The 227300-nt window shown below is 68.4% G+C and carries 188 protein-coding genes and 1 tRNA gene (2 of these 189 running past the window's edge); 90 read left to right on the plus strand and 99 right to left on the minus strand.

The features are described from left to right. The 5 genes in view from bioC to bioB are tightly spaced (at most 26 nt apart) and all read right to left on the minus strand, a layout consistent with a single transcriptional unit that may run on beyond the window. Positions 1 to 21, minus strand: the 5' end (the start) of a protein-coding gene (gene bioC, locus ACILRJ_RS02065; RefSeq protein WP_395679867.1) for a malonyl-ACP O-methyltransferase BioC. 894 nt of this gene lie to the left of the window's left edge; the window shows 21 of its 915 coding nt (coding positions 1–21); the start codon lies at positions 19 to 21; the stop codon falls past the left edge of the window. Next, positions 18 to 779: a pimeloyl-ACP methyl ester esterase BioH gene (gene bioH / locus ACILRJ_RS02070; RefSeq protein ID WP_395679868.1), complete on the minus strand. Its 762-nt coding sequence runs from the start codon at positions 777 to 779 to the stop codon at positions 18 to 20. The genes bioC and bioH overlap by 4 nt, the downstream gene beginning before the upstream one ends. A 26-nt stretch (positions 780 to 805) precedes the next feature. Continuing rightward, positions 806 to 1192: a hypothetical protein gene (locus tag ACILRJ_RS02075; RefSeq protein ID WP_395679870.1), complete on the minus strand. Its 387-nt coding sequence runs from the start codon at positions 1190 to 1192 to the stop codon at positions 806 to 808. After that, entirely contained in the window at positions 1189 to 2496 is a 1308-nt protein-coding gene (gene bioF / locus ACILRJ_RS02080) for an 8-amino-7-oxononanoate synthase (RefSeq protein ID WP_395679872.1), read from the minus strand. Before bioF ends, ACILRJ_RS02075 begins: the two co-directional genes overlap by 4 nt. Next, positions 2384 to 3397, minus strand: coding sequence for a biotin synthase BioB (gene bioB / locus ACILRJ_RS02085; protein WP_395679874.1), 1014 nt, complete (start codon positions 3395 to 3397; stop codon positions 2384 to 2386). The genes bioF and bioB overlap by 113 nt, the downstream gene beginning before the upstream one ends. Positions 3398 to 3485: 88 nt before the next feature. On the opposite strand from bioB, the gene ACILRJ_RS02090 reads away from it, so the two are divergent. Beyond that, entirely contained in the window at positions 3486 to 4202 is a 717-nt protein-coding gene (locus ACILRJ_RS02090) for a ComF family protein (RefSeq protein ID WP_395679876.1), read from the plus strand. Positions 4203 to 4374: 172 nt separating this feature from the next. Here the strand turns inward: ACILRJ_RS02090 and ACILRJ_RS02095 are convergent, their stop codons facing one another. From ACILRJ_RS02095 to ACILRJ_RS02105, 3 genes are read right to left on the minus strand one after another with little or no spacing between them, the layout of a single operon-like run. After that, the gene (locus tag ACILRJ_RS02095; RefSeq protein ID WP_395679878.1) at positions 4375 to 6402 is read right to left on the minus strand and encodes a tetratricopeptide repeat protein; all 2028 of its coding nucleotides are present in this window, start codon (positions 6400 to 6402) and stop codon (positions 4375 to 4377) included. A gap of 12 nt (positions 6403 to 6414) precedes the next feature. Next, a complete protein-coding gene (locus tag ACILRJ_RS02100; protein WP_395679880.1) occupies positions 6415 to 7077 on the minus strand; it encodes a hypothetical protein in 663 nt (220 codons plus the stop codon). A gap of 57 nt (positions 7078 to 7134) precedes the next feature. Beyond that, complete coding sequence (locus ACILRJ_RS02105) at positions 7135 to 8235, minus strand: Calx-beta domain-containing protein (protein ID WP_395679882.1); 1101 nt, start codon at positions 8233 to 8235, stop codon at positions 7135 to 7137. A gap of 69 nt (positions 8236 to 8304) precedes the next feature. On the opposite strand from ACILRJ_RS02105, the gene ACILRJ_RS02110 reads away from it, so the two are divergent. Further along, positions 8305 to 10206, plus strand: a complete 1902-nt coding sequence (locus ACILRJ_RS02110; protein ID WP_395679884.1) for a TRAFs-binding domain-containing protein — start codon at positions 8305 to 8307, stop codon at positions 10204 to 10206. 181 nt (positions 10207 to 10387) lie between these two features. Here the strand turns inward: ACILRJ_RS02110 and ubiA are convergent, their stop codons facing one another. Beyond that, complete coding sequence (ubiA, locus tag ACILRJ_RS02115; protein WP_395679886.1) at positions 10388 to 11236, minus strand: 4-hydroxybenzoate octaprenyltransferase; 849 nt, start codon at positions 11234 to 11236, stop codon at positions 10388 to 10390. 185 nt (positions 11237 to 11421) lie between these two features. Between ubiA and ACILRJ_RS02120 the strand changes: the two genes are divergently transcribed. Then, positions 11422 to 11691 (plus strand): hypothetical protein, encoded by a 270-nt coding sequence (locus tag ACILRJ_RS02120; RefSeq protein ID WP_395679888.1) that lies wholly within the window; start codon positions 11422 to 11424, stop codon positions 11689 to 11691. Positions 11692 to 11803: 112 nt separating this feature from the next. Then, the gene (locus tag ACILRJ_RS02125) at positions 11804 to 13444 is read left to right on the plus strand and encodes an FMN-binding glutamate synthase family protein (protein ID WP_395679890.1); all 1641 of its coding nucleotides are present in this window, start codon (positions 11804 to 11806) and stop codon (positions 13442 to 13444) included. Positions 13445 to 13505: 61 nt separating this feature from the next. On the opposite strand, the gene ACILRJ_RS02130 is transcribed toward ACILRJ_RS02125, so the two are convergent. Further along, complete coding sequence (locus ACILRJ_RS02130) at positions 13506 to 13910, minus strand: hypothetical protein (protein WP_395679892.1); 405 nt, start codon at positions 13908 to 13910, stop codon at positions 13506 to 13508. Between the two features lie 160 nt (positions 13911 to 14070). Here ACILRJ_RS02130 and ACILRJ_RS02135 point away from each other — a divergent pair, with 160 nt between their 5' ends. The 4 genes from ACILRJ_RS02135 to ACILRJ_RS02150 all read left to right on the plus strand — a co-directional run bounded on the left by ACILRJ_RS02135 (position 14071) and on the right by ACILRJ_RS02150 (position 19598). Further along, a complete protein-coding gene (locus ACILRJ_RS02135; RefSeq protein ID WP_395679894.1) occupies positions 14071 to 17061 on the plus strand; it encodes a diguanylate cyclase domain-containing protein in 2991 nt (996 codons plus the stop codon). Between the two features lie 297 nt (positions 17062 to 17358). Continuing rightward, positions 17359 to 18804: an amino acid permease gene (locus tag ACILRJ_RS02140; RefSeq protein WP_395679896.1), complete on the plus strand. Its 1446-nt coding sequence runs from the start codon at positions 17359 to 17361 to the stop codon at positions 18802 to 18804. Between the two features lie 29 nt (positions 18805 to 18833). Next, positions 18834 to 18910, plus strand: a tRNA-Arg gene (locus ACILRJ_RS02145). Positions 18911 to 19136: 226 nt separating this feature from the next. Further along, complete coding sequence (locus tag ACILRJ_RS02150) at positions 19137 to 19598, plus strand: c-type cytochrome (protein WP_395680756.1); 462 nt, start codon at positions 19137 to 19139, stop codon at positions 19596 to 19598. A gap of 85 nt (positions 19599 to 19683) precedes the next feature. Here the strand turns inward: ACILRJ_RS02150 and ACILRJ_RS02155 are convergent, their stop codons facing one another. The 5 genes from ACILRJ_RS02155 to ACILRJ_RS02175 all read right to left on the minus strand — a co-directional run bounded on the left by ACILRJ_RS02155 (position 19684) and on the right by ACILRJ_RS02175 (position 25924). Continuing rightward, positions 19684 to 20280 carry an ACP phosphodiesterase gene (locus tag ACILRJ_RS02155; RefSeq protein WP_395679898.1) on the minus strand — a complete coding sequence of 199 codons (597 nt, stop codon included), beginning with the start codon at positions 20278 to 20280 and terminating at the stop codon, positions 19684 to 19686. A gap of 84 nt (positions 20281 to 20364) precedes the next feature. After that, positions 20365 to 21396, minus strand: coding sequence for a hypothetical protein (locus ACILRJ_RS02160; protein ID WP_395679900.1), 1032 nt, complete (start codon positions 21394 to 21396; stop codon positions 20365 to 20367). Beyond that, entirely contained in the window at positions 21393 to 23945 is a 2553-nt protein-coding gene (locus tag ACILRJ_RS02165) for a tetratricopeptide repeat protein (protein ID WP_395679902.1), read from the minus strand. The genes ACILRJ_RS02160 and ACILRJ_RS02165 overlap by 4 nt, the downstream gene beginning before the upstream one ends. Beyond that, positions 23942 to 24613 (minus strand): ECF-type sigma factor, encoded by a 672-nt coding sequence (locus ACILRJ_RS02170; RefSeq protein ID WP_395679904.1) that lies wholly within the window; start codon positions 24611 to 24613, stop codon positions 23942 to 23944. The genes ACILRJ_RS02165 and ACILRJ_RS02170 overlap by 4 nt, the downstream gene beginning before the upstream one ends. Before the next feature lie 15 nt (positions 24614 to 24628). After that, positions 24629 to 25924, minus strand: a complete 1296-nt coding sequence (locus ACILRJ_RS02175) for a choice-of-anchor Q domain-containing protein (RefSeq protein ID WP_395679906.1) — start codon at positions 25922 to 25924, stop codon at positions 24629 to 24631. An 88-nt stretch (positions 25925 to 26012) separates the two neighbouring features. Here ACILRJ_RS02175 and ACILRJ_RS02180 point away from each other — a divergent pair, with 88 nt between their 5' ends. The 5 genes from ACILRJ_RS02180 (at position 26013) to ACILRJ_RS02200 (ending at position 29634) form a co-directional block, all read left to right on the plus strand. Next, positions 26013 to 26699, plus strand: a complete 687-nt coding sequence (locus tag ACILRJ_RS02180) for an alpha/beta hydrolase (protein WP_395679908.1) — start codon at positions 26013 to 26015, stop codon at positions 26697 to 26699. Next, positions 26696 to 27808 carry a cell division protein ZapE gene (gene zapE / locus ACILRJ_RS02185; protein ID WP_395679910.1) on the plus strand — a complete coding sequence of 371 codons (1113 nt, stop codon included), beginning with the start codon at positions 26696 to 26698 and terminating at the stop codon, positions 27806 to 27808. Before ACILRJ_RS02180 ends, zapE begins: the two co-directional genes overlap by 4 nt. A gap of 34 nt (positions 27809 to 27842) precedes the next feature. Further along, entirely contained in the window at positions 27843 to 28661 is an 819-nt protein-coding gene (gene queF, locus ACILRJ_RS02190) for an NADPH-dependent 7-cyano-7-deazaguanine reductase QueF (protein WP_395679912.1), read from the plus strand. Between the two features lie 134 nt (positions 28662 to 28795). Further along, the gene (locus ACILRJ_RS02195; protein WP_395679914.1) at positions 28796 to 29119 is read left to right on the plus strand and encodes a LysM peptidoglycan-binding domain-containing protein; all 324 of its coding nucleotides are present in this window, start codon (positions 28796 to 28798) and stop codon (positions 29117 to 29119) included. Positions 29120 to 29139: 20 nt separating this feature from the next. Beyond that, on the plus strand, positions 29140 to 29634 hold the full coding sequence (locus ACILRJ_RS02200; protein ID WP_395679916.1) for a hypothetical protein: 495 nt from the start codon (positions 29140 to 29142) through the stop codon (positions 29632 to 29634). A 262-nt stretch (positions 29635 to 29896) separates the two neighbouring features. Here the strand turns inward: ACILRJ_RS02200 and ACILRJ_RS02205 are convergent, their stop codons facing one another. Beyond that, positions 29897 to 30841 (minus strand): DegV family protein, encoded by a 945-nt coding sequence (locus tag ACILRJ_RS02205; protein WP_395679918.1) that lies wholly within the window; start codon positions 30839 to 30841, stop codon positions 29897 to 29899. Positions 30842 to 31122: 281 nt separating this feature from the next. Here ACILRJ_RS02205 and ACILRJ_RS02210 point away from each other — a divergent pair, with 281 nt between their 5' ends. Continuing rightward, positions 31123 to 33345 carry an NADP-dependent isocitrate dehydrogenase gene (locus ACILRJ_RS02210; protein ID WP_395679920.1) on the plus strand — a complete coding sequence of 741 codons (2223 nt, stop codon included), beginning with the start codon at positions 31123 to 31125 and terminating at the stop codon, positions 33343 to 33345. Positions 33346 to 33421: 76 nt separating this feature from the next. Here ACILRJ_RS02210 and ACILRJ_RS02215 read toward each other — a convergent pair whose 3' ends face one another. After that, complete coding sequence (locus ACILRJ_RS02215; protein WP_395679922.1) at positions 33422 to 36127, minus strand: protein kinase domain-containing protein; 2706 nt, start codon at positions 36125 to 36127, stop codon at positions 33422 to 33424. 238 nt (positions 36128 to 36365) lie between these two features. Here ACILRJ_RS02215 and ACILRJ_RS02220 point away from each other — a divergent pair, with 238 nt between their 5' ends. Next, a complete protein-coding gene (locus tag ACILRJ_RS02220) occupies positions 36366 to 37982 on the plus strand; it encodes a hypothetical protein (RefSeq protein ID WP_395679924.1) in 1617 nt (538 codons plus the stop codon). Positions 37983 to 38043: 61 nt separating this feature from the next. Here ACILRJ_RS02220 and ACILRJ_RS02225 read toward each other — a convergent pair whose 3' ends face one another. Continuing rightward, positions 38044 to 38211 (minus strand): DUF1328 domain-containing protein, encoded by a 168-nt coding sequence (locus tag ACILRJ_RS02225; protein WP_395679926.1) that lies wholly within the window; start codon positions 38209 to 38211, stop codon positions 38044 to 38046. Positions 38212 to 38409: 198 nt separating this feature from the next. On the opposite strand from ACILRJ_RS02225, the gene ACILRJ_RS02230 reads away from it, so the two are divergent. The 4 genes from ACILRJ_RS02230 to ACILRJ_RS02245 all read left to right on the plus strand — a co-directional run bounded on the left by ACILRJ_RS02230 (position 38410) and on the right by ACILRJ_RS02245 (position 41772). Beyond that, a complete protein-coding gene (locus tag ACILRJ_RS02230; protein ID WP_395679928.1) occupies positions 38410 to 39333 on the plus strand; it encodes a class I SAM-dependent methyltransferase in 924 nt (307 codons plus the stop codon). Between the two features lie 67 nt (positions 39334 to 39400). Next, complete coding sequence (locus ACILRJ_RS02235) at positions 39401 to 39940, plus strand: rRNA large subunit pseudouridine synthase E (protein ID WP_395679930.1); 540 nt, start codon at positions 39401 to 39403, stop codon at positions 39938 to 39940. Positions 39941 to 39972: 32 nt separating this feature from the next. Then, entirely contained in the window at positions 39973 to 40716 is a 744-nt protein-coding gene (locus tag ACILRJ_RS02240) for a class I SAM-dependent methyltransferase (protein ID WP_395679932.1), read from the plus strand. A gap of 165 nt (positions 40717 to 40881) precedes the next feature. Further along, positions 40882 to 41772 carry a DMT family transporter gene (locus ACILRJ_RS02245; protein WP_395679934.1) on the plus strand — a complete coding sequence of 297 codons (891 nt, stop codon included), beginning with the start codon at positions 40882 to 40884 and terminating at the stop codon, positions 41770 to 41772. Positions 41773 to 42623: 851 nt separating this feature from the next. Here the strand turns inward: ACILRJ_RS02245 and hrpB are convergent. Together hrpB and ACILRJ_RS02255 are read right to left on the minus strand one after the other, a co-directional pair. Beyond that, complete coding sequence (hrpB, locus tag ACILRJ_RS02250; RefSeq protein ID WP_395679936.1) at positions 42624 to 45242, minus strand: ATP-dependent helicase HrpB; 2619 nt, start codon at positions 45240 to 45242, stop codon at positions 42624 to 42626. 246 nt (positions 45243 to 45488) lie between these two features. After that, on the minus strand, positions 45489 to 46679 hold the full coding sequence (locus tag ACILRJ_RS02255) for a hypothetical protein (protein ID WP_395679938.1): 1191 nt from the start codon (positions 46677 to 46679) through the stop codon (positions 45489 to 45491). Positions 46680 to 46813: 134 nt separating this feature from the next. Here ACILRJ_RS02255 and ACILRJ_RS02260 point away from each other — a divergent pair, with 134 nt between their 5' ends. After that, complete coding sequence (locus ACILRJ_RS02260) at positions 46814 to 47614, plus strand: TatD family hydrolase (protein WP_395679940.1); 801 nt, start codon at positions 46814 to 46816, stop codon at positions 47612 to 47614. A gap of 66 nt (positions 47615 to 47680) precedes the next feature. Here the strand turns inward: ACILRJ_RS02260 and ACILRJ_RS02265 are convergent, their stop codons facing one another. The 4 genes from ACILRJ_RS02265 to ACILRJ_RS02280 all read right to left on the minus strand — a co-directional run bounded on the left by ACILRJ_RS02265 (position 47681) and on the right by ACILRJ_RS02280 (position 50939). Continuing rightward, the gene (locus ACILRJ_RS02265) at positions 47681 to 47977 is read right to left on the minus strand and encodes a hypothetical protein (protein ID WP_395679942.1); all 297 of its coding nucleotides are present in this window, start codon (positions 47975 to 47977) and stop codon (positions 47681 to 47683) included. Between the two features lie 299 nt (positions 47978 to 48276). Beyond that, positions 48277 to 48975 (minus strand): pirin family protein, encoded by a 699-nt coding sequence (locus ACILRJ_RS02270; RefSeq protein WP_395679944.1) that lies wholly within the window; start codon positions 48973 to 48975, stop codon positions 48277 to 48279. A 234-nt stretch (positions 48976 to 49209) separates the two neighbouring features. Continuing rightward, positions 49210 to 49995 carry an ABC transporter permease gene (locus ACILRJ_RS02275; protein ID WP_395679946.1) on the minus strand — a complete coding sequence of 262 codons (786 nt, stop codon included), beginning with the start codon at positions 49993 to 49995 and terminating at the stop codon, positions 49210 to 49212. Then, positions 49992 to 50939: an ABC transporter ATP-binding protein gene (locus tag ACILRJ_RS02280; protein ID WP_395679948.1), complete on the minus strand. Its 948-nt coding sequence runs from the start codon at positions 50937 to 50939 to the stop codon at positions 49992 to 49994. The genes ACILRJ_RS02275 and ACILRJ_RS02280 overlap by 4 nt, the downstream gene beginning before the upstream one ends. 87 nt (positions 50940 to 51026) lie before the next feature. Here ACILRJ_RS02280 and ACILRJ_RS02285 point away from each other — a divergent pair, with 87 nt between their 5' ends. Continuing rightward, entirely contained in the window at positions 51027 to 51770 is a 744-nt protein-coding gene (locus tag ACILRJ_RS02285; RefSeq protein ID WP_395679950.1) for an FAD-binding oxidoreductase, read from the plus strand. A 52-nt stretch (positions 51771 to 51822) separates the two neighbouring features. Here ACILRJ_RS02285 and ACILRJ_RS02290 read toward each other — a convergent pair whose 3' ends face one another. Genes ACILRJ_RS02290 through ACILRJ_RS02315 form a run of 6 tightly spaced genes read right to left on the minus strand, consistent with a single transcriptional unit; the run spans position 51823 to position 59353 of the window. After that, a complete protein-coding gene (locus ACILRJ_RS02290) occupies positions 51823 to 52665 on the minus strand; it encodes a hypothetical protein (RefSeq protein WP_395679952.1) in 843 nt (280 codons plus the stop codon). Positions 52666 to 52673: 8 nt separating this feature from the next. Then, positions 52674 to 54626 carry a TolB family protein gene (locus tag ACILRJ_RS02295; RefSeq protein WP_395679954.1) on the minus strand — a complete coding sequence of 651 codons (1953 nt, stop codon included), beginning with the start codon at positions 54624 to 54626 and terminating at the stop codon, positions 52674 to 52676. Next, positions 54623 to 57211 (minus strand): collagen binding domain-containing protein, encoded by a 2589-nt coding sequence (locus ACILRJ_RS02300; RefSeq protein WP_395679956.1) that lies wholly within the window; start codon positions 57209 to 57211, stop codon positions 54623 to 54625. The genes ACILRJ_RS02295 and ACILRJ_RS02300 overlap by 4 nt, the downstream gene beginning before the upstream one ends. Positions 57212 to 57226: 15 nt before the next feature. After that, on the minus strand, positions 57227 to 58075 hold the full coding sequence (locus tag ACILRJ_RS02305; protein ID WP_395679958.1) for a hypothetical protein: 849 nt from the start codon (positions 58073 to 58075) through the stop codon (positions 57227 to 57229). A 1-nt stretch (position 58076) separates the two neighbouring features. Then, the gene (locus tag ACILRJ_RS02310; RefSeq protein WP_395679960.1) at positions 58077 to 58661 is read right to left on the minus strand and encodes a hypothetical protein; all 585 of its coding nucleotides are present in this window, start codon (positions 58659 to 58661) and stop codon (positions 58077 to 58079) included. Positions 58662 to 58681: 20 nt separating this feature from the next. Continuing rightward, positions 58682 to 59353, minus strand: a complete 672-nt coding sequence (locus tag ACILRJ_RS02315; RefSeq protein WP_395679962.1) for a hypothetical protein — start codon at positions 59351 to 59353, stop codon at positions 58682 to 58684. Positions 59354 to 59689: 336 nt separating this feature from the next. Here ACILRJ_RS02315 and ACILRJ_RS02320 point away from each other — a divergent pair, with 336 nt between their 5' ends. Genes ACILRJ_RS02320 through ACILRJ_RS02340 form a run of 5 tightly spaced genes read left to right on the plus strand, consistent with a single transcriptional unit; the run spans position 59690 to position 63782 of the window. Next, the gene (locus ACILRJ_RS02320) at positions 59690 to 60088 is read left to right on the plus strand and encodes a hypothetical protein (RefSeq protein WP_395679964.1); all 399 of its coding nucleotides are present in this window, start codon (positions 59690 to 59692) and stop codon (positions 60086 to 60088) included. After that, positions 60085 to 60279: a helix-turn-helix transcriptional regulator gene (locus ACILRJ_RS02325; RefSeq protein WP_395679966.1), complete on the plus strand. Its 195-nt coding sequence runs from the start codon at positions 60085 to 60087 to the stop codon at positions 60277 to 60279. Before ACILRJ_RS02320 ends, ACILRJ_RS02325 begins: the two co-directional genes overlap by 4 nt. Before the next feature lie 2 nt (positions 60280 to 60281). Further along, on the plus strand, positions 60282 to 61826 hold the full coding sequence (locus tag ACILRJ_RS02330) for an alpha/beta hydrolase (RefSeq protein ID WP_395679968.1): 1545 nt from the start codon (positions 60282 to 60284) through the stop codon (positions 61824 to 61826). After that, positions 61823 to 62557 carry an ATP-binding cassette domain-containing protein gene (locus ACILRJ_RS02335; protein ID WP_395679971.1) on the plus strand — a complete coding sequence of 245 codons (735 nt, stop codon included), beginning with the start codon at positions 61823 to 61825 and terminating at the stop codon, positions 62555 to 62557. Before ACILRJ_RS02330 ends, ACILRJ_RS02335 begins: the two co-directional genes overlap by 4 nt. Positions 62558 to 62606: 49 nt before the next feature. Continuing rightward, the gene (locus tag ACILRJ_RS02340; protein ID WP_395679973.1) at positions 62607 to 63782 is read left to right on the plus strand and encodes an ABC transporter permease; all 1176 of its coding nucleotides are present in this window, start codon (positions 62607 to 62609) and stop codon (positions 63780 to 63782) included. Between the two features lie 154 nt (positions 63783 to 63936). Here the strand turns inward: ACILRJ_RS02340 and ACILRJ_RS02345 are convergent, their stop codons facing one another. After that, entirely contained in the window at positions 63937 to 65046 is a 1110-nt protein-coding gene (locus tag ACILRJ_RS02345) for a PA0069 family radical SAM protein (protein WP_395679975.1), read from the minus strand. A gap of 121 nt (positions 65047 to 65167) precedes the next feature. Here ACILRJ_RS02345 and ACILRJ_RS02350 point away from each other — a divergent pair, with 121 nt between their 5' ends. Next, positions 65168 to 65482 carry a hypothetical protein gene (locus tag ACILRJ_RS02350; RefSeq protein WP_395679977.1) on the plus strand — a complete coding sequence of 105 codons (315 nt, stop codon included), beginning with the start codon at positions 65168 to 65170 and terminating at the stop codon, positions 65480 to 65482. 31 nt (positions 65483 to 65513) lie between these two features. On the opposite strand, the gene ACILRJ_RS02355 is transcribed toward ACILRJ_RS02350, so the two are convergent. Beyond that, positions 65514 to 66047 carry a pyridoxamine 5'-phosphate oxidase family protein gene (locus ACILRJ_RS02355; protein ID WP_395679979.1) on the minus strand — a complete coding sequence of 178 codons (534 nt, stop codon included), beginning with the start codon at positions 66045 to 66047 and terminating at the stop codon, positions 65514 to 65516. 76 nt (positions 66048 to 66123) lie between these two features. Beyond that, positions 66124 to 67221 carry a bifunctional DNA-binding transcriptional regulator/O6-methylguanine-DNA methyltransferase Ada gene (gene ada, locus ACILRJ_RS02360; protein WP_395679981.1) on the minus strand — a complete coding sequence of 366 codons (1098 nt, stop codon included), beginning with the start codon at positions 67219 to 67221 and terminating at the stop codon, positions 66124 to 66126. Positions 67222 to 67341: 120 nt separating this feature from the next. On the opposite strand from ada, the gene ACILRJ_RS02365 reads away from it, so the two are divergent. Continuing rightward, complete coding sequence (locus ACILRJ_RS02365; protein WP_395679983.1) at positions 67342 to 68007, plus strand: glutathione S-transferase family protein; 666 nt, start codon at positions 67342 to 67344, stop codon at positions 68005 to 68007. A 21-nt stretch (positions 68008 to 68028) separates the two neighbouring features. On the opposite strand, the gene ACILRJ_RS02370 is transcribed toward ACILRJ_RS02365, so the two are convergent. Then, positions 68029 to 68481: a YaiI/YqxD family protein gene (locus tag ACILRJ_RS02370; protein ID WP_395679985.1), complete on the minus strand. Its 453-nt coding sequence runs from the start codon at positions 68479 to 68481 to the stop codon at positions 68029 to 68031. 148 nt (positions 68482 to 68629) lie between these two features. On the opposite strand from ACILRJ_RS02370, the gene ACILRJ_RS02375 reads away from it, so the two are divergent. Together ACILRJ_RS02375 and ACILRJ_RS02380 are read left to right on the plus strand one after the other, a co-directional pair. Continuing rightward, positions 68630 to 69292 carry a hypothetical protein gene (locus ACILRJ_RS02375; RefSeq protein WP_395679987.1) on the plus strand — a complete coding sequence of 221 codons (663 nt, stop codon included), beginning with the start codon at positions 68630 to 68632 and terminating at the stop codon, positions 69290 to 69292. Between the two features lie 132 nt (positions 69293 to 69424). Further along, positions 69425 to 69937: a DUF1993 family protein gene (locus tag ACILRJ_RS02380; protein WP_395679989.1), complete on the plus strand. Its 513-nt coding sequence runs from the start codon at positions 69425 to 69427 to the stop codon at positions 69935 to 69937. Between the two features lie 37 nt (positions 69938 to 69974). Here the strand turns inward: ACILRJ_RS02380 and ACILRJ_RS02385 are convergent, their stop codons facing one another. Continuing rightward, positions 69975 to 70505, minus strand: coding sequence for a hypothetical protein (locus tag ACILRJ_RS02385; protein WP_395679991.1), 531 nt, complete (start codon positions 70503 to 70505; stop codon positions 69975 to 69977). Between the two features lie 146 nt (positions 70506 to 70651). On the opposite strand from ACILRJ_RS02385, the gene ACILRJ_RS02390 reads away from it, so the two are divergent. Both ACILRJ_RS02390 and ACILRJ_RS02395 read left to right on the plus strand, forming a co-directional pair. Continuing rightward, positions 70652 to 71692: a sterol desaturase family protein gene (locus tag ACILRJ_RS02390; protein WP_395679993.1), complete on the plus strand. Its 1041-nt coding sequence runs from the start codon at positions 70652 to 70654 to the stop codon at positions 71690 to 71692. Between the two features lie 84 nt (positions 71693 to 71776). Then, entirely contained in the window at positions 71777 to 73612 is a 1836-nt protein-coding gene (locus ACILRJ_RS02395; RefSeq protein WP_395679995.1) for a putative bifunctional diguanylate cyclase/phosphodiesterase, read from the plus strand. A 78-nt stretch (positions 73613 to 73690) separates the two neighbouring features. Here the strand turns inward: ACILRJ_RS02395 and ACILRJ_RS02400 are convergent, their stop codons facing one another. After that, the gene (locus tag ACILRJ_RS02400) at positions 73691 to 75088 is read right to left on the minus strand and encodes a GntP family permease (RefSeq protein WP_395679997.1); all 1398 of its coding nucleotides are present in this window, start codon (positions 75086 to 75088) and stop codon (positions 73691 to 73693) included. A 184-nt stretch (positions 75089 to 75272) separates the two neighbouring features. Between ACILRJ_RS02400 and ACILRJ_RS02405 the strand changes: the two genes are divergently transcribed. Together ACILRJ_RS02405 and ACILRJ_RS02410 are read left to right on the plus strand one after the other, a co-directional pair. Then, positions 75273 to 77546 carry a TonB-dependent receptor gene (locus ACILRJ_RS02405; protein WP_395679999.1) on the plus strand — a complete coding sequence of 758 codons (2274 nt, stop codon included), beginning with the start codon at positions 75273 to 75275 and terminating at the stop codon, positions 77544 to 77546. An 11-nt stretch (positions 77547 to 77557) separates the two neighbouring features. Then, entirely contained in the window at positions 77558 to 78580 is a 1023-nt protein-coding gene (locus tag ACILRJ_RS02410) for a PHB depolymerase family esterase (RefSeq protein ID WP_395680001.1), read from the plus strand. Positions 78581 to 78588: 8 nt separating this feature from the next. Here ACILRJ_RS02410 and ACILRJ_RS02415 read toward each other — a convergent pair whose 3' ends face one another. Both ACILRJ_RS02415 and ACILRJ_RS02420 read right to left on the minus strand, forming a co-directional pair. Next, positions 78589 to 79056, minus strand: a complete 468-nt coding sequence (locus tag ACILRJ_RS02415; RefSeq protein WP_395680003.1) for a GNAT family N-acetyltransferase — start codon at positions 79054 to 79056, stop codon at positions 78589 to 78591. Then, positions 79053 to 79394: a zinc ribbon domain-containing protein YjdM gene (locus tag ACILRJ_RS02420; protein WP_395680005.1), complete on the minus strand. Its 342-nt coding sequence runs from the start codon at positions 79392 to 79394 to the stop codon at positions 79053 to 79055. The genes ACILRJ_RS02415 and ACILRJ_RS02420 overlap by 4 nt, the downstream gene beginning before the upstream one ends. A 361-nt stretch (positions 79395 to 79755) precedes the next feature. Between ACILRJ_RS02420 and ACILRJ_RS02425 the strand changes: the two genes are divergently transcribed. After that, the gene (locus tag ACILRJ_RS02425; protein ID WP_395680007.1) at positions 79756 to 83070 is read left to right on the plus strand and encodes a PAS-domain containing protein; all 3315 of its coding nucleotides are present in this window, start codon (positions 79756 to 79758) and stop codon (positions 83068 to 83070) included. 49 nt (positions 83071 to 83119) lie between these two features. On the opposite strand, the gene ACILRJ_RS02430 is transcribed toward ACILRJ_RS02425, so the two are convergent. Then, on the minus strand, positions 83120 to 83797 hold the full coding sequence (locus ACILRJ_RS02430; protein ID WP_395680009.1) for a response regulator: 678 nt from the start codon (positions 83795 to 83797) through the stop codon (positions 83120 to 83122). 137 nt (positions 83798 to 83934) lie between these two features. Here ACILRJ_RS02430 and ACILRJ_RS02435 point away from each other — a divergent pair, with 137 nt between their 5' ends. Beyond that, the gene (locus ACILRJ_RS02435; RefSeq protein ID WP_395680011.1) at positions 83935 to 85761 is read left to right on the plus strand and encodes a 3-hydroxybutyrate oligomer hydrolase family protein; all 1827 of its coding nucleotides are present in this window, start codon (positions 83935 to 83937) and stop codon (positions 85759 to 85761) included. A gap of 161 nt (positions 85762 to 85922) precedes the next feature. Here the strand turns inward: ACILRJ_RS02435 and ACILRJ_RS02440 are convergent, their stop codons facing one another. From ACILRJ_RS02440 to ACILRJ_RS02450, 3 genes are all read right to left on the minus strand, one after another. Next, the gene (locus ACILRJ_RS02440) at positions 85923 to 89051 is read right to left on the minus strand and encodes an efflux RND transporter permease subunit (protein ID WP_395680014.1); all 3129 of its coding nucleotides are present in this window, start codon (positions 89049 to 89051) and stop codon (positions 85923 to 85925) included. 865 nt (positions 89052 to 89916) lie between these two features. Continuing rightward, positions 89917 to 93147 carry an efflux RND transporter permease subunit gene (locus ACILRJ_RS02445; protein ID WP_395680016.1) on the minus strand — a complete coding sequence of 1077 codons (3231 nt, stop codon included), beginning with the start codon at positions 93145 to 93147 and terminating at the stop codon, positions 89917 to 89919. A gap of 120 nt (positions 93148 to 93267) precedes the next feature. Further along, positions 93268 to 94491, minus strand: coding sequence for an efflux RND transporter periplasmic adaptor subunit (locus ACILRJ_RS02450; RefSeq protein WP_395680018.1), 1224 nt, complete (start codon positions 94489 to 94491; stop codon positions 93268 to 93270). A gap of 266 nt (positions 94492 to 94757) precedes the next feature. On the opposite strand from ACILRJ_RS02450, the gene msrA reads away from it, so the two are divergent. Next, complete coding sequence (gene msrA / locus ACILRJ_RS02455; protein ID WP_395680020.1) at positions 94758 to 95417, plus strand: peptide-methionine (S)-S-oxide reductase MsrA; 660 nt, start codon at positions 94758 to 94760, stop codon at positions 95415 to 95417. Then, entirely contained in the window at positions 95414 to 95836 is a 423-nt protein-coding gene (gene msrB, locus ACILRJ_RS02460; RefSeq protein WP_395680022.1) for a peptide-methionine (R)-S-oxide reductase MsrB, read from the plus strand. The genes msrA and msrB overlap by 4 nt, the downstream gene beginning before the upstream one ends. A 16-nt stretch (positions 95837 to 95852) precedes the next feature. Here the strand turns inward: msrB and ACILRJ_RS02465 are convergent, their stop codons facing one another. The 3 genes from ACILRJ_RS02465 to ACILRJ_RS02475 are packed head-to-tail and all read right to left on the minus strand — an operon-like array spanning position 95853 to position 99567. After that, positions 95853 to 97388 (minus strand): response regulator, encoded by a 1536-nt coding sequence (locus ACILRJ_RS02465; RefSeq protein ID WP_395680024.1) that lies wholly within the window; start codon positions 97386 to 97388, stop codon positions 95853 to 95855. Further along, positions 97388 to 97828: a response regulator gene (locus tag ACILRJ_RS02470; RefSeq protein WP_395680758.1), complete on the minus strand. Its 441-nt coding sequence runs from the start codon at positions 97826 to 97828 to the stop codon at positions 97388 to 97390. Before ACILRJ_RS02470 ends, ACILRJ_RS02465 begins: the two co-directional genes overlap by 1 nt. Next, the gene (locus tag ACILRJ_RS02475; RefSeq protein ID WP_395680026.1) at positions 97828 to 99567 is read right to left on the minus strand and encodes an ATP-binding protein; all 1740 of its coding nucleotides are present in this window, start codon (positions 99565 to 99567) and stop codon (positions 97828 to 97830) included. The genes ACILRJ_RS02470 and ACILRJ_RS02475 overlap by 1 nt, the downstream gene beginning before the upstream one ends. A gap of 248 nt (positions 99568 to 99815) precedes the next feature. Between ACILRJ_RS02475 and ACILRJ_RS02480 the strand changes: the two genes are divergently transcribed. The 3 genes from ACILRJ_RS02480 to ACILRJ_RS02490 all read left to right on the plus strand — a co-directional run bounded on the left by ACILRJ_RS02480 (position 99816) and on the right by ACILRJ_RS02490 (position 102465). Next, positions 99816 to 100121, plus strand: coding sequence for a hypothetical protein (locus ACILRJ_RS02480; RefSeq protein WP_395680028.1), 306 nt, complete (start codon positions 99816 to 99818; stop codon positions 100119 to 100121). Positions 100122 to 100131: 10 nt separating this feature from the next. Continuing rightward, positions 100132 to 100290 (plus strand): DUF3309 family protein, encoded by a 159-nt coding sequence (locus tag ACILRJ_RS02485; protein ID WP_395680030.1) that lies wholly within the window; start codon positions 100132 to 100134, stop codon positions 100288 to 100290. Between the two features lie 63 nt (positions 100291 to 100353). Then, on the plus strand, positions 100354 to 102465 hold the full coding sequence (locus ACILRJ_RS02490; protein WP_395680032.1) for a TonB-dependent receptor family protein: 2112 nt from the start codon (positions 100354 to 100356) through the stop codon (positions 102463 to 102465). A gap of 933 nt (positions 102466 to 103398) precedes the next feature. Here the strand turns inward: ACILRJ_RS02490 and ACILRJ_RS02495 are convergent. Then, a complete protein-coding gene (locus ACILRJ_RS02495) occupies positions 103399 to 103986 on the minus strand; it encodes a DUF937 domain-containing protein (protein ID WP_395680034.1) in 588 nt (195 codons plus the stop codon). A gap of 161 nt (positions 103987 to 104147) precedes the next feature. Here ACILRJ_RS02495 and ACILRJ_RS02500 point away from each other — a divergent pair, with 161 nt between their 5' ends. The 5 genes from ACILRJ_RS02500 to ACILRJ_RS02520 all read left to right on the plus strand — a co-directional run bounded on the left by ACILRJ_RS02500 (position 104148) and on the right by ACILRJ_RS02520 (position 108957). Beyond that, on the plus strand, positions 104148 to 104903 hold the full coding sequence (locus ACILRJ_RS02500; protein WP_395680036.1) for a response regulator: 756 nt from the start codon (positions 104148 to 104150) through the stop codon (positions 104901 to 104903). Positions 104904 to 104980: 77 nt separating this feature from the next. Then, entirely contained in the window at positions 104981 to 105901 is a 921-nt protein-coding gene (gene rocF, locus ACILRJ_RS02505; protein WP_395680038.1) for an arginase, read from the plus strand. A 77-nt stretch (positions 105902 to 105978) separates the two neighbouring features. Beyond that, a complete protein-coding gene (locus tag ACILRJ_RS02510; RefSeq protein ID WP_395680040.1) occupies positions 105979 to 106428 on the plus strand; it encodes a delta-60 repeat domain-containing protein in 450 nt (149 codons plus the stop codon). A gap of 75 nt (positions 106429 to 106503) precedes the next feature. Beyond that, positions 106504 to 108258, plus strand: a complete 1755-nt coding sequence (locus ACILRJ_RS02515) for a delta-60 repeat domain-containing protein (protein ID WP_395680042.1) — start codon at positions 106504 to 106506, stop codon at positions 108256 to 108258. A gap of 105 nt (positions 108259 to 108363) precedes the next feature. Next, positions 108364 to 108957 (plus strand): Hpt domain-containing protein, encoded by a 594-nt coding sequence (locus ACILRJ_RS02520; protein WP_395680044.1) that lies wholly within the window; start codon positions 108364 to 108366, stop codon positions 108955 to 108957. Between the two features lie 2 nt (positions 108958 to 108959). Here the strand turns inward: ACILRJ_RS02520 and ACILRJ_RS02525 are convergent, their stop codons facing one another. From ACILRJ_RS02525 to ACILRJ_RS02555, 7 genes are all read right to left on the minus strand, one after another. After that, positions 108960 to 110300, minus strand: coding sequence for a M12 family metallo-peptidase (locus ACILRJ_RS02525; protein ID WP_395680046.1), 1341 nt, complete (start codon positions 110298 to 110300; stop codon positions 108960 to 108962). 229 nt (positions 110301 to 110529) lie between these two features. Next, a complete protein-coding gene (locus tag ACILRJ_RS02530; RefSeq protein WP_395680048.1) occupies positions 110530 to 111564 on the minus strand; it encodes a sulfate/molybdate ABC transporter ATP-binding protein in 1035 nt (344 codons plus the stop codon). Beyond that, the gene (gene cysW, locus ACILRJ_RS02535; RefSeq protein ID WP_395680050.1) at positions 111561 to 112421 is read right to left on the minus strand and encodes a sulfate ABC transporter permease subunit CysW; all 861 of its coding nucleotides are present in this window, start codon (positions 112419 to 112421) and stop codon (positions 111561 to 111563) included. The genes ACILRJ_RS02530 and cysW overlap by 4 nt, the downstream gene beginning before the upstream one ends. Then, entirely contained in the window at positions 112418 to 113245 is an 828-nt protein-coding gene (gene cysT / locus ACILRJ_RS02540; RefSeq protein WP_395680052.1) for a sulfate ABC transporter permease subunit CysT, read from the minus strand. The genes cysW and cysT overlap by 4 nt, the downstream gene beginning before the upstream one ends. A gap of 26 nt (positions 113246 to 113271) precedes the next feature. Beyond that, positions 113272 to 114288 carry a sulfate ABC transporter substrate-binding protein gene (locus ACILRJ_RS02545; protein ID WP_395680054.1) on the minus strand — a complete coding sequence of 339 codons (1017 nt, stop codon included), beginning with the start codon at positions 114286 to 114288 and terminating at the stop codon, positions 113272 to 113274. Between the two features lie 300 nt (positions 114289 to 114588). Then, entirely contained in the window at positions 114589 to 116808 is a 2220-nt protein-coding gene (locus tag ACILRJ_RS02550) for a TonB-dependent receptor family protein (RefSeq protein ID WP_395680056.1), read from the minus strand. A 168-nt stretch (positions 116809 to 116976) separates the two neighbouring features. Continuing rightward, complete coding sequence (locus ACILRJ_RS02555) at positions 116977 to 117822, minus strand: hypothetical protein (protein ID WP_395680058.1); 846 nt, start codon at positions 117820 to 117822, stop codon at positions 116977 to 116979. 149 nt (positions 117823 to 117971) lie between these two features. On the opposite strand from ACILRJ_RS02555, the gene ACILRJ_RS02560 reads away from it, so the two are divergent. After that, positions 117972 to 119339: a tryptophan--tRNA ligase gene (locus ACILRJ_RS02560; protein ID WP_395680060.1), complete on the plus strand. Its 1368-nt coding sequence runs from the start codon at positions 117972 to 117974 to the stop codon at positions 119337 to 119339. 172 nt (positions 119340 to 119511) lie between these two features. Then, positions 119512 to 120435, plus strand: a complete 924-nt coding sequence (locus ACILRJ_RS02565; RefSeq protein ID WP_395680062.1) for an aspartyl/asparaginyl beta-hydroxylase domain-containing protein — start codon at positions 119512 to 119514, stop codon at positions 120433 to 120435. A 51-nt stretch (positions 120436 to 120486) separates the two neighbouring features. Here the strand turns inward: ACILRJ_RS02565 and dusB are convergent, their stop codons facing one another. The 4 genes from dusB to ACILRJ_RS02585 form a co-directional block, all read right to left on the minus strand. Continuing rightward, the gene (gene dusB, locus ACILRJ_RS02570; protein ID WP_395680064.1) at positions 120487 to 121485 is read right to left on the minus strand and encodes a tRNA dihydrouridine synthase DusB; all 999 of its coding nucleotides are present in this window, start codon (positions 121483 to 121485) and stop codon (positions 120487 to 120489) included. Between the two features lie 117 nt (positions 121486 to 121602). After that, positions 121603 to 123234 (minus strand): hypothetical protein, encoded by a 1632-nt coding sequence (locus tag ACILRJ_RS02575; RefSeq protein WP_395680066.1) that lies wholly within the window; start codon positions 123232 to 123234, stop codon positions 121603 to 121605. 595 nt (positions 123235 to 123829) lie between these two features. After that, on the minus strand, positions 123830 to 125491 hold the full coding sequence (locus tag ACILRJ_RS02580) for an MFS transporter (RefSeq protein WP_395680068.1): 1662 nt from the start codon (positions 125489 to 125491) through the stop codon (positions 123830 to 123832). A 17-nt stretch (positions 125492 to 125508) separates the two neighbouring features. After that, the gene (locus tag ACILRJ_RS02585; protein ID WP_395680070.1) at positions 125509 to 126906 is read right to left on the minus strand and encodes a DcaP family trimeric outer membrane transporter; all 1398 of its coding nucleotides are present in this window, start codon (positions 126904 to 126906) and stop codon (positions 125509 to 125511) included. Positions 126907 to 127103: 197 nt separating this feature from the next. Here ACILRJ_RS02585 and acs point away from each other — a divergent pair, with 197 nt between their 5' ends. Beyond that, positions 127104 to 129047 carry an acetate--CoA ligase gene (gene acs / locus ACILRJ_RS02590; RefSeq protein ID WP_395680072.1) on the plus strand — a complete coding sequence of 648 codons (1944 nt, stop codon included), beginning with the start codon at positions 127104 to 127106 and terminating at the stop codon, positions 129045 to 129047. A gap of 93 nt (positions 129048 to 129140) precedes the next feature. Next, on the plus strand, positions 129141 to 129788 hold the full coding sequence (locus ACILRJ_RS02595) for a response regulator transcription factor (RefSeq protein WP_395680074.1): 648 nt from the start codon (positions 129141 to 129143) through the stop codon (positions 129786 to 129788). Between the two features lie 63 nt (positions 129789 to 129851). Here the strand turns inward: ACILRJ_RS02595 and ACILRJ_RS02600 are convergent, their stop codons facing one another. After that, positions 129852 to 133370, minus strand: coding sequence for a NahK/ErcS family hybrid sensor histidine kinase/response regulator (locus ACILRJ_RS02600; RefSeq protein WP_395680076.1), 3519 nt, complete (start codon positions 133368 to 133370; stop codon positions 129852 to 129854). A 116-nt stretch (positions 133371 to 133486) separates the two neighbouring features. Between ACILRJ_RS02600 and ACILRJ_RS02605 the strand changes: the two genes are divergently transcribed. Further along, the gene (locus ACILRJ_RS02605; RefSeq protein WP_395680078.1) at positions 133487 to 134143 is read left to right on the plus strand and encodes a DedA family protein; all 657 of its coding nucleotides are present in this window, start codon (positions 133487 to 133489) and stop codon (positions 134141 to 134143) included. A 62-nt stretch (positions 134144 to 134205) separates the two neighbouring features. Here ACILRJ_RS02605 and ACILRJ_RS02610 read toward each other — a convergent pair whose 3' ends face one another. Further along, the gene (locus ACILRJ_RS02610; RefSeq protein ID WP_395680760.1) at positions 134206 to 135189 is read right to left on the minus strand and encodes a ribokinase; all 984 of its coding nucleotides are present in this window, start codon (positions 135187 to 135189) and stop codon (positions 134206 to 134208) included. Between the two features lie 33 nt (positions 135190 to 135222). Then, positions 135223 to 136497, minus strand: coding sequence for a nucleoside permease (locus ACILRJ_RS02615; protein ID WP_395680080.1), 1275 nt, complete (start codon positions 136495 to 136497; stop codon positions 135223 to 135225). Positions 136498 to 136716: 219 nt separating this feature from the next. Between ACILRJ_RS02615 and ACILRJ_RS02620 the strand changes: the two genes are divergently transcribed. The 3 genes from ACILRJ_RS02620 (at position 136717) to ACILRJ_RS02630 (ending at position 140544) form a co-directional block, all read left to right on the plus strand. Continuing rightward, complete coding sequence (locus tag ACILRJ_RS02620) at positions 136717 to 138465, plus strand: LTA synthase family protein (protein ID WP_395680082.1); 1749 nt, start codon at positions 136717 to 136719, stop codon at positions 138463 to 138465. Between the two features lie 70 nt (positions 138466 to 138535). Continuing rightward, on the plus strand, positions 138536 to 139768 hold the full coding sequence (locus tag ACILRJ_RS02625; protein ID WP_395680084.1) for a sterol desaturase family protein: 1233 nt from the start codon (positions 138536 to 138538) through the stop codon (positions 139766 to 139768). A 92-nt stretch (positions 139769 to 139860) separates the two neighbouring features. Then, the gene (locus tag ACILRJ_RS02630) at positions 139861 to 140544 is read left to right on the plus strand and encodes a hypothetical protein (RefSeq protein ID WP_395680086.1); all 684 of its coding nucleotides are present in this window, start codon (positions 139861 to 139863) and stop codon (positions 140542 to 140544) included. A 66-nt stretch (positions 140545 to 140610) separates the two neighbouring features. Here the strand turns inward: ACILRJ_RS02630 and ACILRJ_RS02635 are convergent, their stop codons facing one another. From ACILRJ_RS02635 to ACILRJ_RS02650, 4 genes are all read right to left on the minus strand, one after another. Next, positions 140611 to 143277 carry a protein kinase domain-containing protein gene (locus ACILRJ_RS02635; RefSeq protein WP_395680088.1) on the minus strand — a complete coding sequence of 889 codons (2667 nt, stop codon included), beginning with the start codon at positions 143275 to 143277 and terminating at the stop codon, positions 140611 to 140613. A gap of 7 nt (positions 143278 to 143284) precedes the next feature. Next, positions 143285 to 143872, minus strand: coding sequence for an ECF-type sigma factor (locus tag ACILRJ_RS02640; RefSeq protein ID WP_395680090.1), 588 nt, complete (start codon positions 143870 to 143872; stop codon positions 143285 to 143287). Positions 143873 to 143940: 68 nt separating this feature from the next. Then, positions 143941 to 144570, minus strand: coding sequence for a 3-oxoacid CoA-transferase subunit B (locus ACILRJ_RS02645; RefSeq protein ID WP_395680092.1), 630 nt, complete (start codon positions 144568 to 144570; stop codon positions 143941 to 143943). Positions 144571 to 144572: 2 nt separating this feature from the next. After that, complete coding sequence (locus tag ACILRJ_RS02650; protein ID WP_395680094.1) at positions 144573 to 145271, minus strand: CoA transferase subunit A; 699 nt, start codon at positions 145269 to 145271, stop codon at positions 144573 to 144575. Between the two features lie 151 nt (positions 145272 to 145422). On the opposite strand from ACILRJ_RS02650, the gene ACILRJ_RS02655 reads away from it, so the two are divergent. Next, positions 145423 to 148989 carry an indolepyruvate ferredoxin oxidoreductase family protein gene (locus ACILRJ_RS02655; RefSeq protein ID WP_395680096.1) on the plus strand — a complete coding sequence of 1189 codons (3567 nt, stop codon included), beginning with the start codon at positions 145423 to 145425 and terminating at the stop codon, positions 148987 to 148989. A 239-nt stretch (positions 148990 to 149228) separates the two neighbouring features. After that, positions 149229 to 152564: an SNF2-related protein gene (locus tag ACILRJ_RS02660; protein WP_395680098.1), complete on the plus strand. Its 3336-nt coding sequence runs from the start codon at positions 149229 to 149231 to the stop codon at positions 152562 to 152564. A gap of 544 nt (positions 152565 to 153108) precedes the next feature. On the opposite strand, the gene ACILRJ_RS02665 is transcribed toward ACILRJ_RS02660, so the two are convergent. From ACILRJ_RS02665 to ACILRJ_RS02675, 3 genes are all read right to left on the minus strand, one after another. Then, positions 153109 to 154620 (minus strand): M48 family metalloprotease, encoded by a 1512-nt coding sequence (locus ACILRJ_RS02665; protein ID WP_395680100.1) that lies wholly within the window; start codon positions 154618 to 154620, stop codon positions 153109 to 153111. Between the two features lie 75 nt (positions 154621 to 154695). Continuing rightward, on the minus strand, positions 154696 to 155364 hold the full coding sequence (locus ACILRJ_RS02670; RefSeq protein WP_395680102.1) for an ATP-binding protein: 669 nt from the start codon (positions 155362 to 155364) through the stop codon (positions 154696 to 154698). After that, positions 155361 to 155957 (minus strand): DUF938 domain-containing protein, encoded by a 597-nt coding sequence (locus ACILRJ_RS02675; protein WP_395680104.1) that lies wholly within the window; start codon positions 155955 to 155957, stop codon positions 155361 to 155363. The genes ACILRJ_RS02670 and ACILRJ_RS02675 overlap by 4 nt, the downstream gene beginning before the upstream one ends. Positions 155958 to 156109: 152 nt before the next feature. Between ACILRJ_RS02675 and ACILRJ_RS02680 the strand changes: the two genes are divergently transcribed. The 3 genes from ACILRJ_RS02680 (at position 156110) to ACILRJ_RS02690 (ending at position 158650) form a co-directional block, all read left to right on the plus strand. After that, the gene (locus tag ACILRJ_RS02680) at positions 156110 to 157339 is read left to right on the plus strand and encodes a nucleoside recognition domain-containing protein (protein ID WP_395680106.1); all 1230 of its coding nucleotides are present in this window, start codon (positions 156110 to 156112) and stop codon (positions 157337 to 157339) included. Between the two features lie 119 nt (positions 157340 to 157458). Next, positions 157459 to 157842: an antitoxin Xre/MbcA/ParS toxin-binding domain-containing protein gene (locus ACILRJ_RS02685; RefSeq protein WP_395680108.1), complete on the plus strand. Its 384-nt coding sequence runs from the start codon at positions 157459 to 157461 to the stop codon at positions 157840 to 157842. A gap of 67 nt (positions 157843 to 157909) precedes the next feature. Then, positions 157910 to 158650 (plus strand): RES family NAD+ phosphorylase, encoded by a 741-nt coding sequence (locus tag ACILRJ_RS02690; protein ID WP_395680110.1) that lies wholly within the window; start codon positions 157910 to 157912, stop codon positions 158648 to 158650. Here ACILRJ_RS02690 and ACILRJ_RS02695 read toward each other — a convergent pair. From ACILRJ_RS02695 to ACILRJ_RS02715, 5 genes are all read right to left on the minus strand, one after another. Then, on the minus strand, positions 158644 to 158994 hold the full coding sequence (locus ACILRJ_RS02695; protein WP_395680112.1) for a hypothetical protein: 351 nt from the start codon (positions 158992 to 158994) through the stop codon (positions 158644 to 158646). The two genes, ACILRJ_RS02690 and ACILRJ_RS02695, sit on opposite strands and share 7 nt — an antisense overlap. Before the next feature lie 50 nt (positions 158995 to 159044). Continuing rightward, positions 159045 to 159245 (minus strand): hypothetical protein, encoded by a 201-nt coding sequence (locus tag ACILRJ_RS02700; RefSeq protein ID WP_395680114.1) that lies wholly within the window; start codon positions 159243 to 159245, stop codon positions 159045 to 159047. A 95-nt stretch (positions 159246 to 159340) separates the two neighbouring features. Then, positions 159341 to 160666 (minus strand): TCR/Tet family MFS transporter, encoded by a 1326-nt coding sequence (locus ACILRJ_RS02705; protein WP_395680116.1) that lies wholly within the window; start codon positions 160664 to 160666, stop codon positions 159341 to 159343. Positions 160667 to 160872: 206 nt separating this feature from the next. Further along, on the minus strand, positions 160873 to 161493 hold the full coding sequence (folE, locus tag ACILRJ_RS02710) for a GTP cyclohydrolase I FolE (RefSeq protein ID WP_395680118.1): 621 nt from the start codon (positions 161491 to 161493) through the stop codon (positions 160873 to 160875). A gap of 79 nt (positions 161494 to 161572) precedes the next feature. Beyond that, positions 161573 to 162157: a winged helix-turn-helix domain-containing protein gene (locus ACILRJ_RS02715; protein WP_395680120.1), complete on the minus strand. Its 585-nt coding sequence runs from the start codon at positions 162155 to 162157 to the stop codon at positions 161573 to 161575. 76 nt (positions 162158 to 162233) lie between these two features. Between ACILRJ_RS02715 and ACILRJ_RS02720 the strand changes: the two genes are divergently transcribed. Next, positions 162234 to 164108 (plus strand): aspartyl protease family protein, encoded by a 1875-nt coding sequence (locus ACILRJ_RS02720; protein WP_395680122.1) that lies wholly within the window; start codon positions 162234 to 162236, stop codon positions 164106 to 164108. Positions 164109 to 164285: 177 nt separating this feature from the next. Here the strand turns inward: ACILRJ_RS02720 and ACILRJ_RS02725 are convergent, their stop codons facing one another. Together ACILRJ_RS02725 and ACILRJ_RS02730 are read right to left on the minus strand one after the other, a co-directional pair. Next, positions 164286 to 165323, minus strand: coding sequence for a serine hydrolase domain-containing protein (locus ACILRJ_RS02725; RefSeq protein ID WP_395680124.1), 1038 nt, complete (start codon positions 165321 to 165323; stop codon positions 164286 to 164288). A gap of 174 nt (positions 165324 to 165497) precedes the next feature. After that, a complete protein-coding gene (locus ACILRJ_RS02730; protein ID WP_395680126.1) occupies positions 165498 to 166673 on the minus strand; it encodes a class I SAM-dependent rRNA methyltransferase in 1176 nt (391 codons plus the stop codon). Between the two features lie 365 nt (positions 166674 to 167038). Between ACILRJ_RS02730 and ACILRJ_RS02735 the strand changes: the two genes are divergently transcribed. After that, positions 167039 to 167998, plus strand: coding sequence for a TerC family protein (locus ACILRJ_RS02735; RefSeq protein WP_395680128.1), 960 nt, complete (start codon positions 167039 to 167041; stop codon positions 167996 to 167998). Between the two features lie 9 nt (positions 167999 to 168007). On the opposite strand, the gene ACILRJ_RS02740 is transcribed toward ACILRJ_RS02735, so the two are convergent. Beyond that, positions 168008 to 169213, minus strand: a complete 1206-nt coding sequence (locus tag ACILRJ_RS02740) for a GGDEF domain-containing protein (RefSeq protein WP_395680130.1) — start codon at positions 169211 to 169213, stop codon at positions 168008 to 168010. A 216-nt stretch (positions 169214 to 169429) separates the two neighbouring features. Between ACILRJ_RS02740 and ACILRJ_RS02745 the strand changes: the two genes are divergently transcribed. The 4 genes from ACILRJ_RS02745 to ACILRJ_RS02760 all read left to right on the plus strand — a co-directional run bounded on the left by ACILRJ_RS02745 (position 169430) and on the right by ACILRJ_RS02760 (position 173611). Beyond that, on the plus strand, positions 169430 to 170221 hold the full coding sequence (locus ACILRJ_RS02745) for a rhomboid family intramembrane serine protease (protein ID WP_395680132.1): 792 nt from the start codon (positions 169430 to 169432) through the stop codon (positions 170219 to 170221). Positions 170222 to 170295: 74 nt separating this feature from the next. After that, positions 170296 to 171189: a phenylalanine 4-monooxygenase gene (gene phhA, locus ACILRJ_RS02750; protein ID WP_395680135.1), complete on the plus strand. Its 894-nt coding sequence runs from the start codon at positions 170296 to 170298 to the stop codon at positions 171187 to 171189. 159 nt (positions 171190 to 171348) lie between these two features. After that, positions 171349 to 172029 carry an SRPBCC domain-containing protein gene (locus ACILRJ_RS02755; RefSeq protein ID WP_395680137.1) on the plus strand — a complete coding sequence of 227 codons (681 nt, stop codon included), beginning with the start codon at positions 171349 to 171351 and terminating at the stop codon, positions 172027 to 172029. A 163-nt stretch (positions 172030 to 172192) separates the two neighbouring features. After that, entirely contained in the window at positions 172193 to 173611 is a 1419-nt protein-coding gene (locus ACILRJ_RS02760) for a hypothetical protein (RefSeq protein ID WP_395680139.1), read from the plus strand. Between the two features lie 93 nt (positions 173612 to 173704). Here ACILRJ_RS02760 and ACILRJ_RS02765 read toward each other — a convergent pair whose 3' ends face one another. The 5 genes from ACILRJ_RS02765 to ACILRJ_RS02785 form a co-directional block, all read right to left on the minus strand. Continuing rightward, on the minus strand, positions 173705 to 175447 hold the full coding sequence (locus tag ACILRJ_RS02765) for a DUF885 domain-containing protein (protein ID WP_395680141.1): 1743 nt from the start codon (positions 175445 to 175447) through the stop codon (positions 173705 to 173707). 90 nt (positions 175448 to 175537) lie between these two features. Then, entirely contained in the window at positions 175538 to 176236 is a 699-nt protein-coding gene (locus tag ACILRJ_RS02770; RefSeq protein ID WP_395680143.1) for a helix-turn-helix transcriptional regulator, read from the minus strand. Positions 176237 to 176330: 94 nt separating this feature from the next. Further along, positions 176331 to 176735, minus strand: a complete 405-nt coding sequence (locus tag ACILRJ_RS02775; RefSeq protein WP_395680145.1) for a GFA family protein — start codon at positions 176733 to 176735, stop codon at positions 176331 to 176333. A gap of 112 nt (positions 176736 to 176847) precedes the next feature. Beyond that, positions 176848 to 177471, minus strand: coding sequence for a hypothetical protein (locus ACILRJ_RS02780; RefSeq protein WP_395680147.1), 624 nt, complete (start codon positions 177469 to 177471; stop codon positions 176848 to 176850). Further along, positions 177468 to 177842 (minus strand): VOC family protein, encoded by a 375-nt coding sequence (locus tag ACILRJ_RS02785; protein ID WP_395680149.1) that lies wholly within the window; start codon positions 177840 to 177842, stop codon positions 177468 to 177470. Before ACILRJ_RS02785 ends, ACILRJ_RS02780 begins: the two co-directional genes overlap by 4 nt. Before the next feature lie 137 nt (positions 177843 to 177979). On the opposite strand from ACILRJ_RS02785, the gene ACILRJ_RS02790 reads away from it, so the two are divergent. Genes ACILRJ_RS02790 through ACILRJ_RS02805 form a run of 4 tightly spaced genes read left to right on the plus strand, consistent with a single transcriptional unit; the run spans position 177980 to position 181452 of the window. After that, complete coding sequence (locus tag ACILRJ_RS02790) at positions 177980 to 178987, plus strand: class 1 fructose-bisphosphatase (RefSeq protein ID WP_395680151.1); 1008 nt, start codon at positions 177980 to 177982, stop codon at positions 178985 to 178987. Then, positions 178984 to 179697 carry a 2OG-Fe(II) oxygenase gene (locus ACILRJ_RS02795; RefSeq protein ID WP_395680153.1) on the plus strand — a complete coding sequence of 238 codons (714 nt, stop codon included), beginning with the start codon at positions 178984 to 178986 and terminating at the stop codon, positions 179695 to 179697. The genes ACILRJ_RS02790 and ACILRJ_RS02795 overlap by 4 nt, the downstream gene beginning before the upstream one ends. Before the next feature lie 22 nt (positions 179698 to 179719). Then, positions 179720 to 180790 carry a saccharopine dehydrogenase family protein gene (locus tag ACILRJ_RS02800; protein ID WP_395680155.1) on the plus strand — a complete coding sequence of 357 codons (1071 nt, stop codon included), beginning with the start codon at positions 179720 to 179722 and terminating at the stop codon, positions 180788 to 180790. Between the two features lie 29 nt (positions 180791 to 180819). Further along, positions 180820 to 181452, plus strand: a complete 633-nt coding sequence (locus ACILRJ_RS02805; protein WP_395680157.1) for a TIGR00645 family protein — start codon at positions 180820 to 180822, stop codon at positions 181450 to 181452. A 55-nt stretch (positions 181453 to 181507) separates the two neighbouring features. Here ACILRJ_RS02805 and ACILRJ_RS02810 read toward each other — a convergent pair whose 3' ends face one another. The 4 genes from ACILRJ_RS02810 to ACILRJ_RS02825 form a co-directional block, all read right to left on the minus strand. Then, complete coding sequence (locus tag ACILRJ_RS02810) at positions 181508 to 182560, minus strand: YheT family hydrolase (protein WP_395680159.1); 1053 nt, start codon at positions 182558 to 182560, stop codon at positions 181508 to 181510. Continuing rightward, positions 182547 to 183353 (minus strand): lysophospholipid acyltransferase family protein, encoded by an 807-nt coding sequence (locus ACILRJ_RS02815; RefSeq protein ID WP_395680161.1) that lies wholly within the window; start codon positions 183351 to 183353, stop codon positions 182547 to 182549. The genes ACILRJ_RS02810 and ACILRJ_RS02815 overlap by 14 nt, the downstream gene beginning before the upstream one ends. Before the next feature lie 203 nt (positions 183354 to 183556). Further along, the gene (locus ACILRJ_RS02820) at positions 183557 to 184513 is read right to left on the minus strand and encodes a serine/threonine protein kinase (protein WP_395680163.1); all 957 of its coding nucleotides are present in this window, start codon (positions 184511 to 184513) and stop codon (positions 183557 to 183559) included. A gap of 1 nt (position 184514) precedes the next feature. After that, the gene (locus ACILRJ_RS02825; protein WP_395680165.1) at positions 184515 to 184952 is read right to left on the minus strand and encodes a hotdog fold thioesterase; all 438 of its coding nucleotides are present in this window, start codon (positions 184950 to 184952) and stop codon (positions 184515 to 184517) included. 204 nt (positions 184953 to 185156) lie between these two features. Between ACILRJ_RS02825 and ACILRJ_RS02830 the strand changes: the two genes are divergently transcribed. Further along, complete coding sequence (locus ACILRJ_RS02830) at positions 185157 to 186209, plus strand: CDP-6-deoxy-delta-3,4-glucoseen reductase (protein WP_395680167.1); 1053 nt, start codon at positions 185157 to 185159, stop codon at positions 186207 to 186209. 51 nt (positions 186210 to 186260) lie between these two features. Next, on the plus strand, positions 186261 to 186827 hold the full coding sequence (locus ACILRJ_RS02835; protein WP_395680169.1) for a DUF2845 domain-containing protein: 567 nt from the start codon (positions 186261 to 186263) through the stop codon (positions 186825 to 186827). Positions 186828 to 186959: 132 nt separating this feature from the next. Here ACILRJ_RS02835 and ACILRJ_RS02840 read toward each other — a convergent pair whose 3' ends face one another. From ACILRJ_RS02840 to ACILRJ_RS02850, 3 genes are read right to left on the minus strand one after another with little or no spacing between them, the layout of a single operon-like run. Then, positions 186960 to 188219 (minus strand): heme biosynthesis HemY N-terminal domain-containing protein, encoded by a 1260-nt coding sequence (locus tag ACILRJ_RS02840; protein ID WP_395680171.1) that lies wholly within the window; start codon positions 188217 to 188219, stop codon positions 186960 to 186962. Beyond that, positions 188216 to 189298 carry a uroporphyrinogen-III C-methyltransferase gene (locus ACILRJ_RS02845; RefSeq protein ID WP_395680173.1) on the minus strand — a complete coding sequence of 361 codons (1083 nt, stop codon included), beginning with the start codon at positions 189296 to 189298 and terminating at the stop codon, positions 188216 to 188218. Before ACILRJ_RS02845 ends, ACILRJ_RS02840 begins: the two co-directional genes overlap by 4 nt. Before the next feature lie 55 nt (positions 189299 to 189353). Continuing rightward, positions 189354 to 190130, minus strand: coding sequence for a uroporphyrinogen-III synthase (locus tag ACILRJ_RS02850; protein ID WP_395680175.1), 777 nt, complete (start codon positions 190128 to 190130; stop codon positions 189354 to 189356). 110 nt (positions 190131 to 190240) lie between these two features. Here ACILRJ_RS02850 and ACILRJ_RS02855 point away from each other — a divergent pair, with 110 nt between their 5' ends. The 5 genes from ACILRJ_RS02855 to ACILRJ_RS02875 all read left to right on the plus strand — a co-directional run bounded on the left by ACILRJ_RS02855 (position 190241) and on the right by ACILRJ_RS02875 (position 193757). After that, positions 190241 to 190696: a YiiD C-terminal domain-containing protein gene (locus tag ACILRJ_RS02855; protein ID WP_395680177.1), complete on the plus strand. Its 456-nt coding sequence runs from the start codon at positions 190241 to 190243 to the stop codon at positions 190694 to 190696. Positions 190697 to 190749: 53 nt separating this feature from the next. Beyond that, positions 190750 to 191172 carry a hypothetical protein gene (locus ACILRJ_RS02860; protein ID WP_395680179.1) on the plus strand — a complete coding sequence of 141 codons (423 nt, stop codon included), beginning with the start codon at positions 190750 to 190752 and terminating at the stop codon, positions 191170 to 191172. 72 nt (positions 191173 to 191244) lie between these two features. Further along, on the plus strand, positions 191245 to 191688 hold the full coding sequence (locus tag ACILRJ_RS02865; protein ID WP_395680181.1) for a rhodanese-like domain-containing protein: 444 nt from the start codon (positions 191245 to 191247) through the stop codon (positions 191686 to 191688). A 482-nt stretch (positions 191689 to 192170) separates the two neighbouring features. Continuing rightward, on the plus strand, positions 192171 to 192671 hold the full coding sequence (gene secB, locus ACILRJ_RS02870) for a protein-export chaperone SecB (RefSeq protein WP_395680183.1): 501 nt from the start codon (positions 192171 to 192173) through the stop codon (positions 192669 to 192671). 87 nt (positions 192672 to 192758) lie between these two features. Next, positions 192759 to 193757 carry an NAD(P)H-dependent glycerol-3-phosphate dehydrogenase gene (locus ACILRJ_RS02875; protein ID WP_395680185.1) on the plus strand — a complete coding sequence of 333 codons (999 nt, stop codon included), beginning with the start codon at positions 192759 to 192761 and terminating at the stop codon, positions 193755 to 193757. 27 nt (positions 193758 to 193784) lie between these two features. Here ACILRJ_RS02875 and ACILRJ_RS02880 read toward each other — a convergent pair whose 3' ends face one another. The 3 genes from ACILRJ_RS02880 to ACILRJ_RS02890 all read right to left on the minus strand — a co-directional run bounded on the left by ACILRJ_RS02880 (position 193785) and on the right by ACILRJ_RS02890 (position 195751). Further along, on the minus strand, positions 193785 to 194291 hold the full coding sequence (locus tag ACILRJ_RS02880) for a tRNA (cytidine(34)-2'-O)-methyltransferase (protein ID WP_395680187.1): 507 nt from the start codon (positions 194289 to 194291) through the stop codon (positions 193785 to 193787). A gap of 40 nt (positions 194292 to 194331) precedes the next feature. Next, a complete protein-coding gene (locus ACILRJ_RS02885; protein ID WP_395680189.1) occupies positions 194332 to 194724 on the minus strand; it encodes a hypothetical protein in 393 nt (130 codons plus the stop codon). Positions 194725 to 195061: 337 nt separating this feature from the next. Then, on the minus strand, positions 195062 to 195751 hold the full coding sequence (locus ACILRJ_RS02890; RefSeq protein WP_395680191.1) for an SDR family oxidoreductase: 690 nt from the start codon (positions 195749 to 195751) through the stop codon (positions 195062 to 195064). Positions 195752 to 195893: 142 nt separating this feature from the next. On the opposite strand from ACILRJ_RS02890, the gene ACILRJ_RS02895 reads away from it, so the two are divergent. Further along, positions 195894 to 198731 (plus strand): M16 family metallopeptidase, encoded by a 2838-nt coding sequence (locus ACILRJ_RS02895; RefSeq protein ID WP_395680193.1) that lies wholly within the window; start codon positions 195894 to 195896, stop codon positions 198729 to 198731. A 513-nt stretch (positions 198732 to 199244) separates the two neighbouring features. Here ACILRJ_RS02895 and ACILRJ_RS02900 read toward each other — a convergent pair. Continuing rightward, entirely contained in the window at positions 199245 to 200174 is a 930-nt protein-coding gene (locus tag ACILRJ_RS02900) for an IS110 family transposase (RefSeq protein WP_395680195.1), read from the minus strand. Between the two features lie 767 nt (positions 200175 to 200941). Here ACILRJ_RS02900 and ACILRJ_RS02905 point away from each other — a divergent pair. Together ACILRJ_RS02905 and ACILRJ_RS02910 are read left to right on the plus strand one after the other, a co-directional pair. Then, positions 200942 to 201595: a hypothetical protein gene (locus ACILRJ_RS02905; RefSeq protein WP_395680197.1), complete on the plus strand. Its 654-nt coding sequence runs from the start codon at positions 200942 to 200944 to the stop codon at positions 201593 to 201595. Positions 201596 to 201681: 86 nt separating this feature from the next. Next, on the plus strand, positions 201682 to 202425 hold the full coding sequence (locus ACILRJ_RS02910) for a M48 family metallopeptidase (protein ID WP_395680199.1): 744 nt from the start codon (positions 201682 to 201684) through the stop codon (positions 202423 to 202425). 139 nt (positions 202426 to 202564) lie between these two features. On the opposite strand, the gene ACILRJ_RS02915 is transcribed toward ACILRJ_RS02910, so the two are convergent. Together ACILRJ_RS02915 and ACILRJ_RS02920 are read right to left on the minus strand one after the other, a co-directional pair. Then, positions 202565 to 205534, minus strand: coding sequence for a protein kinase domain-containing protein (locus ACILRJ_RS02915; RefSeq protein ID WP_395680201.1), 2970 nt, complete (start codon positions 205532 to 205534; stop codon positions 202565 to 202567). After that, on the minus strand, positions 205531 to 206106 hold the full coding sequence (locus ACILRJ_RS02920; RefSeq protein ID WP_395680203.1) for an ECF-type sigma factor: 576 nt from the start codon (positions 206104 to 206106) through the stop codon (positions 205531 to 205533). The genes ACILRJ_RS02915 and ACILRJ_RS02920 overlap by 4 nt, the downstream gene beginning before the upstream one ends. 176 nt (positions 206107 to 206282) lie before the next feature. Here ACILRJ_RS02920 and ACILRJ_RS02925 point away from each other — a divergent pair, with 176 nt between their 5' ends. After that, positions 206283 to 206672: a DUF4156 domain-containing protein gene (locus ACILRJ_RS02925; RefSeq protein WP_395680205.1), complete on the plus strand. Its 390-nt coding sequence runs from the start codon at positions 206283 to 206285 to the stop codon at positions 206670 to 206672. A gap of 66 nt (positions 206673 to 206738) precedes the next feature. On the opposite strand, the gene ACILRJ_RS02930 is transcribed toward ACILRJ_RS02925, so the two are convergent. Further along, entirely contained in the window at positions 206739 to 208127 is a 1389-nt protein-coding gene (locus ACILRJ_RS02930; RefSeq protein WP_395680207.1) for a hypothetical protein, read from the minus strand. Positions 208128 to 208240: 113 nt separating this feature from the next. Between ACILRJ_RS02930 and ACILRJ_RS02935 the strand changes: the two genes are divergently transcribed. The 5 genes from ACILRJ_RS02935 to ACILRJ_RS02955 are packed head-to-tail and all read left to right on the plus strand — an operon-like array spanning position 208241 to position 212353. Next, positions 208241 to 208906, plus strand: a complete 666-nt coding sequence (locus ACILRJ_RS02935) for an SCP2 domain-containing protein (RefSeq protein ID WP_395680209.1) — start codon at positions 208241 to 208243, stop codon at positions 208904 to 208906. Continuing rightward, positions 208903 to 210549 carry a ubiquinone biosynthesis regulatory protein kinase UbiB gene (ubiB, locus tag ACILRJ_RS02940; RefSeq protein WP_395680211.1) on the plus strand — a complete coding sequence of 549 codons (1647 nt, stop codon included), beginning with the start codon at positions 208903 to 208905 and terminating at the stop codon, positions 210547 to 210549. The genes ACILRJ_RS02935 and ubiB overlap by 4 nt, the downstream gene beginning before the upstream one ends. 34 nt (positions 210550 to 210583) lie before the next feature. Beyond that, positions 210584 to 211291 carry a hypothetical protein gene (locus ACILRJ_RS02945; RefSeq protein WP_395680214.1) on the plus strand — a complete coding sequence of 236 codons (708 nt, stop codon included), beginning with the start codon at positions 210584 to 210586 and terminating at the stop codon, positions 211289 to 211291. 40 nt (positions 211292 to 211331) lie between these two features. Continuing rightward, complete coding sequence (gene arfB, locus ACILRJ_RS02950; protein ID WP_395680216.1) at positions 211332 to 211757, plus strand: alternative ribosome rescue aminoacyl-tRNA hydrolase ArfB; 426 nt, start codon at positions 211332 to 211334, stop codon at positions 211755 to 211757. Continuing rightward, positions 211754 to 212353 (plus strand): lysophospholipid acyltransferase family protein, encoded by a 600-nt coding sequence (locus tag ACILRJ_RS02955; RefSeq protein WP_395680218.1) that lies wholly within the window; start codon positions 211754 to 211756, stop codon positions 212351 to 212353. Before arfB ends, ACILRJ_RS02955 begins: the two co-directional genes overlap by 4 nt. A 192-nt stretch (positions 212354 to 212545) precedes the next feature. Here ACILRJ_RS02955 and ACILRJ_RS02960 read toward each other — a convergent pair whose 3' ends face one another. After that, positions 212546 to 213997, minus strand: a complete 1452-nt coding sequence (locus tag ACILRJ_RS02960; protein WP_395680220.1) for an alpha/beta hydrolase — start codon at positions 213995 to 213997, stop codon at positions 212546 to 212548. Positions 213998 to 214239: 242 nt separating this feature from the next. On the opposite strand from ACILRJ_RS02960, the gene ACILRJ_RS02965 reads away from it, so the two are divergent. Beyond that, positions 214240 to 214704, plus strand: coding sequence for a hypothetical protein (locus ACILRJ_RS02965; protein ID WP_395680222.1), 465 nt, complete (start codon positions 214240 to 214242; stop codon positions 214702 to 214704). A gap of 453 nt (positions 214705 to 215157) precedes the next feature. Here the strand turns inward: ACILRJ_RS02965 and ACILRJ_RS02970 are convergent, their stop codons facing one another. From ACILRJ_RS02970 to ACILRJ_RS02980, 3 genes are all read right to left on the minus strand, one after another. Then, on the minus strand, positions 215158 to 215964 hold the full coding sequence (locus ACILRJ_RS02970; RefSeq protein ID WP_395680224.1) for a hypothetical protein: 807 nt from the start codon (positions 215962 to 215964) through the stop codon (positions 215158 to 215160). A 192-nt stretch (positions 215965 to 216156) separates the two neighbouring features. Next, positions 216157 to 217176 (minus strand): hypothetical protein, encoded by a 1020-nt coding sequence (locus tag ACILRJ_RS02975; RefSeq protein WP_395680226.1) that lies wholly within the window; start codon positions 217174 to 217176, stop codon positions 216157 to 216159. Positions 217177 to 217273: 97 nt separating this feature from the next. Then, positions 217274 to 218698: a hypothetical protein gene (locus ACILRJ_RS02980; RefSeq protein ID WP_395680228.1), complete on the minus strand. Its 1425-nt coding sequence runs from the start codon at positions 218696 to 218698 to the stop codon at positions 217274 to 217276. Between the two features lie 286 nt (positions 218699 to 218984). Here ACILRJ_RS02980 and ACILRJ_RS02985 point away from each other — a divergent pair, with 286 nt between their 5' ends. Together ACILRJ_RS02985 and ACILRJ_RS02990 are read left to right on the plus strand one after the other, a co-directional pair. After that, a complete protein-coding gene (locus ACILRJ_RS02985) occupies positions 218985 to 220922 on the plus strand; it encodes a serine/threonine-protein kinase (protein WP_395680230.1) in 1938 nt (645 codons plus the stop codon). Positions 220923 to 221030: 108 nt separating this feature from the next. Then, the gene (locus ACILRJ_RS02990) at positions 221031 to 221588 is read left to right on the plus strand and encodes an ECF-type sigma factor (protein WP_395680232.1); all 558 of its coding nucleotides are present in this window, start codon (positions 221031 to 221033) and stop codon (positions 221586 to 221588) included. Positions 221589 to 221813: 225 nt separating this feature from the next. On the opposite strand, the gene ACILRJ_RS02995 is transcribed toward ACILRJ_RS02990, so the two are convergent. Then, on the minus strand, positions 221814 to 224207 hold the full coding sequence (locus ACILRJ_RS02995; protein WP_395680235.1) for a protein kinase domain-containing protein: 2394 nt from the start codon (positions 224205 to 224207) through the stop codon (positions 221814 to 221816). Between the two features lie 123 nt (positions 224208 to 224330). Between ACILRJ_RS02995 and ACILRJ_RS03000 the strand changes: the two genes are divergently transcribed. Beyond that, on the plus strand, positions 224331 to 226208 hold the full coding sequence (locus tag ACILRJ_RS03000; protein WP_395680237.1) for an FG-GAP repeat protein: 1878 nt from the start codon (positions 224331 to 224333) through the stop codon (positions 226206 to 226208). A gap of 11 nt (positions 226209 to 226219) precedes the next feature. Further along, positions 226220 to 227300, plus strand: the 5' portion of a protein-coding gene (locus ACILRJ_RS03005) for a LamG domain-containing protein (RefSeq protein WP_395680239.1). It continues 224 nt past the right edge of the window; the window shows 1081 of its 1305 coding nt (coding positions 1–1081); it begins with the start codon at positions 226220 to 226222; the stop codon falls past the right edge of the window.

A 227300-nucleotide genomic window follows, 5' to 3' on the forward strand; every position in this document is an offset into this window, starting at 1 on the left:
GCGGTCCAGGCCGGCGCTCATGCGGACTGCTCCGTCTCGAACGCCACGAGCGCATCGGCGATCGCCGCTGCGAACTCGAGAAACGGCGCATGCCCACTGTTGAATTCGAGGTGGCGCGCGCGCGGCGCGTGCGCGGCAGCCCATTGCAGCGCCCCGGGGGGCACCAGCCGGTCGCGTCGGCCACCGAGCCACAGGCTCGGCATTGCGAGTCCGGCCAGTGCATCGCGAAAATCGCACCTGTCGAGCGCGGCAAGCCCGTCGCACAACGCTTCGACGCGCGGTTCGCCGCGCGCGAACACGCGCTTCTTCAGCTCGCGCAGTTCGGCCTGCGCATGCACCGAACCCATCGTTTCGAGCGCAAGAAAGCGTTCGATCGCGTGCCGATAGCGCGCATGCAGTTCGCTCGCGAACTCGCCGAACACACTTGCGGCAACGCCGTGCGGCCAGTCCGGCGCCGCGACGAAGCGCGGGCTGGATGCGATCAAGCAGATGCCGCGCACGTGCCCGGGACCATCCAGCGCCGCACGCAGCGCGACCAGCCCGCCGAGCGACCAACCGACCCACAACGCGCGCGGCGTCGCCGCCGCAATCGCGCGCGCGCTGTCGGCGATGTCGAAATGCGCCTCGTCGCGGCTATGGCCATGCCCAGGCAGGTCGACCAGATGGATGCGGAAGTGCGGCTCCAGCGCAGCCAGCAACGGCGCGAAAATACCACCGTGCATCGCCCAGCCGTGGATCAGCACCAGGTCAGGACCGCTTCCGTGTGTTTCGATATGCATGTCGTTTCCGTCGTGTGGCCGGTGCTTCAGCGCCCGGCACGCCCATCCATCGAAAGGCGTGCAGCGACGATACGTGGTGCGAGCAGCCGCCAGAGATGATGTGCATAGCGGCGCCCACAGCGGCCGCGGGCTCGCAGCCAACGCGGGCGACACCGATTGCGCAGAATGCGCTCGGCAAGCCAGGACTGGTCGAAACCGTCCCAAACGCCGGCGGTCGCGCACAAATTAGCACTCAGCGCCGGATGGACTTCGTCGAACAGGATCGTGCGCAACTGATCCATCGGGTAGTTCGACCGCGCGAGTTCGCGCGCGGCGGCACGCGCGAACGAACGATAGTCCGTATCCAGATAAAGGTCGGAAAGCGCCCTCCATACCGCCTTTCGCGCGGTCAGTTCGTCGGCGATCGGGTTCATCGTGCAGTACCGGCGAGCGCATCGAGCAGCTTCTCGACATCGCTCTCCGCATGCAGCGCCGACAGCACGACGCGAAGGCGCGCCTGTCCTTGCGGCACGGTCGGCGGGCGGATCGCGGGCACGTACAGGCCGGCGGCTTCGAGTCGTTGCGAGCAGGCGAGCGCGGCCATCGCGTCTCCGACCAGCACGGGCTGGATCGGCGTGCGCGAGGAGAGCAGAGGAATGCCACGCGCGGCGGCACCGTCGCGGAAATGCGCGACCAGCAGCGCGAGGCGATCGCGCCGCCAGCCCTCGAACCGCGCGATGTCGATCGCGGCACGTGTCGCCGCAGCGAGCGCCGGTGGCAGCGCGGTCGTGTAGACGAAGGTGCGCGCCGATTGGACGAGGCCGTCGATCAGTGCCGCACTGCCGGCGACGAACGCGCCGGCGACGCCAAGCGACTTGCCGAGCGTTCCCATCAGCACCGGCACGTCGTCCTGCGAAAGGCGGGCTTCGGCGACGCTGCCGGCGCCGTCGGGACCGAGCACACCCAGGCCGTGTGCATCGTCGATCATCAGGGTCGCGTGCTGCGCGCGCGCGAGCGCCGCCAGTTCACGCAGCGGCGCGACATCGCCGTCCATGCTGAACACGCCGTCGCTCGCGAGCAACGCGGCGGCCGCGGGTCTCGCCTCGAGCTGGCGCGCCGCGCTCGCGATGTCCGCATGCAGATAGCGCTTCAGCGTGCAGTCGGCGAGGCGTGCCGCATCGAGCAGGCTCGCGTGGTTGAGCTTGTCCTGCACGCAGAGATCGTCGGCACCGAGCAGCGCGGATGCGACGCCGAGGTTGGCCATGTATCCGGTCGAGAACAGCAGCGCGCGCTCGCGACCGGTCCAGCGTGCAAGCGCGACTTCGAGCGCCGCATGTTCATCGCGATGCCCACCGAGCAGGTGCGCAGCCGACGCACCCACGCCCCAGCTGGCGGCGGCGCGCACGAGCGCCTCCCGCAAGGCCGGATGCTGAGCAAGGCCGAGGTAGTCGTTGCTGGCGAAGTTCGTGAGGCGCCGACCATCGACGACGACGGTCGCGCCGTCGACGGCCTCGACCGTGCGCAGCCGGCGCAGCAGCGACGCGCGCCCGCGCTCGGCCTGCGCGGCGGCGAGGCGCGCGAGCAGGTCTGGCCGCGAGTGCGGCGCTGCTGCCATCGCGCCGCGATCAGGCGGCCGCTTCGGCCGCGCAGGGTTCGAGGATCTCGGCATGCACGGTGCCGGGTTCGATCTCGACCTCGAGCGCATGGATGCCGAGGCGCGCGAACAGCGCCTGGTCATGCTCGACATCGGGGTTGCCGGTCGTTAGCAGCTTCTCGCCGTAGAAGATCGAGTTCGCGCCGGCGAGGAAGCACAGTGCCTGCAACTCGTCGCTCATCTCGGCGCGCCCGGCCGACAGGCGCACCATCGACTTCGGCATCGCGATGCGTGCGGCCGCGATCGTGCGCACGAACTCGAACGGATCGAGTTCCTTCGTTCCCGCCAGCGGCGTGCCAGCGACTTGCACGAGGCGATTGATCGGCACCGAATCAGGATGCGCGGGCAAGCTTGCGAGCGCATGCAGCAGGCCGGCACGCTGCGCGCGGGATTCGCCCATGCCGACGATGCCGCCGCAACAGGTCTTGAGGCCGGCGTCGCGAACGCTTTCGAGCGTATCGAGGCGATCCTGGTATTCGCGCGTGTGGATGATCTCGTTGTAGAACTCCGGCGCGCTGTCGAGGTTGTGGTTGTAGTAGTCGAGGCCGGCAACCTTCAGCGCATGCGCCTGGCCATCGCTCAGCATGCCGAGCGTGGCGCAGGTCTCCATGCCGAGCGATTTCACCGCGCCGATCATGGCGGCGACCTTCGGGATGTCGCGATCCTTCGGCGAGCGCCATGCCGCGCCCATGCAGAAGCGCGTCGCACCGGCCGCCTTCGCGGCCTGCGCCTTCGCCAGCACCGCGTCGAGGCTCATGAGCTTTTCCGCCTCGACCCCGGTCGCGTAGCGCGCCGCCTGCGGGCAGTAGGCGCAGTCCTCCGGACAGCCACCGGTCTTGATCGAGAGCAGGGTCGACACCTGCACTGCGTTCGGATCATGGTGTTCGCGATGCACCGCTTGCGCGCGCGCGATCAGGTCGGCGAACGGCAGGTCGAGCAGCGCGAGCAGTTCGTCGCGGGTCCAGTCGTGGCGGAGGGCGGTCATGGCAGGTGGATTCGCTTAAAGTGGGTCGAGTTGCGGACGCAGGGTCGTGTTCGGTGGAAGTCTCGGGGCGGCGACGGAGGCTGTCAACTTGAAAGGAACGTCTCTGGTTGACGGATGGCCGGCACGCGCGCTGCGTGTACTGCTGCCGGCGCGTTGCCTGCTGTGCGGAGCGCGCGGTGCCGAAGGCCGCGACCTGTGCGGCGCTTGCGCGGAGGATCTCGCCCTCAACCAGCCTGCCTGCGCACGCTGCGCCCTGCCGCTCGCGGTGACATCGCCACTGTGCGCCGCCTGCATCAAGGTGCCGCCGCCGTTCGCCGCGGCCTGGGCACCGTTCCGCTACGGACACCCGCTCGATCTGCTCGAAGCGCGCTTCAAGTTCCGCGCCGACCTCGCCGCCGGCCGCGTGCTCTCGCATCTGCTGGTCATACGCGCGGGCATCGACGCGCCCACCCTGCCCGATGCAATCGTGCCGATTCCGCTGCACCGCGCCCGCCTGCGCACGCGCGGCTACAACCAGGCGCTCGAACTCGCGCGGCCGCTGGCCGCCGCACTCGGCCTCCCGTTGCGCCACGACCTGCTGGTGCGCGCGCGCGCGACGGATGCGCAAAGTGCGCTCGACGCGAAAGCGCGCCGGCGCAATGTGCGCGGCGCGTTCGCCCTTTCCGACGACGCGGCGTTGCCGGCGCACGTCGCGTTGTTCGACGACGTCATGACCACCGGCGCGACCCTGCGTGAAGCCGCGCTCACATTGCGCCGCGCCGGCGTCGCGCGCGTCGACGCGTGGGCCCTGGCGCGGGCGCCGTGAGGCGCGCGCAGCAAAAGCGCGATGCTGCCTGCAGTGGAACCAGCGACCGCAAGGGTGCTTGTGGGAGCGGCGGAAGCCGCGATGCTTCAACCCCGTTTTCCCGGAAAGCATCGCGGTTTCCGCCGCTCCTGCACCGCAACCGCACGGCTGAGCTGCTCCTCAGCACAGCCCATTACCGGCGGCCAGCGCCCTCGATCGCCCGTACCTGCGCGCGAGCGCGACGCGTGAAGGGACTCGCTGCGCCCCATTTGTGTTCGAGCTGCTCGGCGAGCGCTGCGGCGGCGCCTTTGGCGACTGCCGTGCCGGCCATCGCCTGACAATACGCCTGCGTCAGTTTCGCTTGCGCCGCATACCACGGTGCGATGTCCGCGTGTTCGGCGCTGACCGTGACCGCACTTGCGGCGAGTTCGGCGCCACGCGCGGTGTCACTGCCGCTGCAGGCGAGATCCGCGAGCGTCGAGAGGATCGGACCATGCATGCGGTGGTGGCTCCTGTCGGCGATTGGCGCCGCCTCTTCGAGCAGCCGCTTCGCCTCGTCGCGGTCGCCCTGCGCGTAGCGCGCTGCGGCCAGGTTGAACAGCGGGTACGCGAGGTCATCGAAATTCTCGCTCATGTACTTGCGATCACTGGCGAGTGCGTCGCGCAGCATGGGTTCGGCGCCGGCCGCATCCCCTGTTTCGAGCAACAGGCGGCCCAGGTTGCTCTCGATGCTGGCGATGACCGGGCTGCCCGCGTCATACACGGACTGAGCTGCGCGGAGGCAGCGCTCGAACTCGATGCGAGCTCGTGCCAGATCACCCTTCAGGTAGGCATTCGATCCGAGCGCGAGGATCGCGTTGATCGTGTCGGGTTGCTTCTCGCCGACGGCGGACTCGAGCAGAGCAACCACCGAAGCGTAGCCGCTCATGGCGCTGTCGTAGTCGCCGCCGAACTGCGCCAGCAAGGCGAAGCCTGCCAGGCTGCGACTGCGCGCGAGGACGCCGTCGCGCGACGCGATTGCGCCGGTGGGCACGCTGTCCAGTGCAGCCTGATAGGCGATACGGGCGTCAGCGTCCTTTTCCGAATATGCGAGCACGTCACCGCGAACGTTGCCGAGGCGAGCGCGTTGTTGCCAACTCATGCGCTCGCCCGCGTCTGCCTTTTGCAGAGCAGCGAGGGCCTCATCATATTCGCCCATGCTGTAGAGCAGATCGGCCAACTCCAACCCGCTGTCGATACGCTGTGCGAGCAGCTCCGGATCGCTGGCGGGAGCGTCCTCAATCGATTGGCGCAGCAGCGCCGTGCCGCGATGCGTCAGGCCGAGACTCGCATAGGCCTGTCCCATGGTGGCGAGAAAGCGCGCGCGGACGGCCTTGCGCGCAAACGCGGTGCTATCGATTCTTGCGACGGCGCGGTCCAGCACTTCGCGAACGGTGACGTTGTTGCCGCGCGCTTCGCTCGCGTCCGAAAGCCGGAACACCGACAACAGGAACTCGCGCGTCTGTTGTTCGGACGTCAGCTCCAGTTCGGCGCGCGCCTGGGCTTCGCGCGCGACATTCCTTGCCCGCATGGCTTGCACCGCGAGCACGGCGAAGACCGCGGCGAGCAACGAGGCCAGCGCAGCAACCACCGTCCAGCGACGTTGCCGCCGGCGCTGTTCGCGTTGACGCAACTGGTCATAGCGAAGCCCAAGCAACCCGGCGACGAGCTTGAGGAAGGCCTGCGAGAAGCCATCGCCCTGCGCGCGCGCATCGGCGGCGATCGGTTCGCCGAGTGGACCGGTCGCGTCGTCGACGTCGGCCAGGGCGAGATTCGCCGGAAATGCCGCGCGCATGGGGTCCGTTCGCGGATCGAGTCCGGGGTCGCCATCGCCCACGAAAGCGAAAACAGGTCGCTCGGGATGTCGTCGTCGATAGTAGGCGATCTCCTCGCCGACCCAGCGCGAAGCGACAGCAGCCGGCGAACAGATGACGATCAGTGCAGCCGAATCGTCGAGCGCCTGCTCGATGCTGCGGCTCAGGCTGCCAGCCGAGGCAAGCTCGTCGCGGTCGCGGAAGATCGCGCCGATGCGCGCATCGATCCGCGTTCCATCCGGCCGTGCTCCGCGCAAGGCACGCGGAACGGAAAAGGTCTCCAGTCGGCGATGCAGCTTCTGCGCCAGTTTGCCGTCGCGGTGGCTGTAGCTGATGAACGCGCGGTAGCGCGCATGCCCGCTGTTCACGCGCCCGCCGCGTCAGGATTCGAAACCATTCTCGAAGATCGTGTCGGAGAAGGCCTGCAGGCAGGCCGAGCCGGTGTCGGTCAACTCGCCATTCCAGCTGCCGATGTAGGCATTCGCACGAAAGCAGAAGTATTGTCCGTCGTAGCCCTGACTGCCCTTCCAGACGAACGTCGTGCCGGCCTTGATGTATGACGTGTCGTCGAGCGTCGTCGCCTCGAGGCCATACAAGCCGACCACGGTTACCCCGTTGGGAAAAGAGTAGAACGCCCACTGGAACCCGGTCGCGGTGAAGTCGAAGCGCGGCTGGTCGAGCATCGAGTAGCGGATGCCGGTGATCGCACCGCCGGGGTTGTCGCCGAACAGGCTCGCAAGCCCCTGTTCGTCGGCATAGAAATAGCCCGTCTGGGTCAGCGCGCTCGGCTGTGCGACCTGGCAGTAGTCGTCGACGAGAAATGCAGTGCTGGCAAGCCCCGAAAACGTGTAGCCGATTCTCTGGATCAGCGTATCGGTGGCGTTGCCGCCGGCGGTCGTGCCGGGACAGCCGGCGGTCCCGACGGCGAACTTGTCCCAGTCTCCGAAGCCGTCGATGCGGGTCCCGCGCCGAGCCGCTCCTGCATCGAACGCAACGCTGCCCAGCGCCGCGAACAGAAGGCAACGAAAGGCCCGATGCGACATGGTCTACCCCCGCTACGCGCGAAATCGCTACACGCTTTTCCTATGGCCGACAGGTGATCAGTGCGCCCGCCTCCGCAGCGCGAGCGTCGCGCAGACGACCAGCAGGGTGATCAGCAGCCAGCGTGCGAGTTCGCCCAGTGTCGGCGCGGCGGTCGCGCCGCCACCACCGATGGGTGCATCGTCATCGAGGATGGTCAAGGTCGCGCTCGCCGGCGCGCCGAGCGTGGCACCGCCAGTCGCCGCTGACAGCGTGAGCGCCACGGTTTCATTGCCTTCGGGCGCGGTGTCATTGGTGATCGCGACGGTGAAGCTCTTGGCCGCGCCATCACCCGCAGCCCAGGACAGGTTGCCGCTGGTCGCGGTGTAGTCGCTGCCGGCCGTGGCCGTGCCGTCGGTGGTCGCATAGGTCACGCCGACCGCGCCGTCGCTGCCGCCCGTGCGTGTGACCGTGATGGTCGCCGTGCCCGCGCCCTCGCCGACGCTGTAGTTGGCGGTGGAGAACTGGAGTGCACCGGGCGCGGCGGGGGCTTGCAACGCCTGCAGGCAGGGCGAGGCGGTGTCGCTCAACAGGCCGTTCCACGCGCCGATGTACTGGTTGGGACGGAAACAGAAATACTCGCCGTTGTAGCCAGCGGCCCCGTTCCAGACGGCGACGGGGCCGTTGATGTACGAGGTCGCATCGAGGGTCTGGGTCTCGAAGCCGTACAGTGATGCGACCGTGACGCCATTGGGAAACGTGTAGAACGCCCATTGGAAACCGGTTGGCGTACCGCCGAAAGGGTCGTCATCGAAAAACCCATAGCGGATGCCGGTCACCGCGTTGGGGTCGTTGCCGAACAGCGACGCGAGGTCTGCTTCGTCGGGATACGTGTAGTTGGCCTGGGTGAGGGCGCCGGGACTGGCGGTCTGGCAATAGGTGAAGGCGGTGTGCGCCGCGTCCTCCCGCCCGGAAAACGTGAAGCCGAGGCGCTGGACCAGCGTGTCCGCAGCAGTCACTCCGGCGGTCGTGCCTGGACAATCCACCGAGCCGATGGCCAGTTGGTTCGACCAGAAGCCACCGAAGCCGTCAATGCGCGTGCCGCGACGCGCTGCGGACGCATCAATCGCCACACTGGCGAACAACGCAGCCAGCAAGTATCCAAAGGTACGCGTCGACATGACCACACCCTCCCCGATGCGACCCGGTCTAGACTACTCCCGTCACTTCCGTTTGCAACGAGCGAGTGCATGACGTCCGCGAGCCTGCACGAGATCCTCGATTCCTGGCAGGCGGCCGAAGCGGATCCGGCGCGCCGCGCGCGTCTGGACCGGCTCGGCTTCGCGCGCGCGGCGCTGTCGCTCGGTCATGCCACGCTGGCGAGCGAAATCCTGCGCGAACCGGTCGCGCTTGGCGCGGCCAATGTCGAAATGCGCTACGTCGCGGCGCTCGCCGCGGCACGGATCGGTGCGCTCCGCCAGGCGCAGGCGCTGGTGGAAGGCGTGCTGCACGACGGCGTCGATGGCGACCTGCGCATCGATGCGCTGTCGCTCGCGGGCCGGATCGCCAAGGACCGCTGGGCGCGCCTGCGCGACGGGCCGCCGCGCGACGAAGCCGGTCGCGAGGCGGTAGCGCGCTATCGCGAGGCATGGAGCGTGTCGCGCAATCCGTTTCCCGGCATCAACGCGGCGACGATGTTGCGTCTGGTCGGCGGTGCGGACGAAGCGAGCCGTGCGGTCGCGCAGGATGTGCGCGCGGTCGCGCGCGTCGACGCGACGATCCCGCTGCATTGGCGCGAAGCGACGCTCGGCGAGGCGGCTCTTCTGCTCGGCGACGGGGAAGCCGCGGCGGTCCACTACGCCGCTGCGGTCGCGGCCGCGCGCCCGCGCATCGGCGACATCGCGAGCATGCGTCGGCAGCTGCGCCTGCTCGGACTGCGCATGGCGATTCCGGCCGCCGTGCGCGAGGCGCTGGCGATCCCGCGCGTCGCCGCGTTCACTGGCCACATGTTCGATGCGCCCGGTCGTACGCCGCCGCGCTTTCCGCTGTCACTGGAGGAGGTCGTCGCGGGCGAACTCGTCGCGCGCATCGAGGCGGCCAACATCGGCTTCGCGCACTGCTCGGCTGCCTGCGGCGGCGACCTGCTGTTCATCGAGGCGCTGCTCGCGCGCGGCGCCGAGGTGCATGTGGTGTTGCCGTTCGAGCGCGACGACTTCGTCGCGACCAGCGTCGCGTTTGCCGGCGAACGATGGACCGCGCGGTTCGATCGCGCGCTCGCACGTGTCGCCAGCGTCGGCTACGGCGTGCGCGAACATTATCTCGGCGACGATTCGCTGTTCGCCTACGCGGGCGCGCTCGTGCATGGCGCGGCGGTGTTGCACGCACGCGAGCTGGAGTCCGAACCGGTGCTGGTCGCGCTCGTCGACGAGGCCTCCGAGCGGCGCTCCGGCGGCTCGGTCGACCTGTTGTCGGAATGGCGCGCGCGCGGACGCGAGGTCGAATGCATCGACCTGTCGGTGCTGCGTGGGCGCGGTGGGGTTGCGGCCGCCGCCGAGGTCGCGACGTCGCCCCCTGCGCCCGCCAGCACGCCGAACGAACCGAAACTGCAACGCGAAGTGCGCACCATGCTGTTCGCCGACATGGTCGGCTACAGCCGCCTCGCCGAGCAGGACACGCCCGCGTTCATGACCCATTTCTTGGGCACCATCGCCGGCATCATCGAGCACTCCGCCTCGCCGCCGGGATTCGTCAACACGTGGGGCGACGGCCTGTTCATGGAGTTCGACGACGTCGCCGCCGGTGCGCGCTTCGCGCTGCTGCTGCGCGATGCGGTGGCGCGCAGCGACTGGACCGCGCGCGGCCTGCCGCAAGCTACCGCGATCCGCATCGGCATGCACACGGGACCGGTGTTCCGTGCGTTCGATCCATTGATCGGGCGCGAAAACTATTTCGGCTCGCACGTGATCCGCGCGGCGCGGATCGAGCCGGTCGCCCCGCCCGGCTCGATCTACGTCAGCGCGGAACTCGCCTCCGTGCTAGCCGCCCACGGCGTGGACGAATTCGCCGCCGACTTCCTCGGCACGCTGCCGCTCGCCAAGAGCTACGGCAGCGAGCGGCTCTATCGCCTGCGCAACGCGCACGAGGCGGAGTAGGGCGGTACGCGCCATGCGCGTGCCGCCGGCTGGCGCGGCGCGTTCGGCGGGACTCGCGCTGCACGCGCTCGACCCGTCCTACCGCTACCGCACAGGCGCAAGTGCGCCTTCGGACCGTAACCGGCGCTGACGCCGCCGCTGCCGCCCACGGCGAATGTGTAGGTGAGGCGATCCTGGCGAGTCAGCGGATCGCCAGCGCGAACAGCAGGCCGAGCCAGAGCACGAGGCCGACGAGATTGTTGTTGCGGAATGCGGCGAAGCAGGCGTCGCGCGCACGTTCGCGGATGAGCCATTGTTGCCAGCCGAACAGGCCGGCGGCGATGGCAAGTCCGACGAAGTACGGCCAGTGCAGCGCGGACCGCGTACCGGCGAGCAGCATCGCGAGCAGGAACGTCGCCATCAGCACGCCGAGGATGATCCGGTCGGCGTCGCCGAACAGGATCGCGGTCGATTTGGCGCCGACGCGCAGGTCGTCGTCGCGATCGACCATCGCGTACTCGGTGTCGTAGACGACCGAGAACAGCACGTTGGCGAGGAACAGCAGCCAGCACAATGGAGGCAGCGAGTTCGTGACGGCGGCGAACGCCATCGGGATCGACCAGCCGAACGCGGCGCCGAGCACTACCTGGGCCAGATGCGTCACGCGCTTGGAGAACGGGTAGACCGCCGCGAGCGCGGCGCCGACGAACGACAGCTTGATCGTCAGCGCATTGGTGAACAGCACCAGCACGAACGCGAACGCAAGCAGTCCGCCGAACAGGAGCAGCGCTTCCTTCTTCGTCACGCGCCCGGCCGCCATCGGCCGCCCGCGCGTGCGTTCCACGTTGGCGTCGAGCCAGCCGTGATCGGCGTAGTCGTTGATGACGCAGCCGGCGCTGCGCATGACGAACACGCCGAGTGTGAAGATCACCAGCGGGCCGAGCGGCGGGAAGTCGTTCGCCGCGAACCACAGCGCCCACCAGGTCGGCCACAGCAGCAGCAACGCGCCGACCGGCCGGTCCATGCGCATCAGGACCAGGTACTCGCGCACGCGCGCATGTTGCGCCGGCGGCAGGTACTCGAGCAGCCATTCGATCGCGCGCAGCGAGCGCGCCGAAGTGTCGGCCGGTCGCCTCGGGGGGCCCCGGCGCCGGCTTGCGCGCGAACGAAGGAATCATCGCGGGTTCGGGTGGCGGTGCGGGTTGCGCGCCAGCCGTTTCGCCGTGTGCCGGTGGGATGGCCGCTCGCTCGCTGTTCGACGGCGCTCCCGCCGGCGACGTGGATTCGGCGAGCGGCGGCTTGCGCGCGCGCGGCCGCGGCGGCGTGCGCGGCGTCACCGGTGGCGGCGGCGTCGAGCCGGCGTCGGTTTCTGTGCGAGCGGGCGCGCGCCGCGTGCGCGGCTTCGGTGGTTCCGCGCCGGGGGTCGCCGCATCCGCCGGTTCGGTGGGTGGCTTGCGGCGGCGGGGTGGTTTCGGGCGCTGGGTTTCGTCCATCCGCCAAGTCTAGTGTGCTGAACCGCAAATGCCATCGAACCATTCCGGCATCCACAGCCGCGCCGTCATCCCTCGGCTATGCTCGCATCCCGTGCGAGCGTTCGCGCGAACCGATCGGAGTGGCGATGGACAACTGGCTGCCTTCGCGCTACCTCGCCTTTCTCGCCTGCCTGCTCGCCTGCACGCTCGCAGTGGCGGGCTGGAACCACGGTCTCGGCGTCAAGTTGCTTGCGATCACCAGCGGCATCCTCGTCGCGGTCGGCTTCGTCGATCTGCTGCAACGGCGCTCGACCCTGCGTCGCAACTATCCGCTGATCTGCCACGTACGCTTCTTCTTCGAATACGTGCGGCCGATGCTGCGCCAGTACGTGGTCGAATCGGACAACGAGGAAGTGCCGTTCTCGCACGTGCAGCGAGCGGTGGTGAAGCAGCGGTCGAAGAACGCCGCGGATGTGCGTCCGTTCGGCAGCGAACTCGACATGTATGCCGAGCGCTACGAGTGGGTCAACCATTCGATCCGGCCGAGCCTGATCGCCGACCATGACTTCCGCCTCGTGGTCGGCGGGCCGCAGTGCGCGAAACCCTACTCGGCCAGCGTGTTCAACATATCGGCGATGAGCTTCGGCGCGATCTCGCCGAACGCGATCCGCGCCTTGAACGAAGGTGCGCGGCGCGGCCGTTTCTACCATGACACCGGCGAAGGGTCGCTGTCGGCCTACCATCGCGAGAATGGCGGCGACATCGTGTGGGAACTCGGATCGGGCTACTTCGGCGCGTGCGAGCGCGCCGGCGTGTTCAGCGAGGCGCGCTTCGCCGAAAGGGCCGTGCTCGAACAGGTGAAGATGATCGAGGTCAAGCTGTCGCAGGGCGCCAAGCCGGGCCACGGCGGCGTGCTGCCGGCGCCGAAGGTGAGCGCGGAAATCTCGGCCACGCGCGGCGTGCCGATGGGCGAGGACTGCGTCTCGCCGTCGCGCCATTCCGCGTTCGACACGCCCGAAGGCCTGCTGCGTTTCGTCGCGCGCCTGCGCGAACTTTCGGGCGGAAAACCGACCGGCTTCAAGCTCGCGGTCGGTCATCCATGGGAATGGTTCGGCATTGCCAAGGCGATGACCACGACCGGAATCCTGCCGGATTTCATCGTCGTCGATGGCGGCGAAGGCGGCACCGGCGCTGCGCCGCTCGAATTCACCGACCACGTCGGCGCTCCGCTGCGCGAGGCGCTGATGCTGGTGCACAACACGCTGGTCGGCCTCAACCTGCGCGAACACGTCCGCATCGGCGCGAGCGGCAAGGTGATCACCGCGGTCGATCTCGCGCGCACGCTCAGCATCGGCGCCGACTGGTGCAATGCCGCGCGCGGCTTCATGTTTGCGCTTGGTTGCATCCAGTCGCAGAGTTGCCATACCGATCGCTGCCCGACCGGCGTCGCGACGCAGGATCCGGGACGCTGGAAGAAGCTCGACGTACCGGACAAGGCCGCTCGCGTCGCGAGTTTCCACGCCAACACCCTGCGCGCGCTGCAGGACCTGCTGCAGGCGGCCGGCCTCGCGCATCCGTCCGAACTCGGGCCCGAGCACATCATCCGTCGCGTGTCGGCGAACGAGGTGCGTTCGCTCGCGAGCCTTTACCGTTTCCTCGAACCCGGCGAACTGCTCGCGGGCGTACCCGAGCACGCGGTGTTCCAGCGCTTCTGGGCGATCGCGCGGCCGGATACCTTCGCTCCGCCGGAGGAACTCAGCGCGCGACGGGCGACCAAGCTGCGTTGAGCGCGCGCCGCGGGAAGCCCGCGCAACGCGGGCTTCCCGTCAGGTCAATGGCGCCCGCGCATCAACGCTGCGTTCGACGCTGGCAACGCTCGAGCGAACGATCGTTGATGCGCCACACCTTGTCCTGCGCGCACATCGCCACATCACGCACGATGCATTCGCTGTTGTCCTCGTCGACCAGCTTGACGTCGTACTTGTCGCAGCGGATGCCGGTGAGGGTGAACGAGTCGTCGGGACGGATGCTGCGGCTGATCTGGTTCGGTCCCCAGTGGTCGCTGCCGACCGGCGCCAGATACAGCTCGCGCAAGTCCCAGTTGGAATTGTTGCGCAGCTCCACCTGCGAATCGGAGGCACGCTCGGCCGGCTTCATCTGCGCCTCGAGATCCTGTTGCGCCAGCGCGGGGCCGGCGACCAGGGCAAGGCAGAGGGCGGTCGACTTGAGCATGTGGGTCGGGAAGGTTCGCATGGGATGTCTCCTGCATTGACGTCGCGTGGCACGACCCGCCGATTCGATAACGGAGTCGCGACACTGGCAAGAAACGCCCGCTGAATGTTCAGCGCGCGTCCAGTGGGTGGCGATTCAGGCACACTGCGCAAAGGCGCTGGCGAAGGACGATCGGGTGCGCATGTTGCGATGCGGATGGCTCTCCCTGCTGCTCGTCACCGGCGCTTCCACCGCGGCGCCGGTCGCCTCGCCCATGCAACCGGCGACGACGCTCGAGTGGCGCGCATTCCGCAGCTTCACGAGCGCCGATGGACTGCCGCAGAACAGCGTGCTCGCACTGCTGCAGGATCGCGACGGTTACATCCATGCCGGCACCAACCACGGACTCGCCCGCTACGATGGCCGCGAATGGCGCGCCACCGAATTGCCGACCGGCGAACGCGGCTATGCAGTCGGCGCGCTGGCCCAGGCGCGCGATGGCGCGCTGTGGATCGGTACCGATGCGGTCGGCGCGTGGCGCGTTGACGGTGCGCGGCAGGAAGCGCTCGCGTTGCCGGGAGCCGAGGAGATCAATGCGTTCTGGGAAGCGCCCGACGGCCGCATGTGGGTAGCCGGTTCCGGCGGGCTGTTTCGTTGCGCGCTGACCGCGTGCGAGCGCATCGGTGCGCTCGGCGATGCCGGTGCGCGCAGCCTGTTCGGCGAATCGATCGAAGGCGTCTGGCGCCTGTGGGTGGGCACCAATACCGAGGGTGTGATCCAGCTTGCCGACATCGACGCGGCCGTGCCGCGGCGCACCGCAACCGCGATCACGCGCGAGCAGGGCCTGCCGAACAACGTTGGCTTGTCGATGACGCGGTACCAGGGCGATCTGTGGATCGGCAGCGGGCGCGGACTCGCTCGATACGATGGCAAGCACGTCGAATCATGGACGGCTTCGCGCGGCCTGCCGAACGCGATGGTGTTCGCGCTGCAGGCGGATGTCGATGCCGATGGCCGACCCGTCCTGTTCGTCGCGTTGCGACCCGGCGGCCTGCTCGAGATCCAGGCCGACGGCGAGTGGCGCCTGATCGACAGCCGCCACGGCCTGCCGTCGAATGCGGTGCACAGCCTGCTGCGCGAACGCCATCGCGGTGCGCTGTGGGTCGGCACGATGACCGCCGGTGTCGCGCGCGTCGAACGCCAGCGCTGGGCACTGTTCGACGAGCGCATGGGTTTGCCCGACCGGATCGTGCTCGGTGTCGGCTGGTCCGCGCCCACGCGCACGCTGTGGGCCGGCACCGCCAGCGGTGCGGCGCGCTGGGATGATGGCCGCTTCGTGCCGCTGCTGCCCGGCAGCTACAACGCGCAGCTCGTCTACGACCTCGTCGATGCGCCCGACGGCAGTCGCTGGATCGCGCATCGCAGCGGTTTGCAACGCTGGCGTGGCGACGCGCTGGAGCTCGACCTGAGCGCCGACAATTCGCGCCTGCCGGCCGTATCCGTCGACCAGCTCGCACTGCGTCGCGTCGGGGACGGGACCTACGAGTTGTACGCAGCGAGTGGCCACGGGCTGGCGCGCTGGACCACACGCGACGGCCTCGTCCGCGTGGAGAACGTCGCCGGGATCGCGGCCGGAGTCGGCGTGCCAAGCCTGGCGGTGGCCGCCGTGCCGGATGCCTGGGAACAGGACAACCTGTGGGCTTCGACCGAGAGCGGCCTCGTCCGGTTCGACGGCAGCGGTTGGCGCGAAATCGCCGTCCCGTGCCTCGTCGGACTGGCGCCATTCGCGCTGGATGCCGAAACGACCGCGCACGACAATCGGGTATGGATTGCTTCGCGCAACGGGTTGCGGCGGCTCGAAGACGACGGCACCTGCATCGACTATCCGGCGGCGCGCTCGCTCGGCGCACTGACCCGGGTACGGGTGGTCGGCAACGATGTGTACGTGTTCGGATCGCGCGGCGTGATGCGGTTGACGCGCGACGGCGGTGGCGACCAGGCCGGTCAGGTCTACGGCGCCGAGTCCGGATTGCTCAGTCCGGAGATCGGAGCGGTCGCGGTCGATGATCGTGGACGCCTGTTCGGCGCGAGCGCGGCCGGTCTCGCGGCGTTGCAGCCGGAGCGCTCGACACAGGTCGGTGCACCCGCGCCCCTGCGCCTGCTCGCGGCACGCTACGGCAATGCGCTGCAGCCACTTGCGATGGATGCGGAACTGCCGCCCGACGACAGCAGCGTGCGCTTCGAATACAGCCTGTTCGCCTTCGATCGCGAGTACGCGAGCCGCTATCGCGTGCGCCTGCTCGGCCTGGAGCGCGAATTCGGGCCATGGGGCAGTGATGCCGCTGCGGTCTATCCGCGTCTCCCGCCCGGGCACTACCAGCTGCAGGTGCAGTCACGCGACGCCGATGGAATCGACGCCGCGGCACCCCTGGAATTCCGTTTCGTGGTGGCTGCGCACTGGTGGCAGCGGGCGTGGGCGCAAGTCGCCATCGTGTTGCTGCTGCTCGCGACCGGCCTCGCCATCGGCCGCTGGCGCTTGCAGATCGCGAGCCGGCGCGCGCTCGAACTGCAGGCGGAAGTGGCGTTGCGCACGCGCGAACTCGCTGCCGCGAACGCGAGCCTGGAACAGGCTGCGGTGGCCGATCCGCTGACCGGGCTGAAGAACCGGCGCTACTTCGCGCTGGCCGCGCCGGCGGAAGCGCAACGCGCGCGCCGCGCGCACCCGGGCCAGGCCCTGCTCGTCGTGCTGCTCGATATCGACCATTTCAAGCACATCAACGACGAATGCGGCCATGATGCCGGCGACAGGGTCCTGATCGAGATCGCCCAGCGGCTGCAGCACATCGCGCGCGCCGGCGACATCGTGTTGCGATGGGGCGGTGAGGAGTTCCTGCTGCTGTTGCGCGATGTCGAGCGCGCCCGCGCCGCCGAGCTGCTCGCGCGCCTGCTGCAGGAACTCTCCGGCAAGCCGGTGCAGACGGCTGGCGCATCGCGCATGGTCACCTCCTCGATCGGCGCGATCGCCTATCCGGTGCTACCGGACGACGGTGGCGATCTCGAGCACGCGATTGCGCGCGCCGACGCGGCGCTCTACCGGGCCAAGCGCGAGGGACGGGACCGGGCGATGCTGGTGGAGATCGAGGCGGGCGGCGACCCGCCGTGCCGCACGATCGAGCGGGCCGCGTGCACGTGAGCGGTCTGCCCCGCGCCCGCGCCCGCGCCCGCGGTTCGCGCGCCATCTGCACCGAAGACGATTCCTGAATACCGCCAGGCCGGTGGATTCACCTCGTACGGCTGGCAGGACGACGACGATCCGGACCCAGACTGACCTCGAACGCACGCTGGGCTCGTCGGTCGCGGGCCACCCGCCGCCGTCTCCGCTCGATGACGGCGGCGCCTTCCAGCCGGAGTTGGCCCGTCTTGCTGCACTGCGCAGGGTCGCGCTGCGTGCTGCGGCTATGATCGACGCTTCCGTCCAGGGGAATGCCGCATGAGCCTGCTCGCGCAACTGACGCGTCACAAGCCGATCGAACAACTGCAGGCCGAACTCGGTTCGCGTCGCGACTTCCGCCGCGTGCTCGGCGTGTGGCAGCTCACCGCGATCGGCCTCGGCGGCATCATCGGCGTCGGCATCTTCGTGCTCGCCGGACAGCAGGCCGCGCTCAATGCGGGTCCGGCGGTCGCGTTGTCGTTCATCATCGCCGGCATCGCCAGCGCCGCCGCGGCACTGTGCTACGCCGAATTCGCGGGTCTGATTCCGGTCACCGGCAGTGCCTACACCTACAGCTACGCGACGCTCGGCGAACTCATCGCCTGGCTGATCGGCTGGGACCTGCTGCTCGAATACGCGCTGATCGTCGCCGCGGTCGCGAGCGGCTGGTCCGGCTACGTGCTGAATCTGCTCGACGTGATCGGCGTGCACCTGCCGGTCGCGCTGCAGGGAGCCCCCGATTCCGGCGAAGGTCGTGTGTTCAACCTGATCGCCGCACTGGTTGCCATGGGCGTCGCGGTGCTGCTGACCCTGCGCACCGAATGGGGCGCGCGTGCGAACACGCTGATCGTGGCAGTCAAGGTCGTCGCGGTGGTGATCGTGATCGCGGTCGGCGCGTTCCATGTCGACCCGGCCAATTGGCATCCGTTCGTGCCCGAGCGCATCGTCGGCGCCGATGGTGTCGGCCACTACGGCTGGCAGGGTGTCGTCACTGCGGCGGCGGTGGTGTTCTTCGCGGTGTTCGGCTACGACACGCTGACCACTGCAGCGGAAGAAGCGAAGGACCCGCAGCGCGACCTGCCGCGCGCGATCCTGCTCTCGCTCGGCGTGTCGATGGCCCTCTACATAACGATCACGCTGGTGCTGACCGGCATGGTGTCGTACACGCAGCTCGGCAACGACGCGCCGGTCGCGCAGGCGTTCCAGGCGCTCGGCATGAAGTGGATCGGCGCGGCGATCTCGGCCACCGCGGTGGCGAGCATCCTCAGCGTGATCTTCGCGTTCATGCTCGCCGCATCGCGCATCTGGTTCGCCCTGTCGCGCGACGGCCTGCTGCCGGGCTGGTTCGCCAACGTGCACCCGCGCTACGGCACACCGCACCGGCCGACCCTCGCGCTCGGCGTGTTCACCGCGCTGGTGGCCGGCTTCTTCCCGCTCGGCGAAGTGGCCAAGCTGGTCAACATCGGCGTACTGAGCGCGTTCATCGTGATTTGCGGCGCGGTGCTGATCCTGCGCCGGCGCAAGCCGGACCTGCCGCGCGCGTTCCGCACGCCGTGGGTGCCGGTGGTACCGGTGGTCGGCATCGTGTTCTCGATCTGGCTCCTGTCCGAGCTTGCGGCGATCACCTGGATGGTGTTCCTCGCCTGGGTCGGACTCGGCCTGCTGGTCTATTTCGGCTACGGCATGCGCAACAGCAAACTCGCTGGCGGTGCGCGCGGCGGGTGAAATCGCGATGCATGTACAATCGCCATCACGCGCTCGTAGCTCAGCTGGATAGAGTACCGCCCTCCGAAGGCGGTGGTCGGAGGTTCGAATCCTCTCGAGCGCGCCAACTGATTGGCCCTGTTCGGCCCAGCCGCGGAACTGCCCGTGGCGGCGACCACTCCGCGCCGCTTCCCGCGGCGGTGGCGGCGCCGCTATAATCGCGGGACTTTTTTGTGTGTCCGGCGGGCTGCGGCCCGTATGGACGCGCCCGTCGAGGTGGTTCCGTGACCAATCCCGTTTCCAAGACCGATGCGGTTTTCCTCAAGCACTTTGCGCAGCTGATCGCGTTCCTGATGGCGGTCGCCGTGGTGCTGATCGCGCTCGGCGCCTACATCTATTCCAAGCATCCGCCGGAAGGAAACCCGGACGCCGCAAAGGTGCTGGCCGAACGAATCGCCCCGGTCGGCGGCGTCTATGCCGGCGACACCGGGCGCGCCGCGATGCAGGCGGCGCAGGAAGCGGCCGCCAAGGCCGCCGCTGCGCAGGTCGCCTACGGCGGCAGCACCGACGGCAAGACCATCTACGGCAACCTCTGCCACAGCTGCCATGACACCGGCGCCGGCGGCGCACCCAAGGTCAGCGACAAGGCCGCCTGGGCGCCACGTCTCGCGCAGGGCATCGACATCCTCATCAAGCACGCGACCGAAGGCTACACCGGCAAGGCCGGCCTGATGCCGGCGCGTGGCGGCAATCCCGCCCTCAATGACGCGCAGGTCAAGGCGACAGTCGAGTGGATTGCCGGGCAGGTCAAGTAGAGCGCGCCAGCGTGATCGCCTCGCGCGTCGCGCAGTAGGAGTGCAACGAACGCCGCCGAGGGCGGCGTTTTCCGTAATGGCGACTTCACGTGGCGGCGCCGAGCCGCGCACGTTCTCGCTGCGCGTGCGCCCGCAAATCGGGGAAAAACGCCTCGAAATGCCGCCGGATCGGCGCCGCATGTGCGTCGATCACGGGCAGGGCATGCGCCAGCGGATTGTCGCGCGACAGGCGTTGCGACAGGCCGCGCAGCACATCCTCGATCATCGCTCGCTCGCGATACGCCTCCGGCAGATCGTTGCGGTGCAGGTACGCGGCGAAGCCGTGCATGCGCGATGGCAATTGTGCGGCACGCCGTTGCAACAGCGCCCGTACCTCGCGCGAGAATTCATCCAGCGAGCCGTCGACGTGGTGCGACCAGTCGCGCGCGAGCAGGTGGTCGAACCAGACATCGAGCAGGATGCCGGCGTAGCGGCGAAACGGCGGCTCGAACAGCGCGCGCGCGGCAACCACTTCGGCATGCGCATCGGTGTACGCATCGACCGCGCGATGCAACGCGATGCCCCCGCGCACGCCGTCCGGCAGCGCCGGATCGATCGCGCCGCGCACGAAGTCGCCGATCATGCTGCCGAATCGGACATCGTCGTCGCCGCCGGCAAGCAGCGCATGCGCGAGCAGGTTCATGCCGCGATCCTCGGTGCAGCGCGTGCTGCGGTCAATCCGCCATCACGGGGGAGCAGGCGAGCGATGCTGGCCGGCCTTCGCCGGTCAGGGCAGGGCATCGCCGAGGAATGCGAGCAGCGCAGCGTCATCGACATCGCCGGGATCGGCGAGGTCGTGGCCGGCAAGTGCTGCCGGTACCAGCGGTCGCGCGAAGCGGAACCAGTCGAACGTCGCGCGCAGATCGGGGTCGCCCGGCGTCCCTGCGTCGTTCCATGCATGCACGATGTGGGTGCGGTTGTGCTCGAAATAGGGGTACGTCGATGCGATCGCCCAGTCGGTGTAGACGGTCATGCCGACCTGCAGCGCGAGAGGAAGATCGTCGCGCCGGTAGCGTCGTTGCACGCGCCATGCGTCGCCGGGTTCGCGCACGAGCAGCAGCATGGCACCGCCGATGCGCGCGACCCGCAGTTCCGCCTCGTCGCCTTGCGCGCCCGCGAGTTCGAGGTTGGAAACGCTGTGCGTTTCCGGCGCGACCGCCGCGCGCGTCGTCTTCGCTTCGAGCTGGTAGCTGCCCGGCTGGTCGGCGGCACCGAACGAGAGGAACACGTAGCGCTCGCCACCGGCCTGCCACCACGACGGATCGCAGCAGGCGACGTCGGCGCGCGGCGCGCGAACCAGGATGCCGGCGAGCGAGAATTCCGACCCGACGCTGCCGCCATGGGTCGAACCGGGCGCGCCGGCGCCGTCACGCGCGCGGGCACGCACGCGCGTGCTGGCGACGAAATCGCCGGCCACGGTCTTGAATGCAAGTTCGCCGACGTAGTCCTCGTACCACGTGCTGGTGGCGGGAACGAACATGATCCAGCCATCGAGCGTCGCGCCGATGTCGAGTGCGTCGAGCGGATCGCGCAACCAGTACTCTTCGCGCCAGAGACGGCGCCAGTCGCCGAGCGTCGCCGCATTCGCAAACTCGTCGGACAATCGGCGGATGTCCGCCGACTCGGGACGCTCGAAGCCGTCGCGCAGCACGAGGTCGGGCAGTGGCGCGTCGCCAGCGCTGGCCGCGCCTGCCAGCGCGATGCCGACGAGCGCGAACAGGGTGCGCGCAATGGGGTGGCGACGTTGCAGCATCGTCATCGTGAACCTCCGGATGGGAGTGCGCGTTGCACGCGCAGGATCGACAGCCCACGCATCGCATGCGCGGGCGCCGCGTCGCCGCGCGCCAGGGCGATCGCCTCGAACAGGCGGTGGCCCGGTTCGAGTTGCGCGCTCGCCTGCGCCTGCGCTTCGGCGAGCAACGCGTCGGCTCGAGCCGCATTGCCGAGGCGTGCCGCGAGGAGTGCTTCGCCGATGGCCGCCTCGATGCGGCGTGGATGACCGAGCGGCTGGATCGCGTCGAACACGCGCCGCGCGCGCCTGAACTGTGCGTCGGCGGCTTCCAGCGCGCCGCTCGCGAGCGCGACGAAGCCGCTGTCGAGCGAAACGTAGCCGTTGATCAGATGGTGCTCGGGGAGTCGTCCGCGCTGGCCGGCATCGATCCTGCGCAGGCGCCGTTCCGCGGCGTCGAGGTCTCCGCGCGCCTCTTCCAGCTCGGCCACGACGCGATCCCAGTAGGCGGTGGCAGGTGAATCGGCGCCGGACGCCCGCGCGTACAACGCGAACGCCGGCTCGATCTGCGCCGCCGCATCGTCGTAGCGCCCGACATCCAGCAGCAGGCGGCCGTAGCCGAGGCGGGTCCCGATCGTGTTCTGGTGCGTCTCTCCGGGCGAGACCCCCTGTATCGCTATCGCCTCGCGGTAGAGCGCTTCGGCTTCGTCGTAGCGGCCGGCGTCGCGGAGCACGTCGGCGAGGTTGCGCGCAATGGCCGGAGCCAGCGGGTCGGTCGCGCCGAACGTGTCGATCGCGCCGTCCCTCGCGCGCGTCAGTTGCGCGATCGCCTCGCTGTAGCGGCCGCGGCTGTGCAGCAGGTCCCCGAAGTACTGTCGCGTCGACAGCGTCCAGCGAGCCGTTTCGCCGATCGCCTCGACGCGCGCATCGAGCGCTTCCCGGAACAGGGCCTCCGCCTCGCCGTACCGGCCGCTGAAATGCAGCAGCGTCGCCAGGCTGGCGGTGCTCGCGCCGCGCCATTCCGGTGCCAGGTCGGGGAGTGCGCCGTACAACGCGTGTGCCTCGCGGATCACCGGTTCGGCCCGCGCGTACTCGCCGCGCGCCATGTAGACCTCGCCGATGAGCCCGGTGACCGCAGCCTGCAACTGCGGCTCCGACGCGAGATCGCGGCGCGCATTCACCAGTCCCGCGGCAAGCATGGCGCTGGCGCGCGGGTCGCTCGACGCCGTATCTCCGGGGTCCGCGCTCTGGAACCAGCGGACGAGGTAGTCGCGCAGGGTGCGGTTGAGTGCGGCTTCCTGTTGCAGCCGCTGCGACTGCACGACCAGCGCCCGCAGCCAGCCGGCGCCCAGCAGTGCGAGGGCCAGCACGCCGAGCGCGAGCCAGCGATGGCGGTGCAACGCCTTGCGGGTACGCTGCAACAGGCTGGTGCGGCGCGCCCGCACCGGTCGCGCGGCACGCCAGTTGGCCACGTCGGCGCGCAACGCATCGACGCTCGCGTAGCGCTGCGCCGGCGCCTTGGCCAGCGCGCACCAGACGATCGCGTCGAAGTCGCCGCGCAGGCGGCGTGCGAGCGCCGCCGGAGTGGTCGATCGCCGCGCCGCCCGGTGCGCGGCATCGTCGCCGCGCGCGGCCAGCTGTGACGCCGCCGGCGCGATGTCCTCGCAGATGCGCCGCTCGCACTCCACCGGCGTCGCGGCCGCGCGGAACGGCTGCACGCCGGTCGCCAGTTCGAGCAGCAGCAGGCCGAGCTGGTACACGTCGCTCGCGGTCGTGACCGCCTCGCCGCGCAATTGCTCCGGGCTCGCGTACACGCGCGTCAGTGCTCGGCCGTCGCGCAGCGTCGCCGGTGCTGCGTGCGGGAAACCGTCCGGGTCGATCAGCTTGGCGACGCCGAAGTCGAGCAGCTTGACCGCACCGTCGCGCCGGACCATCACGTTTGCCGGTTTCAGGTCGCGGTGCACGACGAGCTGGCGGTGCGCGGACGACACCGCGGCGGCGACTTCGTCCCACAATGCAAGGCGCGCGTCGAGATCGAGCCGCGCGCCGTCGCAGTAGGCGTCGATGACTTCGCCGTCGACGAATTCCAGTGCCAGCCATGGCACGCCGTCGCGCCGAACGCCGCCGTCGAGCAGGCGCGCGATGCGCGGGTCCTCCAGCCGCGCGAGGATCTGCCGCTCCTGCTCGAAGCGTGCCACCAGGTCCGGCGCAGCAAGGCCCGGCCAGAGGCACTTGATCGCCGCCGCCTGTTCGTAGCCGCCGTCCGCGCGTTCGGCATGCAGCACGCGCGCCATGCCGCCGTGGGCAAGGGTGGCGCGCGCGCGCCACGCGCCGAATCGCTGCCCGCGCGCGTCGTCGTCCGCGAGTCCGGCCCACAGTTCGCCGTCGAGCAGACCGGACAGCGCATCGTTGCCTTCGTCGGCGCGCGCGAGCAGCCGGCGCAGGCCGACGACGGCGTCCGGCTGCTCGCGGGCGACGCGTGCGAACAGGCGCTCGCGCCCCGCCTCGTCGAGGTCGAGCGCCTCGCGCAACCATGCGTCCCAGGCGGAGAAACGCTGCGGGTCGAACACGTGGCTCACGGCGCGAGCAGCTCCCCGATCCATGCGCGCGCGCGGCGCAGGTCGCGTTGGATCGTGCGCTGGGTGGTGCCATGCAGCGCCGCGAGTTCGCCCGAATCCATGCCGAGGAACCAGTGTTGTTCGATCAGTCGGGCAAGGTGCGGATCGGCGCGATCGAGTGCAGCGAGGTCCTGCGCGAACGCCAGCAGCGCCTGGAATGGCGACACCTCCGCCGCATCGGTCTCGTGCAGGCCGAGCAGCGTGCCGCCACGCTTGCCGGTTGCGCGCGCGCGCGCGTGGTCGATCATCACCTGGCGCATGACGCGGGCGCTGAGCGCGAAGAAGTGCGTGCGGCTGAGGCGGCGCGCGTCGTGGCCCTGGACCAGGCGCGAATAGGCTTCGTGCACCAATACGGTCGTCGACAGCGTCGGGCCGTGCAGGTGGCGGAACAGTTGCCGGTGCGCGACGCGCTTGAGGTCGGCGTAGATCGACGGCAACAGCGCGCGCAGGTCGGCGCTGTCGCCGAAGCCCTCGGCCGACAGGCGCTCGACCAGCTGATCCGCTGCAGTCGATGTGTCCACGATCGCGCCGACCCGAAGTTCGCTGGCCGTGCCGCGAGTATCGCACGCGGCGCCGGCCGCATCGCCGTCGCGGGGCGCCGGTGGGAGACGGGCGATCAGGACGGACATGCGGCCGGCACCTTGTCAGAGGCGATCGAACGGATCGAAGAAGATCACGTCGCTGTCCATCTCGACCGCGCCGATGTCGCACAGCGCGGCGCCGTCGCCGTCGAAGTCGACCGGCCGGTCGGCGAACTGCTGATCATCGCCTTCGCAACCGGTCGCGGTGAACAACGGATGGCCGTGGTCGATGGCGATGCTCGGCGTGACCGGCCAGCTTGCCATCGTGATGCCGCCGTGGCGTGCGGGTGGCGTCAGCTGCGGATCGACGCCGGTGCGGTTCGTGCTGCCGCCGGCGAGACCGCAGCTGTCGTCGGAGTCGAGGTTGTAGCGGTCCGCGTCGAGGTCGGCGCCCTCCGAGACGAAGCAGTCGGCGAACGCGTTGCGCGCAATGATGCTGTTGTGGATCAGCGCCGCGGCGCCGTCGCCGGCGATACGCAACCCGCGCACGCTGTTGCCGGCGAGAGTGACGCTCGACAGGTCGAGCTCGACGGCCCCTTCGGTGTTGATCGCGTTGCCGGAATTGCGCGCCATCGTCGTGTTGAACACGCGCAGGCTGTTGGCGGCGCCGACGGGTTCGCTGTCGATCGTGTTGGCGCTCGATGAAAGGCCTTGGACGGCGAACACGGGCGGTACGCCGCCATTGCCATGGAAGCTGCTGTAACCGACGACCAGATTGCCGCGGTTGCGGATTGCGCTGCCCGAGGGCGTGTCGTTGATGTCGCCGACGAAGATGTTGCCGTAGAACTCCGACGCGAGTACGGCGGTGTCGCTGCCGGCGTTGTAGAGGCCGCCGCCGAGTTCGGCTCGGTTGCCGTGCACGCGCATCAGCGACAGCGTCACGGCGCCGGCACCGGAGCGGACCAGCACGCCGCCGCCGGAGGTCGCGAGGGCGTCGGTCGCCTCGCCGCCGATGATGTCGAAGCCGAGCAGGGTGACGTTGCCGGAAATCAGGTCGAACACGCGGTCGATGCCGGCGGCGTCGACCACCGGACGTTCGCCGGACGCGAAGAAGCGCACCTGCAGATCGCCGCTGATGTCGAGGTCGCCGCTGAAACCGCCGTCCTCGCCGGCGCCTTCGATGCCGAGGGTGTAGTGCGCACCTGCGGCAAGGTCGATCACATCGGCGCCGGCCAGCGCGTTGGCCTCGATGACCGCCGCGCGCAGCGTGCATGGGCCGGGCCCGGCCTGCGGGAAAACGTTGCAGAAACCATTGCCGGGAAGGAGGTCCGGCAGGTCCGAGGTCGACGTGACCGTGAACGTCGCCGCCTTGGCCGTCGCGGTCGCAAACACCAGCAGGAGCTCAAGCATGCGCTTCATGTCGCTACCTCGTCAGGGGAATCGTCGGAGGTAGTACGCGAAGGTGCAGCCGGAACGACACGCACCGTCGTTGCCGTATCATTCGCCGATGACCCTTGCACACGGCGCGTCCGCGCCCGCGTTTTCCGACCCCGCCGGCGACGTGCTGCTGCCCGGCGCTGCCGGTCTCATCGAACTCGCCTGCCGCGTCCCCGCCGCGGGGATCGAACCGCGCGCCGGCGTGGCGATCATTGCCCACCCGCATCCGTTGCAGGGTGGCACGATGCACAACAAGGTCGTCACGGTCACCGAGCGTGCGCTGCTGGAACTCGGGCTCGCGACCGTGCGCTTCAATTTCCGCGGCGTCGGTCGCAGCGAAGGGCCGCACGACAACGGCATCGGCGAGACCGACGATCTGGTCGCGATCGCGCAGTGGGCGCGCGCGCAACGGCCTGGGGACGTGCTGTGGTTGGCCGGGTTCTCGTTCGGCAGCTACGTGACCTTGCGCGCGGCCGGTCGCGTGCAGCCGGCGCAACTGGTACTGATCGCGCCGCCGGTCGGGCGCTGGGATCTTGCCGGGGTGGCTGCGCCGGCCTGTCCGTGGCTGATCGTGCAAGGCGAAGAAGACGAAGTCGTCGACGCGAACGCGGTGTCCGAATGGGCTTCGGCCCTGCAGCCGCCGGCGCAACTGATCCGCATGCCGGAGACCGGGCATTTCTTCCACCGCCGCCTGATGGACCTGCGTGGCGCGCTGAGGAATGCGCTTGGCGCGAACCTTCCGCCCGCGCGCGCATGAATCGCGAGGTCGACACGGCGACGCGCGGCGTGACGCCGGGCGGGCGCTACGACACCGGCATCGCAGCCGGCGAATGGCAAGCCGATCCGGCACAGCGTGCGGTGCTGCCGGCGTTCGACCGGTTGTACGGCGAGCTTTTGCTGCCGCACGCACCTTCGCTGTGGCAGCGCTTGCGCGGCGAGCGGCCGCCGGCGCCGCGCGGCATCTACCTGTGGGGCCGCGTCGGTCGCGGCAAGACGTTCCTGACCGAACTGTTCTACGCCGCGCTGCCGACCACACGCAAGCGGCGCGTGCATTTCCATCGCTTCATGCAGGACGTGCACGCCGAGCTGCGCACGCTCGAGGGGCACAGCGATCCGCTCGTCGACATCGCCATGCGCCTCGCCGCGGAACTGCGCGTGCTCGTGCTCGACGAGTTCTTCGTCGGCGACATCGGCGACGCGATGATCCTCGCCAACCTGCTGCGTGCACTGTTCGAGCGCGGCGTGGTGCTGGTCACGACCTCGAACACGCCGCCGCACGCGCTGTACAAGGACGGCCTGCAGCGCGAGCGCTTCCTGCCCGCGATCGCGCTGCTCGAACAGCACTGCGAGGTGGTTGAGCTGGTTTCCGCGACCGACTGGCGCCTGCGTGCGCTGAAACAGGCGCCGGTCTATTACACGCCGCCCGGTGCGGCGGCCGAACGCGCGATGCAGGCCGCGTTCCAGCGCGTCGCACACGGCGAGCTGCGGCGCGACTTCGGACTCGTCCTCAACGATCGCGAAGTGCCGGTGCATGCGGAGGCGGACGGCGCGATCTGGTTCGAGTTCGAGGCCTTGTGCGAAGGCCCGCGCGGCGTCGCCGACTACATCGAGCTGGTGCGCGCGTACCACACGCTGCTGGTCTCGAATGTTCCGCAGTTCACCCCGCAGACCGACGACGCGGCGCGCCGCTTCGTCGAACTCGTCGACGAGGTGTACGACCACGGCGTGAATCTGGTGTTGTCCGCGGCGGCGCCGATCGTCGAGTTGTACGATGGCGAGCGCCTGCGCGCCGAGTTCGCCCGCACCGAGTCGCGCCTGATCGAGATGCAGAGCGAGGACTACCTCGCGCGCGAACATCGGCCGTAGGGCGGGGCTTCGAAGACGCCTGTATCCTAGCCGGATGAGCATCGACCACGGACCCCTCGGTCGCGCCGTCGCCTACGCGAGCCGCCACGACGCCGGGCTGCTGTTTCCGATACCGCGCAGCCTTGGCCGCGCCGAACTCGGCATCCCCGAGCCGCTGCCGTTCGACGGCGTCGACGTGTGGAACGCGTACGAACTGTCGTGGCTCGACGCGCGTGGCAAGCCGCAGGTCGCACTGGCCGAATTCCGCGTGCCGGCGAGCTCGCCGAACATCATCGAATCGAAGTCGTTCAAGCTCTACCTCAACAGCCTCAACCAGGAATGCGTCGCGTCACCGGCCGCGCTCGCGGCATTGCTCGAGCGCGACCTGTCGAATGCCGCGTCGGCACCGGTCGGCGTCGAGCTGATCGCGCCGTCACGTTTCGCCGGTTTGTCGCTGTGCGAACTCGAGGGCGAGTCGATCGACACGCAGGAGATCGACATCGACGACTACGGTCCGCCGAATGCCGAGCATCTGGACAGCGCCGGTGGGACGGTCGAGGAGGTGCTGGTGTCAGACCTGCTGAAGTCCAACTGCCCGGTCACCGGCCAGCCGGACTGGGCCAGCGTGCAGCTGCGCTACCGCGGGCCGCGCATCGATCGCGCCGGCCTGTTGCGCTACCTCGTCTCCTATCGCGAGCATTCGGGCTTTCACGAGCAGTGCGTCGAGCGCATTTTCGTCGACGTGATGCGGCGCTGCACACCGACCGTGCTCGAGGTGTACGCCCGCTACACGCGCCGCGGCGGGCTCGACATCAACCCCTGGCGCGGCAGCGCCGGCCGCCGGCCGCCGAATCCGCGTGGAGCTCGCCAATAGCGAACGGATCACGCCCGCGGGCAGCGAGCGTGCCATGATGCGAATTGTAACGATGCCGTATCGCAAGCACTCATTCGCTGTTAAGCGCGATGGGGTGTAATGTGCGGGTCCTGCAACGCAGAGGAGAGCGGACGATGGCAAACGATCCCAAGAAGCCGGATTTTTCCAACGTGCAGAGCGGAGCGCAGTCGTCTGCTCCGCCGCCGGCGCCGAAAGCGGATTTCGGCAATGTGCAGTCCGGGGTGAAATCGACCGCTACCGTGGTCGAACGCGCCGCGACGACCTACACGGTCGTCAAGGGTGACAGCCTTTCGAAGATCGCCAAGCATTTCTACGGCAACGCGAATCGCTGGCACCCGATCTTCGACGCCAACCGTGATCAGCTTGACGATCCGGACCGGATCAAGCCCGGCCAAGTGCTGAAGATTCCTGCCGCCGATACGGACACCCACGCCTGACAACCCTGGAGGTTTTGACGATGATCAAGCAACGCCCGCAGTTCATCCTGATTGCCGCGATCACCGGCGCGCTCGCCCTGTCCGCGTGTGGCAAGAACGAGCCGCACCCGGCACCCAGCACCCCCGCACCGGCACCTGCGCCGACGCCGCCACCACCGCCGCCGCCGCCGGTTGCACCGGCGCCTGCCCCGGTCGCCGTCGCTTCGCTCGACCTCGGCTCGGCCGTCGGCCCGGACCAGAAGGTCACGACCGCGACGACGACATTCACGCCGAAGGACACGATCTATGCCGCGGTGTCGACGACCGGCACCTCGCCGAACGCCGTGCTCGCGGCCAAGTGGACGTTCCAGGATGGCCAGACCGTCAACGAGTCGAACCAGACCATCGCACCGAACGGCCCGGCCGTGACCGCGTTCCACATCAGCAAGCCGGATGGCTGGCCGGTCGGCAACTACAAGGTCGAGATTTCCCTCAACGGCCAGTCGGCCGCGAGCAAGGATTTCTCGGTGAAGTGATCGGGCGCTGCATCGCCGCTTGAACGAAGGGCGCGGAGCGATCCGCGCCCTTTCTTGTTGCGCGGTTCAGTGGCATCCCTCGTCGAGCCGCGTGGGGTGTGCGGTTTGCCTTGTCCTGGACAAGCACTGCGCTGCAGGCGGCGCGGACAGCGAAGCCGGCCGCGAAGCGGCGAAGGGCAGGATGCCCGCAGCCACAGAAGGAAACCGGCCCGCAGGGTTGTCGAACACTCCGGGAAGTGGATCGGTCACAAGACCGACCGCCTCACATCGAGAACTCGTGTTCCTCGCTGGCGAAACCGAGCGTGACCGCGCCGGTGCCCACGTTGACCATGCCGGTCACGCTCATCGGCGCCTCGTACAGCGTGACCCCGTGTTCGGCGCAAACCATCTTGAGCGATGCGTAGCCGGGCAACGCGTCGAGCTCCTCCAGTCGACCGCCATAGCTGATGCACAGGGTCGGCGTGAGCAGGCCGGCGCGCACGCGCTTGATCGCGTGGTTGAACAGCGTCTCCGCGCCGTGCTCGAAGCCGCGCACCTTGGCGATCGGTCCGGTGGTGCCGCGATAGCCGCGCAGCAGCGGCTTGATGTCGAGTGCGGTGCCGAGCGCGGCGCTGAACCAGCCGACGCTGCGATCGCCCTTCTTCTGCGCACGTGCGCGCATGTAGTAGAGATCGCGCACGACCATGAAGCCGTAGGTGTTGTGGGCGAGGTATTCGAGCCGCTCGCGGATCTGCCCCGGATTTTGCCCGGCTGCGCGCAGGCGTACCGCCTCGACGGTGGTGATGCCTTGCGCCGCGAACAGGTTCTCGGTATCGATCACGCGCATCAGGAATGGCCCGCTCACGCCGGCGTCGCGGCGGATAGGCCGGTAGTCGGTCAGGATCGCGAAGCTCGCCTTGCTCGCGTTCGCGTGCACGCCGCTGCGGGTCGACATCAGGGTCAGGCAGAACACGCAGTCGTAGTCGACGACGAGGCGGCGCAGGAACAGGTCGCGGATCTCCTCGACGCTGAACGGTTCGGTTTCCGCCGCATGACTGCGCGCACCGAGGTCGTTGTCGAGGAAGCGCTGGCGCACGGCCGGGTCGCGGTTGTCGACGAAGGTATCGTTGTCGACGAAGGTCGTGATTGGCAGGATTTCGATGCGGTGCTCGTGCAGGAAATCGCCGGGCAGGTCGCAGGCCGAATCCACCACGATGCCGATGCGCATAGCATGTCCTCCGCTGCCGCGCCGTGCGCCCCTTCACCGAACGACCGTCCGGCGGCACACAAGCGGCCTCGGCGCAACACTAGCACGTGGCATGCCATGCATGGATCGTGCGCTGCAGCGAAAACCACTGCCCGGCGTATCGGCCGATCGCTTCATCGAAGGCGCCGAACGCGCGACAATGGGCGGCTGCACCGGCCCCATCGAGGGCGTGTCGCACCCCCAAACCCGCGCGCCCAGCCATCCGGCGACGGCGCCCGTCCACGACGAGGTTGATCCGCCCCATGAGCGACAGTCCGAAGATCCTCTACACGCTGACCGACGAAGCCCCCTGGCTCGCGACGCAGTCGCTGCTGCCGATCGTGCAGGCGTTCGCTGGCCGCGCCGGCATCGCGGTCGAGACGCGCGACATCTCGCTCGCGGCACGCATCCTCGCCCAGTTCCCGGACCTGCTCGGCGCGCGCAAGGTGGCCGACGATCTGGCCGAACTCGGCCGCCTCGCGACGACCCCGCAAGCGAACATCATCAAGCTGCCGAACATCAGCGCGTCGGTGCCGCAGCTGAAGGCCGCGATCCGCGAACTGCAATCGCAGGGCTGGCCGCTGCCGCAGTATCCGGACGAGCCGAAGGACGACGCCGAAAAGGACGCCAAGGCACGCTACGACAAGGTCAAGGGCAGCGCGGTGAATCCAGTGCTGCGCGAGGGCAATTCCGATCGCCGCGCGCCATTGTCGGTCAAGAACTACGCGCGCAAGCATCCGCACAGGATGGGCGCGTGGAGCGGTGATTCGAAGACGCACGTCGCGCACATGGACAGCGGCGACTTCTACGGCAGCGAAACCTCGACCGTGGTCGAACAGCCGACGAACGTGCAGATCGCCTGGACCGGCAAGGACGGCTCGACCCGGGTGCTGAAGGAAAAAACCGCGCTCAAGGCCGGCGAGATCATCGATGCCGCGGTGATGAACCGCAAGGCGCTGGCCACGTTCGTCGACGCACAGATCGCCGACGCGAAAGCGCGGGGCGTGCTGTTCTCGCTGCACCTCAAGGCGACCATGATGAAGGTGTCCGACCCGATCATGTTCGGCGTCGTCGTCAGCGAGTTTTACAAGGAAGCGCTGGCCAAGCATGCCGACGTGTTGAAGCAGCTCGGCTTCGACCCGAACAACGGCATCGGCGACCTGCATGCGCGCATCGCGAGCCTGCCGGCGGCGCAGCGCGACGCGATCGAGGCCGATCTCGCAGCGCAGTACGCGACGCGCCCGGCGCTCGCGATGGTCAACTCCGACAAGGGCATCACCAACCTGCACGTGCCGAGCGACGTCATCGTCGACGCATCGATGCCGGCGATGATCCGCGATTCCGGCGGCATGTGGAACGCGCAAGGCAAGTTGCAGGACACCAAGGCGGTGATCCCGGACCGCTGCTACGCCGGCATCTACGAAGTCGTCATCGACGACTGCAAGGCGCACGGTGCGTTCGACCCCGCGACGATGGGCAGCGTGCCGAACGTCGGCCTGATGGCGCAGGCGGCCGAGGAATACGGGTCGCACGACAAGACGTTCCAGCTCGCCGCCGACGGTGTCGTGCGGGTAGTCGACGACGCAGGCAAGGTGCTGCTGGAGCAGCCGGTCGAAGCCGGCGACATCTTCCGCATGTGCCAGACGAAGGACCTGCCGGTACAGGATTGGGTCAAGCTCGCGGTCACGCGCGCGCGCCTGAGCAACACCCCCGCGGTGTTCTGGCTGGATGCGAAGCGCGCGCACGACGCGCAGCTGATCCGCAAGGTCGAGCGGTACCTGAAGGACCACGACACCCGCGGCCTGGACATTCGCATCCTTTCCCCGGTCGACGCGATGCGCCTTTCGCTCGCGCGCATCCGCCGGGGCGAGGACACGATCTCGGTCACCGGCAACGTATTGCGCGACTACCTAACCGACCTGTTCCCGATCATGGAACTGGGCACCAGCGCGAAGATGCTGTCGATCGTGCCGCTGATGGCCGGTGGCGGCCTGTTCGAGACCGGCGCCGGAGGTTCGGCGCCCAAGCACGTGCAACAGTTCGTGCAGGAGGACTACCTGCGCTGGGATTCGCTCGGAGAATTCCTCGCGCTCGCCGCGTCACTCGAGCATCTTGCCGAACGCCATGACAGCGCGGCGGCACGCGTGCTCGCGCGCACGCTCGACCAGGCGAACGGGCGCATCCTCGACGAAGACCGCTCGCCCGCGCGCAAGGTCGGCGAACTCGACAACCGCGGCAGCCATTTCTATCTCGCGCTGTATTGGGCGCAGGCGCTCGCCGCGCAGGACGACGACGCGGCACTCAAGGCGAAGTTCGCACCGCTCGCGCAAACACTGGCGCAGAACGAGGCGAAGATCGTCGCCGAACTCGCCGCCGTGCAGGGCAAGCAGGTCGACATCGGTGGCTATTACCACCCGGATGCCGACAAGGCCAGCCGCGCAATGCGCCCGAGCGCGACCTTGAACGCAACGCTGGCGACGCTTTGACGTCACGCATTGGATGAGCCGGGCAAGCTCGGCTCTGCGAGAGCAGACGGCTCTGCGTTTGTAGGACGGCGCGGCGTCAGGCGTGTCCGTTCGCGAGGGCAAGATGTGCGCGATCGCGCAGCGTTTCCTGCGCGTCGGCGAAGCCGGCCAGCGCCGATTTCAGCAGCGGTGCGGCGGCGGCGTGGTCGCCGCGTGCGGCGAGCAACAGGCCGTGCAGTGCGTCAAGGCGGAACCTCCACAGGCCGTCGGCGCCGCCGGCTTCGAGTGCGACGGGGTCGAGCGTTGCGAGCACGCGTTGCGCGTCGTCGAGGTGGCCGCTGTCGATGTCTGCGGCGGCGAGCCAGAAGCCGGCGAGCTGGCTTTGCGGATTGCTCGCGGTCAGTTGCGCGACGAGCGCGGCGTAGGCGGGTTGCAACTTCGCCTGCGCGGCGCGCGCGTCACCCGCTTCGTACAGCGCCTGGCCCCAGTTCGCGAGCGTGACGTGGCTGACGTTGTGCGCCTCGCCGAGCTTGGCGCGGAAGCCTTCGTGCACGCGCTGCGCGTAGTCGAGCGCATGCGGCCAGTCGCGCCGCTTCATCGCGACGTCGAACAGGTCGCTGAGCACCATCAGATTGCGCGTGTGGCCTGCGCCGAGGCGCGCGACGATCGTCCTCTGCGCGTCGAGCAATTCCGCTTCGGCCTTGGCGGGTTCACCTTCCTGCGTGTACGTGCGCGCGACAGCGGCCTGCGCGAACGCGATGACCAGGCCATTGTCGTCGCCACGCGCGCGCGCTTCGGCGATCAGGCTTTCGCCTTCGGCGCGCGCCTCGGCGTGATGGCCGGTCTGGGTCAGCGCGCCGATGAGGTCCATGCGCATCGAGTCGCGCAACGTGTAGTTGTCCGGCTCGCTCGCGCGCAGCAGCGGAATCGCCTCGCGGTACTCGGGCAGCGCCTTGGCGTAGTCGCCGCGATTCATGTCGTAGATGCCCCACGCCGATGCGCGCAGGTAGCGCCGGTACGGATCGCGCGAGGCGCCGATCAGGCGGTCGAGCGCGTGCAGGTGTTGGAGCGACTCGTCGAACTTTCCGGTGCGCGTGAGCAGGCGTGCGAGCAGGGTGCGCGCCTTCAGTGCGTCGAGACTCGCCTCGCCTTCCTCGCGCGCATACAACGCGAATGCGCGGCGCGCCTCGTCCTCGGCCTCCGGCAGGCGATCGATCATGTTCAGCAGCATCGTCACACTGGTGCGGATCGAGGCTTCGGTCAGTGGCTGGCCGGCAAAGCGCTTCGCAATGCGATCGCGCGCGCCCAGCAGCACGTCCTTGAGCGACGCATCGCCACCTTTCGACAGCACGAGAGGATTGGAACGGCCGATCAGGTCCTCGTTGAGGAAGCGGTTGATCGCGTTCGCGCGTTCGAGTTCGTGGCGCGCGTCGTCGCGCGCGTTCGAGGCGGTTAGCCACAGGCCGAGCGCGACGACGAGGCCGGCCCCGAGCGCGCCGAGCAGGGCGATCGCGTACGGACGCCGCGCTCGGCTGCGCGCGATCGCTTCGCGCGCGTCGTGTGCGCGGGCCGCTTCCTGCGCGGCCCGCTCGCCGGCCTCGCGCCGTGCCGCCAGATGGCGCAGGCGCGCGGCGAGTTCGCCCGCGCTGGCAATGCGGCGTTGCGGATGGATGTCGGTGGCGAGGCGGATGTCCTCGCGCAGCAGTGCGTCGTCGATGTCGCGCTCCCAGCCCGGCGCGATCGGCCGGGCGAGATCGCCGGCAAGCAATTGGTAGAGCATTACCCCGAGCGAGTAGACGTCGCTGCGCACGGTCGGCGCCTGGCCGGCGAACAGCTCCGGCGCGACGTAGAGCGCGGTGCCTGCGTTCGAGTCGGTGACGACGTCGTGAGCGGTCGCCGGTCCGAGGCGCGTGATGCCGAGCTCGGCGAGGCGCTCGGGGTCGAGCAGGTGGCCGCTTCCGAAGTCGGTCAGGCGCAGATGCGGTGCGCCGTCGGTGGCGGCGACGAGCACGTTCGCGGGCTTGATGTCCTTGTGCAGCACGCCGACGCCATGCGCGGCATCGACCGCATCGGCGATCTGCACGAACAGTGCGATGCGTGCGTCGACGTTGCTGCCGGCAAGCGAGGCCTGTGCCCATTCGAGCAGATTGTCGCCGCCGTACTCGCATTCGAGGAAGAACGGCGGTGCCTCGAAATTCCAGTCGATGATGTCGACGAAATGGCCGCGCTCGTCGAGGCTCTCGCGCAGCACGCGCGCGAGCGTCGCCTCGCGTTTGAGCGCGCGCAGGCGTTCGCCGTCGGCGCCGAACTTGTACACGCGCAGTACACGGGTTTTCGCCTGCTCGGCGAGCCAGACCTCGCTGCCGCCGTTCGAGCCGAGCGGGCGCAGCAGCAGGAAGTTCGGTCGGCCCGGCACCGGCCGGCCGGCGGCGAGCTCAAGCCGGCTCCCGATGCGGCGACCGACCGCGACGCGTTGGACCTCGCCGTCGAGCCGGTAGCCGATGCGTGCCTGGGTGACGAGGCGCTCGGCATTCGCCTCGCCGAGCGCGCGGCGCAGCTTGGCGATCGCGTTCGGCAACACCTTGTCGACGGTGATGCGGCCGGCCCATACCTCGCGCAGCAGTTCTTCCTTGGTCACAACCTCGCCCGCATGGCGCAGCAGATAGGCGAGCACGTCGAGCGCGCGGCGCTCGACCTCGACCGGCAGCTCGGCCACGCGCAACTCGAAGCGTGATTCATCGAACTCGGCAGTGCCGAAGCGGTAGCGGAAACAGCGCGGCTCGGTGGATTCGGGTTCTTGCATGCGGTAACGGGCGGGAAGCGCGGGACGACATCATGCAGCCGCGACGCCGGATGCGCAGGGTACACGACCCGCTTCCCGCGTTGCGAGTACCTCGCGTTGCCAATCCGTTACCGAGCCGTGGTGCCGAAGTAGCCCCGCAAGCGACGCATTCCTTCTACGCTCCGCGTCCCTCGTCGCGCCGGAATGCCGTGCACGGCCGATGTTCCCATTCCGCGTTGCCATCCAGGAGTCGCTCACGATGAATCCCCGCCTCGTTCCCCTCGCCATCGCCCTCGCCCTCGCCGCGCCGGGCGTCGACGCGCAGAGCGTGCCCTGGCGCGCCGTCATCGGCACCAACTCGAGCGTGGTCGTGCCGGGCCTTCCGAGCGTCGCGCGCGCCTACGGCGACGTGCTCCTCGGCGATGTCGGTGCCGGTCAGGTCGGCGTGCGGATGAGCTCCTCGAACTACGTCGGCTATTGGGCGTTCAAGCAGGGAACGTGGACGCAATACATGAAGGAAGGCGTGACCGGCGCACTCGGCCCGGGTCGCAGCGGCGGCGAAGCCGCGCATGTCTTCGTCGACTTCAACAGCGGCTACGGCGCGGCCGGCTTCGACGGCCAGCGCGCGTTCGTGGCCAAGGCGGGCAGTCCGACCGATACCGTCAACGCGACCCGCGGCGTGTGGCGCTGGGACCAGCACAACAACATCGAGATTGCGCGCGTGCTCACCGACGGCCCGCTCGGTCCGGGGATGGGCATCGACTGGTCGTATGCCCCCGGCGTTTCCTTCGGCGTGCGCTCGATGAACGGCGGTCGCGCGATCATCAATGCGGACGTGACCTCGCCGACCGGTCTGGTCAATCGCCTGCTGGTGCAGTCGCTGCCGGGCCAGGCCAACCAGCCGTGCATGTTGCGCAACTCGACCGCGCGCGAACTCGCGCCGAACCTGATCGCGGGCGACACCTTCGACGTGTCCTGGGACATCAGCGCTCTCGCGGTAACGCCCGGCAACCGCGTCTACGGCGCGTTCGGCGCGAGCAGCGGCGACGGCATCTGGGAAGTCTGCAACGGTGCGCCGCGCCCGCGCGCGGCGAGTGGCCGCACCGATGCGCTCGGCCCGGACATCGGCATAGCCACCGCACAGTTCACCGGCTCGTTCACCACGCCGCGGCCGGGCAACGAAGGCAACGTCTACTTCTTCGCCAACTACCGACCGAGCTCGGCCGAATCGAGCCGCACCGGGCTGTTCTGGAATGACGGCACCAGCAATCGACCGCTGGCGATGAACGATGCAGCGAACGCGTACGGGCCGCACTGGCTCGACGCGACCTGGAGTTCGTTCACTACCGGTTCGTTGATGAGCGCCGGCGAGTGGAGTGCTTTTGTCGCCACCGTGCGCACCGGTGACGGCGCCACCCCGAGCGGCCTGTGGCGCGTCAAGGCCGGCGGTACGCCGGAACTCGTCGCGCTGTTCGACCTGCGCGGCAGCTACGGTCCGGAGGCGGATCGCACGTGGTCGAGTTTCTACGCGCGCGCGATTCTTTCCAATGGCGACATCCTCGTTTCCGCCTACACCAACCCGAACAGCGAATACGCGCTGTGGCTGCTCAAGCGCGGCGCCGCCCCGCGCCGCATCCTTGCAGCCGGGCAAAGCGTCTTGATTCCGACTGCATCGGGCTTGGTCGCAGACACGGTGGCCAGCTTCTCGTTCGACGCCTCCGGTCCTGCGCTGTACGGTGCCGGCGAGGATTCGTGGATCGGCGCCGATGGCAGCGTGCTGATTCAGGTCAACGCGGCCACCTTCGGCAACGTGCGCGTGATGGCGATTCCGTCCAACCCCGTCGACCGCATCTTCAAGAACGGCTTCGACGCCTGAGAAGCCAGGCCCGACGCCCCGTCGCCTGCGCGCGACGTGGCGTCGGGCACCGCCCGGTCGCTTACACGCCCGGCCCGCGTCGACCGACGATCAAGGAAACGACGAACAGCACCAGGAAGACCAGGAACAGTATCTTGGCGATGCCGGCCGAGGCACCGGCGATACCGCCAAAGCCGAGCACGGCGGCGATCAGCGCAATCACGAGGAACACGATGGCGTAGTGCAGCATGGCGGACTCCTTCAATGGATGAGAGACGCGAACGCCGCCGCACGCTACGGCGGCTACGATCACGCACCGGACGATGCGGTCGAAGCCGTGAACACCGAGTGACCTGCGTCGAGAACGGTTCAGCGCGGAGTCGGAAATGCCTGAACGAACGCTGTGTTACCCTCGCGCCCCCATGCATTCCGGCTTCGAGGATTCGCCATGCACAAGCTCGCCCTGATTCCGCTCGCACTCGCTCTCGCCGCCTGCGGCTCGCAGCAGCAACCTGCCGCACCGGTCGCGACCGCGCCGAAGCCAGCGCCCGCGCCGGTCGACCAGCCCGCGCAACCGACGCCGCCGCAGAGTGCGGCCGACCTGCTGGGAGCAAAGCTCGACACGGTGCTCGCCGGCGACTGGCGTTCCGCCGCGAACAAGGCGCGCGACGCGTATCGCCATCCGAAGGAAACGCTCGCGTTCTTCGGCATCAAGCCCGGCGACACGCTGATCGAGATCACCCCGGGCGGCGGCTGGTATGCGGAGATCCTTGCGCCGCTGATGAAAGGCAATGGCAGCTACATCGCCGCGGTGTCGAAGCCGAAGAAGCCGGAGGGCGAGGCCGCGCAGGACAAGAGCGCGTTGCAGAAAAAATTCGAAGGCGATGCCGCGCGCTATGGCGAAGCCAGGACGGTCGAATTCGACGGCAAGGCACCGTCGTTCGGTGCGCCCGGTTCCGCCGACGTCGTGGTGACGTTCCGCAACGTGCACAACTGGGCCATGAACGACACCGCGCCGCTGATGTTCAAGGCGTTCTTCGACGTGCTCAAGCCCGGTGGCACGCTCGGCGTGACCGATCACCGCGCCGCCGCCGGCGCCGAGTTCGAGAAGATCAAGGACTCGGGCTACCTGCCGCAGGACATGGTGGTCAAGCTCGCCACCGACGCCGGCTTCAAGCTGGTCGCGTCGAGCGAGATCAATGCGAATCCGAAGGACACGAAGGACTACGAGAAGGGCGTGTGGACGCTGCCGCCGACGCTCGAACTCGGCGACAAGGACAAGGACAAGTATCTCGCGATCGGGGAATCGGACCGCATGACCCTGAAGTTCGTCAAGCCGGGTGCCGACAACGTGTTCAAGCCGAAGGATTGACGACGCCTGCGAGGTCGGCGGCGCCGCCGCCGGCCTCCCATCGTCCCGCCCGATCCCGCAGCTCCGCATGCTGGTCCTGTTCAACAAGCCGTACGGCGTGCTGTGCCAGTTCACCGACCGCAGTGATCCGCCGCGGCGCACGCTGGCGGAGTTCATCCACGCGCCGGACGTCTATCCGGCTGGTCGGCTCGACCACGACAGCGAAGGCCTCCTGCTGCTCACCGATGATGGCGCGCTCGCCCATCACCTGACCGATCCGCGCCACAAGCAACCGAAGACGTATCTGGTGCAGGTCGAAGGAACGCCGGATGCGAACGCGCTCGATGCGTTGCGGGACGGGGTCGAACTCAACGACGGCATCACCCTGCCCGCCGACGTCACCGCCGTCGACGCACCGCACTGGCTGTGGCCGCGCGATCCACCCGTGCGCTTTCGCAAGAGCGTTCCCGATGCATGGCTCTCCCTGACGATCCGTGAAGGGCGCAATCGACAGGTACGCCGAATGACCGCTGCCGTCGGCCTGCCAACCCTGCGCCTGATCCGCACGCACGTCGGTGCGTATTCACTCGATGGTCTCGCCCCAGGCGCGACGCGCAGCGTCGGCTAGCCCCGCGGGCAGTCGCGCGTATCATCCGCAGCATGTCCTTCAAGGATCATTTCTCCGCCCATGCAGGCGCCTACCACGAGGCGCGGCCGACCTATCCGGAGGCGTTGTACGACTGGCTGGCCGCGCAGGTCCGCATGCGCGATCTCGCGTGGGATGCCGGTTGCGGCAACGGCCAGGCCAGCGTTGCGCTGGCGCGGCGCTTCGCGCGCGTGCATGCCAGTGATCCGAGTGCGACGCAGATCGCCAACGCCGAGACGTGCGCGAACATCGACTATCGCGTCGAACCGGCGGAGGCGTGTTCGCTCGGCGATGCGGGCGCCGATCTCGCCACCGTCGCGCAGGCGCTGCACTGGTTCGACCACGCGCGCTACTACGCCGAGGTGCGGCGCGTGCTCAAGCCCGGCGGCGTGATCGCGGCGTGGAGCTACGCCGATTGCAGCGTCGCGCCCGCGGTCGATGCGGCGAAGAACCGACTCTACGTCGACCTCACCGGTCCGTACTGGCCGCCCGAACGGCGCTTCATCGACGAGGGTTATCGCACGCTGCCGTTCCCGTTCGACGAGATCGCCACGCCGGCGTTCGACATGCAGGTCGAATGGACGCTCGCGCAGTTCCTTGCCTACCTGCGTTCGTGGTCGGCGACCCAGCGCTACCTCAAGGCAACCGGTCTGGATCCGGTAGCAATCGTGGAACCCGAAATCGCGGCGGCGTGGGGCGATCCGGCGCAGTCGCGCTGCGTGCGTTGGGAGTTCCACCTGCGCGTCGGACGCGCCTGAGAACTCCAGATCGTTCCGGTCGAGCGCAGCGGAACGAAGTTGCGCGTGGTCACCGGCAAGCACCGCAAGCGGCTCCGTCGAATCGCCAGGAACCGGTTCCTGCGATGGACTGGAAATCGCCGATAGTGGCCACATGACGATGGGCCGACGCCACGAGGTACGCACATGTCGCAGACGATCGCCTCCACCGCACCGCGGACCGACTGGTTGACCCCGATCGAGTTGCTCCTGCTCGGCGCGATCTGGGGTGGCTCGTTCCTGTTCATGCGTGTCGCCGCCCAACCGTTCGGCCCGTTCGCGCTGGTCGAGGTGCGCATCGTGCTCGGTGCGCTGATCCTGCTGCCGTTCCTGTGGCGCGCGCGTGCGCAGGTGGACGCGAAGCGCATCGCACAATTCGCGATCGTCGGCGCGCTCAATTCGGCGATCCCGTTCTCGCTGTTCGCGTGGGGCGCCGAACGCGCGCCGGCCGGCATCGGCGCGATCGCGAACAGCCTGACCGTGCTGTTCGCCGCGCTGGTCGGCCTGCTCGTGTACGGCGAGCGCATCGGCCTGCGACGCGCGCTTGCGATGCTGGTCGGCTTCATCGGCGTGGTCGTGCTGATGAGCGGCAAGATCGCGGGCTCCGACGTGTTCTCGGCCGCGCTCGCCGGTACCGCCGCATCCGCGTGCTACGGTTTTGCCGCGAACTTCACCAAGCGCTGGTTCGCCGATGTCCCGCCGCTCGCCGCGGTCGCCGGCACGCTCGGCTGTGGCGCGCTCTTGCTCGCGCCGTTCGCGCTGGCGACCTGGCCTGCACAGTCACCTTCGCAGGCCGCATGGGGCAGTGCGATCGCGCTCGGAGTGCTCTGCACCGGCATTGCCTACGCAGTCTTCTTCCGCCTGATCCAGCGTGTCGGCGCCGCACGCGCGACCACCTGCACCTACCTCGTGCCGTTGTTCGGCGTGTTCTGGGGCTGGACGCTGCTCGCCGAAACGCCGACCGCGACGATGCTGATCGCCGGCGCGATGATCCTCGGCAGCGTGATCGTGAGTCAGCGGGAGGGGCAGCGTCGCTGACGCTCGGCGGTCTCTGTTCCTCTTGTTCCGACGCGACGGGCGTTCTTTCCCTCTCCCGCTTGCGGGAGAGTGTAGGGTGAGGGTGTTCTTGCTGTGTCCTTTCGTTGTTTCGTAAATCGGGCTTCTTCACGAAAACCTACCCACGTCCCTGTAGGTTCGTCCCGCATCCCTGCGGGCCGGTAACTTCTCTTTGCTTGTCCAAAGAGAAGTCACCAAGAGAAAGGACACCCCAGGCGGCCCGGTCAGCGGGCTCCTGCCCGCTGACTGCGCGATCGGGTTGCGGGGTTCGTTGACGGTCCATCCATGGACCGCAACGAACGCGCGCGCATCGTGCGCGCGCCCCTTCGGGCGGATCCTCCACCCGCTCGCCGTGCCGCAAGGGCACCCCGGTGGAAGAGCAGCGCGCTCCCGCGCGCAGAAGTATCGCGCTTGATGCCGCTCGAAAAACAGCCATCGCGTTGGCTTTCGGCTGCGGGCGCGCGCAGGAGGACGCTGCTTTGCTTCCGGGTCCCCTTCAGCGCCGGTGGACGGCGGTCGATAAGGCCCGCAGGGGCGCGCGCAGGACGCGCGCGCGTTCGCCGCGATGCAGGATGCAGCGTCGGCGAACCCCGGCCGACGTTCACGCACCTTCCGCGCAGCGGAAGGCGGCGCTGTCGGGGTGTCCTTCTCTTTGGTTTCTTTCTCTTGGACAAGCAAGAGAAAGAAACCGGCCCGCAGGGATGCGGGACGAACCTGCACGGACGCGGGCCGGTTGTCGCGAGATGCGGGACGAACACGCACGGACGCTGGTCGTCATTTGCGAAACAAACAAGCGCGATCCACTTCAAGAAGGACAACCCACGAAACCCCACTCACGTCCCCCGCGGCTTCGCTCGATGCGTCGGCTTTGCGCTCCACGGATCGTCCGGCCACGGATGCTTGGGATAACGGCCCTTGAGTTCCTTCTTCACTTCCGGATACGTGCGTTCCCAGAAACTCCTGAGGTCCTGCGTGACCTGCACCGGCTTGCCGCCGGGCGAAAGCAGGTGCAGGGTCAGTGCGATCCTGCCGCCGGCGATGCGTGGCGTATCGGCGAGGCCGAACAGTTCCTGCAGCCTGACCGCGAGCACCGGCGGCGCGTCGGCCGTGTAGGCGATGCGCCGTTCCATTCCGCTCGGCACCGTGATCGCGATCGGCACCTGTTCGTCGAGCGTGCGGCGCAGGCCGAAGCCGAGGCGCGCCGACAGCGCTTCGGACAATTCCGCCGCGGTGAGCGCATCGAGGCGACGCTTGTTCGCGAGGTACGGCACGAGCCATTGCTCCAGCGTCGCCAGCAGGTTCGCTTCGGAAAAATCGGGCAGCCCGAGTTCGGGGCACCAGCCGCGCAGCGATTCGACGCGCTGGCGCAGCTCGCGCGCATGCTCGCTCCACGGCAAAGCGTCGAGACCCAGCTCGCGCACGGCGGCGATCAATGCAGGCACCGTGTCCTCCGCGCGTGCCGGAACACTGCGGCGTTCGAGCACGATCGCGTCGAAGCGACGTTCCTCGCTCACCTCGACCGCGCGCGTGTCGCGGTTCCAGCGCACGACGCGCGCGAGTGAAAGGCGTGGCGCGAACTCGCGTTCGAGCAGGTCGGGATCGAACGGCGCTGCAGCGAACACGAGGCTGTCGCGATCCTCGCTGCGCAGGTCCACCACCACCAGCCACGGCTCGCCGTACAGCGCGCTGTCGTCGGCGAGGCGCGCGCCGCGACCGTTCGCGAGCGTGTAGCGGCGCGGATTGTTCGCATCCTGGCGCGCAATGCGGTCGGGAAAGGCATGCACGAGCAAATCGCCCACGGCGGTCGACGATGCAGGAATACCTGCAGCGGCAATGGCGTTTGTGGGAGCGGCGGAAGCCGCGATGCTCTTGCCGCGAGCGGGACGTGAAGCATCGCGGCTTCCGCCGCTCCCACATCGGCGGCGCCACGCGTCGGCGGCCTGCGCGACCGCGGCGAGTGCGCCGACATCTGCACCGGTCGCGCGCACCAGCGCGTGATCGCGCTCGCGCCACGCCTGCAATGCGGCGATGCGCACACGGAAATCGTCGTTGCGGCCGGCACCGCCGCGCAACGGATTGCGCGCTTCCACCAGCGCGGCGACGTCGCACGCGAGCGCCTGCGATGTCGCGGGTGCGCGCAATACCGCTGCCGCAAGGCGCGGCTGCGCACCGAATGCAAGCATGCGCCGGCCGAGCGCGGTGATGCGCCCGTCCGCATCGAGTGCGCCGAGCCGGCGCAGCAGGTCGCGTGCCTGCGCAAGCGCGCCCGCGGGCGGCGCGTCGAGCCAGCGCAGTTCGTCGGAACCCCATGCGGCGAGTTCGAGCGCGAGTTGCGACAACTCGACCTGCGCGATTTCCGGCGTGCGTTCCGCATCGAGGCGACGGCTCTGCGGCCACAACCGGTACGCGTTGCCGGCAGCGACGCGCCCGGCGCGACCGGCACGCTGGTCGGCGGAAGACTGTGCGATGTTGCTGGTGTCGAGTCGCGTGAAACCCGAGTTCGGATCGAAGCGCGGTTCGCGCGCGAGGCCGAGATCGACCACCGCGCGGATGCCGGGCAGGGTCAGGCTCGACTCGGCGACATTCGTCGCCAGCACTACGCGGCGCGTGCCCGCCGAGGCCGGTGCGAGGGCGGCATGCTGCTCGGCGAGGGCGAGGTCGCCGTGCAGTGGCACGATCACGACGTGGCCGCTGCCACCATTGCTGCAATCGACCTCGGCGAGTGCTGCACGCACGCGCTCGATCTCGCGTTTGCCGGGCAGGAACACGAGTACGTCGCCATCGCTTTCGGCGAGTGCGAGTTCGATCGCGCGACGCACGCCGAACGCCCAGCCGCGCGCGGGCCACGCTTCGCCCGCGCGCGCGGGCGGATGCGTGATCCGCACCGGAAAGCTGCGTCCTTTGCTGGTGAGGCGCGGTGCGTCGAGCCAGCGTGCGACGCGTTCGCCGTCGAGCGTCGCCGACATGATGACGAGGCGCAAGTCCGGCCGCAGGTTCGCCTGCACGTCGAGAGCGAGCGCGGCGCCGAGATCGCCGTGCAGGTGGCGCTCGTGGAATTCGTCGAACAGGATCGCGCCGACGCCGGCGAGCTCCGGGTCGTCCTGGATCATGCGCGTGAGGATGCCTTCGGTGACGACCTCGATGCGCGTCGCCGCCGACACCTTCGACTCGAAGCGGATGCGGTAGCCGACCGTCTCGCCGACGCGCTCGCCGCATTGTGCCGCCATGAATCCCGCCGCCGCGCGCGCGGCGATGCGACGCGGTTCGAGCAGCAGCACCTTGCGCCCGCCGAGCCAGTCCGCATCGAGCAACGCCGGCGGCACGCGCGTGGTCTTGCCGGCGCCGGGTGGCGCTTCCAGCACGAGGCGCGTGCCGTTCGCGAGCGCCGCCAGCAGCTCGGGCAGGATCGCGTCGATCGGTTGCGGTGCGGGGGGAACGGGTGCAGGAGGCATCGCGCATTGTAGGGATGCGCGCGCGCAACGGCGCTGCATTTCAGCTTCTCCATTAGGGAGAGCGCAGGGTTGGGGCGCGTTGCCGGAGCCTGGCGCGCAGCTTCCGCAGGCCGCGGCATGCCGGTGTTTCGACTTCGCGGACCTTCGTTCCGCGGCGCTCGACGCGAGCGGTGCGGATTTCAGACAGGCTCGAAACAAAAGCGGCGCGACCGTTGCCGATCGCGCCGCTGAAACGAGGGCCGTGGCTTATTCGCAGGTCATGCCATTCGGCGTGAACAGGCGGTCATAGGTCGTCAGCCCATTGATGGTCGGAATCGGCGCCGGCAGGCCGGAATTCGCGGTGAACGTCACGTCGAGGTGGTTGCAGTCGCTGACCTGGAACTTCATCGTGCCGTACGGGTGCTGCGAGAGGTTGTTGCCGAGGTAGGCGACCTGCGCCGTGACGCTGGTCTGGCCGACGTTGAACGCGGCATTGCCGACCAGCCACAGCGGATCGCCGTTGAGGTCCTCGGTCAGCAGGTCGAACACGAGCTGGCGCACGGTCGAGCCGTTCGACTGCGGCTGCTCGGTCATCTGCACGAGCAGGCCTTCGTTGTGCACGGTGTTGATCCACTGCGCGGCGGAGTAGCCGTCGAGCGGGAGCGGCGCGAATGCGTCGGGGTAGGTCGACTGGGTCGGGCTGTAGTCGGGGATGTTGAACTCGACCGGGTTTACACCGTTGATGTACGGGTTGACAAGCAACTTGAACGCGTAGCTGTAAAGATGCAGATAATCCGCCGTCGGACCGTATTGGTTCTCCAGAACGTAGGTCGTGCTGTAGAAAATCGGTGCATCACCAGGGCCATCCGAAACATAGGTATTCGGTTCGGATGCTGCGCGGACGAAGCTGGCAAGGTCGCTGTAGTCGACGTTGCCCTGCTTGATGAACAGGTAGGGGAATGTCGGATAGACGTCCTTGTGGCCTTCCCTGCCGGAATCACGATCGATGCGCATCAGCGTCATCGCATTGAAACCGCCATCGGTGTTGTAGGGCGCCAGGCTGCCGGAGCTGCTGCAGGCGATGCGCCAAATCGTGACCGTCACGGTTTCCGAGGGTGCCTGCGCGCCGGAATTGAAGTCGCGCGTAAACAGCGGCATGCGCGTACTCCAGGTCTGGCCGCTTGGCCGATCCGGCAGTGGCCACGCGGCGCAGCTTGGCGGATAGGCCCGGAATTCGTTTGCGAGCGGAGTACCCGGAAAAACGTTGTTGCCTTGCGCCTTGCTGCGCTTCTGCTGGTTGCTGCGCCCTTCAGCGAAGGCCTGCGCAAGCTGCGCGCGCATTTTTGCGACGGCGGCGTCGTGGTAGGACGCGTCGGAAGCGGCCGTGTCAGCCGCGAACACAGGCAGGGCGACCAGGCCTGCGGCAAGGGCGAAGGTCAGGCGGAGCGAGCTTTTCATTGGGAAACCCCTTGGGTTGGCCGCGCGAGCATCCACGAGCGGCGATGAATTCGCTGTGAACCGCGCCGGGTGCGAGCCTGCCGCGGAGTGCGCATAATCGCGCGTTTGCGTTGCCGGAAGATAGGGCCGCCACCATGCCGCACCCGAACCTAACGCTGGTCGACATCGGCGCGAACCTCACCCACGAGTCGTTCCGCCCCGATTTCGATGCCGTGCTGGCGCGTGCGCGCGAACATGGTGTTGACCAGATCGTCGTCACCGGCGCGAGCGCCGGCGGCAGCCGCGCCGCGCACGCACTGGCGCAGGCACACCCCGGCTTCCTGCATGCGACCGCCGGCGTGCATCCGCACCATGCGCACGAGTACGACGACGACACGGACGCGCTGCTGCGCCAACTCGTCGCAACCCCCGAGGTGAGGGCGGTCGGCGAAACCGGCCTCGACTACTTCCGCGATTATTCCCCGCACGCCGCGCAGGTCGCCGCGTTCGAGCGCCAGCTTGGCATAGCGATCGACAGCGGCAAGCCGCTGTTCCTGCACCAGCGCGACGCGCACGCGGATTTCATCGCCTGCATGGACAACGTGCAGGGCCGCATCGGCCGCGCGGTCGTGCACTGCTTCACCGGTGAGCGCGCGGAACTCGTCGACTACCTCGACAGGGGTTTCTTCATCGGCATCACCGGCTGGATCTGCGACGAACGCCGCGGCCAGCATCTGCGCCAACTCGTGGAATTGATCCCGACCGATCGCCTGCTGATCGAGACCGACGCGCCGTACCTTTTGCCGCGGGACCTGCATCCGAAACCGTCGCACCGGCGCAACGAGCCGATGCACCTCGCCCACATCTGCAAGGCGGTCGCGCATGCGCGTGGCGAAGACGCCGCCACCACCGCGGCGGCATCCAGCGCGAACGCGCGCACCTTCTTCGCGCTGTAGCCGCGCATACTGGATGCTGTACGGCGCAGGCTCGGTGCGCTATCGCGGCGAGCACCGCGGCGCTGGCTAGCGCAGCGCCACGACCAGCGGCGGCGAACGGCTTGGTGCGCGGTCGTCGGGCAACACGCGCACCGCGACCGCGCCTTGCGCGCAGGCTGCGCGTACGCGTTCCATCAGGCGCACGCGCATGCGATAGGTCTGCCAGAAATTGTCGAGCCCGAGCACGCGACCGACCGCGCGCTGGCTGGGCAGGACGTTCAATGGGCAGTCGAAGTCGAGCGGTTCGACGGGTTCCATGGCACCTGCCACGGCATGGGAGCCGATCAACAAACCGCAAATCAGGACGGTGCGGAAAGCGTTCATGGCAATCTCCGGACCAGCAAGCGTTTCGGTGCGCGAGCAGCGACACCGTGCTTCGCACTATAGGCCCCGCGTTCCTCGAAAGGTTGCCGATCTTGCCCGCTGCGCCGCGGCCGGTCATGAACCCGGCACGCTTCGTCCGGAGTGAGCGCTGCTTGGAGAGCGATGCGGTGTCGAACGACATACGGGAACGCGCGGCTTCCGCCGTTCCCACAACAGCGCTTCCCTGTGGGAGCGGTGGAAGCCGCGATGCTCTTGGGGCTGAGTGTGCGGCCGACACTTCCGGGCGCTGTTTGCACCGCTCAGGCGCTGTCGACGAGCACGACCTCGGCGTCTTCGAGTGCGGTCACGTTGAAAGCGTCGACATCGCGGATTGCCGCGCCGTCGCGTGCGTCGAGGCGCACACCGTCGATTTCAACAGGGCCTTTCGCCGACACGAGATAGGCGTGACGTCCCGCTCCGAGTTCATAGCGCGTCGATTCGCCGGCCTTGAGCGTAGCGCCGAGCACGCGCGCGTCGGTGCGGATCGGCAATGCGTCGCCGTCGCCGGCGATGCCGCTGGCGAGCGCGACGAAACGCCCGGAACGGTCACCCTTCGGGAACGGTCGGGCGCCCCACGACGGCGCGCCGCCGCGCTGCGTCGGCACGATCCAGATCTGGAAGATGCGCGTCGTTTCGTTCTCGACGTTGTATTCGGCGTGCTGGATGCCGGTGCCCGCGCTCATCACCTGCACGTCGCCGGCCTCGGTGCGGCCCTGGTTGCCGAGGCTGTCCTTGTGGGTGATCGCGCCGTCGCGCACGTAGGTGATGATTTCCATGTCCGCATGCGGATGCGGCGGAAAACCCGACTGCGCGGCGATCTCGTCGTCGTTCCAGACGCGCAGGTTGCCCCAGTGCATGCGCGCGGGGTCGTGATATCCGGCGAACGAGAAGTGGTGCTTCGCCTTGAGCCAGCCGTGGTCGGCACCGCCGAGCTGGTTGAATGGCCTGCGTTCGATCATGGTCGTCTCCGTCGTGCCCGCGTCGGGCACTGCTGTGTCCCAAGGTAGGGTGCGCGCGGCGCCGGCACCAGTCGCCGCGGCGACGACGCACTGTTCGCATGGGCGCACACCGGACGATCGGCGCAGCGGGAAGCACGAGTCCACTGTGGGAGCGGCGGAAGCCGCGATGCTCTGCGACCTTCAGTCCTCAACGCTCAAGGGCATCGCGGCTTCCGCCGCTCCCACAGGGTGGCTTCAGCTGCGCAGGCCGATGCCGCGTTCGAGCAAGCCCAGCGCGACCACGGCGAGCACGACCGCGAAGCCGACCATCACCACGTAGGCGATCGTCATCGAGATGTCGCTGATGCCGAGCAGCCCGTAGCGGAACGCATTGACCATGTACAGGATCGGGTTGGCATGGCTGAGTTCGCGCCATGGCGAACCAAGCTGGTTGACCGAATAGAACACGCCGCCGAGGTAGGTCAGCGGGGTCAGCACGAAGGTTGGGACCAGCGCGATGTCGTCGAACTTCTTCGCGTACACCGCGTTGACGAAACCGGCGAGTGAAAACACCACCGAGGTCAGCAGCACGGTCGAGAACGTCACCAGCGGGTGGTACAGGTGGATGCGCGTGAAGAACAGCGAGATCAACAACACGATCGCCGCGACCATCAGGCCGCGCAGCACCGCGCCGGCGACGTAGCCGGCCAGGATCACCCAGCCCGGCATTGGTGACGCAAGCATTTCCTCGACGTGGCGGCCGAACTTGGCGCCGAAGAACGACGAGGAGATGTTGCCGTAACTGTTGGTGATCACCGCCATCATGATCAAGCCGGGCACGATGTAGTCGATGTAGCCGATGCCGGGCACGATCTCGCCGATGCGGCTGCCAACCATGCGTCCGAAGATGACGAAGTACAGGGTCATCGTGATCGCCGACGGCAGCAGGGTCTGCATCCAGATGCGCAGGATGCGCACGACCTCGCGTCGCGTGATGGTCGCGAACGCGACCAGGTTCGGGCGGGCGGCGACGCCGTTCATGCGGCCACCTTCGCGGCATCGGTCGTGCCGGTCTCGACCAGGCGCACGAACAGTTCCTCGAGCCGGTTCGCCTTGTTGCGCATCGAGCGCACCGCGATGCCATGTGCGGTCAGCGCGGCGAACATCGAATTGAGGTCGTGCTCGCGCGACATCTCCGCTTCGAGCGTGACGTCGTCGATGCGCGTGAAGCGCACGCCGGGTACGTCCGGCAGCGCGTCGACCGGCCGTTCGAGGTCGAGCACGAAGGTCTCGACGTCGAGCCGCGACAGCAGCGCCTTCATGGTCGTGTTCTCGATGATCCGGCCCTTGTCGATGATCGCGATGTTGCGGCAGAGCTGCTCGGCTTCCTCGAGGTAGTGCGTGGTCAGGATAACGGTGGTGCCGGCCGCGTTGATCGCGCTGATGAACTTCCACATCGAGCGGCGGATCTCGATGTCGACGCCGGCAGTCGGTTCGTCGAGGATCAGCAGCCGCGGCTCGCTCATCATTGCGCGGGCGATCATCAGGCGCCGCTTCATGCCGCCGGAGAGAGCGCGCGCGACGCCGAACGCCTTGTCCCACAGTTGCAGCTGTTTGAGGTATTTCTCGGCGCGTCGCGCCGCTTCCGCGCGCGGAATGCCGTAGAAGCCGGCCTGGTTCACGCAGATGTCGAACGGCTTCTCGAACATGTTGAAGTTGATCTCCTGCGGCACCAGGCCGATCAGGCGCATCGCGGCGCTGCGCTGCTCGCGAATCGACACGCCGAAGATGCGCGCGTCGCCGCTGCTCGCGTTGACCAGCGAGGAGAGGATGCCGATCAGGGTCGACTTGCCGGCGCCGTTCGGGCCGAGCAGGGCGAAGAAATCGCCGGGCTGGACACTCAGCGAGATGCCCTTGAGCGCCTCGACGCCGTTCGCGTAGGTCTTCTTGAGCTCGACGACATCGAGCGCGGGGATCGTGGTCATGGGGGCCTTGTTTTCCCGCTGTCAGGGTCGTCGCGCGGCTGCCTGCTAGTATAGCGGGCCGTTTTGCCGCCCCTACCTGCTGCCTCGATGGAACATTTCAAGCTCCGCCTCGCCGCCAGCCACATGCTCGCTCCCTCGGTCCGCCACCTCGCGTTCGAGCGCGACGACGGCGCGCCGTTCGCATTCGTGCCGGGCCAGTTCATCCAGATCCATTTCCACTACGCCGACGGCAAGCCGACCAAGCGCAGCTACTCGGTCGGCACCGTCGGCGACGGCAGCAGTCCGGTGCAGCGCATCGAGATCGCCGTGTCGTATGTCGACGGCGGCGCGGCGACCGAACTGCTGTCCAGGCTCGACGAGGGCGGCACGATCGATGCGAGCGGTCCGTACGGGCGCTTCTGCCTGATGGATGCCGACACCAATGCGCGTTATCTGCTGGTCGCGACCGGCACCGGCGTCACGCCTTACCGCGCGATGCTGCCGCAGATCCGCAAACTGACGCAGTCACGCGGCTGCACGTTCGCGCTCGTCTACGGCGCGCGCAACGAAACCGAGCTGCTCTACGGCGAGGAATTCGAGGCGTTCGCGCGTGAAGTCCCCGGCTTCACGTTCCACCCCTGCCTCAGCCGCACGCCGCGCGCGGTGCCGCGTCCGCACGATCGCCACGGCCGCGCGCAGGTCGCGCTCGGCGAACTCGGCCCGAATGCGGCGAGCGACATCGCGTACCTGTGCGGCAACCCGAACATGGTCGACGAGGCGTTCGCGCAGCTGAAGGAGGCCGGCTTGCCGGTGCCGCATATCCGCCGCGAGAAATACGTTTCCTCGCGCTGAGCCTCGGTCGGGCTTTCGGATCCGCGCGCGTCCGCGCGAATACTCGTCAAGGTCAATGCGCGCGCAGCGCCCGTTTCCCGGCGATCGTATCGAACCCGTTGGCGAAGAGGACGTCGCTGCCGAGCGATCCCGGCGGGAAGCGCGGGTCGAACAGGCAGATCGCCCCCGGCGCGGGAATTGGCTGAGCGCCGCCGCAGCGCGCCGCCGCACCGCGGGCGTTCGCCGGATCCTGCACGCCCACCGTCGCGTGCGCACCGGCGGAAGGATCGAGCGAGCGATACTGCAGCGCGATCTCCCAGCTCGTGTGGTAGAGCACGGCCTGCATCGCGAGACCGCCTGCGGCCGGCGTGCCCCAGCCGTCCCAGTCGACGACCGTGCACGCTTCCAGAGCACCGGAATCGCTCGCGCGCGGACATTGCGCGAAGTACTGCGTACGCATGTCGCCGCTGCCGATGTCGCCGCTGAGGTCGTCGTGGTAGACGTAGATGCGCGCCTGCGCGGCCGGACCGTTCACGCCGATCGCCGGCAGCGGGCAGGCGCTGCGGTAGTCGGCGCCGTTCTCGCTCGCGACGCTGCCCGCTGCAGCGAGATAGCCATTGCTTGAAGCGACCAGCGTGCCGAGCGGGATGCCGAACAGCTCGAACGGTGCTGCCAGCGGAACCACCGCGGCGCCTTCGTCGCGGGCGCTGTAGTCGCCGCTCGCCGCGGTCAACGCCAGCGGTGCGGAGGCGCCGATGTCGATCGCCTGCATCGGGCATTGCGCGCCGAGCGAATCGTGGAAGGTGTAACCGTACGGGTCGACGCCGGTCGATGGCGTGCGCTGTGCCAGCGCGACGGAGCCGACGAACGCGAACGCAACGGGCAGCAGACGGAGGGCGCAAGCAGACCTGTTCATGATCGTTCTCACTGGCCGCGGGCCTGGAAGAGTTCGGGATTGGTGTCGGCGTTGGTATCGAGGAAATCGAAGTCCGAGTAGAACGTCACGACAGGAACGGCCGCATCCAGTCCGATCCGCGCGCCGGTGATCAGCTGCGGGCTGCCGAACAGCGAAGCGAAGCCCTGGCCGACCGGCGTCAGCGTCGCGGTGGTGCCGCTGATCGTCGCGTAGCCGACCTCGGCGAAATTGGTGTTGATGTCGAGGCGCTCGTAGGCGAGGCGCGCGCTCGTGGTGTTTCCCGATGCGTACACGTCGAGGAACAGGTTGCTGGTCGCGGTCGTCGTCAACTGCGCATTGGTGCCGGAACCGTTGGTGTCGTAGCGCCAGATTTCCGAATGGCCGGTGCCGGTGTCGAAGCGCAGGTGGAACAGGTAGCGTCCGCTCGTGTCGAGACTGGGGCTGACCGCCAGCACGGTGGCGGCGCCGGGTACCTGCTTGAACGATGCCGTTCCGGTCAAGGTGGTGTCGTGGCGGAACACGAGGCGGTTGCCGGCACTGTTGTTGCCGCCGCCGAGCGGGTTGCAGGTGGAGTCGAACGCGAGGTACTGACCGTTGCCGCTGCGGTTCATGCGCGGATTGTTCGCGGTGCACGTGCCGGCGTCGGTGAGCGGAGCCTTCACCGTCCAGGTCGAACCGGCCAGCGTCGCATAGACGATGCGCTTGACGCCGTTCGCGGCGCCGGTGAGCGCTGCGCACTCCGATTCCCACGCGATGCGCGATCCGTCGGTGCTGATCGAAGGATTCACGTTGTCGAGCGCGTACTGCCCGCCGCTGTCGCAATTGCTGGTCGCGGTCACGCTCGAGAGGGTGCCGGTGGAACGGTCGTAGCGGTAGATCTGCGCACTCGCGCTGCTGCTCAGGCGGGCCGAGATCGCCACGTAGCGGCCTTTGAACGTGGCGTCGGTCGCGCCGGACAGCGCCACGCTGTCGACGCTGCCGGTCGCGTCGACGATCAGCGACGTCGCGCGCGCGAACGCCGAACCGTTCCACAGGTACACCTGGGTGAGCAGGTTCGGATTGTCGCCGGTGAGATTCGCTTCGGAAATGAATGCGGCATTCGTGCCGGTGTCGTCGACCGACGGTTTGCTGTTGGTGACCGGTCGCACGATGATCGTGCCGTTCTTCAGCGTCACGTCCTGCCCGCCGGTATTGGTCAGCTGGCGCACCGCGTCGGTGATCGTCGCGTCGCAGGCACTGCCGACGCGCACGTTGTCGAGCAGCAGGGCCGAGTCGAAGCCGTTGTCGTTCTGGTCGAGTACGGCGTAGCGCAACGTGACATTGCTGCCCGCAGCCAGCGCGGAAGGCAGCGGCACGCATACGTGCTGCCATGCACCCATGCCGAAGCGCAGCACGGTGCCGGTGACGGCGGCAGGACCGCTCACGGTCCAGTCGCGCTGGGTCAGGCCGGTGCAGGGCGCGTTCGGGAAATTCGAGTAGCTGCTGCTGTTCGCCTTGCACGAGCTGCCGGACCAGATGCGCGTGCCGTTCGCCTGCAGATCGAACAGGTCGTCGAAATTGTCGCCCTGGTCCTGCTCGCTGCTCGGGTAGTTCCAGTCGAAGCTGACGACGCCCGGCGCCGCGGGCAGCACGAACGTCTGGCTGAGCGTGGCGAGGTCGTAGTCGGAGGTGGTGTTGCCGTCGTAGAGCTGCGCCGCGCCATTGCGGTTGCCCGGGCCGCTCGAGACGATCGCGAACCAGTTCGTCGCCGGTTCGCCCGGCGGCTGCGGCACCACGGTGCCCGCCGGCAGGGTCGCGATGTTGCTCGCGCGGATTGCCGCGGCTGCATTGGTTCCCCCCGTGGTCCAGCCGCCAAGCGTGCCCGTTTCGAAATTGCCGTTGACGAGGACCTGGGCCTGGACCGCCGTGCTGCCGGCGAGCGCCGCGAAGGCGAACAATGCGAGGGTGCGTGGAGTATTCATGGCGACGGACCTTGCTCCTGATGGCCTGCGATCAGGTCCTGTCCGAACAGGAAGCGATCGCGCAACGTGAATGTGCGCGTGACCGGCATGGCGGCCACCATGCTGGAAACCCGGTAGGAAGCGGGCGGCAGGCCGTCGACGCGATAGTAGCCCCAGCCGTCCGTGTGGGTTTCAGCAAGAACCTTGCCGGTCGCATCGGCGACGGCAACCGGCGCATTCGCGCACGGACGCCCCGCCGCGTCGGCCACGCGGCCGGCGATGCCGAGGCTCAGGCTCACCGGGAAATCGATGCGCGTTACCGCGCCTGCCTTGACCTCGACGCGGCGCGCGCGATTGCTCGGCTGGTACTCGAGCGGGAGTTTTTCCGTGTCCAGCTCCAGCGTGTAGATGCCGGGTGCGAGGTCGGCCAGGTAGAAGCGGCCGTTCGCGTCCACTTCGCCACGGATGTGGCCATCGACGAGGATGCCGGTGCCGGCCACGCGTGCCGCATCGAATGCGCCGCCGGGGATGGCGATGCGGCCGGAGATTCCGCCGACGTTGAGCAGTTCCGGTCGAAACGACCCGCGCGCGATGCCTGATGGCGTGATCGCGAAATCGGCGACGAGGGCGAGGGTCAGCACCGCGCCAGGATCGGGTTGCGTGTTGCGCATGAGCGGATCGTCCAGATATTGCGCGTGCAACGACAGACCCGGGTAGATCTCGCCGGCGGCATCGAGCAGAAAACCCGTACGCCCTTTGCCGGCGAGCAGTCCTGCCGACCAGCCGATGCGACGGCCGCCGATTCCCCAGCCGTCGGCAACGAGCGCCGAACGATGGCCGAGCTTGCTGTCTTCGGTGAGCATCGCGCGAATGCCGTAGCCGCGCGCGTAGCGGTGTTCGACCTCGAGATCGGTGCGCGGGTTGTAACGCGTCACCGCGACACGCCAGTCCGGTCGCGGCGCCCAGTTGGCGTAAAAGGTGTAGTGGCCGTCGAAATCGGGTCGCGCGCTGACTCCGATGTTCGGATTCGGTTGCCACGCCACCGCCGGCTTCACGAAATCGACCGGCGCGGTGGACGAATCGCGATAGTGCCGGCCGACCAGCGACGCGCGCAGGCTCGAGCCGAATGCCCATCCGGCTTCGGCGTTGTAGTCCTCGCGGGGCGCCGAATCCGCGGTCAGGAAGCCGGCGTCGAAGTGCTGGAAATTCGCACGCCAGAATGCGTGGCCGCGCGCGCCGTCGCCAAATACCTGCCAGGCATTGCCGTCTTCTCCCTGCGCGGCGAACGCGGCCCACGTGCCGAATCCCGGCAGAGCCGTAGCCGCACCTGCCATCGCATTGCGGTGATCGCCGACGGCCTGCAGTGCCACGAGGGCCGTGAAGTTGTTGGTGATGCCCTGCCGCCACTGGTAGAAACCGGCCGGCTGGCTTGCTTCGGTCGAATTCGGATCGAGCGGATTGGCGGTGCTGCCGAGCCCCGCCTGCTGCAGCCAGGTGCCGGCCGGCAGCATCTGGTCTGCCGCCTGCGCGTTGACTTCCTCGACGCGCAGCGGCACGTCGGGATGGCCGCGTTCGTACACCGCGATCTCCAGCTGGCCGCTCAGCACCTGGTCGGTGAACTCGTAGCTGCCGTCGAGCCGGATGGTCGTACGCGCGATGACCTGTCCGCTGCGGCGCAGCTCGGCGATGCCGCCAGGCGGACCCTTGCCGCGCACGCTCCGTGGCGCGTCGAAGCGGCTCGCCGCGAGTTCGCCGTAGCCGAGCGTGGGACCGAACGCGATCGAAGGACGATTGCTCGCCGCGAGCTGCGCACCGGTCAGGTAGAACGTCGGCAGCAGTGAGTTGAGGCTGACGATCTGGCGGCCGAGCAGCCAGCGACGGTCACCCGAGCCGGTCACCCAGGACCACGTGTCGAAGCGGCGGGTCTGCTCCAGGTCGTCGTTGTAGCGGGCGCGCCAATAGCCCGATCCGAGCGCGCCGCCGAGGTCGGTGGTCATGAACGCATGGTGGTCGTTGTCGTCGCGCGTGAAATCGATTTCGCTGCGCACCTGGGAAACGCTGGCGAAGGGGGCGCGGATGTCGGCGGCGGCGACCGGTGCGCCGTTGGCGGCCTCGCGTTGCTTCGCCTCGGGCAGGTTCCAACTCGTGTCGATGCGCAGGGCGTATTCGGATGCATCGAAGCGCACGTCGCTCGCGAATGCCTTCGACAGCGTGGCCGTGTCGACGTAGATGTAACCCTGCACTTCGTGCAGGTTCGCCGGCGCGAGCACGGCGGTGCCGATCGGCGTTTCGACGCGATAGCCCTCGCCGTCGTGTTCGGCCTTCAGCGACAGTGCGTTCAACAGGTATTCGAGCGCGACCAGTGCTTCGCCATCCGGCTGAACGATGATCGGGATGCCGCTGTTCAACTCGCGGCCGTTCAACTGCGCGACGGCCAGTTGCGGCGCCGCTTGCGTGCTTACGCCGCGACTCGACCCGGCTTCACCCTGGTAGGGCGACATCGGCCCGAGGGGATCGGGGCCATCCGCGACTGCCGCGATCGGCCACGCGCACAGCGTGGCGAGGACCAAGGCGTGGACTTCGAGCTGGATGCGAGCCGACGCCATCGATGCGCGCGATCGTCAGTTGCCGGCGACGGCCGTGAGGTCCGCCTGCGTGTCGATGGCGGCTTTTCCGAACTGGCCGTTGAAGGCGACCACGTAGCGCCCGGGCGGGAACGCCTTGGCGCGGAAGGTTTCCTTGACCGTGCGCGTGCTGCCGGGCAGCACGGCCGTGGCCGGAATGCGGCCACCCGCCACCGCGCCCGGGGGAAGCTTCATGTCCGGCAGATCGAGCTTCTCGATCGCGGGTACCTTGCCCTTGCCGGGAAAATCCCTGGCCGGATAGACCACGTACTGGCCGTCGAACCGGGTGGTGGCATTGCCGGTGGTGGTCACGTTGATGCGAAAGCCGGTGCGGTCGGCGGCGACTGAATTGATCGTGCCGTCATGGATCGCCGGTCCCACATGCACGTATACCGCCGCGCCGATGCGGAACCGCGCGCGCAAGGTCGCCGGCGCTTCCTTGGAAGGATCGGTCGGCGCGATTTCGTCGAAATAAACCATTACGCGATGTTCGCCCGGTGCGAGCGGCACCGCCGGTCGAATCGCCAGGCGTACGGCCTGCGACTTGCCGGCCGACAGGTCGAATTCGAGCGGATTGATGACCGTCCAGTGATCGAGCGAGGTTTCGGTGGGCGGAAGCAGGCTGACCTGGTTGTCTTCATCCAGGGTCCAGTTCGCGAGCGACACGCGCACGCGCTTGTCCTCGGTCATGTAGTTGTAGAGGCGGAACGCATGGGTCTGTGCGCCGTCGTCGAGCGGGATGTCGAGGATCTGCGGGCTGATCGCGACCTGCGCGTGCAGCGCGAACGATGCGGCCAGCGCGAGAAGCCCGAACACCCATCGGGTCAAACGGAATGGGCGAGCCATTTCAGGTACCTTCGGCAGTGATGATGAGGCGACCGGAATAGCTGCCGGCCGCGCGCAGGGTGCGCAGGTCGAACTCCAGCAACACGTCACCCTCGAGGGTCTGCGAGCGCGCATCACTGGCGACGATCCGCGGTGGCTGCGGAATGACACGCACGGGCAGGGACGCGCCTGGTTTCTCGTCGCTGGAGAGCGCATTGGGCCCGGCCATCGATTCGACGCGCGCGCTGACGCCGGTGCTCGCCATCGACCGCCCCTGTGGCACCTGCATGCGCCAGGCCTGATGCAAATGGCGCGTGACCGTCAACCGCACGGGCGGAACATTGATCGTGCCGGCGGAGACGAGTCTGCCGCCGATCGCGACGGCGCGGCGTGTTTCGGGCGCCAGCGGCTGGATCGCACGGTCGGCGATGTCGTCGAGGCGGATCGGGTCGAGGACGATGTTGGTGGTTGTCACGGTCAACTGCGACGTGCCGCTGCCGAACGCGAATGGCGCCGCAGGCACGCTGCCTGCGGCGGCCACCTGCGTTGCCAGCATGCCGGCCAGTGCGAGCAGCACCGGCCGGGCATGGACTGCGCATGCGTGCATGGCGGTCGTCGCCTGCACGATCAGGTCGCGGTGACCGCGATCGTGTACTGCTGCGCGCCTGCGCCGGTGTAGGTGCCGGTCTTGGTCGCATTGGTCAGGTTCAGCGACAGGATCACGCTGCCCGAGATCGGATTGGCCAGACCGGGGTCGGCGAACGCCGGGGTCGAGGCCGGGCTCGCGACGAGGGCGGGTGCCGCAACGCCGGTACCGACGCCGATCAGCGGGTTCAGCACGATCGTGCCGCCGGCGGGATTGGTCAGGGTCGTGTTGGTACCGAGCGTTGCCGTGACGACGGTCGTCGCGTTGGCGCCGCCGATCGCGCGCACTGCCCACACATTGGTCAGCAGCAGCGGCATCGCCGCCGGTGTGCCACCCGGAGCCGGCGTGGTCGCGATCGCGAACGGCGCGGTCAGCGTGCCGGCGGCGTAGGTTGCGGTGACCGACTGCGCGGTGGCGTCGCCGCAATTGTAGGTACCTGCCGGACCGCCGGCCACGCACGGCGGGGCGACGGAGGCAGCGAGGGTCGAGGCGTCGACCGTGACGTTCAGCGTCGCGTCGTAGTAGAGGATCGTGATGCCGCTGGTGATCGCAACGCTGACGGCGACATCGCCGGTCGCGGCCATCGAGGCGTGGGGGGCAGCGATCGCGCCGCCCATGATCAGCGCGAGGGCGCCGGCGAGTTTGATATTCACTTTTCAGTTCTCCAGGAATGTCCGATTGGACGACGTACCCGCATCAGGCGAAATCGAGGCCGGTGGGCTTCGTCGACGAGCGCAGGCTGCATGGGCCGAAAGCAAAGCCCGTGCCAAATGAGAACCACGTCACATTTGAGGCAACTAGTGACAAGCGCCGCCGGCGTCGCCCGCGTTTGTCGAAACATTGCAGGTCCGAGCGCGGCGATTGGCGTTCCAGCCCAATTTCCGCGGGCAGGATGTCCGTGCACGCGCACTTGGCGTTGTCAAGGACGCTTGACATCACCACGGCCCCAGCCGACAATGCCTGTCAAGTAGACTTTACAGGCGCGGGTGATGTGGCGGGAATTCTTCTGTGCCGGCACGAACCGGCGCTATTGGTGGTCGTCCGCGGCGCTGATGGTGGTCTACGTCGGCGCGATCCTGTTCAGCGTGAAGTTCGGCAAGACCATCTCGGCGCCGTTGCCGCATATCGCGGTGGCGCTTGCGCCGGTGCCGCCGGTGATCGGGTTCGTCGCGCTCGAATTCGCGCGCATCCGCGCCACCGATGAGCTGCGCCAGCGCATCGAGCTGGAAGCAGCGACGCTGGCGCTGGCACTCGGCATTCCGCTGCTGCTCGCGCTCGGCTTGCTCGACGACGCCGGCATCGCCCACCCTGGTGCGCTGACGGCGCCGTTGCTGTTGGTCGTCGTCTACGTGCTGGCGCAGCTGTGGGCGCACTGGCGTTATCGATGAACAATCGCGTGCGCGAGTTGCGTGAAGGCAAAAGTTGGTCGCAGGGCGAACTCGCCGAGCGGCTCGGCGTCTCGCGGCAAACCGTCAACGCGATCGAAACCGGCAAGTACGATCCGAGCCTCCCGCTCGCATTCCGAATCGCAAAACTGTTCAGAAAACCAATCGAAGACCTGTTCGATCCCGGAGAGTGAAGATGGACAAGCGCACGCAGTTCCGCCTCGTGCTCGTGTTGGCGACGGCGGCTGCCCTGGGATTCGCCTATCTGCGCAAAGCGCAGGTCGAAAGCGCGTCCGAGCCCCCGACGAGCGCGTCCGCACCCACGCGCGCGACCGATGGCAGTCTTCATTACGGCGCGCTCGTGTTCAAACCATGCGAACTGGCCGCGCCGCAAACCGGCGCGACAACCTCGGCCTACTGCGCACCGTTCCGGGTCCCTGAAAACTGGGACGCGCCGGATGGCCGCAGCATCGATCTCAAACTCGCCCTGCTCGCCAGTACCGCGGCAGCGCCGCCTGCCGATCCCGTCGTGCTCATCGCTGGTGGCCCGGGCCAGGCCGCCACCGAAGCCTGGCCGCAGCAGGCAGCCGCGTTCGCGCCAATGCGCGACAAGCGCAACCTGATCCTGCTCGACCAGCGCGGCACCGGCGGCTCGAATGCGCTGACCTGCGCGCGCAGCGAGGACGAGTCGGACTGGGCCAACGATCCCGAGCGCGTGCGTGCGCAGACCAGGGCCTGCCTCGAGAAGGTTTCCGCACACGCCGATCCCCGCTTCTACACGACGACGATGGCGCTGCGCGATCTCGAAGCCCTGCGCGCCGCGCTCGGCAAGCCGCGCTTCAACCTTGTCGGTACGTCCTACGGTACGCGCGTTGCGCAGCAATACGCCAAGACCTACCCCGATGCCGTGCGCAGCGTGATCCTCGACAGCGCCGTGCCGAACGACAACGCACTCGGCTCCGACTTCGCCGTCAACCTCGACGCTGCACTCAAGGCGCAGTTCGCGGTCTGCGCTGCCGACGCGACCTGCGCGAAGGCGTTCGGCGCGCCGTGGGCCAACCTCGAAAAACTGCGTGCCCGTCTGCGCGACAAACCGGTCGAAGTCAGCTATCGCGACCCGGTCGACAACGCGCAAAAGACGATGCGCGTGGACGCCGGCATGCTTGCCGCGCTCGCGCGCATGTACGCCTACATGCCCGAAACCGGCGCGCTGCTGCCACTGGCGATCTCGCGCGCCGTTGCCGGCGACTACGCGCCTCTCGCCGGGCAGGCGAAGATGCTCGGTCAGCAGATGAAGAGCCTGGCCGACAACGCGATGCAGCTGTCGGTGATCTGCAGCGAAGACGCCGATCGTCTCGTGCCGAACCCGGCAGATGCGGACACGCTGCTCGGTGCGCATTTCGTCGATGTGCTGAAGGCGCAATGCGCGATCTGGCCACACGGGGCGCGCCCGGCCGACTTCAATGCTCCGCTCACGGGTGACCTGCCGGTGCTCATCCTCGGCGGCGAGTTCGATCCGGTCACACCTCCGCGCTATGCCGAAGCGATCGCGAAGACGCTGCCCAGGGGCCGCGTGCTCATCGCCAAGGGCCAGGGCCACAGCGTGCTCGGCCGCGGCTGCTTGCCGAAGCTTGCGGCGCGCTTCGTCGAGACGCGCGACGCGCTCGCGCTCGACGCCGCTTGCGTCGGGAATTTCTCGCCGATCCCGGCGTTCATCGACTTCAGCGGAGCCGCGCCATGATCGAGGTCACCGACCTGCACAAGCAATTCGGCAGCGTGCGCGCCGTCGACAACGTCTCCTTCACCGCGCGCGACGGCGAAATCACCGGCCTGCTCGGCCCCAACGGTGCCGGCAAGACGACCACGCTGCGCATGCTCTACACGCTCATGCGTCCCGACCGCGGCAGCGTGCGCGTGGACGGTATCGATGCAGCCGCGGATCCGCTCGCAGTACGTCGGCGCCTCGGCGTGCTGCCGGATGCGCGCGGCCTGTACAAGCGCCTGTCGGCGCGCGAGAACATCGACTACTTTGGCCGCCTGCAGGGCCTCGACGCGGCCACCCGCGCCCGACGCATCGCGCAATTGTCCGATGCGCTCGACATGCGCGACATCCTCGAACGCCGCACCGAGGGCTTTTCGCAGGGCCAGCGCGTCAAGACCGCGATCGCGCGCGCACTCGTCCACGAGCCGAAGAACATCATCCTCGACGAACCGACCAACGGCCTCGACGTGATGGCGACGCGCGCCATGCGTGCCTTCATGCAGAAACTCAAGGCAGAGGGGCATTGCGTGCTGTTCTCCAGCCACATCATGCAGGAGGTCGGCGCGCTGTGCGACCGCATCGTGGTGATCGCGCGTGGCCGCGTCGTGGCCGACGAATCACCCGAAGCGCTGCGTGCGCAGACCGGCGCGGCGACCCTGGAGGACGCGTTCGTGAAGATCATCGGCTCGGAAGAAGGACTCGCCGCATGAGTGCTGGTCGTGCCTTCAAGCCCTCCCTGGGAAAAACGCGAGTTCCGTCATGAAAGCGACCCTCATCGTGTTCTGGAAGGAAGTGCGCGAAAACCTGCGCGACCGCCGCACCGTGATCAACACGTTGGTGACCGGGCCGCTGATGGCGCCGCTGATGTTTGCGTTGATCATCAACGCGTCGATCTCGCGCGAGCTGGCCAAGGCCGAACAGCCGCTGCCGGTGCCGGTCGTCGGCGCCGCGCATGCGCCGAATCTGATTGCCGCGCTGCGCCGCTCTGGCGTCGAGATCAAGAACGCGCCGGCCGACCCCGAGCGCGCCGTGCGCGAGCAGGACGTCGACCTCGTGCTGCGCATTCCGGACGACTATGCGAAGTCGTGGTCGGCCGGCGAACCGGCGCAGGTCGAGATCGTCTACGATGAATCGCAGCGTGACGCGCAAGGCCCGGTCGCGCGCCTGCGCGGCATGCTGAACGCGTACTCGCAGGCGAATGGCGCCTTGCGTCTCGTCGCGCGTGGCGTCTCGCCGAACGTGGTGCGCCCCGTCGTCGTCGCCGAGCGCGACCAGTCCACCGCGCAGGCGCGCGGTGGCGGCCTGTTCGGCATGCTGCCTTACTTCTTCATTCTCGGCGTGTTCATCGGCGGCATGGCGCTCGCGATCGACACCACGGCCGGCGAGCGCGAGCGGCAATCGCTGGAACCGCTGCTGGTCAATCCGGTGCGGCGGGGCGCGCTGCTCGCCGGCAAGCTCGGCGCGACGAGCGCATTCGCGTTCACTTCGCTGGTGCTCGGCATCGTCGCGTTCTCGATCGCCGGACAGTTCCTGCCGACCGACAAGCTCGGCATCAGCCTGCAGCTCGGCGTGCATTTCGCGCTGTCCACGCTGCTCGTGATGCTGCCGCTGGTGGTTCTTCTCGGCTGCCTGCAGACGCTCGCCGCGGCGTTCGCGAAGAGCTTCCGCGAGGCGCAGACCTATCTTTCGCTGCTCATGTTCGTGCCCGCGGTGCCGACCATGCTGATGTCGCTGTACCCGGTGAAGACGCAGGACTGGATGTACGCGGTACCGTTGATGGGACAGCACGTGACGATCCTGCGCCTGCTGCGCGGTGATTCGATCCTGCCGTCGCAGTTCGCGATGTGCATCGCCGCCACGACCGTCGCAGCGATCGTGGCCGCGCTGGTCACGGCCTGGGTGTACCGCAGCGAGCGGCTCGCGATCTCCGCCTGAGAGGGCATGCAAACCCGCACCTGGTACAACCAGGCGACCATCGATGCCGGTAACCGCGGCCGCTGTAACCGCCACCGGTGCCACCGTGCCGTTCACGATCGACGGAGTCCTTGTCGCAGACCTCTCCCCCAAGGAGGTGTACGGCGCTTTCGAGTCAGAACAACTCGCCCTGCGGGGACGCCGCGCGTGGCGGCGTGAAGCGGGTCGTGTCCAACCCGAGTTCGCGCACCGAGTTGATGCCGTGGCGGCGGCAGGCGAGGCGGAAGCGCTGGCGGATCAGTTCGGCGAACTCGCCCTCGCCGCGCATGCGCGCACCGAAACGCGCGTCGTTGTCCTTTCCGCCGCGCATCTGGCGGATCAGGCTCATCACGTGCTCGGCGCGCTCGGGCACGTTCAGCGCGAGCCATTCCTTGAACAGGTCCTTGAGTTCGTACGGCAGGCGCAGCACGGTGTAGCCCGCATGCGTGGCGCCGGCGCCGGCGGCTCGTTCGAGGATCTGCTCGATCCAGCGGTCGGTCACCATCGGGATGATCGGCGCGACCATCACGCCGCAGGGCACGCCCGCGGCATTCAGCGCGGCGACCGCTTCGAGACGGCGGTGCGGCGCGCTCGCGCGCGATTCGAGCGTGCTCGACAGGCGGTTGTCGAGCGAGGTCACCGAAACGAAGGCATGAACCAGCTGTGCCTTCGCCATCGGCACGAGCAGGTCGAGGTCGCGCTCGATCAGCGCGTTCTTCGTGATGATCGTGCACGGATGGTTGTGCTCGGCCAGCACTTCGAGGATCGAGCGCGTGATGCGGTAACGCCTTTCGATCGGCTGGTACGGATCGGTGTTCGCGCCGAGGTTGATCGGCGAGCAGACATAGCCGCGCTTGCCGAGCTCCGTGCGCAGCAATTCGGCCGCATTCGTCTTCGCGAACAGTTTCGTCTCGAAGTCGATTCCGGCGGAGAGATTGAGATATGCATGCGACGGTCGCGCGTAACAGTAGACGCAACCGTGCTCGCAGCCGCGATACGGATTGATCGACTGCTCGAAGCGGATGTCGGGCGAATCGTTGCGGCTGATGATCGTGCGTGCGCGTTCTTCGGTCACCTGCGTGGCGGGTCGCGACGCCGGCTCGCCGTCGTGATGCCAGCCATCGTCCTCGCGTGTTTTCGCCAGCGATTCGAAGCGGCCTTCGGGATTGGACGCGGCGCCGCGGCCCTTGATCCGCGCAGGCGCGTCGAGGCGAAGCGGATCGGGTGGCGGCGCAGTCGATTTCATCGCGGCATTGTGCGCCGCTGCGTCTCAATCGGCGCGACCGCGGGTGGGACGGCGGCCGGTGCACAATATCCGCAACGCACCGGTGCGATCATGCGGCCGGGGATCTTCGGGGGGATGTGTCATGCGCGGGCGGATTGCGATGGCGGCGGCGCTGATGGCGTTCGGCGGCGGGTTGCAGGCGCAGAGCGTCATGTTCGGCAAGCGCCTGATCGGCAAGGGCGACCAGGTGACGCTGGTGCGCGAGGCGGCGGGCATGCCCGACAAGCTCGACCGCATCGAAGGCGACGACAGCACGCCGGCGATGGAGATCTGGACCTACACGCGCGACCAGCGCGAGGTCACCGTCTGGATCGTTGCCGGCAAGGTCGTGAAGGTCGCCGAAAAGGCCTTGCCCGCGCCCGGCAGGGGTGCCACGAGCGGCGTCGCGACGGGCTGAACCCGCCACGCGCTCGCACGGCGTGGCCTGATCACCGCGCGGCGTCACCGGCGCTGTCGAATCCCGATCCTGCGAGCCTGCCCTGCTTGCCGAGATCGGTCGGCTCCTCGCTGAGCATGCCGCGCGCGAAATCGAGCGCGCGCGCCACGAAGTTGCCGGCCGCTTCCCAATAGGCCGCATCGCGCACGCGGACCCGCAGCACCACCAGATTCGGATCGTCCTTCCCGTCCGGAAAGAAGATCTTCTGCGGCATCGACCAGAGTTCCTCGATCGTGGCCCGGTCGCGATCGACGCGAGCCCTGCCGCGCACCGAAACAAAGCGTTGCGCGTGCGGATCGGCGTAGGCGAGGTTGACGTCGGCATCGTCGGCGACCTCGTCGATCTTGCGGCTGTCCGCCGCGGTGAAGAACACCAGTTCGCCATTGCCGTCGAACGCGAGCGTCTGCAGGGGTCGGCTCACCATCGACCCGTCCGCGGCGTGGGTCGTCAGCATCGCGGTTTCGATGCCGTCGAGGAGTTCGCCCAGTCTGCGCAGATCTTCAGTGGCCTGGATCGCGATCTTCATCGGAGAGCTCCATCGAAACGGAGTGCCACCCTTTCACCCGCGGCGTTAACGCATGCTGAAACCGCCGCCGCGCGCGTCATCGACGACGCGTCGCGCTGCGCTCGACGTCGATGAGTGCACGCTTGCGCGGCAGTCCCCAGCGGTAGCCGCCGAGGCCGCCGTCACCGCGGAGCACGCGATGGCAAGGGACCAGCACGGCGATGCGGTTGCGCGCGCAGGCAGATGCCAGCGCGCGCGTCGCGCGCGGCGCGTCGATCGCCGCCGCGGCTTCGGCGTACGACACCACGGTGCCATATGGAATCGAACGCAGGTAGTTCCACACGCGCACCTGGAACGCGGTACCGCGCAGGTCGAGCGGCAGGTCGAGGTCGGGGGCGCGTCCCCCGAGGTGTTCGTTGAGCGCGTGCATCCACGCATCGAATGCGGACTGCGCCGCGGCGTCCATCGGTGCGAGGCGTGCGTGCGGGAACTCGCCCGCGAGCAGCGCGAGCAGGGCCTCGCGGTCTTCGCCGAATTGCAGGAAGCAGATGCCGCGATCGGTCGCGCCGATGCAGGTGAGGCCGAGCGGCGTGTTGCCGGTCGCGTGCGAAATCGCGACGCCTTCGCCACCGCTGCGGTACTCGCGCGGGGTCATGCCGAGCGAGGCCGGCGCGCGTTCGTACAGGCCGCGGCTGGAGCCGAGGCCGGCGTCGTAGATCGCATCGGTGACCGAGGCGGAGTGGCGCAACGCGTGCCGCACGCGGCGCATGCGCACGCTCTCGATGTAGTCGCCGGGGGTGATCGTCAGGTAGCGCTTGAACAGTCGATTGAGCTGGAACGCATCGCGTTTGGCCGCCCGCGCCAGCGCGGCGCCGTCGGGCAACCGGTCCGGTTCCGCTTCGACCAGCCGGCACAGTCGCAGCAGCAGTGCGATTTCCGGATCGTCCTGCCAGTGTTCGAGCGGTCGACAACGCTTGCATGGACGCAGGCCGGCCGCGGCCGCCGCAGCGGGCTCATCGAAGAAACGCACGTTGTCGCGCAGCGGGCGGCGCGCCGCGCACGACGGCCGGCAATACACGCCGGTGCTCAGCACGCCATAGACGAAGCGCCGGTCCATCGACGCGTCGCGTTGCTGTACCGCTTGCCATCTGGATTCGTCGCGCATCTCGATCTCCACCGGTTTCGATGGGGGCATCCTCGCGCCGGCGCAAGCGCCCGGCCATCCGCTTGCTGCGCGGCATATGCGGCGCAATCGGCGGATATCGCGCGATCGCGGCATCGCCCACGCTTGGCACACCCTTGGAGAGTGACGCCAATGCTGACCCTGTATGACTACCTGCCTTCGCGCAATGCCTGGAAGGTGCGCCAGCTGCTTGCCTGGCTCGACCTGCGATATCGGAGCGAGCTGGTCTCGATCTTCGAGGGCGAAGGGCAGACGCCGGAGTTCTTGCGCATCAGCCCGACCGGCACCGTCCCGGCGCTGCGCCTCGCCGATGGCCGTGCGCTGGCCGAGTCGAACGCGATCCTCGCCTTCCTCGCCGACGACACCCGCTACCTGCCGGACGAGGCCTACGCGCGCGCATACGTGCACCAGTGGCTGTCGTTCGAGCAGGAGCGCATCGAATCGACGATCGGCGCGCTGCGCCACTGGACCCTGACCGGCAAGCTCGCGCGGCGACCCCCCGAGCTGGTCGCGCTCAAGCGCGAGGCCGGCCTGCGTGCGTTGGCGATCCTCGACGCGCAACTGGCCGAGCGCGCCTTCCTCGCGGGCGACCACTGCACGATCGCCGACATTTCCGTGTTCGCCTATGCAAGCCAGGCCGCCGATGCCGACTTCGATCTCGCGCCGCATGCACGCCTGCGCGCATGGATCGGGCGCATGCGCGCGCTGCCGGGCTTTCTCGACCAAGTCCATCCGTACGCGCTCGATCCACACTCGATGCATGAGCTGCCGCGCGCAGCCCTCGAGCGAATGCCTTGAGGCGAACGGAACTCGGTGCGCTCAGAGGCGCGCGAGGCGGGCGAGCAGGCGGTCGAGCTGGTTCGCGAACGCCTGGCGGTCGCGTTGATCGAACGCGGGCGGACCGCCGGTCTGCACGCCCGCGCCGCGCAGACTGTCCAGAAAATCGCGCATCGACAATTGCTGGCGAACGTTTTCGGCGGTGTACAGCTCGCCGCGCGGGTTGATCGCGGTCACGCCATTGGCGACCACCGCGGCGGCGAGCGGGATGTCCGCGGTCACGACCAGATCGCCGGCGGCGGCGCAGTCGATGATTGCGTTATCGGCCGCGTCCAGCCCGCTGGCGACGGTTCGGGTGCTGATCAGCGGCGATCGCGGCACGGCCAGCGCCTGATTGGCGACCAGCACGAGTTCGACCCGTGCGCGCTCGGCCGCTCGATAAAGGATCTGCTTGACCGGCTTCGGGCAGGCGTCCGCGTCGACCCAGATCTTCATGCGCGTGTCCCCTGGTTTCTTCGCGTGTAGCATGAGTATGCCCCGCTCCGCGATGCGAGCGGTTCGGGCTGAGTAAAGCTTGGCTCTGCTATCCACGGCGGGCCGCGCGCACCCGGTGCGGCCGGTTCACGACCAGCGAGGTATCGACATGAAGCGAGTCGCATCGAAGAAGGCTGCGGTGAAGAAGGTTGCGAGGAAGGGCGGTGGCGCGAAAAAGCGCGCCGCGAAGAGAGTCGCGGTGAGGAAGACGGCACGCAAGACGCCAGCGGCAGCGCGCGCGCCGGCGCGTCCGGCCAGGAAGGGGGCCGGCAAGGCCGCGAAGAAAAGCGTGAAGAAGGCTGCCGCCAAAGTCGCGAAGAAGGTCGCTGCGAAGAAGGCGCCCGCCGGCAAGGTCGCGAAGAAGGCGGCCGTGAAGAAAGTCGCACCGAAACCCGTGGCCAAGAAGATTGCCGCGAAGCCGGTTCCAGAAGTCGCGCCCAAGCCGGCGCCTGCAGGCAAGCCCGCGGCACCGGTTGCGAGGGCCGCGGTCGCGCCACCACCTGTTGCGAGGCCGGCGGTGACCGGCGTGCCTTCAAGACCCGCCGCGGCGCCGAAACCGGCAATGCGAAAGCCGATGGCGGCAGCGAAGCCTGCGGCCGCGCCTGCCGCGGCGGCGACGGGTGCCGTGAGTGCCGAGCTGGCGATGCAGCACTTCCGCGAATTGCTGCGTGCGAAACAGGAACGCGTGCGCCAGGGACCGAGCTATCCCGCTCCGAATCCGTATACCGGTCGCCATGAAGCCGCCGAAGGCGACGACGGAGCGGATGAATAGCCGTACCGACCCGGTGTCCCGCCCACCGGCGGGACACTGTCTCCCGCGCCTTGTTTGCCGCCGCGCGCGTCGCCACCTCGACCCGGACCGCGTGCCACCACGGCACCGGCTTCCCAGTTCGAGGAGATTCGCATGACGCTTTCGATGTACGCGGCTTCGGTTCCCGTTTTCCTTCGTGCCCTGACCCAGTTGTCGGCGATCCTCGGCAAGGGCGCCGCGCATGCTGCGGCGAAGAAGTTCGATCCGGCCGTGCTGGTCAATGCGCGCCTCGCGCCGGACATGTTGCCGCTGTCGCGGCAGATCCAGATCGCCTGCGATCACGCGCGCGGGGCTGCGGCACGCCTCGCCGGGCAGGAACGCCCGCCGGTGCCCGACAACGAAACGACGCTCGAGGAGTTGCAGGCGCGCATCGCCGCGACGCTCGCCTACCTCCGCTCGTTCAAGCCCGAGCAGATCGACGCCAGCGAGGCGCGCGACATCAACCTGCCGCTGCGCACAGGCGAGGTCAGGACCAAGGGCGAGCCGTACCTGCTGTATTTCGCGTTGCCGAATTTCTGGTTCCACGTGACGACCGCGTACGCGATCCTGCGCCACAACGGCGTCGACATCGGCAAGACGGATTTCATCGGCGCATTGCCGGACTGAAGCAAAGGGCGCCGCGTTCCACGCGGCGCCCTGTACGTCACCGCTTCATGGCCTTCGCGGCGCTTTCGGCATTGTCGAAGTCGCTGCGCGCACGCTGCCGGGCCGCTTCGGCCTGTGCCTTGGCGGTCGACGCGCAGGCGTCCTGCTCGGCGCGCGGCAGGCCCTCGCATTTCTCCGCGGCCACCTTGTAGTCGGCGTCGGCTTGCGCGAGCGCGAGGTCGTAGCGTGCCTTCGCATCCTTCTGGTAAGCGTCCGATTTCTCGTCGTTCGCGTCTTCGCTCGCCTTGCGCTCGACCTTGTTCGCAGCGGCGCTCGCATCGTTGATCTTCTCGCCAGCATCCGCATTCGCCTCCTGCACCGTGGCGTTCGCCTTCGCCTGCGCCGCTTCGATCTGCTGACGCGCCTGGGCGGTTGCCTCATTGGCCTTCTTCTGCGCCGCGGCGACATCCTCAGCCGCCTTGGCGCGCGCCGCGGCGACGTCGCGCTGTGCTTCTTCCGGTGATTTTTCGCTGCAGGCGACCAGGCCCAGCGCGAGTGCGGTCGACAGGGTCAATACGATCCGGTTCATGGCAGTCTTCCCATTGCAATACCGCCCGAGCGGCGACCTTCGCATCATGGCGGCAGCGGCTTTACGCGCAATGAATCGATGGGCATCGTGACGCCATGCGGTTCAGGTGCGCGCAGCACGGGTGGACCGCGCACTAGAATGCGCGCATGTCCGCACTCTGGTCCCTCCTCGTCGACGCGCTCACCACGCATCTGGTGTCGCCGTTCCTCGTGCTCGTCCACCTCGACCGGCTCGCCGGTGATCCGCGCGAGATCGCCGGCGCGCTGCTGATCGCGGCGGCGCAGGTGCTGGTGATTGCCCTCGTGTTCCGGCCGCTCGAGAGCCTCGCGCCGGCCGAGGAGTGGCCCGACCGCCGCCTCACCCGCATCGACCGCACCTACACCCTGCTGATGCTGCTCGGTCTCAATCCGCTGTTCGCCTACCTGGTACTGACCCCGCTCGCGAACGCGTTCGGCGGAACCGACGCGGCCGGCGACGCCACCAGCGGCCTCGCCGCGTGGGTGCCGTGGTTCCAGCAGCACCCGCTCGCGCTGTTCCTCGTCTACTACGTGATCTACGACTTCGCCTACTACTGGATGCACCGCGTGCAGCACTGGATCCCGTGGTGGTGGGCGCTGCACAGCATGCACCACAGCCAGCGCCAGATGAGCTGCTGGACCAACGACCGCGGCAGCTACGTCGACGGTTTCCTGCAATCGATGGTGCTCGCCACGGTCGGTCTTGTCATCGGGGTCGAGCCGGAGCAGTTCGCGCTGCTCATGTTCATCGGCGAGCTGGCACAGAATTTTTCCCATGCGAACGTGCGCTTCGGCTTCGGCCGGGTGTTCGACAAGCTGTTCGTCGATCCGCGCTTCCACCGCCTGCACCACATGGTGGTCGACGCGCGCCGGCCACGACTGCACAATTGCAATTATGGTCAGGTACTTTCCGTGTGGGACGTGTTGTTCGGCACCGCGCTGTACGGCGAGCCCGCGCGCCCGACCGGCGTCGGCGACCCGGTCGTCGACGCCGACAACGGCCGCGGCGTGGTTGCGATGCAATGGGGCGCGTTCCGGCGCTTCTGGGGCGCGCTGTGGACTCCGGCCGGCTGGCGCCCGGGCGACGTGGCGTTCGGGCCCGACTACGTGCCTGTCTCCACGCGCGACATGGACCTGCATTCCTTCGAGCGCGAGCCGGACGCGGCTTGAGGCGAAGCGCGCGCGGCGTATGATGGCCGTCCGGTCCGTGCGATTCCGCGGGCCCCGGGGAGGGATGCGAAGGGATCGCGGATGATGGACGATCGCTCGAGCACGGAACTGCAACGATTGCAGGGGGAAATCCTCGAAGCGATCGCGCGCGGCGAGCCGCTCGCCGGAGTGGCCGAACACCTGTGCCGGCGCGTCGAGGCCCTCGCCCCCGACGTGCTCTGCTCGATCCTCACCGTCGATGCGCAAGGCAGGCTGCATCCGCTCGCCGCGCCGAGCCTGCCCGAATCGTATTCGCATTCGCTCGACGGCCTGCCGATCGGCCCGCTCGCCGGCTCCTGCGGCGCCGCCGCGTGGCGCGGCACCGCGGTCGAGGTCGTCGACATCGAGACCGACCCGCTGTGGACGGAATTCCGCGCGCTCGCGCTGCCGCTTGGGCTGCACGCGTGCTGGTCGAGCCCGATCAAGGCGCGCGACGGGCGCGTGGTCGGCACGTTCGCGTTCTACTACCGCAGCCGGCGCGGACCAGCCGAACTCGACCGCGAGATCGTCGCGCGCTGCGTCGACCTGTGCGCGATCGCGATCGAGCACGACGAAGTGCAGTCGCGGGTGCACCGCCTCGCGTTCCACGACCAGGTCACCGGCCTGCCGAATCGCGCCAGCTTCACCGAACACGCGACGCGCACGCTCGCGGCGCTGGGCGCAGAGCGCAGCGTAAACATCCTGTACATCGATCTCGACGACTTCAAGGCGGTCAACGACACGCTCGGCCACCGCATCGGCGACCAGTTGCTCGGCATGGTCGCGCAGCGCCTGTCCGCCTGCGTTGGGAAGGGTGTCTTCGTCGCGCGCCTCGGCGGCGACGAGTTCGCGCTGTTGCAGGTGAGCGAGGATGCCGACGCCGATGCGCGCCTGCTGGCCGGAAAGATCAAGGCCGTGCTCGACGATCCGTTCGACGTCGACGAGCAGCAGGTCACGATCGGCGCGAGCATCGGCATCGCATCGACCATCGGTGCCGATCTCGATTTCGACGAACTCGCGCGGCGCGCCGACATGGCGCTGTACGAGGCAAAGGGCGGCGGCCGCCGCACCCACCGTTTCTTCGATCCTTCGATGGACGAGATCGTGCAGCTGCGCCGCGGCCTCAAGCAGGACCTGCGCACCGCCATCGACAATGGCGCGTTCCGCCTCGTGTACCAGCCGATCGTCGCGCTCGAATCCGGCGAACTGGTCGCGGTCGAGGCGCTGCTGCGCTGGCGCCATCCCTCGCGCGGCAGCGTACCGCCGGCGGCGTTCATTCCGGTAGTCGAGGAGATGGGCCTGATCGCGCCGCTCGGCGACTGGGTGCTGCGCGAGGCATGCAGCGCGGCGGCGGCGTGGCCGCGCGAAATCAAGGTCGGCGTCAACCTGTCGCCGCTGCAACTGCGCAAACCAGGCTTCGTCCTCGACGTGGTGAGCGCGTTGAACCAGGCCGGCCTGCCGGCGCACCGCCTCGACCTGGAAGTCACCGAGAGCGCACTGCTGGCGAGTGACATCGCGACACGCACCGCGCTGAACGAGTTGCACGACCTCGGCGTGCGCCTGTCACTCGACGACTTCGGCACGGGCTATTCGTCGCTGCAACTGCTGCGCGCGTTCCCGTTCGACAAGATCAAGATCGACATGTCGTTCGTGCGCGACATCGGCATCGACGCCGATTCCGAGGCGATCATCCGCGCGGTGATCCGCCTCGCCCGCGACGTCGGCATCCGCACCGCGGCCGAGGGCGTCGAGACCGCCGCGCAATACGACTGGCTGGTGCGCCACCGCTGCACCGAAGTGCAGGGCTACCACTACAGCCGTCCGCTCGCCGAGGCGGATCTGCGCGCATTCATCGACCAGTCGGCACATCGCGCGGTGCCTGTCGTCGTCGCGCAAGGGTAGAAGCGGCGCGCCCGCGGCCGTTCGGGTAGTCCGAAGCGGGTCGGTCGCGCCAGCGGCGCTCCTGCAGCAGCCCCCGGCTCAGACCACCCCAGCGAACACATACAAGCCGATCACCGCGAACACCGCCAGCGTCTTGATCAGCGTGATCGCGAAGATGTCGCGGTACGACTCGCGATGGGTAAGTCCGGTCACCGCGAGCAGGGTGATCACCGCCCCGTTGTGCGGCAGCGTGTCCATGCCGCCGGACGCCATCGCGGCGACGCGATGCAGCACCTCCATCGGGATCCCCGCGGCGATCGCGTTCGCCTTGAACGTGTCCGCCATCGCCGCGAGCGCGATGCTCATGCCGCCGGAGGCGGAGCCGGTGATGCCGGCGAGCGCGGTCACCGAGACCGCCTCGTTGACGAGCGGATGCGGGATCGCCTGCAACGCATCGGCGACGGAGCGAAAGCCCGGCAACGCCGCGATGACCGCGCCGAAGCCGTACTCCGACGCGGTGTTCATCGACGCCAGCAACGCGCCACCGACCGCCGCGCGACTGCCGTCGGTGAACGCGCGCGTGACCGGGCGCCATGCACACGCGAGCACGCAGGCGATGCCGAGCAGCAGCGCGCCTTCGACCGCCCAGATCGCCGCAACCTTGGCGACTTCCTGCACGACCGGCTTGGCGTCGCCGACGACTGCCGGGACGAACGACTGGGTCGGACCGTACCAGCGCGGAATCGATCGTGTCAGCGCGAAGTTGGCGACCGCGACCAGCGCCAGCGGCAGCAGCGCGAGCAGCGGATGCGCGAGACGCTCGCCGGTGAACGGTGCCGGTTCGTTGCGCAGTTCGACTCCGTACCCTTCGCCGATCGCGGCCGCATGGCGCCGGCGCGATTCGAGCCAGCCGAGCCCGCAGGCAAGCACGAACAGCGAGCCGCCGACGCCGAGCCACGGCGCCGCCCAGCCGGTGGTGCCGAAGAACGTGGTCGGGATGATGTTCTGGATCTGCGGCGTGCCCGGCAGCGCGTCCATCGTGAACGTGAACGCACCGAGTGCGATCGTGCCCGGGATCAGGCGCTTGGGGATGTCGGCCTGGCGGAACAGTTCGGCCGCGAACGGGTAGACCGCGAACACGACCACGAACAGCGACACGCCGCCGTAGGTGAGCAGCGCGCACACCAGCACGATCGACAGCATCGCGCGGCGTTCGCCGACGACGCCGATCGTCGCCGCGACGATCGATTTGGAGAACCCCGAGATCTCGATCAGCTTGCCGAACACCGCGCCGAGCAGGAACACCGGGAAATAGAGTTTCAGGAAACCGACCATGCGGTCCATGAACAACCCGGTGAACATCGGCGCGACCAGCGAAGGTTCGGTCAGCAACACCGCGCCGAGCGCGGCGACCGGCGCGAACAGGATTACGCTGTGGCCGCGGTAGGCGACCCACATGAGGAACACGAGCGCAGCGAGCACGACCAGCAGGGCCATCGACCAGACTCCGGTGGCGCGGCGCCGGTGGCCACCATGGCCCGCGACGCGCTCCCTGCGGGGAGTATGCGCAGCGCGCGCCGGCGGCCCACTGTACGAAGGTACAGGTGTCGGCGTGCGCGCCCGCGGTCTAGCCTGCTCGCATCGCTTGGCCACGGGCCGGCTCGATGCTGGAGGGGAATCGATGAAACACCAGATGCTGTCCACGGCGATCGCGTGCGCGCTCGCCCTCGCGTTCCTGAATGCCCATGCAGCCGATGCGACGACTGCCGCGGCGTCATCGACGGCGGATGCGGCGACCGACGCCGCCGACGCCCAGGCCGACGACGCCAAGCCCGGTGCCGACGCCGCGACCCATCTCGAAGGCATCACGGTCACCGCGCGCAAGCGCGCCGAGACGCTGCAGGACGTGCCGATCGCGGTGACCGCGTTCACCTCCGACCGCCTCGACACGCTCAACGTGCAGGACCTGTCCGGCCTCGCCGGGCAGGTGCCGAATACGACCATTTACGCCGCGCGCGGCTCGACCAGCACGGTCACCGCCTACATCCGCGGCATCGGCCAGTCCGATCCGCTGTGGGGTGTCGATCCGGGTGTCGGCATCTATCTCGACGACGTCTACATCGCGCGTCCGCAGGGCGCCCTGCTCGACGTGTTCGACGTCGATCGCGTCGAAGTGCTGCGTGGCCCGCAGGGCACGCTGTACGGCAAGAACACGATCGGTGGCGCGATCAAGTACGTCTCGCGCAAGCTCGACAAGGACTTCGGCGGCTACGCGCAGGCAACGGTCGGAACGGACGGGCAGATGGACGCGAAGGCCGCGATCGGCGGCTCGTTCGACGATTCCGGCATGCTGCGCGCGCGCCTGGCGGTCGCCAGCCTCTCCCGCGACGGCTTCGGCGAGGATGTCTACACGCGCCAGCCGGTCAGCGACAAGCAGATCAACGCGGCGCGCTTCAACCTCGGCCTGTTTGCGACCGAGACGTTTGACGTGCAGTTCGCCTACGACTGGATGAAGGACCAGTCCGGCATGCGCGGCGCGCAGATGCTCGCCCCGAACCCGCTTGCGCCGGCCTATCCGCCGCTCGACAGCCGCTACGACATCCGCAGCGCGATGCGCAACCTCAACAATACCGACATGAAGGGCACCTCGCTGACCGCGAACTGGATGATCAGCGACGCGTGGCTGCTCAAGTACGTGTTCGCACACCGCGCCTCCGACACCGACACCGATATCGATTTCGACACCACGCCATTGCCGCTGGTCGACGTGCATGCGCTCTACAACGACGCCCAGAACAGCAACGAGCTGCAACTGAACTACGACGGCGGCGGCCGCGCGCGCGGCGTGATGGGCATCTATTCGTTCAACGGCAAGGCCGGCGGCCAGGTGCTCAACCACTTCGAGAACCCGTCGCAGGCGCCCTCGCTCACCAATCCCCTGTTCGGCGACACCCAGGGGCGCGTCTACACCAGCAGCATCGCCGCCTATGCCGACTGGACCATCGATCTTTCCGAGGCCTGGAAGCTCGATCTCGGTGCGCGCTACACCGACGAGGACAAGCACGCGATCGCGCTCAACCGCTTCTACACCGACGGCACCTACTCGACGAGCTGGGCCACCGCGGCGAACTTCGACAAGACCGTGAGCTTCAGCAACATCTCGCCGAAGGTGTCCATCGACTGGCAGGTGACGCCGGACGCGATGCTGTACGCGCTGTACTCGAAGGGCTTCAAGTCGGGCGGCTTCAACATCCGCGCCAACACCACCGCAGTGCCGCGCTCGGGCGATCCGTTCAAGGACGAGACCGTCGACAGCTTCGAGGTCGGCGGCAAGTTCACCCTGCTCGACGAGCGCATGTACCTCAACGTCGCGCTGTTCCACAACAAGTACAAGGACATCCAGTTGTCGGTGTTCACCTCGTACACGTTGCCGGATGGCACGCAGAGCTTTTTCGGCGACTTCACCAATGCCGGCAAGGGCACCATCAACGGCGCCGAGATCGAATACCAGTGGCTGCCGACCGAGCACTGGCTGATCAGCGGCAACCTCGCCTGGCTCGACGCCGGCTACGACGAGTTCTTCAATCGGGGCGTCGACATTGCCGACACGCAGCGCTTCACCAACGCGCCGCGCATGTCCGGTGGCCTCAACGTCGAATACCGCACGCCGGTTTCATTCGGGGGCAACCTCGTCGCGCGCGCCGGCTTCACCTACCAGAGCGAAGTGTGGTCGACGACCGATCTCAGCCCGGCGATCCGCCAGAAGGGCTACGGCCTGCTCAACGCCGGCGTCATCTGGAACATCGACAAGGCCTGGTCGATCGCGCTGCAGGGCACGAACCTGACCGACAAGGAATACCGCACGACCGGCTACAACATTCCCGCCTACGGCGTGTTGACCGGCTTCTACGGGCCGCCACGGCAGGTCAGCTTGACGGCGACCTGGCGATTCTGACGGAGACGACGATGAACGCGTGCGCGCTCGCGACCTTTGCCCTTGGCCTCGCCACCGGCGTGGCACACGCCGACGGGCTGCCGAAACTTGCACTCGATGCGTCGCGCACGACCGTCTCGGGCCTCTCGTCCGGCGCGTACATGGCGCACCAGGTGCACGTCGCGTATTCCGACCACATCGCCGGCGCGGCGTTGATCGCCGGTGGTCCCTACCACTGCGCGCAGGGCACCTTGCAGACGGCGCTGGCGAGCTGCATGACGCCGGCGGAAGGCAAGGCGCCGGATGTCGCCGCGCTCGCCGCGTTCGCGAAGGACGCGGCCAAGGCCGGCCGCATCGCACCGCTGGCCGGGCTTTCCGGCGACCATGTGCTGATCCTGCACGGACGCGCCGACAAGACCGTCGCCGAATCGCTGAGCACGGACACCGCTGCGCTGTATCGCGCGCTTGCCGCGGGCGCGAAGAAGCCGCTCGACCTGCGCAAGGATCTCGCCGGCGCGTACACGCACACGTTCCCGACCCTCGGCGCCGGTGCGGCCTGCGACGTGGCGACCGCGCCATTCGTCGGTCACTGCGGCTACGACGCCGCGGGCGCGATCTTCGCCGCGCTGTACGGCAGGCCGGCGCATGCGGTCGCCGCGACAGCCGCCGGCGAGCCGCGCGCGTTCGACCAGGAGGCGTACCGCATCGCCGGCGCCGATGCGCATCTCGCCGCGAAGGGCTACATCTACGTGCCGGCCGCGTGCGAGAAAGGCCGCTGTGCACTGCACGTCGCGTTCCACGGCTGCCAGCAGAACGCGGAAACCATCGACGAGGCGTTCGTGCGCGACGCCGGCTACAACCGCTGGGCCGATGCCTACGGCGTCGTCGTGCTGTATCCGCAGACGCGCGCGACGATGGCGCCACTGAACCCGAAGGGCTGCTGGGATTGGTGGGGCTACAGTGGCGAAGCCTACGACACGCGCGACGGCGCGCAACTGCGCCAGGTCGCCGCGATGGCCGCCGCGCTCGGCGCGCCGCTGCTGGATGGGCGCTGAAAGAACGCCTACGGCACGCGCGTCATGAACACGCTGTTCGGATCGTCGGCATAGTCGCCGAACGCGCCGCAGAACGCGAAACCGAAACGCTGATACAGGCCGTGCGCTGGCGCGAACGCGGCCTGCGCCCCGGTTTCGAGGCTGAGCCGGCGGTAGCCACGCGCACGCGCGGTGTCGACGATGTGCGCGAGCATCGCGCGCGCGGCGCCGCGACCGCGCAGCGCCTTCGGCGTGCGCATCGACTTGACCTCGCCGTGCGCCGGATCGAGTTCGCGCAATGCACCGCAGCCGAGCAGGGTCGCGCCGTCCCAGACAGTCCAGAAGCTGATGTCGGGCCGGCGCAGGCCGGACAGGTCGAGCGCATGCACGCTGCCCGGCGGCGATCGCGCGTGCATGTCGTCGAGGTGCTCGCGCAGCAGCGCAAGCACCTGCGGGCGGGACAGGTCGTCGCGCTCGATGCGCATCGGCGCCGTCATGCCTTCTTCACGAACTCCGACTTCAGCTTCATCGCGCCGATGCCGTCGATCCTGCAGTCGATGTCGTGGTCGCCGTCGACCAGGCGGATGTTCTTCACGCGCGTGCCGACCTTGACCACCAGCGACGAGCCCTTGACCTTGAGGTCCTTGATCACGGTCACGCTGTCGCCGTCGGCGAGCACGCTGCCGTGTGCATCCTTGACCACGCGGGCGTCGGACGCGGCCGCCTCGTCCGCGCCCGGCACCCATTCGTGCGCGCACTCGGGGCAGACGAGCTGGTGGCCGTCCTCGTAGGTGAATGTCGACGCACATCTGGGGCAGGGTGGCAGTTCGCTCATGGCGGTTTTCCTGTTCGATTGCCACGCGGACGTGCCGGCGCGACGCGGGTCGTCGATTATAGGAGACGTTGCACGCGCCGCTGCGTGCGACTCCACGGCAAGCTCCTGCCGTCGCACGAATGCTTCGATCCGCGATCGGCCTCGAACCAATCCGGTTCGCGTGGAGCGCAGCGTCCGCAGATCGCGGAGTCGAAACGCCCGCGAGCGCGCCAAAACGACCGTTCGACTTCGGCCTCGCGGGCCTGCGCTCAGGGTGAACGGAGTGCCCGATGCTGCGGCACGCATCTCGGCCCTCGGCCCGCGGCCCTCCATCGTGCTTCAATGCGCCGCAAGTCTTCCGCGCAGGCCGCGTGTCCGCCGCATGAGCTATCCGTCCATCTTCGTCGCGCTTGCCGGCCTGCTGTGGCTCGCCCTCATGTTCGCGGTCGCGCTGTACGGCGAGCGTCATCCGCGCGCGTTCGAGCGGCGCTGGCACCTCGTCTACGCGCTGTCGCTCGGCGTGCACTGCACGTCGTGGACGTTCTACGGCACGGTCACCCAGGCCGAGCGTTCCGGCTGGTGGCTGCCGCCGACGTTCGTCGGCCTGATCCTGCTGTACCTCGTCGGCGCCGGCCTGCTGGTGAGGCTCGTGCGCCTCGCACGCGAACATCACGCGAGCTCGCTTGCCGACTTCGTCGCCGCGCGCCTCGGCCGGCATGCCGGGCTCGCGGCGCTTGTGACCGCGGTCACGGTCGTCGGCATCGTGCCCTACATCGCGCTGCAACTGAAGGCCGTCGCGATGAGCTACGCGCTGTTCGCGCGCGGCGGCGACCCTGCCGCGCCCGCGTGGCAGGACAGTGCGCTGTGGGTCGCGCTTGCGATGGCCGCGTTCGCGATGCTGTTCGGCACGCGTCGCGCGCCGGCCGCGGCGCACAACCGCGGTCTCGTGCTCGCGCTCGCGTTCGAGTCCGTGTTCAAGCTGGTCGCGATGCTCGCGATCGGCGCGCTGGTGCTGACCCTGCCGGATGTCGAAGCCGCCGCGCGCACCACGCCGCACGACAGCGACGGATTCCCCGCCCTGATCCTGCTCGGCGCGCTCGCCGCATTCACGCTGCCACACCAGTTCCATGCCGGCGTGGTCGAGTGTCGCGACGCCTCGCACGTGCGCAGCGCGCGCTGGCTGTTTCCGCTTTACCTGTGCGCGATCGCGCTGCCGGTGTTGCCGCTGGCGCAGGCCGGCGCGCAGCGCTTCGCATCGCTCGGCGTGCCGTCCGATCTGTACGTGCTCGCGTTGCCGCTGGCGCAGGGCCAGCACGGTCTGGCCGTGCTCGCATTCCTCGGCGGGCTGTCGGCGGCGACCAGCATGGTTATCGTTGCGACGCTCGCGCTGAGCCTGATGATCGGCAACCACTGGCTCGCGCCGCTGCGCGTGCGTGCGGGCTGGGCGCGCGGCGAACATGCCGACCTGCGACCAGCGGTGCTGCGCCAGCGGCGTGTCGCGATCCTCGCCGTCGTGCTGCTCGCCTGGCTGTATTCACGCGCGGCGGTCGGCGGCAACGCGCTGGCGGACATCGGTGCACTGTCGTTCTCCGCACTCGCCGGCCTGATGCCGGCAGTGCTGATCGCGTTGTACCGCCCGACCATCGGCGCGCGTGCGGTCGCGCTCGGCCTCGTTGCCGGCACGCTGGTATGGCTGTACACGCTCGCGCCGAACGTGTTGCCCGCGCTCGCGCCGGCGCTGCGCAGCGGGCCGTTCGGCATCGCCGCGCTGTCGCCGCAGGGCCTGTTCGGACTTGCCGGCTGGAGTGATCTTGCGCGTTCGCTAGCCGCCAGTCTCGTCGTCAACGTAGGCGTGCTTGCGCTCGCCGCGCGTACGCGCTGGGCGCACGCCGGGGCCGCCCGGCAGATCGGTGCGTTGCCGATCGCCGACCTCGCCGCGCTGGCGACGCGCTTCTTGCCGCGCGAGCGCGTCGACGCGCTGCTCGACCCGCGCCGCAGCGAGGCCGACGAGGCGAGCGTTGCCGCGGTCGAACACGAGCTCGCCAGCGTGATCGGCGCCGCCTCGGCGCGCCTGCTGCTCGAAGTCGCGCGGCGCGAGCGCGGTGGCCAGCTCGACACGGTTGCGGCGATCGTCGGCGAGGCGAGCCGCGACCTGCGCTTCAACCAACGCGTACTGGAGGCTGCGCTCGAGAACATGAGCCAGGGCATCTGCGTCGTCGACGCCAAGCTGGTCGTGGTCGCGTGGAATCGCCGCTATGCGGAGCTGTTCGACTATCCCGCGGATCTGCTCGCGGTCGGTCGGCCGATCGCCGAGCTGATGCGCCACAACATCGCGCGCGGCCTGATCGGCGACGGCGAGGTGGAACGGCGCGTTGATCGCCGCCTCGCGCAGATGGCGGCCGGCTCGCCGCACCTGTCCGAGCGGCGCTTTCCGGATGGCACCGTGGTCGAGATCCGCGGCAACCCGATGCCGGGTGGCGGCTTCGTCGCGACGTTCACCGACGTGACCGCGTTCCGCGAGGCCGAGCGCGCGCTGACCCGCGCGAACGAGACCCTCGAACAGCGCGTCGCCGAGCGCACCACCGAACTCGCACGCGCGAGTGCCGCGGCCGAACGCGCGAACCGCGCCAAGACGCGCTTCCTCGCCGCGGTCAGCCACGACCTCGCGCAGCCGTTGCACGCCGCGCACCTGTTCACGCACGCGCTCGCGCAGCGCATTGGCGGCGGTACCGAGCGCGAGGCAGTCGCGAACATCGATTCCGCACTCGGTTCGGCCGAAGGCCTGCTCGGCGGACTGATCGAGGTCTCGCGCCTCGACGCCGGCGGCCTGCGGCCGGAGCCCCGCGCGTTCGTGCTCGACGCGCTCCTGCAACCCCTCGCGGCGGAGTACCGCGTGCTCGCGCAAGCGAAGGGGCTGCGGCTGGATTGCGTGCCGACCCGCGCATGGGTGCGCAGCGATCCACAACTGTTGCGCCGCGTGCTGCAGAATTTCCTGTCCAACGCGATCAAGTACACGCGGTCGGGTGGCGTCGTGCTTGGCGTGCGTCGACACGGTGCGAACCTGCGCATCGAGGTGTGGGACAGCGGTGCCGGCATCGCCGAGGCGGACCGCGCACTCGTGTTCGAGGAATTTCGCCGCATCGACCGCGACGGTGCCGGTCTTGGCCTTGGCTTGTCGATCGCGGAGCGGATCGCGCGCCTGCTCGGCCATCCCCTCACGCTGCGCTCATGGCCCGCCCGCGGCAGCGTGTTCGCGGTCGAACTGCCGCGCGCGCAGGCGGTTGCGGAGGCGACGGGCAACACGCAGGCGGAAACGCCGGCGCTGTCGCCGGTGCCGCAGCGCGTGCTCATCGTCGACAATGATCCGGCCGTGCTCGCGGCGACGCGCGCGCTGCTCGAAGGGTGGGGCTGTGCGGTCGCGGTCGCATCCGACATCGCCGGCGCGCTTGCCGCGAGCGCCGATGCGCTGCCGGACCTGCTCGTGCTCGACTACCACCTCGACGGCGGCGCGACCGGCCTCGACCTGCGTGCCGCACTTGGCGCGCGCGCGAGCGCGACGCCGTGCATCGTCGTCACTGCGGACCACGCCGAGGACGTACGCCGCGCCGTTCTCGCGGGCGGCTGCCAGCTGCTGCACAAGCCGCTCAAGCCGCTCGCGTTGAAGTCGCTGATGGCGCGCATGTTGGTCGCGGCGTGACGCATCTCGCGCGGCGCCGAGGATTGGCCTCCGCCGACAATGGCGGGAATCAGGAGCTTTCGAGCGGTTGCAGCGAGCGCAGCAGCACGCCGGCCTGGGTGCGGTTGCGCACACCGAGACGATCGAAGATCGCGCTGAGGTGCGCCTTCACGGTGCGCTCCTGCACGCCGAGGCGATCGGCGATCTGCTTGTTGAGCAGGCCTTCGGCGACGAGCCCGAGCACGCGCATCTGCTGTGGGCTCAGGCTGGCGAGACGCGCGGCAAGCGCGCGGTCATCGGGTGCGGGCGCGGATGCGATCGAATCGCGCACCGTTGGTGGCAGCCAGGTGCGGCAGTCGAGCACGCTGCGCAATGCCTCGGCGAGTTCGTCCGCGCTGGAGCGCTTGGAGAGGTAGCCGGCCGCGCCGAATGCAAGCGCACGCCGGATCGTGGCGTCGTCGTCATGCGCAGAAACCATCGCGACCGCGATCGCAGGATGTTCCGCGCGCAGGGTCGCGAGCCCGATCAGACCGTGGCTGCCTGGCATGTCGAGGTCGAGCAGGACGAGGTCGGTGTCGGCATGCCGGGCGAGATCCGCGCGCGCCTCGTCGAACGTCGCGACTTCGGCGAGTTCCGCTGCGGGCGCGACCGCGCGCACGCTCTGCGCGAGCGCGAGGCGGAACAGCGGATGGTCGTCGGCGAGCAGGATGCGCACGGCGACCACTGTAGGGCACGTCGCAGGCACCATCAAACGGGCGCGTGCGACGCGTGTGTCGTCGCCTTGCGTTCGGCGGGACTCGCCGCTGCGTGCTCGACCGCCTGCTCGTCGGCGGATTGGACCTTCGTACGATGACGGGCGTGCGCACATCGCGCTAGGCTGCGCGGATGATCCGTCGATCGCTGCCCCTGTTGTTCCTGCTGCTCGCCGCCTGCGCGACGCAACGCCCGCCGGAGAAGCCGATGACCGCAAACGACTCCTTCGGCGAAGTGCGCGAGTCCCTACACCGCAACGGCGACGACCTGCTCAGCGCCGGCCTCGGCCTCGCCGGATTGCGTGCAAGGTCGCCCGCGTTCGCCGATGCGGCGCAGCCGACAGCGGCGGAACTTCGCCGCCGCGCGATCCACACGAGCTGGGCCGGCATCGCCGATCTCGGTCCGCTCGGCGGCTACGGCGACATCTACGGTGCGGTACCGAGCGTGCCCGGCCGCGAATACCAGGCGTTCGCCCGCCTCCATGGTGCGCTCGCCCCGCATCGCGTGCTGCTGCAGGCGCCGGATGCGTTCGATGCGAACGCGCGCTGCCTCGTCGTCGCCGCGTCGTCGGGTTCGCGCGGCGTGTACGGCGCGATCGCGCTCGCCGGTGCGTGGGCGTTGCCACGCGGCTGCGCGGTCGCCTACACCGACAAGGGCACCGGTTCGGGTTACTTCGACCTCGACAGCGACAGCGGCGTCGCGCTCGACGGCACGCGAGCGGCACGCGGCACGGCGCCGCTCGAGTTCGAGCCGGCGCACGTCGATGCCATGCGCGGCGTCGCGATCAAGCACGCGCACTCGAGCGGCAATCCCGAAGCGGACTGGGGCCGGCATGTGCTGCAGGCTGCGCGATTCGGTCTCGCCATGCTCGATCGCGCGTATCCGGCGCAGGCACCATTCACGCCGGCGAACACGCGCGTGATCGTGACCGGCGTGTCGAACGGCGCTGGCGCGGCATTGCAGGCGGCCGGTCTCGACGACGGGCTGATCGACGGGGTCGTCGCGCTCGCGCCCAACGTACACGTCGCCGGCCACGGCCGCGCGTTGTACGACTACGCCAGCGAAGCCGCCTTGTTGATGCCGTGCGCGCTGGTCGATGCGCGTTTCGATGCCGTGCCATTCGCGCGCGTGCATGGCGCGACACCACCCGCGTGGCTCGCGCGCTGCGCACGCCTGCACGAACAAGGCGTGCTCGAGGGAACCGACCTCGCGGCGCAAGCGCGCGCGGCGCTCGATCGCCTGCACGCCGCGGGCTGGGACGATCTCGCGCTGGCGACCGCGGCGAGTTCCACCGCGTTCGATCTCTGGCGCGCGGTCGGCGCTACCTATGCGTCGTCGTATCTGCGCGCGCCGGCGACGAAGATGCCGTGCGGGTTCCGTTTCGCCGCGACCGATGCGCACGGTGCCGCCATCGCCGCCGATGCGCCCACGCGCGCCGCCTGGTGGTCGGATGCGAGCGGCATTCCGCCCGGCGCCGGTGTCATGCTGCTTGGCGGCACCGACGCGAGCGCGGACCCGACCGCGGCCGGCATCGACTGCCTGCGTCGCCTGTGGAGCGGCAATGATGCGCCGGCGCATGCGTTGCATGCCGCAGTCGCCGCGACCATCACCAGGCCGCCGCGCGCCGACTTGCCGATCCTCGTCGCGCATGGCGAAGACGATGGCCTGTTGCCATTCGCTTTCACGTCCTCGGCCTACATCGACGCCCTGGCGGCGGCCGGCCGCAAGCCCGTGCTCTGGCGCGTGCCGCACGCGCAGCACTTCGATGCGTTCCTCGCGCTGCCCGCCTTCGGCGATCGCTACGTGCCGTTGTTGCCGTATGGCTACGCCGCGCTCGATGCGATGTGGAAGCACGTCGCCGCCGCTGCGCCGCTGCCCGCATCAAAACGCTTCCCGACGCACCCGCGCGGCGCCCGCGGGCTCGACCGCGGCATGCTCGCACTCGACTCCGGCGATTGATCGCAAAGCGGCCGTTTTGGCAGCGCAGCGTGCTCCGCGGCTTGTGCTTTCGGCGTCGCTGAGCCGATCAGGCTCGGCTCCGCAACGGCAGGCGCAGGCTTGCCCTGGGTGCGGTCGTGCGGGGCTCGGCGCGCGCGCAGATCAGGCACATTCCTGCAGGGCTATGCGCGCGCATCCGCGTTGATCCGCGTCAGGGCCCTGGCGGCTTTCCGTTGGCGCCGCCGTTCGCTGATGCGCGCAAAGATCAGATAGATTGCCGGTGTCGACAGCAGGGTCAGGCTCTGCGATACGAGCAGGCCACCGATCATCGCGATGCCAAGCGGACGGCGCAGTTCCGAACCGGTACCGAAACCGATCGCGAGTGGCAGCGCGGCGCAGATCGCGACCATCGAGGTCATCATGATCGGACGAAAGCGCACCAGCGAGGCCTCGCGAATCGCTTCCAGTGGCGATCGACCGTGTTCGCGTTCGGCGACGAGGGCGAAGTCGACCATCATGATCGCGTTCTTCTTGACGATACCGATCAGCAGCACGATCGCGATCATCGACACCACCGACAGCTCGGTGCCGGTGACGACCATCGCGAGCAGCGCGCCGACGCCGGCCGAGGGCAGGGTCGAGAGGATCGTGACCGGATGGATCAGGCTCTCGTACAGCATGCCGAGCACGATGTAGACGATCACGATCGCGCCGAAGATCAGCAGCGAGTTGTCGCCCTGCTGGGTCTGGAAGTTGCGGAAGTCGCCGGCGAAGTCCATGCGGATGTCGCCGGGCAGGCGCATCCCGGCGATCGTGCCCTCGATGATCGCCTGTGCCTGGCTCATGGTCACGTCCGGTGCGAGGTTGAAGCTGAGGCTCACCGTCGAGAACTGGCCCTCGTGCGAAACCTCGGTCGGCGCGATGCCCTCCTGCATCTTCACCAGTGCGCCGATCGGCACCATCGCGCCGCTGTCCGAACGCACGTACAGGCGTTCGAGCGCGGACGGATCGGTGGCCTGGCTCGGCAGTGCGCTGAGTACCACCTTGAACTGGTTGACGTCCGAATAGATCGTCGAAACCTGGCGCTGGCCGAACGCATTGTTGAGCGCGCTGTCGATCGCGGCGACGCTGACGCCGAGGCGCGCGGCGCTGTCGCGGTCTATCGCCAGTGTCTGGCGCGGACCGGCCTCGTCGACGTCGCTGTCGACGTCGCGCAGCTGCGGCAACTTCTTCAGTGCTTCCACCAGCTTCGGCGCCCACACCTGCAACGATGCAATGTCGTTGCCCTTGAGCGACATCTGGTACTGCCCGCCGCTGCCACCGCCACCACCACCGCCGCTCGGCAGGTCCTGCACCGGTCGCAGGCGCATCTGCACGCCGGGCAGGTCCTGCGCCATCCTGTTGAGGCGGGTCATCACCGCGAAGGTCGACTCGCCTTGGCGCTGCGGCGGCGGTTTCAGGCTGATGTAGAGCTGGCCCGAACCGCCGCCGCCGCGACCAAAGCCGCCTCCAAGGCGCGAGCCGACGCTGTCGACCGCCGGATCCTGCATCACCATCCCGGCGAGTTTCTGCGTCTGCTCCATCATGCGCGGCGGCGACACGTCGGCGCCGGCGGTGATCCGACCCTGCAGCATGCCGGTGTCCTGCTGCGGGAAGAGGCCGCTGTGCACGAAGCGCATCAGGAACACGGTGATGACGATGAGAACCAGCGGTTGCAGTGCGGTCAGTCGCGGCCAGCGCAACGAATGGTCGAGCAGGACGCGGTACAGGTCGAGCATGCCGGCGTGGATCGCATCGATGCGCGCGCCAAGGCGCGACGGTTTCGCCTCGGCGTGCGGCGTGAGGAAGCGTCCGCACAGGGCCGGCGTCAGGGTCAGCGAGATGATCGCGGAGAACACGATGGCCGCCACCAGGGTGATCGCGAACTCCTTGAAGAACATGCCGGTGATGCCGCTGGCGAACATCACCGGCGCGAACACCGCGACCAGCGAGGCGGTGATCGACACGATCGTGAATCCGATCTCCTTCGCGCCGAGCAGGGTCGCCTCGAAGCGATGCATGCCGGCGTCGACATGCCGGATCACGTTCTCGATCACCACGATTGCATCGTCGACGACGAAGCCGATCGCGATCACCAGCGCCATCAGCGACATGTTGTCGAGCGTGAAACCGAGCACGTACATGACGGTGAACGCGCCGGTAAGCGACAGCGGCACCGCGCTCGCAGCGATCAGCGTCGGCGCGAGCCGGCGCAGGAACAGCGCCATCGTCAGGATCACCATGCCGAGGCTGAGCAGCAGGCTGATCTGCACCTCGTCGATCGAGGCACGGATGATCGGCGTGCGGTCGAAGAACGGCGTCAGCGTCACGCCCGCCGGCAACCAGGTCTGCAGCTGGGGGATTTCATTCTTGACGCTGTCGACGGTCGCGATGACGTTCGCATCGGCCTGCTTGCGCACGAACAGCAGGATCGCGCGGCGCGTGCCGTACCACGCGGCCTGGTACTGGTCCTGCTGGCCGTCGTAGACCCTGGCGACGTCGCTGAGGCGCACGGGCACGCCGTTCTTCACCGCGATGACGAGATCGGCGAACTCCGCGGCGGTGTGCAGCGCATCGTTCGCCGACACCGCCATCGTGGTATGGCCGTTGGAAAGAAACCCCTGCGGCGAGGTCACGTTCGCTGCGGTCAGCGCGTTGCGCACCTGGTCCGGCGACAGCCCCATCGCGTTCAGCGCGCGCAGGTTGAGGTCGACCCGAACTGCCGGTGTCGCGCCGCCGGCGACGTCGACATCGCTGACCCCGGGCAACTGGCGGATTCGCTGCGCGATCAGCGAGTCGGCGTAGTCGTACAATTTCGACAACGGCTCCGAGTCCGAGCTCAACGCGAGCGCCAGCACCGGCTGGTTGTTCGGATTCGCCTTGCGATAGGTCGGCGCATTGGTGAGCCCCGACGGCAGGTCCGGCGCGGCGGCGTTGATCGCCGCCTGCACGTCGCGTGCGGCGTCGTCGACCTTGCGGCTGCTGTCGAACACCAGGATCACCGACGCGCTGCCTTCGCTGCTGCTCGAATTGATCGTGTCGATGCCGGGGATCTGCCCGAGGTGGCGTTCGAGCGGCGCGGCGACCGTGGCCGCCATCGTGTCGGCGCTGCCACCTGGCTGGCTCGCGCTGACGAAGACCACCGGCGGTTCGAGGTTCGGCAATGCCGCGACGCCGAGCAGGAAGTAGCAGATCGCGCCCGCAACGAACAAGCCGATCGCAAGCAGCGAGGTCGCGATCGGGCGGCGGATGAAGGGTCCGGAAATGTTCATGGGATTGCTCCCTCGCGGGCGAGGGGTTGGTGTTGTGCGGCCCCGTTGCGCTCTGCGCTGGGCGACCTTCGCGAGAACCGACCCGCATCCCTGCATGTTCGTCCCGCATCCCTGCGGGCCGGTAACTTCTCTTTGCTTGTCCAAAGAGAAGTCACCAAGAGAAAGGACACCCCCAGCGGCCCGGTCGCTGGGCATCCTGCCCATCGACTGCGCGATCGGGTTGCGGGGTTCGTTGACGGTCCATCCATGGACCGCAACGAACGCGCGCGCATCGTGCGCGCGCCCCTCCGGGCCAGTCCTCCACCCGCTCGCCGGGCCGCAAGGGGACCCCGGTGGAAGATCGGCGCGCTCCTGCGCGCAGATGAAACCAACGCATCGCGGCTTCCGCCGCTCCCGCCAAAGCGGGCATCGCTCTTCTGTGGGAGCGGCGGAAGCCGCGATGCTTCTGCGCGCACCAGCGCGCTATTCTTTGCTTTCAGGTCCCCTTCGGCGCCGGTGGACGGCGGACGAGAAGGCCCGCAGGGGCGCGCGCAGGACGCGCGCGCGTTCGCCGCGATGCAGGATGCATCGTCGGCGAACCCCGGCCGACGTTCACGTACCTTCCGCGCTGCGGAAGGCGACGCCGTCGGGGTGGCCTTCGCTTTGGTTTCTTTCTCTTGGACAAGCAAGAGAAAGAAGCCGGCCCGCAGGGATGCGGGACGAACACGCACGGTCGCGGGCCGGTTTTTGCGATTGCCCGTGACGGGCAACGGAAAGGACTCTGCGAGTCGATTTCCACGAAGAGCATGACATCCCCACACACCATCCCCACCCAACCCTCCCCTTGAAGGGGAGGGCTCGCACATCGCACGTTGCGCGCCGCGCTTCATGTCGACCCCGCGCGAGCGAGCACTGGCGTGCGCTGCGCATGCCGCGCACGCAGCCAATCCGAAAACCGCTCGAAATACAGATAGATCACCGGTGTCGTGTACAAGGTGATCAACTGCGACAACAGCAGGCCGCCGACGATCGACACGCCGAGCGGCTTGCGCAGTTCCGAGCCGATGCCGTTGCCGAGCGCGAGCGGCAGTGCACCGAGCAGTGCGGCGGCGGTGGTCATCATGATCGGTCGGAAGCGCAGCAGGCAGGCGCGGCGGATCGCGTCGTGCGCGTTCATGCCATCGCGCCGGGCCTCGATCGCGAAGTCGATCATCATGATTGCGTTCTTCTTGACGATGCCGATCAGCAGCACGATGCCGACGATGCCGTCGACCGACAGGTTCATGCCGCACGCCATCAGGGCGAGCAGCGCGCCGACGCCTGCGGGGGGCAGGGTCGAGAGGATCGTGATCGGATGGATGTAGCTCTCGTACAGCACGCCAAGCACGATGTAGATGACCACCACTGCGGCGAGCAGGAGCAACACTTCGTCGGTGAGCGACGCGGAGAACTCGGCCGCCTTGCCGACGAACTGGCCGCGCACCTGCGGCGGAAAATTCAGCCCCGCCTCGACCGCGTGGATCGCCGCGACCGCGTCGGACAGCGAATGGCCGCGCGCGAGATTGAACGAGATCGTCACCGCCGGAAGCTGGTCCTGGTGGCTGATCACCAGCGGGGCGTTCTCCTGCTTCGCGCTGGCGAGCGCGGACAGCGGGATCGCGCCGCCGCTGCCGAGCGTGATGCCGGTATTGCCGGCGCCGGCGATGCCCGACGGCGTCGCCGAATTGCTCGAAGCGGCCTGGCCAAGCGCGGTCGCATTGCTGCCGGTGAGCGCACCGTTGCCGTTGCCGCGCACGGTGAGCTGGTCGAGCAGTGCCTTGTTGGTGCGGAATTCCGGCGCGACCTCGAGCACGACGCGATACTGGTTGAGCTGGGTGAAGATGGTCGAGATCTGGCGCTGGCCGAACGCATCGTAGAGCGTGTCGTCGATCGTCTGCATCGGCACGCCGAGTCGGCTCGCCTTCTCGCGGTCGACGGTCAGGTGCAGCGCGTCGCCCTGGTTGGCGAGGTTGTTGTCGACGTCGGAGAGCTCGGGGCGCCGGCGCAGCGCCTCGGTCATCTGCGTCGCGAAGCCGGCGAGTTCGCTCGAGTTCACTTCCGACAGCGAGTACTGGTATTCGGTCGGCGCCACGCGCGTGTCGAGCGCGACGTCCTGCACCGGCTTGAGGTACAGCGCCGCACCGGGGATGTGCGCGACGGCGCGCTGCAAGGCTGGAAGCACCTCGGCCAGGCCACCGCGCTCGCCGCGCGGTTTCAGCACGATGCTGAGCTGGCCCTGGCTGAGGGTCGGATTCACGCTGCCGGCACCGACGAATGCCGCGACGCCGGCGACGCCGGGCACGTCGCGCAGCGCGTCGGCGACCGCCTTGGTGCGCTCCTGCATCGCCGGGAACGCGATGTTCTGGTCTGCCTGCACGACGCCGGTGATCAAGCCGGTGTCCTGTTCGGGCAGCAGGCCCTTCGGGATCGCGATGTAGAGCGCGATCGTGACGATGACCGTCACGGACGCGACCAGCAGCATCAACGGCTGGCGCGCGAGTACCCAGTCGAGGCTGTGCGCGTAGACGTCGACGATGCGCGACCAGGGGTCGCGCCTGGCCGCGACGCCGTCGTGCGCGTGGTCGCCGGCCGGTAGCGCATCGGCCTTGAGCAGGTAGGCGCACATCATCGGCGTCAGGGTCAGCGATATCAGCATCGACAGCGTGACCGCGATCGTCAGCACCCACGCGAACTCGTGGAACAGCCGCCCGGTCACCCCCGGCATCAGCAGCAGCGGCAGGAACACCGCGATCAGCGACACGGTCAGCGACAGCACGGTGAAGCCGATTTCCTTCGCGCCGATTTCCGCCGCCTCCTTGCCGTCCTTGCCCTGCTCGATGTAACGCACGATGTTCTCGATCATCACGATCGCATCGTCGACGACGAAACCGGTCGCGACCGCCAGCGCCATCAGCGACAGGTTGTCGAGCGAGAAGCCGGCGAACGCCATTACGCCGAACGTGCCGAGCAGGGACAGGGGCACCGCGACGCTCGGGATCACCGTCGCCCACAGCCGGCGCAGGAACACGAAGATCACCGCGATCACGAGCAGCACGGTCAGGCCGAGCGTGAACTCGACATCGGCGACCGAGGCGCGGATGGTCACTGTGCGATCGGAGAACACGTCCAGATGCACATCGGCCGGCAGCAGCGCCTGCAGTCGCGGCAGTTGCGCGCGGATGTCGGCCACGGTCTGGACGATGTTCGCCGACGGCTGCCGGCGGATGTCGAGCAGCACCGCCGGCTTGCCGTTCGCCCACGCGGCGAGCTGGTCGTTCTCGACGCCATCGATCACCTGCGCGATGTCGGACAGGCGCACCGCCGCACCGTTCCTGTAGCTGACGATGGTGGAGCGGTAGTCCTCGGCATCGGACAACTGGTCGTTGGTGCCGATGCTGAAACTCTGCACGGTGCCGTTGAGGCTGCCTTTCGGCGCATTCACGTTCGCCTGGGTCAGCGCGCTGCGCACGTCCTCCATGGTCAGGCCGAGGTTGGCGATCTGCGCGGGATTCACCTGCACGCGCACGGCCGGACGCACGTTGCCGGCGATGCTGACGAGGCCGACGCCGCGGATCTGCGCGAGGCGCTGCGCGAGGATGCTGTCGGCGTAGTCGTTGACCTCGCGCAACGGGCGCGAGTCGGAGGTGAGCATCAGGGTCAGGATCGGCGCATCGGCCGGATTGACCTTGCTGTAGACCGGCGGATACGGCAGGTTCGACGGCAGCGTGCCGCGTGCGGCATTGATCGCCGATTGCACGTCCTGGCCGGCGGCGTCGATGTCGCGGCCCTGGTTGAACGTGATGACGATCGTCGACAGGCTGGCCGAACTGTCCGAGTTCATCGTGACGATGCCGGAGATCTGCCCGAACTGCCGTTCGAGTGGCGTCGTCACCAGCGCCGCCATCGTCGAGGCGCTCGCTCCGGGGTACTGCGTCGTCACGATCAGGCTGGGCGCATCGATGTCCGGCAACGCCGCGACCGGCAATGCGCGATAGCCGATCACGCCGAGCAGAAGCAGCGCGAGCATCAACAATGAAGTGGCGATCGGGCGCCGGATGAACAGGGTCGAGAAGCTCATGGAATGGTGCCTTTCGCCTTTCGTTCGCCCGCCGGGAGAAGAGGGCGCAGGGCGCCGGACAAGGGTTCGGGACTCGTTTGCACGATCAGTCCTGCCCGGATTCCGCCCGGCTCGCGTCCATCAGCCACCGCCCCTGCGCCCGCCGCGTCGCTGCGCTTCGCCGCCTTGTCCCTTGTCCTTCGCCAGCTCCTCCGTGCTCGGCGGCGCTGGCGTCTCGCCTGGCGCGAGCGCCTGCACCTTGCTGCCCGGTTTCAGGCGGAACTGGCCTTCGGTTACGACCCGGTCGCCGACCGCGAGGCCGCTGGAAACCAGCACCTGGTCGTTGCCGGCATCGCCGCCCGCGACCACGGGCGTCATCGCCACCGTACCGTCCGCCTGCAACACGTAGACATAGCTGCCGGCAGGGCCGCGCTGCAGCGCCGTCGCGGGCACCACGACGCCGCCTTTCACGGTCCGCACCTTCGCGCGCACGTTGACGAACTGGCCTGGCCACAGCGCGTTGTCCGCGTTGGCGAACTCGGACTTCAGCTTGAACGTGCCGGTACTGGTGTCGATCTGGTTGTCGATCACCTTGAGCACGCCGCTCGCGATCACATGCGCGTCGCTGCGGTCGAGCGCGGCGATTTCGATGCCCGCGGCATCGGCGGCCTGCGCGCTGCGCACCGCGTCCAGATTCTGTTCCGGCAGGGTGAACACCACGTTGATCGGATGCACCTGGGTCAGGGTCACGATCGTGCTGCCGTTCGCCTGCACGAGGTTGCCGACGTCGACCTGGCGGATGCCGGCGACGCCGGTGATCGGCGCCGTGATGCGCGTGTAGCCGAGCTGGGTGCGCGCGCTCGATACCGCGGCGGCGTCGGCGGCGACCAGCGCTTCCTGCTGGCGCACCGTCTGGCGCTGGTTCTCCAGATCCTGCGCCGAGACGAAGTTCTTCTTCTTCAGCTCCTCGTAGCGCGCGAGCGTGCTGTTCGAGGCGCTGAGCTGGGCCGCGTCCTGCTTCTGCTTCGCCGTCGCCTGGTCGAGCGCAGCCTGCAAGGTGCGCGGATCTATCTCGGCGATCAGCGTACCCGCGGCGATTTCCTCGCCCTCGGCGAAATGCAGCGCCTTGAGCTGGCCGCTCACCTGCGCGTTCAGCGCGACCGTGTTGAGCGCCTGCACGGTGCCGAGTGCGGTCAGGTAGACCGGCACGTCCTCGACCTTCGCGGCGACCACGGTGACCGGTACCGGCGCGTCCGCGCGAGCGCGGGCGGCGCCCGGCGCGGCGTTGGAGCTGTAGATGCGCCAGCCGACGAGGCAGGCCAACAGAAGGAGAGCGACGACGAGCGCGAGCTTCCAACGCGACATGGGACGTTCCTTGCGGGCAATGCGAGCGACACCGGGCATCCGGCCGGCGATGCGCGAAGGCTAGCAGCCGGATCTGAACTGCAGGATATCCGACGCGTAAATCCATCTTTACAAGCCCGCTGCCGGGCACGTGCCCGGACGGCATGCCGCGACCGCGGGCTCCCACGTTGGCCTTGGCTTTGCCGGTTCGGCCATCATCTGAAAGAACCCGCGCCCCGCACCTGTCCTTTGCGCACCCGCTGCCAAACCCTCGAAGGAGACCCTCCATGGATGCCGTCTGCGATATCCCGGGCATCGGCCTGGCCGTCGAACGCTCGCTCGTTCCCGATCCCGTGTTCGACCCAGCGCCGGCACCCGGCCTGCATGAAGCGACCGCGGTGCTCGCCGGCGGCTGCTTCTGGTGCGTCGAGGCGGTGTTCCGCGAGCTCGACGGCGTACTCGGCGTCACCTCCGGCTACAGCGGCGGCGATGCCGCGAGCGCGAACTACGAACGTGTCTGCAGCGGCGTGACCGACCACGCCGAAGCGGTCGCGATCCGCTTCGATCCGCAGCGGATCAGCTATGGCCGCTTGCTCAAGGTGTTCTTCGCGGTCGCGCACGATCCGACCCAGGTCGACCGCCAGGGCAACGACCGCGGCCGGCAGTACCGCTCGGTCGTGTTCCACCTCGACGATGTGCAACGCGAAGTTGCCGCAGCCTACATCCGCCAGCTCGACGCGGCGAAGGTGTTCAACGCGCCGATCGTGACGCAGCTCGTTCCGCTCGCTGCGTTCCATGACGCGGAGCGCTACCACCAGAACTATGCCGCGCTGCATCCGGAGCAGGCCTACATTGCCGCGGTGTCGGCGCCGAAAGTCGCCAAGCTGCGCAAGCAGTTCGGCGACTGGTTGCGCAGCGACGGTTCCCGGGACGGAGGCCTCGCATGACGACGTCCGCCTCCGGCTACGACCTCACGCCGATCTCGACGGCCGAGCGCGACCGGCTTGCGGCGCGCCTCACGCCCGAGGAGCGCCATGTGTTGTTCGACCACGGCACCGAGCCACCCTTCTGCGGCGGCCTCCTGCATGAACACGGTGACGGCGTCTTCGCCTGCCGCCTGTGCGGATTGCCGTTGTTCCGCTCGACCACGAAGTTCGAATCGGGCACCGGTTGGCCGAGTTTCTACGCACCGTTCGATCCCGCACACGTGCGCGAGGTTCGCGACACCAGCCACGGCATGGTCCGCGTCGAAACGCGTTGCGCGCGCTGCGACAGCCACCTCGGCCATGTGTTCCCGGACGGACCGCCGCCGAGCGGCAACCGCTATTGCATGAATTCGGCGGCGCTCGAGTTCGCGCCGGCCTGATGCCCCACCGCGCGCGTCAGCGCGCGCGGACTTCCTCGGCAAGCACGCCGAGCAACTGGTCGGGATCGACCGGGCGGTCGATGAAGCGGATACGTGGCAACGGTGGCAGGTCGGGTTCGATCTGTGCGCGTTCGGCCGGCGCGGCGATCAGGACAAGCGGTCCGCGGTAATCCATCTCGAGCAGGTGCGCCGCGGTCATGACGCCGGTCATCAGGGTCATGCGCCCGTCCATGAGCACCACGTCGGGCAGTCCTTCGCGTTCGATCGACTGCATCGCGACCGCACCGTTGTCCGCGGGCGACACGACGTAGCCGTTCAATTCGATGATGTCCTGCAGCATCACGAGCTTGCTCTCGCGCTCGATCACCACCAGCACGCGTTCGCCGTGGCCGCGCGTGGCCGCGTGCGCGCCACCTGCATTCGCATGCGCGACCGGCATCGGGAGGTAAATCGAGAACGTCGAACCCTTGCCCGGCGTGCTGTCGACGCGGAGCACGCCGCCGTGGTTGGCGACGATGCGCCGGCACGACAGCAGGCCGAGGCCGGTGCCCTTTTCCTTGGTCGTGAAGAATGGCTTGAACAGCCGTTCGCGCACGTCGCGCGACATGCCGATGCCGCTGTCGGAAATCGCAATGCAAAGGAATGGACCCGACCGCGCGGCCTCGTCCGGTTCGAAGAACGCCTGGTCGAGCTGCAGCGTGCGCGCCGCGACGCGCAGGATGCCGCCGTCCGGCATCGCCTGCGCGCCGTTGAGGCACAGGTTGAGCAGGCACTGCTGCAGCTCGGTCGCGTTGCCTTCGATCTCGAGCGCACGGTCCGGCGCGTCGACGACGAATTCGACGTTGCGCGCGAGGCTGCCGCGCAGCAGCATCGCGAGGCCGTCGATCAGCGACGCGATCGACACGCGGTGCACGGCCGCGCGCGAACCGCGCGCGAACGACAGCATCGACGCGACGATGTCGAGGCCGCGCCGGGTCGACTCCTCGATGAGCTTGCCGACCCTGCGGATCTCCTCGTTCGGGTACTCGTTCAGCATCGCCACGCCCATCGCGATCGGCTGCAGCACGTTGCGCAGGTCGTGGCTGAGGCCGGAGGCCAGCAGCGCGAGGCTCTCGTACCGCTGCACGCGCAGCAGCTCGGCTTCGGCCGCGTCCCGCGCGCGCTTCTCCTCGGTCTCGGCGAGCGCGCGGCGCACCGCGCTGGCGAGGCGCGCGAGCTTGTCCTTGAGCACGTAGTCGGTGGCGCCGCGGCGCAGCGCTTCGACCGCGGCTTCCTCACCCATGGTGCCCGATACGAACAGGAACGGAATGCGCGGAGCGCTGGCCCGCGCGATCTCGAGAGCGTGGTAGCCGGAGAACTCCGGCATGCTGAGGTCCGAGATGACGAGATCGGGAGCGAACGCGGCCAGCGCGTCGTTGAAGGCCGCTTCGTCCTCGACGCGCATCCACTCGACGGCGAGGCCGTCGTCGCGCAACTGGTCGAGCACGAGCTCGGCGTCGAGTTCGCTGTCCTCGACCAGCAGTACGCGCAGCGTGGGTGGAGCGGTGCCCATCAGAGGTGCGGACGCGCTTCGTTGATGACCGCCCAGAACTGGCCAAGCGTCTGCACCGCATCGAAGAACTGGCGGGCGTCGACGGGCTTGACCACGTACGCATTCACGCCGAGGTCCCAGCTCGCGGCGAGGTCGCGTTCCTCGCGCGAGGACGAAAGGATCACCACCGGGATCGTGCGCGTGGCCTCGTGGGTGCGGATCTCGCGCAGCACCTCGATGCCGTCCATGCGCGGCATCTTGATGTCGAGCAGGACGACTGCAGGATTCCCTTCCTGGCGTCCGGCGAAGCCGTTGCGCGCGTGCAGGAAGTCGAGCGCGTCCACGCCGTCCTCGACGTGCACGATCGGGTTCGCGATGCGTGCCTCGCGCAGCGCGTCGATGGTCATCTCGGCGTCGGCAAGGCTGTCTTCGACCAGCAGGATGGTGCGGATTTCTTGGATCAAGTTCGTTCCTCCCGGATTGTCTCGTGCCGCGGCAGCGTGAAATGGATCGTGGCGCCCTTGCCGGATTCGCCTTCGGCCCAGGCACGGCCTTCATGACGCGCGACGATGCGGCGCACGGATGCCAGCCCGATGCCGGTTCCTTCGAACTCGGATGCCTTGTGCAGGCGCTGGAACACCCCGAACAGCTTGTCGACATACTTCATGTCGAAGCCGACGCCGTCGTCGCGCACCCAGAACTCGCGCGCCTCGCCGTCGTCGCGGAAGCCAATTTCGATGTGCGCGGGGTCCCTGCCCGCAGTGTACTTGAGCGCATTCTCGAGCAGATTCTGCCAGACCAGGCGCAGCATCGTCGCGTCTGCGACGACCACCGGAAGCGGTGCGATGCGCCATTGCACGCGGCGGTTCTCCGCGGCCGACATCAGCGTGGAACGGACTTCCTCGACCAGCGATTGCAGGTCGACCGGCTGCATCCGGAGCGCGTGCCGGCCGAGGCGCGAATAGGCGAGCAGGTCCTCGATCAGCGCGGACATCCGCCGCGCAGAGTCTGCGATCACGGAGCAGTAGTGGGCGAGCTTCTCGTCGCGTTCGTCGCCGAGCTGGCCCCTGAGCTTCTCGGCGAAGCCGGCGATGTGGCGCAGCGGCGCGCGCAGGTCGTGCGAGACGGAATAGGAGAATGCCTCCAGCTCGCGATTGACCTCGGTGACCTGCTCGATCTTGCCCGACAGCTGCCGGTTCAATTCGAGCACCTGCTCCTCGGAGCGCTTGCGCGCGGTGATGTCGCTGACCGTGACCAGTGCGGCCGGGCGCGGGTTGTCGGGCAGGTCGATGGCACGTGCGTTGACGATCACGCGTCGGCGGCTGCCGCCCGCATCCTCCTGTTCCGTTTCGAAGTCCCACAGTTCGCGTCGTTGGCCGATGACGTCGCGCAGGCGTTGCAGCAGGGCGGCGTCGCGCCAGCCGGGCACGCTCGGCAACGCCGTGCCGTCGGTGCGATCGATGCCGTAGAAGGCGCCGAAGGCCTGGTTCGTCTGCAACAGGGCGAGCTCGTGGTCCACCACCGCGATCGGCTCGCGCACGGATTCGACGATGAGGCGCGCGCGCCCGACCGCGCTGCGCGTGCCGGCTTCGGCGTCGATACGCCGCAGGGTTTGCCTCTCGGCGAACCACAGCACGATGCCGAGCAGCAGCAGCTGGGCGACCGCGGTCGCGATCGTCACCCAACGTGCGAAAGAGACGCGCTGGTCGGTCTGGCGCCCGCGTTCGAATGCAAGGCGGTTTTCCTCCGCGAGCAGGTCATTGGTGATGTCGGAGATCGCCGAGCGGGCGAGCGGGGCGGGGCTTTCCTGCCCCGCGACGAGGCGGTCGAGTTGCGCAATCGTCCCATCGAGCCGTGCGCGCAGGAAGCCGATCCGCTCCTGCTGGCCGGAATTGTCGCGCGTGAGTTCGCGCAAGGTTCCCAGCAGTGGCTCGAAGCGCGCGTTTGCATCGGTGTAGCGCGCGCGGACCACGTCATCACCCGGCGCCACGCGCGTTGCATAGGCCGCGGCCTGCAGCTCCGCGAGGGCGGCATTGAGGTCGTACAGCGTCGAGCGTACCTGCTGGGAATGCTCCAGCCAGCGGAACGAATCCACCGTTTCGTCGCTGACGCGCTGGCGCACGAAATAGCCGATGAAGACGATCAGCACCAGGCTGCCCATCAACGCGAGGAAGCGCAGGTTCGCGGTCGTCAGTTGCACTCGCTGGTACCTCCGGGAAGAGACATGGCGCACCGTCCATCGCGCAAGGAAGACGTGGCGCGTCCAGCGGCGCACCCTCCCGCGCCCTCCATCAACCAAACCTGAATGGAACGTGCCGAGGTCCGCTTCGCGTTAACGATCCGTTTCACGCAGCGCGGCTACGGTTCGCCGGTCCATCGGGACGCATCGGCACAGGTCCGAACCAAGCACACACGCCCTTGCCGGGCGAACAATAAAGGGGATTTGACATGGGTTCCATCGCACCGCCTTCCACTTTCGCCGACCGTCGCGCGCAGCGCGCGAAACTCGCGGGATCGCTGACCGATGATCTCGGCGTCGTCGCCCTCAACCTGCTTCATGCGCTCAAGCGCAGCGACATCGTGGTCTGGACCGACGCCACCGCAGAGGTCTATTTCGACGCGGCCGATCGCTGCCCGAACGTCGAACCCGACCACCTGGTCGGCACCTACGGTCTCGGCGCGAACATCGCCGACATCGAGGCCGACCTCGGTGTCGTGCGCAGCGAGCGCGTGTCGAACGCGATGATCTTCTGAGGGACCTGCCATGAGCCTGGGTGCACTTCTGCTGGTGATTCTCGTCGTCGCGCTCGTCGCTGGCCTGCCGGCATGGCCGTACAGTCGTGGATGGGGTTACTACCCGAGCGGCGGCGCCGGCTTGCTGGTCGCGATCGTCGTGATCCTGCTCCTGCTCGGCTACCTCTGACGCCATCGCGCGCGTCGCGCCGCATGCTTTAGGATGGCGGGCTTCCCGGAGAGCCTGCCTGCGATGCGAACGATTCCGTGGCGGTACCTGCCTGCCGTGGCCTGCCTGTGCCCCATCGGGGCGGCCTGCGCCGATGCGGACCTGCCGGTCGTCGTGGTCACCGCCACGCGTATCGGCACGCCCGCGTTCGAGATTCCGGCGTCGGTCGACACGGTGTCGATCGACGAGGTGCAGGACGTGCTCGGCGTGAACCCGTCCGACTACCTCGCCGGAATTCCCGGACTGCTCGCGCGCGACCGGCAGAACTACGCGCAGGACGAACAGATATCGATCCGCGGCTTCGGCGCGCGCGCGACGTTCGGCGTGCGCGGCGTGCGCCTGTATACCGACGGCATTCCCGCGACGATGCCGGACGGGCAGGGCCAGGTGTCGCATTTCAGCCTCGACTCGGCCGCGCGCATCGAAGTGCTGCGGGGCCCGTTCTCGGCGCTGTACGGCAATTCGTCCGGCGGCGTGATCCAGCTGTTCGGCGCCGACGGCAGCGTTCCGCCCGAAATCTCGCTCGATCTCGTCGGCGGCAGCTGGGGCAGCGCGCGCGCGAGCGCGAATGCGCGCGGCGTCGCCGGCGATATCGACTACAACCTCGACCTCACCCATTTCCAGACCGACGGATGGCGCGACCACAGCGCCGCGAAGCGCGAGTCCGGCAACGCCAAGCTCGGCTGGAAGATCGGCGAGGGCGGCAAGCTGACCCTGCTCGTCAACACGCTCGCATTGCCGGGCGCCGACGATCCGCTCGGACTCACGCACGCACAGTTCGACACCGATCCGCGCAGCGTGGCGTCGGTCGCGACGCAGTTCGACACGCGCAAGAGCGTGCACCAGAATCAGGGCGGCGCGATCCTCGAACAGGAACTTGGCGACGGCCACGCGCTGCGCGTGCTTGGCTACTACGGCCGGCGTGGTGTCGAGCAATACCTCGCGATTCCCGCCAGCGTCCAGGCGAACCCGAAGCATTCCGGTGGCGTGGTCGACCTCGATTCCGGCTACGGCGGCGCGGATGCACGATGGATCTGGCGCGGCGAACTCGCCGGTCGCGCGTTCGAGATCGCCGCGGGGCTGAGCTGGGATCGGCAGCAGCAGCATCGACGCGGCTACGAGAATTTCGTCGGTGACCTGCTCGGCGTGCGCGGCACATTGCGCCGTGACGAAGACGACACCGTGCGCGACTTCGACGAGTACGCTCAGGCCACCTGGCGGATTGCCGAACGCTGGAGCGTTACCGCCGGCCTGCGCCACAGCGCCGTCGCGTTCAAGGCGGTTGACCACTACATCCACGCCGGCAATCCCGACGACAGCGGCGGCGTCGACTACGCGGCGACGACGCCGGTCGCGGGCCTGCTCTGGCGCGCGGCGCCGGGCGTGAATGCGTACGCCTCCTACGGACGCGGTTTCGAAACCCCGACCTTCAACGAACTCGGCTATCGCGCCGACGGCGCCGCCGGACTCGCGTTCAACCTCGATCCGGCGCGCAGCCGCAATGCGGAAGTCGGCGTGAAGCTGCGGCCGGATCCGCGCATCGAGGCGACCTTCGCGTTGTTCCGCGCCGACACGCGCAACGAACTCGCGGTCGCGACCAGCAGCGGCGGGCGCACGACCTATCAGAACATCGGCAAGGCGCGCCGTGATGGCGCCGAGGCCGCACTCGCATGGCGCATCGCCGATGACTGGAAATTGCAGTTCGCCTGGACCTGGCTCGACGCGCGTTTCCGCTCCGCGTTCCTGACCTGCGCCGGCACGCCATGCACGACCCCGGACACGCCGGTCGCCGCCGGCGCACGCATCCCCGGCATTCCGCGCACCGACGTGCATGCGGGGCTGCGCTTGGGCGGCGAACGCGGATGGCATGCGGGCGCTTCGGGTGACTACGTCAGTGCAGTCGTCGTCAACGACCGCGGCAGCGATGCTGCGCCTGCGTATTTCCTTGCTGCCGCCGATGTGGGCTACGCGTTCGAACTCGATGCCGGGCGGTTCGATGCGTTCGCGCGCATCGACAACGCGTTTGATCGCCGCTACGCCGGCTCGGTCATCGTCAACGATGCGAATGGGCGTTACTTCGAGCCTGCGGCGGGGCGGGCTTTCATGGTGGGCGCGAAATGGATGTGGGGACGCTGAGGCCGCTTTCGTCTTTCCCGATTTGTGGGAGAGGTGGGGTGAGGGCGCTCTTGGCGTGTCCTTTCGTTGTTTCGTAGATTCGCTTACTTCGCGAAAACCCGCCCACGTCCGTGTAAGTTCGTCCCGCAACCCTGCGGGCCGGTTTCTTTCTGTGACTCCGGGCATCCTGCCCTCCGCCCTTCGGGCCAGCTTCGCTGTTCGCGCCGCTCCTGCGGCGCAGTGCTTGTCCAAGAGAAAGAAACCAAAGAGAAGGACACCCCGACAGCGCCGCTCTCCGGGCATCCTGCCCTGCGGGTGCGTGGACGTCGGCCGGGGTTCGCCGACGCTGCATCCTGCATCGCGGCGAACGCGCGCGCGTCGTGCGCGCGCCCCTGCGGGCCTTGTCGTCCGCCGTCCACCGGCGCTGAAGGGGACCCCGGAAGAGCCGCGCGCATCCTGCGCGCAAAGCCAGTGCCGCGTTGTAGGAGCGGTCTCAACCGCGATGCTTTGGCTTTTGCTTCTGCGCGCAGGAGCGCGCCGCTCTTCCACCAGGGTCCCCTTGCGGCCCGGCGAGCGGATGGAGGACTAGCCCGAAGGGGCGCGCGCACGATGCGCGCGCGTTCGTTGCGGTCCATGGATGGACCGTCAACGAACCCCGCCACCCGATCGCGCAGTCAGCGGGCAGGAGCCCGCTGACCGGGCCGCTGGGGGTGTCTTTTCTTTTGGTTCCTTTTCTTTGGACAAGCAAAGAAAAGGAACCGGCCCGCAGGGATGCGGGACGAACCTACAGGGACGTGGGTAGGTCTTCGCGAAAGATCATCGAACCTGCTGCGCGAAACGAACAGCGACAGCACGGCAAGAGCACTCGCCCCGCCGTCTCCCGCAAGCGGGAGATGGGATGCGGGACGAACCTGCAGAGATGTGGTGGGTCTTCGCGATGCAGGAACAGAAAGACTAAACCCTCCCCCGCGATCCGAACATCTGCGATCCCACCTTGAGCAGGTCGCCGAGGCCGAGCTGGCCGTCGCCGTCCTGGTCGAGGATCGAGCCGAGCAGGCCGCCGTGCTGGCCCTGGCCGATGTTCTGCAGTTCCTTGCCGAGCATGTCGCCGAGTCCGCCGGAATTCATGCCCTGCTTGCGGGTCATGTTGCCGAGCGCGGCCATCACGATCGGTGCAAGTATCGACATCAGCGCGCCGGCATTCTGCGTGCCGATGCCGCTGGCCTGACCGACGTTCTGCGCGGCCTGGCCCTGGCGGTTGCCGAAGATGTGGCCGAGGATCGCGCCGCCGTCGCCACCGCCGCCGAGCACGCTGCCGAGGATCGAGCCGATGTCGCCGCCGGCATGGTCGGCGGCGGCGTTGTGCAGCGCGTCGGCGCCGGCGTCGGTCGAGGCGTTCCTGGCGAGGCCGCCGACCACGACCGGCACGGCCTGCTGGATTGCCGCTTCGGCCTGCGAGGGATCGATGCCGAGCTGCGCCGCGATCGCCTCGATGCTCGCCGGGTCCAGGTGGCTCAGAACCTGCTGGGTCAGATCGCTCATCGGAATCTCCTGAAGTAGAGGGGCGTCGCGAGCTTCGCACGTACACCTGTCAGGCAGCTGCCGGGATCGGTCAAAGATCGTGAACCGGCAGCGGCCGTGCGTGTGTCCGCAGACCGGAGCACTATAGTCCCGCGACGAACCGAAGTACGAAGCGGATGCCGATGAGCGACACCGACCATCGCCTCGAACGGTTGCACCAGCGCTACGCGAACTCGCTGCGTGCGAAGAGCGCGGCGTTGGCGGATGCATGGAGGGCGTTCGCCGCCAGTCCGGATGACGCCGCCTGCGCGCGCGAGCTGTCGATGCAGGTGCACCGCTTGTGCGGTTCGGCAGCGGCCTACGGCTATCGTCGCCTCGGTGAAAGCGCGTGTGCGGCGGATCGCCTGATCGCCGACGAACTGGCTATGCAGGAACCCGCGAGTGGTGATGCGCTGGTGCGCCGGTTCGCGTCGGGCGTGCAGGACGTGCTCGCCGAACTCGCCGCCGCATCGGCGACGCTGCGATCCGCGCCGCTCGCGGGCACGGCGCGCAACCTGCGCGTGGTGCTGGTCGAAGACGATCCGGCGCAGGCATCGCTGACCGCGGCGGAACTGGAGTCGCGCGGTTGCTCCGTGCAGATCGAGGATGGCGGCGATCATCTCTGGCAGACGCTGTTGCAGCAACCTTGCGATGCGGTCGTGCTCGACTACTGGCTGCGCGCCGAGACCGCGGCGGAGATCGCGCTCGCATTGCGACGCGAGCCGCAGTTCGCCAACATCGCCCTGGTTTGCTACAGCGTGGAACGCGACGAGCAGGTCCTGCGTGCGGTTCTTGCCGCCGGTTGCGATGTGGTGGTCGCAAAGGAGGACGGTGCGGAACCGCTGTTCGCGGCGGTCGGCGCTGCCGTCACGCGCATGCAGCGGCACGAGGGACCTTGAAACGCAGGCTGGAAGCCGATCGTGACGCGACCGCGGATTTCGCCGAGAATCGCCTACCCGCGACAGCAAGGCCAGCCATGCAGAATGCTTCCCCGATATCCCTGATCGGCGCCCCGACCGACATCGGCGCCGGTGATCGCGGCGCCTCGATGGGGCCGGAGGCGTTGCGCGTTGCCGGTCTCGCTGCGGCTCTGCGCGCGCGCGGGCTCGATGTCGTCGACCGCGGCAATGTCGCCGGGCCGTTCAACCCGTGGCTGCCACCGCACGATGGCTACCGGCACCTCGACGAAGTCGTCGCCTGGAACCGCGCGGTGATGGATGCGGTGGCGGCGGAACTTGCGCAGCAGCGCCTGCCGATCCTGCTCGGCGGTGACCATTGCCTCGCGATCGGTTCGATCACCGCGGTCGCGCGCCACTGCCGCGACAACGGCAAGCACCTGACCGTGCTCTGGCTCGACGCGCACGCGGACTTCAACACCAGTTCGATCACGCCGTCCGGCAACGTGCACGGCATGCCGGTCGCATGCCTGTGCGGCTTCGGCCCGGATCCGCTTACCGAGCTTGGCGGCAGTTCACCGGTACTGTCGCCGGAGCAGATCCGCCAGATCGGCATCCGCTCGGTCGACGCGGGCGAGAAGAAACTCGTGCGCGACGTCGGCCTCGACATCTATGACATGCGCTACATCGACGAAGTCGGCATGAAGCGCGTGATGGAGGAGGCCCTGCTCAACCTCGGCCCGCGCGACCACCTGCACGTGAGCTTCGACGTCGATTTCCTCGACCCCGCGATCGCCCCCGGTGTAGGCACGACCATCCCGGGCGGTCCGAATTACCGCGAGGCGCAGCTGTGCATGGAGATGATCGCCGACAGCGGCCGCCTCGGTTCGCTCGACATCATGGAACTCAACCCCGCGCTCGACGTGCGCAACCAGACCGCTGCGCTCGCGGTCGACCTGGTCGAGAGCCTGTTCGGCAAGTCGACCCTGATGCGTGATTGAGCACTCTGACGCTCGTGGTCCAGTGCTGCAAATTGGCATATCCTGCGATGTGTACGTGTACGGAAGAAGGAGTTCCGATGAGCATCGCTGCAGTGAGCAAACGCCTGCTTGGCTTGTTGTTGGCGGTGGTGGTGCCCACGTCCGCCTTGGCTGATCCCCTTGCGCCACTGGCCCAGCCGAACCTCGACCTGGTGACGAACGGAACCGTTTACGCAGTCGCGGCGCGCCCGGGCGGCGGCATCGTCCTTGGTGGCGTATTCACGCAGGTCAACGGTGTAGCGCGCGCCAACCTCGCGCGCCTGAACGCGGACGGCACGCTCGACATCCAGTGGGCACCGAGCGGCGCAAGCTCGATCACCGCACTTGCCGTTGCGGCGGACGACACCGTATACGCGGGTGGCTTGTTCCATCAGCAGGGCGCTACTTTGTTCACGGAAAAGTTTTCCGGAAACGGCGCCGGCGATGCCGACGCGAACTGGTTTTCGATTGGCTCCTCTGGCGTGAACGCACTCGTGCTCGATGGGTAGGGCGCGCTGTATGTCGGTGGCTCGTTCAGCGCCGGAGGCATTGAAAATCTCGCCAAGGTGTCGGCGCAGAACGGAATGGTCGACTTCACCTGGAATCCGGGGCTCGGCAGCATCCGCGCGATGGCGTTCGACGGCGAGAGCCACCTGTACGTAGTCGGCGACAGTGGGGCGAACAGAGTATCCATTGACGGCCAAGGCGTTGTTGATCCGACGTGGGCACCGTTCCGCACCGGTAGCGATGCCAGGGCCCTCGCGTTCGACGTTGCGACGGGTCGGGTCTTCGTGGGCGGGTGGCTCTGCCCGACCGACGACAACCTTCCATGCAGGCATTACGCGAAAGTCTCCGCGTCGGGAGGCTTCGACGCGCAATGGGATCCGCTGGTGGAGGGTTCCGATGACGGCATGATCGGGCCGTTGCGGGTCGGCGCAGACGGCTCCGTGATCGTGGTGGTTACCCACGCATCGAGTGAAGCGGTACGCATATCGCCCGCCGGCGCCGGCATGGTCGATATCCAGTGGCATCCGATGGCTGACGGCCCGATCAATGCTCTCGCCCAAGCGTCGGATGCTTCGATATGGATGGGCGGCAGCTTCGCGCGTGTCGGGGAATCCTCGCGATTCGGGCTGACCCGGATAGACGCAACCGGCCAACCTGCCGGCCCGCGCTCGGACGCCACGAAACCTGGCGTGGTCAATGCCGTTGTCGTGCAGCCGGATCAGCATGTGGTGGTAGGCGGCGATTTCAGCTACCTGGGCAGCGCCGGTATCATCAGGAACAACCTGCTGAGGTTGCTCCCGGACGGGCGCTTCGATCCGCAATGGAATGCGGATGTCGATGGCGTCGTGCGGGCCCTCGCCACGGACGCCGACGGTGCCGTGTATGTCGGCGGCGCGTTCGAGCATGTCGGGGGCCACGCGCGCCGGAACCTCGCGAAGATCATGCCGGATGCGCTCGCCAGCATCGATCCGATCTGGGATCCCTCGCCGGCAAACGGACTGCATGGCATCGGCGTCAGTCGCCTGGCGGCGTTCGGCACGCATCTTTTCGTCGGCGGCGACTTTCGGGGAATTGGCGGCGCATGGCAACGCAACGGACTGGCGCGCGTCTCGACGGAAGGAGTCGGCCTGCCCGACGTCGACTGGACGCCGCAGGCGTATGCGGACGGCGTCGATGCGATGGCGGTCGGATCCGACGGCGCGTTGTATGTGGCCGGCGATGTCTATTTCGGCGGCTCGGATTTCATGAGAATCAGCGCGACCGGCGCGATCGATTCCGCGTGGCCACCTTCGCTGGACGGCTTCGTCCATGCGTTGTTTGTCGATCCACAATCGTCGAGTGTGTTCGCGGCGGGTGATTTCAGGCACGTCGATGGCCTGGCCCAAGCGAGCGTCGCCAAGCTTTCCCAAATCAATGGCAGCCTGGATGTCTTGTGGCGTCCGGTGTTCGAGTCGGCTTCGTCGTCGACCTGGGGCCTGGCTCCCACGGTCGGTGCGATCGCTTCAGGTCCAGGCGGCAGTCTGTATTTCAGCGGCTCATTTGACGCCGTGAACAATTCGGCGGCGTGCTACCTCGTCAAGCTGTCGTCGGTGTCGGCTGATGTCGACATGGACTGGAATCCCTGCGCGTCCGACGGCATGCCTGCCGGCTCGACACCCTTTCCCGGCAGTTCGCCGAGCCCTGTGCGGGCGCTGGCCGTCAATGCAAGTGGCACGGTCTTCGCCGGAGGCAACTTCGAACGCATGAGCGGAGTCGTCCGCAACGGCTTGGCGGCACTGCCTCCGGCACCATTGCCGGACCAGATCCTCGCCGACGGATTCGATTCACCCTGACACCGGCGACGCAACGTCGCCCGCGGTCGTTTCCGTCAACGTCATGGACAGACACGGGCAATATCGGTGATAACGTCGCAGACGGGTTTTGGGGGAAGCGGGTCGATGATCTTCTGGATTGCGGGGTCGCTGCTCGTGCTGTTGCTGGCCGCGCTGCTGTGGCGTTCGCGGCGCGCGCCGGGATTTGCGGACACCGCCGGCGGGCACGCGTCCGAAATCGAGATTGACGAAGTCGACGACGAGATCCGCGGCGTGTTCATTGCCGAGATGCGCAACGAGATCGGCAGCCTGCGCCGGAACCTGCCACGCTGGCGCATGGCGCCGACCGATCTCGAGCGCGCGGTGCCGCTGCGTCGCTCGTTCCACACCCTCAAGGGCGGCGGCCGGCTGGTCGGCGCGGTCGCGATCGGCGACTTCTGCGCGTCGATCGAGCGCTTGCTGTTGGACATGATCGAGGGTGAGGTGTCCGCGGATCCACCGGTCGTCGATGTCGTCTCGCGCGCGGTCGCGATGCTGCCGAGCCTCTTGGCCGAATTCAGCGGTGAACGGACCGCCGGCGTCGACGTGCGCGCGCTCGCCAGGACCGCCGAACAGCTCGCTGCGCCAGCACGAAATTCGGCATCACCACGCCGTCCTGCGCCCACGCCCGCGCGCGGCGCAGGCGCGGTCCGAGCCACACGCCCGGGTTCCGCGCGCTGACGTCAGTCGAAGCCGTTCCGGAAGATGACGTCGGACGTGCTCAGGCACGCCGGGGTGTGTGCGGCGACCAGTGTCGATACAGTCGTGATCTGGGTCGGGTGGAACACCAGCTGGTTCTGGCCGCAGTTCGCACCCGTCGCACCGCCGGTGTTGCAATAGCTCATCAATGTACCGGTGCCGCCGGCCGGGCAGCTGACCGCGCCGCCATAGCAGCCGGAGCCGGCCTCGCCCCTGAAGCAGACGTCGATGGTATTGCTCGCGGTCGGGTAGGCGCCGGTCGTCACGTTCGTGCAATGCGTGTGCGCGGCGCCGAAGTTGTGGCCGAGTTCGTGGCCGACGATGCGCGCAGACAGGTCGACGCCGACGCCGGAGTTCGTGAACACCTTGTTGACGCTGTAGCTGCCGCCGTTGCTCTGCGTGACGCAATACGCATTCACCCAGGCGATGCCGGAGGCGGAGAAACCGGGATTCTGCGACGACGATTCGCGACCGGACAGCAGCAGCGTGAAGTCGCGCGCCACCGCGGCCTCGTTGTTCTGCCAGTACGTGCCGAAATTGTTGAGGTCGGCATTGCTCGCGGCCGCGTTGGCCGAAATCGTGTACGGCGTCGTGCCGGTGCGGAATTTCGTCGTACCCTGTTGCAGGGTGACATTGAGATCGCGTTCGTACATGACGTTCATGGTCGCGAACAGGTTCGCGATCCAGGTCGTCGCGGCGGCGAGGTTGCCGGCGCCGGTGCCGCCGAAGCGGCCGACCAGCAGTTCCCTGTCGACGTCGACCGCGACTACTGCCGCGCGCAACACGCCGTTGACGCTCTGGCCGCCGAGCGCGAGGGTGAGCGGGTCCGGCAGCGGTCGTCCACTCGGCACGCCGTCTTCGCTCGGGATTACCTGCGGCGTGATGCCGTTCGGCAGCGTTTCTTCCGCCGTCCTGACGACGAGGCGATGGCCATCGGCAGCATCTTCGGCGGTGATCGCGAATGCCCCCGACACGGACGAGCCGGCCCCCGCGACGTTGCGGAAACCCGGATCGAAACCGAGCTGCGCGCGCGTCTGGCCGCTCGCGTCGTAGCCGATCAGTTCGATGCGCTGGCTGCGCGGCAGCTCGTGCTCGCCGTCCGGCCCGACCGCGACGATGCGCGCATCCTTCGCGTAGATGTCGACGCGCCTGAACTCGATGCGGCTGCGATTGCCGTGGCCGTCCGGGAAACCGTCGATGGCCAGGCGCGCGCCGACGCGCAGTGCCGCCAGTTCGTCGATGCGGAACGTCTGCAGCGGCAGGTGGTCGCCTGCCCATCCCTGAGCGCTGGCGACGCACAGCGCGAACAGCAGGAGTCTGCGCATGGCGGTGTGCTCCGTATGGCCGGTCCCGAGGGCATTCTAGACCGGTGAAGCGCGCGAGCGCAGCGGCGCTTCGACTGCGCGGCTTTCGGCCGCTCCGCCCGGCGCGAACGGGGCGGGTGGTCCGACACCGCTGCCTCTTTTCTTGGACCCGACTTGCCCGGCTCATGTTCCGGCGAGGCGCAAGAGCAACGCAGAAGGCTCGCCATCTGCAGGGCGCGGATTGCGGCCATCAGCGATCGGCTACCGGCTCCTCTCCACGGAACAGCATCGGCCGGTTCGCGACGATCGTAACGGCGGTGCCGACGGCAAGGCCGCTGAGCGCGAAGCGTGCGCGTTCGTAGACCGCGACCACCGGCAGCGCGAGGCGCGGATGGCGCACCTCGACGCGCACGCTCGCGCCGAGGTCGCGCACGCTGTCAATGCGTGCGTCCGCGCCGGACGCATCGCCGGTGCGCAGTTCGAGATCATGCGGACGCACGAATGCAGTCACGGTGTCGTCGTCGATGCCGGTCCAGCGCGCATGCAGCGCGGCCGGCAATTCGTTGACTTCGCCGAGGAAGCGGCACACGGACGGACTCGCCGGGCGCGTGTACAGCGTTTCCGGATCGGCGAGCTGCTCGATGCGTCCCTTGTTCATCACCGCAATGCGGTCGGCGAGCTCGAATGCCTCCTCCTGGTCGTGGGTGACGAACACGCTGGTCACGTGGATGCGGTCGTGCAGGCCGCGCAGCCAGCGGCGCAGGTCGCTGCGCACGCGCGCATCGAGCGCGCCGAACGGCTCGTCGAGCAGGAGGATCTGCGGTTCGACGACGAGCGCGCGCGCGAGTGCGACGCGCTGGCGCTGGCCGCCCGACAATTGCGCCGGATAGCGCTGCGCAAACTCGCCGAGCTGCACCAGTTCGAGCAGTTCGCGCACGCGCCGCTGCAGCTCCTCGCGGCGCGGTCGCTTGAACCAGCCGCGCACGCGCAGGCCGAACGCGACGTTCTCGAACACCGTCAGGTGGTTGAACAGTGCGTAGTGCTGGAACACGAAGCCGACGTGGCGCTTGCGCGCGGAGAGCCCGGTCACGTCGCGGCGCTCGAACAGCACGCGGCCGCGATCGGGGAATTCGAGCCCGGCAATCGTGCGCAGCAGGGTGGTCTTGCCGCAGCCGGACGGGCCGAGCAGGGCGAGCAGCTCGCCCGAATCGATCGCGAGGTCGATCCCATCCAGCGCGGGCGCGCTGGCGTAGCGGTAGTGGATGCCGGAAAGTTCGATGCTCATGCGACGGCGTCATGCTCCGGATCGGCGCGGCGCATGCGCCAGCCGACGAATTGTTTCAGCAGCAGGGTCGCCAGCGCGAGCAGGGCGAGCAGCGAGGCGACCGCGAACGCGGCGGTGCGCTGGTATTCGTTGTAGAGGATCTCGACGTGCAGCGGCATCGTGTTGGTGAGGCCGCGGATGTGGCCGGACACGACCGACACCGCGCCGAACTCGCCGATCGCGCGCGCGTTGCACAGGATCACGCCGTAGGCGAGGCCCCAGCCGATCTTCGGCAGCACCACGCGCCAGAACATCGCGAAGCCGCCGGCTCCGAGGGTGACTGCGGCTTGTTCCTGTTCGCTGCCTTGCGCCTGCATCAGCGGGATCAGCTCGCGCGCGACGAACGGGAAGGTGACGAACAGCGTCGCCAGCACGATGCCCGGCACGGCGTAGACGATCTTGAGGTCATGCGCGGCAAGCCATGGTGCGAGCCAGCCCTGCGCGCCGAACAGCAGCACGTAGATCAGGCCCGCGATCACCGGTGACACCGCGAACGGCAGGTCGATCAGGCTCAGCAGCAGGCCGCGGCCGCGGAACGAGAAGCGCGTGACGAGCCAGGCCGCGGCGATGCCGAACACGGTGTTCGCCGGCAACACGATCGCGGTCACGAGCAGGGTCAGCCGGATCGCCGCGCGCGCGTCCTCGTCGACGAGGCTCGCGATGTAGAAGTCGACGCCTTTCTCGAACGCGTAGCCGAACACCGCGAGCAGCGGCAGCACGAGGAACAGGCCGACGAACGCGAGCGCGATCGCGAGCAGCGACCAGCGCAGCCAGAGCGGGTCGCGCAGCGCGCGCGACGGTTGGCGTGACGGACTCATGCCGAGCGACGCCGCACGCTGACCAGCTGCAGCAGGTTGATCGCGAACAAGGTGGCGAACGAAGCGAGCAGCAGCACGACCGCGATCGCGGTCGCACCCGCGTAGTCGTACTGGTCGAGCTTGGCGGTGATCAGCAGTGGCGCGATCTCCGACACCATCGGCATGTTGCCGGCGATGAAGATGACCGAACCGTATTCGCCGAGCGCGCGTGCGAACGCGAGCGCGAAACCGGACAGGATCGCCGGCCACAGCGTCGGCAGCACGACGCGATACAAGGTCGTGAGACGGCCTGCACCGAGCGTCGCCGCGGCTTCCTCCATGTCCGGTTCCAGTTGTTCGAGCACCGGCTGCACGCTGCGCACGAGGAACGGCAGGCTGACGAACACGAGCGCGACGGTGATTCCGCTCGGCGTGTAGGCGACTTTCCAGCCGTGCGCCTCAAGCCACTTTCCCAGCGGACCGGTCGATGCATACAACGCGGTGAGCGTGATGCCGGCGACCGCGGTCGGCAGCGCGAACGGCAGGTCGACGAGGGCATCGATGAGTCGGCGTCCCGGAAAGCGGTAACGCACCAGCACCCATGCGAGCAACGGCCCGAAGAACAGGTTGATCAGGCCCGCCAGCGCCGCGCAGCCGAACGTGACGCGATACGAGGCGAGCGCGCGTGGCGTCGTCACCGCGCTCCAGAATTCCGCTGGTCCGAGCGAGGCCGCCTTCAGCGCGAGCGCGGCCAGCGGCAGCAGCACGATCAGGCCGAGATAGCCCAGGCACAGCCCGAGGGTGAGGCCGAAACCGGGCAGCGCGTGGCGGCGCCTTCGGCGCATGGATGCCTCCTGCATACGCGCCGGACCTACCTGCCCGGCGTGTAGATCTGGTCGAACGTGCCGCCGTCGGCGAAATGCGTCGCCTGTGCATTCTGCCAACCGCGGAAGGCCGCGTCGACGGTGAGCAGCGACAGCTGTGGAAACTTCGCCGCGTACTTCGCCGCGACAGCGGCATCGCGCGGCCGGTAGCCGTTGCGTGCGGCGATCTCCTGGCCCTGCGCCGTGTAGAGGAACTGGAGGTAGGCCTCGGCCACCTTGCGCGTGCCGTGTTTGTCGACGACCTTGTCGACGACCGCGACCGGCGGTTCGGCAAGGATGCTGAGGCTCGGCAGCACGATTTCGAACTTGTCCTTGCCGTCGCCTTCCGCGAGCGCGAGCAATGCCTCGTTTTCCCACGCGAGCAGCACGTCTCCCTGGCCACGTTCGACGAAGGTGGTGGTCGCGCCGCGTGCACCGGTGTCGAGTACCGGCACGTTCCGGAACAGCTTGCCGATGTAGTCCTTCGCACCGGCATCGCCGCCGTATTGCTTCGCCGCCCAACCCCAGGCGGCGAGATAGTTCCAGCGCGCGCCGCCGCTGGTCTTCGGGTTCGGCGTGATCACGCCGATGCCGGGCTTGGCCAGGTCGTCCCAGTCCTTGATGCGCTTCGGGTTGCCCTTGCGCACGAGGAACACGATCGTCGAGGTATACGGCGAACTGTTGTCCGGCAGGCGCTTCTGCCAGTCGGCCGGAACAAGCCCGCCATGCGCGTGCAACGCGTCGATGTCGAACGCGAGCGCGAGCGTGACGACATCCGCTTCGAGACCATCGATCACGCTGCGAGCCTGCTTGCCGGAGCCGCCGTGCGATTGCTTGATCGAAACGCTTTCGCCGGTGCGCTGCTTCCAGTCGGCGGCGAATGCCGCATTCACGTCACGATACAGCTCGCGCGTAGGATCGTAGGAGACATTGAGCAGGCTGGCGTCGGCGCGCGCAGCGCCCGCAAAGCCGAAGGTGCCGGCCGCGAACGCGGCGGTGAGCAGAGAGATTGACCAGCTTCGCATGACGGTTCCCCAGTGGAAGGTCGAGGGGACCAGTCTGGCAGCGAATTCGTTAGCGAGGTGTTAGTCGGGCATGACGATCGGGCATGCGCATATGCCGCGCACCGGAATTTGCTCCTGCAATTCGACCCGCAGTGTTCGCGGATGTCTGGAACATCCGCGGACCAGCATTCCGTCCAGCCCCGGCCATGCTGGAATTTGCTCCTGCAATTCCGGCATTCCGTCCATCCATGGACATCAAAAAAAACGGCTGCCGTCCCTGGGGAACGGCAGCCGCGTCAGGCTGCTACGCGTGGGAGGCGATCAGAACTCGTACGAAGCGCCCGCGTAGATGGTGCGGCCGATCGCCGGTTCGAGGCCGCCGCCGAACACGCGCGCGTAGTACTTGCGGTCGGTGAGGTTCGACACGCCACCGAGAAGGCGCACCTGAGGCAGCACCCACCAGTCGGCGGAGAAGTCGGCGACCGTGTACGAGGGCACCTTGGCGGGGATGATGATCGGCCCGTTGTTCGGTGCGGTCGCCGGCAGGTTCGAGTCCTGCCAGTACTGGCTCGCGACCGACACCACCGACAGCGCGAGCTTGTAGTGCTTGTCCTCGCGCCACGACACGCCCGCACGCAAAAGGTAGTTCGGCGAGAATGCCGGCTTGTTGCCGACGTGTACCGCCGGATTGTGCGTCGAGGTGAACTCCGCGTTGAGCAGGGCGAGGCTTGCGAACAACGACAGGTGCTGGGTGCTGCGCGGGTCCTGCGCCGCGAGGAAGTCGTAATCGATCTGCCCTTCGAAGCCGCGATGGCGCGTGTCGCCGGTGTTGACGTTGATCGTGTTGTTCGCCGGTGCGTTTGGACCGGCCGACTGGCTCTCGATGCGGTCTTTCACGTTCACCCAGAACAGGCTCGCATCGTAGAACAGGCCGTCGACCGGAGTGCCGTGCACGCCCGCTTCCCATGACAGCACGTGAGTTGGATCGGGATCGTTCAACGCGCTTGGATCGAGATTGCCGAACGGCGAGCCGACATCGAAGTAACGCACAGGGCGCCAGCCCTGCGAGACGTTGAAGTAGGTTTCGTTGCCGTGACCGAAGTCGTTGCCGAGGCCGAGTCCGAACAGTGGCACGGTGTGGTCAACGCTGCGGTGGACGTAGTCGCGCGTGAGCGTCGTCGGTTTGACGGTTTCATCAATGTCGACGTTCTCGCGCTCAAGGCGTACCGACGGCACGAAGTGCCAGTTGCCGGCAAAGCGGAACACGTTTTCGGCGAACACCGCGGCGTAATCGGTCGAGCGATCCTGGCGCAGGCGCGCGCAGTTCTTGTCGGCCGGGTTCGCGCACGGATTGCCGTGGCGGTCGTAGCGGGACGGGAACAGCGTATCGTCGGTCCACTGCCGGAACGGCGCGTCCGAGTGGTAGATCGTGGTGCCGACCGTGAACGCGTTGCCACGGCTCCAGTGGTGCACGACGCGCGCATCGACGCCGGTGAAGCGGAACTGGTCGTCCTGCAGCGTCGCCGTGGTCGGCGCATTGCCGCGATCCTGCGAACGCGCAGCATTGTCCTGGTAGCCGGCCCACACCTTCGCGACGAGTTCGGTATCCGGATCGAAATGGCGCTCGTGCGTGAACGCGAGCACGTAGCGGTCGGTCCACAGCCGGTTGTAGGGTGTGGAAACCGTCTCCGGGTCGCTCGTGAACTGCGTGATGTTGAGCTTGCCCGGATCGCCGGTGTTGAGACTCCAAGCCTTGAGGTCGAGCGCATACGACGCGTCATCGTCCGGGTGGTAACCGATGTGCAGGTCGGCGCCGCGGATCTTCGAATCGCCGTTGTCGCGCTCGCCGTCGCTCTTGCGGTAGTGCGCGTCGACCAGGTAGTCCCACGACCCGGACGTGCCGGAGATCTGGTTGAACGTCGTGAGCAGGCCGTTGCTGCCGACAACGTTTTCGGTATAGCCGGCGAGTTCGCGGTCGGCGACCGGCTTGCGGCTGATCATGTTCACGACCGGCGGCGGCTCCGGTCCGTACAGCAGCGAGCTGCCGCCGCGGATGAGCTGGACCTCGGAGATCTGCTGCGGCAGCGGCATCGTGTAGATCGTCGGGTAGCCGATCCAGTCGGACATCAGCGGGATGCCGTCGAGCATCACCGTTACGAATTCCGATTCCTGCGGATTGCCGATGCCGCGGTAGCTGAGGTTCATCTGGCCCGGCGACTGCTGCTCGGAATAGAACAGCCCCGGCGTCTGCGCAAACAGGTTGCGGAAGTTGTCGATCACCGTCGGGATGTTGTCGGTCTTGGTGATCGAGGTCTTCTTCGTCACGGTGATCAGCGGGCCGTCCACTTCGCGCATGATGTGCTGCAATTTCGGACGCGTATCGTCCTGCGGTCGATGCTCGCGCACGTTGACCTTTGGCAACTCTGTCGGGTTCTGCGCGTCGCTCGACGTGGCCTGGTCGGCGTGCGCCGATACGGGTGCGAACAACGCATTGGCAATCGCGAACGCAAGCGCGCCTGGAACGATCATCGTCGTCTTCATGCAACTATCCTCGGAGGGTGGCGCCGCCCCCCTTGGACGTCGCGCAGGCGGCTTTATCGCAGGCTTGGGCCGGATCGTGTACCGCCTTGAGGCGTAGGTCTCAGGGCGGATTACGAATGGCCCATGCCGGCGGGTGCACGGCTCGCCTGCCGCACGTGCCCGCCGTGTTCAGCGGCGCGGCGGATCCGGCACGAAGGCATTCGGGAACGGCTGGGGTTCGCTGCGCGCGACCGGCCGCGCGATGATGCCCTGGGCGACGAGGTTCGCGTAGCTGTCGTACCACACCGCGAGCGTTTCGGCCGGATGGCGCGAGGCGCGCTCGAACGTGGTCTGGTCGACATGCGCGTACTCGCGTGCGCCGTGGCCGGTGCCGAGGCGTTCCTCGCTGCGCGCATACGATTCCGCCTTCGCGCGCGGCGCGGGTTTGGCCGCGTCTGCCGCGGCAGCCTGGGTACTCGCCGGCGCACCTGCGCCGACAGTGCTATCGGAACGCTGCATCTCGGCCGACGGTTGCGCCACCGGCGGCGCCGGCGGCGCCGCGTCCTTGGCGACGGCTTCGCGTTCGCGCCAGGCCGGCATGCGTTCGGTGAACACGGCGACGCCGATCACGCCCACATTCTGCGGTCGCCCGGTGCGTGCGGCGTAGCTGTTCGGCAGCGCGGTGAAGTTGAACTGCGCGATTTCGTCGAGACTCTTGCGCCAGCCGGCGATCTCGGTCGATTCCCACGCGTCGAGCACGTAGCCGGTCTGGTTCGTGTCGGCGGTCTGTCCGCTCACTGCATTGACGCCGTCGACGCTGAGCACGGCGAGCACGCGACCGCCGGTGCGGTTGACCATGCGCACGGAGTAGCGATGGCCGGGCGTGCCGGCGACGTAGAGCCGGCCCGCATCGGAATAGGTCGGCAGGGTCTGGCCGGTATCGCGGTCGATGACTGCGAGGTCGAGCAGGTTACCGGCATGGGCCGTCGAGGCGAGGCCGGCAGCGAGCAGTGCGGCGCAAAGCAGGGTACGCATGACGCTTCTCCGTGGGTGGTCTGAGATCCATGCAACGCGTGCGTGGCCCGTACGGGGTTAACCCCGGTTGGGGGTCGGCCGAACGCGGAGCCGCAGGGTCCGGAAGGTTCCCGTACACTGGTCGGCCCCTTCAGCCGCATCGCCGCCCCGTGAGCCACGACAAGCGCCGCATCCTGACCGGCATCACCACCTCCGGCACGCCCCACCTCGGCAACTACGTCGGCGCGATCCGTCCGGCGATCGCCGCAAGCCGGCGCGCCGATGCCGAGTCGTTCTACTTCCTCGCCGACTACCACGCGCTGATCAAGACCGGCGATCCGGCGCGCGTGCAGCAGTCGACGCTGGAGATCGCGGCGAGCTGGCTTGCCTGCGGTCTCGACCCGGACAAGGTGTTCTTCTACCGCCAGTCGGACATTCCCGAAATTCCGGAACTCACCTGGTTCCTCACCTGCGTCACCGCAAAGGGCTTGCTGAATCGCGCGCATGCGTACAAGGCCGCGGTCGATGCGAACGAGACGGCCAGCGAGGACGCCGACGCGGGCATCACCGCCGGCCTGTACATGTACCCGGTGCTCATGGCCGCGGACATCCTCATCTTCAATGCGCACGAAGTGCCGGTCGGCCGCGACCAGATCCAGCACATCGAGATGGCGCGCGACATCGGCCAGCGCTTCAATCACCTGTACGGCAACGAGTACTTCACGTTGCCCGCAGCGAAGATCGAGGAAAACGTCGCGACCCTGCCGGGCACCGACGGCCGCAAGATGTCGAAGAGCTACGACAACACGATCCCGTTGTGGCTGCCCGCGAAGGACCTGAAGAAGGCGATCCTCGGCATCGTCACCGATTCGCGTGCGCCGGGCGAGCCGAAGGATGCGGACGGCTCGAACCTGTTCGCGATCTACCAGGCATTCGCGAGCGCCGAGGAGGCCGCGGCGATGCGCCGGGCATTCGACGACGGCATCGCCTGGGGTGATGCAAAGCAGAAATTGTTCGAGCGGGTCGATGCGGAACTCGCGCCGCTGCGGGAACGATACGATGCGCTCGCTGCCAGGCCGGAACGGATCGAGGAGCTGCTGCACGCGGGTGCGCGCAAGGCGCGTGAGCGCAGCGTGCCGCTGCTCGCGCGGCTGCGCCATGCGGTCGGCATTCGCGCGCTGGGCGCGAAGGGCGTCACGGCCGACGTGGCCACAGCGGCGACCAAGGCAGCGGTCGACCTGCATGCCGCGAAGCTGCCGGTGCTGAAGAGCTACCGCGAGGCCGACGGCAAGTTCTACTTCAAGCTCGCCGGCGCGGACGGCGCCGTGCTGCTGCAGAGCCGCGCGTTCGACGCGCCGAAGGATGCGGGAATGCTCGCCGCCGCGCTCGTCGACGCGGGCGACGATGCGACAGCGGTCAGCGGCCTGCTGGCACGCTGCGCGCCGGTCGGCGAACCCGTGCAATCGATCGACACGATCGTCTCCGCGCTGGCGCAGCTCAAGGCGGACAAGCTCGCGAAGCTGGTCGGAAAGGATTGAGCGTCACGCAGCAACGGTCTCCTGCAGGAGCGGCGGAAGCCGAGATCCTCCAGGCCTCAACGGCATCGCGGCTTCCGCTGCCACAACGGTGCTGCCTGCGATCAACGATGTCGCGCCCCACGTGGCGGCGTATCCTGTCCACCCTTCAACTGGAAGCCCCCGAATCGCATCCATGCGCCTGTTCCTGATCATCGCCGTGCTGGTCTATCTCGCGTGCGTGCTGTTCGTGCACCTGCGCGGGCGCGTGCGGCTGCCGTTCAAGCGCCAGCTGCTCGACCACTCCGGCTTCTTCGCGCCCTACAACGTGCTGATGTACGCGTTCTCGGCGGTCTCGCCGCGACCGTTCCCGGATCGGCGCGCGTTCCCGCAACTCGATGCGTTGAAGGATCGCTGGCAGGTCATCCGCGACGAGGCATCGCACCTGTTCGACGAGGGCTATATTCGTGCCGCCGAGAAGAACAACGACGCGAGCTTCTCGTCGTTCTTCAAGGAAGGCTGGAAGCGCTTCTATCTGAAGTGGTACGGCGACCCGCTGCCGTCGGCGCACGCGCTGTGCCCGAAGACGGTGGCGCTGCTGGCGAAGATCCCCGAGGTCAAGGCGGCGATGTTCGCGTTGCTGCCGCCGGGTGCGAAGTTGAATCCGCATCGCGACCCGTTCGCCGGTTCCCTGCGCTACCACCTCGGCCTGATCACGCCGAACGACGACACCTGCCGCATCTTCGTCGATGGCGAGGAACACAGCTGGCGCGATGGCAAGGATGTCGTGTTCGATGAAACCTACGTGCACTGGGCCGAGAACCGCACGAACCAGACGCGCGTGATCCTGTTCTGCGACGTCGAGCGGCCGCTGCACACGCGATTCATGCAGCTGCTCAACCGCGGCGTCGGCCGCGTGCTCGGCCGCGCGACCGCGACGCAGAACATCGGCGGCGACCACGTCGGCCTGGTCAATCGCCTGTACGGCTTTGCGCACGTGGTCGGCGTGCAGCGCAAACGCTTCAAGCGCGCGTACCCGCGCGCCTACAAGGGCACCCGCGTTGCGCTCGCGCTCGCGCTGGCCGTCTGGTTCGTGCTGCCGTGGCTGCGTGGCAATTGAGGAGCGGCAAGCCGCGAACCCGCTGCGCCGCCTGTTTCAAGCCTCTTCCGATCAAGCCGCAGCAGCGAACTCGCGTGCCGCGTCGGCTTCGAGCGCATCGAAGTAGTCGCGCGTGAGGCGCTGTTGCTCGGCCGTGCTTTCGGCGCGGTTCGCGACCGCGCGGAATGCGGCGTTCTCGGGGCGGTCCTTGGCGTACCAGCCGAGGTGCTTGCGCGCGATGCGCAATCCCTGCAGCTCGCCGTAGAACGCGTACAGGTCGTCGAGATGGCCAAGCAGGATGTCGCGGACTTCGCCCGGTGACGGCGGTGCGAGTGTCTCGCCGGTGGCGAGGTAGTGCGCGACCTCGCGGAAGATCCACGGCCGGCCCTGCGCGGCGCGGCCGATCATGACCGCGTCGGCGCCGGTCGCGTCGAGCACGTATTTCGCCTTCGCGGGTGAATCGACGTCGCCGTTCGCGAACACCGGAATGCGGATCGCCGCCTTGATCGCTGCGATCGTGGCGTACTCCGCCTCGCCTTCGTAGAGATCGGCGCGCGTGCGGCCGTGCACGGCGAGCGCGGCGATGCCGGCGTCCTCGGCGATCTTCGCGATGCGGAGTCCGTTGCGGTTGTCGCGGTTCCAGCCGGTGCGGATCTTCAGCGTGACCGGCACGTCGACCGCATTCACGACGGCTGCGACGATGCGCGCGACGAGCGGTTCGTCCTGCAGCAGCGCCGAGCCCGACCAGACGTTGCAGACCTTCTTCGCCGGGCAGCCCATGTTGATGTCGATCAGTTGCGCGCCATGGTCGACGTTGTAGCGTGCGGCCTCGGCGAGCATCGCCGGATCGTAGCCGGCGATCTGCACGCTGACCGGATCCGGCTCGCCGACGTGGTCCATGCGCTTGAGCGACTTGCGCGTGGTCCACAGGCGCGGATCGGCGGTCGTCATCTCGGACACGGCGAGGCCCGCGCCCTGCCGCTTGCACAGCTGGCGGAACGGCTTGTCGGTGACGCCGGCCATCGGCGCGAGCACGACGGGCGGGTCGATCAGGTGGGAACCGATGCGCATGGGGGCGCGATTGTAGCGGCGCCGCCCGCCGGATGCCCGAAGGCATGGAAAGGGCGGCCTGACGGCCGCCCCCTCCACGTGCATCGGCGCGAGCGGATCGCTCCTCCCGCGGGCCTGTCAGCGTTTCGCGGCCTTGCGCAGCTTCGCCGCTGCGGCCTTCTCAAGATGGCGGCCGAACGCGCGGTGCGCCGGCGTGTTCGTTGCGTCGATGCTGACGTCGTCGATGAAGATGTTGCCGTCGAACGTGCCGCCGCCCGGATAGTCGTACTGGAACTGGATCGCATGCGGTGCGCCGTCGGCGTAGCTGCTGATGTCGATCGAATGCAGCACGTAATTGGTGTCAGCGGCGATCGCCGAAAGGTCGGTCGTCTCGACCGCGGTGCCGTCTACGGACACGGTGAGCGTGCCGGCGACGTCCGGCACGCCGGCCGCGAAGCGCCAGTAGTTGAGGTACCGCGGGCCGCTCGCCGGCATCGTCACGGTCTGCGCGAGCGTCTGCGTTTCCTGGTCGGCACCGCCCCAGCCGCCGAACCAGACCGAGTAGATGCCGTCGTGGGTCGGCACGCCGCCCGATGCGAAGTCGGTGCCGCCGCCCGAGCCCGGGTTGCCGTCGAGCGCGTCCCAGTGCGGGTTCGGGCCGAAGTCGCTGGTGGTCTCCTCGAAGCTGCCATCGGTCACCACCGGCGGCGGCGGCGGCGGATCGAAGCCGTCGGCGAACAGGTGATCGACCGGCGAGTTGGCGCCGTCGACGACGAAGCTGACCATGCCGCCCGAACCGAAGGTCCAGCCGGCGATCTTCGACGCATCGCCGGATACCGCGGTCAGGCCGCCGGCGAGGGGCAGGGTGAGGTCGCTCGGGATCCCGATGCCGCGGTCGGCGAGGTAGTCGGTCAGGATCTGCGAACCGCCTTTTTCGGTCCAGATCAGCAGCGCGCGCGGCGGATTGTCGAAGAAGCCGCTCGCACCGACGATCATGCGGCCGTCGTCGCTGACGCCGAATGCGAACGGCATGTCCGGGATCGCGAGGACGTCGCCGGTCTGCACGTTCATGCGCCAGCCGCTGCCGACCGCCCACTGGCCATTGCCGCTGAGCCCGTCGGTTTCGCCGAGGTCGTTGCCCTGGCTGTCCCTTACGTAGGTCGCGACGCGATCCTTCCACACGACGCCGCGGCGGAAGCCCGTGACCGGGTCGTCGCTCCAGCCACCGACGACATGGCCATCCGCGCTGATCACGTTGCCGCGCGACGCGCTCGTCGTGTTGTCGACGGGCAGGTCGACAACGCCATCGACGGGCGAGTAGTAGTACGCCTTGGCGATGCTGAAGTCGTCGGTCCAGGCGAGGCCGACCGCGGTGCCGTCGTCGGCGAGGTCGTAGACGTCGACATTGTCGATGTTGACCGGGAGCGGCAACGCGGTCGGGGTCGCCGCGCCGATCGGCGACACCGCCGGCAGGTCGTGGCCGCCGTTGGCGGAGCCGCCGTCGTTGGACAGCGCGCCCGATACGGTGCCGAGATTGTTGATGCCATTGACGTAGACCATGCCCGCAATGAGCGTCTCGGTCCCGGTCGCCGCGTCCCAGCGCAGGCCGCCCGCGCCGAACACGGAAGCCACGAGGTATTCGCCGTTCTGCGAAAACTTCGTCGCCTGCGCGTTCGGCGTCTGCAATTCGATCATGCTGGCGGCGTGGGCAACGCCGCCGACGGTGGCGAGGGCGGCTGCGAGGCCTGTGACGAGCGGGGAAATGCGCATGCGGACTCCTGGACTACGGATTGCCGGACGAGACACCGGGGTTCAGGCAGGACGGGTGGTTCCCGTTCGCCCATTCCCCTGAAGCTAGTCGGCTCCGCAGCGACGCGGACTCACGCAGCATTCGCGCCGCCTTCGCGACGCGTTCGCGGACTGTTTCACTTTGCGCGACAGGGGGTTGCGGGAGGGCGACGGGTCGCGGCGAGGGGAGCGCGTGCGCCGCGTGAGCGCGTGGCGAGTGGGGGTGCTAGCGGACGCAGGGAGTCGTTGGCGGCCAGTGCTGCTTCGTTTTTTCAGCTTCGGTTTCGCGCGGGCCCTTGCCCGAATTTGCTCCGCAGTAAGTGCGCGGAGGGAGCCGAGCGGCGGAAATCGGCATTGCTTCGTTGGAGCTTCGGTTTCGCGCGGGCCTATGCCGGAATTTGCTCCTGCAATTCCGGCATTCGGTCCATCCCTGGCCTTGCCGAAAAATGCTCCTGCATTTTCGGCATTCCGACCATCCATGGTCGTCAAAAAACCTTCCCCGTTGCCGGGGAAGGTGCCACGCAAGGCGGCGCGCGCTCGAGGGAGGGAGGGAGGCGCGCGCCGCCTTTCCCGAGGGCTACTTCGAGATGTCGACGTCCTTCGTCTCGGGCAGGAACAAGATGCCGATCACGAATGTCATCGCGGCGACGATGACCGGGTACCAAAGGCCGGAGTAGATGTTGCCGGTCCATGCGACGAGCGCGAACGCGGTGGTCGGCAGGAAGCCGCCGAACCAGCCATTGCCGATGTGATACGGCAGGCTCATCGAGGTGTAGCGGATGCGCGTCGGGAAGAGCTCGACCAGCCACGCCGCGATCGGGCCGTAGACCATCGTCACGTAGATCACGAGGATGGTCAGCAGGAGCAACAGCATCGGCGTATTGATGCGCGCGGGATCGGCCTTTTCGGGATAGCCCGCGCTCGTCAGTGCGCTCTTCAGCTGCGCGTTGAACGCATCGGACTGCGTCTTGAACGCCGCGGCGTCAAGGCTGGCGCCTTCGAACGAGGCGATCGTTGTCGCCCCGACCTTCACGCTGGCCACGCTGCCGCTGCCGGCGGGTTCGTTGACGTAGGGCACGCCGCCCTTGGCCAGCACGCTCTTGACGATGTCGCACGAACTCTTGAACGCCTTCTTGCCGACCGGGTCGAACTGGAACGTGCAGGCGTCGGGGTCGGCGACCACGGTGACCGGGTTCGTCTGCGCCGCGACCTCGATCGCCGGGTTGCCGTAGTGGGTGAGCGCCTTGAAGATCGGGAAGTAGGTCAGCATCGCGAGCAGGCAGCCAAGCATGATGATCGGCTTGCGCCCTATGCGATCCGACAGCGCGCCGAACACGACGAAGAATGGCGTCGCGATGAGCAGTGCGCCGGCGATGAGCAGGTTCGCCGTGACCGCCTCGATCTTCAGCGTCTGGGTCAGGTAGAACAGCGCGTAGAACTGGCCGCAGTACCACACCACGGCCTGTCCCGCGGTCGCGCCGAACAAGGCGAGCAGCACGATCTTGCCGTTGTTCCAGCGCGCGAACGATTCGGTCAGCGGTGCCTTCGATTGCCGACCCTCGGCCTTCATCTGCTGGAACAGCGGCGATTCGTTCAGCTGCAGGCGGATCCACACCGACACGCCGAGCAGCACGAACGAGATCAGGAACGGGATGCGCCAGCCCCAGGTGTCGAACTCGGCGCCGAGCAGCTTGCGGCAGAGCAGGATCACGATCAGCGACAGGAACAAGCCGAATGTCGCGGTGATCTGGATGAAGCTGGTGTAGAAGCCGCGCTTGCCCGGCGGCGCATGCTCGGCGACGTAGGTTGCGGCACCGCCGTACTCGCCGCCGAGCGCGAGGCCCTGCAGCAGGCGCAGCACGATCAGCATGATCGGCGCGGCGACGCCGATCGATGCGTAGGTCGGCAACACGCCGACCAGGAAGGTCGACAGGCCCATGATCACGATCGTGATCAGGAACGTGTACTTGCGCCCGATCAGGTCACCGAGGCGACCGAAGATGATCGCGCCGAACGGGCGCACCGCGAAGCCGGCGGCAAACGCGAGCAGCGCGAAGATGAAGCCGCTGGTCGGATTGAGGCCGGAGAAGAACTGCTTCGCGATGATCGCCGCGAGCGAGCCGTACAGGTAGAAGTCGTACCACTCGAACACCGTGCCGATGCTGGACGCGATGATCACGCGCTTGTGTCCGGTCGTCAGCGGTTTCGCCCCGGGCATTGATGCAGCTGTGCTGGCCATGTCTCGGTCTCTCCGCGTCAGAAGGAATACTTGGTGGTGAACTGCAGGCGCGTGAGGTCACCGTCGAGCCCGTTCTCGATCGTGCGGCGGCCGTACATCAGCTCGGCGCCGATGTCGAGCTTGGGCAGCGGCGAATAGAACATGTTCCAGCGCAGGCTCTGCACCGACTTGGTCGCGGAGCCACCCGTCAACGCGAGATCGTTGTCGTACTGGCTGCGCGCGTAGATCAGGTTGGTTCGCCATGCCGGGGAGAACACGTGGCGCCAGCCGACGTAGCCGGCCATGCCGTCGAGCGTGTCGAGGTTGCCGTCGGCGTCGATCTCGGTGTCGCCTGTCACGCCGAGGCCGATGTAGCGGCTGAAACCGCTGCCGAGCGTGAACTGGTAACGCAGGTCGTCGTTCTTGCCGATCACCCACTTGCCGCCGAGCGTGAAGGCGCCGCCAAGCTGGTCGTCCTTCGCGCGCGTGACCGTGCTGGTGGCCTGGCGGTCGATCCTCAGGTCGCGCATCAGCGCGCCGACGCCGAACGTGCCCCAGTCGCCCTTCCAGCCGTAGCGCAGGGTCAGGTCGGGGATCGCGCCGCGGTCGGACTGGATCGGCGCGCCACCGCCGTTCGGGATGATCGTCGTCTCCGGATTCTCGAGCGATACCGACAGGCCGCCATTCGTGTAGCGCACCTGCGCCTGGCGCACGAACACCACGCCGTCGGTCGGGCCGATGAAGTCGACCGACTCCGGAAATGCGCTCGGGTCGACGAAGTTCGACCAGGTCTGGCCGGCGAGCCAGTTGTTCCAGTACGCATAGGCATGGCGCACCGTGACGCCGTAGGTGTTGGTCGCGACCTGGGTGCCGAGTGAATTGCCGAAGAAGTCCATCTCGAGGAACGCGCCGAGCTTGTCGCCGTTGTCGGTGAGGGTGTCGACGCCGAAGTTGAAGCGCGAGAACTTCGCATGTGCGTCGAAGTCGGTGCCGGAACCGTGTCCGCCGACCGGGGTCTGGCCCGGCACGTACAGCGCGCGGCCGCTGGCGCCGTCGGCGAGCTGGCCGTCGCCGGTGCGGGTCGCCATGAAGTCGGCCTTGACGAAGCCGCCGAAGCGGAAGGTCGTGTTCGGCGAGGCGCCCGGCGTGATCGTGGTCTCCTGGATCGGCGGCTTGCCACCGACCGTCGCAGTCGCCTTCGGCAGCGGCGCGTTGGCGGCGACCGGCGCCGCCGGCGCCGCCTGCGCCGCAACCTGCGCCGCGTGCTGCGCGCGCACCTCCGACATCAGGTCCTGTACCTGCCGTTCGAGATCGCTGACGCGTTGTTCGAGCGCGGCTTCACGCTTGGTATCCGCCGCCGCGATGGCCGGGAATGCGAGGCCGCAGGCGAGCGCGATTGCGCTCAGGCGCAGGCCGTGGCGAAGCTGTCGGTACATGTTCGGTCCCCCTCGAGTGTGGTGTTGTCGGATGATCGTCCGCCGCAACGCGGACCGTGGGCACGGCGCGCCGAGCTTGCACCCAGCGGGCATGCGCGTCTAGTCGAGAAAGGTCGCGATTCGACCAAAGTAGTAGGCCCTGCCGGCGCGCTGCGCATGGGGCTACCATGGCTGCAATCGAAGTCGCCGGAGCCGCCATGTCATCGCCCCTGCATCCCGTTCCGCCCGAATTCGCCGCGCGCGCGCGCGTCAACAAAGCCTCCTACGAGCGCGAGTACGCCGAATCGATGCGCGATCCGGCCGCGTTCTGGGGCCGCATCGGCCAGCGCCTCGACTGGATCACGCCGTACACCGAGGTCAAGGACGTCTCGTTCGACGCGCGTGACCTGCATATCCGCTGGTACGCGGACGGCACGCTCAACGTCGCCGCCAATTGCCTCGACCGCCACCTCGCCACGCGTGGCGACAAGACCGCGCTGATCTGGGAAGGCGACGACCCGAGCCAGGCGCGCCGGATCAGCTACCGCGAGCTGCACGCCGAGGTATGCAAGGCCGCGAACCTGCTGACCAACCTCGGCATCGGCAAGGGCGACCGCGTCGCGATCTACCTGCCGATGATCCCGGAGGCAGCCGTGGCGATGCTCGCCTGCGCGCGCATCGGCGCGGTGCACACGGTCGTGTTCGGCGGTTTCTCGCCGGATTCACTCGCCGGCCGCATCGCCGATTCGCGTTGCAAGCTGGTCATAACGGCCGACGAGGGGCGTCGCGGCGGCAAGAAGGTGGCGCTGAAGGTCAATGTCGACGAGGCGTTGCAGCGCGCCGACACCAACAGCGTCGAGACCGTGCTGGTCGTGCGCCATACCGGCGGTGCGGTCGAGATGCAGTCGCCGCGCGACCGCTGGTGGCATGCGCTGATGGAAGGCCAGCCGGCGAGCCACCAGCCGGCGGCGATGAATGCGGAAGATCCGCTGTTCATCCTGTATACCTCCGGCAGCACCGGCAAGCCGAAGGGCGTGCTGCACACCACGGCCGGTTACCTGGTTTTCACCAGCTACACGCACGAGTGCGTGTTCGACCTGCGCGAAGACGACGTGTACTGGTGCACCGCGGACGTCGGCTGGGTGACCGGGCACAGCTACATCGTGTACGGCCCGCTCGCGAACGGCGCGACCACGCTGATGTTCGAGGGCGTGCCGAACTGGCCGGACACGAGCCGCTTCTGGCAGGTGATCGACAAGCACCAGGTCACGCTGTTCTACACCGCGCCGACCGCGATCCGCGCGCTGATGCGCGAAGGCGAGGCGCCGGTGAAGAAGACCTCGCGCCGGTCGCTGCGCCTGCTCGGCTCGGTAGGCGAGCCGATCAATCCGGAGGCGTGGGAATGGTATTGGCGTGTGGTCGGCGACGGCCGCTGTCCGGTGGTCGACACCTGGTGGCAGACCGAGACCGGCGGCATCCTGATTTCGCCCTTGCCGGGTGCGATCGACCAGAAGCCGGGCTCGGCGACGCTGCCGTTCTTCGGTGTCGCACCCGCGATCGTCGACGCCAACGGCACGATCCAGGTGGGCGCGGCAGAAGGCAACCTCGTGCTCACCGACGCGTGGCCCGGCATGATGCGCAGCGTCTACGGCGACCACCAGCGTTTCATAGACACCTATTTCAAGACCTACCCGGGCATGTACTTCACCGGCGATGGCGCGCGTCGCGACGACGACGGCTATTACTGGATCACCGGTCGCGTCGACGACGTGATCAACGTGTCGGGTCATCGCCTCGGCACCGCCGAGGTCGAGAGCGCGCTGGTCGCGCATCCGAAGGTCGCCGAGGCCGCGGTGGTCGGCTATCCGCACGACATCAAGGGCCAGGGCATCTACGCCTACGTCACGTTGAAGAGCGGCGAGGCGCCGAGCGAACCATTGCGCAAGGAGCTGGTCGCCTGGGTGCGCAAGGAGATCGGCCCGATCGCCACGCCCGACCAGTTGCAATGGGCGCCCGGACTGCCGAAGACGCGCTCGGGCAAGATCATGCGGCGCATCCTGCGCAAGATCGCCGAAAACGCACCGGAGCAGCTCGGCGACATTTCGACGCTCGCCGATCCTTCGGTAGTGCAGAATCTCGTCGACGAGCGGTTGGTGAAATGAAACCGGGAATCGGGGGGAATCGGGAATCGCCGGCAGGCGGCCGCCAGGGTCGAAGTCCCGCTTTTTCCAGCCCCTGATTCCCGATCCCCGTTCATGCGCGAAGTCCTGATCGCCGACGACCATCCGCTGTTCCGCGACGCGCTCAAGCGCGCGGTCCAGACGGAATGGCCGCGTGCGCTGTTGCACGAAGCCGACAGCATTCCCGCGCTGCGGACGCTGATCGACGCGCATCCGGACGCGGATCTGCTGCTGCTCGACCTGCACATTCCGGGTGCGAGCGGTTTCTCCGCGCTGGCGCAGTTGCGTGCGCAGCATCCTGGCTTGCCGATCGTGATGGTGTCCGCGCACGAGGAGCCCTCGGTGATCGCTCGCGCGATCGCGCACGGCGCCTCCGGCTACATACCGAAGTCGGCTTCGATCGCCGCGATCGTCGAGGCGGTGCGCGACGTGCTCGCGGGCGACGTCGCGCTTCCCGACGGAGTGGCGGGCGCCGACCCGCTCGCGCCTGAGGAAGCGGATGCCGCCGCACGCATCGGCGAACTCACGCCGCAGCAGTTCCGCGTGCTCGCGATGATCGCCGAGGGAATGCTCAACAAGCAGATCGCCTGGGACCTCGGCGTATCGGAAGCGACGGTGAAGGCGCACATGACCGCGATCATGCGCAAGCTCGGCGTAGGCAACCGCACCCAGGTCGCCCTGCTCGCGAGCCAGCTCGCGCTCGATGGCGATTCGCTCTCCTGATCGTCGCGGTTTCGCGGGCAACGTCGCGCTTTTTGAAACAGGAACATTCCGCGCGTCCGGTCTTCAGGCCTTCGCGTTCTGCCCCTGGGAACGTTCCGCTTCCGCGGTGCGCCGCGCGCGTCGGCCGAGTTGGGCGACGACCGCGCGCAACGCGGCCGGGCGCACCGGCTTGTGCAACACCGCGTAGCCCGCCGTGCGCGCCTGCGCCAGCAATTCGATTCCGCGGTCGGCGGTGACCAATGCGCCGGGCGGTGGCGGATCGCACGCAGCGCGGATGCGCGCGAGCGCATCGAGGCCGTTCTCGCCCGCATCGAGATGGTAGTCGGCGAGCACGAGGTCGGGCCGGCGCCTGCCTGCCGCCGCAAGTGCTTCCTCGATGCTGCCGGCGAGATCGCTGCCGACGCCCCATTGCGCGAGCAATGTCGCCATGCCGTCGAGAATCGATGCATCGTTGTCGATGCACAGCACGTGCAGGTCGGCGGCCAGGCCGACCGCGCGTGGCTGCGGCGCCTCGCGCGCAACCGTCGCCGGAGCCGCGCGCGCGACGTCGATCGAGAATACGCTGCCGTGGCCCGGCCGCGAGCGCAGGCCGAGGCGATGGCCGAGCAGGCGCGCGATGCGATCGCAGATCGACAAGCCGAGTCCGAGGCCCTTCTCGCCCCACGGCGAAACCTGGGTGCCGCGGTGGAATTCCTCGAAGATCGCATGCTGCTGGTCGGCGGCGATGCCCGGCCCGCTGTCGTGCACTTCGATGCGCAGCATGTCGCCGGCACGGCGAACGCCGAGCACGATGCTGCCCGCGCGCGTGTAGCGCAACGCGTTGGCCAGGAAATTCTGCAGGATGCGCCGCAGCAGTTGCGGATCGGTGCGCACCCACGCGCGCGTGTCGACCACGCGCAGGCGGATGCCGCGCGCGGTGGCCTGCATGCCGAACTGGTGGCGCAGTGGTTCGATCACGTCGGCGAGTGCGACCACGCCGATCTCGGCGCGATGCTTGCCTGCATCCAGCCGCGACGCTTCGAGCAGGGCATCGAGCAGGTCCTCGGCGGCCTTGAAGGCAGTGTCGATGCGTTCGGCCAGGCGACCGGATTCGGGATCGAGCTGCGGCTGCTGGCGCAGCGCGGAGGTGAACAGGCGTGCCGCGTTCAGCGGTTGCAGCAGATCGTGGCTGGCGGCAGCGAGGAAGCGCGTCTTCGACAGGTTCGCGGTTTCGGCGAGGCGCTTCGCCTGCTCCTGCGCCGCGAGCGCCTCGGACAGCTCGTGCGTGCGCCGCTCGACGCGTTGTTCGAGGGTCTCGTTCGCCTCGATCAATGCCTGCTCGGCGCGCTTGTACGCGGTCACGTCGGTGAAGGTCGTCAGGTAGCCGCCGCCCGGCAGGGGGTCGCCGCGCGTCTCGATCACGCGGCCGTCGTCGCGCGTGCGCAGGTAGATGTGTGGCTGCGCACGGCGCAGGTGGGCAAGGCGCGTTCGCACCTGCTCCTCGATGTCGCCATCGCCGAGCAGGCCACGCGCGGCATTGTGGCGGATCAGGTCGGCGACCGGGCGACCGACATAGACGAAGCCCTCCGGATAGTCGAAGAAATCGAGGTAGCGGCGGTTCCAGGCGACGATGCGCAGCTCCGCGTCGACCACGCTGATGCCCTGCATCATGTTCTCGAACGTGACCGCCATGAGCTCGCGGTTGAAGCGCAGCTCCTGCGAGGTTTCGTCGAGCATCGCGGCTGCCTCGGACAGATCGAGGCCGGTGCCGCGCAGCGCACTGGTCAGCATGCGCCGGGCGGAAGCGGCGCCGATCGCGCTGGCGAGCAGCCGCTCGGTGTATTGCAGCAGCGCCCGATCGGCGTGCGCGTCGTTGTGCGGTGCCACTCCGTTTGCGGTTTCGTAGGCGGCGAATGCCCGTTCCGCGTTGCGCTCGCCCACGATGCGCTCGGCCAGCGCGCGCAGGTCGGCGGCGCGGATGCGACCGCGCCATTCGCCGACCGCCGGCAGGGGTGCGCCGTCCTGGCCGAGGAACGCCGCCGCGCGGAGCCGTTCGTCGACGCCGGGCCGGAAGCGCAGCGACATGAACACGAGCACGCCGGCGTTCGCGAGCAGCGACCAGAACGCGCCGTGCGTGATCGGCTCGAGGCCCTGCAGGTTGAACAGCGCATGGGGTCGCAGCCAGGCGATTGCGAATGGGCCGGTGTCGATCCAGCCGGTTGCCAGCCAGCCGGCCCGCGCGAGCGTCGGCAGCAGCAGGGTATACACCCACAGCGCGAAACCGGCGACGAGGCCGCAGATCACGCCGAGCCGGCTCGCAGCGCGCCAGTACAGTGCCGCGACGATCGCCGGTGCGAACTGCGCGACTGCCGCGAACGAGAGCAGGCCGATCGCCGCGAGGTTCTGGCTCTGCGTACTGATGCGGTAGTACGCGAATGCGAGCAGGGCGAGCAGCACGATCGTGACGCGGCGCACGCCGAGCACGACGCCGGACAGGTCGTCGCGCTGCTCCAGCCGCAACGCGCGCACGCGCAGCAGCGCCGGCATCACGAGGTCGTTGCTGACCATCGTCGCGAGCGCGACCGAGGCGACGATGACCATGCCGGTCGCGGCGGAATAGCCGCCGATGAAACCGAGCAGGGCGAGCCAGCGTTCGCCATTGGCGAGCGGGAGCCACAACACGTACGCGTCGGCCGCCACCGTGTGCCCGAGCGCGGCGCGCGCGCCGGCGTGCGCGATCGGCAGTGCGAGCAGGCAGATCACGGCGAGATAGAGCGGGAACATCCAGCGAGCGCGGCGCAGGTCGCGCGGGTCCTCGCACTCGACCACGCCGACCTGGAACTGGCGCGGCAGGCACAGCATCGCGGTGAACGCGAGCACGGTCTGGGCGAAGAAGCCGGATGGCAGGCCCTGCGCCGCCGCGGCCTCGAGCGGGCGCACGAACACGCCGAGGTCGCGTTCGTGCAGCAACGCGTACGCGCCGACCGCAACGAATGCGAGCAGCTTGACCAGCGACTCCGCGGCGATCGCCAGCATCATGCCGTGATGGTGTTCGCTGGCGTCGATCGCGCGCGTGCCGAACAGGATCGCGAATGCGGCGAGCATCAGCGCGATGTACAGCGCGGTGTCGGCGAACGGCGACTCGGCGCGCACGCCGCTGCCGGCAAGCACGTCGAAGCTCATGCCGACAGCCTTCAGCTGCAAGGCGAGGTAGGGCACGATCGCGGTCACCGCGATCAGGGTGACGAGCGCGCCGAGTGCGTGCGACTTGCCGAAGCGCGAACCGATGAAGTCGGCGATCGAGGTGATGCGCCGCTCCTTCGCGACCGCCACGAGTCGTTCGAACAGGCCGAAGCCGACGACGAACAGCAGGATCGGACCGACGTAGATCGGCAGGTAGGCGAGGCCTTCGCGCGCGGCGGTGCCGACCGCGCCGTAGAACGTCCAGGACGAGCAGTACACGGCGAGCGCGAGGCTGTAGACGATCGGTCGCAGCCAGGAACGCGTCGGATACAGCGGTCGCCGGTCGCCGTAGTAGGCGAGCCCGAACAGGCCGCCGACGTACAACACCGCGGCGAGCAGCAGGAACCAGCGTGGAATCATCCGGGCGTCTCCGCGGCGGGCGCTGCCGCGCTGCGATCATACGCCGCACACCGTGCCGACCGCGCCGCGGGGCTGCGACACCGTAGAATGCGCAGGCGCACGCCATACCGATCGCGATGGACTTCCTCGACCACCTGATCCAACTGTTCACCACGCACGGCTACCTGGCCGTGTTCGCGGCCCTGCTGATCAGCGCCTTCGGCGTTCCGATCCCGGAAGACATCTCGCTCGTCGCCGGCGGCGTCATCGCGGCGCTCGGCCATGCCGACGTGCGCGTGATGATCGTGGTCGGGCTGGTCGGCGTTCTGCTCGGCGACGCGATCGTGTTCCTGTTCGGCCGCATCTTCGGCGTGCATGCGTTGCGCTGGGGCTGGGTCGCGCGCCTGCTGACGCCGCGCCGGCATGCGCAGGTGAAGGCGAAGTTCACCCGCTACGGCAATCGCCTCATGTTTGTCGCGCGGTTCCTCCCGGGCCTGCGCACCGCGGTGTTCCTGACTGCGGGCATGTCGCACCGGGTGTCGTTCCTGCGTTTCCTCGCGTTCGATGGCCTCGCCGCGCTGCTGTCGGTCCCGTTCTGGGTCTGGCTTGGCTACATCGGCGCCGAGCATCGCGAGTGGCTGCTCGAACAGGTGCACCGCGGCCAGGGCGCGATCGTGGTGTGTGCCGTGGTGCTGGTCGCGCTGACCGCGTGGTGGTTCTGGCGACGCGCGCAGCAACGCCACCAGCGCCTGCGCTCGCACCGCGAGCGTCGCGCCGAGCGCACGCGTCCGTAGGGTGGGCCCTGGCCCACCGCTTTCGCACGCGCATGTCCGTCGATGGCGGGCTTGAGCCCGCCCTACGCGAAGCGGCGCAGCACGTCGGCGTAGCGCGGCATCGCCGGCGCTGCGCCGGGCTTCTCCGTCGACAGCCCCGCGCAGCGATTCGCGTGGATCACCGCCTCGCGCAGCGGTCGTCCGGTGAAGCGCACGATCGCCGCGACCAGCGCACCGGAGAACGCGTCGCCGGCTCCGGTCGTGTCGATCACGGCGACTTGCTCGGATGCGATGCGGTAGTACGCTTCGGCGTCGCCGTGGCGCGCCGACTGTGCGTGCGAAACGAAGCAGCCCTGCGAACCGAGCGTGATGATGACGCTGGCGACGCCGAGCTTGCGCGCCAGCCGATGCAGGTCGGCGTCGTCGCGTTGCGCGAGCATGCCTGCATCGACGCGCTCGCCGGCAATGCGTTCGAGCAGCAGTGCGAATTCGGTTTCGTTCGGCGTCAGCAGGTCGCACTGCGCGAGCAGGTCGGCATCCAGCCCGGCATGCACCGGCGCCGGGTTCAGCACGCGCAGCAGGCGGTGTGCGCCGGCGAGCGCGAGCGCATGGCGCGTCGCATCGAGGTTGTTCTCCAGTTGCACGAGCAGCACCTGCGCGCCGGCGAACCGCTCGGACTGCGCGTCGAGGTGGGCCGGGTCCAGGCGTTCGTTCGCGCCAAGCGCGACGATGATGCGGTTCTGCCCGCCGTGCTCGACCACGATGCAGGCGCTGCCGGTCGCCGCGTCGTCGCGGCGCAACCAGCGCGCGTCGATGCCTTCGTCGGCGGCGAGGCGTTGCGCGGTTTCGCCGGCGGTGTCGGTACCGATCGCGGCGATGAAGCATGTCGCCACGCCCTGGCGCGCGCACGCGACCGCCTGGTTGAACCCCTTGCCGCCCGGTGCGCTGCGGAAGCCCTCGCCGCGCAGGGTTTCACCCGCGCGCGGCGCGTGCGCGACGCGCCAGGCATAGTCCTGGTTGTAGCTGCCGACCACCATGACGGCGGGGGCGAACGTGCCGGGCGTCATCGACACGCCCCGGTCAGGCCGGCGCGCGCGCGTTCACGCACCGATTTCCTCGCGCATGTGCGCGCCACGCATGGCGGCCGGGTCGTGCCGGTGCTTGAACAGCACGACGAACAGCGCGGCGACGACGAGCGCGTACGCCGCGAACGTGATCCAGATGCCGTGCCAGTCCTTGCTGCCGTCTGCGTGCGTGAACCAGCGATCGATCAGCACGCCGCTGATGGAACTGCCGAGCACGGCGCCGACGCCGTTCGTCATCAGCATGAACAGGCCTTGCGCGCTGGCGCGGATCGCCGGGTCGCTCTGCGTCTCGACGAACAGGGAGCCGGAGATGTTGAAGAAATCGAACGCCATGCCGTAGACGATGCACGACAGCACGATCATCCACAGGCCGGGACCCGGATCGCCGTACGCGAACAGGCCGAAGCGCAGCACCCATGCCAGCATGCTCATCACCATCACCTTCTTGATGCCGAAGCGGCCGAGGAAGAACGGGATGGTCAGGATGAACAGCGTCTCGGAGATCTGCGAGATCGACATGATGATCGCGGGGTACTTCACCGCGAGCGTGTCCTTGTAGGCGTCGACCGTGGCGAAGTCGTGCAGGAAGGTGTCGCCGTAGGCGTTGGTCAGCTGCAGCGCGGCGCCGAGGAACATCGCGAAGACGAAGAACACCGCCATTTTGCGGTCGCGCAGCAGTGCGAACGAACGCAGGCCGAGTGCCTCGACCAGCGACTTGCCGGGGACCGATTTCGCCATCGGCGGACAGCGCGGCAGGCTGAAACTGTACAGGCCGAGCACGAGCGCGGCGGCGGACGCTACGTAAAACTGGCTGGCCGAGGTCTCGATGCGCAGCAGGCTCACCGTCCACATCGCGACGATGAAACCGATCGTGCCCCATACGCGGATCGGCGGGTAGGCGGCGACGACGTCGACGCCCTCCTTCTTCAATGCGGAATACGCGACCGCGATCGAGAGCGAGATCGTCGGCATGTAGAAGATCATGTTGAGCAACATCACCCAGAACAACAGGCCCGGCGAGTCGACCATCGGGATGCAGAACAGCACCACCGCGCCGGCGAGGTGGAACAGGCCGTACAGGCGCTCGGCGTTGATCCACTTGTCGGCGATGATGCCGGCGACCGAGGGCATGAACAGCGAGGCGATGCCCATGGTCGAGAAGATCGCGCCGAATTCCGCGCCGGACCAGTGACGGGTCTGGAACCAGTACGCGCCGATCGTGATCAGCCACGAGCCCCACACGAAGAACTGCAGGAAGATCATCACGACCAGGCGCAGCTTGGTGCTCATCGGTTGCCCTCGTTGGAATCGGCGCGCCCCACGACCGCGCGATGGACGGCGGGCTGGTGTTGCAGTCCATGGTTTCGATCCGTCGCCGTTGCCCTGCGACGCGATCCGTTGCAGCGTAGAGCAGTCTTTACAGCCTGCGCAAGGCACATCGGCGGCGGCGCGCGCTATGCTGCCCGACGCTGCGCATGCTGCGCCGCAACCGGGAGGGGACCCGCGACGATGCTGCTGATCCGGACCGCGCAACGCGAGTCGCCACGCGTGGGTCTGGCGTGGGCGCTGCTGCTGTACACGCTCGCGGCGTTCGCGTTTGGTTGCGGGCTCGTCGGCTGGCAGGACCCGGCCTTCGTGGCGGAAGGCGCCGCGTGGGCGGACCCGCTGGCGATCGCGATCAATGTCGTTCCGGTCGTGTTCGTGGCCCTGCTGCTGCTGGTGGCGACGCGGCGACCGGTGTTCTCGCTCGGCCTCACGCTGCTGCTGCTGTACGTGTTGTACACGGCGAGCGCGATGAAGTTCGAGCTGCTCGACACCCCCATCGTGCCGACCGATTTCGTCCTGCTCGGACACCTCGGTGATGGCGGCAACCTGTTGTTGCACTATGTCCCGCGCAGCGCGATCGCGGCCCTGCTGCTCGCGCTCGCCTTCCTCGTCGCGTTCGCCTGCTGGGAGCGGCCGTGGCGGCGGTTGCGCGGTGCGCGTCGCCTGTTCGCGCTGGCGCTGGTATCGGCGTTCGGCACAAGCCTGCTGGCCGGCGTACGCCCGTGGTCGCAGGTGTATGCCGCCGACAGTGGCGACTACCTGCAATGGTCGCCGACCGAATCGGCGCTGCATAGTGGCCTGCTGACGACCCTGCTGCGTTTTTCGTGGGACACCGCGTTCGTCTTGCCCGAGCCCGACCGCGCGCTCGCCGCGCAGTTCATGCACGCGCATGCGGCGCCCGCAAGCGATGCGGGCACCCACGAAAGGCCGGACATCGTCGTCCTGCAGAGCGAATCGTTCTTCGATCCGGCGCGCCTGCAGGGGCTCGAACCAGAGCAGGTGCTGCCCGAGTTCCGCCGCATCGCCGCGCTGTCGCGCCACGGCGACCTGTGGGTGCCGGCCTACGGCGGCGGCACCATCCGCACCGAGTTCGAGGTGCTCAGCGGGATCGCGATGCGCTATTTCCCGGAGGTGCAGCACCCGTACTTCCGTCTCACCGCGACCACGCTGCCGAGCCTGCCCAGCGTGCTGGCCGCGCACGGCTATCGAACCGTCGCGATGCATCCGCACGAACGCGAGTTCTGGAACCGCGCATCGGCACTGAGCCATCTCGGTTTCGACGAATTCGACGCGGGCGAACAATTCGGCGACGCGCCGCTCAGCGGCTGGTACGTCAGCGACGAGGCACTGGTCGACCACATGCTGGCGAAACTCGATGCGGCGCAGGAGCCCTTGTTCCTGTTCGCGATCAGCATTGAAAACCACGGTCCGTATGATGGATTTCCAAACGCCGATTTGCAGCGGATCGCGGCGCAACCGGTGCCGGCAGGCCTGGCGGGAGCCGGGGCGGAACGCCTGCGCGGATATCTTTACCATCTCGCCCAGGCCGACCATTCGCTCGGTCGACTGGTCGATGCGCTGCGCACGCGCACCCGCCGCACGCTGTTGCTGTTCTACGGCGACCACCTGCCGGCGCTGCCGCTGCTGTACCAGGGCGCCGGCTTCGACGATGGCGCGAAGGGTCCGCAGCAGCCGGTGCCGTGGCTGCTGTTCGACAGCGCGCGCGCGCCGGCACCCGCAGCCGCGGAATCGACGGCCTCGTTCTATCTGCCGGCGTTGTTGCTCGCCCAGGCGGGCATCGACGACCAGGGTTATTTCAGCGCGCTCGAAGCAGCGCGCCGCAACGACCATCCCGAGCGCGAGTGGACTCCGGTGGAGGATTCCGCCCTGCGCGCGGTGATGCAGCTGCGCCAGCGCGGCGAGGTCCGGTGATGCGTCGATCGCGCCGGCGATGCGACAATCGCGCTTCCAGTCCACCCGCACCCGCGAACCCGGAACCGCCATGCCGAAACGCTCGATCAGCCGCATCCCGTACGTCATCGAAGCGGTCGCGCGCAAGCCGGTCGAACTGGTGCGTGCGCATGTCGACGACACCGCCGACCTGCTCGGCAGCAGCGGCGCGCTGCGCTTCGGCCAGGGCCTGATCGCGACGATCGTCGCGTTCGCGCTCGGCGTGCTGTGCCTGCTCGGCGTGGTCGCGTTCCATTTCCCCGAATACCTGACCACGCCGGAACTGCGTCACCAGTACTCGGTCGACGTGCTGCGCCAGGCGATGCTGGTCGCGCTGCTGGTCGCCGGCGGCCTGTCGCTCGCGAATCTCGTGCTCGGCATCCGGCGCAAGACCAACCTCGTCGCCTTCGCGCTCGTGCTCGCCGCGGTCGCGCTCGGCGGCTCACGCGTGCCGGTCGGCAACTTCCCCGACCACACGCCGTACATCGGCCTCGACTGGTTCATCCTCGACCTGCTCGGCTCGACCCTGGTGTTCGTCGCGATCGAGAAGCTGTTCCCGCTGTACCGCAATCAGACCGTGTTCCGCCCGGAATGGCAGACCGACCTCAAGCATTTCGCGGTCAACCATTTCCTGGTCGGGCTGATCCTGCTGACGGTCAACTTCACCATCCATCACGGTTTCGCCTGGCTGGTCAGCCACGACTTCCAGCTCGCGGTGCAGCGCATCTGGTTCGTGCCGCAACTGCTGCTGTGCATCCTCGTCGCCGACCTCGCGCAGTACTGGACGCACCGCGCGTACCACGAGATCCCGTTCCTGTGGAAATTCCACGCGGTGCACCACAGCGCCAAGACGATGGACTGGCTCGCCGGCTCGCGCCAGCACGTGCTCGAGATCATCTTCACGCGCGTTGCCGTGCTCGCGCCGCTGTTCGTGCTCGGCTTCAGCGAGGCGGTGATCAACACCTACATCATCGTGGTCGGCTTCCAGGCCGTGCTCAACCACGCCAACGTGCACCTGCCGTGGGGGCCGCTCAAGTACCTGATCGTGACGCCGGACTTCCACCACTGGCACCACTCGTCCGACGACGAGGCGATCGACCGCAACTACGCCGCACACTATTCGTTCCTCGACTACCTGTTCGGCACCGCGGTGAAGGTGCCGGCGCACAAGCCGCTGCCGGCCGCATACGGCGTGGTCGGCGACTACATGCCCGACGGCTGGCGCGCGCAGCAGGCGTTCCCGTTCCGGGCCAGGCCGGCCACCGGTACGCCGCCGCCGTCGTGATCGGCGCGCGTCGTTGCCCGCGCGCCGACACGCGCGCGCGCCGTGTAGAATCGCGCGCTCGCGGCACGGGGGTGCCGATCCGGACTTCGAAAATGGGCATTTTTTCCAAGGTACTGATTGCAGTCCTGACCGTCGCAACCACGCCGGCATGGGCGTTCTGCGACAACGACGGCAGCAGCGGCGGCAGCAATTGCCACCAGCTCGACAGCGTCGGGGTGCTGACCTACAACGGGCCGATGACGACGCACTACGCGGATGCGCGTGGCGACGCGATCATGGGATCGGTCCCTACAGCCTTTTCGTTCTACCTCGACCTTTCGCAACTGGCTCAGCCCCAGGGGTCATCGGAGACCGTCTTCGCGGAGATGCTGATCGGCAATTCCGCCGGCCAGGCGCGGACGCTGGTATTGAAGTTCAGGAATGACGGCGGCGCGTACGCGCTCGTCCAGGAGTGGTGGCAGGCGCGACCGTACTGGTCGACCGCGGACGATTTCGGCGACACATCTGCGCGGACGTTGCAAAGCACATGGACATGCCCGCTTTCCAATCTCGGCGACATACCTGTCCAGATAGATCCGGTCAACCACGCCTGGGATACCTTCAACGTCAACGTGTCGACAAACGGTTGCCGCACGAACACCTACGGCATGCCGCCATTGCACCCGAATACACCGTACTCGTTGCTGCGGCTGCGCACCGGCATCATCCATTCGTCGAGTCTGTGGAGGGGCATGGCCGTAGGTTTCGACTTCGTCTTCCCGGGCACGACTTCCTGACGCCTGCCCGACGGCAAACGCGCGCGCGACGATTCGTTCGCGTGCGCCGAGCCCGGGGCCGCGCGGTCAGCGCGACGTGTGCGCCCCCGCCTCGCGCGCGGCCGCGACGGTGAATTGTTCGCGGCAGTGACGCAGCCGAAGCATCTGCAGATCGTCCGGGTCGGCCCGTTCGAGAAACCTGATCGAGGCGTCCAGGGTTTTCAAATCCGTATCGCTCACCGCGCGCGAAAGACCGATGCAGGCGAGTTCGCCCTCGGCCAGGGCGTGGTTCTGCCCGCGAGGACCTTTGGTCCGATCGAACACGCCGAGTGCCAGCCGGAGCTCACGCTCGGCTTCCTCGGAGCGGCCCAATTCGCGCAGCGTCGAGGCGACCGCGATGCGGAAGATGGCGGTGTTCACGTGCTCCGGTGGCAGTTTCTCCACATCGATGTCGAGCGCTTCCTTGAGAGATGACAGCGTCGTTTCGGGCGGCGCTCCGATCATCTGCTGCATCAGGCCGACATTGAATCCGGCGCCGGCCGCCTGCAGGGAGTCGCGCCCGTAGATCTCGCGCTTGATGGCGAGGTTACGTTGGAACAATTCGAGCGCGCGCTCGTTGTGGCCGAGCTTCTGTTCGATCGTCGCCAGCGTGTTGAGTGCCAGCGACGTCTGCGAGCTGTTTTCGCCGTAGACCTTCGTGTAGATCGCCAGGCTCTCGTCGGCCAGCGGCGCTGCGGCGGCCGGATCTCCGCCGTCACGCTTGGCTAGTGAAAGCCAGACCATCGCGTCGGCGCGCGCAGGGTCATCGGCGTCCAGTCCCGCGCGTATCCGCGGCAGCAGGTCCTCGAGCAGGGTCGCCGCTTCCTGCTTCGCGCCCGTCACCCGCAGGTTGATCGCGAGGTCGACCGCCGCCTTGAGCGCATGGCGATCGTCGCGACCGTACGTCGCGACGACGAGCGCGAGGTTCTCGCGCAGCAATGGCGTGGCGTCTGCCGGCTTCGCAAGTCCGCGCAGCGCCGTGGCCTTCGAAATCAGCAAGGCCGAGCGACTGGCGACGTCGGCCTCGGTCAGCAATGCCGTCGCCTCGTCGGTGCGCGCAAGCGCTTCGGCGTAACGGCCCTTCGTGTTCGCCAGTCGTGCGAGTTGCGCGAGGCTGTCGCGCAGCGCAGCGGGATCGCTTTGGCGAGCCGGTTCGCGCAGGGCGTAGGCGTCATTGGCGAGCTTGCCGGCTTCGTCGAGGTCGTCGAGTGCGAAGTACACGTCGCTGAGCGCGGCGAGCATCGAGGCGCGAAGGTCCGGCTGCTGCTGCAGGCCCTTCTCGAGTTCGGAGCGGCCGCGCTCGAGCAGCGTGCGCACGGTCAGGTCGTGGCCACGGCGCTGCTCGGGCGTGGTCGCCTTGAACAGCCCGACGAGGAAATCGCTGACCTGCTGCGCGCGCGCCTGCTGGAACTTCGCCTCGTGTTCGCGTCGCTGTGCCTGGTCGCGCTCGCGCGCGAGTTCGCGGTTCGCCAGCGCGGTAAACACGGCGAAGCCTGCGAGTAGGGCGAGCACGATCGAGCCCAGCGCGACGGCGAGCTCGTTTCGCTGCACGAAGCGCCGCATGCGATAGCCGCGTTCGCCAAGGCGCGCCGCGATAGGGCGCCGTTCGAGGTGGCGGGAGACGTCGTCGGCGAGTTGGGCGACCGAGGCATAGCGCTGCTCGGGGCGCTTGGCGAGGCAGCGCGCGACGATCGCGTCGAGATCACCGGCGAGACGGCGGCGCAGCCTGGCGACGCCGATGCCGCCGCGCAGTCGCGCGCTTTCGGCATCGACCACGCTGCTCGGCAGTCGCGGTGGTTCGTGCAGCACGCGCTTCGCTGCGTCGTCCGCATCGAGCCCGGACAGCTCGTGCGGGCGCACACCGGCGACGAGTTCGCACAGCAGCACGCCGAGCGCATAGACATCGGTGGCGGCGCCGACAGGCTGGTCGAGCCACTGTTCGGGCGCCGCGGCGTGCGGTGAGAGGGCGCGCTCGTGGGGCGCGAACGTCGCCGCAGCCGCATCGCTGTCGAGCGATGTCGCGATGCCGAAGTCAAGCAGTTTCGGCAGGCCGTCGTCGCGGATCAGGATGTTCGCGGCCTTCAGGTCGCGATGCACGATGAGCTTGGTGTGCGCATGCTGCACCGCCGAACACACGTCGACGAACAGGCGCAGGCGGTGCCCGATCGACAACGAGCGCGCGTCGCACCAGCGAGTGATCGGCCTGCCCTGCACGTACTCCATCGCGAAATACGCGCTGCCGGACGCGCTCGTTCCGGCATCGATGAGCCGTGCGATGCACGGGTGCTCGAGCGTCGCCAGCAGGCGCCGCTCGAACGCGAGGCGTGCGGTCGCGTCGGGCCCCAGGCGCGCGTTGCCGACGACCTTCAAGGCGACGCGCTGCGCGACGGTGCCGTCGTCGCGCTCGGCGAGATAGACGACGCCCATGCCGCCGCGGCCGATCTCCTCGACCACGCGGAATGCGCCGAAGCGTTGTCCGGGGCGCGCTTCCGCCCACACTTCGCCGACGCCGGCATTGATGCCGCGCGCGATGCGATCCCCGATCGTCGCGGTCAATGCGTCATGCGAGCGCAACAGTGAGTCGACGGCGCTGCGCAGTTCGTCATCCCCGGCGCACAGCCCTTCGAGCGTCGAAGCCCGAGCGGCCGGTGCGAGGTCGATGCAAGCGTCGAACACTTCGCGGGCGCGCTGCCAGCGCTCGAGTTCAGAAGCCATTGCCGGGTCAGGTCTTGTGCGGCTCGCCGGGCGCGAGGTGGTCGTGCAACCACGCGCGCGCGAACTGCCACGAGCGCTTGACCGTGCGCTCGGACACGCCGGTCGCGGCGGCGACCTCGGGGACGGTCATGCCGGCGAAGTAGCGCATTTCGACCATCTCGGCACCGCGTGCGTCGATCGTCGCGAATTCATCGAGCAGCCGGTCGAGTTCGACCAGGTCGACGCGCGCTTCGCCGTCCTCGATTGCCTCGACGCTCGGATCGTCAAGGCTGACCGGAGCGAGTCCGTCGCCGCGCTTGAGCGCGTTGCGTTCGCGAAAATGATCGGCGACGACGCGCCGCATCACGCGCGCGGCGATCGCGAAGAAGTGCCCGCGATTCTGGAACGCGGTCCTCTGCTGGTCGAAAAGCCGGGCGTACGCTTCGCCGACGAGGTCGGTCGGCTGCCAGGTCATCGTGCCGCTGCGCTGCAGGCGGCGCGCGGCGAGCGCGCGCAGCACGGGATAGATGCGCTCGACCAGCGCCGACTCCGACCCCGCCTTGCCGTCGCGCCATTCCTGCAGGAGGAGGGTGATCTCGGGATCGGCCGCGTTCATTCGCGGCTGTTTACAGGATCGATTGCGCCGGCGCAATCCGCAGCGCCGGCGCGTCCATGCGGGTGACGTCAGGCCAGGACCGGAACACCGGTCTTCGCCTGGATCTCGGCGAGTTCGACGCCGGGCGCGCGCTCGACCATGCGCAAACCGTCGGCTCCGGTGTCGAACACGCCGAGGTCGGTAATGATGCGGTGCACGCAGCGCACGCCGGTCAGCGGCAGCGTGCAGTTCGGCAGGATCTTGTGCATGTCGCCCTTGGCGGTGTGTTCCATCAGCACCACCACGCGCTTGACGCCGGCGACGAGGTCCATCGCACCGCCCATGCCCTTGACCATCTTGCCGGGGATCATCCAGTTGGCGAGATCGCCTTGCCCCGACACCTGCATCGCGCCGAGGATCGCGAGGTTGATGTGGCCGCCGCGGATCATCGCGAACGAATCGGCGCTGGAGAAGAACGCGGCGCCCTTGCGCGCGGTGACCGTCTGCTTGCCGGCGTTGATGAGGTCGGCATCGACTTCGTCCTCGTGCGGGAAGCGGTCGATGCCGAGCAGGCCGTTCTCGCTCTGCAGCCACACGTCCATGCCGTGCGGGATGTAGTTCGCGACCAGCGTCGGCAGGCCGATGCCTAGATTCACGTAGTAGCCGTCGCGCAGTTCGCCGGCGGCGCGCTGCGCCATTTCATCGCGGGTCCAGGCCATGGTTATTTGCTCACCGTGCGTTGTTCGATGCGTTTCTCGGGCGTCGCGTTGACGACGATGCGGTCGACGTAGATGCCGGGCAGGTGCACCTGGTCGGGTTCGATCGCGCCGACTTCGACCAGCTGTTCGACTTCGGCCACGCACACCGCGCCGGCGGTCGCCGCCATCGGGTTGAAGTTGCGTGCGGTCTTGCGGAACACGAGGTTGCCAGCCTTGTCGGCTTTCCATGCCTTGACCAGCGCGACATCGGCGCGGATGCCGCGTTCCATCACGTACCACTCGCCGTCGAACTGGCGCGTTTCCTTGCCCTCGGCGACGACGGTGCCGTAGCCGGTCCTGGTGAAGAACGCCGGAATGCCGGCGCCGCCCGCGCGCAGGCGTTCGGCCAGCGTGCCCTGCGGCGTGAATTCCAGTTGCAGTTCGCCGGCAAGGAACTGGCGTTCGAACTCCTTGTTCTCGCCGACGTAGGAGGAAACCATCTTGCTGATCTGGCGCGTCTCCAGCAGAAGGCCGAGGCCGAAGCCGTCGACGCCGGCGTTGTTGGAGACGACGGTCAGTCGTTTCTTGCCGGTGTCGCGCAATGCGGTGATCAGCGCCTCGGGAATGCCGCACAGGCCGAAGCCGCCGACCGCGAGGGTCTGGCCGTCTTCGATCAGGCCGGCGAGCGCCGTGGCGGCGTCGGGGTAGATCTTCTCGCTCATGGGGTTTCTCGCGACGGGGACAGGTGGTGCGCGGAGCACTCGTGGCATTTTGCCATGCCGCGAGCGGCATCGGGCCGGTACGGATGGACAATCGAGGGCGGCGCGGCCGCGCTGCTACAATTGGTCGTTTATCTCCCAGCCGGCCGCCGCCATGTCCACGCCCGCCACCCAGATCGCGCCTTCCATCGACCGCCCGCTGCTCGACGATGCGTACACGCTCGAACACAAGTACACGCGCGCCGAGGGACGCATCTACCTGTCCGGCGTGCAGGCGCTCGTGCGCCTGCCGCTGATGCAGCAGATGCGCGACCGCGCGGCTGGCGTCAACAGCGCCGGCTTCATCTCCGGTTATCGCGGGTCGCCGCTCGGCGGTTTCGATCTGGAACTGTGGAAGGCGAAGAAGCATCTCGCCGCGTCGAACATCGAGTTCACGCCGGGTCTCAACGAAGACCTCGGCGCGACGATGGTGTGGGGCACGCAGCAGGCGAACCTGTTCCCCGGCGCGAAGTACGACGGCGTGTTCTCGATGTGGTACGGCAAGGGACCGGGCGTCGACCGCTGCGGCGACGTGTTCAAGCATGGCAACGCGGCCGGCACCGGCAAGTTCGGCGGCGTGCTCGCGCTCGCGGCCGACGACCATGCCTGCCGTTCGTCGACGCTGCCGCATGGATCGGAGCTCGAGTTCGTCTCGGCGATGATGCCGATCCTGAATCCTGCCGGCGTGCAGGACATCCTCGACATGGGCCTGCTAGGCTGGGCGATGTCGCGATTCACCGGGCGCTGGGTCGGTTTCAAGACGATCGCCGAGACGGTCGAGTCCTCGGCGTCGGTGAACGTCAATCCGCACCAGCTCGACATCCTGCTGCCGGGCGATTTCGTGTTGCCGGACGGCGGCCTCAACATCCGCTGGCCCGATCCGCCGCTGAACCAGGAAATGCGCCTGCACCAGTACGCGGTGCAGGCCGCGTGCGCGTTCGCGCGCGCGAACCGCATCGACAAGGTCGTGCTCGATTCGCCGAAGGCGCGCCTCGGCATCGTCACCACCGGCAAGAGCTACCTCGACGTGCTGCAGGCGCTCGAGTACCTCGGCATCAGCGAAGAGATGGCGCGCGATGTCGGCATCCGCGTCTACAAGGTCGGCATGACCTGGCCGCTTGAGCCGCTCGGCATCCGCGAGTTCGCGCGTGGCCTCGAAGACATCATCGTGGTCGAGGAGAAGCGTTCCTTCATCGAGTCGCAGATGAAGGAGTACATGTTCAACTGGGACGTGCGGCCGCACATCGTCGGCAAGTACGACGAGGAAGGGAACTGGATCCTGCCTTCGACCAACGAGTTGACCCCGGCGATGATCGCGCTGGTGATCGCGCGGCGCCTCGCGCGATTCTTCACCAGTGACGCGATTGCGTCGCGCGTCGCCTGGATCGAGGCGAAGGAGCGCGAGCTGACCCTGCCGCGCGCGAATTTCCCGCGTGCCGCGCACTACTGCTCGGGTTGCCCGCACAACACCTCGACCGTGGTGCCGGAAGGATCGCGCGCGCTCGGCGGCATCGGCTGCCACTACATGGTCACCTGGATGGACCGGCGCACCGACACGTTCACCCAGATGGGCGGCGAGGGCGTCACCTGGTGCGGCCAGGCGCCGTTCACCGAAACGAAGCATGTGTTCCAGAACCTCGGCGACGGCACCTATTTCCATTCCGGCTCGCTCGCGATCCGCCAGTCGATCGCGGCGAAGGTCAACATCACCTACAAGATCCTCTACAACGACGCGGTCGCGATGACCGGTGGCCAGCCGGTCGACGGCACGCTCACCGTGCCGGACATCGCGCACCAGGTACGCAGCGAAGGCGTGCAGACGATCATCGTGATGTCCGACGACATCGCGAAGTGGAACCGGCCCGAGATCTTCCCGAGCGGAGTCGAGTTCATCCACCGCGACGAACTCGACGCGGTGCAGAAGCGCCTGCGCGAAGTCGCCGGCGTGTCGGTGCTGATCTACGACCAGACCTGCGCGACCGAGAAGCGCCGCCGCCGCAAGCGCGGCAAGATGGTCGATCCGAACAAGCGCATCTTCATCAACTCGCTGGTCTGCGAGGGCTGCGGCGACTGCGGCGAGAAGTCGTTCTGCGTGTCGGTGTTGCCGAAGGAAACCGAATATGGTCGCAAGCGCGAGATCGACCAGAGCAACTGCAACAAGGATTTCTCCTGCGTGAAGGGCTTCTGCCCGAGCTTCGTCTCGGTGGTCGGCGGCGGCCTGAAGAAGAAGAAAGGCAGGGCCGCCGTCGATTTCACGGCGCTGCCGATGCCGGTTTTCGCGAGCGACCTCGCGCAGCCGTGGAACATCCTCGTCACCGGTATCGGCGGCACCGGCGTGGTCACGATCGGCGCGCTGATCGGCATGGCCGCGCACCTCGAGGGCAAGGGCAGCACCGTGCTCGACCAGACCGGCCTCGCGCAGAAGGGCGGCGCGGTCACCTGCCACCTGCGCATCGCGCGCGCGCCGGCCGACATCCACGCGGTGCGCATCGCCGCAGGCGAGGCTGACCTCGTGCTCGGCTGCGACATGGTCGTCGTCAACGACTACTGGGCGCTGTCGAAGATCCGCGCCGGCCGCGCGCGCGTCGTGCTGAACAGCTACGAGGCGATGCCCGGCACGTTCACGACCAAACCGGACCTGCAGTTCCCGGCACAGCAGATCATCGATGCGGTGAAGACCGCGCTCGGCGGCGAAGCGCCCGAAGTCGTCGACGCGACCGAGCTCGCGACCGCGCTGCTCGGCGACACCATCGCCGCGAACCTGTTCATGCTCGGGTTTGCGTGGCAGAAGGGCTGGGTACCGCTGTCCCACGATGCGCTGATGCGCGCGATCGAGCTGAATGCTGCCGCGATCGAGATGAACAAGGCCGCGTTCAACTGGGGCCGCCTTGCCGCGCATGACATCGTGCAGGTGCGCGAAGCCGCCGGCATCGCGCCGCACCACACCTCGGGCGCGCCCATGACGGCGCATGTGGGAGCGGCGGAAGCCGCGATGCTCCTGCCCCTGGACGACACGCAGATCAGCCGCTCGCTCGACGAACAGGTCGCGCGCCGGGTCGCCTTCCTCACCGACTACCAGAACGCCGCCTGGGCCGCGAAGTACCGCGCGCTGGTCGACAAGGTGCGCGCGGCCGAAGGCGCCAAGACGCCGGGATCGAGCGCGTTGACCGAAGCGGTTGCGCGCTACGCGTTCAAGTTGATGGCGTACAAGGACGAATACGAAGTCGCGCGCCTGTACACCAGCGGCGATTTCGAAAAGCGCATCCGCGAGACGTTCGACGGCGACTACAAGCTGCATTTCAACCTCGCGCCGCCGCTGTTCGCCAAGAAGGATGCCGACGGTCACCTGAAGAAGGCCGAGTACGGCCCGTGGGTGTTCTCCGCGTTCAAGCTGCTGGCGAAACTGCGCGGTTTGCGCGGTAGCGCGCTCGATGTGTTCGGCTATACCGCCGAGCGCCGCATGGAGCGCCAGTTGATCGCGGACTACGACAAGACGATCGACGAACTGCTCACGGGTCTCGGCCCGGACAACCACGCGCTCGCGGTCGACATCGCCTCGGTGCCGGAACTGATCCGTGGCTACGGCCACGTCAAGGAACGCCACTTCGCCACCGCGATGAAGCGCCAGGACGACCTGCTCGCCGCCTGGCGCAATCCCGTGGGGTCGCGTGCGGCGGCCTGAGGATCAGCCGCTGCGTTGAGCGTGGCGGAGTCCACACGCCGTTCGCGTTGAGCGCAGCGGAACAAGGCTCCGCCAAGTCGAAACGCCGACGACGACTCCTCGACACCGCGGCTGCGGCGCCGCTTGCAAGGGCGCGCGGTCCACGAACCGTTCGCGCTGTCGCAGTCGCGGGGTAGCACGCTGGACGCCGGCACATCGATGCGTGCACCATGCAAGGTTGGACTGTTCCGGCCACACGCATGGACGAGACGACTTTCCGCGATTTGCTGGCGCGTCACTGGACCACGCTGTTCGATCCGCACACGATCGAGAAGGGTGCGGACTACCTGCGGCGCGGCTACGTGCTCGGCACCCACTACGAGGCGGGTGACGGCGAAGGCGCGCTGATCGGCATGGTCGAGGGCACCGCGCGCGACCCGTACGCGGCCGGCGTGCGGCTCGAATGGGACGGCCAGCGCGCGAAGCTCGACAGTTACTGCACCTGTCCGCTCGAGTTCGAATGCAAGCACGTCGCCGCGACCGTTCTGTTCGAGCTGCGCGGCAAACCGGCGGGACAAGTGCGCGCCGATCTCGAACCGACCACGCCACAGCTCGGTGCGTGGAAGAACTGGCTCGATGGCCTGCGTGCGCCCCCGGGCAACGAAATCCGGCCGCTGCATGCGGGCGCTACCGAAGGTTCGGTCTGCGCGATCCTGCTGCGCGCGGACAGCACGCAGGCATTGCCGACGTTGCAGGCACAGGTGGTGCGCGTGAAGCCGGGCAAGCGCGGCGGTTACGCGACGCCGCAGCCGTTGCAGCCGTCGTGGGCGGATCCGGCGCCGTGGAGCGGGCTCGACGCGGACACGTTCCAGCTCGTCGCCGGGCTGCGCATGCGCGCGCCCGCGTTCGGTGGTTCGGGCGGCTGGTTCCAGCTCGCTAGCGCGGCCGACGAGCCGCTGCTCGAAACCCTGCTCGGCGCGTTGCCGTGCTTCCTGGAGAAAGCCTCGGCCGGACGCCTCGTGCTTGGCCCGATGCGCGCACTGCGCATCGGCTGGGAAGCGCGCGACGACGGCACCCAGAAACTCGCGCTCAGTGTCGACGCCGCTTCGGCGAAGACGCGCCTGCTGCGCGTCGGCGGACTCTGGTATTTCGATCCGGCGACGCGCGAACTCGGGCGCATCGACGGCGATGTGCGCCTTGCCGAAGCGGTGTTGCGCGCCCCGCCGCTGCTGCCGGAACAGGTGCCGCTGCTGATGGAGCGCTGGCGCGACACACCCCTGCTCGCGGCGCTGCCGCCACCGGCGGCGACCGTGGTCGAGCGCCGTGTCGCCTCGCCGGTACCGGTGCTGACGCTGCGCGCGGTCGCGATAACGACCGCGGCCGGGGTGCGCTACCAGGCCGGCACCGCGCGCCTTGGCTACGACTACGCTGGCGTGCGACTGCCGATGTTTCCTGCGCCCGCGCGCGAACGCCGGCGCGTCGGCGAGCAAGTGATCGAAATCGTGCGCGACCGCGCCAGCGAAGTCGCGGCGAGCGATCGCCTCGACGAAGTCGGCCTGGTGCCGGCCGAGACATTGGGCCGCCTGCCGGGCGTGCCCGCCGACGCGGTAGGCGACAACGACTTCGTGCTCGAACACGGGCGCGGCCAGCTCGCCGGCGCGGACCAGCTGTTCGCGCTCGCGCCGCGCCTGCGCGATCTCGGCTTCCGCGTCGAGTCCGACGAAGGCTTCCCGTTCGCACTGCTCGACGAGCCGCGCGAGTGGTACGCCGAAGTCGACGAGGAAGCGGGCAATCCGTGGTTCGACCTGCGCCTCGGCATCGATGTCGACGGCGAGCGCATCGACCTGTTGCCGGTGCTGCATCGCCTGCTGTCCGATTCGGCGTTCCCGCTGGTCGCGCGCAAGGGCGAGCCCGAGGACGCGATGTGGCTGGTGCCGGTCGACGCGCGCCGGCGCGTGCCGTTGCCGCTGGCGAGACTGCGCGCGCTGATCGCCCCCCTGCTGGAATGGCTGCAGGTCCCGCCGCGCGACGACGACAGCGTGTTGCACCTGCGTCGCGCACAGGCCGAAGTGCTCGAGCGTGTCGCCGCGGGCATCGAACAGCCGTGGCGCGGTGGCGAACGCCTGCGCGCCGAGCTCGAGCGCCTGCGCGCGCCGCGCGAACCCGCAAAGGAGCCGGAAGGCTTTCGCGCGACCCTGCGCGGCTACCAGCGCGACGGCCTTGCCTGGCTCGGCTTCCTCGCCGATGCCGGCATCGGCGGCATCCTCGCCGACGACATGGGCCTCGGAAAGACCGTGCAGGTGCTCGCGCATCTCGTCGCCGAGAAGAATCGCGGTCGCCTCGACCGGCCCGCGCTCGTGCTCGCGCCGACCAGCCTGGTCGGGAACTGGCGCGACGAGGCGCGCCGCTTTGCGCCCGATCTCGACGTGCTGGTCGTGCACGGTCCCGAGCGACACGGATTGCACGAGGAGATCCCCAACCACGACCTCGTCATCACGACCTATCCGCTGCTTCTGCGCGACCGCGATGCGCTGGTTGCACACGCGTACTCGGTGCTCGTGCTCGACGAGGCGCAGGCGATCAAGAATTCCAAGAGCCAGGCCGCCAAGGTCGTGCGCGAGCTCGACGCGCGCCAGCGCATCGCGATGACCGGCACTCCGCTGGAGAACCATCTCGGCGAGCTGTGGGCCGAATTCGATGCGATCGAGCCCGGCCTGCTCGGCAGCGAGAAGCACTTCACCAGGTTCTTCCGCTCGCCGATCGAGAAACACGGCGACGTCGAGCGGCGCGAGCGCCTCAGTCGCCGCATCGCACCGCTGATGTTGCGTCGACGCAAGGAAGACGTGCTGTCGGAATTGCCGCCGAAGACCGAGATCGTGCGCCGCATCGAACTCGAGGGCGACCAGCGCGAGTTGTACGAGACGCTGCGCCTGACCCAGCACGAACGCGTGCTCGACGAAGTGCGGCGGCGTGGCCTCGCGCAGAGTGGCATCGTCGTGCTCGATGCGCTGCTCAAGCTGCGCCAGGCCTGTTGCGATCCGCGCCTGGTCAAGCTCGACGGTGCGCGCAAGGTGCGCGAATCCGCCAAGCTCGACTACCTGCTCGACCTGCTCGGCAACCTGGTCGAGGAAGGTCGGCGCGTGCTCGTGTTCAGCCAGTTTGCCGAGATGCTCGCGCTTGTCGCCGCATCGCTCGACGAGCGCCGCCTCGGCTACCAGAGCCTCACCGGCGACACGCCCGGCACGCAGCGCACGGCGCTGGTCGAGCGCTTCCAGGCGGGCGAGGTGCCGCTGTTCCTGATCAGTCTCAAGGCGGGTGGCGTCGGCCTCAACCTGACCGCGGCGGATACCGTGATCCACTATGACCCGTGGTGGAATCCCGCGGTCGAGGCGCAGGCGACCGACCGCGCCCATCGAATCGGCCAGGACAAGCCGGTGTTCGTCTACAAGCTGATCTGCGCCGGCACGGTCGAGGAGAAGATCCAGGCCCTGCAGCAGCGCAAGGCCGAACTCGCGCGTGCCGTGCTCGAAGGCGGCAGCACGCAGGCGCTGCGCTTCGATGATGCCGACGTGGCGGAGTTGTTCGCGCCGTTGTAGTACGAAGCGCCGTTCCGTCCCCAACAGTCCGCGTTGAGCCTCGGATGCCTCCCGTCATTCGCATTGAGCGCTGCGATCGCTCTCCCCACCCGTTCGCGTTGAGCGCAGCGAGCGGCAGCGAGCGAAGTCGAAACGCCTGCGACGGCGCCGCAACCCTTCGACTCCGCGCCTTCGGCGCTGCGCTCAGGGGGAACGGTCGTGTGGTGCGGACGTTGCGCGGTGCGAACGAACGCATAAGCCGTTCGCGTTGAGCGCAGCGAGCGAAGTCGAACGCCTGCGACAGCGCTGCAACCCTCAGTACGGCTTTGCGGACCCTTCGACTCCGCGCCTTCGGCGCGGCGCTCAGGGCGAACGGTCGTGTGGTGCGGACGTTGCGCAGTACGAACGAACGCATAAGCCATTCGCGTTGAGCGCAGCGAGCGCTCTCCCCCTCCGTTCGCGTTGAGCGCAGCGAGCGCTCTCCCCTTCCGTTCGCGTTGAACGCAGCGAGCGGCAGCGAGCGAAGTCGAAACGCCTGTGACAGCGCCCGGCGGTCCGATCTTCCTCAGTGCTGCGACGGCGTCGCCGGCTCCTTGTGCCCGCCAATGCGCACGCCCTCGCCGACATGCACGCCCTCGCCGACATGCACGCCGGAGTCTTCTGCCGCGTCTTCCTCGTCATCGTCCGCCGCATCTTCCTCGCCGCTGCCGCTGATGCGCGCGAGCAGGGCAGTGTCGCCGGTGAGTGCGGCAATCGTGGCCTTGCGCATCCACCAGTTCTGGCCGATCAGGAATTCGTACGACGTCATCCCGGCGGTCTTGAGCGCCTCAGCCTGCGCCTGCCCGGCGTCGACGTGCGGTTGCGTGGTCGCAGCGTTGATCGCGAGCAGTTGCTCCAGCGGAAACGGCGGATCGAGGCGCAGGGCCTGATGATGGGCGAAGGAGTCGGCCAGATCGCGCCCGTGCGCGGCGAACCGGCCCTGCGTCGCGCGGAAGAATGCGATGCTGTAGCGCTCGCTCAATGCGGGCGCCTGCTGCATGCGCGCGGTGTAGCCGCGATCGAGCTCGGCCAGCTTGGCCGCGTCGAGCTTGTGGTGCGCGAGCGCGTGCGCCCGCCCGGCGTCGCCGGCGTACACCAGTTCGTTCTGCAGCGCGGCGTAGTCGTCGAAGCCGATTGCACTGATCGGCGCGAGTGCGGCGGCGGGAATGTCGCCGAGTTTCGGGTCGAGTGCCTCGGCAAGCGCGGTCTCGCCGTCGTGGCGGATCTGCTCGGTCGCGGCCGCAATCGCCGCGGAATCGGCGATCGGCGCGAGCGGGCGCGCGAGCAGCTCGGCGGGCGGCGCGAGCTTGGCGATCAGCTCCTGCGCGGCCTGGTAGCGCTTCGCGCTCGGCGGATGGGTGCGGAACATCGTCGCCGGGGCGTGGCCGGCTTCGAGTTCGCCGAGGCGCTGCTGCAAGCGGAGCATGCCCTGCGGGTTGTAGCCAGCCGCGATCATCCAGCCGAGGCCGAGGCGGTCGGCTTCCATTTCCTGGTTGCGGTTGAACTTCAGCGCGACGAGATTGCCGCCGACGTTGCCGGCGGCGCCGCCGAGCACCGCGCCGGCACCGGCATGCCGGCCACCGAGCTTGGCGCCGATGATCGCGCCGAGGATCGTGCCGACCACGCGCGCGCCCTGTTCCTTGCGTCGCCCCGCGCCAAGATGATCGGCCTTGTGATGGCCCATCTCGTGGCCGAGCGTAGCGGCGACCGCATCGCGATCATTGCCCATCGCGGCGAGGAGTCCCGCCTGCACGAGGATGATCTTCTCGCCATCGATCTCGGTCGCCAGCGCGTTGATGTCCGGATCGGTCGAGTAGACGAGCCGGGCCTGCACGCCGGAGACTCGTTCGAGGTCGGCGTGGATCTTCTCCAGTTCGGTTGCCTGCGCGCGCAGATCCGCATCGCTGGCCTGGGTGGCGACGGCGTCGACGAGGTAGTAATGCGTTTCCGCGCGGACGGTACCGGCGCCGGTCAGGAGGGCAAGGGCGAGAGCGATGGTGGGGCGGAACACGCAAGCCTCGGGGGTGGGGTGGGGCATGGCGGCATTTCACCAAACAGCGACCGCGCACCGCAAATTTCCGGCAGAGCATGGTCCGATCCGGCCCGAGGTTCCTCAGACCAGATCGATGTACTCGAAGCGCCCGTCGCGCAGCACGCGCTCGCCGCGTTCGAGCGCCAATGGCGCGCCGAACAGCGGACTGTCGTGCACGCAGGTGTGGAACTCGCCGTTCTCGCCGCAGGGATCGCAGGACGAAGGCAGGTCGGCGAGCAGGCGCGCGCTGTAGTCACGGCCGCAATACGCGGCGTCGAGTTGGCTGGTGTCGACGCAGCACAGGATCGCGCGGTGCCCGCGTGCGACGAAGGTACGCGCGAGGCGTGCGGTGTCTTCACCCCACAGCGGGAATACGCAACGCCAGCCGAGGCGCGCGAGCAGTGCCTCGCGATACGCGCGCACGTCGGCAAGGAACAGGTCGCCGAACGCGATCGTGTCGAGCCCGGCGTGCCGGGCCCGCGCGCACGCCAGCGCGTCCGCGAACGCCGATTCGTACACTGCGTTGCTCGCCTGCGGCGGAATCACCACCTCGAACAATGGCAGGTCGAGCGCGACAGCCTGCGCCCGCAGGATCGAGCGGCGCACACCATGGATGCTGATCCGGTCGTACTCGCCGGTGACCGTCGTCAGCAGCCCGGCGACGTGCCATTGCGGATCGCCGAGCAGGCGTTCGAGTGCGAGGGTCGAGTCCTTGCCGCCGCTCCAGCCGATCAGCAGCGGCGTCGTCATGCGCGCCGCTCCCACAGCAGGATGCGATTGTTGGCCGGCAACGCGACACCGTCGATGCGCGCGAAACCGGCGGCGCGGGCAAGCGCATCGACCGCCGCGACATCGCGCAGACCCATGTGCGCCGCGCGCGCCCTCAGCGAGGCATCGAACGCGGCATTGCTGTCGCTGGTGTAGCGCCCTTCGAGGTTGAACGGCCCGTAGATCGCGAGCTTTGCAGCGGGCGTCGTCGCACGCGGCAAGGCCGCGAACAATGCCTCGACCTCGGGCCAACCCATGATATGCAGGGTATTGGAGCTGAACACCGCGTCGTAGGGGCCGCCGGGCCAGCTGCCCGTCGCATCCAGCTCGAGCGGTGCCGGCGTGTTCGGCAAGGCGGCCTCGCTGAGCCAGGCTCGGATGCCGGCGAGGTTCTCCGCGCGATCCGACGCCTGCCATTCGAGTTGCGGCAGAGCCGCCGCGAAATGCACTGCGTGCTGGCCGGTACCACTGCCAACCTCGAGCACGCGCCGGCGGTCGGCGAAGAATCCGCGCAACACGCCAAGGATCGGATCGCGATTGCGCTCGCAGGCGGCGGAATACGGTTTGTCGTCCATCGCGGGAGTGTGCACGAGCCAGCGCGCGCGCGACAGCGCCGATCCGCTCGGACCATTCCGGGCGCAAGCACCCCGGAAACAGGTTCGACCCGTGGATTCTGTCGGGGTCAAGCGTGTGCGATGCTTGCGCGACCCCGGCGACGACCCTGCGCATGCTCAACCGGCTCTGGCTTGGTTTCTTCCTGACGGCGGCGGTGGCCGCGCTTGCGCAGTGGCTGGTCGGCGGCAATGCGGGTGTATTCGCGGCGATGGTCGCCAGCCTGTTCGACATGGCGAAGCTGTCGGTCGAGGTGATGATCCTGCTGTTCGGCACGCTCACCCTCTGGCTCGGCTTCCTGCGCATCGCCGAGCGCGCCGGCCTGATCGACCTGCTCGCGCGCGCGCTCGGTCCCCTGTTCGCGCGCCTGATGCCGGGGGTGCCGCGCGGTCATCCGGCGATCGGCCTGATCACCCTGAATTTCGCCGCGAACGTGCTCGGCCTCGACAATGCGGCGACGCCGATCGGTCTGAGAGCGATGCGCGAATTGCAGACGCTGAACCCGTCGCCCGACACGGCGAGCAACGCGCAGATCCTGTTCCTCGTGCTGAACGCGTCGTCGCTGACCCTGTTGCCGGTTTCGATCTTCATGTATCGCGCGCAACAGGGTGCGCACGATCCGACCCTCGTGTTCGTGCCGATCCTGCTCGCGACCAGCGCGTCGACCCTGGTCGGCCTGCTGAGTGTCGCGTACATGCAGAAGCTGAAGCTGCGCGATCCGCTCGTGCTGGTGTTCCTGCTCGGCGTCACGGTGCTGCTGAGCGCATTCATGGCCGTACTGCTGCAGCTGCCCGCCGCCGCGCTCGCGCCGCTGTCGTCGCTGCTCGGCAACCTCACGTTGTTCGCGATCGTGCTCGGTTTCCTCGTCGCCGGTGCGTGGCGCAAGGTCCCGGTGTACGAGAGCTTCGTCGACGGGGCGAAGCAGGGCTTCGAGGTCGCGAGGGAGCTGTTGCCGTACCTCGTCGCGATGCTGTGCGCGGTCGGCGTGCTGCGCGCGTCCGGCGCACTCGACTTCGCGCTCGATGGCGTGCGCTGGTGCGTCCACGCGGCCGGCCTCGACGCGCGCTTCGTCGACGCACTGCCGACCGCGCTGGTCAAGCCGTTCTCGGGCAGCGCCGCGCGCGCGTTGCTGATCGAGACGATGAAGACGCAGGGCGTCGACAGCTTCGCCGCCCTGCTCGCGGCGACCGTGCAGGGCAGCACCGAGACGACGTTCTACGTGCTCGCGGTGTATTTCGGCGCGGTCGGCATCCGACGCGCGCGCCATGCGGTCGGCTGCGCGCTGCTGGCCGATCTCGCCGGCGTGCTCGCCTCGATCGCGGTGTGCTACTGGTTCTTCGGCTAGCGAATTGAAGAATTGCCGTCATTCCTGCGCAAAAGGGGGCCGGCGACTTCATGCCTGCGCATTTGCACCTGCAACGAAAATGAACGAATATTGCAGGTGACAACAGGCGAGGAATCGCGATGGCCGTCCATCCCGCCCGCAGGACCACTCCGGCGACCGATCCGGGCCAGGTGCTGACCAAGGCCGCGCTGCGCGCGGCCGAGATCCTCGACGTGCCGCAGCGAACGCTGGCCGAGATCATCGGCGTCAGCACCTCGACCATCTCGCGCGCGGCGCGCGCGCCGCTCGATCCGGCCAGTAAGCCGGGCCAGCTCGCCGCACTGTGGGTGCGCGCGTTCCGCGCGCTCGATGCGATCGTCGGTTCGAACGATGCCGCCGCGCGCGCGTGGCTGACTTCGGCGAACGCGGCGTTCGGTGGCGCGAAGCCGCTCGAACGCATGCGCCATGCGGAAGGCCTCGTGCACGTGCTGCACTACCTCGACAGCGCGCGCGCGCGCCTGTGAGCGCGTCGCGGCGCGTGCGACGGCGCGTCGCCACGCTGTGCGGCCAACGGACACGAGGGCGGCGGCGATGAACGCGAACACGGTGGAACCGCTGCGCAAGGCGGTGCGGCGCATTTCGATGAAGCCCTGGCGCGTGGTCGAGGCGCAGCACCGCGCGTCGACGATGCGTCTGGTCGACACGCTGGCCGAGCAGCGTGCGCTCGAGGACCTGCTCGAAGCCGGCAAGCCGCCGCTGCCGGCGGAGGCGGCGCCGCTGCACTACCTGCTGGCCACGCCGTTCCGTTATCCCGCGCCGCCGCCGGCCGGCTCGCGCTTTCGCGCCATCGGCGATGCGGGTGTGTGGTACGGCGCGAGCGCGGTGGTTACCGCGCTGGCCGAAGTCGCCTACTGGCGCCTTAAATTCCTCGCCGATTCGCCGGCGACGCCGGACCTGCCGCCGGTACCGCATACGGTGTTTCGTGCCGAGGTCGCCGGCAGTGCCTGGGTGTTGACCGATGCCGCGTTCGCGCGGCGCCGCGCGCAGTGGGAAGACCCGGCGAGCTACGTCGCGACGCAGGCGCTCGCGCGCAATGCGCGCGAGGCGGGTGTCGCGTTGATCCGCTATCGATCGGTGCGCGATCCCGGCCGCGGCAGTTGCGTCGCGGTGTTGACGCCGAAGGCGTTCCGCCGTGCCGAACCGATCGAGCAGCACGGCTGGCTGATCAAGGTCACGCGCGAGCGCGTGCTGGCCGAAACCGGTCTTGGTGCCGAGCGGATCGCGTTCGAGGCGGGCGAACTCGGGTTCGCCCGCGCTGCATCCGTTCAGTGACCGCCGTCGACCGCATCCTTGGCGACGTCGGTCGCCTTGTCCTTCGCGGTGTCGATCGCCTTCTCTTTCGCGGCATCGACGGCCTTGTCCTTGATCGCGTCCGTCGCGCCGGAGCCGCCAACCGCGCCGGCTGCCGCCGCGCCACCGAGTGCGCCGCCGCCGACCGCATCGGCGGCCTTGTCCTTGGCGACGTCCATCGCCTTGTCCTTGGCCGTGTCGATCGCCTTGTCCTTGAGGCCGTCGGTCGCGGCGCCGCCGAGCGCGCCACCGCCGACGGCGCCCGCAGCGGCCGCGCCACCGAGCGCGCCGCCGCCGACCGCATCAGCGGCCTTGTCCTTGGCCATGTCGACGGCGCGCCCAGGGGAACGGATGGGGGAGCGCGATCCTTCCCGGCTCAGCCGGCCGGCTTGCCGCCAAGCACTCTCGCGGGCAGCAGGATGATCGCCTTCAGCAGCTCGAACACACCCTCGACCGCGACGCCGAGCAGGCGGAACGGCAACAGCAGCAGCCACGCGATCGGATAGAGCACCAGCGCGAGCAGCGCGAGCGGCCAGCAGAACACCAGCAGCAGCAACCACAGCACGAAGGTCAGCATCGACATCTCCACGACACCGGAACCATTCCGGCAGGCTCAGGTTTGCACAATGGGGGCGCGCAACCAGTGCCTAAAGGGGGTGGACGGTTGCGCCCTCAATCGGCGCGTTGCACCGGCTGCACGCGCAGTTCGTCCGCTTCGGAGACTACCGCCGGTTCGATCGTCGCCGCTGCAGGCGCGCGGGTCGTGATGACCGGCAGGTGCGATGACACGCGCCAGGCGAGCAGGCCGCCGATGGCGACGACGATCGATGCAGTCCAGAACGTCGCGCCCGCGATCGCGTCATGGCGTCCGGAGTCGGCGACCGCGACAAGAATGCTCGGGAACACCAGCGCGCCAAGGATGCCGGCGATGCTCGACAGACTCGCGATTGCGCCCTGCAGGCGGCCCTGTTCGCGCGGATCGACCGCATGCGTGAGCATCGCCTGCGCCGCCGGTGTGGCGACGCCCCACAGCGACGCGACCGGCATCATCGCCCAGAACCAGTAGCCCGTCGGCGCGAGCGCGTAGAGCGCGAAACCTAGCGCGCCGAACGCCATTCCGCACAGCAGCGCGCGCCGTTCACCGAGCCGGCCGACGATCCGCTTGATCAGCGCACCCTGCACGATCGCGGCCAGCAGGCCCACCAGGGCAAGCGTGTTGCCGGCCATGTCGGAACCCCAGCCGAAGCGGTAGTCCGCATACAGCACGAACGTGGTCGGATAGACCATGTGCGCGAACGCCATCAGGAACAGCACGCCGGCAAGGCCGAGCACCTGCGGATAGCGGCGCAGCAGCATCAGCGAGCCGATCGGATTGGCGTGGCTCCAGTCGAAACGCTTCGTGCGCTTCTCCGGCGGCAACGACTCGGGCAGCACGAAGTAGCCGTAGACGAAATTCGCCAGGCACATCCCGACCGCCGCCCAGAACGGCAGGCGCACGTCGATCGCACCGAGGTGGCCGCCGACGAACGGCGCGATGATGAAGCCGAGGCCGAACGCCATGCCGATCATGCCGAACGCCTGCGCGCGCTTTTCCGGTGGCGTGATGTCGGCGAGATACGCGTTCGCGGTGCTGAAGCTCGCTGAAGTGATGCCCGAGATCACGCGCCCGATGAACAGCAGCGGCAGCGAGTTGACCAGCGCCATCATCGCGAAATCGAGGCCCAGGCCGAGGTTGGAAAGCAGGATCACCGGGCGCCGGCCGAAGCGGTCCGACAGCGTGCCCTGCACCGGGGTGAAGACGAACTGCATCGCCATGAACACGCTGGCGAAGCCGGTGTACCAGCGCGCCGCCGCGGCGATGTCGCCGTGCAGGAAACTCTCGACCAGGTGTGGCAGCACGGGAATGATCAGCCCGAACGCCATGATGTCGATCAGCACGGTCACGAAGATGAAGGCGAGCGCGGCACGACGCGGGCCTTTGGGGGCGGCAGTGTCCATCGAAGGGGCGCAGCAGGGCGAAGGCGCGCACGATAGCCGATCCGCGCGCCGCCCGCTTGGTCGACGCATGGATCCGCTGGAACCGCTCGTGCGGGCTGCTTGTCGAAGAGTGCGGCCGGGGAGGGTCGCTGCGGACTATCCGAATCCCGAAGCTGTCGCTGGCTCCACGGTCATCCGGAGCAGACGCTCAGGGGCGAGCGCACGGATCAACGATGCCCGTCGATGTCGATGAAGCGCAGGAATTCAGCGCGTGTGCGCGCGTCCTCGCGGAACGTGCCGAGCATCTGGCTGGTGATCATCGACACGCCGGTCTTGTGCACGCCGCGCGTGGTCATGCACTGGTGCGTCGCGTCGATGACGACGCCGACGCCGCGCGGCTTTAGCACCATGCCGATGCAGTGCGCGATCTGCGCGGTGAGCTTTTCCTGCACCTGGAAGCGGCGCGCGTACGCGTCGACCACGCGTGCGAGCTTGGAGATGCCGACGACCTTGTCGGTCGGCAGGTAGCCGACGTGGGCGCGGCCGATGATTGGCGCCATGTGGTGTTCGCAGAACGACTCGAAGTGGATGTCGCGCAGCACGATCATCTCGTCGTAGCCGGCGACTTCCTCGAAGGTCCGGCCAAGATAATCGGCCGGATCGATCGCGTAGCCGGAAAACCAGTCGCGATACGCCTCGGCGACGCGCTTGGGCGTGTCGAGCAGGCCTTCGCGGGCGGGGTCTTCGCCGGCCCAGCGCAACAACGTGCGCACGGCATCCTCGGCTTGCGCCTGATTCACGGCGGGCAGGCCCGTCTTCTTCGCGCGCGCGGTCTTCTTCGTCGGCATCGGCATCGGCTCGTGCGGTCGGGCACGCAGTCTAGCAGGCCGTGTCGGCGCGCCCGCTTCGGCCTGTGCAAAGCCGGTGTCACGCGCGGCGGCGCGCCGGCTTTGCCTCGACCGGCGCGAGCACCCACGACAGCGCGACCAGCTTGCCGCGCGGCCGTGCGTGCGCCGGCTGTTGAACCAGTTCCATCAGGCGCGCGAGCAGGCGGTTGATCTCGGCGAGGTCGGCGGCATCGACCCAACCCTTGCCGCGGGCGGCCCACAGCTCGCGTCGCGGACCCTCGACGACGCTGTCCGGGTCCGCCAGCGCGCGCGCGAAGTCGCGACCGGCGACGCGCAGCACGCTCGCGGCGACGCGCCCGACTGCATCCGCATTCGCGGTCGCGCCGGGCTTGTAGCGCAGGCGCAGGCGATTGCCCTTGCGCGTGCGCGTGCGATAGCGACGTCCATCCGCTGCGGCCTGCTCCTCGACCAGTCCGCCTTCGGCGAGCTGGCGCAGGTGGTAGTACAGCCCATCCGCCGGGCGACCCAGCGCAGCGGCGAGTTCCGCCACCGTTACCGCGCTGCCGAGCGCCTCCAGCGTGTCGACGATCTCGATGCGAGTCGGCGAGGCGAGCAGGGCGATCTCGTTGGCGTCTTCGATCAGCGCCGCGCGTGTCCGTGCCATAGGTTGGGTTGCCTAGTTTGAAATTCAGTGCAATTATTCAAACACTGACCGCGCAACGCAAGTGCAGGAGAGGAACATGATCAGGCAGGCATGGGCGCTGGCGGCGCTCGCAACGGGGTTCATGCAGCTCGCTTCCGCCGAAGACGCGAGCGATGTATTCGCGCGCTTCCGGCAGGCCAGCGGGGGCGCGCGATGGGATGCGGTATCGAGCGTGCGCGTCGAAGGCACACTCGCCGCCGGCGGCATGAGCGGCAGTTTCGACGCAACCCAGGATCTGGCGACCGGCCGCTCGAATGACCATTACCGACTCGGCCCGATCGAAGGCGCCGACGGCTACGACGGCAGCACCGGCTGGAGCCGCGACCCGGGCGGCGAAGTCGCCGCGCTCGACGCACCCGAAGCGAAACGCCGTGCGCGCAGCCAGGCGTGGCTCGATGCGCGCGGCTACTGGTATCCGCAGCGCATCGCGGCGAGTTACGCCAAGGCCGAAGCGCGCGAACTGGACGGTCGCCGCTACAACGTTGTCGTTGCGACGCCCGACGGCGGCGATCCGGTCACGCTGTGGTTCGACGCCGGCACGCACCTGCTCGCGCGCACGCTGCAAAAGCAGGGCGCGGACACCGCCACCACGACGTTCGAGGACTGGCGCGACGTCGATGGCGTCAAGTTGCCGTTCCATACCGTGACCCGGTTGACGGACACCGCTGGCCGCAGCGACGAGCGCAACCGCAGCGAGGTAAAGGCCTCGCGCATCGCCCTCAACGTCGCGATTGCCGACGCCGATTTCGCGATGCCGGCGATGACCGCGACCGCGCGCATCGACGCGCCCGGCGGCGTCACACGCGTTCCATTCGAGCTGGTCAACAACCACATCTACGCGAACGGCTCGATCGACGGCAAGCCGGCGCGTTTCCTGGTCGACACCGGTGGTGTGAACCTGCTCACGCCGACGTCGGCGAAGAAGTTCGGCGTCGAAGGCGAGGGCAAGCTCGCCGGTCGCGGCGTCGGCGAGCAGACGGTCGACCTCGCGCTCGCGCACGCGCAGGAAGTGCGTCTCGGCGCCGCGGTACTGGCGAAGCCGGTGTTCTACATCATCGACCTCGGCAAGTTGCCGCAAGTGGAAGGCTACGACTCCGATGGTTTGGTCGGTTACGAGATGTTCCGCCGCTTCGGTGTCACGATCGACTACGCGAAACACGAACTCGTGCTGGCCGAACCGTCGAAGTTCGCGCCACCCGCGGGCGCGCATGCGGTGCCGTTCGAACTCGCCGACCGCATTCCGATCGTGCAGGGCACGCTCGATGGCGTGCCGGCGCGGATCAGTGTCGATACCGGCTCGCGTGCATCGTTGACCCTGCACGCGCCGTTCGCGCGCGAACACGGTCTGGTGGCGAAGTACGCCGCCACGCCGGAAGCGGTCGTCGGGTGGGGCGTCGGCGGTCCGTCACGCGGGCGCATCGCGCGCTTTGGCACGCTCGCGCTCGGCGATCTCGCGATCGACGGTATTGCGGGCGACATCTACACCGGCGACAAGGGCGCGTTCGCGAGTCCGGATCTCGGCGCCAACCTCGGCGGCGGCGTGCTGAAACGCTTCACTGTGGCGTTCGACTACGCGGCCAGGAAGATGTACCTCGCGCCGAATGCGGATTTCGGCAAGGCGGATGCGTTCGATCGCAGCGGCCTGTGGCTGCTCGGCACGGACGATGCGCTCGAAGTCGCCGACGTCGCGCAGGACAGCGCGGCCGCGCGCGCGGGCTTGCGCGTGGGGGATCGCATCACCGCGATCGGCGCCGAAAAGATCGGCATGCGTCCGCTGTCGGAATGGCGCCAGCGCCTGCGCGAACTGCCGGCCGGGACGAAGCTCCTGCTCGCGTACGTGCGCGCGGACAAGCCCTCGCACACCGAACTCGTGCTCGCCGATCGCATCCCGGCATGGCGCGAGTCGCGCTAGACGGCGCCGGGTCGAGGCAGCTGTGCAGGAGCGCCGCAAGCGCGACCGGACCCTGGCGCACGCCGGATGCCTGTCGTGGCTGCGCCGCTCCTGCCCGGGCATCGCCGCGAGGACGGCGCATATCATGTGCGCGCAGGCGCGGTTTCCGCAGCGACGCGGCTTTTCGGCCTTCAGCCTTCAATCAAACCCATCCCCGTAAATCGGATCGAGCACCACCGCGCGCACATTGCCCCACAGCGCGTACAGCTGCTCGTGCAGCAGCGCGGCGGTGGTGTAGACGAGGAACACCGCGGCGACGCCGGTCTGGTTGTCGACCCACGGCGAGGTCGCATACTTGCCGGTGCTCGACACCTGCACCGCGTTGCCCTGCGCGTCGACGAGGTTGCGCCATTCACCGTAGCCGTAGCCGTAGGCCATCGGATCGGGCGAGTTGAGGACCGGTGCGCCGTGCGTCTGGTCCTTCTGCATCTCGACGATGCCGTCCGCCTCGAGGTACTGCGCACCGTTCCAGGTGCCGTGTTGCGCGATCATCTGCACCGCATGCGAATAGTCGAGCATGGTCGCGCCGATGCCGCCGGCAATCTGCGGGTTCGCACCAGGGTGGTAGAAGCTGGTATCGGGCATGCCGAGTGGCGTGGTCACTTCATCGGCGAAGATCTGCGCCCAGCTCTTGCCGGTGGCGATCTCGGCCATGCGCCCGCCGACCTGCATGCCGTTGCCGGTGTAGGCGAACGCGCTGCCCGGTGCGTACGCGAGGGCGAGGCCGAGGATCTGCTGCGCGCAGCTATCCAGCGAGTAACTGGGGTCGCCGACGCAGGGCGCGTCGTTCGCCGGGAGGCCCGAGGTGTGGCTGAACAACTGACCGAGCGTGATTGCCTGCTTGTCGGCCGATGCGCCCGGAAAATACTCGCCGACGGTGTCGCTCCAGCGCATCTGGCCACGCTCGACCAGGCGCTCGATCGCGATCGCCGACAGCCACTTGCTCGCCGATGCGATCGGGATGCGCGTGGTCTGCGTGTAGTCGCCGAAATATTCCTCGTAGATCGGCGCACCCTCGCGGATCACGATCAGCGAGGCGCCACTGATGCCGGGATGGCTCGACAACAGGTCATCGATCTGCTGCGTGACCGGCGCGAAATGGTAAGCCGGCCCCGCGTGAACGACCGTGTTGACGACGGCCGATGCCGCGAACAGGAACAGGGGCGGGAAACGCACGGCAAGTCCTCGTCGGAAACCCGACCCTTGCAACGCGGTGGCGCACGTCCGGTTGACAGGGCGCCCTGTCCATCCGTTCGTGTCGAGCGCACCGGAACCAAGTTCCGCGAAGTCGAAACACCATGAAACCCTGCCGCAAACGGTCCTCGGCAGGTAGCGACTGTCGTTGCAAACTCACTCCACCCGGCAGAACGCGGCCTTGAGGTAGCGCGATTCCGGCACGTGCGCCATCCACGGGTGGTCCTCGCCGGCGCCGGTCACCTTGAGCACCTGCACCGTGCGGTTCGCGTAGAACGCGGCGCGCCGCAGCATGTCGAGGAACTGTTCCTCGCTGACCAGGCCGGTGCACGAGCAGGTAAGGAAGATTCCGCCCGGCTTGACCGCGCCGAGTGCGAGCTTGTTCATGTCGAGGTATTTCTTGAGCGCCGGAATGACCTGCTCGCGGTCGCGCGTCATCTTGGCCGGGTCGAGGATCACCACGTCGAACTGCTTGGCCTGGTTTGCCGCCGCGTCGCGCAGCCAGTGGAAGATGTCGGCTTGCACGAAGCGCACCTTCGCCTTGTTGAGGTAGGCGTTCTTCGCGGCGATCTCGAGGATTTCCTCGTCGAGGTCGACGCCGGTGACTTCGCTGGCGCCGCCGATCGTCTTCGCATAGATGCCGAAGCCACCCGAGTTGCAGCAAAGGTCGAGCACGCGCTTGCCTTCGCAGAACGTCGCGAGGTACTTGCGGTTGTCGCGCTGATCGGCGAAGAAACCGGTCTTGTGCTTGGTGCCGGGCGCGGCGTGGAACTGCACGCCGTGCTCGTGGATGACCGTCGGTGGCGGCGAGCTCGGGATCGGGCAGTCGAAGCTCTCCTGCTTCTGCACGTGATCCTCGGCGAACGCGTAGAAGTCCGCGTCGGGATATTGTTCGAGCAGGCAGCGTTTGATCAGGTCGCGCTGCTTGAACATGCCGGCCGAGAAATATTCGACCACGAGCGTGTTGGCGAAGCGGTCGACGACGAGCCCGGAGAGGCCGTCGCCTTCGGAGTGCACCAGGCGGTAGGCGTCGGTGACCGCGTCGAGCTTGAGCTGGTCGCGGCGCAGGGCGATCGCCGCACCGATCTTGCGCGCGAAGAACGCCGCGTCGACCGGCTCGTCCGGATTCATCGTCAGCACGCGCAGCGAGATGCGCGAATGGCCGTTGTAGAAACCGCGGCCGGCGAAGTTTCCTTCGCGGTCCACGATGTCGACGATCGTGCCGGGCCTGGGTTTCGGGTCCGGCTTCTCGACCATCTTCTGGAAGATCCATGGATGGTTCGAGCGGCGTTCGGTCTTGAGGGTGATGAGCGGCAGGGCTTCGCGATTCATTGCGCGATTATAGGGGTGAGGGCCGGAGGCTGAGGGCCGGCAACCTTCTCGCCGGCGGGAAAGCGGGAAACCGCTGCGCGGACAGATCGCGCTTTTCAGCCCTCGGACCTCACCAATATTCACACCTGCGCGCTGCGTCCGACCTTGCAAGCGCGCGGGTCGGACGCTAAGTTCCACTCAGCAGAAGGGGAGTAGCTCTCCCGTCGCCGTGATCGTCAACACGAGCCGCAAGGCTCCGGTCCGGCGGGCGGATCGCCCACGGGCGGTTCCGCGAGCAAGACCTTCGCCGTCGACGGCGAAGCTGTGTCCCGAGTTTTCGTGACCTGTGCGCCATCGATCCCAGCGCAGCCACGGGACACAAGTTCATGCACAGCATCGCCACTCCTGCCCTCTGGGCCGTCTTTGCGGTCATCCTCGCCGCCGCGCTCGCGGTCGATTTCCTGCTCTTGCGCGCCGCCGGTCCGCGCCGCGTGACGTTCCGCGCCGCGGCGGTCTGGAGCTTTGCCTGGATCGGCCTCGCGCTCGCATTCAATTTCGGCCTGTGGGCATGGCTCGATGCGAGCGCCGGGCGCACGGTCGCAAACGAGATCGGCCTCGAGTTCCTGACCGGCTACCTGATCGAGAAGGCGCTCGCGGTCGACAACATCTTCGTGTTCCTGATGGTGTTCAACAGCTTCGCCGTGCCGCCCGAGCTGCGCCAGCGAGCGCTCATGCTCGGCGTGCTCGGGGCGATCGTGCTGCGCGCGGTACTGATCCTGCTCGGCGCGGCGCTGGTTGCCCAATTCCACTGGGTTCTCTACCTGTTCGGCCTGTTCCTGTTCGCGACCGGGCTCAAGATGCTGCTCGCGGCCAATCCCGACCCCGACCTCGAGCGCAATCCGGTGCTTCGCTGGATGCGCCGCCACCTGCGCATCACGCGCGACTTCCGTGGCGACGCGCTGAGCGTCCACGAGGGCGGGAGGCGCTGGTACACGCCGATGTTCGTGGTGCTGGTGCTCGTCGCGGTCACCGACGTGATCTTCGCAGTCGATTCGATCCCCGCGATCTTCGCGGTCACGCTCGATCCGTTCATCGTGCTGAGTTCGAACGTGTTCGCGGTACTCGGCCTGCGCGCATTGTTCTTCCTGCTCGCCGGCATGGCCGACCGCTTCCACCTGCTTGCCCACGGCCTCGCCGCGGTACTGCTGTTCATCGGCGCGAAGATGCTGCTCGCGGGCGTTTTCGTGATCCCGATCGGCATCGCACTGGCCATCGTGGCGCTACTGATCATCGCTTCGATCGTCGCCAGCCTGCTGCTGCCGCCGCACACGCACCGCGCCGACTGACGGGCCTGCTCAGGCGCGCGCGGCCGTGCCCATGCCCAACGCGGGCGTGGGTGCCAGCGAGGAATGCGCGACGCAGCGATTGCGGCCGTTGTGCTTGGCCGCGTACAGCGCGCGATCGGCGTTGCGCAGCAACGCGCGCAGGTCGCGCGTTTCGGCGTCGATCGAGGCAACGCCGACCGACACGGTCAGGCGCAGCGGGTGACCGTTGCTCGACAGCAGTGCGCTGGCCACGTGCTGGCGCAGGTACTCGGCCAGCACGCAGGCTTCGAGTTCACTTACTCCGGGCAGCAGCACCGCGAATTCCTCGCCGCCGATGCGGCTGAGCGGGGCGTCGACCGCGAGCGATTCGCGCATCAGCCGGACCAGGCCGAGCAGCGCCTCGTCGCCGCTGTCGTGGCCGAACGCGTCGTTGATCCGCTTGAAATGATCGACGTCGATCGCAAGCAGCGACAGCGGGCGACCCTCCTGCAGGGCTGCATCGATTTCATGGTCGGCCATGCGTGCGAGCGTGCGGCGGTTGTGCACGCCGGTGAGCGGGTCGGTCATCGCCAGGCGGGTGAGATCGTCGTTCATGCGATCGCCGCACATCAGCATGAAGCCGATCGTGCCGAGCATCGGCAGGATCGAACTGGACACCAGCACGAGGGTCAGCACGGTCGGGCGGAAATCCGCCAGACCGAGCATCGGTCCGAACAGTTCGGTCAGGCCGCGCAGCAGGGCCAGCGCGGCGCAGGCGATGAACAGCGAGCCGGTCAGCCGCTCTGCCGGGCGGAGGCGTTCGCGGCCGAGCATCACCGCGCGCGCGACGCCGAGCTGAAGCAGGACGATCGGCAGCGTGTCGAACGTGATGCGCCAGCGCGGCGCGGGCCACGCCAGCGTGAACAGGCACAGGATCACGAAGGTCAGCGCAACCAGCAGCAGCGGCGCGCGACTGGGCGGACGGTTCGCGAAGTGCTCCACCGCGCGCCCCATCACGGCGTACGAGAGGACGTACATCGTATTGGTCAGGATGATCGCGAACGGGCCGTCCCAGCCGTCACCGCGCGGCACCGCCGAGAGCAGCGCCAATGCCTCGATCAGCAGGCCGCCGATCCAGATGCGCATGGCCGTGCGCAGTTGCGCCGGATAGCGCGAAGCCGCAAACGACAGGCTCGCGCCGACGCACAGCGTCAGCAGCGAGGCGATCATCATGGCGGACTTGATATCGAAGTTCATGCAGGTCGACGCACGACACGAAGCCCCGTGAACGGGGCTCGAAGCCATCGTCGGCGGCCGCGCGACAGGCCCCCTGCCGGTCGCGCCGCGGACGTGAATGACCGCACGCATCATGCGTACGGGCACATTTGGGCCAGTATTTTAGCAAAGGCCCCCCACCCGGATTTTGTGACGGAGTCGACTTGTGGGAGTGCCCGGCGCCCCAATTTCGAGCCGATGGACATTGCCCGCCCGGCCCTCGAACCGACCGCCGCCACCGTCGCGCATGACCGCGCGCGCATCCGCTATGCGTTGCTCGGCGCGGGCGCGCTGCTCGCCGGCGTGTGGATCGCCTGGCTGGGTGCCTGGATGCTCGGCTGGTCGCTTGACGATCTCGGGGTCGCGCCGCGCCAGGCGCAGGGGCTGATCGGCATCCTGACCGCTCCGTTCGCGCACGCCTCGTTCGAACACCTGATGTCGAACACCCTGCCGCTTGGCGTGCTGGCGACGCTGACCCTGTATTGCTACCCGCGCGCCGCGCGCCTTGCGTTGCCGCTGATCTGGCTGTTGTCCGGTCTCGGCGTATGGTTGTTCGCGCGCAGTTCCGTGCATGTCGGCGCGAGCGGCATCGTGCATGGCCTGATGCTGTTCCTGTTCGTGATCGGCCTGCTGCGCCGCGACCGCCTCGCGGTGGTCACGTCGCTGGTCGTGTTCTTCCTCTACGGCGGCATGTTGCTGTCGGTGCTGCCGCACGAGGAGCGGGTCAGCTTCGAATACCATGCCGCTGGCGCGGTTGCCGGCGTGCTCGCGGCCTTCCTGTTCCGCCGCCGCGATCCGAGTCCGCCGCAGAAGCGTTACAGCTGGGAGCAGGAGACGGCGCGCGATGGCGACGACGAACTGGAACTGCCGCGCGCACGGGAAGTGCCGGTGCTTTGGCAGCGCGCGCCCGGCGAAAGCGGCAATGGTCGCGTGATCGAGTTCCGCCCGCGCCCGCGCGCGCCGGACCCGCCGCCGCCGACCCTGCACTGAACGCGCGCCGCGCTGCAGCGCCACCCTGGCGCGAACCGCGCTAAGCTGCCGCCGATGCAACCCGGGCCATGGCCATGAACGATCCACAAGCGCGCCGCGTCGAACACCAGCAGACCGACAAAGGCTACGTGCCGGTGTATACGACCGCGGTGGTCGAACAGCCGTGGTCGAGCTATTCGCGCACCGACCACCAGACCTGGGCGACGCTGTTCGAGCGCCAGCGCGGCGTCCTCGAGCAACGCGCCTGTCGCGAGTTCATCGAGAACCAGCAACGCTTCCGCATGAGCCCGGATGCGATCCCGCGCTTCGACGAACTCAACGAAGTGCTCGCCAAGGCGACCGGCTGGCAACTGGTCGGCGTCGAGGGCCTGTTGCCGGAGCTGACGTTCTTCGATCACCTCGCGAACCGGCGCTTCCCGGTGACGTGGTGGATCCGCAAGCCCGAGCAGCTCGACTATCTCGCCGAGCCGGACCTGTTCCACGACCTGTTCGGCCACGTGCCGCTGTTGCTGGAACCCGTGTTCGCCGACTACATGCAGGCGTACGGGCGCGGCGGCGTGAAGGCGCACGGCGTCGGTGCGGAAGCGCTGGTCAATCTCACCCGCCTGTACTGGTACACGGTCGAGTTCGGCCTGATCCGCCAGGACGGAGCCCTGCGCATCTACGGTTCCGGCATCGTCAGTTCGAAGGGCGAATCGATCTACAGCCTCGAATCGCCGGCGCCGAACCGCATCGGCTTCGACCTGAAGCGGATCATGCGCACGCGCTACCGCATCGACACGTACCAGAAGACCTATTTCGTCATCGACAGTTTCGAGCAGCTGATGGATGCGACGCGCCCGGATTTCCGCCCGATCTACGTCGACCTCGCCGCGCAGCCGTCGGTGCCGGCCGGCGAAGTGCTTGCCGCGGACCATGTCTTCCATCGCGGCAGCGGCGAGGGCTGGGCTGCGGATGGCGACGTGTAGCGTCGTTGGAAGGATTCTGTGGGAGCGGCGGAAGCCGCGATGCTCTTGCTGCCGCAGAAGTAGTCCGCGGCTCCGGCGTTCCTGCATGCGCACCGCAATGGGGAACCCGCGCGCACTACGCGCAGTCGGAACAGCGCCGACGATGATTTGGAGGTTGCAATGAAGCTCCGGTACGGATTGCCGCTATCACTGCTCGCGATCGCCGGCGTCGCACACGCCGAGGTCAGGCAATCCGCCGCCGATGGATTCCTGGTCGTGCTGTCGGAGCCGGTTGCAGCCACGCCGGCCAAGGCATGGGCTGCCCTGGTGCAGCCGCAGCGCTGGTGGAGCGATGAACATACCTGGTCCGGCAAGGCGGCGAACCTGAGCCTGAAACCGGAGGCGGGTGGTTGCTTCTGCGAGCGCTGGACGGGGGGCAGCGTCGAACATGGGCGCGTCGTGATGGCGCTGCCGCCACAGTTGCTGCGCCTCGAGGCCGCGCTCGGCCCCTTGCAGGAATTCGCGCTCAAGGGCGTGCTGACGTTTCGCATCGACAGCGGCGACGATGGCGCCACGACGCTCGCGCTCGAATACCGCGTGAACGGAGCGAGCGCGAGCGGTCTGGACGCCTTCGCGCCGCAGGTCGACGAGGTGCTCGGCCAGCAGTTCGCGCGGCTCGTGCGTTTCGTCGCCAACGGCAATCCGGACGCGCCGCCGCCCGTCGCGCCGCCCGCGGTCGACGCCGGTGCCGCGCGCCGCGCCGGGATCATGGAAGAATGGAAAAAGAGCGCGGAGGAACAGGCGGCTGCCGACAAGGCCGCCGCGCGCGCGCGCAAGGACGCCCCCGCAAACAAGCGCTGATCGCGCCAACTCCCTCCCGCCACCCGGCGGCATGTCGCAAAGGCCGCGGGTTCGGCGTTCTTCTGCATGACGGAGGGACGCCGGCCTGAATCGTCGGCCTTCCGTCGCGGCGCACGCGAGTCCCGGGCGGGACGCGGTGGATGCCGCGTTGCGGAGGAAGACCATGCACACGACTGGTTCAACGGCGGACCGCGCTCGCACGCGCCCGTCGATCGGGTTCTTCGCCGTCGCGTTCGTTCTGGCAGCGATCGCAGTGCGCGCGCAGGAGCCGCCGCGGCCACAGATGTACAACGATGCGTCGACGACGCGCAACACCAGCGGCTGGCTGCGCACCTACACGCGCGATGGCGCGCTCGACCACGACAATCCGTTCTTCCAGAGCCTCGGCACGAACGGACGCTCGTGCAGCACCTGCCACCAGCAGGCCGACGCGTGGTCGGTCACGCCGGAGCATGTGCGCGAGCGCTTCGAGGCCAGCGACGGCACCGATCCGATCTTTCGCACCAATGACGGCGCGACCTCGCCGCTGGCGGATGTCTCGACCGTGGCGAAGCGCCGCGTCGCCTACGACCTGCTGCTGCGACGTGGCGTGATCCGCGTCGGCATCGGCATTCCGGCCGGCGCCGAATTCAGCCTCGAAGCGGTCGATGATCCGTACCATTTCGCCAGCGCGGCGGAACTGTCGCTGTTCCGGCGGCCGCTGCCGTCGACCAATCTCGCCTTCCTGACCGGCGTGATGTGGGACACGCGCGAAACCGCGGTGCCATTCCTGCCGCCGATGGATGCGGGCGTCGGTAATGCCGATCTCGTCGCGAGCCTGCGCCACCAGGCGATCGACGCGACGATCGGCCACGCGCAAGGCGCCGCGCCGAGCGACGGGCAGCTCGACGCGATCGTCGCGTTCGAGCTTGGCCTCAGCACCGCGCAACTGCGCGACGACCGGGCTGGCGCGCTCAACGACGACGACGCGCTCGGTGGTCCGCGCATCCTCGCCAACCTGCGCTTTCACATCGGCATCAACGACACGCTCGGCGCCGACCCGGCCGGCGCTGCGTTCGATGGGCAGTCGATGCGCCTGTTCGAGGCATGGTCCGACGACAATCGTCCGGGGCGTCAGGCGGTCGCGCGCGGCGAACGCCTGTTCAACAACAAGCCGGTCGCGATCAGCGACGTCGGTGGACTCAATGATGCGTTGGGCCTTCCGGTCATCAACGGTACCTGCACGACTTGCCACAACGCGCCGAACATCGGCAATCACACGGTCGCGCTGCCGCTCGACATCGGACTTTCGGACGCGTCGCGACGCACGCCCGACATGCCGCTGTACACCTTGCGCAACAACACGACCGGCGAAACCGTGCAGACGACCGACCCCGGCAAGGCCCTCCTGAGCGGCAAGTGGAAGGACATCGGCAAGTTCAAGGGACCGGTCCTGCGTGGCCTCGCCGCACGCGCGCCGTACTTCCACAACGGCGCGGCGGCAACGCTCGACGATGTCGTCGACTTCTACGACACGCGCTTCACGATAGGCCTCACCCCGCGCGAGAAGAGCGACCTCGTCGCATTCCTGCGCGCGTTGTGACCGCGAGCCTCCTGCAGGAGCGCCGCAAGCGCGAACGCTGCCCGTAGCCGTCGCGGCTGCGCCGCTCCTGCAATGACCTTCAGCGCCCTGCCATCACGATTTCGCGGTCTTGCGCGAGGCGATCCACGCATCAAGGCGCTGTTCGAGCAGCGGCAGCGGTACCGAGCCTTCCGACAGGATCGCGTCGTGGAACGCGCGCAGGTCGAACTTCGCGCCGAGCGCGGTTTCCGCGCGCCTGCGCAACTCGACGATCTTCATCTCGCCGAGCTTGTAGCTGAGCGCCTGGCCCGGCCATGAGATGTACCGGTCGACCTCGGTCTCGACCTCGTGCCGCGAGAGCGCGGTGTGCGAGGCGAGGTAGTCGATCGCCTGCGCGCGCGTCCAGCCCTTGTGGTGCACGCCGGTGTCGATGACCAGGCGAGCAGCGCGCCACATCTCGTAGGTCTCGCGCCCGAATTCCTCGTACGGCGTCTGGTAGATACTCAACTCCTTGCCGAGCTTCTCGCAGTACAACGCCCAGCCCTCGCCGTAGGCGGAGATGTAGTTCTTGCTGCGGAACTCCGGCTGCTGCTTCTGTTCCTCGGCCAGCGCGCCCTGCAACGAATGGCCGGGCGAGGATTCGTGCAGCGTCAGTGCGGCCAGGTTGTAGAGCGGACGCGACGGCAAGTCGTAGGTGTTGACCCAGTAGGTATGCGCGCTGCCGCGGCCGGCGGTCCAGAACGGAGCGATCGCGGCCGGCACCGGTTCGATGCCGAAGCGACCGCGCGGCAACGTGCCGATGTAGCGGCCGATCTTCGCGTCGACCTGCTTGGCGATCCAAGCCGCCCGCATCAGCAGCTCGTCCGGCGTCTTCGCGTAGAACTGCGGGTCGCTGCGCAGGAATTCGAGGAATGCGGCGAAGTCGCCCTTGAACCCGGTCTGCTTCATCGTCGCCTGCATCTCGGCATCGATGCGCGCGACTTCCTTCAGGCCGATCGCGTGGATCGCCTCGGGATCGAGGTCGAGCGTGGTGTACTCGCGGATCTGCTGGCGGTAGAACGCCTTGCCATCCGGCAGCGCCTCGGCCGCGAGGGTCGTGCGCGCATGCGGCACGTAGTCGTCGCGGAAGAACTTCAGGAGCCTGGCATAGGACGGGATCACGTGCTCGCGGATCGCGCGCACTGCCTCCACGCGCAGTTTCGCCTGCTCATCCGCCGGAATCGTGGCCGGCAGCTCCTTCAGCGGCGCGTAGAACTCGCTGTCCTCGGGCGACTTCACTTCTGCGTAGTTCGCGATCGACACGTCGCGACCATCGAGCACCGCGCGCGGCACGCTGAAGCCGCGCTTGAGACCCGCGCGCATGTTCGCGGTCTGCTGCTCGAAGTAGCGCGGCACGTCGTCGAGCTTGGCGATGTAGTTGCGCGCCGCCTGCACGCTGTCGAGCGGCCGCCGCGTCATGAAACCGAGGTCGGACCAGAACTGCGAGTCGCTGTTGAACGGCATCTCGTAGCTGCGCAACGCCTGCGCCGCCGCGAGGTCGTGCACCTGCGGGCGGTACACCGCGAGGTTGACCTGGTTCTCCGCCGACAGCTCCGCAGCCGGAATCGTGTCGAGTTGCTTGAGTACATCGTTCCAGTACGCAAGCCGCGCGTGCTGCGCGACGACACCGACATCGGGCAGGTGATTGTTGGCCGGATCGGATGCATGGTCCTCGTCGTCGAGGCCGCCGAACTGCTGCTGACGCCAGTTCCATTCCGTCGTGTACAGCGCCTTGAAGCGATCGTCGGCCGATTCGGCGCGCGCGAGGGTCGTCAGCGCGAGGCCCGCGCAAAGTAGGGCGGCCAGCGATCGATTCATTGCACAACTCCGCGGGGTGGAAACCACCAATGATCGTACAGCGATGCGCGGGCGGAAGTGCCGATGGATGGGGAGCCCGGCGGCGCGACCTTACTCGTCGTAGCCTTCGACGTCCCCACCCATCGCGCGCACATAGGCGATCATGCCGCGCTCCGGGGTCTCGACGAACACCTCACCGGTAGCCTCGAACGTCGCGATCCGGTCGGGTCGGAACGTGCGGAAGCCGATGCGCAGGCGGCACCAGCTGCCGAGTGTCCACACGCCGCCCCAGAACGCGAGGCAGAGCGGTTCGACCTCGCGCTGGGTCGTGCGTCCGGCTTCGTCGCGATAGTCCAGGCGCAGCACCTGCCGCGCGGCGATCGCGGCGTGCAGGCGGTCGATCAGGCCGCTCCTCGCCTCGTTCCAGTCGGCCGGCGCGAAGATGCGCGAGCGCAGCGCGCGCTGCTTCAGCTCCGGTGGCAACACGGCTTCGATCTTCAGCAACGCGGCCCGCGCACCGCGATGCAGGCGCTGGCCGGCGAACGCCTTGACGAAGCGGGTGCCGACCACGAGGGCTTCGAGTTCCTCGGCGCTGAACATCAGCGGCGGGATGTCCGCGCCCTTGCGCAGCACGTAGCCGACGCCGGCCTCGCCCTCGATCGGCACGCCGGACAGCTGCAGGTCGGCGACGTCGCGATAGACCGTGCGCAGCGAAACGCCGAGCGTGTCGGCCAGGGTGCGTGCCGGCAACGCGGTGCGGCGACCGCGCAGGGCGTGGATGATGAGGAACAGGCGGTCGGCACGGCGCATCCGGCGATGATGTCGCCGTTGCGAGGTCGGCGTAAAGCCGCGCGCGCGGACGCGGCGTGCAGCGTCCGTCGCGACGCCGGCGTGCGCCGCGGCTTCACAGGTGCCGCGTCTCGGTGGGCGCGTTCCACCAGTTGTCGGCGCGGCCGTCGAAGTAGCGCACCGGGGTCTCGGCGAGTTCCGCCGGATCGACGTCGTCGAGGCAGGCGAGCTTGACCGAGACATAGTCGCCGCCGATCTCCTCGATGTGGCCGCGGCCGAACGGACGCACGCCGCAATGGCGGCAGAACAGGTGGTGGTTGCAGTGCGTGCCGAACGTGTAGTCGGCGAGCGCATCCTCGCCCGCGAGGAGGCGGAATGCGTCGGGCTTGATCGTGATGCCCCAGTTGCGCGTCTTCGTGCAGATCGAGCAGTTGCAGCGGCCGCTCCCCTCGGCGAGATCGAGGTCGGCCTCGAAGCGCACTGCGCCGCAATGACAGCTGCCGTGATAGGTCTTGATCATGTCGTGGTCCTGGTGGAAGGGATGTACCGGTGCATCATCATGCTGCGCGAGGCGCAATGCCTGAGTCCTTTGCGCCGCCGGTGCGTCCAGTGGACGGACGCGCGTGGCGCTTTCATGCCGCACTCCGTTCGAATTCCATGATCCAGTTGGTCTCCCAGTGGGCGCCTTCGTCGGTCGAGAAGGCCTGCTCCCAGCGTGCGCGGTCGCTCGACACGACCGTCCATACGAAGCGCGCGAGCACGGGCATGCCGGCATGCGTGTCGCGGCCGTAGAACGTGCCCACGCCATGTTCGAAGCGGCCGCGCACGGGCGGTTGCAACTGCACGCTGCGGTTGTCGACCCAGTAGATGCTCCACTCGCGCGCGCGGGGGTCGAACAGGCGGATGGTCATGCCGATGAAGCGGTGCTCGCCGAACGCGTCGGTGACGAGTTCGTCCTGGTTGCCGAAGCCGCCGAGGATCGGCCGGCACGCCTGCTCGGCGTCGAACGCGTCCCATTCGGTGCAGCCGACGAGGCGCTCGCGCAGTCGCCGGTTGCGCACGATCCAGCGGCCGTGCAGGAAGTCGAAATCGTGGCAAGGCTCGGATCGTGGTTGCGGGGACACGGGTCGGCTCCGTTCTGCGTGGGTGTGCGCCGGCGCGTGCGCGCAGGTCAGGGTGTAGAGGGCGGCGATTCCGCTTGCGCCGACCAACGCTTCGCGGTGCGCGCGGATCTGCAGGCTCGATGCGGTATTCATTGCGGCGAGAACAGGCCGACACGGTTGCCTTCGCTGTCGCGGATCTGCGCGAAGAAGCCGATGCCGTCCGGCAGTTCGGTGCGCGGCACGAACACCTCGCCGCCGAGCGCACCGATGCGCTCGAGCACCGGACGGATGTCGACGAGGCTGAGGTAGACGACGCTGCCATGGATCGACGGCTCGCAGTCCGGCATGCGGACCAGGGCGCCGGTCGCGTTCGGCTTGTCGCCGCGCGGGAACACCGCCATCTCGGGCCCGCCGAACTGCTGGCGTTGCAGGGACACATCCAGCGCGGTTTCGTAGAAGCGCTGGGCGCGGTCGAGGTCGCGGGTCGGGATCTCGAACCAGGCGGGGACGTTCGGGTTGAGCATGACGATCTCCTTCAGGGGACGGCGCCGGTCGGCGAGGCGCTACAGTGCCGGCCTGCCACTGACAGCGTGGTGTCAGCAGTGGCATCGGCGCGGCCGAGCCGGGACAATGGGCATCCCGCCTTCCCGAGCCGTGCGCCATGTCGACGATCACCCTGTCCCGCTTCCTGCTCGAACAGCAACGCGAGGGACGCATCAACGCCGACCTGCGCCTGTTGATCGAAGTGGTCGCGCGCGCGTGCAAGCGCATCTCGATCGCAGTCGGCAAGGGCGCGCTCGGTGGCGTGCTCGGCAGCGCGGGCACGGAAAACGTGCAGGGCGAGACGCAGAAGAAGCTCGACGTGCTGTCGAACGAGATCCTGCTGGAGGCGAACGCATGGGGCGGCCACCTCGCCGCGCTCGCGTCGGAGGAGATGGACGATCCGCACCCGATCCCGGATCGTTATCCGAAGGGTGAATACCTGCTCGTGTTCGATCCGCTCGACGGTTCCTCCAACATCGACGTCAACATCTCGGTCGGCACGATCTTCTCGGTGCTGCGCTGTCCCGAAGGGGTGAAGAACCCGGACGAGCAGGCGTTCCTGCAGCCGGGCACGCAGCAGGTCGCGGCCGGCTACGCGGTGTACGGTTCGAGCACGGTGCTCGTGCTGACGCTCGGCAACGGCGTGTACCAGTTCACGCTCGACCGCGAGCAGGGCAACTTCCCGCTGACGCAGGCGAACATGCGCATACCGGAAGACACGTCCGAGTTCGCGATCAACATGTCTAACATGCGCCACTGGGAGGCACCGATGCGCCGCTACATCGACGAGCTGCTCGCCGGCAGGACCGGTGTGCGCGGCCGCGATTTCAACATGCGCTGGGTCGCCTCGATGGTCGCCGACGTGCACCGCATCCTCACCCGCGGCGGCCTGTTCATCTATCCGCGCGACCTCAAGGACGCGTCCAAGCCCGGCAAGCTGCGCCTGATGTACGAGGCGAACCCGATGGCGTTCATCGTCGAACAGGCCGGCGGCGCCGCGACGACCGGGCTCGAACGCATCCTCGACGTGCGCCCGACCGCGCTGCACCAGCGCGTGCCGGTGTTCCTCGGCTCGAAGAACGAAGTCGAGCGCGTCACGGCGTATCACCGCGAAGCCGTCGCGTGAGCGCCGATTTCATCGAGGTCGTCGACGGCGCGCTCGATCCGAAGACTTGCGCCGAACTGGTCGCCGCGTTCGAGGCGAGCGACAAGCTCGTGCGCGGCAAGACCAGCGGCGGCGTCAACACGCGCCTCAAGGACAGCTGGGACCTGCACGTCAGCGGCCATGCGGAATTCAAGGCCGTCGAGAACCTCCTCAACGGCGTGATGCTGAAGGGCCTGATCGGCTACCTGCGCAAGTACACCCACCTCGCACTCGCGCCGACCGCGCTGTACCGGCAGTCGCCCGGCAGCAGCGAGATGCAGATGCTCGGCCTCGACGACTTGCGCTCGATGTCCGACGACGAGCTCAAGCACCTCGTCGTGAAGCTGTTCCGCCCCGGCGGCATCAACCTGCAACGCTACTTCGCCGACGAAGGCGGCTATCCGTACTGGCACAGCGAGATCTCGCCGAAGCTCGAGAGCGACGACAACCTGCATCGCGTGCTGCTCTGGACGATCTACCTCAACGACGATTTCGACGAGGGCGAGACCGAATTCCTGTTCCAGCAACGCAAGATCGTGCCGAAGACCGGCTCGCTGCTGTTCGCGCCGGCCGGTTTCACCCACACGCACCGCGGCAACATGCCCCGCCGCGGCCACAAGTACATCGCGACCTCGTGGGTGCTGTTCCAGCGAGCGGAGCAGCTCTACGCACGGCCGGATGCACCGAAATGACCTCATGCCGCGCGGAGGCTGCGTGGACAAGCTGCTGATCTACGGCGCGAACGGCTACACCGGCGTGCTGATCGCCGAAGAGATGCAGCGACGCGGCCTCGCCCCGCTGCTGGCCGGACGCAATCGCGGCGCGGTCGAGGCGCTCGGTCGGCGTCTCGGGCTCGAAACGCGCGTGTTCGGTCTCGACGATCCGGCGGCGATCCGCGCGGCGTTCGACGGTGTCGCGCTGCTGCTCAACTGCGCCGGTCCGTTCTCGAGCACGGCGGCGCCGCTGCTCGAAGCCTGTCTCGCGCAGCGCGTGCATTACCTCGACATCACCGGCGAGATCGACGTGTTCGCGCTCTGCCATCGCGCCGACGCACGCGCGCAACGCGCCGGCATCGTCGTGCTGCCCGGCGTCGGCTTCGACGTGGTACCGACCGATTGCGTCGCCGCGCTGCTCAAGCGCGCGTTGCCGGATGCGCGTTCCCTCGTGCTCGCCTTCGAGGCCGGCGGCGGCGCCAGCCCCGGCACCGCGAAGACCAGCGTCGAGGGCCTCGCGGCGGGTGGCCGGGCGCGCGTCGGCGGTGAACTCGTCGAAGTACCACTGGCATGGAAGACGCGCACGTTCCTGCGCGACGGCATGCCGCGCAGCGCGATGACGATCCCGTGGGGCGACGTCTACACCGCGTTCGTGTCGACCGGCATTCCCGACATCGAGACCTACATGGCGATGCCGCCGCGCGCGATTGCCGCCGCACGCCGGATGCGCCTGCTGCGTCCGCTGCTGCGCTTCGCGCCGCTGCAGGCGTGGCTGAAAGCGCGCGCGGGCGCGCGCCCGGGACCCGACGACGCGCGTCGCGCGCAGACCGGCTGCCGCGTCTGGGGCGAAGCGCGTGCCGCGGATGGCCGCCTCGCGACATTGCAGATCGCGACACCCAACGGTTACGCGCTGACCGCCTCGACCGCGACCGACATCGCCGCGCAGGTGCTTGCGCAGCCGCCCGCGAACGGCGGCTACTTCACGCCGTCGCAGCGGATGGGCGCCGACTACGTGCTGCGTGTCGCCGGCGTGGCGATCATCGACCCGCTGCAGGTCGTCGACGCAGGCTAGAATCGGCGTTCCTTCGACGGATGCACGCCATGCACGAACGACCCTCTCCGCCGCTGTCGCCGTTGCCGGCGCTGATCTTCTCCGCACGCTGGTTGCAGCTGCCGCTGTACCTGGGCCTGATCGTCGCGCAGGGCGTCTACGTCATCCTGTTCGTGAAGGAACTGTGGCACCTGCTGCACGACGCCTTCACGCTCAGCGAGCAGTCGATCATGCTGATCGTGCTCGGCCTGATCGACGTCGTGATGATCTCGAACCTGCTGATCATGGTCATCGTCGGCGGCTACGAGACGTTCGTCTCGCGCCTGCGGCTCGAATCGCATCCGGACCAGCCGGAATGGCTCAGCCACGTCAATGCGTCAGTGCTCAAGGTCAAGCTGGCGATGGCAATCATCGGCATCAGCTCGATCCATCTGCTGAAAAGCTTCATCGAGGCCGGCGCGCTCAACGGACTGCCGTTCTGCGACCCGGCCCTGCTCGCGCAGGCAGCGAGCGAGGTTGCGCTCGGCGGCGTGAAGAGCTGCACCACGCTGACCACCACCGGCGTCATGTGGCAGACGATCATCCATTGCGTGTTCATCGTCTCGGCGATCGGCATCGCCTGGACCGACCGCCTGATGTCCGGCATCAACGGCTCGCGCGAGCGAACTGCGGCAGCCCATTGAGGATTGCGGGAACCATCGTCTTCGGGAGCTTCCTGCCGGGGTGAGGGCCCAGCCCTCAGCCCTCGACCGCCAGATGCCGCCGCATGCGCTGCGCGATGTAGTCGTCGGTGAAGCTGCGCAACGACCAGTCCTCGATGAAGCCGCAGTGGCCGCCGTGCGCGGCGATGTCGAGCTCGACCTGTGGCGGCAGATGCAGCGCATGGAAATCGTCGACCGGAATCACCGGGTCGTCGCCGGCGGTCAGGATCGTCGCCGGCACCGCTAGGCCGTTCAGGCGCTCGCCCGCGATCGAATAGCCGTCGAGGTAGTCTTCGAGGGAGCTGAACCCGGTATGGCGCAGCACCAGCGCGCGCGTGAGTCCGCGCAGGTCGCCGGCAAGATCCTCGGCAGAGAACCAGTCGACGTCGGGAAACAGCTTGCGCTTGCGCTGCAGCGAGCCGCGCCACTTGTGCAGGAAATATTTCTGGTAGAACCACGGCCCTTCTTCCAGCCCGAACAGGCCCGCCGCCGGACTCACCACCGGGCACACCGCGAGTGCATAGGTGAGCGCATCCGGAGCGCGCAGCGCCACCCGCAGCGCGAAATTGCCGCCGAGCGAGAAGCCGGCTACGGCGATCGGCGCCGACGCGAACAGGCGACGCACCGCGCGCACCGCGCCGACCACCTCGTCGATGCGATTGGAGTGGAACAGCTCGCGATTGAGATGATGCGTGTCGCCATGGTCGCGGAAGTTCAGGCGGAACACGTCGAATCCGTCGGCGAGCAGGCGCGCCGCGGTGCCGACCAGGTAGGACGAGCGTGCGCTGCCTTCCCAGCCGTGCAGCAGCACCACCAGACCGCGCGCGGATTCACGGCCAGCCTGGCGGGTCAGGAACCCCTGCAGGCGTACGTCGGCGCCGCAATCGAGGACGTGCTCGGTCGACGCGCGCTCGACTGCGCGCAGCACGCGGCGCAGCAACAGGCGACGCAAACCGCTTGAAGCGAGGACCGATTGCAGGTGCGGATTGGCGAGTGCGCGGGGCGGCGCGAAATCGGCGGCGCGCAGCAGGGTCGTCGGATACGGCGACTGTCCGAAACCGATGGCGATGCCTTCTTCAGTCGTCGCCATAGCCCAACGCTTGCACGATCCGCGCCCGACTGAGTTCGGCCATGCGCCGGCGCGCATCGGGTGTCGCCGGCACCGGCTCGAGGAAGTGCACTTCCGCGTCCATGCGCGGATTGCCGATCACGCGCAGGAAATTTGCGAAAAAGCTCTCCTTGCGTCCGAACGGCACGCGCGGATCCTGCCGGCTGTCGTTGCCGTAGCGCAGCGCTACCGGCTGCACCGCGACGTCGGCTTCGAGCGCGGTCTGGAAGATGCGCGCGTGGAACACGCCGACGCGATCGCCATGGCCGCTGCCGCCTTCGGGGAACACGCCGACCGGTTCGCCCGCGCGCAGGCGCGCCACCACTCGCCCCATCACCGCATTGAGTGAATCGGTGCTGCCACGGCGATGGAAGATCGTGCCCGCCTGCGACGCCAGCCAGCCGACGAACGGCCAGCCCGCGATCTCGCTCTTGGCGACGAAGCTGACCGGACGCTGGCTGTGCATGAGCCCGATGTCGAGCCACGAGATGTGGTTCGCGACGTACAGCACCGCTCCCGGCAACGGCTCGCCGAAACGGCGGATGCGCAGGCCGAAGATGCGCACGAGGCGCGCCGACCACCAGCGGATCATTGCCTTCTCGAAGGTCGTGCGCCCGAAACGCACGCGCGCGGCGAGCGGATTCAGCGCGAGCAGTGCGAGCGGCACCGCGATGATCGCGTGCAGCAGCAGCTGCGGCACGCGCAGCGCATAGCGCAGCGGGCGCAGGCGATCGGGTGACGCGGCGGCGATGGAAGATTCCACAAGGCGAGTCATCGGCGACATGGTAGCGGAAGTTTGGTGCGATGCCGCATCCTGTTCGTGAACGGGCCTGGCGGGCCTGCCCGGTGGTGCGGGCTGTCGCGTACTACGGCCGGGGGGAGGAGCGCGGATGCGTGATGGCAACGGTGTTGCTCGACTCCGAAGAACTTCGTTCCGCTGCGTTCGACACGGACGGTTCTTGAATTCCGGCGCAGCGATCAATCGTCCTGCAGCCGTCCCAGCGCCTCGGCGAGGTCGTTCAGGTGCTGCTCCCACCAGCGTGGCTCGCCGACGTAGCCGAATGCGCGCGGGAACGCCGGATCGTGCCAGCGCGCGGCGACCCAGCCGGCCCAGTGGATCTGGCGCATGAGGCGCAGCGGTTCGACCAGGGCGAGTTCGCGATGGTCGAAGTCGCGGAACTCGGCATAGCCTTCGAGCAGCGCATCGAGTGCGCGTTCGGATGGCGCCAGCATCCACAGGTCCTGCACCGCCGGCCCCATGCGCGCATCGTCGAGATCGACGAAGTGCGGACCGGAATCGGTCCACAGTACATTGCCGCCGTGACAGTCGCCGTGCAGGCGGATGCGCGCGATCGGTTCGAGGCCGGCGAAGCGCGCGTCGATCAGCCGCGCGACCGCATCGGTGCGCTCGCGATAGATCGACTCGAGACGATCAGGCAGCAGCCCCGAGGCGAGCACCGCGCGCGCGGCGTCGCGTATGAATGTGTTCGTATCGATTGCGCCGCGTGAGCGGAACTGCGAGCGCGCACCGATGCCGTGGATGCGCGCAAGCAGGCGCCCCATCCAGGCGAGATGGTCGGCCGATTCGAGTTCCGGCGCGCGCCCGCCGCGACGCGGATAGAGTGCGTAGCGAAAGCCGGCATGTTCGAGCAGGGTCTCGTCGTCGATGACCAGCGGCGCGACCACCGGCAGTTCCGCCGCGGCGAGTTCGAGCGCGAACGCGTGTTCCTCGGCAATTGCCGCATCGCTCCAGCGCGCCGGACGATAGAACTTCGCGACCAGCGGCGTGTCGTCCTCGATGCCGACTTGGTAGACGCGGTTTTCGTAGCTTGCGAGCGCGAGCAGGCGGCCATCGGTGGCAAAGCCGGCGACTTCGACCGCATCGAGCACGAGATCGGGCGACAGCGCCTCGTACGGAGCCTGCGCATTCGCCACGTCAGATCGGCTTCGGCGTTTCGCGCGGCACCACCGCGAGGGTCAGGCGCGAGATGCAGACGAGCTTGGCGCGCTCGTCCTCGATGCGGATTTCCCATACCTGCGTGGTGCGGCCGATGTGCAACGCACGCGCGGTGCCGGTGACGAAGCCGGCGGTGACCGCGCGCACGTGATTCGCGTTGATGTCGAGGCCGACCGCCATCTCGCCCGCGTCGAGGCAGAGATTGCCGGCAAGGCTGCCGAGCGATTCGGCCAGTGCCACCGAGGCGCCGCCGTGCAACAGGCCGAACGGCTGCTTCGTGCGCGCGTCGACCGGCATCGTGCCGCGCAGCCAGTCGTCACCGATCGCGGTGACCTGCATCCCGAGGTGCTCGACCAGGCAGCCGCGATTCCACGCGTTGATGCGCTCGAGGTCGGTCGCCTGCTTCCAGATCGCCATCACACGACTCCATTGTCCAAGCCCGCGACTATAGGACAAAGGGCCCGGACGCGGATCGACGCGGAGGACGCGGATACGGCGAACAGGCCGGATTGACCGATCCGCGAGCATCCGCGCAGATCCGCGTCATTCCCGCTTCATCCTGGCGATGCCCTTTGCGTGCGCATCGGCGACAATCAAGCCATTCCACGACGAATTCCGCGCGTGTCCCACACCGTCACCCTGCAAGCCAGCGGCAAGCGCTTCGAGGTCCTGCCCGGCGAGACCGTGCTGGAGGCCGCGCGGCGTGCCGGCCTCGCGCTGCCGTACTCCTGCCTTGCCGGCGTCTGCGGCAGTTGCAAGGCGACCCTGGTCGAGGGTGACTGCCTCTATCCGCGCAATCCGCCAAGCGCGTTGAACGCGGCCGAGCGCATGCGCCACCAGGTGCTGCTGTGCCAGGCGGTGCCGGCGAGCGACCTCGTGATCGCGGCGCGCGAGGTCGCGTCGGTCGCGGACATTCCGCGCCGAGAATTCACCTTGCGCCTGATCGACAAGATCCTGCTCGGCCACGACGTCGCACGCCTGCTGCTCACGACCGCGCCGGGCGAACGCCTGCGCCGACTGCCGGGACAGTATCTCGACGTGTTGCTCGACGACGGTCGGCGTCGCGCGTTCTCGATCGCGAACGCGCCGCACGCGGACGAACCGATCGAGTTGCACGTGCGGCGTGTGGCCGGCGGCGGCTTCACCGGCGACGTGTTCGACCGGCTCGAAAACGGCACAAGCCTGCGCGTCGAAGGGCCGCTTGGCACCTTCGTTCCGCGCGAGGACAGCGAGCGGCCGATGCTGCTGATGGCCGGCGGCACCGGCTTCGCGCCGATCAAGGCGTTGATCGAGCATTTCCTCGAACTCGGCACGAGCCGGCCGATGACGCTCTACTGGGGCGCGCGCGAACCGGCCGACCTGTACCTGCGCGCATTGCCCGAGCGCTGGGCGCGCGACGTCGCCGCGTTCCGCTTCGTCCCGGTGGTAGGGGATCGCGGCCACGCGGACGCAGCGCGCGCAGGTCTCGTGCACGAGGCCCTGCTGGAGGACCACCCGGACCTGTCCGGCCACGATGTGTACATGAGCGGACCGCCGGCGATGATCGACGCCGGACGCCGCGCCTTCGTCGACGCCGGCCTGCCGGAGGAGCGGCTGTACTACGATTCGTTCGACTATGCACCCGACGTGATCGCCGAGATCCTCGGCAGCCGTGCGGGCATCCATGGAGCGTGAGGAACTCCCGCGTCCGTCGCGGTCCAAGCACAACCATCGAGCGCGCTACCCATGACCCGATCCCTGCTGCCGATCCTGGCCCTTCTTCTCGCGACACCCGCCGTGCATGCGATGCGCTGCGGCAATCGCCTCGTCAGCGACGGCGCGCAGGATTTCCAGGTGCGCGAGCGCTGCGGCGAACCGTTCTGGACCGACCGCTACACGAACATCGAGATCATCGGTCGCGATGGTCCGATCGAACATCAGCGGGAAGTGCAGTTCGACATCTGGTACTACAACTTCGGCCCGCACCAGCTGATGCGCCAACTGGTCTTCCGCGACGGCCTGCTCGAACGCGAGCAGACGCTCGGCTACGGCGTAGACGAGATCGGCGACGACTGCGATCCGAACCGTCTGCTCGGCGGTCTAAGCGCCGGCGAACTTGTCGCGCGTTGCGGTGAGCCGGCCTCGCGCCGCAGTCGCACCGACACGATCGTGCGGCGTCCCGCACCCGGCCTCGAACGCTGGCGCGACCAGCGCCGCGAGGACTGGATCTACGACTTCGGCGACCGCCGCAGCGTGCGCGTGGTGCGCGTCGTGGATGGACGCGTGGACGCGGTCGACTTGCTCGCACGCTGAACGTGTCGCCAGCTTGGCGCGTGCTTCGCGGGGTGGGCGTAGGGTGGGCTCAAGCCCACCGTCCACTTCCGCCTTCCGCGCCTTCGAATTGAGGCGGTGGGCCAATGCCCACCCTACGGGCCAGGGCCCACCCTACGCGGCCGGAAGTCGCGGCACGCCGTGCTCGCTGCGTTCCTCGAATGCGATCGGCCGTGTGTCGATGGGCCCGCGCGCGAGCAACGGTGTCAGCGCAACGGTCGCGTCGCCGCGCGCGCAGCGCAACGCGTTCGCGTACGCGGTCGCCGCGCCGGCGTGGTCGCCTTCGCCGGTGCGGCAATCGCCGAGTGCTTCCCATGCGGCCGGCAGCGGCGCGAGGCGGAGCGCGCGTTCGAGGGCTTCTTCGGCCTTGCCGTACTGCGCCTGCTGCGCATACAGGCGCCCGAGCGCGGTCAGCAGCGGCGCACTGTTCGGCGCGAGCGCGAGCCAGGCTTCGGCCTTGCGCAGGCGCGCCCCGGCTTCGGCGGCGCCGAGTTCTCCATAGGCGGTCGCGATTGCATCGCTCCATTCGCGCCGCTGCGCGGATTCGATCTCGTCCATCGCCGCAAGCACCTGGCCGAGCGCGGCGGAGCGGCGCGCGAACGCGGCGACCAGTTCGGGTCGCTTGCGCTGCGCGCGACTCGCTCCGCCCCACAGGGCGTTGAGGCGCGTAGCGTCCGGCGCCGCGGCGAGTGCGGCGGCGAGCACGCGCGTCTCGAGCGCGGCTTGCGTGTCCGCCGTCAGCGACTGGCTGCGCGCGAGCGCCGGCAGCGCATCCAGCGCGGCCTGCGTGTCGCCTTGCGCGAGTGCAGCTTCGGCGAGCAGGCGCCAGCCGCGCAGGGAAAGATCATTGGTTGCGGCCTTCGGCTTCAGCAGCGCCAGCGCATCGGCATGCCGTCCGCTTTCGACCAGGAAGCGCGCGCGCGTCGCATCGGCCGCGCGCAGGCCGCGCGCGCCCACGTCGTCGAGCGCCTGCGCCGCGCGTTCGGGCGCGCCGCGTTCGTAGGCGGCGCGAGCGGCGACGAGCAGCGCCGGCGCGCGGAACGCCTCGTGTGCGGCCGCGCGCGCGAGATCGCGTTCGGCTTGCGCATAATCGCCTTCCGCGAATGCAGTCAGGCCGGCGGCAAGACGTTCGCGGCCGCGCCGCTTGATCGAGCGCCCCCACGCGCGGAACGGCCAGCGCAACAGGCGCCAGCCGATGCCGAGCACGGCCCACGCGAGCAGCAGCCCGGCGATCGCGACGACCACGCTGGTCTCGAGCGTGGTGCCGCGCAGGCGCACCTGCACATAGCCGGGGTCGGCGGCGAGCCAATGCCAGGCGAGCGCCGCGACCAGCGCGGCGAGCAGCAACAACAGCACGGTGCGCCACAGCCTCATGGGCGGCCTCCCGGCGCCGGCACCGCAACGCCGGGCGGTTGCGCCAGCGCGCGTGTCGCGCGCAGGTTGCGCAACTCCTTCAGCGCGCTGCCGAGTTCGGGCAACGCCGGCGCGAGCGGCAGCGCGGCGAGGCGATCGATCTCGACGAGGGTCGCGCCGGCCGCTCCCGGGTCGAACGTGTGGGCGACGCCGCGGCGCACGCGCGCCAACGCGGCCTTGTAGCCGGCATCGTCACGCGCGAGCAGCGCGACTTCCGCACTGCGCAGGTCGAGCACGAGCAGCGAACGCGACAACCCGATGTCGTGGCTGGCGAACGCGTCGGCGCCCTCGTCGTGGCGGATGCGCACGAACTGGTCGATGAATCCCTGCCAGCGCGATGGTGCCGCCGGCGTCGGCGCGGCCAGCGATGACTGCTGCGGCAGCGTCGCCAGTGCATCGCGCAGGTGCGCGAGCGCGGCGAGGGTTGCCGCGGTTTCCGCCGGCTTGGCCGCTTCGAGCGCCTGCCGTTCCGCGCCGATGGTCTGGCGCACCGAGGCGAACACCGGGTCTTCGGTTGCCGCCAGCGCCGAATCGGCGAGGCGATACGCCGCCAGCGCGGCCGGCGCGTCCTGGAACAGCGCAAGGCGTTCCTGCGCCTGTTGCAGCAGGAACTCCGCCTCGTTGAGGGCGAGCGCATCGCGCCCGCTCAGGCGCTGCTCGGACAGGTTGGCGACCGCATCCTCGAGATGGCGCGAACGCTCGGAAAGTCCGAGCAATTCCTCGCGCATGCCCTTGTTCACCTCGTCGGCGTCGGTGATGCGCCCGCGCAGCGCGTCGAACTCGCGTTTGCGCTGCTCGATCGTTGCCGCGAGCGTCTCGACACGCGCAGCAAGGTCGCCGAACGCCGCCGCCTGCCGCGCCGCGCTGCCGTGCTCGAGCGCGTAGACGCGCCACAGCGCGACGACTGCCACGACCAGCGCGGCCAGCGCCACCAGCCAGGCGAGCCCGCCGCGGCGCGACGCACCGGGCACGCGCTCCGACGCACGCGGGGCGAGCTCGCGACCTGCGGCTGGCGAGGTACTTCCGATGTTTTCGCTCATGCCGTCATGCTAGCGGAAAGCGCCGCCGGCGACAGCGGCGGCAACGCGGCGAAAGTTACAGTCGGTGTCGCGCGAGTCGGCGCGCGGCCGCCGCCAGCAGGTCGTCCGGCGCAGCGGAGTCGGCGATCGACACGTCGGCAAAGGCGGCCGCGCGTGCGAGCGCGGCGAGGCGCGCGCTGCTCACCATCAGCCCCTGTGCGCGCAGGCGTTGCAGCAGGACGTCGGGCAGCAATGCGACCAGGTTCGCCAATGCCTCGCCGCTCGAAACCAGCATCAGCAGCGGATCGCTCGCCGCGGCGAGCGCATCGAAGTGATTGCGGGTCAGGCGTGGTGGCAGGCGCTCGTAGACATGCACCGGCTCGACCGCGGCGCCGCGCGCGCGCAACGCGGGCACGATCAGGTCGCGCCCACCCGGCGCGCCGACCACGGCGATGCGGTGGCCGCGCACGTCGGCGAGCGCCGGCAGCGCAAGCAGGCTTTCGCTCTCGCCGCGCGCGGTCGGCGCGAGTGCGTCGATGGCGTGCTTCGCAAGCGCGGCGCGCGTGCCGGCGCCGACCGCGAAAACCCGAGCGTCGCGCAGGCTCAGCGGCGCAGCGAGGCGATGCGCGAACCGCACGGCCGCGGGGCTGCTGAAGATCCAGTCGTCGAAGCGTGCGCGCGAACGCAACAGCGCGACAACCGTCGGGTCGTGGGCGATGCGTACGGCCAGGCCGGGAACGGATACGGTCGTCGCGCCGAGGCGACGTGCCCGGCGTGCCAGCGCACCGCCATCCGCTCGCGTCAGCACGAGGGTGGCGCCGTCGAGCCGCGACAGGGGCGCGCCGACGTTCATCCGCGGATGCGTGCACAGGATGCCGTTCGCATGCCGTGATCATAGCGCGGGCCTTGAGCGGCACCGGCGCGATCCGCACACTGTCGCGCTCCGTCGAACGAGGTCCACCGATGTCCGATCCGGTCATGCACCTGCAGCGCACGCTGCTCGCCGACATCCCGCTCGCGCGCGCGATGCAGCTCACGGTCGAATCGTTCGACGGCGAGTCGCTCGCGCTCGCCGCGCCGCTCGCGCCGAACGTCAACGACAAGGGCTGTGCGTTCGGCGGCAGCCTCGCCAGCCTGATGACGCTGGCGGGCTGGGGCCTGCCCAGGCTCGCGCTCGATGCCGTCGGCATGGAGGCCGAGATCTACGTGCAGGACAGCACGATCCGCTACCTCGCGCCGGTCTGGCACGACTTCCGCGTGATCGCCCGTGTCGCCGAGGGTGAATCGCTGGCGGCGTTCGTTGCCGCGCTGCGTGACAAGGGCAAGGCGCGCCTGCGCGTGGATTGTCGGGTGCCGCTGCCCGACGGTGGCGATGCGGCCACCTTCGAGGCGCGCTTCGTCGCGCTCGCCAAACACTGACGGCATGCCCGCACTTGCTGCACAATCGGGACTACCCGCGCCGGAGGATCGCCATGCATCGCCCGCTGACCGCCCTGCTGCTTGCCGCGACCGTCGTGCTCGGCGCCTGCGCGAACAAGGAAATCCGTTCGAAGGCGAACATCCTCGAACAGACCCTGCGCAGCTATGCGGGGACGATCCGCTGGGGCGACATCACCCAGGCCACCAGTTTCATCGAACCCAAGGTGCTGGCCGAGCACCCGCCGAGCCAGCTCGATCTGGATCGCCTGCGGCAGGTGCGCGTGAGCGGCTATGAGGAAACGCCGCCGGTGCCGGTCGGCGAGAACGAGGTGCGCCAGACGGTGCAGATCGAACTCATCAACGTGAACACGCAGACCACGCGCAGCATCGTCGACCATCAGGTCTGGAAATACGACGAGGCCAGCAAGCACTGGTGGCTGACCTCGGGCCTGCCGGACATCAGCCGCCACGAATGACCTTCGCGGCCGTCGCGGCCGCGCGCGGGCTATACTGCGCGGCTGCGCATCGCAGCCCTTATCGAACTGGCCATGTCCGACGTCCTGCACCGCCTGCCCGAATTCCTCGGCAACCATCTCTACCTGACGCTCGCCTTCGTCGGCGTGTTCGTCGCGCTGGTCGTCACCGAGGCGCAACGCTTCATGCGCGGCTATGCGGCGCTGACCCCGGCCGGGCTGACCCAGCTGATCAACCGCGAGAACGCGCTGCTGATCGATGTCTCGCCGCAGGTCGAGTTCGAAAAGGGCCACATCCCCGGAGCGAAACACGTCGCAATGAGCGCCTTCGATCCGCAGGACAAGGATCTGGCGAAGGCGCGCGAACTGCCCGTCGCGCTCGTGTGCCGCACCGGCCAGACCTCCGCGCAGGCGGCACAGCGCCTGAAGAAGGCCGGCTTCGCCAAGGTGTTCTGGCTCGAAGGCGGACTCGCCGCGTGGCGCGAAGCGCAGATGCCGCTGGCGAAAGGTCGCGCCTGAGCGCGTCGGGCGCGCAAACCTTCTCCACCCGTTCGCGTTGAGCGCAGCGGGACGAAGTTCCGCGAAGTCGAAACGCCTGCGACATCGCTGCAACCCTTCGACTCCGCTCCTGCGGCGCTTGCTCAGAACGGAACGATGAAGGCGCCTTTCCGCGCTGCGCTCAAGGTGAACGGAGCGGTAGAGGCGCCTTTCCGCGCCGCGCTCGGGAAGCCGCCCCGGAACCGATCCGGCGGCGAACGGCCCCACCCGTTCGCGTTGAGCGCAGCGGAACGAAGTTCCGCGAGTCGAAACGCCTGCGACATCGCTGCAACCCTTCGACTCCGCGCCTGCGGCGCTGCGCTCAGGGCGAACGGAGCGTGGAAGGCGCCTTTCCGCGCGGCGCTCAGAGCGAACGGACTTGGGTGCACCGTCCAGCCTGCCGTGCGCCCGCCGCGCGTCCATGGGATAATCGTTCCCCTTTTTCTCCCCTCATCGAGCAACCCATGGCAGACAACACCAACGGCGCGGCGAACGGCCAGGCCCGTCCGGAGCAGAACCAGGCCCAGCTGAGCCTGCAGCGCATCTACGTCAAGGACGTGTCCTTCGAGGCGCCGGGTGCGCCGCAGATATTCTCCCAGCAGGGTCAGCCGAACGTCGAGCTGAACCTCGCCCAGCGCGTGTCGCAGCTCGGCGACGACACCTTCGAAGTCGTACTCAGCGTGACGGCGACCTGCCGCGTCGAAGACAAGACCGCCTATCTCGCGGAAGTGCAGCAGGCCGGCATCTTCGGCCTCAGCGGTTTCGACGCGCAGGGCCGCGAGGCGATCCTGTCGACCTACGCCCCGAACGTGCTGTTCCCGTACGTGCGCCAGATCGTCTCGGACCTCGTGCAGAACGGTGGTTTCCCGCCGTTCTTCCTGCAGCCGATCAACTTCGACGCGCTGTACGCCGAGCAGATGCGCCGCCGTGCCGAAGGCGGCACCGCGCCGGCCGCAAACGCCTGACGACGTTTCGCGCGCGCGGATGATGGCTTTCCACCACGCGCACTTCGCCGCACCCGGCCGATGCCGGGTCGCGGACGGTTCCGCTGCATGAACACGCCGGTCGCCGTGCTCGGCGCCGGCTCGTGGGGCACCGCGCTCGCAGTGCAGCTCGCGCGCAATGGCGTGCCGACCACGTTGTGGGGGCGCACGCCGCAGGCCGTCGTCGAGATGGCGATGAGCCGCCGCAACGCACGTTACCTGCCCGAGCTCGAGCTGCCGGACACGCTGCAACTGTCGGCGATGCTGGAATCCGTCGTGCGCGACGCCGGCACGCTGTTGCTCGCGGTGCCGAGCCACGCCTTCGACGAGCTGCTGCGCGCGATCGCGGCGTGGGTCGCGCCCGGTGTCGGCATCGCGTGGGCAACCAAGGGTTTCGATCCGGCCTCCGGCCGCTTCCTGCACGAACTGGTCGCCGAACACCTGCCAGGGCACGCGGCCGCGGTCGTCACCGGCCCCTCGTTCGCACGCGAAGTCGCGCTCGGCCTGCCTACCGCGCTTACCGTGCACGCCGCCGATGCGGAGTTCGCGCAGTCCGTTGCCCAGCAACTGCATTCGCCGCGCTTTCGCGCCTATACCGGCAACGACGTGCTCGGCGCCGAACTCGGCGGCGCGATGAAGAACGTGCTGGCGGTCGCCACCGGTGTCGCCGACGGCATGCAGATGGGGCTCAACGCGCGCGCCGGCCTGATCACGCGCGGCCTCGCGGAAATGCTGCGCCTGGGCGCCGCGCTCGGCTCGCGCCCGGAAACGCTGATGGGCCTCGCCGGCCTCGGCGATCTCGTGCTGACCTGCACCGGCGACCTGTCGCGCAATCGCCGCCTCGGCCTCGCGCTCGGCCGTGGTGTCGGGCTCGCCCAGGCGATCGCCGAGATCGGCCAGGTCGTCGAGAGCGTGCAGACGGTCGACACCGTGATGAAGCTCGCCGACGAAAGCCGGGTCGAACTGCCGATCACTGCCCTCGTGCAGAAGGTGCTGCACGAGGAGCTGACACCGACCGAAGGCATGCGCGCGCTGCTGTCGCGCGAACAGAAACCCGAGTACCCGTAGGGCGGCACGCGCGTCGCGCGTACCGCCCTACATTCCTGCCCCATCAAACCCGAGCTGGCGCCACGCCTCGTACACCACGACCGCTACCGCGTTCGACAGGTTCAGGCTGCGGTTGCCGGGCCTCATCGGCAGGTACAGGCGTTGCGCGGGATCGATCGCGTCGAGCACCTGCTGCGGCAGGCCGCGCGTCTCCGGTCCGAACAGGAACGCATCGCCGTCGGCGTACGCGACTTCGTCGTAGCGTGCCCGCCCGCGCGTCGACAGCGCGAACACGCGCCGCGGCGCGACGCCGGCGATGAACGCGTCCAAATCCTCGTGCACGCTGACCTCGGCGAACTCGTGGTAGTCGAGGCCGGCGCGACGCAGCTTGGCGTGGTCGAGATCGAAACCGAGCGGGCGCAGCAGGTGCAGGGAGGCACCGCTGTTCGCGCACAGGCGAATCACGTTGCCGGTGTTCGGCGGGATCTCGGGTTGGTAGAGCACGACGTGCAGCACGCGTGCATTATCGTGGCGCCGCGCGATCGCGCAAGCCATGCACGAAGCGGCCCCGAGGGACCGCTCCATGCCGCATGCTTCACTCGGCTGCGGCGAGCAGGGCGACTTCCGTCGCGTCGAACGCGAGCGGCGCATCCAGCGCGGCGAGCTTGTCGCGCTTCGCGAACACGTGCACGGTCGGCATCAGCGTGACCGGCAATGCCGCATCGGTCGCGAGCTTCGTCGCGACGACGAGGTCCGCGTCGGATGCGCTCGCGCTGACGGCCAGTTCCGGCAACAGCGTCGCGTGCAGCGGCGCGTTCGCTTCGACCGACATGCCGACGCCGGGCTGCGCCGCCTGCGACCCGTACGGATGCGGGAAGTGCGCGCTGGCGCCGGGAGCGCCAGCGGCCGGGACGCGTTCGAGCGCGAATGCACTGCCGATCATTGCCATCGCCAACGCCGCGCGTATCAGGGGGGTGCGGGTTTTCATCTTGTACTCCTTGCGAGTCCGTCTCGATTCGTGTTGAGCAAGCGCTGTGCCAATCCCGACACCGCGTTTGCGTACGGAGTCTTGGATGCAGCGGAACGAAGAAAAGTTGCCAGGCCGGAAGTCATGCTCCAAGCAACCGCATTCGACAGGCGATCGCGCCACGCCGCGCGCTGGCGCGCATTCCAGGCACGGCTGCGAGCCGTTGCGCAGAGTGGCTCTTTCGCGGAGAACGCATCGACGCTCGGCGACGAAGCGGCGCGACGTGGATGCCGGAAGCCACGCTCGCCCGTGCCGCGGACACGACCGCGGACAGGCGCGGACAGCGTCCGCGCGCGGACTACCAGGGAATCGGCGCGCCGGTCTCGGACAGGAAGCGGCCATTGTCGGCGCGCGTCAACGCATCGATCGTGCGCAGCATCGCCGCGACCGAATCGTGCGCCGACATCGGTGCATTCGCGCCGCCCATGTCGGTGCTGACCCAGCCGGGGCTGATCGCGACGACGATGCCGTCCTCGCCCGCGAGCGCATGCGCGAGCTGGCGCGTCGCCATGTTCAAGGCTGCCTTGCTGATCGCATAGCTCGGGCTGTGCAGCGATTCGCTGCCGCCGATCGAACCGAGCCTGCTTGAGAGATTGACGACCTTCGCGCGTTCGAGGCGCGCGGCGAGTGCCTGGGTCAGCAGCAACGGACCCGCGGCGTTCGCGGCGAAACTGTCCTGCAGCGCCTTCGCCTCGATCGTGCCGAAGCGCTCGCCGCCGACCAGCATGCCCGCGTTGTTCACGAGCAGGCCGATGCGCAGGTCGAGCGTCGTGATTTCGCGCGCGAGTTCGGCGATCGAGCGCGTGTCCGGCAGCACCAGCGGCAGGATCACCAGATGGCCGGGGTGTTCGCCGGCGAGGCGGGTCAGCGCGAGCGCGCGCCCCGGATGGCGGCAGGTGGCGATCACGCGCTCGCCGCGAGCGAGCAACTGATGCGCGAACTCGAGGCCAAGGCCGCGGTTCGCGCCGGTCACCAATGCATGTCCCATGCGCCACTCCTTTCGCAGGGATGCGCGGTGAACTCCGCGCGGCAACCGCAGTCTACGCGAAGGCGTGACGTTCGACCGTTGCGGCAACACGGTACTCCCGCGTAGCCTGCCCGGTGTCGCCTTTCCTGTTCCCGGAGCCTCCATGCGCAAGCTTCTCGCCCACGCGCTCGCCGCGACCTTCCTCACGCTCGGCCTTGCCGGCACGACGCGCGCGTCGGTCGGCGACGCGGTCGACATCCCGTTCACGCGCTTCACGCTGCCGAACGGTCTGAGCGTCGTCGTCAGCGAGGATCACAAGGCGCCGGTCGTCGCGGTCAGCGTCTGGTACCACGTCGGCTCGGCCGACGAGCCCGCCGGCAAGACCGGCTTCGCGCACCTGTTCGAGCACCTCATGTTCCAGGGCTCGGAGAACCACAAGGACGAATTCTTCCGTCCGTTCGAGCTCGCCGGCGCGACCGACCAGAACGGCACCACCTGGTTCGACCGCACGAACTACTACGAGACCGTGCCGACCACTGCGCTCGACATGACGCTGTGGATGGAGTCCGACCGCATGGGCCACCTGCTCGGCGCGATCGGCCAGAAGGACCTCGACGAGCAGCGCGGCGTGGTGCAGAACGAGAAGCGCCAGGGCGAGAACCAGCCCTATGGCCGCGTCGACCAGCGCGTCGCGGCGAACGCGTTCCCGGCCAACCATCCGTACCACCACGACACGATCGGCTCGATGAAGGACCTCGACGCCGCGTCGCTCGCCGACGTCAAGCACTGGTTCCAGGGCTACTACGGCGCCGCCAACGTGACCGTCGCGCTGGTCGGCGACATCACGCCGGAACTCGCGAAGGCGAAGATGCTCGAATACTTCGGCGACATCCCGGCCGGGCCGCCGGTCGCGCGCCAGCAGCCATGGACGGCGCCGCGCACGGAATCGACGCGCGACACGATGACCGACCACGTCGCGCAGACGCGCATCGTGCGCGAGTGGAACGTGCCGGGCCTCGCCGATCCCGAGGAGGGCGAGCTCGAACTCGCCGCAGCCGTGCTCGGCGGCGGCAAGACCTCGCGCCTGTACGAACGCCTCGTCTACAAGGACAAGCTCGTCGACGACGTCTCGGTCGGCGTGCAGTCGTTCGCGCTCGCCTCGATGCTGCAACTGCAGGCCGACGTCAGGAACGGCGTCGATCCGGCGAAGGTCGAGGCCGCTATCGCCGAAGAATGGGCGAAGTTCCTCAAGGACGGTCCGACCGACGACGAGCTCGCGCGCGTCAAGGTCGACACGCGTGCGCATTTCATCCGCACGCTTGAAAAGGTCAACAGCAAGGCAAGCATCCTCGCCGAAGGCCAGGTCTACCGCGGCGATCCCGGCGCTTTCCGCGACGATCTCGCGCGCCTCGATGCGGCGACCCCTGCGAGTGTGCTCGCGGCCGCGAAGAAGTGGATTTCGAAGGGCGACTACACGCTGACCGTCACGCCGGCGGCGAAGGACGACAAGGCCGAACCGGCCGACGAGATGGAGAAGCCGGGTCGCGCCGCGATCGCCGGCCGCCCCGACGCGAAACAGCCGCCCAAGCAGGACTTCACGCTCGCGAAGACGGCGGTCGATCGCAGCAAGGGCGTGCCCTCGGTTGCGGCCTTCCCCGATCTCACGTTCCCCAAGCTGCAACGCGGCAAGCTGAAGAACGGCATTCCGGTGGTGCTGGCCGAGCGCCACGCGATTCCGGTGGTGCAGATCCAGTTGCTGTTCGATGCCGGTTACGCCTCCGACCAGGGACGCAAGCTCGGCACCTCCGCGTTCACGATGGCGATGCTCGACGAAGGCACGAAGGAACTCGACTCGCTCGAGATCGCGCGCCGTGCCGAGCGCCTCGGTGCGGTGATCGGCGCCAGTTCCGGGCTCGACAGTTCGAGCGCAAGCCTGAATGCACTGAACTCGCAACTGGAGCCGTCGCTGGAACTGTTCGCCGACGTGGTGCGCAATGCCGCGTTCCGCGACAGTGACATCGCGCGAATCCGCGGCCAGTGGCTCGCACGCATCGCGCAGGAGAAGACCCAGCCGACCGGGCTTGCATTGCGCAGCCTGCCGCCGCTGCTGTACGGCGCCGGCCATGCCTATGCAATCCCGTTCACCGGATCGGGCACGGAAGCGTCGATCACGTCGCTCGACGCGGGCGACATGCGCGCGTACGTGCGCGACTTCATCCGCCCGGACAACGCGACGATCCTCGTCGCCGGCGACACCACGCTCGAGGCGATCGTGGCGAAACTCGACACCGCGTTCGGCGACTGGAAGGCGGCCGCGACGCCGGTGCCGAAGAAGAACATCGCGAACGTCGACGTGCCGAAACAGGTGCGCGTGTTCCTGCTCGACAAACCCGGCGCGCCGCAGTCGCTGATCCTCGCCGGTGTGGTCGCGCCGTCGACGAAGGCGCCGAACAACCTCGAGATCCAGACCATGAACGGCGCGTTCGGCGGCAGCTTCACCTCGCGCCTCAACATGAACCTGCGCGAGGGCAAGCACTGGGCCTACGGCGCCGGCAGCTTCCTCTCCAACGCGATCGGCCAGCGCCCGTTCCTGATGTACGCGCCGGTGCAGACCGACAAGACCGCGCAATCGGTCGCCGAGATCCTGCGCGAATCGCAGGAGCTGATCGGCACGAAACCGCTGACCCACGACGAAATCGACAAGATCAAGCTCGGCGACGTGCGCAGCCTGCCCGGCGAGTATCAGACCACCAGCGCCGTGCTCGGCGCGCTCGGCGGAATCACCCTGTACGGCCGCCCCGACGACTACGTGCAGACGCTCAAGGGCCGCATCGAGGCGCAGACCGACCCTGCGGTGCAGGCCGCGGCAAAGGAGATCGTGCGCCCGGATGCGCTGACCTGGATCGTCGTCGGCGACCTCGCGAAGATCGAGGCCGGCGTGCGCGCGCTCAAGCTCGGCGAGGTCAAGGTCATCGATTCGGACGGGAAGGTGGTTCGCTGAGTCCGGGTTGATCTCTCGAGGGCTTCCCCTCTCCCGCTTGCGGGAGAGGGCAGGGTAAGGGCGCTTTTGCCGTGTCCTTTCCTTGTTCGGAAGGATCTCCCTCTTCGCGACGACCTACCCGCATCCGTGCATGTTCGTCCCGCATCCCTGCGGGCCGGTTCCTTTTCTTTGCTTGCCCAAAGAAAAGGAACCAAAAGAAAGGGCACCCCCACAGCGCCGCCCTCCGGGCATCCTGCCCTGCGGATGCGTGAACGTCGGCCGGGGTTCGCCGACAGCGCATCCATGCGCTGACGGCGAACGCGCGCGCGTCGTGCGCGCGCCCCTGCGGGCCTGATCGACCGCCGTCCACCGGCGCTGAAGGGGACCCCGGAAGAGCAGCGCGCATCCTGCGCGCAGAGCGCGTTCACTCGTGCAGGAGTGGCGCAGCCGCGACAGGCGCACAAGGGCAAAAGCATCGCGGCTTCCGCCGCTCCCACAGAAGAGCTAGGCCCGCTCTTGTGGGAGCAACTGTCTTCACCCAGTCACAGGCATTTTCCATTCGACCTTGTCGCGCACCATGGCGTTGAGTCGGACGAGCAAGACACGCATGCAGGCGGTAATGGCGACTTTGGCGCACTTGCCCAACTGCCGTAGGCGTTGATAGCGAAGCCTGAAGTCATCTTGTTTGCGAATGACGGACCAGCAAGCCATGTAGAGGACGCGGCGAATGGCGGGCCGCCCGCCGCGGATGCGGCGCTTGCCGGCATGCTGGCCGCTGTCGACGTTATAGGGGGCCAGACCGGCCATGGCCGCGATCTGGCGCCGGTCCAGGCCACCCAGCTCAGGCAGATAGGCCATCAGGCTGGCGGCGGTGACCGGCCCGATGCCCGGGATCGCCTCAAGCCGCTGGCAGAGAGTGCCATCGAGATGACGCTGGGCGAGGACGATGGCCTTGCTGATTGCCCGGATGCGCAGGCGTAGTTCGCCGATGTGTCCCACCAGGTCCGCGTGCGAGACCGGCTCGGTGACTTGATGCAAGCGCCGACGCTCGCTGTCACGCTGCTCGACGAGTTGCTCGCGCCGCTGAACCAGCGCGCGCAGCGCTTGGCGCTGCGGATCCGGCGCGAGCACCGGTGCATTGACGAGTTCAGCCATCCGCGCGAGCAGGGCGGCGTCGATCGCATCGGTCTTCGCCGTGGTGCCCATTGCGATGGCAAAGGCGCGTGCGCGCCGCGGGTTGATGCGTGTCACCGGCCGGCCCGCGTCCATCAGCGCCGCCATGAGCGCACGCTCATAGCCGCCGGTGGCTTCCAATAGGATATTGCCCACGGTTTGACCGTGCAGATACGCCAGCAACTGCGCATGGCCTTCGCCCGTGTTGGGCAGGGCCAGATGCTGTCCTGCCGGCAACACGTACACGGCCAAGCTCGCCTTGGCCACATCGATACCGATCCAGAAGGTCATAAGAGTCCGTAAACTGTGGGGAGGAGAGAGCCGCCTCGTTCCTGCCCACGCTTGTAGAAGTTCGAGCTCAGGCTCGTTCAACTGTTCGGGCTGCGGACGAGGTCGATGTGCGGCCACCCTGGCTCCCACACGTGCTCGAACACTGCGGCCTGTCGGTGTGCCGCACATCGCTCTCCACTCAGACTCTACGACGAAGTGCAGACACAAGCGGCGGAAGCCGCGATGCTTCGGTTTCTGCTTCTGCGCGCAGGAGCGCGCCGCTCTTCCACCGGGGTCCCCTTGCGGACCGGCGAGCGGGTGGAGGATCCGCCCGAAGGGGCGCGCGCACGATGCGCGCGCGTTCGTTGCGGTCCATGGATGGACCGTCAACGAACCCCGTAACCCGATCGCGCAGTCAGCGGGCAGGAGCCCGCTGACCGGGTTGCTGGGTGTCTTTTCTCTTGGTGACTTCTCTTTGGACAAGCAAAGAGAAGTTACCGGCCCGCAGGGATGCGGGACGAACCTACACGGACGTGGGTGGGTCATCGCGAAAAATTCTTGGCTGCCCTCGAAACGCAACAGCGACCGCACGGCGAAGGCACCCTCACACTCGGCTTCCCCCGCAAGAAGAAAACCACCCCAAACCAAATGCGGGGATCTCCCCCGATCCCGTGATTGTTCCCCTGCGGCCCCCACGCGGGCCAGGAGCCGCGCCGGATGCGTGCCGTGACGATGCCCGGTCACGTGCAATCGCCCGGCCACTGCCCGCGGCGAGAGAGGGAAGCACCATGTTGTACATCTGGGGATCCGGCGGTGATCGGGTGGCCGCCGCCAGTGCCGGGCCGCGCACATGCGCGATCTGCGATTCGGTCCAGCCGTTCGAGCTGGTCGTCGACTACCGCTATTTCCACATCTGGTACTTGCTGTCGTGGGTCACGAAGCGCGAGTACGCGTTCTCGTGCACGCGCTGCGGCAACGGCACGAAGGCGGAACGCACCGAATACGCGCCACTGCTGCAGAAGGACCCGATTCCGTTCCTGCGCCGGCGCGGCTGGACGCTGCCGCTGCTCGCGGCCGCACCGACGCTTGCGTTCGCGTTCGTCGTGTCGGGCCAGCACGCGCAGGAAGTGAAATCGCTGCTCGCCGCGCCGCAGGTCGGCGACGTTTACAGCGTCGACCTCGGCCTCGTCGCCGACAGCATGCAGGGACAGTCGCCCGCCTGGGGCGAGATCAAGCTGGTCGGCATCGACGGTAGCAGGCGCCACTTCGTGGTCGCCGAGCACGGCTGGGATCGCAAATCGGACCTGCGCAAGGAACAGCGCAAGGGTCTCATCTACGAGGACGACTACTACGACGAAGACGACGAGCTCGATCTCGAGCAGCACCAGATCGAGACGCTGCAGGCAAGCGGCACGTTGTTCGACGTCCACCGCAAGCACTGACGCGCGCCCGAACGCCATGAAACGCGTCGTGGCGGGATTCGTCCTGCGCGAACGTATCTGAGATCCATTCAACCCGAGGAAAGACCATGAAATACAGCCCCCGATTCGCCACAGCCACCATCGCACTCACCGCCGTGCTCGCGGCAGGCTCCACCGCCGCGATCGATCTCGGCAACGCGCTCGGCAGCGCAACCAAGGCCGCCAAGGGCATGAGCCTCAGCGATGACGACGTGCGCGCCGCCGCCGACCAGGCCTGCGAGTGGAGCGATGCGCACAACAAGGTCGCGCCAGCGTCGGACAAGTACGCCAAGCGCCTGGCCAAGCTCACCGCAGGGTTGTCCAATGAAGACGGCATCAAGCTGAGCTTCAAGGCCTATCTCGTGCGCGACGTCAACGCATTCGCGATGGCGAACGGCTGCGTGCGCGTGATGGCCGGCCTCATGGACATCGCCAGCGACGACGAGATCCGCGCCGTCATCGGCCACGAGATCGGCCACGCCAAGCTCGGCCACACCAAGGCAAAGATGCGCACCGCGCTCATGAGCAGCGCCGCGCGCGAAGGCGTCGCCGCAACCGGCGGCAAGGCCGGCGCCATCGCTTCATCCGAGCTCGGCGGCCTTGCCGAGGCGTTCATCAACGCGCAGTTCTCGCAGAAGGAAGAAGGCGAGGCCGACAAGTACGGCTACGAGTTCATGGTCAAGCACAAATACGACCCTGGCGCGATGGTGTCGATGCTGAAGAAACTGCCGGCGGGTGGCGGCCTGTTGTCCTCGCATCCGTCCTCGCCGGAACGCGCTAAGAAGATCGAGGCGCTGGTCGCGAAGGGCTGAGAGTCGGTGGCTTTGGAACTCGAAGCCGGGCCATGGATGGCCGGATCGCGGGCAGTCGCCAAGGAATAATTCCGCACGACGTCGAATCTTTCACCAACTCCGGGTTGTCTCCGCCGACGGCGGTGCTCTCCCGCCATGGTCAGCGCGCGGGCGATCCTGCATGGTCGCCCGCGCTCTTGTGCATCGATGCCGCGCGCGCCTGCCGACGGCTGAACGGATCGGCCAGTTTCGACGCGAGCAGCACGTCCGCGCTCTTCGAAACGAGATCGTCCATGCCATCCATCCCTCGCCGACACAGGCCGAGGAACAATCCCGCCTGCGCCGCCTGCCACTCCTGCATCGGAAAGCGCCGGCGCGCCGATTCGTGCTGCCATTCCGCCTCGATCGCGGCCAGCGAGGAAGGCGCGCAGCGGCCTTCCAGCACGTCGATCTGGGCGAGCAGGTAGCGCGCAGACGCGATCTTTTTCGCATTCGTTCCCGGCCCGAGCGACTGCAGACCGTCGACCGCCGCCTGCGCCAGACTGCGAGCGGCGCGCAAATCGCCGAGATCACGCTGGCTCAGCGCGAGCGAGAGGCGCGCATCCTGCATATCGAAACCTTCGTGGTCGCCCTTCTCGCGAAGCACGTCAAGCGCCTGCTCCTGCAGGTCGCGCGCGCCTGCGGCATCGCCGCGATAGCGGTGCGCGTCGCCGAGCAGTTGCAACAGGTCGCTGTCCGGTCCGCTGACGAAGGCGGTGCGATCGGCGAGCAGGGAATGGCCCTCGCGCTCGGCGACGGCATACTCACCGTCATCGATGCGCATGCGCATCGCGTTCAAGCGCAGCTTGAGGACGCGCGCACTGCGTGCCCCGTCATGCGCAAGGCAATACCGCAGGGCCCGGCCATTCTGTTCGATCGCCAGCGCGATCTCGTCGCGCGCGTAGTTCAGCGCGGCCAGCGTGACCTGGATCTGCGCCATCACTTCGTTGTCATCGCCGAGGTGCGCCTGCGTCCCTGCGCGCGCGTCTTCCAGAACGGATGCCGCTTCGGCGTACGCGGGCTTCCTAACCAGCAGCCGGGCCAGCGTGATCTGGCTCTGCAGGTAGACCGGATGCCCCTCTCCGTAGATCGCGCGATTCGATGCCGCGACCTCGCGCTGGATCGCTTCTGCTTCGTCGTTTCGACCATTCTGCCCCAGCATCAGCGCGAGCTCGCTGCGCGTTGCGTTCACCTTCGCCGCTGCCTCGCCACGGCGCGCGTACGGCGTCGCCAGCGCCGCCTTCATCAATTCGATCGCCTCGCTGCGGCGACCACCGTTCTCCACGACGTTGGCGAGCCGATAGCGCGCTTCCATCGCGTCGCGTTCGCCTTCGGGACCGAGGGCATCGGCCGCGGCAACGGCGCGTCGCAAGTTGGACTCGGCCGCGTCGATGTCGCCGACGAGGCGTTGCAGCTCTCCTAGGACCGACCACTCCTGGATCGCCAACTCGCGCAGTTCCCGATTCGCCGCATCGGCGATCCCGAAGCCGACGTTGCGTTCGATCAAGGTTCGCGCCTCGACGTAGGGCCCCGGGCCGCGCGCCACTGCACGCGCGAAGTCGACCGCGATCCGTCTCGACGCGAGCGGTACCGCACCGGCGGCGACCGCCATCTCGTGGGCGCGTCGCAGCAGCCCCTGAGCCTCTTCGAAGCGACCGAGCCCGGCATCGGTATTGCCGAGCGCTGCCAGCAACTGCGCCTGCAGCAACGGCTGGTCGTGCAGCGCGTTCTCCGCCTGGCGTACGGCGGCGTCGACGAGGTCGATCGCATTGGGCGCCTTGCCGAGCGTGTTCTCGGGATTGCCGGCCTCGAACACGCCGACGAGGAAATCGCGTACCACGGTCGCCGTTCTCGCCTCCGCACTCGCGCGCGCCGCTTCGGCTTCGGCGCGATCGCGCTGCCGGCGTGCCTCCTGCGCCTGCCACAAGGTGCCGCCGAGACCGGCCGCGAGCGTGAGCATGAGGGCTGATGCCGCGCCGAGGGCGATGCGGTGACGGCGCAGATAGCGGCGCAGGCGATCCCAAGTATCGCCGTCGCGGGCGGCGACCGGCAGATCGGCGAGCGCGGCATCGACGTCACGCAGCAGCGCGTCGACCGAACCGTAGCGGCGTTGCGGCTCCTTCGCCAGCGCCTTGCGCGCGATCGCCTCCAGGTCGGCGATGCGATGGCGCGGCTCGGCAGCGAGCGCCGCGTCGGCGCCGGCGTCGATGCGCGCCGGTTCGCGCGTGCGGATCGCTTCGACCAGCGGTACGAGCGCGAGGCCGCCAAGCGCGAGCGGCGGCCTTCCGACGAGCAGGAAGTACAGCACGCCGCCGAGTGCGTAGATGTCCGAACGCACGCTCGCGACGTTGTCCGCGGCGAGTTCGGGCGCGGCGTACTCGGGCGTCAGCGCGACCAGCGTTGCCGCCGCGTCGGCGTCGCCACTGGCAAGCGCGCGTGCGATGCCGAAGTCGAGCAGGTGAGGATCGTCGGCGGCGTCGACGAGCACATTCGCCGGCTTGATGTCGCGATGCACGACCAGCCGTTCGTGCGCATACGCGACCGCCGCGGCGATCTGGCGGAAGACCGCGAGCCGCGACGCGAGCGGACGCGGCTCGCGCGCGAGCCACGCGTCCAGCGTTGTTCCTTCGATGAAGTCGGTGACCAGGTAGGGATCGCCGTCGTCGGCGGTGCCGGCATCGAGCAGGCGCACGATGCCCGGATGCTGCAGGCCGGCGAGCACGCGCCGCTCCGATTCGAGGCTGCGGCGCAGCGAGGCGCGACCATCGCGGATGAACTTGATCGCGACCTGCTTCTCGAACAAGCCGTCCGCGCGCGCGCCAAGCCAGACCTCGCCCATGCCGCCGCGACCGAGCAGCCGTTCGAGCCGCCACGCACCGACCGTCACGCCGGGTGCCTGCGCTGCCTGCGCGGAGAGGTAATCGGCGGATCGAGCGATGCCGGACAGCCACGCGCGCAAGGCCGATGCGTCATCGGCCGATTGCCGTTCGATTGCGGCGAGACGCGCAGGGCGCGCGTCCGCGGGCAGCGCGAGCAGTTCGTCGAGCAGTTCTTCGCGGCGCTGCCATTCGTCGGCGGATGCCGCACTCACCGCAACGCATCCGGATGCAGCCGCTCGTACAGCCAGCCGCGCGCCTTGACCCAGTCGCGCTGCACGGTGCTGACGTCGACCTCGAGTACCTCGGCCACTTCCGCTTCCCCGAGGCCACCGAAGTAGCGCAGCTGCACCACCTGTGCGAGGCGTGGGCGCGCGCGTTCCAGTTGCTCCAGCGCATCGTTGAGTTCGAGCAGGTCGCCGAAATCCTGCGCGACGTCGTGGTCGTCGAGCGATTCGACGGCTGCGCCACCGCCGCGCTTCTGTGCGAGGCGATCGCGCACGTGGTTGACGAGGATGTGGCGCATCGCGCGGGCGGCGAGCGCGAGGAAATGCTGGCGGTCGACCGCGTCGAACAGGTCCGGCGAGCCAGAGAACTTGAGGTATGCCTCGTTGACCAGCGCGGTCGTCGATAGCGTCTCCGCCGCGGCATTGCGCCGACGCTGGCTGCGGGCGATCTGGCGCAGCTCGCCCTGCAGTTCGGTCACGAGGGATGCGAGTCCCTTCGGCGAGGCCGCGACCGCGGCCTCGATGCGCTCATGCACGCACTGTTCGGTGAGCGGACTCACTCGCGTGTGCCCCGCCGTTGCCAGCAAGCAAGAAACATCGTTCGAGCGCCCCAGGTTCCGCTTCGCGACGTGGCGCCATTCTTCGGGCAATCGCCGCGCGAGGCAAGCCGCCTCGCGCGGCGCGTGATCATTCAGCCTGCGCGCGTTACGATCCGGGCACCCTTCCGGAGGATCCCATGAGGCTACGCCCGCTGTCGCTCGTCCTGTGCCTGCCCCTCGCCGCCTGCAGCTGGGGCATCAAGCTCGATTCCGGGGGTGAAAAGGTGCGCACCGCGTGGAACGGCGATGTCGCGGGCTGCCGCGACGTCGGCAAGGTCACCGTCTCGGTGCTCGACCACGTCGGCCCGATGGACCGCAACAGCCTCAAGGTGCGCGACGAACTCGAGGTGATGGCGCGCAACGAAGCGGCCACGCTCGGCGCCGACACCATCAAACCGCTCGGCGATCCGCGCGACGGCGAGCAGAACTGGGCCGCCTATCACTGCGGCACCGACAAGCGCGCGCCGATGCGCATCGAGCAGAAGAACGCGGACGGTTCGACCGAGACGTTCCCGATCAAGAATTGAAGCTGCGTGCGCTGAACTGCCCATGCAGCCCTGGCGCACCGCGTCTCGCGCGATGCGCGGAACGCATTACGGTTCGGTCGAGCGCACGCGCGAGGACGAGGAGGCCGGCATCGGCGCCGCGATCGGCGGTCGCGCGTGCTGCGAATGCGCAGGCACGACCAAAGCGGCGACCGGTCGTGGCCGGACCACCGCGTCGAACGGTGTCACGGACGCATCCGCATCGAAACGGCACGGGCCGTCGACGAGACCACTCGCCGCGTAGGTGGTGCACGCGCGCTGCAGGTCGGCGACATCCGGTTGCGGCGCGCCGTCCTTCCATGTGCGCAGCGCTTCCCAACCGGCAACGCCCTCGGCTTCGCTGAATCCGCAATGCGTCGGCGTGTCCTCGTCGACGATCGCGACGAGGCGCTGTTCCGGCGGCACGAGGTCGCGCACGAAGTCTTCGTTGCCCGGGATCACCAGCTGGTCGCGGCTGGTGTGCATCGAGACGATCTTCGCGCTGCCGACCGCGCCGCGGAAATCCGACGCCGCATGCAGCGCGATCGCCGCGCCCGGGTCGGCGACCAGGCGCGCGATGCCGGCATCGATGACGGGGTCGCTGCCGTAGTCGACGCCCGCGGTGGTGAACGGATTGCGCACGCCGAGCTTGTCCGGCGCGCGCACGACGTCGGCGAGCACGAATGCCGCGTAGCCGACATTGGTGACGAAGAAGTGCTCGTCGGTGATGTGGCTGAACGCCATCAGCTCGTCGAGGCGGCGCTGCATCGCGTCGTTGCGCAGGTAGGACGGCAGGTTCACGCCGGTGCATCGGTTGAGCGCGACCAGCGCGCGCGCGACGCCGTCGTCGTCCGTCAGGTCACCGAGATCGTCGGGCACCAGGTCGAGGTTGAGCGCCCATGGAAGCGGCTCGTCGCCGCGCGGCAGGTCGCCGGCGTCGTGGCAGACCACGTCCCAGGCGAGGCGCAGGTCGATCGCCGCGTCCCACAGGCGCGCGCCGGCGGCGGCCGGGCACAAGGCGTACGCACCGCGTACCGGCGGCAGGTTGCGCGTCTCGGCGAGGCGCAATGCGATCAGCCCGCCCATCGAGCCGCCGAACGGCACGATCTCGCCCGGCGCGCCGACCTTCTGCGTGAACACGTCGAGCAGCTCGCGGTTGTCGGCGATCGCGGTGAACAGCGCCCAGCCACGCTGGCGATAGCTGGTCGCGGCGACCGCGTAGCCTTCGGCGAGCATCACCTCGCGCAGCGGGCCGAGGCTCGGCGCGTTGGACGCCGGCTTGAGGTCGAAACCATGCTGGAAAAGCACTACCGTATCGCCCGCGCGCCATTGGTCCGGCACCTCGATCTGGTACCAGGCGCCGGACGGCGCGATGCCGGTGTAGACGCGCGCCATCGCCTGCAGCGGCGAAACCAGCAGCAGGCACAGGGCCAACGCCCTTGGAAGGTTCCATCGCATCGTCGTCTCCATCGCGGACCCGTACGCTACGCATGGCTCGCTGAGCCGCGCATAAAGGCCGCTGCGCCTCGATCCGGCCGCCACCCTGCCGCGGGCAGGTAGAATCCGCGCCCATGCCTGCCTCCCCGCCGCCGTCGCGCCGTCCGAATCCACTGCTCGCCGTGCTCGGACGGGCGCTCGAGACCGTACTGAACCGCGCGCTCGATCTCGATCCGGACACGCGCGACCGCCTCGCTGCACTGGATGGTCGCGCGGTCACGCTCGACCTCGCCGGCAGTTCCGGGCGGATGGCTCCGGCATTGCGCATCGCGGTCGAAGCCGGCCGCCTGCGCGTCGGACCCGCGTTCGAGGGCGACAGCGCGCTGCGCGTGAGCGCGACGCCCGGCAGCCTGATCGGCCTCGCGCTGGCGCGCGGCCGCGACGGCGCGCTGCCGCCCGGACGCGTTGCGATCGCCGGCGATGCCGAACTCGCGCGCCGCCTCGAGCAGATCGCCAGCCGCTACGCACCGGACTTCGACGCCGCCTTCGCGCGCGTGTTCGGCGATGTCGCCGGATTCCAGATCGCGCGCGCATTCCGCGGCGCGTTTGCCTGGTCCCGCAAGTCCGCGCAGGCGCTCGCGCGCGATACCGCCGAGTTCCTGACCGAAGAAAGCCGCGACCTCGTCGCGCGCGCCGAGCTCGACACCTTCCTCGACGACGTCGACGCCTTGCGCGAACGCGCCGACCGCTTCGCCGCGCGCGTGCAGCGACTCGCGCAGCACGGTCGCGCGCGCGCATGATCGCCCCGTCCCAGTTGCCGCGCCTGCTGCGCATCGCGAGCGTGCTCGCGCGTTATCGCGTCGACGAGCTGCTGCCGCCCGCGCGCCGTCCGCGCGCGCTGGCCTGGTTGCGCGCGCTCCTGCCGACGCCGCCTGCGGACGTGATGGCGCTGCCGCGCGGCGAACGCCTCGTGCTCGCCCTCACCGGCCTCGGCCCGATCTTCGTCAAGTTCGGACAGATCCTCTCGACCCGGCGCGACCTGCTGCCGCCCGATGTCGCCGACGCGCTGACCCAGTTGCAGGATCGCGTCGCGCCGTTTCCTGCCATGCAGGCGCGCAACGCGATCGAACGCGCGCTCGGCGACACCATTGCCGCGCGTTATGCGGCCTTCGACGACGTGCCGCTCGCATCGGCGTCGATCGCTCAGGTGCACGCGGCGACGCTCGCCGACGGCCGCGAAGTCGTGGTCAAGGTGTTGCGCCCGGACATCGGCGAGCGCATCGGCGCCGACGTCGCGTTGCTGCGCGCGCTCGCCGGCGTGGTCGAACGCACCCACCCGAGCGCGGACAAGATCCGTCCGCAGGCGATCGTCGACGAGATCGAAACCACCCTGACCAACGAACTCGACCTGCAGCGGGAAGGCGCCAATGCCTCGCTGCTCAAGCGCAATTTCGCCGGCTCCGATGACCTCTACGTGCCCGAGGTGCACTGGTCGCACACGAGCTCAGGCGTGCTCACGCTCGAGCGCGTGCGCGGCATCCCGGTCGACGACCTCGCCGCGCTCGACGCCGCAGGCATCGACCGCGTCGCGCTGGCCGAGAAGGGCGTGCGCCTGTTCTACACGCAGGTGTTCCGCGACAACTTCTTCCACGCCGACGCGCACGCCGGCAACATCTGGGTCGACGCGACGCGCACGGCGGACCCGCGCTTCATTGCACTCGACTTCGGCATCATGGGTTCGCTGCCGGAGCGCGACCAGTACTGGCTGGCGGAGAACTTCCTCGCCCTGTTCAACCAGGACTATGCACGCATCGCCGAGCTGCACGTGCGCGCGGGCTGGATGCCGGCGACCGCGCGCCTGGACGAGATCGAGGCCGCGGTGCGCACCGTGTGCGAGCCGTATTTCACGCGTCCGCTCAGCGAAATCTCGCTGGCCGAAGTCGTGGTCAAGCTGTTCGCGGTTGCGCGCCGCCACGACCTCACCCTGCAGCCGCAGCTGATCCTGCTGCAGAAGACCCTGCTCAACATCGAGGGCGTCGGCCGCCTGCTGCATCCCCGGATCGACATCTGGGCCACCGCCAAACCGGTGCTCGAGAAGATCTGGCGCCGGCGCAGCGGGCCGCGCGCGATGCTCAAGGCGCTGCGCCGGCGCGTGCCGGAATGGATTGCCGCGGCGCCGGACATGCCGCAGCTGGTGCACGGCTACCTCGCGCAGGCGACCAGCGGGACGATGGAACTTCGCATCGCTTCCGATGATCTGAGGAGAATCGAGCGCGGCCTGCGGCGTAGCCAGCGGATGCACTCCCTGTTCTCGCTCGGGTGCGCGCTCGCGCTGCTGGCGGCGTTACTGCACTACGCCACGCCGGGCGCGCCTCCGCTGGTCGTCTGGCTCGCGGGATCGGGGGCCGTACTCGCGCTCATGCTCGCCGCGCGCGGCGCATGACGATCTCACCGCATTGATTTCCTGGAGAAGCGACATGAACAAGTTCTACCTGCCACTGGGTGCCTGCGTGCTCGCACTCGGTGCGTGCACCCGGCTGCACGAGCCGACCGACGCGCAGCTCACGCAGTTGCTGCGCAACGAACGCGCCGCCGCCGACGACGCGATGGCCCCCATTGATCGCACGGCACTCGAATGCCTGCGCGCCTGGTCGGGCGACAGCGGACTCATGCAGGGCCTCAGCCCGGCGCTCGTCGACGAAGCGGGACGCAAGAACTGCCGCGTCCGCGTCGACGGTTTCATCGCCGATTCGACGCGCAACGCGGCGCAACTGACGTTCGAGGACGTCAGCGCGACGGCCACGGTCAAACGCGCGGTTGCGCTCGCCCGCGAGCATGCGCCGGCCCCCGTGGCGACGACGACGACCCCGCGCACCGCGACAGCGCCCGCGGAAGCTCCGATCCAGCCGCCGGCCCAACCGAAGACCGACCTCGGCGCGTTCGGCGCCGACCTCGCAGATGCGGAAGAGCAGTGCCGCAAGGTGCAGGAGGTGGCGGCCTCGCCAAGTCAGGACCAGCGAATCGCTGCATTCGCATCGTTTTGCGGCAAGAGCCTCACGCGCCTGCGCAGCACGATGGAGACGATCATGCGCAGCGGCGGCAACGAGGAGAAGCTCCGCACGGTCAGCGAATCCGCAAAGAACCTTGCCAACCAGGCGCGCATGACGCTCGGCGTCGCCAAGTAGCCGTCGGTTCGCGGCCGGCGCGCATTGCTAGAATGCGGGCATGCTCGAAATCGACGACCGCCTGCATATTCCAGAAGACGAACTGGTCGAGAAGTTCGTGCGCGCCGCCGGTCCCGGCGGACAGAATGTCAACAAGGTCGCCAGCGCGGTCGAACTGCGCTTTGACGTGGCGGGCTCGCGCGCATTGCCGGACGGCGTGCGCGAACGCCTGCTCGCGCGCCGCGATCGCCGCCTCACCGACGAGGGCGTGCTGGTCATCCAGGCGAACCGTTTCCGCGATCAGGGCAAGAACCGGGAGGACGCGCGTGCACGCCTCGCCGAGGTGATCCGCGCCGCGCAGTTCGTGCCGAAGAAGCGCATCGCGACGCGCCCCACGCGCGCTTCCAAGGAACGCCGCATCGACGCCAAGAAGACCCGCTCGAAGGTCAAGCAGACCCGCGGACGCGGCAACTGGAGCGCCGAGTGAGCGCCTGCGACGAGGCGCTGCCGCTGCCACCGGCGATGCCGCAGCTGGCGCAGAACGGACGCCGGCGCCTGTGCGACTGGGTCCTTGCACGCTGCGGCTGGCGCATCCGCGGGCGCTTCCCCGATGTTGCGCAGCTGGTATTGATCGCGGCGCCACACAGCTCCTGGTGGGACGGCCTGTGGGGGATGCTGTTCAAGGTCGCGCTCGGCGTCGAGCTGTCGTTCATGGGCAAGCGCGAACTGTTCCGCGGACCGCTCGGCTGGACCCTGCGCAAGCTCGGCGGCATCCCGATCGAGCGCACCCACGCGCACGGCCTGGTCGATCAGATGGTCGCGAACTTCCGCGCCAGCCCGCGCCTGTGGCTCGGCATCGCGCCCGAAGGCACGCGCAAGCGCGTCGCGAAATGGCGTACCGGTTTCTGGCACATCGCGCGCGCCGCCGGCGTGCCGATCCTGCCGATCGCGTTCGACTATTCGACGCGCTCGATCGTGATCGGCGAACTGTTCCAGCCGGGCGCGGACCTTGAAGCGGACATCGCCGCGCTGCGCGCGTTCTACGCACCGTTCCACGGCCGCAACCACGACGTCGAAGCGTGAAGGCTGCGCGGCGCAGCGTGCTTCCAGTGCGCCTGTGTGCCTGCTCCTGTGGGAGCGGCGGAAGCCGCGATGCTCCTGCTCTTGGGTGAGCAGCGGAAGCCGCCATGCACCCCCTCTTGTGGGAGCGGCGGAAGCCGCGATGCTCGTGTGCAGCGTGGCGCATCGCGGCTCCCGCCGCTGCCACAGAAGCGACTAGGGCAGGGTCGCGGCCACGCGCTGTTCGAGGTAGCCGAAGAACGGATTGCAGGTCAGCCGCTGCAGCTGTTCGGCGCTGACCTGCAGCGCACCGCGCTCGCCGCGCAGGACCAGTGTGCCAAGGCGAATGCCGTAGTCCTCATCGGTGCGCGGCGCCGAACCGTACAGCGGGTCGTCGCACGGGAACGGCAGCGCGACGTGCGAAAGCGAATAGACGTCCGCGGGAAACGCGAGGCCGAGCGCGCGCTCGACCGCCTCGCCCGCACCCGGCTCGTAGCGCCGTTCGCCGACATCGAGCGTATCGGCGCGCAGGTTGCCGACGACGTCGAGCCGGTACGCGCGCGGCGGCGTGCCGTGCAGCGCATCGAGCTGGCCGGCGGCCACCGATCGGAACATCGGTGCGAGCAGGTTCGCGCGGTTGATGTCGAACAGCACGAGCTCGCTGCCGTTGGAAGGCAGCTTGTCGAACAGCGCGTGCACGACGTCCGCACTGCTGACCGTGCTGTCGAGCACCGACTGGAACGCGAGCAGCGGCGGCAGGCGCGCGAGGCGACCGCTCGCCGAGAGGCCGGCGATGCGCGCGCGCAGCGTCGCCGTGAGCAGGTACGACTGCAGCGCACCGTTGGTCGGGAACGAGTTGTACTTGTACGGATTGAACTCGGGCAGGATGTCGATCCAGCGCGACTTCTCGAAGTACGCGAAGCCGCCGAACAGCGGCAGCCAGCGCGACAGCGAGGCGAACGGGCGCAGCCCGATCATCGGCGACACCAGCACGATCCGCTGCGGCGCCGGCAGGCCCGCGTCGCCGAGCGCATCGAGCGCATAGTCGAGCGCGAGCGCGCCGCCGTTCGAGTAGCCGACCAGGTGGATCGGCTTGCCTGCGCCGACGCGTGCACGCAGTTCGCGCATCGCGATGCGCACGACCGCGCGCCAGTCCTGCCAGTGCACGTCGAGCAGGCCGGCCGGCACCGTGCCGTGCCCCGGCAGGCGCGGCGCGATCACCGCGAAGCCGGCGCGCTCGTAGGTCGCCGCAAGCGTGCGCACGCTGTACGGCGAATCGGTCAGGCCATGCAGCAGCAGCACGCCGCCGCGCGGTTCGGCCGGGGTCGATTCGAACGAACGATTCCAGTCGCGTTCGCCCGCGCGCGCACCGAGGCGACTGCCGCTCTCGTAGCGGTACTCGCCGGGCACCGCGGCGGCGGCGAGCTGCGAATGCAGTTCGTCGAACACCTGCTGTTCGCGCGCGAGGTAGTCCGCCCACGTGAAACGCTCGTCGATTGCGTCCGCGCGCAGCTCGTGCGCGAGCGCGATGCGATGCCACGGCATGAGGTCGGGCTTGCCGCGTGCATCGAACGCACGCACGAGCAGCACGCAGAGTCCGGCGAGCACCGCAAGCAGGAAAATCCAGGCGACGTAGCGGAAAACGCGCCGGAGCGAAGGCAGGACCATGCGGTGATCGTAGCGGAACCCCGGAGTAACCCGCGATGTCCGCGCAGGCGTGGGCGCCCTTCGGCGCCGACCGACCCTGCGAGGTCGCCCGCGCGGTGACGGACACAACATTCGATCGATCGTCGCCGTAGCGTCTCATCCCGTGAGTTACGCCCCTGGTCCAATACAGCGGTGCCGCGGTGCGGCACCCCTCCACGCCACGGGGCGCGGAAGGGATCGTTGATCATGATGGGAGAAGTGAAATGCAGAACCTCGTATCGATGGTGGTGTCGGATGACCAGTTCGCTGCAGTGGATGCGGCACTGGCCTCACTGGAGGCGAACCTCAGCGGGATGGTGTCGTTGAGCCCGGAGCAGCGCCGTTCGGTGCCGCGCATGGGTGGCAAGTCGGAGGCGTTCTGCCGACAGACGCTGTCCCTGCTCGGCCAGAACCCGCAGGTGGTGAACCCGAACCTGGGCCTGCCCGAAGCGGCCAGTGACCTCGCCCTGCTGGATGCCCTGCGTCCGCGCCTGCAGCGCCTCGAGCGCCTGCATGCACGCGGCTCGGATACCCAGATGGCGCTCGGCTCCGATGTCATGGCCACCGCGTTGCACGGCTACAAGCTGCTCAAGGTCTCCGGCAACAGCCAGAGCCTGGACGGCCTGCGGGCGTCGCTCGCGACACGCTTCACCAAGCGATCGCGAAGCCAGGAGCCGAAAGCCGCGTAGCGTAGGCACTACCGGTGTTGCCTTCGAAGCCGCAGCGATGCGGCTTTCTTTTTGTCCGCGATCCGGCGCCCCCGACCGCCTCCCGCCGCCGCCCGGTCCTGCGAGCTGCGCCTCCGAGGAGCAACGCTGGTCGTCCGGGGACCAGCGCTGCTCCCCGGTGGAGCAGTACCGGTCCTCGGAGGAGCGGCGCTGATCCTCGCAGGAGCAGAACCGCTCCTCGGTGGAGCGATGCTGCTCCTCGGGTAGAGGAGTACTGCTCCTCGGAGGAGCGATATCGCTCCACGCAGGAGCAGAGTTGCTCCTCTGAGGAGGAGTGCTGGTCCTCGTAGGAGCCGTGCTGGTCCTCCGAGGAGGAGGTGTGCTCCTTGGGTGGAGCAGTGCTGATCCTCGGAGGAGGAGCGCTGGTCCGCGGAGGACGAGGTGGCGCTCGGAAATGAACCTGGCCCCTTTCCTCTACGAGCCGCGCAGTCGCAACACCATGGACTTGTCCGGCTTTGACGGCGGCGGATTCGCACGCATGCGCTGCAGTTCCTCCGCCGTCGCACGCGGCGCGAGTCCCCAGCCGCAACCGCCGAGCAGCACGATCGTCATCGACGCCGCGCACGTGATCTGGCTGCCCCATGGCGTGCGCCAGGTGTGCTTGACCGTCGTGCGCCGGATGAATTCGTGGGTTAGGTCCTCGTCGCGCGGAACGAACGCCTGTTCGAAGCGCGTCTGCGCATAAGGAACGGCGGAGTCGTGCCGGAACATCCGTGCGCCGTCCTTCGGCGCGACGAGGGCGCTGCCGTCGGGCAACAGCGCGCGGCCGTCGCGTTCGACCAGCAACGGCGGCGATGCGGCCGCCGCGGCAGGCGCGTCGACGACGTCCGTGCGCGGCCGCCGCGGTCGCTCGGCGCCGGGCGCGGTCCGCGCCGTGGTCCGCGTGATCGCAGATGCCGGCATTCGCGATGAAGGCTGCATCTCCGGCGGCGGCTCAGGCAGCAGGTCCTCGAGTCGAACCACGATCGGCGCCGATGCGGGCGCCCTGCGCTCGTGCGCCACGCGTCCGCGCATGAGCGCATCGAAGCCGGACAGTTCGAGCAGGGTCGCGACGACCGCCGCGAGCACCGCGACGACGAGGCGCCGCCGCCCCGGTCGCGGCGTCTCCCAATTCAGGCTGCGCTGCCACGGCCGGCGCTCCGCCGCGAACGCGACGCCCGCAAATGCTTCGCCGGGCGCATGCCCGCGACTATCCGTTGCCGACCCCGCGCTGCCACGCATGCCCGCCTCCGCCGCTGCCGCGCGCATTCTCTTCGCCGGCGCGTAATGCGGATGTAAAGGGCGGAATAGGAGTCAGGTTGATTGATCCCGCAAGAACATAGACGGCGCCGGCGATTGCAAAAACCATTGCATTCCAGACGGAAACAAAGGGACAGAGCAGTTATTGGTCGAACCGTGTGGGCGCCAAGCCAGTCAACTCCGCGGCACCAACAGCGGCACCGCCCCGCTGACGGAGCGTCGCCGGTTGATCTGCGTGAGGACGAGGATCATGCGGGGCGAGTCGAAGTTGACGTACACGCCGCCGATCTCCTTGAAGTCCGGCATGGGACGCGTCTTCGCGGTGCCGTCGGCACTGATTTCGTAGAGGCCGTCGATACCGGCGGCCCACAAGGCATCGCCTTGTGTCGACAGGCCGAAGAACGCGACCGTGGACCACGGCTCGCCGGCCTCCGTCTTCGGCCCTTCCATCGGCCTGGAGTACAGGCGCCGCACGTTGGTGCCGCAGACCTCAACGATGCGACCGTGCGCAATCATGTGCACGAGACCGACAGCCGCCGCGATGCACTGGCTGTTCCAGGGCTCGGTGACGATGCCGTTGATCGGGTCGCAACCGGCATCGAGCAGACCGCCGCAGATTTCGACGGATCCTTTGCTCTCGATCGTCGAGACGCTGCCGGTGCGCCGATCGATGCGCCGCAAGCCACCACCCCACTCGCCGGCATTGAAGCCGACGAAGACGCCAGCCGGGGTGTCGCGCACGGCGGCCACCGGTTTCACGTCAAGCGATTCGGACAGTCGCACGGCGCGATGGTCGGCATGGTCGAAGTCGATCAGCCGGCGAGTCGTCAGCAGGGAAATTCCCGGGCTGTCGCACATCAGCGCGAGCACGCGTTCCTTACGGAGCGACAACGTCGCGTCGATGGACCATTTGCCGTGGTCTCTCGTGCGCAAAGACCCCTTCGTGCATCCATCACGTTGGCAAGTGAACGCGAACAGCGTGTGCTGATGGATGCAGATGTCGTGCACCGGTTCCGCAAGCGCCGTTTCCTCCACGCGCTTGTCGCTGCCTTCGGTGATGCTGGAGAGCTCGCCGGCATCGGTCAGGAGCCACAGTCGCCCTTCGACGAACACCGCGCGCGCGATAAATGCCTGCTGGCCGTCCCGATGGGGCTCGATGGAGAGGGCGGCAACGGGCAGCAGAAGCCCGAGCATCAGCGAGGCGAATGGACCCGGCGTTTTCATCGTCCCCTTCAGCGCAACCCCGACCCGACGTGAATGGTAACGCCGGGCGGCAGCATGGCGCTGCGCATCACGCGCGACGCACGATTCGCGCAACCGAGAACACGACCCCCACGCAGACCCACACCAACGCCGCATTCACGACGAGATGCCCCTGCTTGCCGGTGTCGGCGAGGCCATCGCCGAGGATCGTCACGGCGAGCGTGCCAAGCATCGTGACCGCGACGAGCGCGGCGAGGTCGAGCGCGCGCGCGCCGCGGCGCGGGCCGGGGCGACGCAGCAACACGACCAAAGCAAGCAACGGCGCCGCGAGCAACACGAGTTGCAACCACGGCCACGCATGCAGCAGGCGACCGATGCTCGGCAGCGCGGGGATCGTGGCGAAGTCGCGGCCTTCGATCTGGCCCAGGTTCTTGGCGATCCACGGATCGAGCGCGAGTACACCGTGGCCAGCGAGGCGGAGCGCGATGCGCGGGTGCGTGGCGAGCGTGCGCAGCTCCGCGCCGCGGCGGAAGCCGTCGAGGCCGCGGCAGACGCGTTCGGGCAGGTCCGGCAGTTCCCATGCGTGCAGGCCGACGTATTTCGCGCAGTCGGGATCCACGTGCAGTTCCTCGAGCAACGCGCGCTTGTCCTCGGCGAACGGCAGCAGCGCGGTGAACAATACGTCGGCGCGGTTGTACTGGTCGATCGCGTCCATCAGCGGGCCTTCGCGCTGCAGCTGCACGACCTGCAGCGACAGCCCGGCGAAGGCGCCGCCGGCGAGCGCGAGTGCGCGCCAGCTCGTGCGGCTCGAACGGGCGCGGTCGAGCAGAAACACCACGGCGGCAAGCCCGAGCGGCAGCACCAGATGCTGGATCTTGCTCGCCGCGAGCGCGAACGCGACGAGCGCGAGGATCGCGAGCCGGCGCCGGCTGCGCGCCTCGTCGCGCCACAGCAGCGCGAGCGCGATGGTCGCGTACGCGGCCAGCAGCGCAGTCCATTCCGCATAGAACGTATTCATGTACAGCGTGTTGCCGGGATCGGCGAACACCAGCGGCACGAGCGCCGCATTCGCGAGCGCCGCGCGCATGTCGCCGCGACGCAACCACGCGCGCGACAACCCGATCGACAGCGCGAGCAGCGCGAGCCAGCGCAAAGCGCCGACCCAGCGCACGTCGTGCACCTCGCCAAGGCCGAGTGCTTCTTCCGCATGCCAGACCGCGGCGGTCGCGGCGGTGAAGGCGAGTTCGCTCGACCAGTAGCAGAACGGCGTCTCGACCGGCAGGAAGCGGTAGTCGGAGAACGGCGACTGCGGGCTGTTGGTCTGCGGCGGGATCGCGAGCGGACGGTCCGGATGGAAGCCGAAGCAGGTCGTGTAGCGCGTCTGGTCGTAGCTGTTCGCGTACGCGTGCAGCGGATCGTGCGACCACAGCACGAACGCGCGCAGCGTGCCGGCGAGCCAGAGCAGGACGAGCAGCGCGATGACGCCGCGCGAAACGATTCGCTCGTTCTCCACCCGCCCTCCCGGCCGATCGTGCGGCCCTGCCGATCCAGCCGGACAGTCTAGGGGGCCTGTGTGACACGGCTCAATGCGGCGGCTGGCGGGACCGGATCCACTCGCGGCGGGGGCATTTCGGGCCCGTTCAGCCGAAAACGCCGCTGGAGGCCCGTTTTGCGGACTGGTTCACGAAACCGGGGTCGACGGGGTCGCAGGGGGGACGCGACGCACCACCGGGCGCACCCCCCGGGACCCGGTGCTAGGATGCTTTCCACTCGGGGAATCCTCCCCGGAGGGAGCTGTCATGAGAACGCGTCTTGGCCATTACGACATCGTCGCCGAACTGGGCCGCGGCGGCATGGGTGTGGTCTACAAGGGCTACGAAGCCTCGTTGAACCGTTACGTCGCGATCAAGGTGCTGGCGGATTCGCTCGCCCACGACGAAGCGGTGAAAGAGCGCTTCCTGCGCGAGGCGCGCAGCATGGCGGCGCTCAACGATCCGCACATCATCCAGATCTACTTCATCGGCGAAGACGAGGGACAGACCTACTTCGTGATGGAGTTCGTCGAGGGCGAGTCGCTCGGCTCGATGCTCAAGCGCGACCACAAGCTCACCGTCGAGCAGTCGGCGAAGGTGATCCAGCAGACCGCGCTCGGCCTTGCCACCGCGCACGACCGCGGCGTCGTGCATCGCGACATCAAGCCCGGCAACCTGATGATCTCGAGCCGCGGCGCGATCAAGATCGCGGACTTCGGCATCGCGCTGTCGAACCAGGACCTGTCGAAGAAGCTCACCACCACCGGCGAATTCGTCGGCACCCCGGGCTATCTCTCGCCGGAAGTCTGCCTCGGCAAGCAGGTCGACCAGCGCTCGGACATCTTCTCGCTCGGCATCGTGCTGTTCGAGATGCTGACCGGCAAGATGCCGTTCAACGACGAGTCGCCGCTCGGCCTCATGCTCGAAGTGGTGAAGGCGCAGATCCCGGACGTGCGCGAACTCAACAAGGACGTCGATCCGCAGATCGCGCACATCCTCGCCAGGATGATCGCGAAGGAGCCGGCCGAGCGCTACCAGAACTGCCACGACCTGGTGGCCGACCTCAACACGCACCCGCTCGTCGCGAAGGGCGGACCGATCACGGTGCAGACGAAGATGTCGACCGCCGCCGCCACCCTGATCGGACAGAAGACGCCGGTAGCGGGTCAGGCCTCGCTGCCGAAAACCCCGCAGACACCGATGAGCAACATCGCCGCCCAGGCGAACACGCGCATCACCGCGGGCAACCATCCGGCACCGCCGCCGGGTGCCGGCGCCGCCGCGCATCAGGCCGTGCTTGATCGCCCGACGTCGATCGGCGGGCAGAAGCGCAGCTCCGCCTTGCCGTGGGCGATCGCCGCCGCGCTGCTGGTCGGCGTCGCCGCCGGTAGTTGGGCGATGCGCGACCGTCTCGGGTTCGGCACGTCCGCGCCGACCACGACGACGACGGTTGCGCCGTCGACTCCGCCGGCCACCAGCGTCGCGACGACCACGCCGGCGCTGACGCCGCCGACTCCGCCTGCGCAGCCGAACGCCGTCGCGACCACGCCGGCAGCCACGCCGGCAGCGACCAGTGTCGCGTCGACGACGTCCGCGAGTGCGACCAGCGGCGATGCGGTCGCGACCGCGACGAACGATCCTGCCGCCCCGGCCGCGCGCGCGTCGCAGGCCGGCATGGAAGCGCTGAAGGACCTGCCCGCCGCGAAGGCTGCCGCCGACGCCGCCGCCGATGCTCCGGCAGCGCGTGTCGCGATGGTGACCCCGGTCGAGAAGCCGGCCGTGCCGGCGCGCCCGCGCGTGCCGACCATCGCGGTCGTCGCGTCGGGTGACGACGTGATCTCCTCGCCCGCCGGCGACAGTCTGGTCAGCCAGTTGCAGAACCGTGGCTTCCGCGTCATCGAAGGCCACAACACCAGCGCGCGCGCGTACGCCGGCAAAGCCGACGCGGTCGTCGTCATCCATGCGCGCCCGGTCGGCACGCAGCAGATGAACTACTACGGCCAGAGCTCGACCCTGTACACGGTGCAGTTCGGCGTGAAGGCGTACCGCGTCAGCGACGGCAGCGTGCTGTGGAGCGGCAGCGGCGATCAGGTGAACTTCACCAGCCTCAACGCCGCCGAGAAGGCGCGCGAGGCCATCGAGCCGCTGCTCGACAACGTCGACAACCGCCTCGCCGAGTTCCGCTCGCGCGGCGGCCGCGGCTGAGGCAAAGCGCTTCAGGGGAGGGACCTGGGCGGGCTGCACTTCGGTGCAGCCCGCGCCGGTTTTCGGGGCGCTGCCGTCGTGCCCGCCATACGCATACGCGTCCACGCCATGCCCGCCATCGACGACATCAGCCAGCTGCTCACGCGCGCCCGCTCGGGCGACCAGGGTGCGTGGAACCGTCTCGTCGACCTCGTCTACCCGGAACTCAAGCGACTCGCGCGCGGCGCCCGCGCCCACCCGCGCGACCACACGCTCGGCACCACCGCGCTCGTACACGAATGCTACCTGCGGCTCGCGCGCGCGGCCGGGTTGCCGCGCGACCACGACCACCTGCTCGCGCTGTCGGTGCGCATCATGCGCCAGGTGCTCGTCGACCATGCGCGCGAACGCCTCGCGCAGAAGCGCGGCAGTGGCGAGGCGGCGCTGCCGATCGACGACGTCGATCCCGGCGACGAGCAACCGTTCGAACAACTGGTCGAGATCGACGACGCGCTGCGCCGACTCGCCACGAATGAACCGCGCCAGGCGCAGGTGTTCGAGTGCCGCTACTTCGGCGGCCTCAACGACGACGAGACCGCGCTCGCACTCGGCGTCTCGGCGCGCACGGTGCACCGCGACTGGGACCAGGCGCGTGCATGGCTTGCAGGCACGCTCGGCCCGGCCTGATCGTCGCGTCGCGCTTCGCGCCTCGGTCGCGCGCAGGGTGCGCCCCTACGGAAAATGCACGTGCGCGCGCACGTCCCGCGCGGCGCTGCAGGAGCCAACCTTGCGGGTGACGGGCGCTCGGCCAGGCTGATCGCCCTTGTGGGAGCGGCGGAAGCCGCGATGCTTGGCGATCGACGGCGAGGGCATCGCGGCTTCCGCCGCTCCCACAAGGGCGGTTGCTCCCATTCACGGCAACGCCGCGCGCGCGGCGATCAACGGCGCCAGCGACGGATGCTGCTCGTCGACCTGCGCGCGCATCGCGGCGATCACCGCGTCGAGCTGGCCGATTCCTTGTGCGATATCGCCCTGCGCGATCAGCAGGCGCGCACGCACGCCGCGCAGGCCGAGCCGGCGCAGGTCGTTCTCGCCGAGTTCGGCGGCGGCGGCGTCGCCTGCGTCGAGCGCGGTGCGCGCTTCGTCGTAGCGTCCGAGCTCGCGCAACGCATCGGCCTGCGCGCGACGCGCGCTCGCCATCATGTAGCGCGGGGTGTCGGGCGTCGCGGCGATGATGGCAATGCTGCGGTCGAATGACACGAGCGCATCGGCGGGCCGGCCCTGGCGCATGCGGATCGCGCCGAGGTTGACCAGCGACGGGATCAGTTGCGCGGAGCGCGCGCCCTGCACGCGCTCGCGTCGCCCGAGCAGGTCGCTGAACAATTCCGCCGCTTCGTCGTAGTGCTTGGCATACACGAGTTGCATGCCGAGTTCGTTCTGCATGAACAGCGCATCGAGCGTATCGGCGCCGTAGCGCGCGGCCTGTGCGTGGTGCGCCGCGCGCAGGGTCGCGAGCGCGTCGTCGGCATGGCCTTCCGCCTGCTCGACGAACGCGAGCGTCACCTTCGCCTTCAGCGTCGCCGGGTTGTCGGCGCCGCGCGTCGCCGACAGCGCCGCGACCGCGCGGCGCGCTTCGGCGGCGGCGCGCAAGGGTGCGCCGATCAGGCGCGCGTCGTCCGCGATCAGGTAGTCGGCCTCGCCGCTGATCGCGTTCGGCTGGCCGAGCGCGGCGTCCGCACGCACGCGCAGCGCGGCGAGGTCGGCGGCTTCGGACATGTCGGGATTGCGGCGCTCGGCGTTCTCGAGCAGCCGCAACGTGTATTCAAGCGTGTCGCGGTGGTCGCGCCCCAGCGTTCGCTCGGCGTCGGCGACGACGCCCTTGAGCACCTCTTCCGCATCCTCGAAATGGTTCGTCGTGGTCAGGATCATGCCGCGCTCGGCGCGCGCACGCAGGCCCTCGACGCTGTCGCGCCGCACGCCCTGCAGTCCGATCGCGCGATCGAGCAGGCCGAGCGCGACGTCGAAGTCGCCGAACTGGTAGCGCAGGTCCGCGAACGTGGTCAGCACGCGCGCGGCGATCGCCGGCTGCTGCGCAAATCGCTGATCCACATGGCCTTCGGCGATGCGCAAGGCTTCGCGCACGCTCATGTCCGGCGCATCGGGTGCGCGGTTGGAAGGATTGGCGGCGTCGAACAGGTCGTCGTTGAGGAACTCGAGCACCGATGTCGCCGCGTGCGCCTGGTAGGTCGCGTTGTCGCGTTCCGCGCGCAGCTTCCAGGTGAAGAACGCGGTACCACCGACGAGCAGCGCCAGCGCGAGTGCGGGGAGCGCGACACCGAGCGGGTGGCGCTGCAGGTAGCGCGTGGCGATGTACGCCGGCCGGCGCGGCAACGCACGCACCGGGCGGCGCTCGAGGAACGCACGCACGTCGTCGGCGAGCGCATCCGCGGTCGCGTAGCGTGCGGCCGGGTCGACGGCCGTCGCCTTGCGCACGATCGCCGCGAGGTCGCTCGGCAGGTTCTCCGGCAGAGCCATCGGCGCGGCGGGGTCGGCAGATGCCTGCGTCGGCTGCGCGGCGAGCGTCGCCTGCTGCTCCTCGTCGTCGCACGCGAGCGAGGCGAGCAGGCGCCCGAGCTGGTAGACGTCGCCGGCGACGGTGACGGCTTCGCCGCGCACCTGTTCGGGACTCGCGAAACCCGGCGTGAATGCGCCGCTCGCGAGGCCGTCGTCCTGGCCGAGCAGTTGCGCGATGCCGAAATCGAGCAGGCGCGCGCCGCCGCCGCGTTCGACCAGCACGTTCGACGGCTTGATGTCGCGATGGATGAGGCCGCGCGCGTGCGCGTGCGCGACCGCGGCGCACACCTGCAGGAACAGCGCGAGGCGTTCGCGCAACGGCAGCGACTCGCGTACGCAGTGGCGGTCGAGGCGTTCGCCGTCGACGAAGTCCATCGCGAGCCACGGGCGTCCATCCTCGCTGCGTCCGCCGTCGATGAGGCGCGCGATGTGCGGATGGCGCAGGTCGGCGAGCGCCTGCCGCTCGCGCCGGAACAGTTCGGCGCCGGCATCGTCGGCCTGCGCGTGCTGCATCCACTTCAGCGCGACCTGCTGCTCGTATTCGCCGTCGGCGCGTTCGGCGAGGTAGACGATCGCCATGCCGCCGCGACCGAGTTCGCGCACGACCCGGTATGGGCCGATCGCCGCGCCGCGCGCGAGTTCGTTCGCGCGTTCGCGCTGGCGCAGCAGCGACGCCGCCACGCCTCCCTGCAGCGCACCCCCGGTGCGCAGCGCTTCCGGATCGATCGGCATTGTCGGACTCCCCAGTCGTCGCCGACGAGTGTAGCGCCGGGCGATGGCAAAACCCGCCCCGTTCTTCCGTGCTGACAGATCGAGGGCGATGCAACCGCCCGACCGACCCGGAGCCGAATGACCATGCCAACCGTTCCCGCCACACTCGCGACCCTGGCCTTGGCGACCGTCGCCTGCGCATGCGCCCAGGCTGCCGAACCCGCGACCGATTTCAGCGCGTTGATCGTCAAGGGCAGCATCGGCCTGCCGGGGGAGCTCGGCGCGACCTCGATCAGCGCGCTCGCCGCCGGCGACTTCGACTGCGACGGCAACGCCGACATCGCGATCGGCGACGCGGACAGCACGGTCGGCACGCATGCGGGCGCAGGTTCGGTGACGATTGCGTTCGGCGACCGGCTGCTGCCGATCCGCGTGACCGGCCAGCGTTTCAACCAGAGCAGCAGCGGCGTGCAGGGTGGCGCCGAAACCGGCGACGAATTCGGCGCCGCGCTCGCCGTCGCGGATGTCGACAACGACGGCTGCGACGACCTCGCCGTCGGCATTCCGGGCGAGGACACCGGGTCGCCGACGATCAACGACGCCGGCGGCGTCGGCGTGTTCCGCGGCAGCGCCACCGGCGTGCGCTTCGACGACGACGTGTTCCTGCCGCGCGCGAGCGAAGCGGCGCCGAACGGCCCGTCGGACCAGCACCGCAAGGGCACCAGCCTCGCGATGCTCGATCGGTTCACCTCGGCGAGCAGCCTGCCGATGCTCGCGATCGGCACGCCCGGCCACAGTCCGTTCCCGAACATCTCGGCCGGCGGCGCATCGATCCGCCGCAGCAACACCGACCCCGGCGATTTCATCGGCCTCGTCACGTTCGTCGATCGCGGCGGCGCCGGCTTCGGCAACGTCACGACCGACGACCTAGGCAACGTCATGGCGAGCGGCGACTTCGACCACGACGGCCACGCCGATCTCGCGCTGTACGGCCGCCACAAGGACGGCGGCCAGCACGACGAAGGCTACGTGCTGATCGCCTACGGCGCCGACACGCTCGCCGGCGTGACCTACGAGCGCATCGACCAGGATTCGCCCGGCGTGCCGGGTGCGGCCGAATCGGCCGACGAATTCGGCTCGGCGCTCGCGAGCGGCGACTTCGACGGTGACGGCTTCGACGACCTCGCGGTCGGCGCTCTCAGCGAGGATATCGACGGCGTGTTCAACGCCGGCTCGGTCACGATCCTGTTCGGCTCCGGCGCGGGCCTGCTGCTCAATGCCTTGAGCAGCGTCGCCTACGATCAGCGCGATTTCCCGGATCTCGCGATGGAAGCCGGCGACGAATTCGGCGGTGCGCTCGCGAGCGGCGACTTCAACCGCGACGGCTTCGACGACCTGCTGATCGGCGACCAGGGCGAAGACATCGGCAGCACCCTCAACGCCGGCATCGTGTTGCACGTGCCGGGCAGCGCAGGCGGCTTGGTGCCATCGGCCGCGCGCGGCTTCAGTCTGGCGACCGCCGGCATGCCCGAATCGCCCGCGGCGGCAGATCGTTTCGGCGCGCAACTGGCGGTCGGCGACTTCAACGACGACAACCTCGACGATTTCGTCGTCGGCCTGCCCGGCCGCAAGGATGGCGGCGGTACGGTCAAGGGTGCGATCGCGCTCGTCTATTCGGTCAGCGACACGACGACGACGATCGCCTCGGTCGATCCGCCGGTCGGTGCGGTCGAATCCAGCGTGATCGTGCACGTCAGCAATCGCCGCACGCCGGTCGTCGGCCTGCCGCTCGGCCGCGGCACCGTCACGGTGACGTCGTCGCAGGGAGAAAGCTGCAGCACGACGATTGCTTCGAACGGCCTCGGCCACTGCACGCTCGCGGTGCACGGCGCCGGCAGCGTGACCATCAACGCGCACTACTCCGCGCAGATCGGTTTCCGCGCGAGCGACGCGGCGCCGTTCGCGTACACCGTGCAGGACGACGACACGATTTTCCGCAACGGCTTCGATGCCGCGAACTGACCGGAGAGACCATGAACCTGTCGACACCACGGCGCGGCCTGCGCCACCTCCTGCGCACGAGTCCGTGCCTTGCGATGCTGTTCGCCGGCGGCGTGGCCATTGCGCAGACCTGCGTCGCGCCGCCATCCGGGCGCGTGTACTGGCTTGCCGCCGACGGCGACCTCGACGATCGCGCGCGGTTCTACAATGGCTTTGCCGGCGGAGACGTTCCGTTCGTGCCGGGCAAAGTTGGCGAAGCGGTCAATTTCGACAGCGACCAGGACGTTGTCGCGACCGACGTCACGACGGACGAACAGAGGGCGCTCGAAAACACGTTCACGTGGGAGTTGTGGGCGCGCCCGACCGACACGACGCCCGATTGTGCCGAGGGTGCGGAAGGAAATTGCTCGGGCGTGGCGCAACGCTACGCGATCTTTCCGCAGCATGGCGATTTCAGCGACGACGCGGGCCTCGGTCTCGTCATCGGGACCAACGCGATCTGCGTGAGCGAACACGCGAGCTCGCATGTGCCTTGCCTGCTGCGGTACGACACCCTGATCAGCGATTGGACCCACATCGCCGTCGTGGTCGAAGATCGCAGGCCGCGCCTGTACGTGAACGGCGTGCTCGTGCGCACCGGCGTGCAGAGCGCACGCACACACGTCTTTGCGTCATGGGACACGATCGGCAGCGGTCGCGGCCTTGGCCACTTTCGTGGCGATCTCGACGAGGTCTCGCTGTACGACCGCGTGCTCACCGACGCCGAGATCCAGGGCATCTTCGCCGCGGGCAGCAACGGCAAATGCAAGCCGGCGTGCGAGATCGAAAGCCACTTCGATGCGTTCGAACACGCGCAGGTGACCGCGACGAGCGGGATCCTGTCGAACATTCCCGACGGCCTGTTCGGCGCGTCCAACGCGTTGCCCGAGGTCGACTCACTGCTGTTCCAGGACAACATGCCGGACGGTTTCAGTCATTCGATCGAATGGCACACCGCTGCACCGGTCGAACTCGATCATTTCTCGCTGTCCGGGTTCGCCGGCCAGCCGTCGACGTTCCAGCGCGCGTTCCGCGACTTCAAGCTGTTCGCGCGCGACACGGGCACAGGCCAGT

The sequence above is a fragment of the Dokdonella sp. genome, from assembly GCF_044227025.1.
Lineage (GTDB): Bacteria > Pseudomonadota > Gammaproteobacteria > Xanthomonadales > Rhodanobacteraceae > Dokdonella_A.

What these genes read in the sequence shown, in the direction of transcription:
- ACILRJ_RS02100 (WP_395679880.1), bottom strand. Translation starts at nt 7,077, where the DNA reads ATGTCGCATCGGGCCTTTCGTTGCCTTCTGTTCGCGGCGCTGGGCAGC.
- ACILRJ_RS02325 (WP_395679966.1), top strand. Translation starts at nt 60,085, where the DNA reads ATGAACAATCGCGTGCGCGAGTTGCGTGAAGGCAAAAGTTGGTCGCAG.
- ACILRJ_RS02490 (WP_395680032.1), top strand. Translation starts at nt 100,354, where the DNA reads ATGCGAACGATTCCGTGGCGGTACCTGCCTGCCGTGGCCTGCCTGTGC.
- ACILRJ_RS02625 (WP_395680084.1), top strand. Translation starts at nt 138,536, where the DNA reads ATGCCGAAACGCTCGATCAGCCGCATCCCGTACGTCATCGAAGCGGTC.
- ACILRJ_RS02265 (WP_395679942.1), bottom strand. Translation starts at nt 47,977, where the DNA reads ATGAACGCTTTCCGCACCGTCCTGATTTGCGGTTTGTTGATCGGCTCC.
- ACILRJ_RS02775 (WP_395680145.1), bottom strand. Translation starts at nt 176,735, where the DNA reads ATGATCAAGACCTATCACGGCAGCTGTCATTGCGGCGCAGTGCGCTTC.
- ACILRJ_RS02130 (WP_395679892.1), bottom strand. Translation starts at nt 13,910, where the DNA reads ATGCGAACCTTCCCGACCCACATGCTCAAGTCGACCGCCCTCTGCCTT.
- ACILRJ_RS02480 (WP_395680028.1), top strand. Translation starts at nt 99,816, where the DNA reads ATGGGTTCCATCGCACCGCCTTCCACTTTCGCCGACCGTCGCGCGCAG.
- ACILRJ_RS02435 (WP_395680011.1), top strand. Translation starts at nt 83,935, where the DNA reads ATGATCCGTCGATCGCTGCCCCTGTTGTTCCTGCTGCTCGCCGCCTGC.
- queF (WP_395679912.1), top strand. Translation starts at nt 27,843, where the DNA reads ATGAGCATCGACCACGGACCCCTCGGTCGCGCCGTCGCCTACGCGAGC.
- ACILRJ_RS02375 (WP_395679987.1), top strand. Translation starts at nt 68,630, where the DNA reads ATGAAGCGAGTCGCATCGAAGAAGGCTGCGGTGAAGAAGGTTGCGAGG.
- ACILRJ_RS02580 (WP_395680068.1), bottom strand. Translation starts at nt 125,491, where the DNA reads ATGGCCAGCACAGCTGCATCAATGCCCGGGGCGAAACCGCTGACGACC.
- ACILRJ_RS02605 (WP_395680078.1), top strand. Translation starts at nt 133,487, where the DNA reads ATGGACTTCCTCGACCACCTGATCCAACTGTTCACCACGCACGGCTAC.
- ACILRJ_RS02690 (WP_395680110.1), top strand. Translation starts at nt 157,910, where the DNA reads ATGAACGCGAACACGGTGGAACCGCTGCGCAAGGCGGTGCGGCGCATT.
- ACILRJ_RS02340 (WP_395679973.1), top strand. Translation starts at nt 62,607, where the DNA reads ATGAAAGCGACCCTCATCGTGTTCTGGAAGGAAGTGCGCGAAAACCTG.
- folE (WP_395680118.1), bottom strand. Translation starts at nt 161,493, where the DNA reads ATGCCGACGAAGAAGACCGCGCGCGCGAAGAAGACGGGCCTGCCCGCC.
- ACILRJ_RS02300 (WP_395679956.1), bottom strand. Translation starts at nt 57,211, where the DNA reads ATGGCGTCGGCTCGCATCCAGCTCGAAGTCCACGCCTTGGTCCTCGCC.
- ACILRJ_RS02485 (WP_395680030.1), top strand. Translation starts at nt 100,132, where the DNA reads ATGAGCCTGGGTGCACTTCTGCTGGTGATTCTCGTCGTCGCGCTCGTC.
- cysT (WP_395680052.1), bottom strand. Translation starts at nt 113,245, where the DNA reads ATGCGCCGAAGGCGCCGCCACGCGCTGCCCGGTTTCGGCCTCACCCTC.
- ACILRJ_RS02620 (WP_395680082.1), top strand. Translation starts at nt 136,717, where the DNA reads ATGCTGCTGATCCGGACCGCGCAACGCGAGTCGCCACGCGTGGGTCTG.
- ACILRJ_RS02425 (WP_395680007.1), top strand. Translation starts at nt 79,756, where the DNA reads ATGAGCTATCCGTCCATCTTCGTCGCGCTTGCCGGCCTGCTGTGGCTC.
- ACILRJ_RS02700 (WP_395680114.1), bottom strand. Translation starts at nt 159,245, where the DNA reads ATGCTGACCTTCGTGCTGTGGTTGCTGCTGCTGGTGTTCTGCTGGCCG.
- ACILRJ_RS02875 (WP_395680185.1), top strand. Translation starts at nt 192,759, where the DNA reads ATGAACACGCCGGTCGCCGTGCTCGGCGCCGGCTCGTGGGGCACCGCG.
- bioB (WP_395679874.1), bottom strand. Translation starts at nt 3,397, where the DNA reads ATGACCGCCCTCCGCCACGACTGGACCCGCGACGAACTGCTCGCGCTG.
- ACILRJ_RS02205 (WP_395679918.1), bottom strand. Translation starts at nt 30,841, where the DNA reads ATGCGCATCGGCATCGTGGTGGATTCGGCCTGCGACCTGCCCGGCGAT.
- ACILRJ_RS02515 (WP_395680042.1), top strand. Translation starts at nt 106,504, where the DNA reads ATGGTCGACTTCACCTGGAATCCGGGGCTCGGCAGCATCCGCGCGATG.
- ACILRJ_RS02890 (WP_395680191.1), bottom strand. Translation starts at nt 195,751, where the DNA reads ATGGGACATGCATTGGTGACCGGCGCGAACCGCGGCCTTGGCCTCGAG.
- ACILRJ_RS02730 (WP_395680126.1), bottom strand. Translation starts at nt 166,673, where the DNA reads ATGAATCGCGAAGCCCTGCCGCTCATCACCCTCAAGACCGAACGCCGC.
- ACILRJ_RS02225 (WP_395679926.1), bottom strand. Translation starts at nt 38,211, where the DNA reads ATGCTGCACTACGCCATCGTGTTCCTCGTGATTGCGCTGATCGCCGCC.
- ACILRJ_RS02175 (WP_395679906.1), bottom strand. Translation starts at nt 25,924, where the DNA reads ATGAAGCGCATGCTTGAGCTCCTGCTGGTGTTTGCGACCGCGACGGCC.
- ada (WP_395679981.1), bottom strand. Translation starts at nt 67,221, where the DNA reads ATGCCCCCATCGAAACCGGTGGAGATCGAGATGCGCGACGAATCCAGA.
- ACILRJ_RS02975 (WP_395680226.1), bottom strand. Translation starts at nt 217,176, where the DNA reads ATGCTCGGGCTTCTGCTGCCCGTTGCCGCCCTCTCCATCGAGCCCCAT.
- ACILRJ_RS02705 (WP_395680116.1), bottom strand. Translation starts at nt 160,666, where the DNA reads ATGGACACTGCCGCCCCCAAAGGCCCGCGTCGTGCCGCGCTCGCCTTC.
- ACILRJ_RS02275 (WP_395679946.1), bottom strand. Translation starts at nt 49,995, where the DNA reads ATGAACGGCGTCGCCGCCCGCCCGAACCTGGTCGCGTTCGCGACCATC.
- msrB (WP_395680022.1), top strand. Translation starts at nt 95,414, where the DNA reads ATGACGACGTCCGCCTCCGGCTACGACCTCACGCCGATCTCGACGGCC.
- ACILRJ_RS02935 (WP_395680209.1), top strand. Translation starts at nt 208,241, where the DNA reads ATGCCTGCCTCCCCGCCGCCGTCGCGCCGTCCGAATCCACTGCTCGCC.
- secB (WP_395680183.1), top strand. Translation starts at nt 192,171, where the DNA reads ATGGCAGACAACACCAACGGCGCGGCGAACGGCCAGGCCCGTCCGGAG.
- ACILRJ_RS02745 (WP_395680132.1), top strand. Translation starts at nt 169,430, where the DNA reads ATGGACATTGCCCGCCCGGCCCTCGAACCGACCGCCGCCACCGTCGCG.
- ACILRJ_RS02785 (WP_395680149.1), bottom strand. Translation starts at nt 177,842, where the DNA reads ATGCTCAACCCGAACGTCCCCGCCTGGTTCGAGATCCCGACCCGCGAC.
- ACILRJ_RS02160 (WP_395679900.1), bottom strand. Translation starts at nt 21,396, where the DNA reads ATGACGATGCTGCAACGTCGCCACCCCATTGCGCGCACCCTGTTCGCG.
- ACILRJ_RS02930 (WP_395680207.1), bottom strand. Translation starts at nt 208,127, where the DNA reads ATGCGATGGAACCTTCCAAGGGCGTTGGCCCTGTGCCTGCTGCTGGTT.
- ACILRJ_RS02985 (WP_395680230.1), top strand. Translation starts at nt 218,985, where the DNA reads ATGAGAACGCGTCTTGGCCATTACGACATCGTCGCCGAACTGGGCCGC.
- ACILRJ_RS02105 (WP_395679882.1), bottom strand. Translation starts at nt 8,235, where the DNA reads ATGTCGACGCGTACCTTTGGATACTTGCTGGCTGCGTTGTTCGCCAGT.
- ACILRJ_RS02400 (WP_395679997.1), bottom strand. Translation starts at nt 75,088, where the DNA reads ATGGCCCTGCTGGTCGTGCTCGCTGCGCTCGTGTTCCTCATGTGGGTC.
- ACILRJ_RS02215 (WP_395679922.1), bottom strand. Translation starts at nt 36,127, where the DNA reads ATGCAAGAACCCGAATCCACCGAGCCGCGCTGTTTCCGCTACCGCTTC.
- ACILRJ_RS02630 (WP_395680086.1), top strand. Translation starts at nt 139,861, where the DNA reads ATGGGCATTTTTTCCAAGGTACTGATTGCAGTCCTGACCGTCGCAACC.
- ACILRJ_RS02355 (WP_395679979.1), bottom strand. Translation starts at nt 66,047, where the DNA reads ATGAAGATCGCGATCCAGGCCACTGAAGATCTGCGCAGACTGGGCGAA.
- ACILRJ_RS03000 (WP_395680237.1), top strand. Translation starts at nt 224,331, where the DNA reads ATGCCAACCGTTCCCGCCACACTCGCGACCCTGGCCTTGGCGACCGTC.
- ACILRJ_RS02835 (WP_395680169.1), top strand. Translation starts at nt 186,261, where the DNA reads ATGACCCGATCCCTGCTGCCGATCCTGGCCCTTCTTCTCGCGACACCC.
- ACILRJ_RS02760 (WP_395680139.1), top strand. Translation starts at nt 172,193, where the DNA reads ATGCACACGACTGGTTCAACGGCGGACCGCGCTCGCACGCGCCCGTCG.
- ACILRJ_RS02450 (WP_395680018.1), bottom strand. Translation starts at nt 94,491, where the DNA reads ATGTCGCGTTGGAAGCTCGCGCTCGTCGTCGCTCTCCTTCTGTTGGCC.
- ACILRJ_RS02995 (WP_395680235.1), bottom strand. Translation starts at nt 224,207, where the DNA reads ATGCCGATCGATCCGGAAGCGCTGCGCACCGGGGGTGCGCTGCAGGGA.
- ACILRJ_RS02815 (WP_395680161.1), bottom strand. Translation starts at nt 183,353, where the DNA reads ATGACTCGCCTTGTGGAATCTTCCATCGCCGCCGCGTCACCCGATCGC.
- ACILRJ_RS02330 (WP_395679968.1), top strand. Translation starts at nt 60,282, where the DNA reads ATGGACAAGCGCACGCAGTTCCGCCTCGTGCTCGTGTTGGCGACGGCG.
- ACILRJ_RS02610 (WP_395680760.1), bottom strand. Translation starts at nt 135,189, where the DNA reads ATGACGCCCGGCACGTTCGCCCCCGCCGTCATGGTGGTCGGCAGCTAC.
- ACILRJ_RS02260 (WP_395679940.1), top strand. Translation starts at nt 46,814, where the DNA reads ATGCCGCACCCGAACCTAACGCTGGTCGACATCGGCGCGAACCTCACC.
- rocF (WP_395680038.1), top strand. Translation starts at nt 104,981, where the DNA reads ATGCAGAATGCTTCCCCGATATCCCTGATCGGCGCCCCGACCGACATC.
- ACILRJ_RS02075 (WP_395679870.1), bottom strand. Translation starts at nt 1,192, where the DNA reads ATGAACCCGATCGCCGACGAACTGACCGCGCGAAAGGCGGTATGGAGG.
- ACILRJ_RS02850 (WP_395680175.1), bottom strand. Translation starts at nt 190,130, where the DNA reads ATGAACGTCGGCGCGCCCCTGTCGCGGCTCGACGGCGCCACCCTCGTG.
- ACILRJ_RS02905 (WP_395680197.1), top strand. Translation starts at nt 200,942, where the DNA reads ATGTTGTACATCTGGGGATCCGGCGGTGATCGGGTGGCCGCCGCCAGT.
- ACILRJ_RS02655 (WP_395680096.1), top strand. Translation starts at nt 145,423, where the DNA reads ATGTCCACGCCCGCCACCCAGATCGCGCCTTCCATCGACCGCCCGCTG.
- ACILRJ_RS02445 (WP_395680016.1), bottom strand. Translation starts at nt 93,147, where the DNA reads ATGAGCTTCTCGACCCTGTTCATCCGGCGCCCGATCGCCACTTCATTG.
- ACILRJ_RS02550 (WP_395680056.1), bottom strand. Translation starts at nt 116,808, where the DNA reads ATGAAGACGACGATGATCGTTCCAGGCGCGCTTGCGTTCGCGATTGCC.
- ACILRJ_RS02680 (WP_395680106.1), top strand. Translation starts at nt 156,110, where the DNA reads ATGCTCAACCGGCTCTGGCTTGGTTTCTTCCTGACGGCGGCGGTGGCC.
- ACILRJ_RS02925 (WP_395680205.1), top strand. Translation starts at nt 206,283, where the DNA reads ATGAGGCTACGCCCGCTGTCGCTCGTCCTGTGCCTGCCCCTCGCCGCC.
- ACILRJ_RS02525 (WP_395680046.1), bottom strand. Translation starts at nt 110,300, where the DNA reads ATGCGCAGACTCCTGCTGTTCGCGCTGTGCGTCGCCAGCGCTCAGGGA.
- ACILRJ_RS02640 (WP_395680090.1), bottom strand. Translation starts at nt 143,872, where the DNA reads ATGAACGCGGCCGATCCCGAGATCACCCTCCTCCTGCAGGAATGGCGC.
- ACILRJ_RS02825 (WP_395680165.1), bottom strand. Translation starts at nt 184,952, where the DNA reads ATGGCGATCTGGAAGCAGGCGACCGACCTCGAGCGCATCAACGCGTGG.
- ACILRJ_RS02280 (WP_395679948.1), bottom strand. Translation starts at nt 50,939, where the DNA reads ATGACCACGATCCCCGCGCTCGATGTCGTCGAGCTCAAGAAGACCTAC.
- ACILRJ_RS02685 (WP_395680108.1), top strand. Translation starts at nt 157,459, where the DNA reads ATGGCCGTCCATCCCGCCCGCAGGACCACTCCGGCGACCGATCCGGGC.
- ACILRJ_RS02420 (WP_395680005.1), bottom strand. Translation starts at nt 79,394, where the DNA reads ATGAGCGAACTGCCACCCTGCCCCAGATGTGCGTCGACATTCACCTAC.
- ACILRJ_RS02720 (WP_395680122.1), top strand. Translation starts at nt 162,234, where the DNA reads ATGATCAGGCAGGCATGGGCGCTGGCGGCGCTCGCAACGGGGTTCATG.
- ACILRJ_RS02565 (WP_395680062.1), top strand. Translation starts at nt 119,512, where the DNA reads ATGCGCCTGTTCCTGATCATCGCCGTGCTGGTCTATCTCGCGTGCGTG.
- ACILRJ_RS02390 (WP_395679993.1), top strand. Translation starts at nt 70,652, where the DNA reads ATGTCCGCACTCTGGTCCCTCCTCGTCGACGCGCTCACCACGCATCTG.
- ACILRJ_RS02810 (WP_395680159.1), bottom strand. Translation starts at nt 182,560, where the DNA reads ATGGCGACGACTGAAGAAGGCATCGCCATCGGTTTCGGACAGTCGCCG.
- ACILRJ_RS02545 (WP_395680054.1), bottom strand. Translation starts at nt 114,288, where the DNA reads ATGCGAAGCTGGTCAATCTCTCTGCTCACCGCCGCGTTCGCGGCCGGC.
- ACILRJ_RS02430 (WP_395680009.1), bottom strand. Translation starts at nt 83,797, where the DNA reads ATGGTGCCTGCGACGTGCCCTACAGTGGTCGCCGTGCGCATCCTGCTC.
- ACILRJ_RS02880 (WP_395680187.1), bottom strand. Translation starts at nt 194,291, where the DNA reads ATGGCTTGCGCGATCGCGCGGCGCCACGATAATGCACGCGTGCTGCAC.
- ACILRJ_RS02140 (WP_395679896.1), top strand. Translation starts at nt 17,359, where the DNA reads ATGAGCCTGCTCGCGCAACTGACGCGTCACAAGCCGATCGAACAACTG.
- ACILRJ_RS02780 (WP_395680147.1), bottom strand. Translation starts at nt 177,471, where the DNA reads ATGAATACCGCATCGAGCCTGCAGATCCGCGCGCACCGCGAAGCGTTG.
- ACILRJ_RS02530 (WP_395680048.1), bottom strand. Translation starts at nt 111,564, where the DNA reads ATGAGCATCGAACTTTCCGGCATCCACTACCGCTACGCCAGCGCGCCC.
- ACILRJ_RS02365 (WP_395679983.1), top strand. Translation starts at nt 67,342, where the DNA reads ATGCTGACCCTGTATGACTACCTGCCTTCGCGCAATGCCTGGAAGGTG.
- ACILRJ_RS02670 (WP_395680102.1), bottom strand. Translation starts at nt 155,364, where the DNA reads ATGACGACGCCGCTGCTGATCGGCTGGAGCGGCGGCAAGGACTCGACC.
- ACILRJ_RS02635 (WP_395680088.1), bottom strand. Translation starts at nt 143,277, where the DNA reads ATGGCTTCTGAACTCGAGCGCTGGCAGCGCGCCCGCGAAGTGTTCGAC.
- ACILRJ_RS02555 (WP_395680058.1), bottom strand. Translation starts at nt 117,822, where the DNA reads ATGCGTACCCTGCTTTGCGCCGCACTGCTCGCTGCCGGCCTCGCCTCG.
- ACILRJ_RS02120 (WP_395679888.1), top strand. Translation starts at nt 11,422, where the DNA reads ATGGCCGCTCGCTCGCTGTTCGACGGCGCTCCCGCCGGCGACGTGGAT.
- ACILRJ_RS02405 (WP_395679999.1), top strand. Translation starts at nt 75,273, where the DNA reads ATGAAACACCAGATGCTGTCCACGGCGATCGCGTGCGCGCTCGCCCTC.
- ACILRJ_RS02715 (WP_395680120.1), bottom strand. Translation starts at nt 162,157, where the DNA reads ATGGCACGGACACGCGCGGCGCTGATCGAAGACGCCAACGAGATCGCC.
- ACILRJ_RS02440 (WP_395680014.1), bottom strand. Translation starts at nt 89,051, where the DNA reads ATGAACATTTCCGGACCCTTCATCCGCCGCCCGATCGCGACCTCGCTG.
- ACILRJ_RS02255 (WP_395679938.1), bottom strand. Translation starts at nt 46,679, where the DNA reads ATGAAAAGCTCGCTCCGCCTGACCTTCGCCCTTGCCGCAGGCCTGGTC.
- ACILRJ_RS02310 (WP_395679960.1), bottom strand. Translation starts at nt 58,661, where the DNA reads ATGCACGCATGCGCAGTCCATGCCCGGCCGGTGCTGCTCGCACTGGCC.
- ACILRJ_RS02170 (WP_395679904.1), bottom strand. Translation starts at nt 24,613, where the DNA reads ATGTCCGTCCTGATCGCCCGTCTCCCACCGGCGCCCCGCGACGGCGAT.
- hrpB (WP_395679936.1), bottom strand. Translation starts at nt 45,242, where the DNA reads ATGCCTCCTGCACCCGTTCCCCCCGCACCGCAACCGATCGACGCGATC.
- ACILRJ_RS02180 (WP_395679908.1), top strand. Translation starts at nt 26,013, where the DNA reads ATGACCCTTGCACACGGCGCGTCCGCGCCCGCGTTTTCCGACCCCGCC.
- ACILRJ_RS02885 (WP_395680189.1), bottom strand. Translation starts at nt 194,724, where the DNA reads ATGAAAACCCGCACCCCCCTGATACGCGCGGCGTTGGCGATGGCAATG.
- ACILRJ_RS02150 (WP_395680756.1), top strand. Translation starts at nt 19,137, where the DNA reads ATGGCGGTCGCCGTGGTGCTGATCGCGCTCGGCGCCTACATCTATTCC.
- ACILRJ_RS02220 (WP_395679924.1), top strand. Translation starts at nt 36,366, where the DNA reads ATGAATCCCCGCCTCGTTCCCCTCGCCATCGCCCTCGCCCTCGCCGCG.
- ACILRJ_RS02500 (WP_395680036.1), top strand. Translation starts at nt 104,148, where the DNA reads ATGAGCGACACCGACCATCGCCTCGAACGGTTGCACCAGCGCTACGCG.
- arfB (WP_395680216.1), top strand. Translation starts at nt 211,332, where the DNA reads ATGCTCGAAATCGACGACCGCCTGCATATTCCAGAAGACGAACTGGTC.
- ACILRJ_RS02370 (WP_395679985.1), bottom strand. Translation starts at nt 68,481, where the DNA reads ATGAAGATCTGGGTCGACGCGGACGCCTGCCCGAAGCCGGTCAAGCAG.
- ACILRJ_RS02740 (WP_395680130.1), bottom strand. Translation starts at nt 169,213, where the DNA reads ATGAACTTCGATATCAAGTCCGCCATGATGATCGCCTCGCTGCTGACG.
- ACILRJ_RS02290 (WP_395679952.1), bottom strand. Translation starts at nt 52,665, where the DNA reads ATGAACAGGTCTGCTTGCGCCCTCCGTCTGCTGCCCGTTGCGTTCGCG.
- ACILRJ_RS02345 (WP_395679975.1), bottom strand. Translation starts at nt 65,046, where the DNA reads ATGAAATCGACTGCGCCGCCACCCGATCCGCTTCGCCTCGACGCGCCT.
- ACILRJ_RS02695 (WP_395680112.1), bottom strand. Translation starts at nt 158,994, where the DNA reads ATGGCCAAGGACAAGGCCGCTGATGCGGTCGGCGGCGGCGCGCTCGGT.
- ACILRJ_RS02845 (WP_395680173.1), bottom strand. Translation starts at nt 189,298, where the DNA reads ATGAGCGAAAACATCGGAAGTACCTCGCCAGCCGCAGGTCGCGAGCTC.
- ACILRJ_RS02385 (WP_395679991.1), bottom strand. Translation starts at nt 70,505, where the DNA reads ATGAACCGGATCGTATTGACCCTGTCGACCGCACTCGCGCTGGGCCTG.
- ACILRJ_RS02135 (WP_395679894.1), top strand. Translation starts at nt 14,071, where the DNA reads ATGTTGCGATGCGGATGGCTCTCCCTGCTGCTCGTCACCGGCGCTTCC.
- ACILRJ_RS02910 (WP_395680199.1), top strand. Translation starts at nt 201,682, where the DNA reads ATGAAATACAGCCCCCGATTCGCCACAGCCACCATCGCACTCACCGCC.
- ACILRJ_RS02965 (WP_395680222.1), top strand. Translation starts at nt 214,240, where the DNA reads ATGCAGAACCTCGTATCGATGGTGGTGTCGGATGACCAGTTCGCTGCA.
- ACILRJ_RS02235 (WP_395679930.1), top strand. Translation starts at nt 39,401, where the DNA reads ATGCTGGTCCTGTTCAACAAGCCGTACGGCGTGCTGTGCCAGTTCACC.
- ACILRJ_RS02320 (WP_395679964.1), top strand. Translation starts at nt 59,690, where the DNA reads ATGTGGCGGGAATTCTTCTGTGCCGGCACGAACCGGCGCTATTGGTGG.
- zapE (WP_395679910.1), top strand. Translation starts at nt 26,696, where the DNA reads ATGAATCGCGAGGTCGACACGGCGACGCGCGGCGTGACGCCGGGCGGG.
- ACILRJ_RS02900 (WP_395680195.1), bottom strand. Translation starts at nt 200,174, where the DNA reads ATGACCTTCTGGATCGGTATCGATGTGGCCAAGGCGAGCTTGGCCGTG.
- ACILRJ_RS02765 (WP_395680141.1), bottom strand. Translation starts at nt 175,447, where the DNA reads ATGAATCGATCGCTGGCCGCCCTACTTTGCGCGGGCCTCGCGCTGACG.
- ACILRJ_RS02990 (WP_395680232.1), top strand. Translation starts at nt 221,031, where the DNA reads ATGCCCGCCATCGACGACATCAGCCAGCTGCTCACGCGCGCCCGCTCG.
- ubiB (WP_395680211.1), top strand. Translation starts at nt 208,903, where the DNA reads ATGATCGCCCCGTCCCAGTTGCCGCGCCTGCTGCGCATCGCGAGCGTG.
- ACILRJ_RS02285 (WP_395679950.1), top strand. Translation starts at nt 51,027, where the DNA reads ATGGAACATTTCAAGCTCCGCCTCGCCGCCAGCCACATGCTCGCTCCC.
- ACILRJ_RS02595 (WP_395680074.1), top strand. Translation starts at nt 129,141, where the DNA reads ATGCGCGAAGTCCTGATCGCCGACGACCATCCGCTGTTCCGCGACGCG.
- msrA (WP_395680020.1), top strand. Translation starts at nt 94,758, where the DNA reads ATGGATGCCGTCTGCGATATCCCGGGCATCGGCCTGGCCGTCGAACGC.
- ACILRJ_RS02735 (WP_395680128.1), top strand. Translation starts at nt 167,039, where the DNA reads ATGCACAGCATCGCCACTCCTGCCCTCTGGGCCGTCTTTGCGGTCATC.
- ACILRJ_RS02675 (WP_395680104.1), bottom strand. Translation starts at nt 155,957, where the DNA reads ATGGACGACAAACCGTATTCCGCCGCCTGCGAGCGCAATCGCGATCCG.
- bioF (WP_395679872.1), bottom strand. Translation starts at nt 2,496, where the DNA reads ATGACCAGGCGCTGTTCGCGCGCCTCGGCATCCATGCGCTCGAGGTCG.
- acs (WP_395680072.1), top strand. Translation starts at nt 127,104, where the DNA reads ATGTCATCGCCCCTGCATCCCGTTCCGCCCGAATTCGCCGCGCGCGCG.
- cysW (WP_395680050.1), bottom strand. Translation starts at nt 112,421, where the DNA reads ATGAGTCCGTCACGCCAACCGTCGCGCGCGCTGCGCGACCCGCTCTGG.
- ACILRJ_RS02855 (WP_395680177.1), top strand. Translation starts at nt 190,241, where the DNA reads ATGTCCGATCCGGTCATGCACCTGCAGCGCACGCTGCTCGCCGACATC.
- ACILRJ_RS02660 (WP_395680098.1), top strand. Translation starts at nt 149,229, where the DNA reads ATGGACGAGACGACTTTCCGCGATTTGCTGGCGCGTCACTGGACCACG.
- ACILRJ_RS02770 (WP_395680143.1), bottom strand. Translation starts at nt 176,236, where the DNA reads ATGCGCCGTGCCGACCGCCTGTTCCTCATCATCCACGCCCTGCGCGGT.
- ACILRJ_RS02110 (WP_395679884.1), top strand. Translation starts at nt 8,305, where the DNA reads ATGACGTCCGCGAGCCTGCACGAGATCCTCGATTCCTGGCAGGCGGCC.
- ACILRJ_RS02240 (WP_395679932.1), top strand. Translation starts at nt 39,973, where the DNA reads ATGTCCTTCAAGGATCATTTCTCCGCCCATGCAGGCGCCTACCACGAG.
- ACILRJ_RS02805 (WP_395680157.1), top strand. Translation starts at nt 180,820, where the DNA reads ATGCACGAACGACCCTCTCCGCCGCTGTCGCCGTTGCCGGCGCTGATC.
- ACILRJ_RS02415 (WP_395680003.1), bottom strand. Translation starts at nt 79,056, where the DNA reads ATGACGGCGCCGATGCGCATCGAGCGCGACGACCTGTCCCGCCCGCAG.
- bioH (WP_395679868.1), bottom strand. Translation starts at nt 779, where the DNA reads ATGCATATCGAAACACACGGAAGCGGTCCTGACCTGGTGCTGATCCAC.
- ACILRJ_RS02895 (WP_395680193.1), top strand. Translation starts at nt 195,894, where the DNA reads ATGCGCAAGCTTCTCGCCCACGCGCTCGCCGCGACCTTCCTCACGCTC.
- ACILRJ_RS02585 (WP_395680070.1), bottom strand. Translation starts at nt 126,906, where the DNA reads ATGTACCGACAGCTTCGCCACGGCCTGCGCCTGAGCGCAATCGCGCTC.
- ACILRJ_RS02410 (WP_395680001.1), top strand. Translation starts at nt 77,558, where the DNA reads ATGAACGCGTGCGCGCTCGCGACCTTTGCCCTTGGCCTCGCCACCGGC.
- ACILRJ_RS02790 (WP_395680151.1), top strand. Translation starts at nt 177,980, where the DNA reads ATGTCGACGATCACCCTGTCCCGCTTCCTGCTCGAACAGCAACGCGAG.
- ACILRJ_RS02520 (WP_395680044.1), top strand. Translation starts at nt 108,364, where the DNA reads ATGATCTTCTGGATTGCGGGGTCGCTGCTCGTGCTGTTGCTGGCCGCG.
- ACILRJ_RS02960 (WP_395680220.1), bottom strand. Translation starts at nt 213,997, where the DNA reads ATGGTCCTGCCTTCGCTCCGGCGCGTTTTCCGCTACGTCGCCTGGATT.
- ACILRJ_RS02945 (WP_395680214.1), top strand. Translation starts at nt 210,584, where the DNA reads ATGAACAAGTTCTACCTGCCACTGGGTGCCTGCGTGCTCGCACTCGGT.
- ACILRJ_RS02665 (WP_395680100.1), bottom strand. Translation starts at nt 154,620, where the DNA reads ATGCCCCACCCCACCCCCGAGGCTTGCGTGTTCCGCCCCACCATCGCT.
- ACILRJ_RS02295 (WP_395679954.1), bottom strand. Translation starts at nt 54,626, where the DNA reads ATGAATACTCCACGCACCCTCGCATTGTTCGCCTTCGCGGCGCTCGCC.
- ACILRJ_RS02380 (WP_395679989.1), top strand. Translation starts at nt 69,425, where the DNA reads ATGACGCTTTCGATGTACGCGGCTTCGGTTCCCGTTTTCCTTCGTGCC.
- ACILRJ_RS02495 (WP_395680034.1), bottom strand. Translation starts at nt 103,986, where the DNA reads ATGAGCGATCTGACCCAGCAGGTTCTGAGCCACCTGGACCCGGCGAGC.
- ACILRJ_RS02335 (WP_395679971.1), top strand. Translation starts at nt 61,823, where the DNA reads ATGATCGAGGTCACCGACCTGCACAAGCAATTCGGCAGCGTGCGCGCC.
- ACILRJ_RS02575 (WP_395680066.1), bottom strand. Translation starts at nt 123,234, where the DNA reads ATGCGCATTTCCCCGCTCGTCACAGGCCTCGCAGCCGCCCTCGCCACC.
- ACILRJ_RS02650 (WP_395680094.1), bottom strand. Translation starts at nt 145,271, where the DNA reads ATGAGCGAGAAGATCTACCCCGACGCCGCCACGGCGCTCGCCGGCCTG.
- phhA (WP_395680135.1), top strand. Translation starts at nt 170,296, where the DNA reads ATGAACGATCCACAAGCGCGCCGCGTCGAACACCAGCAGACCGACAAA.
- ACILRJ_RS02970 (WP_395680224.1), bottom strand. Translation starts at nt 215,964, where the DNA reads ATGCGTGGCAGCGCGGGGTCGGCAACGGATAGTCGCGGGCATGCGCCC.
- dusB (WP_395680064.1), bottom strand. Translation starts at nt 121,485, where the DNA reads ATGCGCATCGGTTCCCACCTGATCGACCCGCCCGTCGTGCTCGCGCCG.
- ACILRJ_RS02210 (WP_395679920.1), top strand. Translation starts at nt 31,123, where the DNA reads ATGAGCGACAGTCCGAAGATCCTCTACACGCTGACCGACGAAGCCCCC.
- ACILRJ_RS02195 (WP_395679914.1), top strand. Translation starts at nt 28,796, where the DNA reads ATGGCAAACGATCCCAAGAAGCCGGATTTTTCCAACGTGCAGAGCGGA.
- ACILRJ_RS02350 (WP_395679977.1), top strand. Translation starts at nt 65,168, where the DNA reads ATGCGCGGGCGGATTGCGATGGCGGCGGCGCTGATGGCGTTCGGCGGC.
- ACILRJ_RS02305 (WP_395679958.1), bottom strand. Translation starts at nt 58,075, where the DNA reads ATGGCTCGCCCATTCCGTTTGACCCGATGGGTGTTCGGGCTTCTCGCG.
- ACILRJ_RS02230 (WP_395679928.1), top strand. Translation starts at nt 38,410, where the DNA reads ATGCACAAGCTCGCCCTGATTCCGCTCGCACTCGCTCTCGCCGCCTGC.
- ACILRJ_RS02270 (WP_395679944.1), bottom strand. Translation starts at nt 48,975, where the DNA reads ATGATCGAACGCAGGCCATTCAACCAGCTCGGCGGTGCCGACCACGGC.
- ACILRJ_RS02155 (WP_395679898.1), bottom strand. Translation starts at nt 20,280, where the DNA reads ATGAACCTGCTCGCGCATGCGCTGCTTGCCGGCGGCGACGACGATGTC.
- ACILRJ_RS02645 (WP_395680092.1), bottom strand. Translation starts at nt 144,570, where the DNA reads ATGGCCTGGACCCGCGATGAAATGGCGCAGCGCGCCGCCGGCGAACTG.
- ACILRJ_RS02860 (WP_395680179.1), top strand. Translation starts at nt 190,750, where the DNA reads ATGCATCGCCCGCTGACCGCCCTGCTGCTTGCCGCGACCGTCGTGCTC.
- ACILRJ_RS02600 (WP_395680076.1), bottom strand. Translation starts at nt 133,370, where the DNA reads ATGATTCCACGCTGGTTCCTGCTGCTCGCCGCGGTGTTGTACGTCGGC.
- ACILRJ_RS02510 (WP_395680040.1), top strand. Translation starts at nt 105,979, where the DNA reads ATGAGCATCGCTGCAGTGAGCAAACGCCTGCTTGGCTTGTTGTTGGCG.
- ACILRJ_RS02865 (WP_395680181.1), top strand. Translation starts at nt 191,245, where the DNA reads ATGTCCGACGTCCTGCACCGCCTGCCCGAATTCCTCGGCAACCATCTC.
- ACILRJ_RS02615 (WP_395680080.1), bottom strand. Translation starts at nt 136,497, where the DNA reads ATGAGCACCAAGCTGCGCCTGGTCGTGATGATCTTCCTGCAGTTCTTC.
- ACILRJ_RS02465 (WP_395680024.1), bottom strand. Translation starts at nt 97,388, where the DNA reads ATGGGCACCGCTCCACCCACGCTGCGCGTACTGCTGGTCGAGGACAGC.
- ACILRJ_RS02245 (WP_395679934.1), top strand. Translation starts at nt 40,882, where the DNA reads ATGTCGCAGACGATCGCCTCCACCGCACCGCGGACCGACTGGTTGACC.
- ACILRJ_RS02125 (WP_395679890.1), top strand. Translation starts at nt 11,804, where the DNA reads ATGGACAACTGGCTGCCTTCGCGCTACCTCGCCTTTCTCGCCTGCCTG.
- ACILRJ_RS02755 (WP_395680137.1), top strand. Translation starts at nt 171,349, where the DNA reads ATGAAGCTCCGGTACGGATTGCCGCTATCACTGCTCGCGATCGCCGGC.
- ACILRJ_RS02200 (WP_395679916.1), top strand. Translation starts at nt 29,140, where the DNA reads ATGATCAAGCAACGCCCGCAGTTCATCCTGATTGCCGCGATCACCGGC.
- ACILRJ_RS02840 (WP_395680171.1), bottom strand. Translation starts at nt 188,219, where the DNA reads ATGAGGCTGTGGCGCACCGTGCTGTTGTTGCTGCTCGCCGCGCTGGTC.
- ACILRJ_RS02395 (WP_395679995.1), top strand. Translation starts at nt 71,777, where the DNA reads ATGGACGATCGCTCGAGCACGGAACTGCAACGATTGCAGGGGGAAATC.